Here is a 230686-nt window from a genome sequence, read left to right as displayed (position 1 = left end):
TGATTTGTTTAACAGGTGATTCGATAGCTTCATAAATAATATCGGCACTTTTTGGATTGATTACATCATCATGCCGACCCTGCACGACAAATGTCGGCGTGTAGATATGATCGACGTGCTCTCGTACATCAGTTATCAATTCCTGAAGAGCTTTCAATGTATTCATAGGTTTGTCAGCAAAGCGGTCCATTTCCTGCTCTATTTGTTCTTGTGTTTTCCCTTCGTACTTCTTAAATTCTCTGGCGTACTCCAATACTCCTTTATACATCATTTCTTCACTTTTAATATACATAGGCGCACACATTGATACGATACCCTTTATAGGTACAGTGTAACCTAATTTCAGAGAAAATACGCCTCCTAATGAGAGTCCAGCAACAGCAATTTCTTCATGGCCTTTGCTTTTTAAAAAATCATAGGCCATCATGACATCTTTCCACCAATCAGCAGGACCCGTTTTTACCAATTCCTCTGGTGGCACACCATGTCCTTTATAGTGTGGAGCATGACAGGTGTATCCCTGTTTCTCCAAGTATCGGCCAAGCATACGTACATCTGCAGAATTTCCCGTAAATCCGTGTAAAAGTAAGACAGCTCTTTTTCCGCCTTCAAAAGTAAAGGGCTGTTGCAGCTTGATTTTCATGATTATAAGCTCCTTTATTTGTAAATAGCATCCAAAAAAATTTCTGTATTTTATCATTAAGTGCTAAAATTACTATATCTATACATACAACTATAGTGCAAAGAAAAAAGCCTAGCTATTTAGCTAGACTCATTTTTGATCCATTACACATCAAAGAATGCAACAAGTAAAGTTAAAGCAAAGAATAAAACAGCTAATACTATCGTTGCCCGATGTAAAATTAGGTCTAAGCCGCGTGCTTTTTGTTTTCCGAATAACTGCTCAGCACCACCGGCAATCGCACCTGATAAACCTGCACTTTTTCCTGATTGAAGCAATACCGTCACAATAAGAGCGATACTAACAATCACTAAAAGCGTTATGAGAATTGCATGCATGCAATTACACCTCCTGAAGGACCAATACAATTAATTTAACTTTACCACACCCAATAAATATCTACAATCTTTGTTATGATTTTATGGTAAGAACTTCTAAACATTTATAGTCATTGATTTCTTTTTGAATCAAAGTTTGAGATAATTTACATAAAGAGAAGAAAGAGGTGTCACCATGTTTAAGTCCATACTTCGGATTCTTGATCTCCTGACCATCCTATTCTCGGCGGTTGCCGGTTATTCTTTATGGACAGGCGGTAGCAACCTTATGAGTGTCCTGTTAATCATCCTATCACCGCTTTTATTGCTGCTTGCCAAGTATCACGGAAACCGTTACTTATTATTTGCTGCATATATCACGACAACTATTTATTTTACTGCTATTATTTATAATGGACTTTCCAATAGCAGTGTCGACTTTTTCCAATCAAGCTTTCATGTACTTCTAATTGGGGCAGCAGCTGTTTTACTGAGTATCGTAGCCGCAGTTATTGGGTTTGGAACTAATACCCTTACGATTCTCTGGCTATCGCTACACGCCCTAGTCACATTTGAGACAATCAGAATGTCATCTGGTTTCCTTTCGCACTTTTGGTCTACACCAGTCGTGGAAGCCGCAGTCCGTAATGATTATCCTTTTTTGTTGATGGTAGTCTGGATTGGATTATTTCTGGATAAATATCAGAGTGAATTAACAAGGGACTATTTATCCCGGTAATATTGTAAAAACTTTATCTTTGGAAATCTTATTTTAAAAGCAAGGGGCCTTTCATATGTTAAAACCTATATTTGCAGCAACTGCTCTTTCAACTTTTATTCTATTAGCTGGATGTTCATTCGACCTATCCAACGATGATAAAAAAGAGCAAAAAGAAGAACAGCCGATCTCCCAAGATACGGAGACAGAAACTAATGAGAAAAGTGATTCAAATGAATCGGCCCAACGCCAGGTAGAAGTCGATACGACTGTTAAACCCGCACAGAAAGGGCTTCAGACATTGGCCGAACCGGAAAGCATACCTGTCCTTGTCAATAAACAATACAGTCTGCCGGAAGATTACAAACCTGACGATCTTTTCTATCCAAAAGTAGATTTCATCTTTCAAGATAAAATTGAAAAAAGAATGATGCGAAAAGAAGCAGGAGAAGCTCTTGAAAAAATGTTCCAAGCTGCTGAAAAAGAAAACATGCATTTAGCTGGCGTCTCTGCCTACCGCTCACACCAAACACAAATCTCTATCTTTAATAACTATGTGAAAAGAGACGGGGAAGAAAAAGCTAAAACCTACAGTGCTCTGCCCGGAACAAGCGAGCATGAAACAGGTCTAGCTATTGATGTTACGACCCATGATGGTGCATGCGCTGCTCAAGACTGCTTCGGCGACACAAATGAAGCTACCTGGCTGGCCGAACACGCCCATGAATACGGATATATTATCCGCTATCCAAAAGGCAAGGAAAGCATCACAGGCTATAAATACGAACCATGGCACATCCGCTATGTTGGTGTTGATACCGCTGCTGAAATTTTTGAAACCAATAGTACATTAGAAGAATTCTATAATGCAGTTCCCGTACAAGCTGTAACGGATAATTAAAAAAAGGTGCCCAGATGCGGCACCTTTTTTTGGATGAATTCGATTTAATCAAACGTTTGATTAAATCTATTTATCAGGCTTGAACCCAATGTTATTAAGGTTTTCATTAAAAAGCTGGCTCAGTATTATCGTCTTTCAACGAATTTTAGAGTCAGCCTTTTTTAGAAGATTACTTCTTCAAGTTATAGAAAGATTTCAAGCCGCAAGATCACCAAGCTGGTCTTCAATGTTGCATGTGATTTCATGAAATCCATCTAGTTCCCTTTGCCAAATCTATTACTGTCAATTGAAATAAAAAAGAAGAAGATTTTCATCTCCTACTTTATTAAGTAATCATCATTATACAAAAACTATATACGCGTCTCTTTTTCCATTTAACAAAGTCAAAATGTATTTAAAAACTTCATCAGGTTTAATATCTTTAATAGAAACATATATTAATGTGTCACCAAATTCTTTTTCCACTAGATAATATTCTTTCCAGCTATTTATTTCTATCATGAACTCCTTCAAAAATCCTTTATAAAATAAAAAACCTCCTATTTAAATGTGGATTACCACATTTAAATAGAAGGTCAAAAGCATTAATCTGTACTAATTAAATCTGCTTCTCGTCAGAAGCGGACTTCAAAATGATTACTTCTTCAAGTTATAGAAAGATTTCAAGCCACCATATACAGCCAAGTCACCAAGCTGGTCTTCGATGCGAAGAAGTTGGTTGTATTTAGCGATACGGTCTGTACGAGACATAGATCCGGTTTTGATTTGCCCTGCGTTTGTTGCAACAGCGATGTCAGCGATTGTAGCATCTTCTGTTTCACCTGAACGGTGGGAAACGACTGCAGTGTAACCAGCGCGTTTTGCCATTTCGATCGCATCAAACGTTTCAGTTAGTGTACCAATTTGGTTCACTTTGATCAGGATGGAGTTGCCGATGCCTTTTTCGATGCCTTCAGCCAATTTTTTCGTGTTAGTTACAAATAAATCGTCACCCACTAATTGAACTTTTGAACCTATGCGTTCAGTTAGAAGTTTGTGTCCATCCCAGTCATTTTCATCCAAGCCGTCTTCAATAGAAAGAATCGGGAATTCATTAACTAGCTCTTCATAGAAAGCAACCATTTCTTCGGATGTTACTCCATTGCGGCCTTCGCCTGCAAGATCGTATTTGCCTGTTTCTTTGTTATAGAATTCAGATGAAGCTACGTCCATACCAAGGTAGATATCTTCGCCAGCTTTGTAGCCTGCTTTTTCAATTGCCTCGATAATGACTTGTAACGCTTCACGGTTTGAACCAAGGTTTGGCGCAAATCCTCCTTCATCACCAACAGCCGTGTTCAGGCCTTTAGCAGAAAGAACAGATTTTAAGGCATGGAATACTTCAGCACCCATACGAACTGCTTCTTTGAAGCTAGGAGCACCGACAGGAAGAATCATAAATTCCTGGAAGTCGACATTGTTATCGGCATGTGATCCACCGTTAATGATGTTCATCATTGGAGTTGGAAGTTGTTTCGCATTGAACCCTCCAAGGTAACGATACAATGGTAAACCGGAAAATTCCGCAGCAGCATGGGCTGCAGCCATTGATACACCAAGGATTGCATTTGCTCCCAAGTTTCCTTTGTTTTCTGTACCATCTAGTTCAATCATGGTAAGGTCAAGGCCTGCTTGGTTTGTTACATCCAAACCGATGACAGCTTCAGCAATGATCTCATTTACATTATCAACTGCTTTTTGTACCCCTTTACCCAGGTAACGAGATTTATCTCCGTCACGAAGCTCAACTGCTTCGTGTTCTCCTGTGGAAGCACCTGATGGTACAATTGCTCGTCCGAAGTATCCGGACTCTGTTTGGATTTCTACTTCTACTGTTGGATTACCACGAGAATCTAGCACTTCGCGTGCATATACATGTTCGATGTACGGCATTATAAATCTCTCCTTTTCCAATTCACAATTTTATTTAGATAATAGGGATTTCCCTGTCATTTCAACAGGTTTTTCGACTCCAAGCAAATCAAGCATCGTTGGAGCTAAATCACCTAGGATACCACCTGTTCTTAATGTTACCTGATTTTTAGTGATAATGACAGGCACAGGATTTGTTGTATGGGCTGTCATGGGGTTGCCTTCAAGCGTTACAACTTCATCAGCATTCCCATGGTCAGCGGTTATGATTGCTGTTCCGCCTTTTGAGACGATTAGATCGACAATTTTACCTAGGCACTCATCCACGGTTTCAATCGCTTTAATAGTCGGCTCCAGCATCCCTGAATGGCCGACCATATCCGGGTTGGCAAAATTCAAAAGAATAGCATCAAAGCGGTCCGCCTCAATTTGTTCCAACAACGCATCCGTCACTTCATAAGCACTCATTTCTGGCTTTAAATCATATGTAGCAACTTTCGGAGAATTAATTAAAATTCTCTCTTCTCCAGGAAACTTCTCTTCACGTCCGCCGCTCATGAAAAATGTCACATGAGGATACTTTTCAGTTTCAGCAATGCGAAGCTGGGTTAGTTGATTTTGAGAAAGTACTTCCCCTAATGTATTATCAAGATTTGTTGGCTTAAAAGCAACATATCCGTCAACTGTTTCTGAAAAATGTGTCAAGCAGACAAAATGCAGGTTATTCGGATGACCAGGACCACGGTCAAATGATCGAAAATCCTTATTCGTAAACGTATTTGAAATCTGAATTGCCCGGTCTGGACGGAAGTTATAAAAAATAACCGCATCATCATCTTTTATTGTCGCTACCGGTTTCCCATCTTCCGCTGTAATGACTGAAGGTATCACGAACTCATCAAAAATACCATGTTCGTAAGAGTCTTCTACACATTCCATCGCAGAAGGGTAAGCAGGTCCATCACCGTACACCATTGAACGATAGGATTTTTCCACACGCTCCCAGCGTTTATCACGGTCCATGGAATAATATCGTCCGGATATGGTCGCGAACTGACCAACACCAATTTCCTTCATTTTCGCTTCCGCATCCTTAATATAACCTTGTGCCGTTTTCGGTCCAACATCCCGTCCATCTAAAAATGCATGAACATATACGTTTTTAACTCCTTCTTTAGCCGCCAATTTCAGCAGGGCATACATATGTTCAATATGACTGTGCACACCGCCATCTGAAAGGAGACCAAAAAGATGAAGGTCTGTACCTTTTTTCTTGGTATGGTTCATGGCATCAAGAAAAGTTTGGTTTTCTGCAAACTCTCCTTCACGAATTGCTAGGTTCACCCGGGTCAGACTTTGATAAACGATCCGTCCGGCCCCTATATTCAAGTGACCCACTTCAGAGTTCCCCATTTGACCAGCAGGCAAGCCGACAGCTTCCCCGCTTGCAGTTAAATGGGAATGCGGATACTGGTCCCAATAACGATCAAAGTTCGGTTTTTTTGCATGAAAAACAGCATTTCCTTCTTCTACATTGCGGCAGCCAAAACCGTCTAAGATGATAAGTGCCACAGGCGACTTACTCATAGTGACCAGCCTCCAGCAATTGTAAAAAGGAATCAGTTTTCAAGCTTGCCCCGCCTACCAATGCACCGTCAATATCAGGCTGTGCCATGTACTCTTTGATATTCTCAGGCTTCACACTGCCGCCGTACTGAATGCGGATGGCTGCCGCTGCTTCGTTAGAAAACTTATCAGCAACAACTGAGCGGATATGTGCACAAACTTCATTTGCATCCTGAGCAGATGAAGATTTCCCTGTTCCAATCGCCCAAATCGGCTCATAAGCAATAACGGCTTGTTTCAATTGGTCATCAGATAGCCCCGCAAGGCCTTTTTCAATCTGGCTACCAACGAAATCATTCGTTTCTCCAGCTTCCCTCTGCTCTAGTGTTTCACCACAACAAATGATAGGTGTTAACTGATTTGCAAAAGCAGCGTGAGCTTTTTTATTTACGGCTTCATCCGTTTCATTGAACATTTCCCGGCGTTCAGAATGACCAAGAATGACATATGATACACCAAGATCAGCCAAAGCAATTGGACTGATTTCTCCTGTGAAGGCACCACTCTCTTCAAAGTGCATGTTTTGCGCCCCGATTTTCACATCGGTTCCTTTTGCTGCTTGAACAAGTTGATCCAAAAATAAAGCTGGAGCACATACAACTGAATCGATTAAATCTTGCTTCGGAATCAAATTGCTCACTTCTTCTAAAAAGGCAGTCGCTTCAGATAGTGTTTTATTCATTTTCCAGTTTCCTGCAATAATCGGTTTTCGCATTTGGTTTCTCATCCCTTCTAAAGTTGATATTTTTAACGGTTCACTCTTATTTATCGTTCAAGGCTACTACTCCAGGAAGCTCTTTGCCTTCCATGAACTCAAGAGAAGCACCGCCACCAGTTGATATATGGGACATCTTTTCTGCTAAGCCAAACTTTTCAGCAGCTGCAGCAGAATCCCCTCCGCCTACAATGCTGTAAGTATCTTTTGCTTCCGCCAATGCTTCAGCAACAGTTCTCGTTCCATTCGCAAATTTATCGAATTCAAATACACCCATTGGTCCATTCCAAATTACTAGCTTAGAGCCCTTGATTACATCTGCAAATAATTCACTTGTTTTAGGTCCAATATCAAGCGCCATTTTATCATTTGGGATAGCATCAATATCGACATTCTGGGCTTGTGCATCAGGTGAAAATTCTGCTGCTACAACAGCATCAATTGGCAAATGCAGTTGTACGCCTTTTTCTTTCGCACTCTCAATGAAAGATTTAGCCAGCTCGATTTTGTCTTCTTCTAATAAAGAATTACCGATTTCATGACCTTGTGCTTTAATAAATGTATAACCTAATCCACCACCAATAATCAAGTGATCGACATTTTCCAACAGGTTCTCGATAACACCTATTTTATCCTTTACCTTTGCTCCCCCAATTATAGCTGTAAAAGGACGTTCTGGATTGGATAGAGCTTTTCCTAATACCGCAAGCTCTTTTTCCATTAACAATCCAGCAACAGCAGGAAGATGATGGGCTATCCCTTCCGTTGAAGCATGTGCACGGTGCGCAGCTCCGAATGCATCATTTACATAAACATCAGCCAATGCAGCAAATGACTTCGCTAATTCAGGATCGTTCTTCTCCTCACCAGGATAGAAACGAACGTTTTCCAATAATAGAATCTCGCCATTTCCCATGTTATCAATGATTGATTGAACTGACTCCCCGTAAGCTTCTTCAGCCTTTTGTACATCTTTGCCACTAAGTTCACTTAGTCTTTCCGCAACAGGAGCTAGGCGTAATTCTTCAACAACTTGTCCCTTTGGACGACCAAGGTGGCTGGCTAAAATAACTTTAGCACCTTGTTCTGTCAGATAGGAAATCGTCGGCAGTGCAGCTTTGATTCTCGTATCATCCGAAATCTTTCCGTCCTGCATCGGAACGTTGAAATCAACACGGCAAAATACGCGTTTCCCCTTTAATTCAATATCTCTAATCGACTTTTTATTCATAATCCAAGAACCCCCTTAGATATTGTTAACATATTTTTGATTCTTTTAGTCAAAAAGGGAGAGGGTAAATATCCCAACTCCCCTTTTCTCTTTTTCATTATAGTCGGTTTCCAGGAAATTATCCAAAAACAAGAAATGTAAACGCTTGACTGTTTAATGACTTACTAATAATATCATCTTCTGCCAAGTTTTTTTAGAGGTGTTATTAAAAAAACCTCACCTTGGTGAGGTTTTTTTAATATTCTAATTACAATCCTTTTTTAGCCAAATAGTCGATTAAATCTACAACACGGCTAGAATATCCTGTTTCATTATCATACCAAGATAATACTTTTACCATGTTTCCTTCCATTACCATCGTGGAAAGAGCATCAATTGTAGAAGATGATGCGTTACCGTTATAGTCTCCTGATACTAGAGGAAGTTCGCTGTAATCAAGAATTCCTTTTAGTTCTCCTTCTGATGCCTTTTTAAATGCTGCATTTACTTCTTCAGCTGTTACATCTTTTTCAAGCTCTGCAACAAGGTCGACTACAGATACGTTTGGAGTAGGTACACGCATTGCCATACCATTCAATTTCCCTTTAAGTTCAGGAAGTACAAGTGCAACAGCTTTTGCTGCCCCAGTTGTTGTAGGAATGATATTTTCAGCCGCTGCACGTGCTCGACGATAATCTTTATGAGGCAAATCAAGGATTTGCTGATCATTTGTATAAGAGTGAACTGTAGTCATCATACCGCGTTTAATTCCGAATTGTTCATGAAGCACTTTAGCAAATGGAGCTAAACAGTTCGTCGTACAAGAAGCATTTGAAATAACGTGGTGGTTTTCTGCATCATATTTGTCTTCGTTTACACCCATAACGATCGTGATATCTTCATCAGATGCAGGAGCTGAAATAATAACTTTTTTCGCGCCAGCTTCTAAATGTTTAGCAGCATCGGAACGTTTTGTAAAACGTCCTGTAGATTCTACAACTACTTCTACTCCTAGTTCTCCCCATGCTAACTGTGCAGGATCACGTTCAGCCAATACTTTAACTTTATGGCCATCAACAACTAAGTAATCCCCATCCACTGTTACTTTTTCATTAAGAGAGCCATGAATTGAATCATATTGCAGAAGGTGCGCTAACATATTAGCATCTGTTAAGTCGTTAATAGCTACAATATCTACCTCAGGATTACTCAATGCTGCCCGAAATACATTACGTCCAATACGTCCAAAACCATTAATTCCAACTTTTACTGTCATGAAAAATTCCTCCTTTTAAGTTCGCAAATATATTAAGGGGTATAATTCCCCTGAATTAACTCTTGTGCTGCCGCTTCATCCGTGATTAAAACCGTCGATGAAGGTGCGCCTTTCATATATGAACGGATTGCTTTTGCTTTAGTTTTCCCACCTGCTACAGTAATCACTCGCTTTTCAGGGCTAAGATCATCTAATTGAATGCCGACAGTCAAAACTTTATGAACAACTTTTCCGTTTTCATCGTAATAATAACCGAATGCTTCTCCTACAGCATTTCCATCAATCAGCTTCTTTAGCATTTCTGGTGTAGAATTTCTTCTTTTAGCCATTGCCAAAGCATCACCAATTCCATGGATAATCATATCGGCTGACTTGATTTGGGAAATAACTTCTTTAATTGCAGGTTCTTTCATAAAGGAAGCATATACCTCACCGCTTAATTGATCAGGTACATATAACACTCGGTACGAGGCATGCGTCTTATGTGCCATTTTCTCTACAATGGTATTAGCTTGATTCTGTACAGCTTCACCAATTCCGCCGCGAGCAGGGACAAATGTCAATTTCCTTGACGCTGCATCAGGTGACAAAGAATTAGCTACTTCGGCCATTGTTGATCCACCTGTAACAGCAATGGTATTCTTTGATTCCCACTCTTGTTTCATACGGTTTGCACATGCTTTGCCCAATTCTTTTTTTACCCATGGAATTTCATCACAATTACCAGAGACTATGATGACTTCATCAACTTGTAATATGTCCTGCAACTTCCGTTCCATTATGTCTATACCCATTACTTCACGCATTATTCCTTCTAACTTATCCAGGATCTCCATCCCTTCATCAGTGAGAGTCATTCCAGAACTGAATATATTTATCAGGTTCTGACTTTTCAGAAAATCAACCTCACCTCTTAGCGTCCGCTCCGTCAAATTAAGGCTAACTGCCAGACTTCGCCTTCCAACTGGCTGCATCATTTTGATATAACGCAGGATATCATATCTTTTTTGCATAACCATAAGGAAATCAGGTAATAATTTTCTTTGTACCTCGAGTAATGTACGCATGTTTAAAACTCCTAAAAGTTAAAGTTGGACACTTTATGTCCCGTATAGTCATTTAATGTCCCACTTAAAACAAAAAAATATTCCTGCTACATATTTTATTCTAGCAGGAACGGAATGTTTCTTCAAATGATTTGAAAAATTATTTTTCCACAAGCCTATTTAAAGCTGATTTATCAACATTTCCGAATTGAATTATATTACCTTTCCATTCTATAACAGGAATCATAAGCCCGAACTTTTCAAGTAAAGCATCATCAGAATAGATATCAATTTCCGTATATACTATACCTGATTCAAATTTAATCTCTTCAAGAATCTGTTTGGCCTTTTCACATAATGGACATTTTTCCCTGCTGTATAAAACAAACACATTTGATTCCAAATTACTCATCCTTTTCAATCATATCTTTTTCGTTTAGATGAAGAAGGAATCCCTAATTGTTCCCGGTATTTGGCCACAGTTCGACGTGCCAGAATAATTCCATTCTCCTCTTTTAATCGTTCAGCCAAGTCCTGGTCAGAAAGCGGCTTTTGTTTATTTTCACTATTGATCGCTGCCTGGAGGCTTTTTTTTGCTTGCATGCCCGACATATCTTCATCAAGGCCGACAGATTGTAAAGAAGTAGTGAAAAATATCCGCATCTCTATCGTACCAAATGGTGTCTGCACGTATTTCCCTTTAACAGCCCGGCTTACTGTGGACTCATGTATGCCAAGCTCGTCGGCGATTTCTTTCATGGTCATCGGCTTTAAATAATTTAAACCGTGATGAAAGCAAGCTGGCTGTTTTTCGACTATACACTGAATAACCTTCAATATAGTCTCTTTTCTCTGTTGAATCCCTCTTGAGATCCATTGGTATTCTTGCCACTTATCCTGGATAAAACGTTGCACTCCCTGGTCCTTATGACTCTTCATTCTGTTTAAATACCCTTTATCCACATTAAGATTAGGTGTGTTACCATCATAATTCCCGACAAGCAGGATTCCGTCACGAACTTCCACGACTACATCCGGCACAATATAGGATGGTTTTTCCTGAAAAAAGAGTGAAGCAGGACGCGGATTCAATGTCTGGACATAATCAAAAACTTCTTGAATCTCCTTCATTGTAGCGCCAATTTTTTTACTTAAGTCTTTCCACCGCTTTTCAGCAAAATCGAGGAAATGGTTTTCTATGATCGATTCTGCCAGCAGATTCACACCTTCTGCTTTTACCTGAAGTAAAAGACATTCTTGAAGATTCCTCGCTGCAAGCCCATGCGGCTCGAGTTGCTGTAAAAGTCGTAGGCTCTCTTCTAAAACGACTGAAGATATCCCCGGAACACATATATCTTCCAGCTGGATTCGCAAGTAACCGTTTTCATCAAGGTTATGAATTAAGAGCAACATCGCCTTCTGCTGCTCACCAGAAAGTTGCTGGTGATTCACTTGCGACATGACATGCTGTTCAAGTGAAAGGGTATCTTCACTGATTTGTTCAATCCAATAATTAGCATCATACGTATTTTTAAGAGTTCGTTTACCCTTTTTCCGGTCAAGGGTTGGCTGAAACAAAGCAGATGTTGGCTGATCTAGGGACAGTAATGGATTTTCCACCATTTTATTTTCTAAAAAAGCGGAAAGCTCTTGTGCGGAGTACTGCAACAATGTAATAGCTTGCATCAGCTCCTGGGTCATTGCCATTTTTAATGTTTGCTGTTGAAAAAGTCCTGCTTTCATATTCATACTCATCGATTCATCCCTCCCCTATTTCATTTTACATTATCAGGAGAAAATTCTACACAAAAACCCATGAAAACGCTTACGTTTTTTTCTGAATAGTGTATTTGTTTTAAATACTATATGTCAGGAATGCGATTTTCACAACTACTTTTATTGAGAAATCAACATTTTCTAAGGGTAATGACTATTTTTTTCCAAAATAGGGTGATATTACAGGATTCGGTGGAAATTTACGGAAATCGATTAAATTCATCAAAAATCGCTAGGAGCCGTCGGATGCCTTCACTTAAAAATAACAAATAAAAAATCCCCCACTTAATTAAGCAGGAGATTGGTAATGCCCTCGGCAGGAATCGAACCTGCATTTCAAGCTTCGGAGGCTTGCGTTCTATCCGTTGCACTACGAGGGCGAAATAGAAGATCATTTACTATATTTTTTCGACAGACTTCATTATATGATAGAATGCCTTCCTTTGCAAGGGTTATCAGGTTTAAAACTTCGGCTTTTGGGTATTATGGGTAATGTGGAAATTCATCCCTGTGCGGCATAATTATAAATAAATTTAATTCGGAAGGAGACTTAGCTAGAAAATTGTCGAACAAATTATCAATTATAGGGTTTGTTTTGTTTGACCTAAATTGACCAAAAAGTGTATCATACATACATAAAGAATTTAAATGATTCTCTTAATCGAAGGAGGAAATGAACATGAATTTAATTCCTACAGTTATCGAACAAACAAGTCGTGGGGAGCGTGCCTACGATATTTATTCCCGTTTATTAAAAGACCGGATCATTATGCTTGGAAGCGCAATTGATGACAATGTTTCCAATTCTATTGTTGCTCAATTACTATTTTTAGAAGCAGAAAATCCTGAAAAAGATATTACTTTATATATCAACAGCCCAGGTGGAAGCATCACATCTGGTATGGCTATCTACGATACAATGCAATATATTAAACCAAATGTATCAACTGTATGTATTGGTATGGCTGCTTCTATGGGTGCATTCCTATTGGCTGCTGGTGAAAAAGGCAAACGTTATGCCCTGCCAAACAGTGAAGTCATGATTCACCAACCACTTGGAGGAGCTCAAGGTCAAGCAACGGAAATTGAAATTGCAGCACGCCGTATCCTTCACTTGAAAGACAAATTAAACCAAATCCTAGCAGAACGTACTGGACAACCTATAGAAGTCCTTCAAAGAGATACAGAACGCGATAACTTCATGACCTCTGAAAGAGCTCTTGAATATGGCTTGATTGACAAAGTCATCACTCGTAGCAATCTTGAAGATAAAAAAGACAAATAATAAAACTAAAGGACTCGAAAGTAGCATAAAGCGACTTTTGAGTCCTTTTTCTTTTATGTGAAAACTTTAAGAGGATGCTTGTCGGCACCCTCTTATTTTATCCTTCTTGCTGTACGAATTCTTCTAATGCCTCTATTGCTTCTTTTTCATCACGGCCTTCAACAATAAGCTTGACGGACACGCCAGAGCTAATGGCAAGACTCATTAATCCCATAATACTTTTTGCATTCACTTTTTTTCCTTCTTTTTCAAGGAAAACATCTGAATGAAAGCGGTTAGCTTCTTGAACAAAAAGAGCAGCCGGTCGTGCTTGTAAACCTGTTTTTAGTCGTACTTCTACTTGTTTTTCCACCATCTTGATCTCCCCTGTTAGCTTTATTTTTTCGCAGCAATAGCTTCTCCTCCACGGAGTCTATCAGCTATTTCATCAATTTTTCGCAACCGATGATTAATCCCCGACTTACTGATGTTTCCTCCTGATACCATTTCTCCAAGTTCCTTTAATGTTATATCCTGAAATGCTATCCTTAGCTCCGCAATTTCCCGAAGCTTATCTGGTAAAATATTTAATCCTACCGTATCCTCAATGTAATGGATATTTTCAACCTGACGCAATGAGGCCCCAATCGTTTTGTTCAAATTAGCTGTTTCACAATTCACAAGGCGATTTACGGAATTACGCATATCACGGACAATTCTTACATCCTCAAACCTTAATAAAGCTGAATGAGCTCCCACAATACTTAAAAACTCTGCAATTTTTTCGGCTTCTTTTAAATAAATGATATACCCTTTTTTACGTTCTAGCGTCTTAGCCTTTAAACCAAACTTATTCATTAGCTCACAAAGCGCATCATTGTGCTCTTTATAAAGTGAGAAAATCTCAAGATGATAGGAAGACGTTTCCGGATTATTGACCGAACCTCCCGCAAGAAATGCACCTCTTAGATATGAACGCTTACAACATTTTTTCCCAACAATAGTATCGGATATAGCATGGAGAATTTCAAAGCCCTCGCCTAAAATTTCTAAATCGGTTAAAATCCGCTGCCCTCCAGATGACATCCTGACAATATAAACATTATTCTTTTTAAGCTTCATCTTTTTACGAACCAGCAGCTCGACCTGGACCTCATAACTTTTTTTCAACAGCGTGTAAATCCGTCTGGCAATCGCTGCATTTTCAGTTTGAATATCCACAACAAGCTTCCGATTAGAAAATGAAAGGGATCCATTCATCCGGATAAGTGCACACAATTCTGCTTTTCCGCAACAATCCTTTCCTTCCAATGTAGTAAGCTCTTTTTTTGTTTCTGAAGCAAAAGACATCCATTTCACCCCCAATCGAACGCAGGTAATCTCTTTTTATTAGTCAAAAAGCAGTATCCACTTATATCTACGGAACTATATGACTTTTCGTTTCATTTACCAGCATATTATAAAGCAAATCTGCCACTTTTTTTGTGTCATGGCGTATTACATTACCTTCATAGCTAAAAATGCGTTCTTGTATGATTTCAAGACCCATTCTTTTTAAACTTTCCACATCGTACACAACCGGTTTGGCATATTCAGCTTTATAACGTTCCTGAATTTCAGACGGTATTTCCTCATTATTAACAAGTATCCTGTCAATATATGCATTTCCCATATGATCATATATAGCTTTTATATGATCGCTTGCGCTATAATCCAGCGTCTCGCCTGCTTGTGTCATTAAATTGCAAATGTACACTTTCTTCGCCTTAGAGCGGCCTACTTCTTCACCAAGACCTGGAACAAGTAGATTAGGCAGAATGCTAGTGTATAAGCTTCCTGGACCGATGACGATAAGATCTGCCTGCTTGATTTCTTGGAGAGTTTCACTTAGCGGCTTTATATGTTGGGGCGACAGAAATACTTTTTTTATTTTCTTTCCTGAAAAGGGGATTTTGGATTCTCCAGTAACAATCGATCCATCATCCATTTCCGCTTGGAGAACCACACTTTGGTTGGCAGCTGGCAGTACTTTACCCCGGACATTCAAGAATTTACTCATTTCCTGGATTGCATGGACGAAATCTCCCGTTAATGAGGTCATAGCAGCGAGAATCAGATTCCCCAACGAATGCCCGGACAACTCATTTTTACTCTGAAAGCGATGCTGAAACATTTGCTCAACAAGAGGCTCTACATCTGACAATGCAGCAAGAACGTTACGAATATCACCAGGTGCGGGGATATCCATGTCCTCACGAAGGCGCCCTGAACTTCCACCATCATCAGCTACCGTAACGATTGCTGTTATATCCACTGGATGCTTCTTTAATCCTCTTAATAAAACCGGAAGGCCGGTTCCCCCTCCAATGATCACAACTTTAGGCCGGTTCTTTTTATTTAACATCTTTTACTTTCCCCTTACTTTTTTCGATATCTCGATGAGACACCTGAACCCTGTAATCCTTTTGGAAGTAGTTCGAAATATACTCAGTCAATGCTACAGAACGGTGCTGACCTCCTGTACACCCAATCGCAATAACAAGTTGCGCTTTCCCTTCACGCTTATAATATGGAAGCATAAAGGTAAGCAGATCTGTTACCTTTTCTAAAAACTTTTGTGTCTCACTCCATTTTAAAACGTAGCTAGATACTTCTTGCTCCAACCCCGTCTTTGGCCTCATGTGGTCAATATAGTACGGATTGGGTAGAAAACGTACATCAAACACAAGGTCTGCATCTATAGGTAGACCATGCTTGAACCCAAAGGACATGACATTGACTGTAAATCCTACACTTTTATCCGTTGAAAATTCTGAAGCAATTTTTTCCCTAAGTTCACGTGGCTTCAGCTGTGAAGTATTAAAAATCAACTGAGCCCTTCCTTTTAGTTCATCCAAGAGTTCCCGTTCCATTTTAATACCTTCTAATGGCCGGCCTAATGGAGCTAATGGATGGGTCCTTCTCGTTTCCTTATATCGACGGACCAAGGAATCATCATCAGCTTCAAGAAAAAGAATTCTTGGTGAGACCGATGATGTTTCTGTTAATTTGTCCAAAGCAAGAAATAAGGAATCAAAAAATTCTCTCCCCCGTAAATCCATAACAAGTGCTACTTTATTCATCTTATTCCCAGAGTCCTTCATTAACTCCAAAAACTTTGGCAATAAAGTGGGCGGCAAATTATCGACGCAAAAAAAGCCGAGGTCTTCAAAACTTTGAACCGCCACTGTCTTTCCTGCTCCTGACATTCCAGTTATGATGACCAATTGCGTTTCATTCATCTGCCCTGTACTCATTTTTCTCCGCCCCCATGTATAGCAATCTTTTTTATAAGTAAATATTAACCTGGATCTAGTCGATAAGAAAGCAACTTAAATTCAGGTGTATAGGTAAACGTTCCGTAAATAATTCCACTTCCATGAACCATATAGTCCAGAATGTGAAAATCCCCTTCAGCCATTTTCAGCTTTTTAACATCTTCTATAGGGTGCCAGAAAAGCTCCCCTTCTTCACATACATCTACATTGACACCATCAGAGTCCGTAGCAAAGAAAGTAAACATCATCCATTCTGACAACACCTTATCCCCATCCTTCATAATGAAGGTGAAAATGCCTTTGATGGTAGGGTTTTTTAAATAAACACCTGTTTCTTCGCGAAATTCTCTTATACAGGCATCACGTATAGATTCTCCGGGCTCCATCTTGCCACCAGGAGCTACCCACCATCCGCGTCTTGGTTTTTTTAATAATAAGATTTGATTATCCTTAATCAATACACAGTTTGTGACACGTTGCACGTTCTTCACCTCAAATTGGCCTCTGCTCGACTATAGAAACCTTCACTCTTGTGTTCCAGAGATTCAGTTTATATCTTTAAACCGCCGCTAGACATCCATTTGGCGATTTACAAATGCTTATAGTTCAAACAAGCTGTATTTTAAATCTTACCCTTATGAATGATATATGTTTAGTATATCTTATCATTATACTATTTTTGAAATAAGCTAACAATAAAGTAACCTTCCTGCATTGGGGGAATATTCATCTCGTGGAATTACCGAGTAAATTTCTTCTCTAGCTTACCTCCTATTCTTCTCCACTTTCATTCCCTAAATGCAGATGGCTATCTTACTTTCTATTACAACATATTGATTCTTCCTAGAAAATGGTAGGGAAGATATAGTCTTAAAGCAGGAAACGAAAAAAAGGACACAGATTCTTAATCTGTGTCCTCAACGTTTTATAATAAAAGGGGGTCAACTTCTACTCTTACTATACCCAATCATTATTTCACTGGTGTTACAACATAATTAAAACAGAATTACGATGTGTAAATTTTTGTATATAAATTATAATACTTAAGCCTTCGGTTGCAACTTTTCTTGAAGTTCTTCCACATAATGCTGAACAGATTGAGCAGCAATACTTCCATCACCTGTTGCTGTAACAATTTGGCGCAAAGTTTTTTCACGAACATCTCCAGCAGCAAAAATACCTGGGACCCGTGTTTCCATCCGATCATTCGTTTCGATGTAGCCTGTAGAATTCAAGATGCCTAATTTTTCAAATGGCTTAGTTAGTGGCAACATTCCGATATAGATGAATACACCGTCTGCGTCCATTACTTTCTCTTCTCCATTTACTGTGGAAACAAGAGTGACACCACCAACTTTACCGCCTTCTTCATTAATTTGCTTCAAAGTATGATTCCAGATGAAGTTAATTTTTTCATTGGCAAACGCACGATCCTGAAGGATTTTCTGTGCACGAAGCTCTTCACGTCTGTGAACGATCGTTACTTTCGAAGCAAAACGAGTTAGGTACACACCCTCTTCAACTGCAGAGTCTCCTCCGCCGATAACGAACAGTTCTTTTTCTTTGAAGAATGCTCCATCACAAACAGCACAATACGATACACCACGTCCGCCTAATTCTTTTTCGCCAGGAACGCCGATTTTCTTGTATTCGGCACCTGAAGAAATAATGATCGAACGAGCTTTAAATTCTTTAGAACCGGCAACAATTGTTTTATACTCTTCCCCGTCGATGATTTCCTTAACATCACCATAGGCATACTCCGCACCAAATTTCTTGGCATGGTCAAACATTTTTGTTGAAAGTTCAGGTCCGAGGATTGTGTCGAATCCTGGATAGTTTTCAACTTCCTCTGTGTTCGCCATTTGGCCGCCTGGTACTCCGCGTTCTAACATCAATGTTGAAAGGTTCGCACGTGATGTATAGACAGCAGCCGTCATCCCAGCAGGACCAGCTCCGATAATAACAACGTCATAAATTTTTTCAGACATGTTCTCACTCCTCCATATTCCATAACAAATGGAACCTTCACTAAGGTTAGTGTTCCCTACCTATTATCCTATATAACAAATAATTTTTCGTCCAAATATCTGCTCACTCTAGGAGCGTTTGAACCAATTTTACATACTTCGATAAGGTCGACACCGATATGAAATGTTTGTCTGCTATTGCCTGCTTGCTCATCTTTTCATTTTTAAGCTGATTCCACACGTATTCGACTGCAGATGCCCAGCCTGCTGGATTATTAAGCTTTTGCTCTGAATTAACCGCTTCGATGAAGACAGAAAACCACATTAAATAGAGCCCAGCTTCATCTAATTGAATCGGTTGAAAATGCTGATATAATAATTCAGCCGTTCGATCGGCAAAATCAATGGGTGTCAGTTGACGATTTTTTGCAGGAGCTTGCACCAGGTCTGCATAATCCCTTTCCAAGTCAGTGAAGTTCTGATTCAGGTTGAGGACCTGGTTTTTCAATAGCTTTTGCTTATGAACCGAATGTTTCAAAAGGAAAATAGCAAACAGTCTTTCTTCAATAAATTCGCTTTCAAGCCGTTTTATAATGGAAGGAAAATGATGTTCAAAACCATCAGAAGTTGCATTCATATCTCCCCAAGGCTCCATGCCTTCTTTTTCCGGATTCATTTCTACAACCTTTTTCCAAGCTTTTCTAGCTGCCTGTTCATGTCCTAAGTGGAAGGCCGATATAGTAAGCCAATAGTAGAAGGTTCCATCTCCTTCAAACCCTTGTTTCTGCAATATTTTTAGCCATTTATATGCGGATGCATAGTTCCCGATTAACGCGAAAGTCGCACCAAGCTTGAAGCGATGTTCAGATAACATCGGCCGAATTTTTTCGAGCATTTGTATGAGCTCTTCCACCTTATCCTCATCCTGTTGATAATGATGGAAAACCACCAGATTACAAAGCGCATGTAAGTTTCCTGGACTTTTTTCAAGTACCTCATCCAACGTTTCAAAGGCTTCATCTACCTGACCAAGGTAAAAATAAGCAAGTGCTAGATTATTATAAGCCGACCAATAATCCTGGTATTCGGCAATCGTTTCTTTTAGTACTTCAATTGCCTTAGGGAAATTCCCCGATTCTAAATACTCACGAGCCTTTTCCTGCTTGGAAATAAGTCCATCATGCTTAAAGAGATTTTCTTCGGATTCATCCGACTCGAAGGTAATGAGTTCAAGAAGATCCTCTGCATCATCGCTGAACTCTCCGTCTTCTTCTTTATCCAGGTATGCACTCGCGTGGCGGTAAGCCTCCTTGAACATGCCTAAATGAGCATAATTATTCGCCAGGAAGTAATGGCATTCCGACATATATGGATCCATCACATCCAAGATATTTTCCAGGAGGTTATTTGAATAATTATATTCACCGATCTCTGAGCAGGTGATTGCCAATTGACAGGCTATCATCGGTTCTGACGGTTCAAGTTCCAGCGCACGTTCCAAGTATTTTTTTGATTTAGGTAGTTCTCGTCTATGATATGCTTTTAGACCCTTGGTGAAATAATACTCACCTGTCGGGTGAAAGGTTAGAATTTTTGCCTGTTGGCCAAATTTAGAGTCTTTACTCATGTAATCCTCCATCTACAAGTTGATTAACCATAGTATTATAACATATTGAAGAATTTTTGCCGAATAATTCAAGAAAATGGAAAACGGATTTATGATACTTTTATTTAGAAATTATCAGGCAAAATACACGGGTTTTGAATCATCATTTTCTCATAAATGTTTTCCTTCACAGGTGTAAAAAAGAGCCAAGATTATGAAGTGAACCCAAAAAGTTAGACACTTTATTTAATTAGGCAGCCTTGAGGGCATGAACCCGGTAATCTTCCGGGCTCATGACTTTTAAATTTTACCTTGATTCGTTGATGATTGTCGTCGTAAACACACAGAAAAAAACCTTATAAGGAAAAATACCCTCCGGATTTGGGAGGGTATTTGACTATTTATTTATTCATTTTCTTTAGGTTCGTCTTTATCAGAATGTCTGGCCTTCAGTACATCAAGCACTGCTTGGAAAGGCAATTCTTGTTCTTGAAGAAGAACAAATAAGTGATAGAGAAGGTCTGCACTTTCCATAGAAAGCTCTTCAGCATCGCGGTTTTTAGCAGCAATGATTACTTCAGCAGCTTCTTCCCCTACTTTTTTCAAGATTTTATCAACGCCCTTATCGAATAGGTAGGTTGTATAAGATCCTTCAGGCATTTCCGTTTTTCTTTTTCCAATCAATTTCTCTAATTCCGTCAAGAAAGTCACATTTGTCTGTACCGCTTGTTGCGCTTCTTTATTTTGATAAATCGTTTCGCTGAAACAGCTTGTTGCACCTGTATGGCATGCCGGCCCTGCAGGAACAACACGAACGACTATTGCATCCTGATCGCAGTCATACTTCATTTCTGTGATTTTTTGCGTATTTCCACTCGTTTCTCCCTTATGCCATAACTCATTGCGTGAACGGCTGAAGAACACGGTTTCTCCTTTTTCTATGGATAATTGCAAGGATTCTTTATTCATATAAGCAAGTGTCAGCACTTCGCCAGTTCCTGCATCTTGGACAATCGCCGGAACCAGACCTTTTTCGTCATATCTAATAGTTTCGAGATTCATCGTACAACCACTCCTTGTTGTTTGAGAAACGTTTTGACTTCTTTAACAGATGTTTCTTTATAATGAAAAATTGAGGCTGCTAACCCTGCGTCCGCTTTTCCTTCTTCAAATGCTTCCTGGAAATGCTCCGCGTTACCTGCACCGCCAGAAGCAATAACAGGAACCGAAACTGCTTCCGATACCGCTTTTGTTAATGCGATATTAAAGCCCTGTTTTTCTCCGTCACAATCCATGCTTGTCAATAAAATTTCACCAGCACCACGTGTGACCGCTTCCTTCGCCCAATCAATTACTTCCCATTCAGTCGGTTTTCGACCGCCATGGGTATAAACGCGCCATGAACCAAGCTCTTCATCATATCGCGCATCAATAGCAATTACGATACATTGAGCACCAAAATAATCGGAACCTTCATTAATTAAGTCAGGTCGTAAAACAGCTGCTGTATTTAAAGATACTTTATCTGCACCAGCACGTAGAATCTTCTTCATATCAGCTAGCGAATTAATACCGCCGCCAACTGTAAACGGGATTGCTAGACTGCCTGCAACCGCTTGAACGACGTCTACAATCGTTTCCCTACCTTCGTGTGAAGCAGAAATATCAAGAAAGACAAGCTCATCAGCACCTTCTTGGTCGTAAAAGGCAGCTAGCTCGACTGGATCCCCGGCATCCCTTAAGGAAACAAATTGTATCCCCTTAACCACACGTCCGTCTTTTACATCCAGACAAGGAATAATTCGTTTGGTCAGCATTTAACCACGCACCTTTTCTACCGCTTCTTTTACAGTAAAGCGATTAGTATAAAGCGCCTTGCCAATAATCGCCCCTGCAACACCTTGAGCTTCATACTCCTTGAGGGTGATTAGATCTTCGAGCGAACTAATGCCGCCAGAAGCAATTACATTTTTGCCAGTTGCCTTCGCCATAGCCACAATCCCGTGCACATTTGGCCCTGAAAGCATGCCGTCTGTTGCGATATCGGTCACGATAAATGTCTCTGCACCAGCATCAGCTAGTAGTTTCCCAAGCTCTATGGCCTGTGTTTCTGACGTTTGAAGCCAGCCATGAGTGGCAACCTTACCATCCTTCGCATCAATGCCAATCGCGATATGGTTTCCATATTTTCTGATCATATCTTTAGTAAATTCCGGGTCTGAAACGGCCGAGCTGCCTAGAATTACACGCTCTACACCATTATCAAGATAATGAGCAATGTCCTGCTCCGTTCGAATGCCTCCGCCAATTTGGACGCGGGCACCTAACTCTTTGGCTGCTTTAATAACGTAGGAATCGTTGATACGAACGCCTTCTTTAGCTCCATCCAGATCAACCATATGTATCCAATCCGCTCCTTGGTCCGCAAAACTTTTAGCCATATCAAAGGGGGAATCGCCATAAACCGTTTCCTGATTGTAGTCTCCCTGGATTAAGCGAACGCATTTGCCTCCACGCATATCAATCGCTGGGTAAATCGTAAAGTTGCTCAAGCTTTTCCCTTCCCTTCTACTAATGTCAAATAATTTTTCAAGAGTGACATGCCCATCTGGCCGCTTTTTTCCGGATGAAACTGCATCCCAAATACATTTCCTTTGCCAACAATCGCCGGTACTTCCACATCATAAGTTGCTGAAGCGGTAATGTATGACTCATCAGTATCAGCGTAATAAGAATGGACGAAATAAACGTGTTCCTCTTCAAGGCCTTCGATCACTGGCGATACATGTTTAAATTCAAGACGATTCCAGCCCATGTGCGGCACCTTATAAGTCATCTCATTGGCATCCATCCCCGTAAAACGAACGACTTTACCTGGGATGAGAGATAATCCTTTTGCTGGTCCATTTTCCTCGCTTTCATCAAAGAGAAGCTGCATACCCAAGCATATGCCTAATAAATAACCTCCACCGGCTACGTATTTTTTCAGGAATTCATCAAGCTTTTGTTTTTCCAAAAGACTCATAGCATCTCTGAAAGAACCGACACCGGGAAGAATAATGCCTGTCGCTTTAGAAAGTTCTTCTGGATCATCGGAAATGAATGAGTCAGCTCCAAGTCGTTCCAGCCCTTTACTGACAGAGAATAAATTCCCCATTCCGTAATCGACGATTCCTATCATTTACAACATTCCTTTCGTTGAAGGAATACCTTTAACACGAGGATCAATGGTAGTAGCTTCGTCCAATGCACGCCCAAGCGCTTTAAATATCGCCTCAATCATATGATGCGTGTTGTGACCGTAATGAACGACAACATGAAGGTTCATCCGGGCTTCAAGCGCGAACTTCCAAAGGAACTCGTGCACTAATTCAGTATCGAATGTACCAACCTTTTGTGAAGGAAACTCTGCACGAAACTCAAGATGCGGCCGATTACTTAAATCGATGACAACCTGCGCAAGTGCTTCATCCATAGGTACGAAAGCATTTCCGTAACGCTTTATACCACGCTTGTCTCCAAGAGCTTCCAATAATGTTTGACCTAAGCAAATACCAATATCTTCAGTTGTATGATGATCATCGACTTCTGTATCACCCTTCGCATCAACGGTCAAATCAAACTTCCCGTGCTTCGTGAACAAATCAAGCATATGCGTCATAAACGGAACACCCGTCATAATTGAGGAATTCCCTTCCCCATCCACACCAAACTTCAAGCTTATATCAGTCTCATTCGTCTTCCGCTCCACACTAGCAAAACGCTCCATTACAACTCCTCCTCATTGGGGTCAGACCCCATTTCCCAGATGCAAAAATGCATTACAAATACTTTTATATCAATGTTTTCCGTATTATTTTCAGGGGTCAGGCCCTATTTCCCAAGTTTATTCGCACCGCGAGATTCGATTGCGCGGGCATGAGCTTCGAGGCCTTCCATGCGGGCAAAGGCAGCGATTTTCTCCGCATTTTGACGGAAGGCGGTTTCGCTGTACATGATGATGCTGGACTTCTTTTGGAAATCATCCACATTCAGCGGACTGGAAAAGCGGGCCGTCCCATTAGTAGGCAACACATGGTTTGGGCCTGCAAAATAATCACCGACTGGCTCCGAACTAAAGCGACCAATAAAGATGGCCCCTGCATGGCGAATTTTAGCCATTACTTCGAGTGAATTATAGGTCACAATTTCTAAATGCTCTGGTGCCAGTTCATTGATGGCCCCAACAGCTTCCACCATATTTTCGCATACAACAATCCGTCCATAATCGTTAATGGATGCAGCTGCAATATCACGGCGTGGAAGTAACGCTACCTGCTTGTTCACTTCCGCTGACACTTCTTCAGCCAGCTCCATTGAAGTCGTCACCAGAACACTGCAAGCACGGGCATCATGCTCTGCCTGTGATAGCAAGTCCGCTGCCACTTCTGAAGCAATTGCGGAATCGTCAGCTAACACGGCTATTTCGCTAGGCCCGGCAATCATATCGATGGCAACGTCCCCGAATACTTCCCGCTTTGCTAACGCCACATAAATATTTCCTGGACCTACTATTTTATCAACTTTCACAATTGTTTCTGTCCCATAAGCAAGAGCCGCTATAGCCTGAGCGCCTCCAACCTTATAGATTTCTGTCACTCCTGCAATTTTCGCTGCAGCTAAAACCGCTGGCGTTAATTTTCCATCTTTTCCTGGAGGAGATACCATAACGATTCGTTCCACCCCTGCAGCTTTAGCCGGCATTGTGTTCATCAGTACAGATGAAGGGTATGCTGCTGTGCCACCTGGGACATACACTCCAACCGCATCAAGAGGTGTTAATTTTTGTCCAAGCATTGTTCCCGTATCATCAGTGGTAATCCATGAATTGCGAATTTGTTTCTCGTGAAACAATCGAATATTATCTGCCGCTTCTTGGATTATTGCAAGCTGCTCTACTGTTAATGCTGCTGTTGCTTCTTCAATTTCCTGTTCGGAAACGAGTAATTCCTCAAGACTTACACCATCAAAACGCTCAGTATAATTATGTAAAGCGACGTTTCCGCTTTTTCTTACATCATAAATAATATCCTGAACCGCTTTTCGTTGATCAGCCGTACCTGCATCAACAGAGCGCTTCAGTGAAATTCCTTCTGCTAACCGTTCAATTTTCATACGCTCACCTCATTAGCGATTCTTTTACTATTCTATAATTTCTGCTAAGCGATCCACAATTTCAGTAATCCTTGCTTCTTTTATCCTGTAGCTGACAGGGTTTGCCACCAACCTTGAAGTCACATCAGCAATTTTCGCATATTCAACAAGACCGTTTTCCTTCAACGTCTGTCCCGTTGAAACGATATCCACAATTCGTTCAGCTAAGCCAATTAAAGGAGCTAACTCAATAGATCCGTTCAATTTAATAATTTCGACTTGCTCTCCCTGTTCACGGAAATAACCAGAGGCTACATTTGGATATTTACTGGCTATTTTGGGCGCGATATCGCTAATTTTCGTACCAGGAAGACCAGCAACAGCTAAGTAGCAGGCACTGATTTTCAAATCAAGTAACTCATATACATCTCGTTCTTCCTCTAACATAACATCCTTACCTGCAATTCCAATGTCCGCTACACCGTGTTCCACATAGGTTACAACATCCATCGGTTTAGCTAAAATGAAACGTAGATTCTCCTCTTCTACTTCAAGAATTAATTTCCGGGAATCATCAAACTCAGGAGGTAGACGGAAACCGGCCTTTCTTAATAGCTCTGCCGCTTCTTCAAAGATTCTCCCTTTAGGCATCGCAATTGTTAAAAAGCTATTATTCATCTTTTCCATTCCCTCCATTCCCCACAAATAAATGCACTTCCGAAAATGTTCTAGTAAACGCATCAACATTTTGAACGACCGTGATATCTTGAATCGTCACCCGTTTTCCTTCAGATCTTTTTGATTTTGCAAAATCAAGTGCTTCCATTCTGCGTTCGGGAGTGAATAAAATACATTCCGGCGCAACAGGCTGCATAGGTTCCCCAAGTGCTTCAGCAAGACGATCCACACGGATGGCAAAACCCGTAGCAGAAGCATTCCAGCCGAATTTTTCAAGCAGGTTATCGTAGCGGCCACCATTACCGATTGGTGAACCTACTTGATCTGCATACACTTCAAATAAAGTTCCTGTGTAATAGCTCATATGGCTGACTAATGTTAAATCAAAGCTCACATATTGAGCCACGCCAAATTCTTTCAACTGCGCAGATAATTCCTTCAGTTCACCTAAAGAATCTTGTCCTTTGTTGTTTTCAACTAAATCCAAAGCTTTTGTCAGCGTGTCTTCACTACCTCTTAATGAAATAAACTCGATGAGCCTTTGTTTATCAATAGATGAAAGCGGCAGTGATTTTACATGCTCCCTAAAACCTACATAATTCTTCTCATATAAAAACTTCCTTAATACAGAGGCTCTTTCTTCCGTACCTAGAATGCTCACGAAAAATTCCTGTAAAAATCCGATATGACCAATGGAAACCTTAAATTCCTGAAGTCCGGATGCCTTTAAAACATCTGCCAGTAACGCAATCATTTCAGCGTCGGCACAGATGGACTTATTTCCGATACATTCAATACCTATCTGTTCGAATTCTGCTGGTCGGCCGCCTTCACGCTGCTGAGCGCGGTACACATTTGCTGAATAGGCAAGGCGAAGCGGTATTTGCTGTTTTAGCAGTTTGGATGCCGCAACTCGTGCAATAGGGGCTGTCATATCCGGTCGAAGTACAAGCGTATGGCCCTGAGAATCAAGCAGTTTAAACAACTGCTGATCCAAAATAGCTGAAGCTTCACCAATTGTTTCATAATATTCCAAAGTAGGCGTTTCAATAAATTGATAACCCCACTTCTTGATTTCATCACTCATTTTATTTCGGACCGAGGCTTTCGTTTCATACAGCACCGGCAGTGTATCTCTCATGCCTAACGGTTTCTCAAACATAAATGGCTTAGTCACGACTGCACATCCTTTTGAATAATGGTTACTTTATATATATTTCCAATCGGTCCGCCTTTAAGCAAAAACCAATGTCATTACAAGTACTCATTTTTGTATATACAATTATCTTTCCAAGATAAAACTCTTAAAACCCACTGGGCTAACATATAAAATAGTATCAAAAAAAATAACATAATCATATAAATACTCGAAATTATCTATTAAATCACTTTAGTTCGCTAATATGGTAACAAGATGAAGTTATTAATAGTTTACTCCTGCCCCTATCTCCCGTCAAGAAAAAGGTGCCTGACCTTATTTCCCAAAATAAATAACGGTTACTGATACTTACAGCAGCAAGGTTTTGGAATAAAAAGTAAAGGGTCAGATCCTATTTCCCAGACCCATATACCTATCTTCAGTCAATCTTTGTTATTGATGTATACCTTTTGTTCAGGCTGTCTTATACTTTTTAGGAGATTGGTATTATTTTATTTTAGGGGGAAATGAGATTGAAGAGAATTTTTTCGTTTTTTGTTGCATGTGTCGTTCTTTTTTCGCTTGGTTTTAGCGGAACAAAGAGCTTTGCCGCAACTATGATTAACCAGGATGAGCTTAAAGCATATCTGACTGAAATAAGAATGACACAAGTTGAACTGGAAGATTATTTAGCATACTACGACTTGACATTAGATGAGTTAGAATCGGTAGCAGAGCTGCGTGATACGTTGGGACCGACTGTCACTCCAGAGACTTTACAGAATCTGCTTAATGAATATGAAATGACCGAAGAAGAACTTACGGACTTATTAATTGAATACGGCGAACTTGAAGAAGGAGAATCCATTATCGATACCTTCCACTTCATTTATGACATTGAAGATCTAATTAATTTAGAAATGGATTATGATGAGGAAGACATGGAATATGATGAGGAAGAGATGCTCGATTTAATGGATGGACTCTTTACTGAGATCGGTCTTACAGACGAAGAGCTTGAAAGATTCATGAATCACCTTTTACCCATCGTCGAGGACCCAGCTTTTGAAGATCGTCTAATGGCGATTTCCGATAGGATGGACCAATTCGAATATTTTGAAACAATTGATGAATTGTCTGCGGAACAAGTAGCGGAATTGCTTTCGATTTATAATGATTTGCAAAGCTTGCTACAAATTCAATTCAAATTTGCCTTAATACAGGACGGTGTCACCACAAACCTATCCCTTGAAGCATTATTCAAGCTTGATGAATTGACGAATGCTAGTTTACTAGTTTCAATCTATGATTTAAGCGGCAACCTTTTACTAGATTTTAAATTGACAGGTGAAATGATTGGTTCCAATTTAGTAAAAGAAACCGGTAATGACCTAAAACAGTCTACTGAGGTCATATCTAAAGTGGTGGATGTAAAATCTAAAGTGGTGAATGTAAAAAAAATAAAGAAGAAACCCACACATAAAACTGTAAAAGGCGGAGTGATGCCTAAAACAGCTGGCAATTACCTATTCGGTTCATTAATCGGTTTAATCATGATAGCCTTTGCATTTGGATTATTTAGAAAAGCGAGACTCGTTAAGTAAAATGAGCGAAAATAGGCATTCTAAGCACAAAAAAAGATGGTTGATTGCCACTGCGGCCTGCTTTTTGATCGTGGGTTTTTATTTTACAACGACGAACGCTTATACACTGTTAAAAGGATATGCCATATATAAATGGAATAAGTCTGAAACAACTGAGGCAACAGCTAAACACCCAGAAACAAAGGCTGATACTCCGGACGAGGATGAACTATATGATACACGACCGGAAACAGGTGATTTAATAGGTGAGCTTTATATTCCAAAGCTTGAGGCAACACTTCCGATCTACCATGGAACGAATGAAGATGAACTTGAAAAGGGTGTCGGTCATTTCGCTGAGTCGGTCCTACCAGGTGAGATGGATAATTCCGTTTTATCTGGACATCGAGATACCATTTTCAGAAAGCTTGGTGAAGTTGGAAAAGGTGACTTGCTTATTACCAAAACAGAAGCTGGCACGTTTACCTATAAAGTGAGGAAGGTCCGTATCGTTGATGCTGATGACCGTACGGTGATTGTTCCCAAGCCTAAATCCACACTTACTGTAACAACCTGCTACCCATTCTCATATATTGGTAATGCACCTGAAAGGTATGTACTGATCGCTGATTTACTTAAATCGGAAATAGACAATTAAAAATGAGGGCTGCATGCTTTTGCAGCCCTCTCTCCATAAAAAAAGGGTAGGAGGACAAATTCAAAATGGATAAAAAAGCTCAGGATAAGTTTTTTCAAATATTAAAAAATACGTATGATACTACAACTAACGAAGAGAATATATCGATTGACGAATTCATCGGCCAAATAAAGAATGAATTGACTTCACTATACCCCAAATTACATTAAAAAGGACTTGCCACATAGAATGGTAAGTCCTTATTTTCATAAAGAAGTTTGCTGTTCCCGATTCAGCATTTCCTCTTTTGTATAAATGATTTTCATTGGATTTCCTCCGACAAAAGCTCCCTCGGGAACATCTTTATGGACTAGTGTACCAGCAGAGACAATCGATCCATTTCCAATTGTAAGTCCTGGGAGAATAGTTGAGTTGGCTCCAATCAATACTTCGTCTCCAATCACGACTTCTCCTAACCGATATTCATTAATTAAATATTCATGAGCAAGAATCGTCGTATTATAGCCGATGACAGTATTTTTCCCCACAGATATTTTTTCTGGAAACATCACATCCGGCATGACCATCAAGGCGAATGAAGTATGCTTTCCAACTTTCATATGTAAAAAAGTCCTGTAAAGCCAATTCTTCATGCCTAAAAACGGTGTATAACGCGCTAACTGAATCACCACAAAGTTCTTCACGACTTTCCAGAATGGTACGGTCTTATACACATGCCAAAGTGAATTAGCCCCTTCTACCGGATAGCGGGTCGTGCGTCTCATTTTCTAACCTCTGTATGCTTTTCAATCTCTATGATATTCAGTAAGTCAGCCATTTGCTCTAGCATATAGTCAGGATGATAGCTTTCTAAAAATTCACGTCCTCTAATCGACCACGCGACCCCCGCTGTTTTGGTACCAGTATTTTTCCCACCAAGAATATCATGATAACTGTCTCCAACCATGATTGCCTCTTCAGGAACCGAACCGAGTTGGTTTAACGCTTTTACCAGCGGCTCTGGATCCGGCTTGGCTTTTTCCACATCATCCAGAGTGACCACGACTTCAAAGAATTGGTCAAGTTTGCTTAAACGCAGACCTTTTTCGACGACATCACGTCTCTTCGTCGTAACGACCGCCAATTTATAGCCACTCTGCATCAAAGTTTGAATTGTTTCAAACACACCGTCATACTGTGTCACAAGTAAATCATGATTCTTCCAATTGTGCTCCCGATAGAAAGCGATCATTTCATCTATACGTTCCGGATCTATAGACGAAAACGTATCAACCAAAGTCGGGCCGATAAATGGAATAATATCCTCCCGCTTGAACTGTCCCGGACAATAATGATCTAAAGTTTTTGTAAAAGAGTCGATAATCAATTCAATAGTATTGATTAACGTTCCATCAAGGTCAAATAATAATGTAGTTATGTTACTGTTCATATACGGCTTCCTTCCTCTGCACACTGTCAGTCCGATTCCAAATATAAGCGACCACCATAGTAAGCACAATAGCGGTGATTAATCTGATAAGTAATAACGGCAAAACCGGAATCCCCAGTGGAATAAAAATTAGTGTATCCTCTATAACAGCATGACAAGCAACTAAAAAGATAAATGCAATCGTCATATCCTTCTTCGAGACATTATCTTCTTTCGCTGCTTGAATCATTACACCTGCCCCATATGCAAGACCAAGCGTCAACCCTGTTACAAATGGCATAGAGGCATTTGGCTTCATCCCTAAAACTCTCATAAAAGGAGCAAGAGCTTTTGAGAAAGCTTCTAGCCATTTTAAATCTTTCATGATTTGAACGGCGACCATAAGCGGGATAACGATAACCGCCAGTTGGGCTATTCCGGAAAGAGCTTGCATAACCCCATGTAAAAGGATGGCACCAACCCCTGTAATCTCGGCTGTCTCCCGGATAGCAATTCCTTGTGCCATTTCCGATCCGCCCTGCCAAACGAGATTGATGACAACCGCAGACAAAAGCGCCAGTCCAATCCGTACAGTTAAAATGATCCACAACTTGACACCAGTTTTCATCGCCACACCTGATTCAATTAATAAATTATGTGAAAAAGATAACATCATTGCGATAATAAATACCTCTTTCACAGTCAGGTCTAGCGTTAATATGCCTGCAATCGCTGCATATAAGTTCAAAAAATTCCCTAGAACGAGCGGGATTGCTGCGTCACCAGGAAGGCCGATGAGATTCATCAATGGTGCTATCAAGTTAATGATCCATGGCAATACAGGTGTATATTGAAGCACGGTAACAATCAACGTAACTGGAAAAATCACTTTTCCCAATGACCAAGTTGTATTCAAGCCAGAAAGGAGCCCCTTTTTAACTGAATCTACTATCACTATGCCCTCTCCCTTTACACATATTCTCTAAGCATCTAAATATCTTTTCTCGGCATATCCACGGACCCTTCTAAAGATCACTAATGCAATAGCAACAGCGATTAACACAATGGAAATCACTTGTGCGATACGTAGTGACTCCGTTAGCATCAAGCTATCTGTACGTAGTCCTTCAATGTAAAAACGGCCAATAGAATACCAGAATACATACGTTAAAAATAGCTCGCCCCTACGCAGGTTCACTTTACGTAAACTTAGAAGAATAATTACACCGATAATATTCCAAAGCGATTCGTACAAAAAGGTTGGATGATAATACGTTCCATTTATGTACATTTGGTTAATAATGAATTCAGGCAGATGCATATTTTCCAAGAACGATCTTGTTATTTCTCCTCCATGCGCTTCCTGATTCATAAAATTACCCCAACGGCCAATTGCTTGACCTAACAATAAACTCGGTGCAGCGATATCAGCCAACTTCCAGAACGAGACTTTCTTCACCTTAGCAAAGACCATCGCGGTCAGTACCGAACCGATTAACGCACCGTGGATTGCAATTCCACCATTCCATATCTTAATGATATCCCCAGGATTTTGTGAATAGTACTCCCACTGGAAGATGACATAATAAATACGTGCACTAATAATCGCAATTGGAACAGCAAACAATATCATATCTGTAAATATTTCTTTATCAAGACCTCTGCGCTCAGATTCCCTTAAAGCAATAATAAGACCTAGTAACACTCCGAAACCGATAATTAGACCATACCAATGTATTTGGATTGGCCCGAGATCAATTGCAATCGGATTCAGCGGCTGTATAGCTTGTTCCATTTCGTCCCCTCTTTTCCTATATACCTATTCATTAAAATTCATCATGATCCGGTTCTGCAATTGCATGATTCAAACGATCTGAAAATTGTTCTGCAGCATTTACTCCCATCCGTTTTAGACGATAGTTCATGGCTGCCACTTCAATAATAACAGCTAAATTTCGTCCGGGGCGGACAGGTACAGTTATTTTCGTAACTTCCGTATCAATTATTTTCATTTTTTCTTCATCAAGACCAACTCGGTCATATTGCTTATTTTTTTCCCATAGTTCAAGATTAATGACTATCGAGATTTTTTTATTGCTCCGGACAGCACCAGCCCCAAATAGCGTCATTACATTAATGATTCCTAACCCTCGGATTTCAAGAAGATGTTCAATTAAATCAGGAGCATTCCCGACTAACGTATCCTGATCTTCCTGACGGATTTCTACACAGTCATCTGCAACAAGTCGATGGCCCCGTTTCACTAATTCAAGCGCTGTCTCACTTTTACCGACCCCGCTTTTTCCAGTAATCAATACACCTAAGCCATAGATATCTACTAATACACCATGAACGGCTGTAGTTGGTGCTAGTCTACTTTCAAGGAAGTTGGTCAGACGGCTGTACAACCTTGTAGTCTTCATATTAGATCTCATCACAGGAACGGACTCCCGCTCAGATGCTTCAATCAACTCTATTGGCACTTCCTGACCACGCGTAATGATAATGCCTGGTGTAAAGTCCCTACATAGTTCTTCCATCCTCTGTATTCGATCCGGCTCATTCAGTCGATTAAAAAACGACATCTCCGTCATACCTAAGAGCTGTACTCGATCCGCAGGATAATAATCAAAAAAACCAGCTATTTCAAGTCCTGGACGAGATAAGTCACTAGTGACAATTGGGCGATTAATTCCTTCTTCTCCGCTGATAAGTTCTAGACCGAATGCTTCAACTATATCTTTTGTACGGACTTTTGCCATATATCTTTCCTCCTTTTGGAGCGATACTATTTTTAGCGATACTTTTTCTATTTTAGCATTTTTCTGTTAATAACCAAACAAAGCATTATCGATTTATTCTTTTTTTCTGATGAACATGCTACTTTTTATTCCACTCGTTTGATTATAATAATGGATAAAGTATTTTTGGAAAGGAAAGAATTACATGAAAATCATTATTGATGCAGGGCATGGGTATAATACTCCCGGCAAACAATCTCCTGAGGGTATGAAGGAATATGAATTCAATAGGGAAACGGCTGAATTTACGAAGTTCTATTTAGAAAAATCAAAAGCAGTCACCGTTCATTTTGTTCATGAAGACGGGCGAGATGTTCCACTTAAGGAACGTATAAACAGAGCCATTTCACTCGGAGCTGACTTATATATCTCCATTCATGCAAACGCCTTTGGTTCTGGAAGTTGGCATGAGGCAAATGGAATTGAAACGTTCATTTATCTCTCGAGACCGAAAGAGTCACTTTCCATAGCTGAAAAGGTCCAAAGCGAACTTGTTAAAGCTACTCAGTTAAAAAATAGAGGGGTAAAAACCGCCAATTTCCAGGTTTTACGCGAAACAAGATGTCCGGCCATTTTAGTCGAATGCGGGTTTATGACCAATCAAAAAGAAGCATCTCTTTTAAAAACTACGGCGTACCGGAAAAAATGCGGAGAATCTATTGCTAAAAGCATCCTCGCCTACTATAACCTCCAAGCTGATGTAAACCCCATTATGTATAAAGTTCAAATAGGTGCCTTTACAGAAAAGAAAAATGCAGAGGCTCTTGTCAAAAGGTTAGCCAAAGATGGTTACAAAGCAATCATTAGCGTACAAAAATAAATGAAAGCCCCCCAATTTGAACTGGTGGGCTTTCATTTTCACTAGGAAACTGTTATCGCTGCAGTCTTGGTTTCTGCAAATACATGAAGCACAGGAACTTCCTCTTTAGCAGTCTTAAACTTAAGGACCTTTTGAACTACATCACTCTTTTCTTCGATGATGGTCATCCCTTCCAAGCTTACGTTAAAACCTCCTAAATTAGATTTCAACTCTCCCTCGATTGCCTTTCCTGGCGGCAGGATCAGCTGGACTTTTCCGGTAATCGATTTAGCATGTATAGAGTCGCAATCTAGCTCGGAGTTTTTGCAGACAATTTCACCATTAAAAGTTTGCACATCTATTTTTTTGAAATAACCATCCGCATTAATAGCACCGTTTAAGGTTTCAGCTTCCAAGTCATTATAATTTGTATCTGAAATGGTGATCGTTCCATTACCTGTCTCGAGCTCGCACGACTCACCATTACCCTGTAAAATATGAATCGCACCATTGGCTGTTTTTGCTTTGAGTTTATTGGATTCCAATGATTCGGCGGTTATAGCACCGTTAAACAACCTTACCTGAATGTCCTCATATTCCTTCCGAGGAATGTACAAAACCGCATCGACTTTAATGGATTTTTCGAAAACCTTAAACCTCATTTTCCCTTCTTCAATCGAGAAGTGAACATCCTCTAAAAAGTTTTTTCTCGCTTCTTCGATATCCTCCACCCTGTATACCTTTGCCTGACATTCAACCCGTACATCCTTATGATCCCAAGTAGCAATTTTTATTTTCCCATTGGCTATATCTATATCGACTCCATTCAGAACCTCATAATCATGCTGGAAAATATGACTGACATCAACTGATTTTCCAAAGTTGAAATCAAGATCGGTTTCTTTAATCTTCTTAAAAGCACTTTCAACAAAATCAATAATCTTTTCCTTTGATGACTGAATATTCTTCTTGAACGTGTCCTGAGTATTGTCCTCGCTTTTCTTATCCACGACTACGGTTGATAATTCATTTTGTAGTTTCTGCTCTTTCGCTTCACTTTCCTGACTAGCTTTTTCTAAGTCTTCCAAAAGACTCATTGCTTCTACTGCAGTCAACTTTCCATCTTGAATCATCTCTAAAATTTTCTTTCTTTCTTCCTGCATGAACATTCCTCGCTTTCTAAATCATTTTATTCATACATACGCCTAGAAATCTAAAAAGTTTCATAAATACACTAATTCCCATTTCTCGACAAGGTGCTGCGACAATTTTCGAAAAGAGCAAAGTGGAATTTCCCCGGAAATATCTAGCTTTCATGGGTTTTAATCAAATGATTAATTAAATTGACGCTGTCATATTTCCACATAAAAAAACAAGCCAACTGGCTTGTTTTTTTATGCATGTTCATGCTCTTGTTCTTTTTCTTCAATCAATTTTTCCATTCTAATTTGGTCACGGGTCAGAACAGGCTTTAAGTATTTCCCTGTGTATGATTCGGAAACTTCACATATTTCTTCAGGCGTACCGTAAGTGACAATCGTTCCGCCCTTATCCCCGCCTTCTGGACCTAGGTCAATAATATGGTCCGCAGCTTTGATGACATCAAGATTATGTTCTATTACTAAAACAGTATCCCCATTGTCTACCAGCCGTTGCAAGACTTCGAGCAACCTCGCTATATCATGGACATGAAGTCCGGTAGTTGGTTCATCCAAGATATAAAAAGAGCGGCCAGTTGAACGGCGATGCAATTCAGAAGCGAGTTTCACCCTTTGCGCTTCACCGCCCGATAAAGTGGTTGCCGGCTGTCCAAGCTTGATATAGCTCAGACCAACATCATAAATCGTTTGTAGCTTCCGCTTGATTTTCGGGATGTTTTCAAAGAAACTAACCCCTTCCTCAACAGTCATATCGAGAATGTCGGAAATGTTTTTACCTTTATATTTCACTTCAAGCGTTTCCCGGTTATAACGTTTACCATGACAGATTTCACACGGAACGTAGACATCAGGAAGAAAATGCATTTCAATCTTGATAATTCCGTCACCACGGCAGGCTTCACAACGACCGCCCTTCACATTGAAACTGAATCGTCCTTTTTTATAGCCACGGATTTTCGCTTCATTCGTTGAAGCAAAAACGTCACGAATATCATCAAATACACCTGTATAGGTTGCTGGGTTAGAGCGTGGCGTTCTACCAATAGGTGATTGGTCAATATCAATGACCTTATCTAAATGCTCGATTCCTTTAATTTCACGAAACTCCCCTGGTCTAGCTTTGGCGCGGTTTAGCTTTTGAGCTAATGACTTATGAAGAATCTCATTCACTAATGTACTTTTCCCCGAACCTGAGACTCCTGTGACAGCTGTAAAAACTCCAAGCGGGAATTTAACATTAACGTTTTTTAGGTTATTTTGTTTGGCCCCTTTAATTTCAATAACACGGCCGTCATTTTTCCGGCGTTCCAATGGCAGCGGGATAAATTTCCTCCCTGATAAATATTGGCCGGTTAAAGATTTAGGGTTATTCATGACCTCTTCCGGGGTTCCAGCAGCCACGATTTCTCCACCATGAGCGCCTGCACCTGGTCCGACATCAATCAAATAATCCGCCGCAAGCATCGTATCTTCATCATGCTCAACAACAATCAGCGTGTTTCCAATTTCGCGCATATTCTTTAATGTTTCAATTAATCGATCATTATCTCGCTGATGCAATCCTATAGACGGTTCATCTAAAATGTAAAGAACACCAGTCAAACGGGAACCAATCTGTGTTGCCAATCGAATACGCTGGGCTTCACCGCCTGATAATGTTCCGGCTGCTCGGCTTAACGTTAAATATTCCAAACCGACATTGGCTAGGAAACCGAGCCGCTCCCGGATTTCACGTAAAATCAATCTCGCAATTGCAGCTTCCTTTTCGGTCAAATCAAGCTCGTCAAAAAATACTAAAGCTTCTTCTACCGATAAAGCGGTAGTCTCACTTATATGAACCCCTTGAATAAGCACAGAAAGACTCTCTTTTTTCAGCCGATGTCCCTTACATGTTGGACAGTGGTGCTCCGACATATATTTCTGCATTTGTTCACGAATATAATCTGAGTTCGTCTCCTTAAAACGCCGCTCGATGTTTCTTATGACGCCTTCAAATAGAATATGTCCCTCTTGCACTCTTCCAAAATCATTTTTATAGCGGAAATAAATTTTATCTTTACCTGAACCGTATAAAATTTTCTCCAATTTATCATCCGGTATATCTTTAACTGGCACATCCATATCTATGTCATAATGGGTGGCTACCGCTTCAAGAAGCTGAGGATAATATTGAGAACTCGTCGGTTCCCATGGGGCAATCGCATGTTGACGCAGACTTAATTCCTTATTCGGGATGACCAAATCACGGTCCACCTCAAGTCTCGCTCCCAAGCCATCACAATCAGGGCAGGCCCCGAACGGGCTATTGAAGGAAAACATTCTCGGCTCTAGTTCTTCGATGGAAAAGCCGCAGTATGGGCAGGCATGGTGTTCGCTGAACAGTAGTTCTTCTTCACCCATTACGTCAATGATGACTTTGCCTTCACCAAGCTTCAAAGCACTTTCTAATGAATCCGCAAGCCGTGCCATGACTCCCTCTTTAATAACAATTCGGTCTATAATGACTTCTATAGAATGCTTTTTATTCTTTTCGAGAGTGATTTCTTCACTAAGATCGTGCATCTCCCCATCCACACGAACGCGGACATACCCTTGCTTTTTTACTTCTTCTAAAACTTTTACATGCGTTCCTTTTCTACCTGAAACAATCGGTGCCAATACTTGAAGCTTAGTTCGCTCAGGGTAATCAAGGATGCGATCTACCATTTGCTCAATCGTTTGAGAGGTAATTTCTATATGATGGATCGGACAGGTTGGCCGGCCGACTCGAGCATATAGCAATCTTAAATAATCATAAATCTCCGTGACAGTCCCCACAGTTGAACGAGGATTCCGGCTCGTCGTTTTCTGATCAATAGAAATCGCCGGTGACAATCCTTCAATCGCATCGACATCCGGTTTATCCACTTGGCCTAAAAATTGACGGGCATAAGCGGACAGTGATTCTACATAACGTCTTTGACCTTCTGCATAAATCGTATCAAAAGCCAAGGAAGACTTTCCAGATCCAGATAATCCTGTTATCACGACGAGTTTATCTCTAGGTATCGTGACATCAATATTCTTTAAATTGTTGGCTCTGGCGCCTTTTATCACAATTTTCTCCATTGCCATGTTTCGTCACCCTTCCGCTTTTAACTCTAGTAATAAGTCACGCAGCTCGGCAGCACGTTCGAAGTCTAGTGCTTTTGCTGCTTCCTTCATTTCTTTTTCCATGCTTACCATCACTTTTTCGCGCTCTTTTTTAGGCAACTTCGCGAGGCTTGGAGCAAGGTCTTCTTTATATTCTTCACCTTCTTCGGCTACATGAGTAGCCCGGATGGAGTCACGAATGTCCTTTTGAATGGTTTGCGGTGTAATTTGATGCTCTTTATTGTATCTTTCCTGAATTTCACGGCGCCGCTTCGTTTCATTAATCGCAAGTTCCATTGAATTCGTAATACGGTCGGCATACATAATAACGTGGCCGCTTGCATTACGAGCAGCGCGGCCCATCGTTTGGATGAGTGAACGCTCTGAGCGAAGGAAGCCTTCTTTATCAGCATCGAGAATCGTAACCAACGACACTTCCGGAATATCCAAACCTTCACGTAAAAGATTGATTCCAACCAGCACATCGTATTTGCCCATTCGTAATTCTCGGATGATTTCTATCCTATCTAATGTTTTTACCTCTGAATGCAGGTATTGAACTTTGATTCCAATTTCCTTTAAATAATCAGTTAAATCTTCAGACATCTTTTTCGTTAAGGTCGTAATTAGTACCCGTTCATTCTTTTTAACCCGCTCCTGTATTTCACCTATTAGGTCATCTATCTGGCCTTCAATTGGTCGTACTTCAATCGTAGGATCTAGCAAGCCAGTAGGACGGATTATCTGCTGAACCATTTCCGGTGTGTGTTCGAGTTCAAATGGTCCCGGAGTTGCCGAGACGAATATAGATTGATGAACCTTTTCTTCAAATTCCTCAAATCGGAGTGGACGGTTATCTTTTGCAGAAGGCAGGCGGAAGCCATGATCAACGAGCACTTGCTTACGAGCCTGATCTCCATTGAACATGCCCCTGATTTGTGAAAGGGTTACGTGTGATTCATCCACAACTAATAGAAAGTCTTCTGGAAAGTAATCCATCAAGGTGTATGGTGTTGCACCTGAGGGACGGAGGGTTAAATGGCGTGAATAGTTCTCGATACCCGAACAAAAACCCATTTCCCGCATCATTTCTAAATCATAACGGGTCCGCTGCTCCAAGCGCTGAGCTTCAAGCAGTTTTTCATCCTCCCTCAATTCCTTCAATCGTACTTCCAGCTCTTTTTCGATATTTTGAACGGCGATCTTCATTTTCTCTTCACGAGTTACGAAATGGGAAGCTGGAAAAATTGCGATATGTTCCCGTTCACCAGTAATCTCACCGGTTAGGGCATCGACTTCACGAATACGATCAATCTCATCCCCGAAAAACTCGACCCGTACACAATGTTCATCACGGGAGGCCGGGAAAATTTCGACCACGTCACCACGAACCCGGAAAGTCCCCCGTTGAAATGCAATATCATTCCGCTCATATTGAATGTCCACAAGTCTGTGCAACAATGTATTTCTATCTATTTCCATGCCTGTGCGGAGAGATACCACCATCTCCCGATACTCTTCTGGAGAACCCAATCCATAAATACAAGAAACACTGGCAATGATGATCACATCTTTTCGTTCGAACAAAGAGGATGTCGCCGAGTGACGTAGTTTATCAATCTCATCATTGATACTTGCATCTTTTTCAATGAATGTATCAGTGGAAGGCACATAGGCTTCTGGTTGGTAGTAATCGTAATAGCTAACAAAGTATTCAACAGCATTATTAGGAAAAAACTCTTTGAACTCACTATAAAGCTGCCCTGCCAGCGTTTTATTGTGGGCAATGACAAGCGTCGGTTTATTTATTTGTTGAATGACATTAGAAACGGTAAATGTTTTCCCTGTACCCGTTGCCCCCAACAATGTTTGCATTTTCTTTCCTTCTTTTACACCATCGACAAGCTTTTCTATTGCTGCAGGTTGATCTCCTTGAGGAGAGTATTTTGAGACTAACTCAAACTTATCCTTCACCAAGCATAGCCTCCTACTGAAATATTTTTATATAAAAAACGGGATATACTATATCCCTTCTATTTATTCCGGTTTTAGAAAGTATATATACACATTCTACCACAATAGCCTCAAAACAAACCAGCAAAAGCGAACATCTATTCTATTTTTGGTTTTTTATAATCTTTAGATGTCGAGAGTAATAACAGGAAGAAGTACAAAAAAAGCACCTTTATGTCAGGCGCTCTTTGATGTTCGTTTCATCATTCTTTTTGACAACCAAAATCCCACTGTCAGTGACAGTGCGTCAACGATGATTAATAAATTTGTATGCGTATAACCTTTATATGCAGAAGCTGTAATCAACGCAACTGTTAAAACAAGACCCACGATATTATTATAGGTGACCCTTGAAAATAGCATAACAAGTAGACAAGGAAAGAAAAGGGCAGAAAGAAATTTAATCATTTTTTCATCTCCTTTATAAGAGAAAAATAGAATAGTTTCAGTTTAAATGATTATGAAGTTTTTTGCCAATCTATTTCCTACTATATTTAATAATTGTTCGGAAGGTTGGCTCTACCACGATTACAAATTTATTCTTATTAAGCAAAGAGACAAACCCCTTCTAAGAAGGAAGTTTGCCTCTTTTCCATCTGTTAATACGGATCTGCGTCATGTCCTTTTCTAGCTCCTTCCTCTGGGTTATCTGTCCCTCCCATAGGTTTTGAAGACTCTGTATGTTCAGAAGCTGAAGCTAAACCTTCTTTCAGTCTGCGACCGTATTCTTCATCAGCCTCCTCAGCAAGAGCAACCATTTTTTCCTGAATGCGTGGATCTGCAGGAGCTAATGCTGACACAAGATTGGAGATTAATTCATCTCTTTCCCAATCTTCAAATTCACGGAATGTTTCACCAGCCTGTTTCGTATTACTTTGCCGATCTATTGTTTCTCGAACAAGTTTTCCTTCTATAAAAGGTGTATACTCTTTGCCAGTTTGCTTGGCTTCCTTTAAACCACCTACAGTTGATGGTTCGTAGTTGATATGAGGACTTTGATCTCCTCTGCCAACTTCATATTGCATTTGTCCACCAGTTTGATTGGTTGCTGTTGGTTTTTTCGGTGAATTAATCGGTAATTGAAGATAATTTGCTCCTACACGGTGACGTTGTGTATCAGAATAAGAGAACGTACGCCCTTGTAACATCTTGTCATCCGAGAAGTCTAGTCCATCTACTAGGACGCCCGTACCGAATGCAGCCTGCTCCACTTCAGTGAAATAGTCCTCCGGGTTTTTATTCAATACCATCGTACCAACATGCAGCCACGGGAATTCATCTTTTGGCCAAATCTTTGTATCATCTAGCGGGTCGAAATCCAATTCAGGGTGATCATCATCACTCATAATCTGTACGTTGAGATCCCATTCCGGATATTCCTCACGTTCGATTGCTTCATATAAGTCCTGTGTGGCATGATTGAAATTCGTAGACTGAATTTCATTAGCCTCTTTCTGTGTCAAGTTCTTTATCCCTTGTTTAGGTTCCCAGTGATACTTAACAAGGACTGCTTTCCCCTCTTCATTCACCCATTTATAGGTATTAACACCAGATCCCTGCATCATGCGGTAGTTAGCTGGAATGCCCCAAGGGGAGAACAAAAACGTAACCATATGAAATGTTTCAGGAGAGCTTGAGCAAAAATCAAAAATTCTTCTCCCGTCCTGTATATTCGTGACCGGGTCAGGTTTAAAAGCGTGAATCAAATCCGGAAATTTCATGGCATCACGGATAAAGAAAATTTTCAGGTTATTTCCGACAAGATCCCAGTTTCCATCTTCTGTATAAAATTTAACAGCAAATCCACGAGGGTCACGTAACGTTTCTGGTGAAGTCCCTCCATGAATTACAGATGAAAACCTGACGAATACCGGTGTTTTTTTACCCTCCTCCTGAAATACCTTAGCTCTCGTATATTTTGAAATCGGCTCGTCCCCTGCTTTACCAGTCGGAACAAAATAGCCATGGGCGCCTGCACCGCGGGCATGCACGACCCGCTCTGGAATCCGTTCTCTATCAAAGTGACTAATCTTTTCCAGAAAGTCGTAGTTCTCTAGTGTACTTGGGCCTCTGTTACCGACCGTTCGGATACTCTGATTATTCGTGATGGGGTGCCCTTGCCGGTTTGTTAACGTTTTTTCTGAGTTATCATTTGTTCTTTTAGATTTTTCAGACAAAACATTTCCTCCTTTGCTAATTAAAACCATAATACATTTTACCTTACCCTAATTCCCAAATCTTACTCGTCTATCTTCAACATTATTCAAGATATTGTAAGACCAAGTTCTGCGGTTTAAACCTGGTAACCAATGTTAATGAAAAAAAGTTAGCTAAAACTATACAATCTGAATTCAGAAAACAAACAAACTTGAAAGACCACGGTACAAAACGTGAAATTTCGAGGTTATTTAATCAAGCAGCTAATTAGTAGAATTAGGATTTTTCACCAATCCCCAATCAAACCTAGAGGAAAAATTGATAGTAACTACTGGGGGAGATTGGGTTAAAAAAACACTTAAATTTGATTTGAATTTCTATAATCATGAAAAAGCTTTGAATGGAAAGCTATTCAAGGCCTTTTTTATGAGAAGACGAGCATACCCATTTTTGTATATGTCATCAAAGCTCCATTATAATTAAGGATAGAATAAAAAAATTCAAAAGCGAGGTGCCTTCATTGGATGAAACATTATTAGGAAGACTAAGCAGAATGATGACAGGAAAGGTCAGCCGCTGGGTCGTCATCGCTGTCTGGATAATTGCAGCTACAATATTAACAATAACGTTACCGGATGTTAAGGATCGCACATCCAATAATACCGCTGACCTGCCTGCAGACTCAGCTTCTGTCGTGGCTGATAAGCTCATTAAAGAAGAGTTCCCGAATTCCTCAGGGATACCCGCCTTACTTACATGGCATCGGGAAGGTGGACTGACAGAAGCCGACTTGGCCGAGGTTCAATACCTTTCCAAGGAATTGACAGAGAATCCATTAACACAACAATCATTTTTACCTCCTCTTCATGAAATCCCATTGCCTGCGCTGCAGGGATCTGTTTCAGAAGATGGTACGACTTTCGTACAGCCGCTCTTCTTTAAGGAGAAAACTGAGACCGCTGTATTAGAAAAAAACCTTAAAATTATTAATAGAATAGTAACAGAGCACGTTGGCCTTGACCCGTTGAAAGTTCAAACAAATACAGAAAATTTATCACTTCGTGTAACAGGCCCGGTTGGAATTTCTGTCGATGCAACTGGATTATTTTCAGGTGCAGATTTCCAATTACTTTTTGCGACAGTAATACTTGTACTTGTCGTGTTATTACTAATTTACCGCTCCCCACTTTTAGCCATTATTCCACTTATCGGAGTCGGCTTCGCCTATCTTGTCACCAGTCCAATCCTTGGACTTATGGCAGATCACGACTGGATTACAGTTGATTCTCAGGCTATTTCCATTATGACCGTATTATTATTCGGTGCAGGAACGGATTATTGTCTATTTTTAATCTCCCACTACAGAAGTGAATTAAGACATCATGAAAGTAAACGAGAAGCCATGATTGCAGCCTTTAAGGATTCATCAGGTGCCATTGCGATGAGTGGACTTACGATTGTAATCTCTCTACTAACTTTACTTGTAGCCAAATATGGAGCCTATCATCGTTTCGCAGTACCATTCAGCTTATCCATTTTAATCATGATGTTAGCAGCCTTAACACTCGTACCTGCACTACTTTCCGTATTCGGTCGGGCCTCTTTCTTCCCTATCGTTCCACGCACACCAGAAATGGAAGAATCACGTGCGAAGAAAAAAGGCAAACCCGTTAAGAAACATAAAGAAGCAGGTCGCATCGGCAATTGGATTGGGAATATCGTAACAACCAAACCATGGACTGTCATTCTTACATGCCTGATTATCTTCAGTGTATTAGCGTGCTATTCATCTCAAATAAAATATTCCTACGATATTCTATCTTCATTCCCTGAAGATATGAACTCCCGTGAAGGATATAAGGTCATTTCCGACTCATACACACCCGGAGAACTTGCACCAGCCACAGTGGTTGTCGATACTGATGGTAAGGACATCGACTTGGCAGATGAACTAAAAAAGATGAATCTGGTTGAAAGTGTCACAGATCCTATTAACAGTAAATCCAATAAGGATTTGCAGTCATATGAAGTCACATTCAATATCAATCCGTACGATATTGAAGCCATAAATTCAATTCCTGACATTCGCAGCCTAGCTGAAAAAGAACTGAAAGCCGCCAATATCTCAGCTGTTGATGAAAAAGTATGGATTGGAGGGCAAACAGCCACTCAATTTGATAAAAGAGATACGGTTAAGACCGATGAATTTATGATTATCCCAATCATTATCGTCTTGATTTCCTTGCTCCTTTTAGCCTACTTGCGCTCTGTGACAGCTATGATTTATTTAATGGGAACGGTCATCCTCTCCTTCTTTGCCGCTATGGGCTTAGGTTGGATAATCCTCCACTATTTCATGGGAGTGGAAGCAATTGAAGGTACAATTCCACTATATTCATTCGTATTCCTTGTCGCCCTTGGGGAGGATTACAATATCTTTATGGTTTCGAGTATTTGGCGCAAGAAAAAAACAATGCCTATCAAACAGGCAATCAGAGAAGGAGTCGCCGAAACAAGTGGGGTCATCACCTCAGCTGGCATCATCTTAGCAGCCACTTTTTCTGTTCTTGCTACACTGCCAATTCAAGTACTGGTTCAATTCGGACTCATTACCGCACTCGGTGTGTTAATGGACACGTTCATCGTTCGACCATTCCTTGTTCCAGCGATTACCGCACAGCTTGGGCGCCGTGCCTTCTGGCCAAGTAAAGTCGCTATTCATGAAGAAAAAGAAAGTGCCCAATAATAAAGAAAGTTAGTTTTATTTTTTAAGAAAATAAAGTATTAAATAACCTGCGCCTCGTAACATCGGCACAGGTTTTTTGTATATTTTTCAAAATTAAGGAAAAATTCCAGTTGACACTAGTAAGCTAACCTCTTATAATTACATCAAGTTCAAATATCTCAAATTAAAGATATATAAATTCAAGATTAATATACTAGGAGGAAAAAACAATGACAAATACCAAATGGGCAATTGATCCGACTCACAGTGCAATTGAATTTTCTGTAAAACATATGATGATCGCAAAAGTAAAAGGGAGTTTTAATAAATTCGAGGCAAACATTTCTGCAAATCCATCTGATTTAACAACAGCTGAAATAGATTTTACTGTAGATGTAGCAAGTATCGATACACGCAACGCAGACCGAGATAATCACCTGCGTTCAGCTGACTTTTTTGATGTAGAAAAAAATCCGACTTTAACGTTTAAGTCAACGAAAATTGTGAAAACAGGTGATGATGAGTACGATGTGACAGGTGATGTAACCCTTAATGGATTTACTAATGAGGAAACATTCGCTATTACATTTGAAGGTCAAGGAAAAGATCCATGGGGAAATGAAAAAGCAGGGTTTAGCGGAAAAGGTAAAGTTAAACGCAGCGATTATGGTTTAACCTATAATGCAGCATTAGAAACAGGCGGCGTTCTTATAGGCGACCAAATCACACTTACCATCGAAATAGAAGCAGCTAAAGAAGCCTAATATTAAAAGCAGCTATCCGTTAGGATAGCTGCTCAGACTGTAGACAAACTCGATGAAAATCGAGTTTGTCTACAGTTTTTTTGAGGGGTTGTAAAAATTCGACGTTGATTTCCACTCCAGGCACTCGCTTTCCGCGGGCGGTCAGGGAGCCTCCTCGGCGCCTTTGCGCCTGTGGGGTCTCCCTTGGACACGCATTTCCCGCAGGAGTCTCGCACCTTCCGTTCCAATCAACTTTGTTTTAACAATTAGATATAACCACTTTTGCCTACAGTCCTTTTTGTTTTAATATAGAAGTATTAAAACTTGAGGTGATGACGATGCTTTCGAAACATAATTCTATTCAGCGAGATCAACTTGAAATGATTACTTTGGATCAACTGGCGCCAGCGAACCATTTGGTTCGTAAAATTGAGGGGGCCATTGACTTCACTTTCATTTATGACTTGGTGAAAGAGATGTATTCAGAGATAGGCCGCCCAAGTATTGATCCAGTTATTTTAGTTAAATTGACATTCATTCAATATACCTTCGGTATTCGTTCGATGCGTAAAACGATTGAAGAAGTTGAAACGAATATGGCTTACCGTTGGTTTTTAGGTTACGGTTTCCATGATAAAGTACCTCACTTCTCAACGTTCGGGAAAAATTATGAGCGTCGCTTTAAAGATACAGACCTGTTTGAACGGATTTTTTATCGTATCTTAATGACAGCTTCAGAAAGAAAGTTAATAAGTGCAGAGCACGTATTCGTTGATTCAACACATGTGAAAGCCAGTGCGAATAAGCGAAAATTCGAAAAGAAAATCGTTCGTAAGGAAACACGAGCATATCAAGGACGCCTTCAAGAAGAAATAAATCAAGATCGTGAAAACAATGGAAAGAAGCCTTTTCCACCGGATAAATTTGATAAAGAAGAAACCAAAGAAATTAAAGAAAGTACAACTGACCCTGAGAGTGGCTACTATGTAAAAGATGAACGAACAAAACAGTTTGCCTATTCATTTCATGCGGCTGCGGACCGCAACGGTTTTGTGCTGGGGACGATTGTAACACCGGGAAATACGCATGATAGTCATATCTTAGAGCCTCTTGTTGAACAAGTGATTGAGAAAGTTGGAAAACCTGAAGCTGTTGCCGCAGATGCAGCTTACAAAACACCAGCCATTACAAGCCTACCTTTTTGGGAAAGAAATCACACCAGCTTTACCCTATACACGTCCACGAACAAAAGAAGGGTTCTTTCGCAAGCATGACTATGTTTACGATGAACATTTTGATTGTTATCTCTGCCCATCGGGCGAGATTTTAAAGTACTCAACAACAAATAAAGAGGGCTATCGCGAGTACAAATCACCCAAACACACTTGTGCGACATGCTCATTTTTATCACAGTGTACAGTAAGCAAAGACCATCAAAAAGTGGTGACACGCCATATCTGGCAAAATTATATGGAAGAAGCAGATCATCTGCGTCATCACAAGGATGTAAAACCTATATATGCGAAACGTAAAGAAACAATAGAGCGTGTATTCGCAGATGCAAAAGAAAAGCATGGTATGCGTTGGACTACTTTAAGGGGACTTAAAAAATTGTCGATGCAGGCGATGCTTACTTTCGCTGCCATGAATTTAAAGAAGATAGCCAATTGGACATGGCAAGGTCCAAGAATGGCTTAATAAAGTGGGCTCGTAGAGGCCCAATCTCTTAATCATGAGCAAAATTCAAAGAGAATTTCAAAAGGGGTCCGGAATTAAAACATTCCGAACCCCTTTTGTCTACAAACTGAGCAGCTATCCGTTAGGATAGCTGCTTCTTTTGTTTTTGCATACGAAAACAAGTATTATAAATATCCTGATCCATCATGTTTAGCATTTATGATTTCCTGCCAGAAGACTCCCTCTTCAAGCGTGTGAAGGGCGAGAGCCCAACGGTAAGGGAAAGATGAATGGCGGTTGGCATAAGCCAAAGTAATCTTTTGACAAACATACGTTCTGTGATTAATAATAACTATAAGGGGGTGAAACCAATGGTCGTAAACAAAGCTTATAAATTTCGAATCTATCCAACTAAAGAACAACTAGTCCTAATCAATAAAACGATCCGCTGCTCCCGTTTTGTCTATAACTTCTTTCTAGGCAAACAAATCGTGACCGTATCTAAAACGTTTGCTTCTAGCCAATTGTGTTCTAGCTGCGGTTATCAAAATAAAGACGTTAAACATCTGAATCTTCGTGAATGGGATTGTCCTTTTTGTTCTACTCACCACGATCGAGATATTAACGCAGGACTCAATCTAATGAATGAAGCCATAAGGCTTCTAACCGTAGGAACTACGGGAGTAGCCTAATTAAAAATTGGCCGATAGGCTAATGTTCTTAGGAATCCCCCACTTCAATCAGACCGTAAGGTCGATAAGTGGTGGGCAGTTCAAGAGTTCCTAGTTTTATAAAGTAAATAAATAAAGTATGGCGCCCCAATGCTTGCTGTAAAGACACCAGCAGGTATTTCTAATGGTGAAAATAAGGTTCGCCCAATCAAATCTGCGATCATAACTAGGATACCTCCGAGTAAGGCTGAAGTGGGCAATAACACTCCAAAACTTGAACCTACCAGCCTTCTAGCCATATGAGGAGCCATTAATCCAACGAAACCAATACCTCCTGCAAAAGCAGTAGCACCACCTATCAAAGCTGTGCTTATCATCAATAATGTAAATCGCTGTTTTTGAACTTGCCCTCCAAGCCCGGTTGCCAAGTCATCACCCAGCTCTTGTAAATTAATATTTCTTGCATAAAGAAAGGCTAGTAAAAGAAATAGGATGGTCCATGGCGCAAGCACGGCGATATTTTGCCAGCTAGAGTTAGACACTGATCCTGTAATCCAAAGGTTTGCCTGGCTTGCTTGATAGATTGGACCAAGAATCATCATCATAGTAGTGAGGGCTTTCATTAAAGCCATGACTCCTATCCCAATCAATACAAGTCTTATTGGGGGAACTCCATTTTTCCATGCTAAGAAATAAACAAGTAATGCAACAACTGTGGCACCAATAAACGCAGCTAGCGGCATCCAATTAATACTCACTGTTAAAGAATGATTTTTGTCGCTAAAAATAGCCATGAAACCAACAACAGCTACAGTTGCTCCTCCAGTTATTCCTAAAATATCAGGTGAGGCAAGTGGATTTCGAATCATCCCCTGAAGAATCCCCCCTGCTACTGCAAGACCCATCCCTACCAAAAGTGCCACAATAATTCTCGGCAGACGGAAAGACTGAATCACAAGGCGATCACCCTCAGTTCCTCCTCCAAGGAAGACCTGTAAGACACTCAAAGGGTGAATATTCATTTCACCTATCCCTGTACTGATCACAAACACTAAAGCAGTAACCAAAAATAATACAAAAACAACAATTATAGCTTTTTTGTCCATTAGGAATGATATTCTTTCATTGAATAAACGAAAGTTCTTATATGACTTCATCGACCGCTGAACCCCTTTCTGGCAATATAAATAAAGAATGGGGTTCCGATAATAGCTGTCATAACTCCGACTGGAACTTCCTGTGGCATCAAAATATACCTAGATATGATATCAGCTGCAAGCAAAAGCACCGCCCCTAAAAGTCCAGCAAAAGGAATTAACCAGCGATGGTCAATACCTACTAAAAAACGGGTAAGGTGGGGAACAACAATCCCAATAAAGCCAATTGGACCAGCAACCGCTACTGATCCTCCTGCTAGTAGGATAACTACCAGTCCCAGCACAATCTTAAGAAAAACTATATTTAAGCCAAGACCTTTTGCAACATCTTCACCCATAGATAACACATTCATTTTTCCAGATGTAAATAAGGCTAGGACCCATCCAACTGCAAGATACGGAAACACTGCAGTTAAATTATCCAAACTCCTACCGGAAACTGACCCTGCAAGCCAAAATAAAACTTGCTCTAAAAGTGCCTCATTTGAGACAAGAAGACCTTGTGTTAGCGAAGATACCATGGCTGTCATTGCTGCACCAGCCAATGTCAGCTTCATCGGTGTTAAACCGCCTCGGCCCATGCTACCAATCATATATATACTTACCGCTGCTATAGCGGCTCCAATAAAAGACAGCCAAGTGAATACTTGAAGATTGCTTATTCCAAATATGGTGACTCCAGTAACAACCGCCAAGCCAGCCCCAGCATTGACCCCAAATATATCAGGAGAAGCGAGTGGGTTCTTAGTTAGAGTTTGCATTAATACACCTGAGATTGCTAGACTTGCACCAACTGCAGATGCGATAAGAGCGCGGGGAAGCCTTACAGATTGAATAACAATATGTTCATTTGATCCATTGAAATGTGTAAATGCGTCAATGGCCATTTGCCAAGTTGTATTCGTATAACCGTATACGATGCTTGAGCACAGTAAAAAAAGCAGCAAAACAATGGTAGTAAATATTCCCATCCATTTCTGCCATGTATTTTTTAATAACATATCCAATTACCTTCCCAATCACTTTTGTAAATACTTATGATAATTAATTGTACTGGCGGTAAAGGGAATATGTCAATGAATTTGAGAATCATTTTCAATTATATATTGACAGAAAAGTATATTCATTTTATGATGATGCTGTTAAGTGCGAATGATTATCATTTGCTCTATATTAGGAGGGATACATAAGATGTTTAAGATTAGATCACTTTTTACTATTATTACTTTATTTGCAGTCTTCCTTCTAGCAGCTTGCGGAAGTTCAAATGACCAAGCAGAAGGAAATAAGGCTGATGACAAAAAAGAAGAGAAAAGCTATACAATTGAACATGCCATGGGAACAACCAAATTAGAAAAACAACCTAAAAGAGTGGTAGTTCTTACAAATGAAGGTACAGAAGCATTACTAGCTTTAGGAGTTAAACCAGTTGGGGCTGTTCAATCTTGGCTTGGAGACCCTTGGTACGATCATATTAAAGAAGATATGGATGGCGTTGAAGTTGTTGGTGTTGAGCATGAGGTGAATTTAGAGAAAATTGCCGCATTAAAACCTGACTTAATTATCGGAAGCAAGATCCGCCAGGAAGCTGTATATGATAAATTAAGTGCAATTGCTCCTACTGTTTTTTCAGAAACACTTAGAGGAGATTGGAAAGAAAACTTTAAATTATATGCAAAAGCTTTAAATCTTGAAGAAAAAGGTAACGACGTAATTGCTCAATTTGATGCCCACACTGAAGATTTAAAAGCTAAACTTGGTGATAAGGTAAATCAAGAAGTTTCTATTGTTCGTTTCATGGCTGGAACAACTCGTATTTATTACACAGATTCATTCTCTGGAGTAATTTTCGATCAATTAGGATTTAAGCGTGCAGAGCAGCAGAAAGAACTATTTACTGCAGATAATAAACTTGGTAACCTTGCAATTGAGGTAGGAAAAGAAGTCATACCTAAAATGGATGGAGATATTCTTTTCTACTTCACATACGCACCTGAAGGTGACAAACAAGCCCTAAGTACAGCAAAAGAATGGACAAATGATCCTCTTTGGAAAAACCTAGATGCAGTGAAAAAAGGAAATGCCTATGAGGTCAGCGACGCAACATGGAATACGGCTGGCGGTGTTATTGCAGCTAACAAAATGCTAGATGATCTAGAAAAAATAATGCTTAAAAAGTAAAACTCATACAAAGAAACGGCCTTTCTTGATTTAAAAATCGAGAAAGGCCGTTTCTATTTTTCAAATCATTTCAATTGAAGTTTTGTCTCTTTCATCGAAATAAAAGTTAGTACTGTGGTCAAAGATCCAGTCAATATATATTGAAATTATTATTAGCCGATCTGCTGAAGTCGTCTTGGCAACTATTTTCCTCTATATAGATTAACATCAAAAATAATACGTCCCGCAAAAATTATTAACGTGGAATTACGACACTATTCCAAGTGATTATGAAAAATCTCAATTACCCTGCTTGTCCACTTTCTTTCAATTGATCGTCAACAAACAGTATGCCTAATTCGTAATGCTCGCCGTCAAATAAGGCTCTTTGCACAAAACGTATTTGTTCATTATTACCGATTACCTCAAGCTTACAGTGAGCCCGATTTATTTGCAGCGCCCTGTATAACTCCTCTTCTTCCCTGACGACTATACCATTTATTTTCGAAATGATCTCGCCTTTTACTAACCCCATTTTATCCGCCGGGGACTGAGGGATAACGCCTAAGATCTGGACACCAAGCTTGCTTTTCGAAAAATAAAAAGGTAGCTTTGCATCCGAAACCTTTTGGGAATAATGCAGAAACTCTCGTCCTAGAAGAGCTAAAACAGCTGTTATAATGGCCAATAGCGGGTACCAGTTACTAATAACCGCGAATGCAGTAATCACAAACCCTAAAGCTCCCACCTTTTTACCATGGGCCCTAATGGCCTGTTCCGGAAGCGTTCCATGAACTTTTTGCTTAAACCCAATTAAAAAGGGCACAACAATCGGTGACAGATACACTTCTCCGATTGAAAAAACCGGATACCATTCGAAAGGTGCTGGAAGTTCACCTCCTGGAATCATAACGAACATCGGAATTAGCCATATTCGTTGAGAAACATACACACCTATTGGCTGTCCCCGCTTGGAAACCTCCAACTGAGGGGATATCTTTTTACTTCCATTGCTAACAATCAGAAAGCCTTCAGCAATCAATAAAAACCCAATCAAAATAACGAGTGTTGGATAGACAGATTGATTCAACTGATTAAACGCATCCTGAAATATCGGCAGTTGGATATCTCTATCGTATAAAAAGAAAAGGATAAAGAAGGTGACTCCCATTGTATAAACGGGTGAAACAAATCTCCGGTTCATGGTCAGCACAGCTATCATCGTAACCGCTGCCACAATGATTAGCGCCGCCAGCGGAATGACGATTCCAGAAGCCAAGGTGAGGAACGAAAGAATTAATCCCCAGATCACTCCTTGCGGAAACAAAGCACGCAGCTCCATGGATTTTCTGTAAATCTTCGTATTAAAGTCATGGCGTTCTCGTTTAACGCGAAGATAGCCTATGAATAAACAATATGCAATTGAAACATAAAGCAATGGATGAAGAAAAAGTTTTCCTAATCCTAGTAAGCATGCACTCAACCAATCTGTTGTCAATTTCTTCCCACCATCCTTACAAGTAATCAAATGTATGTATAATTTCTCCTAGTCAGTTATCTCCTATTCTATCAAATATGCCAGCTCCCTGCCTATTAAGATGAAGAAAAAAAAGCGTTTCCTTAAGTTTTCTCCGTTCATCGTATTTAAAATATCCACCCTGCAAATTGAAACCATGCAAAAAAGGCACCGCCACAAATGAGCGATGCCTTCTCCTTTACTTCACCACATAATTCAATGCCGTGCGCAACTGAATATCATTGTCTTCATCCTGAATTTTTTCCAGAATTGCGGTTTCTAGGTGTGCAGCGGTTTTAGTGTCCAGTTTACCAGTCACTTTCAAACCATACTGCTTTTGGAATGCTTTAACTGCTATCTCTGTACTCCAGTCATAATAGCCATCTTCACGTCCCGTTTCAAAACCAAGTCCTTTTAAAATAGTTTGGGCATATTGAATTTGTTCATCAGTCATATCACGCTGAAGTACCTTTTCAACGGACAGCTGATGGGCATCAAAGAAATCCGGCTGTTTTACTTCAATTGTAGGCTTAATCCCCTTTTTATGAATCCAGTTTCCAGATGGCGTCAGCCACTTGTATAGCGTAAGTTTAATCTTGCTGCCATCTCCCATTGGTACAGCCTGCTGTACAGTTCCCTTGCCGAAGGTCTTCTCACCTATCAATGGGTAGCCCCCCGCCTCCTGCATCGCACCAGCCAGGATTTCTGAGGCCGAGGCACTGCCCTTATCCGTCAAGACGGCGATTGGATAATCCTTTTCTTTATTTAGATTTGTAAAAAAGGATTGCGTTTCACCCGTTCTCTCAGCAATTTGTAAATATGGTTTATCCTTTGTTATAAACTCTCCAAGTATCGTTTCCACACTCGATAGGAGGCCGCCTGGGTTGCCGCGCACATCTATGACCAATCCTTTAATCCCTTTCTTTTCTAACTCCTTCATCTGCTTTTTAAAATCAGATGCGGTATTTTCCGAGAAAGTGGTTAATTCGATATAGCCAATTTGCTCTCCCGCCGCTTCTTTAATCGATGAAAAAACAGTGTCAAGTGGAATTTCAGCACGAACCATATTGAATTCAATTGGATTTGAAACCCCCGCACGCTTTATTTCCATTTTAACGGCTGACCCTTTTTCACCACGGATCTTTAAGCGTGTTTCATACAAATCCAAACCTTCGACACTTTCATCATTCACCTTAAGGATTTGATCCTTCGGCTTTAACCCCGCTTTTTCAGCAGGGGAGTCTTTGTAAGGAGACACAATAATGACCTTACCATCTTCCATCCCGATTTCCGTACCGATCCCTTCAAACGAGGAATCTAAAGTTTCATTAAATTGCTTAGCGGTTTCCTTGTCCATATATACGGAATATGGATCTTTCAAAGCTGACAGCATACCTTGAATGGCACCTTCGACAAGGTGAGAACCGTCAACCTTGTCCACATACTGATTTACGATCAAACCATAAGCTTGTTCCACTTTTGCCCATTCCTTATCTTTTATTACCATTTGGTTTTCCTGTTTTGTCTCATTCTTACCTGGGGAGCTTGTCCAATATATGCCCCCCCCTGCCCCAATAACTAATGACATAATGATTGCTAGAGGAAGTACCCATTTTTTGACCATATTTATCCCCATTTCTGCCCTGATATGTATTTCAATATATGAGCAGCTTGGAGGAAATATGCTTGTAGACAATAGTGAACACAACAAAAAAACAGACTAGAATTTTATCCTAGTCTGTTTTTCTATTGATGTATTGGGTATTAATTAGGTATGTAGTTTAATGGATTTACTGCATTTGACTTGCTATAATTCCATGCACCTTTATGTAGCTCAAAGTGTAAATGCTGACCGTATGAATGTCCTGTGTTCCCCATAATACCAATTTGTTGACCTTTGGCAACAACAGAACCAGTACTTGCTTGTCTAGAGCTTAAATGTGCATACACCGTTGTCCATTGCTGACCACTGATTGAATGGGTAACAAAGATAACATTACCGTATGTACTAGAGAAGTAAGAACGGCTTACAACTCCGTCTGCTGCCGCTACAACAGGAACCGTTCCACTAGCAGCAATATCAATGCCGGCATGCTGTTTATTCCAACGTTCACCCATTGTTGAAGATACATATCCTGCACTTGGTCTAGTAAAAGTACCCGATGAAACAGCTGGCACTTGACTTACATTAGACGAAGATTGGGATGATGATGATGGTGATGGTGATGGTGATGAACTGTTGCTTTTTGCACTAGCCCCTGAAGAAGATTGTTTTTTTGATTCAGCTGCCTGTGATGCCGCTTGTGATGCTGCTTGTGCCGCTGCTTGCTCTGCACGTTTTCTCGCTTCGGCTGCCGCTTTTTTACGAGCTGCTTCCAATTCTGCAAGACGGTTTTGTTCTAAGTTGATAGCCGATTTGATAGCAGTTTCTTGAGCAGCAAGGTTCGCTTTTTCTTCCTCTAAGCCCATTTTCTCATCTTCATGTTTTTTGGTTTGTTGCTTTAATTTCTTAACTAAAGCAGCCTTTTCTTGCTTCTGCTGTTTTTGTTGCTTTTGGATTTCCAAAAGTTCGGCTTTGGCTACTTCTAAACTAGCAAGCTTCTTTTCAACAGCTGTCTGCTTTTCTTCTAGGTCCTTTTTATCCAACTCATGCTGCTTTAAAATATCCCGATCGGCTTCAGCAATTGTCGCTACAGCTCCGACGCGGTCAATTAAATCACCGAAACTGGATGATCCGAATAACACTTCTAGGTAGTTCACGTCCCCACCAGTCTCTTGGAAAGAACGCGCCCTTTCCTTCAATACTTCATTACGTTTGGCGATCCGTTCTTTTAATACTTTAATCTCTTCTTTTAATGCTTCAATTTCTTTTTTCGTTTGTGTAATTTCAGCATTTTTAGCATCGATTTTTTTTGTCGATTCTGCAATTTTTGCTTCAATGGCTGCAATTTGTTCCTCTGCCGTCAATTGTTTATCCTGCAGGTTATCGATTTTTTTCTCAGTATCGGAAATATTCGATTCAACACCCGAACGTTTCTCCTGAATAGATTCTTTCTTTTGTTGCAAATCTGAAAGCGATTCAGCATAAGCCGAAGGTGCGACTAAAATGCTCCCCAACCCGATCATTATCGAAGCATTCATGGCAATGATATTTTTTTTCAACGTTTCATTTCCCCTTTCAATCCCGTCACATCTAACGCCTTGTAACGTCTCTCTATTTGTACTAGGCTTCTTTTGACATTCGAGTGTAAAAGAAGGTGTGAAGATACATTTTTATACTTTTAAGAACTTCCTAACGGACATCAAGCTGCCCCATATCCCGATAACGGCGCCTATTGCAATAAGAATGGCCGAAACTTGATAAATAAACGGGCTTGCAGGTAGAAAATCTATGAATTTAAACGTAATCTGTGGTGCTGCATATTTATAAATATTGTAATAGAGTACTGAAATCAGACCAATTGGCACGATTGAACCGAGAATTCCCAACCAGAGTCCCTCTAAGAAAAATGGCCAACGGATAAAGTTATTTGTTGCTCCTACTAATCTCATAATCTCAATTTCTTTTCTTCTAGCTACAATTGTAATTTTAATAGTATTCGAAATAAGGAACATCGCAGTAAAAAGCAAACCTACAATAAGAACGATTCCTATATTTCTGGCTATATTCACGAAACTGAATAGTTTCTCGACGTAGCCTTGTCCATATTTAACACTCTGGATATATTCAAAACCTTCAATTTTTTTTGCCACCTTGATGACATCTTGCGGAGATTTCGTTTTGATAATGTAAACGTCCCTTAATGGGTTGTCCTGTTCAAATGGTTTGAAGGCATCACCATTATCGCCTAAATCATCTATTAAATTGGTGAGCTCTTCATCTTTTGGAGAGAATATGACTGTTTCGATGCCGCTCATCTCTGTAATTTTCTTACCGATTGCTTTTATATCGTCATCATTCGCAGCATTATCAATATGTGCACGAACTTCGACATCCTTCTCCACATTTCCCGCGATATGATTTAAATTCATCATGAGCACTAAAAAAACGCCAACCAATGTTAGAGTGACTGTTACTGCACTGACTGATGCAAACGTCATCCAACCATTACGGCCAATATTTTTAAAACTTTCACGGAAGTGACGGAGTAATGTTCTAAATTTCATATCCGTAATCACCTCGATGTTCGTCTCGAACTATTTTTCCACTTTCAATGGCAATGACACGTCGTTTAATATTGTTAACGATGTCCCTATTATGTGTGGCCATGACGAGTGTTGTTCCACGATTATTAATTTCTTCAAATATGTTCATAATTTCCCATGATGTTTCAGGATCTAGATTCCCTGTAGGTTCATCGGCGATAACCACCTTAGGGTCATTGACGATCGAACGTGCAATCGCAACCCTCTGCTGTTCTCCACCAGATAGTTCAGAAGGTAGCATTCTAGCTTTATGTTTAATCCCTACTAGATCAAGAACTTCCATGACTCTCATTTTAATTTCTTCTGGTTCTTTTTCGATAACTTCCATCGCAAATGCAACATTTTCATAAACTGTGAAGGTTTGAAGGAGTTTGAAATCTTGGAATACCATACCGATATTACGGCGGAATAGAGGAACTTTCGAATTGCGGATACTTGGAAGGCTGACACCATTTACCAAGATATTACCACTTGTCGGCTTTTCTTCCCGATACATCATTTTGATGAAGGTCGATTTACCGGCACCGCTGGGTCCTACTACATAAACGAATTCGCCTGGTTTTATTTTTACATTGAGTCCATTAATGGCAATTACGCCATTAGGATAGGTCTTTTTCACATCTATCATTTCTATCATTCTAAAACCACCTAATTTGCTTGTTTTTATATCTATGTAACTAAGCTTTTTCGACAATTTTCACTGGAATCTGACAGGAATCTTTCTTACTAGAGCACAGAAACATTATAACATCTAATTTTGTCAAATTAAGAATAAAAATATTACAGTTTCATTTCAGTGAGAAAGATTATCAACATCTACGTAATAATTCTAGGATTAGTTTTCTTGATTAGGGATTAGATGTGGGTTTTCTGTGGATTTAAAAGGAGGATAAATGAAACGCCCCGCTGTATGCAGAACGTTTCTATAGTCGTTATTTATGTTCAGCAAGCCATTCAGCAACTTTGCTCGCTTCGGTTCCCTGAATTATACCTTTTGGCATTGCTCCTTGACCCTTTGCAATGACTTGCTCGATTTCTTCTTTTGATAATCTCGAACCAACTTTCGTTAAATTCGGTCCTACGCCACCTTCAAGATTTACTGCATGACAGCTTGAGCATTTGTTTTCATAAATTTTCGCTGCATCTCCTGCATCTACGGTTGTAGTTTCGTTCTTATCACTTGCTGGCTCATTATCTGCATTATCATTGTTTCCTCCGCATGCAGCCAAGGCGAGAGACGTACCCATTAATAAGGCTAACCATTTCTTTTTCATAGAATTTACCCCCTCTGATTTATACCAGTACAGAAATATTATACCAATTTTAATCTAGTTTAAAACCCTCCCCAAGTACTTCCGATGCATCCATTACGATCACAAACGCTTTAGGGTCAACAAGTTTAACCAATTGTTTCAATTTAGTGAATTCCGACTGGTCTATTACACACATCAATATTGGACGAGTATCATCCGTATAGCCGCCATACCCGGAAATTCGTGTTACTCCCCGGTCTAGCTCATGTAAGATAGCATTCCTTACTTCCATTTCATTATTCATGATAATTAATGCCATCTTAGAACGATTCAACCCAACCTGAACGAGATCAATCGTCTTGCTTGTCACATATAAACCTATTAACGCATAAAGCCCTTTTTCAATATCAAAGACAATCGCAGCGCTTAAGACAATGATTCCATCAATCACAGCTACACATGTCCCTAATGACATATGGGTATACTTATGAATAATCTGCGCCGCTAAATCCGTTCCCCCTGTGGAACCCTTCCCGCGGAAAACAATTCCTAACCCAAGGCCCACCATAATTCCCCCACATATTGAACCAAGCAAAGCATCATTCGTCCATGGCTCCCAATCCTTTGTAAGGAAAACAACAAGCGGTAAGAACAAGGTTCCAATCAGACTCTTGGCACCAAAATGCCGTCCAAGTATAATAAGTCCAGCAATAAATAAGGGAATATTACATCCCCACAGAACATAGGCTGGCTCCCAACCGAGCGTAGAATCGAGAATCGTACTAATTCCGCTGACTCCGCCTGAAGCAATTTGGTTGGGAAGCAAGAATACATTAAAACCAATTGCAATAATAGCCGAACCGACAATTACCAACCCATACTCCATTAACTTTTGTATCAAAGGGTGCTTCTGCTCCCGGTATCTTTTTCTCATTCTATATTGTCTCCTAAAAAACCATCATTTTTTATCTAGTATTGGCCGAACGTTGTATTGCATCCCCTATAAGATCCTGTAAAAGTCAGCCAAATGACTTTTACAGTGGTAGTAAATTGAACTTCCATGTATACGTAATCATAAAAAAAGCCGAACCAGAAAATCCGGCCCGACTTTTACTTCTTATAATTTTGAACGTAAATAAGCATCAATGAACATATCGATATCTCCGTCCATGACAGCTCCCAAGTTTCCTGTCTCCGCACTAGTACGGTGGTCTTTTACCATGGAGTAGGGATGGAAGACGTAAGAACGAATTTGGCTTCCCCAGCCAATTTCCTTTTGCTCTCCGCGAATTTCATCCAAATCGGCTTGCTGTTGTTCAATTTCAAGTTGATATAATTTGGCTTTCAGCATATTCATGGCTTGAGCCTTGTTTTTGATTTGCGATCTCTCGTTTTGGCACGTTACCACAGTATTTGTAGGTAAATGCGTAATCCTTACGGCTGAGTCAGTTGTATTGATATGCTGACCACCTGCCCCACTTGCCCGGTACGTATCAACCTTCAGATCTTCCGTACGAATTTCTATATTAATCGTCTCGTCGAATTCAGGCATAACTTCGCAAGAAACGAATGAAGTATGACGGCGCCCTGATGAATCGAAAGGAGAAATTCGAACTAGACGGTGAACACCTTTTTCTGCTTTCAAATAACCATATGCGTTATGGCCCTTAAACAGAAGCGTGACACTCTTGATTCCAGCTTCATCACCTGGAAGGTAATCAAGGGTTTCTACTTTAAAGCCCCTTTTTTCACCCCATCTTGTATACATACGAAGCAACATTGAACCCCAATCTTGGGACTCAGTTCCACCTGCACCAGGATGCAATTCCAGAATTGCATTTTTCGAATCATATTCTTCACTTAGTAAAAGTTGAAGTTCAAATTCATTCATCTTTTGTGAAAGAATCGTGATTTCTTCTACCAACTCAGCAAGAAGTTCTTCATCGCTTTCTTCTTTCACTAATTCATACGTCAAATCCAGATTTTCATATGCATCATTCAAATCGGACAATTGATTGACTTGATCTTTCAATGCATTCGTTTCATTGATGACAGTCTGTGCTTTTGACTGATCATTCCAAAAATCAGGGTGTGTCATCTCATTTTCTAGTTGTGCGATTCGTGCCTCTTTTTCATCTAAGTCAAAGAGACCCCCTAAAGTCTGTTAATCGTTGTGCGGTTCGTTCAAGTTCATTTCTAATTTCTGCTAATTCCATTTCTCTTCACCTCATTAAGTATGTTAAAAAAACCCCTGTACAGGGATGTGTTTCAGTACCAATAAACATCTTCAAACTATACGCAAACTAAACATGAAAAGAGGCGGCAAGTTCTTACACCGTCTCTCTTATCATTATACACCTAACTTTAGGCTAAATTACCATGGCAATTCTTATATTTTTTGCCGCTGCCACATGGACATAAGGCATTTCGCCCGACTTCATCCTTTTTACGGGCTGGAGCCTTCTTCACTTTTCCTCCATCTTCTTCCTTCGGATTGACCGCTTGTCCTTTTATGACTTCTTTCCGCTCTAAATTGTTGCGAATTTCAGCTTTCATAATGTATTTAGCGACTTCATCTTCCATGGAGGCAATCATGGCTTCAAACATTGCGAAACCTTCTGATTGGTATTCACGAAGTGGGTCAATTTGACCATAAGCACGAAGGTGAATCCCTTGACGCAATTGTTCCATAGCATCGATATGGTCCATCCATTTGCTATCCACCGCACGAAGAACGATAACCTTTTCAAACTCTCGCATTTGATCTTCTGAAAGCTCTGCTTCTTTTTGATCATAGTCTTCTTTCACTTTATCTAAAATAAATTCAACCAATTCCGATTCATTTTTTCCTTCTAAATCTTCTATTGTGATTGAACCTTCATTGAATAGGTTACCATTCAAGTAATCGACAAGACCTTGTAAGTTCCAGCCTTCTTCATCACCCATTGGGGCAAACGCAGCAACATTGCGCTGAATGGATGCCTCAATCATCGTCTCAACAATTTCACGTAAGTTTTCACTTTCCATCACATCAAAACGCTGTTTATAGATGATTTCCCGTTGTTGACGTAGGACATCGTCATACTGCAGCAATTGTTTACGCGAATCAAAGTTATTCCCTTCCACTCGTTTCTGAGCAGATTCAACGGCTCTCGTCACCATTTTACTTTGAATTGGCTGTGAATCATCCATACCAAGACGTGCCATCATACTTTTCATATTATCCGAACCGAAGCGTCGCATCAGTTCATCTTCCATTGATAAATAGAATTGAGTAACCCCAGGATCTCCCTGACGACCGGAACGACCACGCAACTGGTTATCTATCCTTCGACTTTCATGACGCTCCGTACCGATAACAGCAAGGCCGCCAAGTTCTTTGACACCTTCGCCAAGCTTGATATCCGTACCACGGCCAGCCATGTTAGTAGCGATTGTAACTGAACCTTGATTACCTGCATTCGCAATGATTTCTGCTTCACGCTCATGATTCTTTGCATTCAAAACATCATGAGGTATACCTTTTTTGGATAAATACGCAGAAATGACTTCAGACGTTTCAATGGCAACAGTACCAACAAGCACTGGCTGTCCTTTTGTATAACGCTCAGCGATGTCTTCCACAACAGCGCGGAATTTCCCATCCGTTGACGCGTAAATAAGATCGGCGCGGTCATCACGAACAATATTCCGGTTTGTTGGAATCGCAATAACATTCATATTATAGATATTCCGAAATTCCTCTTCCTCTGTCTTAGCTGTACCTGTCATACCAGAAAGTTTTTCGTACATCCGGAAATAGTTTTGGAACGTGATGGTTGCAAGAGTCATGCTTTCATTTTGAATTTCAAGGCCCTCTTTTGCTTCAATTGCCTGATGAAGACCTTCACTATAACGACGGCCCTTCATTAAACGGCCAGTGAATTGATCGACGATGACTATCTCGCCATCTTGAACAACATAATCCACATCCAAATGCATGGAAACATGCGCCTTCAGAGCCTGATTAATATGATGGTTTAAGGTAACATGGTTGATATCGAACAAGTTATCGATATTAAATGCTCTTTCAGCACGGTTCATACCTTCTTCGGTCAGCTGAACACCTTTTGTTTTTTCATCATACGTATAGTCCGTTTCTTTTTGTAACGTCCTCACAAACGCATTTGCTTGGATGTAAAGCTGTGCCGATTTTTGCGCTGAACCAGAAATAATCAATGGCGTTCTCGCTTCATCAATCAAAATCGAATCGACTTCATCGATGACAGCAAAATGCAACGGGCGCTGTACCATTTGTTCTTTATACAAAACCATATTGTCACGCAAGTAATCAAAGCCTAACTCATTATTCGTGCTATAAGTAATGTCAGCATTGTAGGCAGCTTGTTTTTCTTCTTTAGAATGACTGTTCAAATTCAACCCAACAGTCAAACCCAGGAAATCATACAATACACCCATCTCAGTTGCATCACGGTGCGCCAAGTATTCATTGACAGTCACGACATGCACACCTTTACCAGTAAGCGCGTTTAAATAAACCGGCATGGTTGATGTTAATGTTTTACCTTCCCCCGTTTTCATCTCAGAGATGTTTCCATCATGAAGTGATGCCCCACCCATGATTTGAACACGGTAAGGATACAAACCAAGAGCTCGTTTTGCCCCTTCACGCGCAACCGCAAAAGCTTCAACAAGCAAATCATCCACGGTTTCCCCGTTTTGATAACGCTCCTTAAACTCCTCTGTTTTGGCGCGCAACTGCTCATCCGATAACGCAGCTGTCTCATCAGCCAGCGCTTCGACCTGATCAGCGACTTTTTCCAGACGCTTAATTTCTCGCTTATTCGGATCAAAAACTTTATTTAATATATTAAGCATTCAATAACGCTCCTCTATTATGGTAATGATCATTCAATAACACATTCATATAAGTAAGAAGAAACACACCTTCTGTTAATACTAATCCAAGCTTAATTTTAACACTTCTATTCTAGAGGTACAACTTCATGTCACTCTATGTCTATGGACCTGAATTCAGTTCTTACGAAAAACATTGGATAAAAGAGGGGTAAAACTGTTAAAATAGAGGGAAGTAGCAAAAGTACATTACACACTCCCCACTTTTCACATGAGTCCTTAACAAGACAAACGAAAATGCGAAGTAAGCACAACCTTCTATCAATAGAAATTTTTGGTCCCTCTATGACTGATAGTCAGTTGAAGCAATCTAGCTTTTCAGGCTTCCTATTCCTGTGATTTTATGTGGGTTTAAAACTTATAAATCGAAGATAAATAGAACATGTTTCGAGGTGGTATTGTTGATTGGTGAACGTGTAAAAAAACTGAGAGAAGAAAAGAAAATGTCAATGACTGAACTAGCCGATAAAGCCGGAGTAGCAAAGTCATACTTAAGTTCGCTCGAGCGTAACTTACAAACGAATCCTTCTATTCAATTTCTCGAAAAAATCTCTTCTGTACTTAACATTCCTGTAGATGCCCTTCTTTACGATGCACCAAATAAGGAATCCTTGGACACTGACTGGATGAAAATTGTTGAGGAAGCTATGAATTCTGGCGTTTCAAAACAACAATTCAGAGAGTTCATTGAGTTTAATAAATGGAGAAAAGATAAGCAAGAATAGATGAATTCTAAACTATCTTCACAAACATAAATAGTACTGCTCTATCAAACTAGTATTGATAGAATTTCAGAAAATAAAATAATCCCTATAAGCAGCTATGTTGTAAATCAACTGTTTATAGGGATGTTTTTTTCATTCCTTTTTGGTTCTTAGTTTTCATTGTTCTGCTCTAGTGGCACATTTAGATTCTCTTTTTTTAAAAAAGCACTAATTTCTTCTTTCTTAAAACCCAATTTCCTAGCTTCTGAAATCAACTTCACCCATTCTTGATCCACTTCCACGTTAACCACCTCTTTTATCCTCCTAAAATACTACTTGTATGTATTTCAGGCAGACCAGCCATCTTAGCATTAAGCAAACTTAGGCCTGTGCCTTTGCGCCCTCATCTTTCACTGAGCTTGCCTTTGTCAGGGAAATTATTACAAAAACTATATTTATTAAGTTATTATAGCGAATATTTGCTCCAAATATTGCTACTTTATGTCGCTAAATTACCACAATGCACAACTTTTTATCGACAAAATATTACAAAATCAAGAAATCCATGATATTTTTTGTCTATTTCATGTACAAAACAAGATGGTTCAAATGATTCACGTTCGTTTTTTTATAAAATTATAAACATTGCCCTTCTTATTCAAACGATGGGGCATATTAATTCTTTCCATAATAAGTGCATCAAAGGCTTTTTGCGCAGACAAGTCCTCACCGCAGGTCGGACAAAGCCAACCTCCATATTCTGCACTGCTAAAAGACGCTCTATGACATGTATAGCAATTTTTCTGATACAAAAATCCAACTCCTCTGCACCATAATCAAATCATTTTATATAAATAAATTATTGTTCTTTTTAAAGAACTTTAATCTGAGTATAGTGCAATAGGAGGGGTTATTTAAATAGGTATAAGTACCTATTTATCTTATTAAAGAACGGAAAATGTTCTTTTTAAAGAAAATGCAATACATTCCATACTTCATTGTGTTTTTTAGAGAACAATGAAATTCCCAGGAGCCAACCAATTAATCGATACTATTTGATACCTTGTTTTCAACAGATGGATTTTACTTATTATCACATTATCAAAACACTTATCAAATTGCCGAAAGATCATTAAGGAAAAAGGAAGGAAATATAAACAACCATTGACTTCTATGGTTGAAATCGGTGGTTATTTTTCCAGAGCTTATAGAACTCCTTAGCCCAAATGAACATTGCAATGGATGGAGTAAAATTTAAAAAGCACAACCCATAGTCTGGGTTGTGCTTTTGTTTATAGATTCATATTAACTAGGTTCAATTAATCCGTAGCGCCCATCTTTACGACGGTACACAACGTTCGTTGTATTTGTATCCGCATTGGTGTAAACGAAGAAACTGTGACCAAGCATATTCATTTGCAGAATCGCTTCTTCACTATCCATTGGCTTCAAATCAAAGCGCTTATTGCGGACTACTTCAATATCAGTATCATCTTCAAATTCATCCACCACTTCATCAATTTCCGTATTAAAGGCGAACGCCTCAGGAGTTGTAGATAAGTTGTTACGGAATTTACGATTGACTTTCGTTTTATGTTTACGAATTTGGCGTTCAAGCTTGTCATTAATCAAGTCAATAGCAGCATACATATCCGCATTTTCCTCTTCAGCGCGAAGAACCAAATTCTGCATAGGAATCGTCACTTCGACCTTGGATGTATTATTGTTAACTTTCAAATTCACTAACACATTTGCATCTGGTGTATTGTTAAAATATCGTTCTAACTTGCCAATTTTCTTTTCGACGTATTCTCGAATTGCTGGAGTTACCTCAATGTTTTCACCGCGTACGTTGTAATTCATAAAGTGAGTCCTCCTTAAATTAAGACTATACAGTTAGATTCTACAATACCCCTCCGGTTTCCTTTAGAAACACATCATGAAATATGTCGAGATTATGAAACAATTGTCGGAAGGTTAGGAAAGGGTTGATGTCTGCCCTAGCTTTATTATAACAAATACAAAGCTATAAAGAAAAAATTAAGCCCTTAATATTTACAGAAAATTTAAAAACAATTAACATTAAAACTGTTTGCAATTAAAACGGCTGATTAATATCTAATTTCTTTTATCGTAGAACACGCCATCTGTGGATAATGATTGATAAGGGTTCACATATTTATTAGTAGATTCTTTTTTGAGACTTAGCTGTTTAATATCGCGTTGGATTTCTACTTTTTGTTCTTCTAGAAGTTGTGAAACTTTTTCGTTGAGTTCGATTAACTTCTTCCCTAAATCCTGTTCAGAATCAGAAAAAGGCGGTTGAATCCCTGCCATCAACTTCTCCCGCTCCTCAAGCAAGGCCTCAACCTTTTCAATTTTCCGGTCCCGATCCTGCTCATTTTCCAACGTCGAAAGTAATTGGTTCGTTGCCTCATAAAAATGTTGAATAGCTCCCATTATGCTTGACCACTATTGGCAAATTGCTTCTGGCGGTTCAACTGAATAGCTTCCTTCCATGTATCGCGAAATTCCATGACAAACCCTTCAACCTCTTCTAAAATATCCAGATCACTTTTAATGTTGGCTTCAATCAAGCGTCGATTCAAATAATCATAAAGGGACATTAATTCCTTGGATATAGCCAAATCCATTTTTAATGTGACCATTAGCTCCTGAATGATTTTTTGCGCTTTAATTAAATTCGTGTTTTTTTCTTGAAAGTTTTTTTCCGCAATTGCTTTTTTGCCCAATGTAATAAACTTAAGGCATCCATTATAAAGCATTAACGTAAGTTCACCTGGAGAGGCAGTATTCACCGAATTTTGTTGATAAGATTGGTAGGGATTATTGATTGCCATCATTCAAACTTCCTTTCTAAAATTGCTTAGCTGAAATACTGAGATAGGCTGCTGCTTTGACTATTCGCTTTCGAAATCGCTTTCTCCATGGCTGTGAATTGATTATAATAGCGGGTTTCTAAAGCCTTCAGCTTGTCTTGCCAACTATCTATTTTCGTATTGTAGCTATTTAAGAGTTTTCCAATCGTGAAACTTGAATTATTAACAGAAGTCGCTTTACCTGCTTTATCTTGGATATTAGTCATCGTCGCTTTGATATCAGCCCTCAACCTTTTGGCCAATCCCATTTCACCAGTTGTTTCTCCTGATTTCATAAACAAATCATAAATTTTGTTTGGATCCTCTGAAATAGCAGCACGCAGTTTTTCTTCGTTAATGGTTAACTTACCACCTTCAAGATAGTTACTTGTAGTAGTTATTCCAATTTCACTTAATGAGTTGACGGAGTTGCTTCCACCAACAGAGGTATATAGCGAGGTCCGCATTTTCGTAAGGAGACCCGTCAACATAGAATCTCCCCGAAGTGTCCCACTCTTTGCCTTCGTTTCCCACAGTTTAATTTCATCCTCAGTCATGTCTTTCCTTTGTGCCGTGGTCAACGGTTGGTATGCACGGTACTTTGTTTCATCTGTCTTCGTTTTGATGTTAGCGATAATCTCATTGTACTTGTCAACGAATTGGGTAACAGTATCTAGAACTGCGTCTACATCTGAGGTAGACGAAAAGGTTACCGGACCCGTATTCCCCTGTTTAAGAGTAATTTCAACACCGTTAATGGTGAATGTGTTGGCGGAACGTTCAATATCCAGACCGTTATAATTTAAGGTTGCATTTTGACCGGCCGTTCCTCTACTCGCTCCAACAGCAACTATATTATTTTCATCTAAATTTAGGAGATCCGTAAAGAGTGTACCACTCAAACCAATTTCTGCAGTAACACTCGTTCCATCTTCTCTTGTTAATCCATCTGGAACTGCCCCCGTGTTTTTCGCCGTAAATGAAATCTGTTTCGTGTTCTGATCATAAAAAGCGGTAACACCTGAATTAGCATTAATTTTTGATATTAAACTATTTAACGTATCAGTATCTTCAATTTTTGTTGTAAAGGTATTTAAAGAACCGTCCTTATTAATCGTTTCAATTTTTATTTCCTGTCCTATATACGCTTCAGGAATGATATCTGTTGCTTTTTCAACTCCCACTGCCCCATTACTGAGCATAGTTGCTGCTGAAGCTAATTTTCCTACTGTCAAAGTCCCAGAAAAATCAACCGTTGAATTGATATTCTTTACTGAGATTGCATTAGGATCAGAAACCGACACTGTTTTCTTAATAAAGGATTTTTGCATCCCCACTCCATCTTTAATAAGGGTATCCAGTTCCAACAATAACTTATTGATCTCACGATAATCATCTCGCTGCCATTCAGCATTTTGTTTCTTTTGTTCTAGCGTATCCAAAGGAACACGTGCAGCCTGCATCATACTGCTAACAAGCGCGTCAATATCCATCCCACTCGCTAAACCGTTAATTCTTACCATCGTAACATCACCTACCTATACTTTTTCATCTACCATAATACCGACGAACTCGGTCATCGCTGCATAAAAGTCTAAAAGCTTCTTTGGTGGGATTTCCCGAATCGTTTCATTGGTTACGTCATCCACAACCTTGACATAATACTCATTCAATTTTTCATGATATTCAAAACGAACTGCCGTATGTGTTGGATTCAGAAAGGTGTTTAAACTATCAACTACATCTTGAACCCTTTCTTTTGAAGGCTCAATATTAGATTCCGCACTTTGTTCTGAATAGGTAACTGTATTTATTTCTCTCTGATAGTAGGAACTAATTCCATCTGAAATTGCTGTTCTAAGTTGTGAGGAAAGAATATTCGTGGATAAACTCTCCAGCATCTTAATGCCCCCAATGTATTATCTTTATTTTTTATATCGGTAATTACTATTTTATATTTAGGCTTTCAACATTTCTTAAGAAGTAAGATATACGGGATTTATTTAGTAAGCATCTATTTAAAACCTTGGAAACTTTGATTATACCTATGACTTTCTGTATTCTTCGATAATTATTCTTTTACTAACTCTCTATGAAAAAGGATTCTACCTTAGCGAGTTTAATATGGACTATTAAGTAATACTTTAGCAATTTAATTTCCTTAGAAACGAAAAAAGACTCTAGAAAAATTCTAGAGTCCTTTTTTTCTAAACTGTAGAGTAAAAATTAACGTAATAACTGAAGAACACCTTGTGGTTGTTGATTAGCTTGAGCCAACATTGCTTGAGCTGCTTGAGAAAGAATTGAATTCTTAGTTTGGTTCATCATTTCTTTTGCCATATCAACGTCACGTACACGAGACTCAGCAGCAGTTAAGTTTTCTGAAGCATTATTTAGATTATTGATTGTATGCTCCAAACGGTTTTGAACTGCTCCTAGATATGAACGACCTGAAGAAACAGATTCTATTTGAGCCTGTACAGCAGTAACAGCAGCATCAGCACCTGCTTGAGTTGATATATCTAATGCAGCAACAGCAGTGTGAGCAGCAGATAAATCAACACCTACAGTAGTTAGGTCGATGTCAATTGTTTGACCTGCATCAGCGCCAACTTGAATTTTACCGTTTGCGTCTGAACCGTCCAGCAATTTTTTTGTGTTGAAAGTCGTATTGTCTTTAATACGCTCTATTTCTGAAGAAAGTTGTGCAAATTCATCTTGTAAAGCTTTACGATCTGCATCTACATTTGTGTCATTTGATGCTTGAACTGCTAATTCACGCTGACGTTGAAGGATAGAATGTACTTCATTAAGTCCTCCCTCAGCTGTTTGAATTAAAGAGATACCATCTTGGGCGTTACGAGAAGCTTGGTCAAGACCACGAATTTGCCCACGCATTTTTTCAGAAATAGCAAGACCTGCTGCGTCGTCACCTGCACGGTTGATGCGAAGACCTGAAGCAAGTTTCTCCATTGATTTAGATTGTGCATTTGTTGCACTTGATAATTGACGGTGTGTGTTTAGAGCTGCGATATTGTGATTAATAATCATTTTTGTTTCCTCCTTGAGTTTTAAGTTCCCACATCCATGTGGTTTTTTACGATGAATAGTGAATAAGACTCCCGTCTATTTCACTACTTATCGTTGTATGTATAATATCGACGTGCGTAGAAACATATTTAGAGATTTTAAGATTTTTTCTTGAAATGTTCATATAAATTTTCCAGAATACTGGTTTCTGTTTTAGTAGCTTCATTATTTTCTTGCTGAATTGATAGATAGATTTCTTTTCGATGAATCTCCACATTTTTTGGAGCATTGATACCAAGTTTGATCTGTTCGCCTTCTATAGCTAAGACCGTAATTTCAATATCATTACCTATCATGATCGATTCATTAGATTTTCTAGTTAGAACAAGCATTATTTTTCCTCCTGTTCTACTGAAGGTTCAATAAGAAGATGCTTAGTCATGTAGCCACTTCCGTTCATGATAAACTGCTTTCCTGTTTTTTTAGAGCTATTTAAAATGATAGGTGCTTGAAGATTAGCGGTCGTTTTCTTGAAAGGTTCGTGGATTGTTAAAATGACGAACGTAATAACCTCCTTTTCTGCTTCTATTTGCAAAGTAGATAGTACCTCATCAGAAAGCTTCACTTCATAATCATGAAAAATATCAAAAGGGTTCAAAATAATAAAAGCAACCTCTTTTGTTGTTAGAGATTGCAGAACGACAAATGGTGTTTCCTCCAAAGCTAGCAAACAAAACTGTTTTTCGTCTAAAAACCCTGGTATCCCGCTTCCAAATGTATAAATGTTTTCTTGTGCTATCTCTATTTCGCCATGAAATTTTGTTTGTCTATTCATATATGTTTTCACTCACCTATCTCATCTGGAAACAAATTAATGAAATCTATATCCAGCGAATTTTCTTGTAAAACTTCCACTTCTACATTACCTGGCGTGTATGTATGGTTTGGCTTATTAACCTGCACATCGATGATCGGTTTTTGAGGGGTTGCTTCTATTTCTACCTGAGCCGGTTGATAGTCCAGCTGAACACTGAAATGAGAGGGAATCCAGCCGAGATTGAATTGCTTTTCTGGCCCCTTGCTGTTTCGCTTCGCCTGAACCGCGATTGCATTACCTCCGTTTTCAATATGTCTCAACTCCGTGCCCTGCTGTGACCTTCTTGCCATACCTGCCAGCCAATCCTGATAGCCCTGCTGTGCAAATTCCTCAACTCGCTTGGATAGGCTTTTCAAATCCATATCTTCTCTCGCTTTTGTTTGATCAATCGTTAGCTTCCCTGGGGTTATCTGAATTTCTAAGATTGCTCTCGGCTGTTCAATTGATTGGCCCGCTGCCTTCTGTTCAATTTCCTGTACAGGTTGGTCTATATTCAATCCAATCTTCATTGAGGAAGACTGCAATTGTATTTGTGGCATTTGCATCCTTATCGCTCCTCTCCTTATAGAAAAAAAGCTACCCATTTAGGAATAGCTTAGCGAAGAAAATCTAGTAAACTCGGTTGGATGATTCTTGCTCCAACACTTAATGCAGCACTATGAATACTTTCCTGGGTCGTTAAATCCATTATCGCCTTTTCGATATCGACATCCTCATTTTTCGAAAGGATTTCTGTAGCAAAAACTTCCTGCTGCTTTAGGCGGTCCGTCATCATTTCAATTCGATTCTGCCTGGCACCAACCTGAGCTTGCATAGCTAAGAATGTATTGATAGTTTCGTCAATTTCTTCCAGTGTGCTACTCACGTCACCGCCGTTTTCAAGTGCATCGATCGTTTGATCAATGCTGCCGCCAATAGCAAGCGCATCTCCAAAAAGCTTGGATCCGTCTGTATTAATCTGAATAGTAATCCCAGAAAATACTTCAAGATTAATAGCTCCTGTGCCGTACAATATATTCCCATCACCATCTTTAACGGAAGATGGTTTCACATTCGTATTCTGACCGTTAAAAATATATTTCCCACCAATCTGGGTATCACCTATACTTACGAGATGTTCTTTTAATTGCTTAATTTCTTCTGATACACTTTCAAACTGTTCTCCATCATAGGTTCCATTACTACCTTGAACGGTTAACTCACGAATCCTTTGCAGAACGGAAACTGCTTCACTAATGGCATCATCTGTACTATCAATCCAGTTAGTTGCCTCCGAGATGTTACTTGTATACTGCTGGATTTGATTGAGATTGATCCGGTACCCCATTCCCATCATTGCAGCAACAGGATTATCGGATGGTTTAGAGAATTTTTTTTGAGAAGAGACTTGTTCCTGCAACTTGCCCATTTTTTCGTAACTTCTGCTTAAATTACTTAACATATTATTGGTTAGCATGGATTGCGTCACACGCATATTTTCTCACTCCTATTATCGGCCTACCGTACCCATTTCGTTAATGATTTTATCGAGCATTTCATCCATCATCGTCATCATTCTTGCAGAAGCATTGTAAGCTTGCTGGAACCTAATCATATCTGTCATCTCTTCATCTAAGGATACAGAACTGACAGAGTCTCTATTTTGGTTAACGGATGTAGCAAGTACTACAGAGTTGGAAAGATTCTTTTGAGCACTTTGTGAATCAACACCCAATTTCCCAATAATCCCGGAATAATAGGTGTCAAAGGTCCCAGTTAACTCCTTAGAATTTTGGTCTTTAGTTGAGTAATCACTAAAAGCTTTCTTTTTCAAATCAGCTAAGAGTTTAGCATTTTCATTATCCCCAGAAGCTCCTCCACTATTACCACCTGCGGCGATTAATGAAGGGTCCTTCAATATCTCACTATTCACCTTGATGCTGTCAGCAGCACTCTTACCTGGTTCAATTTCAAAAAAATTTAATGTTGATGTTTCACTAGCTCCTAACGCATACCCCTGCTTATGAATAGCATTAAACTCATTTACAAAAGCCGTTGCCATATTATCCAGCTTCTGCAGCATATCAGGATAGGTTCCTCCGATTGTACCATCACTCTTTTTATAGCCAAAACTGTTAATCAACCCGGATAGCTCTCCTGAAAACTTGTACTCCGTTAATGTTTTCGAACCAAATTTCACTCCATCTACCATACCTGTCGATTTATCATAGCTAACTTCAACTTTTGAAGTTCCAAGCATCCCAGTTTGGTTAACACTGACTAGATTGATAGGTGGCACATAAGAAGAACCGTCTTCTTGCATTAATTCAATGTTGTATAGTCCTGTTGCTACATCACTAGCTTTGCCATAATCAGTTGGAATGACGTTTTTTACGTTTATACTGACAAGCTGAGAGAGGCTGTCTACAAGTAAATCACGTTTATCGTAAAGTTCATTCGGGATAATCCCATGCGGCTCTACTTTACTAATTTGCTGGTTAAGTTGATCAATACCGCTAATAAGCAGATTGATTTCGTTCGCTTTAACGTTTATTTGATTTCCGATATCCGTTTGAACGCTTTTTAGCGAATTGTAGTAGTAGTTAAGGGTATCCGCGACCATAACGCCTGTTGAGGCAACAACCTCACGAGCCCCTGAGTTTTCCGTGTTGGCCGTTAACCCCTGCAGAGAATTCCAGAATTTTTCCATCATTGCAGCTAACCCGCTGTCGGTTGGTTCATTCATGATGCCTTCCATTTTAGACAATGATTCGCTCATCGCCCCGTAAAAACCGATTTTATTACTTTGAGTCCTGTATTGCGAGTCCAAAAAGCTGTCTCGGATTCGCTGTACAGTTTCTGCAGCCACCCCTGTCCCGAGTTGACCTGCTACACGAGGGTTGTTTAATCCGACGGTAGGAAACCCAGATGTCTGTACCAAGTTAACACGCTGCCTTGAATATCCTAATGTATTGGCATTGGCAACGTTATTTCCTGTAGTATACAAGGCTCCTTGTGAGGTCGATAATCCACGTTTAGCTGTTTCAAGCCCCATAAAGGTTGAAATCATTTGCTCAAACCCCCATCTTTTTCTGTTTCTTATGCTTTCGAATCAAATATGCCTATACCGCTTTTTGTTGGCTTTTTAACGGACTTCCCGTAGTTCATATCCTGGGTTTGCGGTCTCAGCATATCTAAAGAGACATTAATGAATTGAAGTGACTGATAGATTAATTGCTGATTTAAAATGTTCCGCTCTTTCAGCTTAGCTACTTCATCGATTAGCTCTTTTTTTAATCGTTTTAGTGCAGCTGTTTCAATTGGTTCTGTTAATTCCATTACTGTGTCGATGGAAGCAGTCTGTCTCACTGCTCCTTTTGCTGTAAAAAATCCCTCGACTGCTGCTTCTCTTTCTTTATCCGTTTGACTGATTGCTTTAATATGCTTTTGTTCTTCGATCAGCAGGGCGGTAATTGCCTCAGTGTCGCTAGCTTTTAAAATGGTTGTTTTTCTTAAGGCTAATTGATTGAAGCTTTTATGAAGCTTGATCAATTTTTCAACCGACTCGATGATGTTTCGTGCAGACATTCTTACTCCCTCCTCTGCTCATGAATGATGGACGGAATATGTTTCCGTTCACAATAATCAAACGTTTATTAATAATTTATTTTCGATAAAAATCAATAATGCCTTTTGCTGTCGCCTGTGAATTCAATTTATAATTTCCATTTTCTACTTGGATTTTCAGTTCGTCCACTTTTGCTTGTCTTGCAGCAGGAATTGGAGATAATTGCTGCATTTCTTTTGCCGCTGAAGAAATTTCAACTTTATCTGAGGCATTGACCTTAGATTCTTTGACATTCCCCGCTTTATTGGCTTGAAGATTATACGGGTTAATCCCTGTCATACCGACGTTATTGATTTTCATATTCCAGATCCTCTCCTTCGGCCGATTTTCTTTATCTAATCTTATATATAACTTCATATTTCGATTCCTTTAACAGACCATGAGAATGACTCTTGGCTGTGTTTATTCTCCCTATCATTAATATCGACAAGGACTTATTTTTTTTTATGTTTTCCTGTAATCTTTCCTTCGACAACCATTGTCGAATTTTGTTCTCAATACCGAATATTCTAACAAAATACCAATCATGAAGCCAAGGATTATCCTTCGTGATTATCTTTAATATAATACGTATTTTTTTTATTTCGTTCTTGTATTTTAGTTAGGCACTTTTCTTCATCTTCAAAAGTCTGCAATTCAGAGCGAAGGGAATCGCTGCATTTGCTACATAATCTCCCACTTTGAATGTTGGTCCCGCATTTTTCACAAGGAATGCCTAGGTTAGGAAATTGGGAAATTCTCAGTTTTCCTGTTTTTACAAATTTAATAATCAAATCTTCTTCCACGCCTGTGGCCTCAACCACTTGCATCATTAACGCCGTTCGATTACTTTTCTTGCGAATGTAGGCATACACTTCATCAAATTTAGCTTCTTCTTCTTTATAGCAAGCATCGCAAACATCACGAAATTTTGTTTTAACAAATAACGAATTACAGTTTTGACAGTTGAACAAATCCATTGAGGACCCCTCCTTTACTATCACAATGATTGTTCTTCAGTACTGTATATATCGAATATTAACACCGATACTTTAGAAGGTTTATAAAAAATATTCGGTTTTACCTAGCCAGAGTAATTGATGAAACTTCTGTGGCACCAGCGGTTTTCAAAGCCTTAGCCGCATGCCGGAGTGTTGAGCCTGTTGTGTAAATGTCATCCACGATCAAGATTGATTTTTGCTTTAATAAATCCGGTTTGGTGACCTGAAAAACTTGTGGCAATGATATCCGCTCCTCACGTGACTTTTTCGATTGTTTTTCCGTATGAAGGCGCGTTAATAGCTCAACCGTGTTAAGGCCTAGCAGATCTGTCAAAGCCTGCGCCTGATTGAAACCCCTCTCCATCAGACGTTCATTACTAAGAGGAATGAACGTTACCAAGTCAAAATCCATGTCTTTTAGTTTGTCTTTTAAAAAGGGAACGAAGGCCTCAGCCAGTGCATAATCTCCTCGGTATTTATATTTCGCAATCATGTCTTTCAGGAATTCATTATAATGAAAAAGCGATATGTTTATGGACAAATACCCGCTCCATTTCTTATCTTTTTCCCATCTCACACAATCCAAACAAAGATCCTCGATGCGGTAATTCTTATCAAGCTCTCGAGAGCAAATCGAGCATGCCTCACCTGCTAACTTTTTAAGTTTCCCTTCACATCTTTCACAGATTGTCATTGCCTCTTTCTTCAGTAATAGATTTCTCCACGTCAATACTGCTTTCATTTCTTCAACACAAAATAAGCATCTAGCCATCCAGCAGACCTCTTTTCCAGGCCTCTTTATTCATCATTTGTATATGGCAGATCGCCTCGACCATAGCTTTGCTTTTTCCGTAATGAAAAAAAGTGATAGTACCCGTTGGATAAGTAAAGCTTCTGCCGACTCGGCCGGCAATCTGGACGAGAGCACTCTCAGAAAATACCTCATGTTCAGCACCAATCACGGCTACGTCTAGTCGTTCAATTGTCACCCCGCGTTCTAAAATCGTCGTGGTCAATAATCCAGGGACCTCGCCATTCCGTAATGCCTGTACTCTTTCTTTTCGTTCAGGGTGCTGTGAGTGAACGGTCTCCAATTTAGGGGATAGTGTTTGAAACAACGGAATTACCTGTTCCATCACCTGAATGCTCGGAAAAAATAATAATAGAGGAATCTTCAGCTGAAGACGTTCGCTTACCCAACTGGCAATCACAGGAGGAATCTTTTTTTGGAGATATTGTTTTTGCCAATTGCCGCTCCATTTCATTTCAGGAACAGGGATCGGCTTATGATGGTAACGGGCAGGGATTGTCACGGCTTGTAGTTTCCCACTACGGTAAGATCGTTGCATCTGTTTAGAAGGAGTGGCAGTTAAGTAGATAGTTGTAGCAGAGGGCTTTTTGGATTTGTTAACCGCATAATGTAGAGAATCATCAATAGAGTAGGGAAACGCATCGACTTCATCAATGATGACTACATCGAAGGCTTCAGAAAAACGAAAAAGCTGATGTGTGGTGGAAACGGTTAGCGGCGAAGCTTTGCTTCGGTCTTCGCTGCCTCCATACAGAGCGGATACCTCAATGGCTGGAAAGGCTCTTTTTAACCGGGGTGACAGTTCGAGAACGACATCGGTCCGAGGTGTTGCCATACAGATTCGTTTTCCGGCAAGCAAGCCCGCCTCAATGCCAGCAAATAGGACTTCCGTTTTACCAGCTCCGCATACGGCCCATACCAGTAATTCACCTTTTCTTTTTATAGCCTCAACGACACAGTCCGAGGCCGTTTGCTGACCTGAAGTTAGAGTTCCATCCCAGCTCATTACTTTGTCAGGAACCGCAAACTTCAAATCAGGACCGATCCAGCCGTATAATTTTGCACATTCACTGACCCGCCCCATCATGATACAGGCCCGGCAGTATGTACAATCTTGATTGCAAATTTTACACGGAAACGTATAAAACAAAGCAGAATTTTGGTTACCGCATCGTACACAATTGTACTGACCATTCACACATTGCACGCCGGAAGTCACAGAGACATAGCCGTGCTTTATTTGGTCAGAAATGATTGCCGGGGAAAAAGGAATTTCGGAGGCCAATAACAACCTTCCTGTGAGGTGATTCTGAAGTTCTGGGGAAAAAGGGGGAGAACTAATCGTATTTTCCAAACTATAACCTTCTTTCTTTCTTAGAATTGAATTTTACACTCGTAAATAGAATTCGCTTTTCACTTTAGAATCCCTCTAACATCCATAAAAAAACGCCTCCTCCTTTTTCAAGGAAAGACGTTCCTCTGTTTATACTTTATACCAGCCCATCCCCATCGAGCCTTCGCCCAGATGCGTTCCGATCACAGGACCGAAGTAGCTGATGTCAAACTCGACATTTGGGAAACGCGCTTCAAGTTCCGTTTTCCAGTCTTTAGCTTCAGCTTCACGCTTAGCATGAATAATGACAGCTTTATAGTTTTCACCGTTTGCCGCGTCTTCTCCAAGTAAATCAGCAATCCGTTTCATCGCCTTTTTTCTAGTACGGATTTTTTCGAACGGGACAATGACTTTGTCAACAAAATGGAGAACAGGCTTTACTTGTAGCAAACTCCCTATCAAGGCCTGGGCACTGCTTAGCCGCCCCCCACGCTGCAGATGGGATAAGTCATCCGCCATGAAATATGCCCGGACGGAAAGTTTCATTTCTTCGAGCCTGGCCATAATCTCTTCTGCGTCCTTACCGTCAAGTGCCATCTGAGCCGCTTCGAGAACATAAAATCCCTGGACTCTACAGCTGATTTCAGAATCAAAGGCGTGGACCTGAACTCCCTCTACCATTTCACCTGCTGAAACCGCACCTTGATACGTACCACTGATACCACTCGATAAATGAATTGAAATAACATCATCATATTCTTTTTGCAGCTCTTCAAACTTCTCAACAAACTGACCGATTGGCGGTTGTGACGTGGTCGGTAGCTTCGCTTGCCTTTTTACTTCTTCATAAAACTCATCTGCAGCAATATCGATTTCTTCCCGGTAGGCTTCGTTGGAGAAAATGACATTAAGCGGCATCATATGTATATGTAAACGATCACGCATATCCTTAGGTATATATGCAGTGCTATCTGTTACGACTGCGGTTTTCATAGTGAGTACCATCCTTATAAAATTACTCTAAATATCTTATACACCATTCTATCTGAAAATGCCTTAACTTGCATTAAATAGCTTATCTTTTTTTACCATAAATTAGTACAATTTAAGTAGGTGAATAGATTTATGCCGAGTTCGGCATTTGACAAAAAAGTCCGGCGCATCAGTACGCATTGCGAAAACTGAAGAGCCGGACTTATCATAAGTTGAAATTATTTCACTTCTACCCAGCCGTTTTTAATAGCTAAAACAACAGCTTGGGTACGATCGTTTACATTCATTTTTTGAAGAATGTTACTCACATGGTTTTTTACTGTTTTTTCACTGATATATAAAGTTTCGCCGATGGCACGATTGCTTTTTCCGTCTGCTAAAAGTTGAAGAACTTCACACTCGCGTCGAGTCAATAGGTGAAGCGGTCTTCTAATCTCTACAGCATGTACTGAATCACGATCAGCACCCTCTTCAGCAGCTAAACGGCGATATTCTTTGACTAAATTATGTGTCACCTTTGGATGAAGGTATGAGCCACCTTCTGCGACTACACGAACAGCATCAATTAGCGCATCTGCGTCCATTTCTTTCAACAGGTAACCTTGTGCTCCTGTTTTCAATGCATGCTGTACGTAGTTTTCATCATCATGAATCGATAAAATGATGACTTTCGTTTCAGGGTAACGGTTTACAAGCATTTTAGTCGCTTCGACACCGTTCATATTCGGCATGTTGATATCCATGATAACAACATCTGGTTTGTGTGTTTCAACAAGATCCATAGCCTCGCTTCCGTCATCACCTTCGGCAACAACATCAAAGGATGATTCAAAATCTAATATTCGCTTAACACCTTCACGGAAAAGCTGATGGTCATCTATAATGATGATACTAGTCTTCAACGGCTTCTTCCTCCTAATTTCTATTTAAATGCCTATTCTCTAAAATTTATAAATGATAGGGAATTTGTATAAACACCAAAGTGCCTGCCCCTGGTTGTGAATCAATTGTCATTTCACCTTCAAGTAGCTCGACTCTTTCCCTCATGCCTACTAAGCCAAAAGAACCCTCTTTTTGAATGGAAGAATCAAACCCTTTTCCATCATCTTTGACGACAACCGTAACCATCTCTTTAGAAATGGAAAGTTTTACTTGAACTTGCTTTGGCTCTGCATGTTTCAGTGAATTCTGTACAGCCTCTTGGACCAGCCTAAATAAAGCAACCTCCATATCAGAGGGAAGCCTTTTGACCTGGCCGAGGTTAACGAAATTCAAATGCACACCAGTATTATAGTCTTCGGTCGTTTGCAGATACTTTCTGAGGGTAGGAACAAGACCTAGATCGTCAAGGGCCATAGGGCGCAGATCATAGATGATTCTACGCACTTCATATAACGCATTCCGTACCATGACTTTTAAGCTACGGATTTCCACAAGAGCTTCATCAGGACCTCTCTCTCGTTGTACACGTTCTATCAAATCCGAACGCATCATGACATTAGCAAGCATTTGCGCGGGGCCATCATGGATTTCCCGTGAGAGTTTTTTACGTTCCTGCTCCTGAGCTTCTATTATTTTCAAGCCGAAGTCCTGCTTACGTTTCGCTTCTTGTAGAGCTTCTCCCACAAATTTCAAGTCCTGTGTCAAATAGTTTTGTACAACAGAGATTTGCGAGACGAGATGTACAGCTTTATCAATCGTCTGCTGTAATCCCCTTAATCTAAGCTCAAGTTCATCCCGTCGATTACGAAGCTCTTTCTCTAACTGGCGATTTATTTGTAAATCGACTTGCAGCTTATGTGCTCTTTCATAAGCATCGCGAACCTGTTTTTCAGAAAAATGGTTGAAGTGCATACTGACTTCGGAAAGCCTTTTTCGAGCAAATCTGGCTTTTGAATCCAGTGCATCGCTGTCGGTTATCACAATGGCAACTCTGATTTTCACATCATCAAGCTCTTTTGTTAATGACTCAAAGTCTTTGCGACATTGCTCTCCAATATCAAAGACTTCATCCTTACTTTCACTAACAGTGCTTACCATTGTTTCTAAGATCTTGTCCAATGCTTTAGCATCAACCTTTTTTATGGACATTAAGATCCCTCCACTTAAATCAACAGACTTAAACAATTTGTTGTCTTATAGACTATGTATATGGAAAAAAGCTCTTTTTCCTTTTTCATGAATGGTTAATTATCAGGAAACTTGCAATGAAGTAACCTTCATGAACATATTGTACCAAAAAAAGAAGAAAAATACGTCAATTTCATTGTAGGATTTTCACAAAATATACATATTTAGTATACATTTCATATTCCTAGCTTTTATGGATATCACGTTAGACCACCTATTAAAAGGTTGTTCCTATTATCCTAATCCGAATTATCCTTATCAATCAAATGGAATATTCCACTCCATTGATTATTATACGAAACAGATACATTTATTAAATGGCAAAATCCTTGAAATGAGCTGACTCGATATGGACAAGCCAGGTTTATGGTACAAAACTCATTGTTTTTCCTACAATGATATTCTTTTAAGCATATATGACCATCTAATAAACATTAGCTGGCAGTAGAATTAATTATAACACGTACAACTTTTTCTTATATTAAAGTTTCTTTACACTATAAGGAATAAAAAATAATCTTCATTGCCACTTTTTGCGCAAAGCCTTATAATGAATCAACTAATAGCGAGAGCGAAGGTGGAATAGTAATGCTCCCTCATTATTTAACGGTAAAAGGACGTGGTGAACATGAAATCGTGATTGAGAAATCTCGATTTATTGCCCACATCGCCCGAGTGGAATCAGAAAAAGCAGCACAGGCCTTTATTCAAGAAATTAAGAAAAAGCATAAAGATGCTACTCATAATTGTTCAGCCTATATGATTGGAGAACAAAATCAAGTTCAAAAAGCCCTTGATGATGGAGAGCCAAGCGGTACGGCAGGCGTCCCTATTCTTGAGGTTCTTAAGAAAAAAGACCTAAAAGATACGGCTGTTGTAGTTACACGATATTTTGGCGGCATCAAACTTGGTGCAGGCGGCCTGATTCGTGCTTATAGTAAAGCGACTTCAGAAGGAATTAATACCACGGGTGTAGTTAATAGAAAATTAATGCGCGTAATTTCAACAAATGTCGACTATACCTGGCTCGGAAAATTGGAAAACGAATTACGATCATCGATTTATCAAATAAAGGAAATTCAATACCTTGAACAAGTCAATCTTCTGGTATATGTAGAGGAAGCCCAAAAACAGGCATATACCAACTGGATGACAGAGCTGACAAACGGTCAAGGTCGTATCACTGAGGGCGAAATGATTTATTTAGAACAGGCTCTCGTTTAATTTTCTCCTGCATATTTTTCCTTTTTTTTGCTGTAATATAATTGAAAAGAAATATTTATTTTACGAAATTATTAAATCATTGTAAAATTAGTATTAATATATGACGAAATATATACTGAAGGATTCGAAAAATGGCGATTTATGTCTGCTATTTAAAAGGAGAAGAAAAAGATGTCTAATACTAGGCGTGTTTATAAAATTAAAAAAACAAAGAAAAAAAGGCGAAAGAGGCTTTGGTTATTTCTAGTCCCCCTGTTGGTACTTGGTCTAGGAGCTTCTACGTATGCTGCAACTCTATATATGAAAGCCCAAAATGTATTTAATGATTCTTACGATCCTGTCGAGGCCTCAGCCAAGCGGAGTGAAACGGTTGACCCACTCAAGGATAATTTCTCAATTCTTTTCATAGGGATTGATGACAGCGATGAACGCGACTATAAAGGAAATTCACGCTCGGATGCTTTAATGCTGGCTACATTCAACAAAGATCAAAAATCTATTAAACTATTAAGCATTCCACGTGACTCCTATGTGTACGTACCAGCCAAAGGCGTAACGACGAAAATCAACTCAGCTCATGCAGCTGGTGGACCAAAAGCAACAATGGATACTGTGGAAGAATTATTCGATATCCCTGTTGATTATTATGTCCGGATGAACTTTAATGCCTTCATCGACGTGGTGGACTCATTAGATGGAATTGAAGTTGATGTACCTTATGAAATGAACGAAATGGATTCACATGACAAGAAGAATGCCATTCATCTCGAAGAAGGATTACAAACTGTTAATGGTGAAGAAGCATTAGCCTTTGCACGGACTCGTAAAAAGGACAGTGATATCCAACGTGGTGAGCGACAACAGGAAGTTCTGAAAGCCATCATGGCCAAGGCAACCTCTGTTGGAGCATTAACGAAGTATACAGGAGTTATGGAAGCTGTTGGCGACAATATGACAACGAATCTCCAATTCTCACAAATTAAAGGTTTCATAAAATATGTAACATCTGACAACGGTCTGGATCTCGAAACTATTAAACTTGAAGGTCAAGATTCCACAATTAGCGGAACCTATTACTATCAATTGAACGAAACATCAGTAGCAAATACTAAGCTACTACTTCAATCCCACTTAAATCTGGGACCTAAAGAAGTCTCTAATCAAACTGAAGCCGTTCAATCACAATAACAATTAGAATAAAAGCCCCCCCACTCATCCTAGGATGATGTGGGGGGGGCTTTTTTTTTGACTCTCTCTTTTATCCCCTAAGAAGGTCTCCTCTATCGTCCTTAAAACGCCAGTAGCAAAGAAAACAACTTGATAAAAAAATGACCGGAGAGGAGTGCGTAAACATAATAATACGATGTCCAAAACTTTGATTAAATGAGCATCTGAGTGGTAAATTTACGACTTGATATTTTATACTAAATATTACACACAAATAGGAATTTAATATATAAAACATCCTTCCGTACTAGATACACACTTTTTATTTCATGGGAAGGTTACCCTTAACGAAACTATAAAAAAACCTCCATACGTATTAGTAAATACGGGATGGAGGCATTAAACATATTTATTGAGCTTTGCATAGAGAATAATAATCTAGTATTCTATGCACTAAAGCAATTATGGTTTGTTTTTAAAATTAAGCATCTTCAGCAAAGGCTGATAATTCGAGCTGACCAGTCCAATTTTTTCTACAAAAATTTCTATAATCAATAAGAGGCCAGTTACAAGAATCAAAGCTCCCCACATTGTTGCAAACGAAAAGATTATGGCAGCTAAACCAAAGCAGGCAGCTAAAGCGTAAATAAGAAGTACAGTCTGCTTATGAGTAAATCCTAGGTCTAACAAGCAATGATGTAAATGTGATTTGTCAGCAGCTGATATCGGTTGTTTATTGACAATCCTGCGGATAATCGCAAAAAATGTATCCGAAATAGGAACCCCTAAAATGATAATCGGTACAATTAAGGAAATCATTGTAACGTTTTTGAATCCAAGCAGGGACAGAACTGCGATGATGTAACCTAGGAACAATGCTCCTGTATCTCCCATAAAAATCTTTGCAGGATGGAAATTATATTTCAAAAAGCCAAGGGTACTTCCAATCACAGTCAATGCAACCATCGCTACAAATAAATCCCCTTTAATAAGGGCCATCGTAGCAATCGTCACTAATGCAATTGTGGAGACTCCACCCGCAAGACCATCTAGGCCATCTATTAAATTAATGGCATTAATAATCGCCACAATCCACAAAATGGTAATAGGGATACTAAAAATGCCAAACTGAAGTGTGTCGGTAAAAAATGGTAAGTTGATAAATTCAACTTCAAGACCGCCCCATAACACGATAATGAGAGCAGCTAAAACCTGACCCAAAAACTTGGGTGCAGCTCTTAATTCATATATATCATCCGCCATCCCAATTAATATGATGACAAGAGCACCTACTAGAAGAGGCAATTGCTCCCAAAAGTCATTCGTAAAAATTAAGAATGTAATGAAAAAACTCAAAAATATAGCTAAACCGCCCATGCGTGGCATAATTTTGCTATGCACTTTTCGCTCATTCGGTTTATCAGTAGCTCCTAATTTAATGGCCAACTTTCCGACAAAAGGAGTCAAAAAAATGGACAATAAAAATGCTACCAACAAGGCCCCTATTAACATCAAGAACCACCTCTATTCAACATAAATCTAATACCCTTAACAATCAATAAGAAAACGTATTTATAATAACTTATTTATTTTTTCATCCTCAAATAAACATTATATACGTTTTCGGCTAAAATCTCTATAGAAAAGTTGTTTTTTGCAAATTTTTGTAAATCTGTCCCTAACCTTGTCAGGTTTCCGGATTTTTTTAATTCTACTGCTTTACAGATAGCCATTTTCAATTGGGTTACATGCCCAATCTCTGTTATCCAGCCAAATTTCTCATCCGGAATTAATTCTTTTACACCGCCAACATCACTTGTAATCGCAGGCAAACCTGCCCTTGCCCCTTCAAGTAAAACAAGTGGGAAACTCTCGCTTAAAGACGTTAACAATGTGACATCAGCCAAGGGATAGAGCTTCTCTATATCTTTACGATACCCTAAAAAGAACACGTGATTAGTTAAACTTTTTTCCAAAACCATCTTTTCTAAAGCCAGTCTTCTGCTTCCCTCACCCACAAGCAACAGCTTTACATGGGGAAACTCCGATATCACTTGACTTAATGCCTCTAACGCAAATTCATGCCCTTTTACAGGTTCAAGCCTAGCAGGCATAATGATAACAAAATCATCAGCCACAAACCCAAAGTCTTCTCTTTGAAAGGGTCCCTCTAATTTCTTTTCAAAGTTAATACCATTTAAAATCTTGGTGATCTTGGTTGAGGGAATCCCTTGACTAATTAAGTCTTGCTTAAATCGATCGGAGACCGCCAGTATATGATCAGTATGCTGAAATGACCTAATATGCAAGTTCGTAAACAGTTTTCCTTTTACACCCATATCTAAAAAATCATGCTGAGGGGAACTGTGCACAGTAAGAACCCAGGGGCGTTTTACGAGACGTTTTAAAAAAGCTCCGTAAATATTCGCACGCGGACCATGTGTGTGGATGATCTCTATATTATTTAGACGGATAAAGTCCCGTAAAGGTTTCAATATCGAAAGATCATATTTAGAATGTTGCTTGAAAATTTCAGTTTGAATCCCAGATGCCACAGCCTGCCGGTACAGAGCTCCTTTTTCAAACACTCCAAGAAGGCATTCCTCTTTATTTAGTTGGTTAAGTAAGGACAGAATATGAAACATACCGCCGCCAGTTTCATTACCAGCGTTTAAGTGCATGATCTTCATGTAGTTCACTCCTTATGTTTAGGAACGCTGCAACCTTTTCTTTTTCCGTCTAACCTTTAATACGAATTTCGGCAGCACAAGCATCCGTTTCCATCGGGAGGGCTGTTGGATTAATCGGAACAACCATTCAAGACGCACCTTCTGCCATAAGACAGGAGCGCGGTTCACCCTCCCGGCAAGAACATCAAAGCTCCCTCCAACTCCCATAAAAAACCCCTTTTTAAATAAGGGATAGTGCATAGAAACCCACTTTTCCTGCCTAGGAAAGCCTAAGGCAGTCAAAATAATGTCGGGTTCCAGTTCCGCTATGGACTTTGCCAAGCACTCGTCCTTGATATCAATGTATCCATGGTTGTATCCTACAAGTTCGATACCCGGATATTTCTCTTGAACCTTTAAAGCAGCTGTTTCAATCACGGATTCTTCAGCTCCAAGCAGATATACCTTTAGAGCCTGCTCATCGGCAATCCGGAATAGTTCATTCATCAAATCGAACCCAGTAATCCGCTCCTGTAATGGTTGATTCAGCCATTTTGAGGCCATAATAATACCAACGCCATCCGGTGTAATGTAATCAGCCGATGTAATGATGTCCTTATAATCCTGATGTTCATTTGCATACTCAACAATTTCAGGATTTGCCGTAACGACAAACGTTTTTTCTTGATTCATTAATCTTGGGTAGATCATCTGATTTATAAATTCATCCATATTGCTATCAATAAATGGTATGGACAATATCTCCACATATTTCTCAGTCATATCTCTTCAGCCTTTCATATGTACTATACATCTATAGGGTCGGGTATTATTCAAGAAATTTTTTCATACAAATCATATAACGTAATTTTGATTCAAAGGTGGTTGAACAATTGAAGCTTCTTGAAAAACTTTCGTTACCCATTCTAATTGTGTGCCTGCTCTTCTCATTAGCAGTACCTCACCCTATCGTCGGCTACACTGCGACGGCATTGATGCTAATTTTTATCGTTATAAATAAAAAAAACCTGATATTAATTCTATTCATTTATTTCCCAGCCCGTCCCTTATTTATGGAACTGAATAGCGGCTTAACCTATACAGGAGACCTAATTATCCTTTTCCTATTTATTTCTTTACTTATTGAAAAGTTTAAGAAGAAAGAATGGTCAACTGCGAAGTATCATTTCACTTTACCGTTCTGGCTGTATTGTTTAGTTGGTGTTGTTGCCTCGGTCTTAACCGGGGTGGGTCTCATTCCAATTCTGTTTGAACTCCGAGCTATACTTGTGACCTTCTTGCTTCTCTATATTATCGGTGAATTAAATCTAGAAAGAAAGGATATCTTTCGCTTTTTGAAGGTCACCCTACTATTTACAATCGTCCTTTGCCTTCACGGCTTATTGGAGAAAATCTTTTCTCGTTCCATCTTACTGCCTCATGCTTGGGAAATGTGGACTCTTTCCTCAACAAATCGAATGAGGATTTATGGTGCAGCTGCCAATCCTAATGTCTTTGCTTTATTTTTAAGCATCCAGTTGTTTTTTAGCTTCTTCCTCTTTCAAGCGTTAAAGAAATATAAGTTCTCGGTCTTTCTAGCATCCATCTTAATGTTCGGAACTTTACTGCTCACCTATTCACGGGGGACGATGATCGCTTTCGGAGTAGCAACGTTTGTCTTTACCATCTGGACTAAAAATAAAACATTTTTCAAATTTGCTTTAGGGTCATTTGTTTGCGGTCTGCTTCTCATATATTACCCGGTTCTATTCACTTCAAGCAAAGTGGAGCTGTCAGCATCGGTTCCAATGGAAAATATGACAATTGGCAGCACTCCTATTTCCGAACGTGAACATGCCCTGTCCAATCGTTTCTCAGACATGTTCTCTGATAAGACTCTTCATCAAAGTACAGAATGGGGCAGGTTATATGTCGTTTTTAAAGGGCTTGAAATTTTTATGGATCATCCCATAGCTGGTACGGGGCTTGCTACATTCGGAGATTCAGCCACCCTTTCCTTCCCCTCACCGATTTATCAGGAATACCAGATTGGTGAAAGGATGTATACTGATAATCAATACATTCAGATTCTTGTCCAAACAGGGGTGCTCGGTTTTTTATCAGTTTTCGTATTTATTCTTTTAACCTTTCGTAAAATCATTAAAACAAGCAATGGCACTTCAGCAGTCTTCACCATCTGCTTGATGATAGCAGGGCTAATAGCTGGACTTTTTTACAATATTCTTGAGGATAAAACGTTTACCCTCATTTTTTATAGTTGTTTAGGATTTTGTTTACACAAGGACATCTTTTTAAAGGATTGAACATATGCCTACTCTTTCACATGTTGTTAAATCGGTCGGGCTCGTCACTATCATTGCAGCCATTGGAAAAGTCCTTGGCTTCGGCAGGGAATCAATCATTGCCGCCTATTTCGGAGCATCATCAACGGCAGACATCTTTTTCGTAGCCAGTCTAATTCCTACCATTCTTTTTACAGCTCTCGGCAGCGGTCTTCAGGCCGGTGTCATTCCTATTTACCTGGAGAAAAAAGCGGAAAATCCAAGGAGAGCTGATGAATTCATCAGTGTATTAGGTTCCTTTTTTATGCTAGTAGCCGTCGTAATGACCATTGCCTGCCTGATTTTCACAAAGCCGCTCGTTATGATGGTGGCCCCTGGATTCTCGGGTTCCGAACTTGCTTTAACAGAGGTTCTAACCAGGATTATGCTGCCGAGTTTACTTTTTTTCACGCTTGCCTACATGGCGACAGGAGTATTAAATGCGAATCAGCGTTTTCTACTCCCAGCTTTTACTTCAACAGCCCAAAATACAGTCATTATAGTAGCTACCGTATTGTTCGCTGCTCCCTTTGGGGTGAAAGGATTGGCCTGGGGATTTGTGTTTGGTGCCGCCAGCCAATTTATAATTCAATATCCATCATTAAGAAAATACCAGATTCGTCCGATTTTTTCCTTTCGGCCTTACAAACAGCAAATTAATAATACGCTTATCACCTTTTATCCTATTATCATTGCGGCTTTGGCCATCCAATTAAATAGTGTCGTCGACCGGATTATTGCCACCTCGCTCGAGACTGGAAGTGTATCGGCCCTGAACTATGCGAATCGGCTATTGTGGTTGCCACTAAGCATTGTCCTCACACCGCTGATTACCGTTTTATATCCTTCGATTGTCGAACGCGCTATTGAAGGATATCAATCTTTCCTTAGTTTAACCTTAAAAGGATTGAAGTCCCTTTTATTCTTAGCTGTTCCTTTTATGATTGTCATGTTGATCAGTGGAAACAGCTTAATCGCTCTGGCTTTTCAACGCGGTGCCTTTGATGCATCCGCAACAGAAACAACTTATGCAGCATTTTTCTTTTATTCAGCTTGTCTCCCTTTTTTTGCACTAAGAGATTATTTGATGAACGCCTTTTACGCCTTAAAAAAAACAAAGGTGGCTATGTATTCCTGCCTGATTGCTGTTTTACTAAATGTCCTGCTCAGCTGGGCACTTTCACGTTTTCTCGGTGTCGGCGGAATCGCCTTAGCCTCAGGTATTTCGATGCTCCTGCAATCTCTCTACCTATTCTTCTTCTTGTGGCTAAAAACAAAAAAAACTGACAAAGCTGTATTTACAGATGTTTTTCAAGAAAGTAGCAAGCTAATCATCATCGGAGCTCTCATCTATGGACTTGCTTTATGGATCCATCCTTTTACGCTAAAGTTCTCCATTTTTGTGGAATTAGTTATAGTTTCCCTTATGGTATTCGGGTTATATATCCTATTTTCCATGCTTTTTAAAGTAAGTAGTCTACATGCATTGCGGAAGATTAGATCGAAGTAGTCATTTAAAAGAACGGAGTGCGGATATGAATATATTAATAACAACGATATTTTCCTACCCTCATGAAGGGGGCCTATCAAGTCATATCACCACGTTAAAAAAGGGATTGAATTCACGAGGTCATAGCGTGGACATTTTGTCTTTCTCACAATTACCCTCATTTAAGAAAAAGTTGCTCGCCCAGGCTCCAGGTTTTTTATTAAATAAAGTAAAACACGGGAGCGGGCAGCTGTTCAATGATCGACAACGTCTGAAGTTATTGACCTCTTCTATTAAAAGTTTGAAAAAAAAGTATGATGTCATTAATGCACAGGATATTTTCGCAACGCTTGCCTCCATTGAATCAGGAATCCCAACTGTGGAAACAGTCCATGGGTATTATTCATTTGAGGCGGTTAGCAGGGGGGCCATTTCTCCTGACAGTATGGAAGATTTAATCATTCGCGATTTTGAAAGAAAAGCCTATCAGTCTGTTGCAAAAGTAGTAACCGTCGATCACCGAATTAAAGACTATATTAACCATTTAGCACATATCGAAGCGGAAACAATTAAGAATTTCATTGACGTGGCTGCTTTCAAACCCGAAACCACCGACCGGAATGAAACTCGACAAGTCTTTCAAATCCCCTTACATAAAAAGATGCTCTTTGTTCCTAGAAGAATGACAGAAAAAAACGGCGTTATTTATCCGATAATGGCTCTTCCCGAGGTACTGAAAAATCATCATGACACTGTATTAGTCTATGCCGGGACAGGAGAACAGCAAGCCCAACTTGAAAAAACGATAACCAGGCTCAAATTAACAGATTCAGTACTATTCCTAGGTTCAGTGCCTTTCGAGAAAATGCAAAACCTGTATGGTGCTTCAGATATCGTACTCATTCCAAGCGTTCATTCACACGGGGTAGAAGAAGCGACCTCCATATCTGCTTTAGAAGCGATGAGTTCCGGTTCACCTGTTATTGCAAGTGCAGTCGGAGGCCTCAAGGAAATTCTCTCTGATGGAGAAGATGGTTTGCTCGTGGAGGAGAAAAACATCACAGCACTATCTCAAGCCATCTCTACTCTGCTTAGTGACCCAGTACGAGCTGCAAAATTAGCCGAAAAGGCAAGATATAAAATTGAAAATGAGTATTCCCATCTAGCCGCTGCCGAGCGGTTTGAGAAGGCTTACCAAGAAGTGGTGAATTCAAAAACAGGCAGACCCAATACTTGAGTCTGCCTGTCAATTTTATACCGTTGTAGAACTACGCTTGTTCATTTGATCTTCGCGGTATTTTTTCTGTTCTTTTTTAGACATTGCTTTATATTCTTTCAAGAATGCTTCATATTGCGGCATAACTTCCTTGATGGGGCCGTACGCTTTTACTTCTCCATATTCAAGCCATAACGCCTTTTGACAGAATTTCTTCATCTGACCGATTGAATGGCTGACGAAGAACATCGTTTTGCCTCTTTCCTTAAATTCATTCATCTTCTCTAAACACTTTTCAGCAAAGTTTTTATCCCCAACTGATAAGGCTTCATCAATAATCAGGATATCTGGATCAATATGAACGGAAATGGCAAATCCAAGCCTTGACTTCATTCCACTTGAATAAGATTTCACCGGTTGGTTAATGAACTTGCCAAGCTCTGAAAACTCAATGATTTCAGGCTCCAGTTCGCGAATCTGCTTTTTATCGAATCCGAGCATCAACATTTTCAATTCGATATTTTCTCTACCTGTCAATTGGTTGTTAAGACCTGATGAAACAGCGATTAAAGCTGTTTTCCCGTTAGCTTGCACATTTCCATCCGTGGGCGGGATAATACCAGCAATAATGTTGGACAATGTGGATTTTCCGGAACCATTGACCCCGACAAATCCGATTACATCTCCCTTTTCCGCTTCAAAGTTAACATTTCTAAGAGCATAATACTCTTCTCCATAGCTTTTAGGCAAAAGAAGATCCATCAATTTTTCTGAGTTTTTATTATATAATTTATATTTTTTCGTTACGTTTTTGACAACTACCGATTTTTCCATCTATTCTCACTTCCAGTTTACTTAAAGTCAACAAAGCGATCTCTAAATCTAACATGCAGCGAGGAACCTATCAAAAATAAGACGATTACGACTGCCCAGAAATAAAGCGTATATTCCCAATTCACTATTAGGTACCATGATTCCCCCAATAACGAAGCTCGATACCCTTCAACAATATAATATAGAGGATTTAGCTTCATTATATTAACGATTACTGGATGATCTTTAGCATCTAATACCCAAAGGATTGGTGTTAAATAAAACAAGACTTTCATTAATGACAGTATTATATTGTGAACATCACGAATAATGGTTGATAAGGTGGAAGAAATTAATCCAAATGAAAATAACAGAGCCACTGTCGCAACAATATAGTAAGGCAGTTGTATGATGTAAAACGTCGGGAGATAACCCGTAAACGCTAAAAGTATGATGATGATACCAAGCAGCATGAGATGTTGATACAACTTAGCAAAAATAACATAAGAAGGAATGACACTCATTGGAAAACTCATCTTGGACACCATATTCATTCGGGAATAGACAGATTTAGACGTCTGGGTTATTGTCGGATTCACAAAGAACCAAACTACGATCCCTGCCATCAGCCATGGAAGGAAATCCTCGCCACGATTAACCATTATAAACCCGAATACAAACCAATAAATCGCAATTTGAATCATCGGATTGATGATTTCCCACAGGATTCCTAGGTAGTTACTGCTGTTAGCGCTTTTCATCTCGTAAGCAGACAAACGCCTTATCAAATAAAAATTGTTAATTTGTTCTTTTAAAACGGTCAAAGCTGAACTCATATATTACACAGACCTTCCTAAAAACACTTTTTCTACGACACGGCGCGAAGCTTGGCCATCCTCGAGCGCACAAAACTTCTCATGAAATTGATTAGATCCTACAGCATTTCCAAACTCCATAGCCTTGATGCTATCAATGACCGCATCAGACGTTTTTACTAACGAACCTGGTGCCATCGCTTCAAAATCAAAGTAAAACCCGCGAAGCCTGTCCCTGTAATTTTCAATATCATATACATAGAACAACATTGGTCGCTTTAAATTTGCGTAATCAAAGAAAACTGATGAATAATCAGTTATTAATAAATCTGAAATAAGATACAAATGATTGATATCTTCATAGCTGGATAAATTGTAGACAAAACCTTGATACGCCGATACATCCAAGTTCTCAGAAATTAAATAATGAAGACGGAGCAAAATAACATACTCATCCCCTAATTCCTGTTTCATTTGATCCAAGTCCAGTTTTATTTCAAATTTATATTTTCCCTTGCTATAAAACTCATCGTCTCTCCACGTAGGGGCATATAAAATAACCTTTTTCTCTAATGGTATACCCAACTTCCGTTTCAATGAGTCGATTGTATCACGATTATTCCCATTGTACAGTAAATCATTACGCGGATAACCCGTTTCCAGTATTTTAGAAGGTTCAACTTGAAAGGCACGAGCAAAAATCTCACTTGAATAAGCATTCGGAGAAATTAAATAATCCCATTTACTTGATTCGGCATGGAAATTTTCTTTATAACTTTCCGTTGTCGTTCCAGGCATATGAACTTCCTTCATATCTGACGCAAGTTTCTTCAATGGAGTTCCATGCCACGTTTGCAAATAAACCGTGTGATTCGGCTTTGGAATCCAAAGCGGTAACCTGCTGTTCGTTACCCAGTAACGAGCGCGTGTCATTTTAAGTAGCCAACTAAGTGAAAAACGTTTGAGATAGGGAATACCTGCCTCTTCAAATTGAGCGGTATACCTATTATCTACACTCCAATACATTTTATATTCAGAATGGTGACACTGCAAGTATTCATATATTGCACGAGGATTACAACTGTATTGCTTCCCTAAAAAACTTTCAAAAATAACAAGCTTTTTGTCGACTGGAAGCACTTTCGCTGCTATGCCAAAAATGAATTTATATCCTCTAAAAAAAATGGTTTTAACTATATTTTTAAACGCTGATAAAAAGGAAGGTTTACTTGGGATTTGTATTTTTTTATTTAACATATCTTATCTCCCTGTTTATTAAGTAGTAGTAGTGGTTGAATGCTTAAACCCAGAAAATACAGAATCTCTCCTACTCAACAAACTACTTCTTTAAAATATTCCGGACTAAAAATAAGCTCGCCCATATTAGGGAGAGCTTATTTTTGGTGTACACTTAACGGCTACTCCAAAGGCTTTAATGCTAGTCCCAAATTATTTGCCACTGTTGTCTAAAACTCGACATTTTTATTAGAATCTCGCATTAACCATTCAAATAGCATTATGAAATCACCGATGCGATTCTCCATAAATCAATCATCTATGATTATAATTCAATCTGATCTCTATAGATTGATTAATTACCGATTCAATGGTTTTTCTAATGAACTTCTCGGCATTGTATGCTACAGCAACTACAGAGACCTTTTTATCTTACCTAGAAATAGTAAATCAATTATCAAAGAATTTATCAACGATTCTCTTTGTTGCTTTACCATCCTCTATTCCACAATACTTTTCTCTAAATAAACTGTACCTTTTTTTGTATTGCATGTTTAATTCATCAATATTGGTAATAGATTCTATAATATCCTCAGTGGTTTTTAAAAATGGACCTGGTGCTTCTCTTTCAAAATCCATATAGAATCCACGAATATTATCTCTGTAATCTTCCAAATCATAAGTGTAATACAAAATAGGTCGACCTGTATTAGCAAAATCAAACATTACTGAAGAATAATCAGTAATCAATATATCACTAATCAGGTAGAGCTCCTGAATATCTGAATAATTGGACACATTCATAACAAAATCTTCGTACCCTTCTGGGATACGGAATTTATTACTAATTACAACATGCATCCTTAATAATAGGATGTATTCATTTCCAAGAACTTCTTTCATTCTCTCCAATTTTAAATTCAACTCAAAAATGAATTTATTGTTTTTAGATGTTTGATTATCTCGAAATGTAGGAGCATATAAAATAACTTTTTTTCCTTTTGGCAACTTCAATTTACCCGCTACAGAGTTTGCAATGACTGAAACATCTTCCCTATAAAACAGATCATTCCTAGGATATCCCGTTTCTAATATTTCTCCATCATAGCGAAACGCACTTTTGAAGGCCTGGGACGCATATGGACTTGGTGATATTAAATAATCCCAATTCTTTGTTGCACTATGCACTCGATTTAAATATCCATCGTCTCTTCCTTGAATATTCTCTATATCAAATTGCATCTTTTTCAAAGGTGTACCATGCCACGTCTGAATATAAGTCGTCTCTTTTCTTTTATTTATATACGTAGGAAAGTTTTGATTATTTATCCAATAGCCTGCTTTAGCTAAATAATAATAATATTCCGGACTTAAACGTTTTATCCGTTTAGTATTCTTATCCTTTATCGGTAAATTACTATTATAAACCCAAATTTTTTTATAGTTATTATCCCTTTTTACTAGTTCTTCATAAATATACTTGGGACTATCTGCAAATTGTTTTCCAATTCCACTTTCAAAAAGAATAAGGTTTCGGTCAACAGGTAGTACCCTAGACATAATTTTATATACTTTTTTCATTACAGGGAAATAAACTCCACTCTTCCTGAAACGATTCAATAAGAATTTAAACATTACATGATTATAGATTTTCTCTATTAACTTTTCTTCTTTTTTAACATTTTGAATCACATCGAAAATTCTTGAATTAGAATGAACATCACGATATTTAATAAAACGGTTAGCTTTATCTATATATTTTTTCTCCATGATAAAATTATTTTTGGCATACTTTTCAATAAAAACGATCAGTTCATCCAATTCATTAACGATTTCACCTGGAAGATCATTATCTAAATCCAAATGTGATGGTCTTTTCCCTATGAAACGGTCTCTATCAAATTGATAGTAAATCACTGGCTTATGCAGGAAGCTAAAGTCAAAGGCAACACTTGAATAATCCGTTATCATAATCGCACTTTCCTTAATTAGCCTTTGAACATCCACTTCTCCCTGACTAATTACCCTAACTGGAGCATCTTTAAAATAAGGCGTGAATTTTTGCATATTAGGGTGCAGGCAAAAAATGATTTCAAAACCGTAATTTTTAGAAAAATCATGTAAAGCCGAATGGTGCACTAATTTCTGATAACGCTCAAAATACTCACTTTCCAAAAATGCTTCATCAGATGTAATCCAATCTCTCCAAGTTGGAATAATCAACAATTGTCGCTTCAATAAAACATCATTCTTAAACAAAGAGTCAAACCTCGAGAGTCCTGTCGTAAACACTTCATTTTCGTTATACTCAAAATCAGTGACAATCATATTCTTTTCGAAATCTGAACTTACTAGAAAAACATCCGTATTAAAGCCTGATGTTGCATGTTTCCCATAATTAGCTACCATATTCTTAGTACCCATAACACCATGTTGAAGAAAAACTTTAACAGCCTTAACCCGCCTTTTAAAAGCAGATGTTCTTAAAGGATACAAATAATCAGGATGATGTGATGATATAACACGTGTCGATTCTAAGGTCTTTTTAATATGCTCCCTTGACTTGAAATAGAGTACATTACCTAGAGGCTCTACGTTCTTAGCTTCCACAGATTTTTCCTCGATCACATAATACACTTCTTTTTCAGGATGATTTTCCCTCATATATTTAAAAAAGTGATATCCAGTATCCTGCGCTTTATAAGTTCTTTCGCCAATAATCCATACATCTTTTTTCTTTTTAAATAAACTCGAGAACCTTCCCCAACGCATTTCCCTTCTTAAATATTGATACGTATCTATCGGGAAGTTAAACACTTCTAAGGATAAATTTGAGGCTTTAAAGGTATAGTATGGTTTGACTACAGCAACTGTATTATCCCGGTTAACACTGGTCTGTTTTGTAAATATTTTAGCTCTAGTTGTTGGTCTACCAACCCGTACCATTTTCGGCTCTTCCTGATCGTGCAAATGCAATTTCATATAAATATCAAATACATCATCTGCCAAATCTTCATCGACTAATTGTTCTAAATTTAAATTGATATTATATATATAACGATTCAACCCATATTTCTTAATATTAACTTCCAGGTTATAAATAAAGGATATATTTGCTTGATATTCTTTTTCACTTTGTCTTCCTTTTACTATACCTTCACCTGAAAGAATCTTTGAATTCTTAGTAAAAATTTGCCCATTGATAAGCATTGATTTTGGCTCATAGGTCAATTTTTCAATTTGGGATTTTACTGAAGTACCAGGTACCTTATTGAAGTGAAGAGATAGATTACCTTTTTTAGTTATAGAGAAAATACTTTGTTTATCTTCATATGTGAAAAAACTTAATTGATCAATGTAGGTTTCCTGAAAACGCCCTAGACGAAGTAAATATTCGATATATAACTCGTCGCCTACCTCCACATACTCGGCTTTATCTTCAATTTTAAGGATTGTTTTTTCGCTCAGTTTTTCAACAGGCACGGAAACCTTGATATAACAGTCATAAATCATTGGTTCCGACTCTTGTAAGTTTTGGTTTAAATCTTTTAGATTTATTTTAAAATCAAAATTAGATGAAGTTTCAGCGATTTTTATCGTTTTAACTTCATTTTCCCTTGAATGAAGCCAAAGTTCTTTTGCGCAATAATATTCTTTTGAAAACTTTCCTTTAATCAAAAGAATATCTTTTTCTTGGACAATGGTCAGACTCTGTTTCAACCTAATTTTAGGAGATTTTTTCACTTTCCTTTTTCTAAGAAGCTTATTTATCATTGTAGACCACCTATAACAAATTATTTAAAATAAATCATTTGCAAATTTACACTCTAAAATCATAAACTTTTTTAACGTTTTTCTCAATAAATTAATGAGGTAAACTATCTTTACATAACTCAGCAAGGTTGGATGAATTATTGCTTATGGCACGTTTCAATAGGAAGAGGTCAATGTTAGGGGATACATTATATAGAAGTATTATGCGCAATAATCTTGATATAACGGCGAAATGGATAACATATTAACAAAATGCACAAGAGTTTCCAAATATTTTCTATTGCACAGAATTATTCTTCCTACGAAACGGGATGTTGGGATAGCGGTCCATCTTGCACGTAACAACTTGGTGAATACGCATTTTGGGTCTATAAAGGTTGTACTATAACCCTTGCCTTTACTCAACTAGACACAAAGGGTACCCTGAATCTCTCAGCTTGCTTTCTGCCTCAAGACGAAATGCAATTGGCACATAGCTTCCATTGATAAAGCAGTTGTAAATTTGTTTTTAAACGATAGTTCCCATATTGTTCAGGAGACCATTTATAAAGCAATTTTACGTGAGTCTGTTCAAGCTAGGACTAAATAATATTTCCCACTATGTATACACCTTATATTCAGCTATTGAGCCTCCTGGCTGCTTTATTTATCATATAAACCATAATTTCATTTTTACTCACGCGCAATACAGAAAGAATGGCGATTTAAAATGACACCAACTTCTCTTGTAGAATGCCCTAGTATACGAATTATTCGCTTCTAGTTGTTGCGCTTAAGATTACAATGCATCTTATAAATTTGTTGCTAACAACTCGCCATTAATCGAAACAAGAATGTTATTGTTCCCCTACTGGTTGTACCTATAACTTAATCACCCCTTTCTAAAATAGATTTAACCGCAAACCTAACAGTATCAAAATAAAAAATTAATGAATATGTACTGACACATTTTCGAGTACCAAAATAACTAAAAGATACTATATAATAGATATTTAAGAATTTAACTTCCTTATGTAATTTATTGGAATATTGTGCTTTTTCCTTGTCCTAACAGGTTTAAAAATTGTTAAACTCATGAATAGTTATCTAATAAACTAATTATTTATTAATATTGTAAAAATTTTGTGGTTTATTTGTAAAAATTTTGCGTTATAATTAGATAGTGAAGCATTATTAAAACACAAACACTTCATATTCATATATATAATGCGTCCAATTGTTCGCCTTTATGCTTCTCATTAAAATATCCTACTTCGACCTTTTCTTAATAAATATAAATAAATATACTTGTACAGGAGGAATAAAGATGAAGAAAGTAATCACGTACGGTACCTTTGATTTGCTTCATTGGGGCCATATCAATCTATTAAAACGCGCTAAGGACCTGGGAGATTATCTAATCGTTGCTATTTCAACGGATGAATTTAATGCTCTAAAAGATAAAAAAGCTTATCATAGCTTTGAAAACAGAAAAATGATTCTTGAATCCATTCGCTACGTGGATGAAGTTATACCGGAAGACAATTGGGCACAAAAAAGAGAAGATATCGTTCGTGAAGGTGTAGATATTTTTGTCATGGGAGATGACTGGAAAGGCCAATTCGATGAACTGGCTGAAGTTTGTGAAGTTGTATACCTGCCAAGAACAATCGGCATCTCTACTTCTCAAATTAAAGATGACCTTTTACAAGTTACAAATGGCTAAAGAATTCGCGATAGGGATTTATTTATTTTGCTTCAAAGTGATATTCTCTATCTTTAAACTATTTCCATTAACTGATAAAACAACCTTTGTCACATCCTTCGGGGACAATTGTCAGTACATTGCAGATGAAATGGACAAGCAGAACCTTGCTGTACAAAAAGTATTTTTAATGAAATCGAGCAGTCATATACAAGTGAAGGACGATGGAAAAACCATCGTCCTTCCGTTTGAAACGAAAAATATAATCGCCATGATTCGGTCGATTTATCACCTGGCTACTTCCAAAGTAATTATCATTGATAATTACTTTGGTTTTCTTTCAACCACTACATTTAAAAAGACAGTGACTTGTGTTCAAGTATGGCATGCGGCCGGTGCCATTAAGCAATTCGGGTCGAAGGATCCTTCGATTAAAAGTCGTTCTGCCGGTGCAAGAAAAAGATTTTTGGAGGTATATCAAAAATTTGATTATGTCACAATAGGTTCCGATAAAATGGCAGAAATTTTTCAGGAAAGTTTTCAATTACCGAAATCCCATATTCTTAGAACTGGGATACCTCGGACTGATTTCTTCTTTAATGATGAATCTAAAGAAACTTCACGTAGAGCGTTGTTAGCCATGTTTCCTGAGCTCGAGCATAAAAAAATCATGTTATATGCCCCCACATTTCGAAATGATGGCTTAAACACCGGGGAAATTGCACTCGATTTAGAATTACTCTACAAAGAACTGCAAAGCGAAAATTACGCGTTATTGTTGAAACTGCATCCGGCTGTAAAAGCAGAACATGATTTACAACATAAATTTCCCGGATTCGTATATCCAGTCCATAGTGATTTTCATGTGAACCAACTGCTAATTAGCACGGATCTTTTAATAACGGATTACTCTTCGATTCCATTTGAATTTTCTTATTTAGAAAAACCAATGATTTTCTTTGCTTATGACTTGGAAAAGTACGAAAAAGAGCGCGGATTTTGGGAGGATTATTCCTCTTCCATGCCCGGACCGGTCGTATCTACCAATGAAGAGCTCATTGAAAAAATCCGGAACGCTGATTATTCTATAGAAAAAATTGAGCCCTTTAAGCAAAAGTGGAATCAATACTCGACTGGAAATTCAAGTGAAAAGTTAGTAGATTTTCTCTTTCACAATTCAAAATAAGAAAATCATTAGATAAATTCTGATTTTCGATAAAAATAGAGCAACCACTCCGTAAAGCACGGGGTGGTTTTTTTATGTAAATAAACCATCGACAATCAGTTCAAATAAACAAACATTTAAAAACGGAACGAAATTTATGGTTGTAGCAAGTTCTATAGAAGAAATTAATTCTGCTAATTTGTTCAATTGGTATAAGATCCAAATTTCAGGATCAACCGCCATTTGGTATGTCGCTTCTTCCAATAAACGAAAGAAAGGATACCGTCCAGGAACCCTTTTTTCGTTTTTATTTATTTATAATTGTAGATCATCATATACGCACAAATCTTCAATATCTGCAAAATGTGAAAAAAGACTCATAAAATAGAAAATATTGTAGATTACAATACTCAAATCCCACCAGTATAAACCAGTAAAATACTACTATCTTCCCCTTGTAACAAAAATGTAATATAATTTTTACCAATTAATTTGATAGAATAGGGAAAAAGACATATTTGAGGTGGAAAACCGTGAAAAAGAGTGTTGTCGCATTTTCGACATTAGCTATTCTATCATCGACGTTTGTTTCTCCTGCCCTTGCCAGTACCTATACAGTTAAAAGCGGCGATACCTTAAGCAAGATCGCTCAAAATCATAATACTACGGTGAAGGACTTAAAACTTCTTAATAACTTAAAAACAGACCTATTGAAGATTAATCAAAAATTAATTACACCCAACTCCAAAACAACAACAACCACAACAGCAAAGTCTGCTTCAGTTTCCGTAGAAAAAACAAAGAAAACCACTTATACCATTGTTTCTGGAGATACTTTAACTAGAATAGCAAACAAACATAACCTTACACTTGCTGAGTTAAAGAAGTTAAATAACCTAAAATCCGATAGAATTTATGCAGGTGCTAAACTTATCGTATCTAGTTCCACTACTTCAACTACTATTGATTTACCTAGCAGTTCCAAACCATCAAATGTTACATCGCCCCCAAAAATATCGGGTACATACGTTGTGGTAAAAGGTGACACACTTTCAAAAATTTCAAAAAAGACTAACTTAACTGTGGCTGAACTTAAATCAATAAACTCGTTAAAGTCCGATCTAATCAGAATAGGCCAGAAACTAAAACTAGTTAAATCAGCCAATACAGACTCTACAGATCAAAGCAATGAAAAAGTAGATACACCACACTCCGGTAATAAGGTAGACACACTCGTTTCTGAAGCAAAAAAATTAATTGGTTCCCCTTATTCGTGGGCTGGCGCTTCCCCCTCAGGTTTCGACTGCAGCGGATTTATTTACTATACGTTTAAAAAAGCTGGTTATAAAGTTTCGAGGCTTTCCTCTTCCACTTATTATGATATGGGAAAAAAAGTTACTTCACCGAAGTCTGGTGATCTTATCTTTTTTGCAACTGGTTCGAATAGAGCAGTCGTTAGTCATATGGGTATTTACCTAGGAGATGGACAGTTCATTCATGCCTCTTCAAGTAAGGGAATAGAAATCAATACCGTTTCAAACTCTTACTTCAAAAGTAGAATCATTGGTTATAGAAGTTTATAGTGTTTTTTACCAGACTCCATTTTAAGAGTCTGGTAATTTTATGCAAAAATATGTACTTTCTATATTAATCTATGGTTATTATTATCTCGAAATGGGGCATAGCATGTTAAAATTTCGTATATTTTTATTTTCTTTCGTCATCCTCTGCGGGTCTTTATCACTTTTCACAGAATCTACTTTTGCACAATCATCGATTGTAAATCCGAATCAAACATACTCTACCGCTAAGATGCTTAACGATATTAAGAAGCTCGAACAAGCTTATCCCGGTCTCATCAAAAAAGAAGTTATTGGAAAATCTGAATACGGGCGGAATATATATGCTGTCTCTCTTGGAAAAGGGGATTCTACTGTTTTCATTAACGGATCTCACCATGCCCGTGAATGGATTACTACCAATCTCACGATGAATATGATAGACAAATATTCAGCTGCCTATAAAAGCGGCACCAAAATCAACGGCTATGATGTCAAAAAGCTCCTTAATAATACAACCATCTGGTTTATACCAATGGTCAATCCGGATGGAGTAACCTTGCAACAATTTGGTCTGAAATACTTCCCTGCAAAAGACCATTCAAAAATCATTAAAATGAATAATGGCAGCAAAAACTTTAAACGTTGGAAAGCAAATGCAAAGGGAATAGATTTAAATAGACAATATGATGCAAATTGGAAGAATCTCGAAAGCCCTAAAGCACCCTCATATAAAAATTACAAGGGCGCTAAAGTTGCGACAGCGTCCGAAACTAAAGCCGTACTTTCATTTGTTGAAAAAATCGATCCAGAAATGACGATTTCCTACCATTCAAGCGGGCAAATTATTTTCTGGAAGTATCAGCAAACAGGGAGCCGCTATACTCAGGATTATAAGTATGCCAGTAAATTAAGTAAAATAACCGGCTACAGCCTTGTTAAAGCAAGATCGACCGGAGGCGGTTTCGGTGATTGGTTTAACAAAGTAGAAAAGAAACCAGCCTTCACCATTGAAGTTTCTCCAGCTGTTGGGGAAACTAATGTACCTCTTAAACATTATTCTAAAATTTGGAGTCAAAACGCAAGCATTGGTCTTTATACAGCACAAGAAGGCTACAAGCTATTTGATACTCGCAATACTGCAGCCAGTGATAAAGTAACGAAGAATATTAAAACGTATAATAATATAGCGGCTAAGTTGAAAAACTATTACTCTCAAAACAAATTGACGGTTACGAGCACCCATAAGACACTATATGACAAAACGGTTAAAGAAATAAAAAAACAAGAGGAAGCAATTGCCAAGCTTCCAGCGAAATATCGGACAAAACCAAATGCGGCATTAAAAACGACCAAAACCTATCGTGATTACTCCCTAGCCTACATGAATGGAATTAAAGCAGGAGACAATCTCGTCTCAGCTAACAAGAAGCTTACCGGTTATTTAACTGCAGGAACTTTAAACGATACAACGCTTACTCTTTATAATAATTCGATAAGTCAGATAACAATAGTTGAAAGTAAAATCAAGAAAATGTACAGTAAAGATGTCCAAAAACTTGCCACTGCCAAATATGTCACCCCAGCTAAAACTAGCAATAAAAACATCGGCTATGACTTAGCCAGGTATGAACTATTATTAAAAATGAAAAATGATTTAAAAAATGGAAATTATGATGAAGTTAAAGCTAATATTTCAAATTATGAAAAATTATTTTCGACTTACTCTTACAAAAACACAGAGATTCAATTATCGAACATCTCTGCAAGCCATTAAAGATGAGCTTCTGCAACTAGAACCAGAAGAGCCTGAACAACCTGAACCACAAATTGAAGAACCAGGAGAACCAGGAGATTCAGATACAGCTCCTGAAGCTATAGAGGGCGACTCAGCCGCCCACTAATATTCCACTAACAGGAAATCGAAGGAATCTTGTTACTAGGACTCCTTCGATTTTTTGAATGGAAATAGGTAAAAATACACTGTAAGTACAAAAAGAAACTATTCTATTCTTAACAAAAAACAGGTATAGTTAAACATACCAACTAGGTACTTTTTCATACTTTTCCATTTTAGTGGAATGGTTCAGGGAGGAATTAAGATGAGATCCGAACATAAAAAAAAGAAAAAGAAACGAAAAACGTTTAAAATAATAGGGTTTACCCTTCTTATCCTTTTCATCGGTGGTGGCGCTTATGCGGCCTCTGTTTATCAATCCTTGGCAGGTGCGATTCATACTATGCAGGGTGCGGCGCATAAAACGGACAAACGTGTAGATGATATCAAATTTAAAAGTCAGGACCCTTTTTCACTGCTTATACTTGGAGTAGATGAAAGAAAAAATGACAAAGGCCGTTCAGATACGATGATTGTTATGACCATTAACCCTAAACAAGAATCCATCGAATTATTGAGTTTGCCCCGTGATACACGTACAGAAATAATCGGTAAAGGTACGAATGATAAAATGAACCATGCCTATGCATATGGTGGCGTGAATATGTCGATAAACACAGTGGAAGCCTATTTAGATATTCCGATTGATTATTACGTCAAAATGAATATGGAAGGCTTTCAGGATATTGTAAATGCTGTGGGTGGTGTCACGGTAGATAATGATATGGACCTTGCCTATAAAGGATATAGCTTTAAAAAAGGCACTATAGACTTGGATGGTAAAGAGGCTTTAATTTATTCCCGAATCCGTAAAGAAGATCCTCGCGGTGATTATGGTCGCCAAATGAGGCAGCGTCAAGTTATACAAGCCGTCATGAAAAAAGGATCAAGCCTATCCACACTTACCAATTATGACGATATATTTGAAGCCCTTGGTAAGAACGTTGAAACTAATTTAAGTTTCAATGAAATGTTAAGTATTCAAAAAAACTACAAATCTTCACTTAAAAAGATTGAACAATATACACTTGAAGGTGAAAATCAAAAAGTCGATGGAGTTTGGTATAACATTGTTTCCGAGGAAACAAAACTTGAAGCCCAAAACCGTGTGAAAACACATCTTGGATTATAAAGAAAGAGGATGGCTATTATTAGTCATCCTCTTTTCTGATATTAAAAAACGCTTTAAATCAAGGTTTACTTTATTAATCAATCGTTTGATTAAAATAATCGGAACGGATAACTTGGTCACTCATATCCACATCTTTTTGGTCTTCCGGTAAAAACTCTTCTACTCTCCCCTTTCCATTTATTTTCATTTGGGCACCATAATCCCCTTTTAATATCAGAGCTTCTCCCTCTTCACCATTAAGCATGGTCTCTCCAAAGAAAGAAGAGCTTTGAATGCCAAGCAAATCATATAATGTTGGTAAAATATCGACTTGCCCGGCCACCTTATCAATCGTACGCCCTTGAATATCCTCCTGATAAATAATCACTGGAATGGGCATATACTTTTCGATCCATTCTTCATCGCTAATTTTAATTCCGTAGTACCCTTCAACTTCATGTTTATCTTTTACAAATAGGCCATCATGATCTCCGTAAATAACAATCACGCTGTCCTTCAATTTTCCATTTTCCTTCAAATTCTTTACAAATTCCTCTATGGCCGAGTCTGTATAATGTAACGCTTCATAATATTTCGTAAGGTAGCTTCCCTCTTTTCCTACTTCAGGTTTCAATGTTATCTGATCCGCTGGTAGCGAAAACGGTACATGACTCGTCAATGTCACGAAAAAAGCGTAATAGGGATTTTGTTTATCTTTTAAATAATCATAGCCTTGTTTAAAAAAACTACGATCACTCAATCCCATCGATATAATCTCATCCTGCTGCATATCCTCAATGGAGATATAGTCATCAAAACCTAGAGCAGGATATGCATGCTGCCGGTTCCAAAAGTTTTCTTCATCACCATGGAAAGCATAGCTTTGGTAATCTATCTTCTTTAATTCTTTAGCAAGGCTCGGAAAATCGTTGTAAGGAAATCGGAAAAAGGTCGCCCCTTGCTTTAAAGGATATAACCCAGTATTCACAATCAACTCACCGTCTGATGAGTTTCCAAATACCGTCTGTGGATATACATGTGGGAAGAATAAACCGTCTTTTGCTAGTTTATTCATAAATGGCGTGACTTCTTGTCCTGAACTCTTTTGGAATAACGGAAAGGCCTGTAATGATTCTACTTGGATGATGATGACATTCTTACCTGCTAATGAGCCAGAATATGTACTATCCTGCTTGTTCTTTTTATCGAAGTAATTAGAAACGGCTCTCTTTTCTTCTGAAGACATTTCATTCTTTCCCGAATCAACAAAGAAGGCATACGTATCCAATACATGATGACCAATTGGACCCCAACTTCGCAAAAAGGTATTCGCCTCATAACGTCGAGTTATATCCACCTGATCGATAAAAATATTTTTTACTGGCTTCAGCCCCGCTATCATCAGAAATAATACAGCCGGTACAAGTGCCATAGCTTTGAGCGGGTATATTTTCTTTACAAATGATTCAGCAATTGGAACGCCCACCAGTAGAAAGACAGCGTCCTTCACTTCCACCATACTGAATATGCTTTCACCAAGCCCATTTAGATTGCTTTTTTGCATCCACATATAGGAAGTGATAGATGTTGAATAGTAACGGTAAAACCATATATCACCAAGAAAAAAGGCCATTATAGTAAGAAGAAAGACTGTAAAAATAGTACCCTTTATGAATCTTTTCGTTATCCATTCCTTAAGATAGACCAAAAATCCAGCGACACCGAGAATAATTGTAAATATACCGATAGAAAGATTATTATCCATCTTTTCATTCGTATAAATAAAAAGTATGGCCACGATGGATATAGATAAGACCTCCAATAGTCTCTCCTTCAATCGCCGGTTGTTATGCTTCATGCTACCGCCACTTTCCTCTTCATTATTTCCAAGCTCTTTAAGAAGTCCGCTTACATAAGATTACTTATAGATATTACTTATCGTTACCATTTATGAGAAAATACACACGTGATATAGTTAGAATATTATGAAATTAAATCTTGGTTTTCAATTTATCGAAAAGTAAGTAACCCATCTTCTTTACCATTTAATTATCGTACTATAGTAAAGATTGACGGAAATCAAAGTCAAAAATATCCTGTTTTTTTCTTGACTCCAATAAATAACTCCTAGTCCGATTATTAATAAACTCATAAAATAATAATGACTTCATTTCTCATACACAAAAAGCCCTCATCACAGATGAGGGCTTTTCAACTTCACTATTTAGAACTTGGTGGGTATACTTTCCAACGTGTCAAATCGGGATTTTTCTTTGTTACTAGTTCACCCGGAAAAATAAACGTCCATGGCTTGCTTGTATTCGCCTTCACTTCAAAGTCTGTAAGAGAAAAACCACCTTGGCAAACCTGGTCTCCATCTGCATCCTCTACAATCAATGGTAGCTTTTCAATTTTAATCTGTTTGTCACTGCCATTACGAACCAAAACGGTGACTGCTAATTGATTATTTTCTTTCAAAGTAGCTTCTAGTCCCATAAAATTAACTTCACCTTGATTAATCTTTGGCAGTCCGGCAACAAGCCGCTGTAAACTCTCTCGTTGAGCTTCGGAAAGCTGTTCTATCCAGATCGGTGCCAAATCCAATGCATGCTCCATAGATTCCTGATTCTTTAGTTCAAATGCTATCTTCCAACCTTTGTCTTGTATCGACTCCACTAGAATATCTTCCTCTTCAAACATAAAGCTCCACGGCATACATGAAAGGGCTGGTATTTCTCCCATTTCCGTCAAATCGAAGGACTTCTTCGCCAGAACTTGTCCATTTTCATCCAGCAACAATAAATCCACTAATTCAAAGCTTACAGCCTTATCTAATGTATTACGAATAAAAGCCATAATTATTACATCTTCTTCAAACCTTGATAACCGAACTTCTGAGATAGAAATTTGATTCGGTTTTAACAAAGACAACTGTTGATGATGAAACTGAAGTACATATCTTTCCTGTTTGGAAAAATCCGCTTCCTCATGAAAAACCAAGGAAGTATTAATTGCAGCATCAACAGCTGATACGGAATCTTCCATTGTTACCGTGTTACTCTGCACTGCTTCTTTTATCTTCTCACCTCTTCCAAATAGGCCCATTACTTCTCATCCTCCTTTTCATCAAGTTCTTCCTCTTCATCATCCAATTGGTTTTTATAAAATTCCATAAAGTTTGTACAGATGCCTGACTCAATTTCGACTAATAGCTGTTCAAATTGATCAAGTGCTTCTTTTTCAAACAACATATAAGGGTCCTGTTGACCGTAGGCATTTAAACCAATGCCTTCCTTCACTCGATTCATTTCACCTAAATGGCTTATCCAGTTCATATCTATTTGTTGTAGCATAAAGGCGCGAAGCTGGTTTACCCAATCAACATTGTCCTGAAATGTTAAGATCCTGGGTTTTATTTCGTCAAATGAAGCCAGTGCTTTAGCTTTCACTTTAGACCCATCTAAATTTTGTACGTCAATTTCCTGCCAATCTAATGCAAAAAATACAAGGGAGAGCTCTTCAATAAAAGCCCTTAAATTTGGTTGTTCCATATATTCAGGATAATATTTCAAAACGAGTTGACGGATGTATTTCTCAATATATTCAAAAATAATGGTGAACATTTGGTCAGGATTGAGATTCAAGATTCTATCTCTCATCGAATAAATAATTTTACTTTGCTCATTTAATGCATGTTCTAATTTCAATAAGTGGTTACGGCTTGATTGATACATATGCTGAATCGTTTCCTGCACCTTTTTTGTAAATTTTTCCGGAGCGGGACCTACCACCATACCATTTACATCCGTTTTGACTTTCTTCATATATCGTTCAATTTCTTCTTCATCATAGTAATCAAACAATTCATCTTCCAGGGAAATGATAAATTGTGTAGAGCCTGGGTCCCCTTGTCGTCCGGACCGCCCACGGAGCTGCATATCAATCCGATTGCTTTCGTGACGCTCCGTTCCGATAATATGAAGACCACCTAATTCCCTAACTTCTTCATCAAGTAAAATATCCGTTCCTCTTCCAGCCATGTTCGTAGCAAGCATAACTTGATTTTTTTTCCCGGCATTGGCGATAATACCTGCTTCGCCTTCTTCCGTTTTTGCATTAAGGATCTGATGTTGAATTCTTTCCCTCTCTAAATGAACAGACAGTGCTTCCGATTTTTCAATGGAAGTCGTACCTATTAGAATTGGCCTTCCTTCTCCATGAATTCGTTTTACTTCCGAAACAATTTTATTGATTTTACTTATTTCATCTTTAAAAATTAAATCCGGTTCATCACAACGCTGAATAGGCTTATTCGTTGGAATTTCAATAACAGGCAGCTGATATGTTTCCCAAAATTCTGACTTTGAAGGCATAGCACTTCCAGTCATCCCTGAAAGCGAGTTATATAAACGGAAATAATTTTGGATGGTAATTGTAGCCTGTGTTTCGTTCTCTTCAGAAATTTCCAAGCCTTCTTTTGCTTCAATTGCCTGCTGAAGCCCTTCACTAAAACTACGTTCTTCCATCACCCTGCCTGTGAATTTATCGATCAAAGAAATCTCTCCATCCTTGACGATATAGTCCACATCTAATTTCATAATGGCATGAGCTTTAAGTGCCTGTGACACATTATGCAATAACTCCTGATGCTCTAAGTCATACAAATTATTGACTCCAAATGCCTTTTCAATCCTGGCCGCACCTTGATCTGTTAAAAAGGTCGCTTTAGATTCGTTAGAAATCTCATAATCTTCATCCTCATTTAATGTCTTCATGATCTGTGATGTAATATGAAAAAGCTCTGCCCCATCACTTGATTTTCCAGCAATGATTAAAGGCGTTCTTGCTTCATCAATCAAGATGCTATCAATTTCATCGACAATCGCAAATTGGTGGCCCTTTTGCACCTTTTCCTCTTTTCGAAAAACCATATTATCACGCAGGTAATCAAAACCAAATTCCGTTCCCGTTCCATATGTAATATCTGCTGCATAGGCTTCACGCTTTGCTGAGGGCTGCATTTTAGAAATATTCAAGCCAACCGACAAGCCAAGAAATTCATGAACCTGGCCCATTAATTCTTTATCTCTGCATGCCAGATACTCATTCGCCGTGATAATATGAACACCTTTTCCCTCCAATGAGTGTAAATAGCTAGGTAAGGCTGCAACAAGTGTTTTTCCCTCACCTGTGTTCATTTGAGCTATGGCTCCCTCATTTAAGACAAAACCTCCTATAAGCTGAACATCATAGTGCCGAAGTCCCAATACACGTCTGGTTGCTTCCCGCACCACAGCAAAGGCATCAACTTGTATATCCATCAAGGTTTTACCAGAAGCAAGGAGACTTTTAAATGTATCCTTCATGCCTCTCAATTCATTATCTGAATATTTTTTATATTTAATCTCTAATTGATTCACATTATCTACAAGCTTATAAATTCTTTTTAAGTCTTTAGAACTCTCATTAAATATCTTCTTCATACTAGTTAACATAGGATTTTCTCTCCTATAATATCAATTGTACAACTAGTTAAATTATATCATATATAGGTATATATTGAACTTTTATCAATGATTACCTATCCATAGCAAATAGCAGTGTGAAAGGATTTTTTCAATTTTTGTAAGACACTCGTAACAGGAATTTCCGCTGCTTTATCCCAGGCTGTAATCTGGTTCAAACCTGGACGAAATGTAAATCATGCAGATATATCCACATATAAGATTAAACCCTTCCTGATATTAAGGAAGAGTTTTTTTATGGATTTCAACAAATAATATAAAGACTTACACCAAATGGAGGATTACATATGAATAAGACAACTAGAAAATTCATTCATAAACCTAGACGACCTTATCAATTTGGACTACTCGTTCTCTTCTGCCTTATTGGCTTAACATCTCCTATTCAGGCAGAATCGCAAAACACTCCGAAAAATGTCATTTTGTTAATTGGTGATGGCATGGGGTTGGGTGCAATAGACATTGCCAGGCAATTTGAATATGGAAAAACGGGAATTTTACATTTGGAAAAGTTAGAGCATGTCGCTCTGATGCGTACTTATTCCGCTAATAATTTTGTCACTGACTCGGCTGCTGGGGGTTCAGCGATTGCCACAGGTGTCAAAACCAACAATGAATCAATCGGTGTAGATTCAAATGGTTCTGAAGTAGACAGTGTACTGGATGCCTTTCAAATGAGCGGAAAAAAAGTCGGAATTATCTCAACCAATATGGTTGTCGATGCCACCCCTGCTGCTTTCGGTGCCAGTGTATCAAACCGCTGGACAGGTGGCGCACATATCGCGAGACAACTCTTTGATAATCGTATCGATGTTATTCTTGGCGGTGGAGCCAGTTATTTCGGAGCGGATAAGCAAAATGGTGTAGATTTAGTCGCTAAATTTAAAGAAGCTGGCTATAGGGTTACGGCTAATAAGCAAGAACTTGATTCGGTTCAAAAATCAGAAAAACTTCTGGGACTGTTTCACCCTACTTATATGAATTTCAAGCTTGATAAAGAAGAATTTCATTCACAGGAGCCATCACTACCCGAAATGACAACCAAAGCAATCGAAATTTTGTCTAAGGGTGATAATGGATTCTTTTTAATGACTGAAGGTGCACGAATTGACCATACGGAGCATGCTGCGGATATCACTGGGATATGGAAGGAAACAATCGAATTTGATCAAACTGTAAAAGAGGTTGTAGACTGGGCTAAGAACAGAAATGATACCCTGATTGTAGTGCTTGCAGACCATGAAACAATGGGGACCTCTGCTTCTGAAACAATGGATATCAGTGCATTGAAAAGGATCAACTTTTCTTCTGAATATATGTCCAAGCAACTTACTTTCGATAAAAATAATGAAATCAATCCCGAAAGTGTCGGTTCCGTATTCAAAAAGTATGCTCATATATCTCTTACAAATAAAGAGGTCCATCAATTCATTGATAACGTAAGAAAGAATAGAACCCTTGTCTATCCACAACATCAAATAGATTGGGAAATCGGAAGCACAATTGCCAACTATTATAAAGCAGGAGTAGCTGACCGCAGCGTACGGGCAGCCAGTTCCACCGGAGGACATACCGCCAATATGATTCCTGTTTTTGCAACGGGCCCAGGCAGTGAAGCCTTTGATGGAGTCATTGATAATACAGATATATCGCAAATCATCACAAAAGCCGCCCGGGTACCATTTACACCTGGCCAGCATCAAACAAAAGAGGAATGAATTTATTCATACCTCTTTTCAGATATTCTACTGTGTCAAAGGATAGATTTTTTCGGAATTCAAGAGAAATTCTGCGGATAAATATTTCTGCTGTGCCTATCGCAACATTAATCGTTAGATCCTGTTTATATTGTGTTAAGAACCTAGTCCAGATTTTTTCCAGACCTTAAATTAAATGTTTCGACCCACTTTTTGAAAGGTAAATTTTTTGAATGTCAGATTTGTCGCTCTACTGGCTAAGATCCCTCGAATCCGCTACTATAAAACCATCTTATTCAAAAAGACGCCATATAGTTTAAATATGGCGTCTTAAGTAGTTACTTTTTCACATATTCTTTTGAAACATACCCGATTTGGCTTCCATTCTTTATTTTATACCAATTTCCTTGTTGGGCCAGAATCGTCACAGTTTGGTTTTTCTTTAGCTTTCCGACGATTTTAGAAGATGTATTTGTTTTCTCTCTAATATTAAGTACGCTAGCCGTCACTTTTCCGGTTGTCTTCTTGATAGAGATTTTCTTTGAAACCGTTCTTTGATTATTACTTGCATCCTTGGCAGTGATCGTCACTGTATACGTACCGTTGGACACATTTTTAAAGTTCCAGGTAGCTGATTGACTACCTTTCTTTAGCGATTTCGTATCGGTCGGGGTGGCTATCACTTTATCTTTACTGTTCTTGACTTGCACCGTAACTTTAGCTGCTTCGCTTATGGTATACGTAATGCTTGCTTTTTCTGTACTGTAATTTCCTGATGTATCAATACTCGTGATATTCGGTGCCGTTATATCCTTATTTACTTTAAACGCTTGTGTTACAGTACCTTTATTTCCGTCTCTATCAGTTGCGGTAATTTCCGCTGTGTAGTTTCCATTACTTACGGCTTTCGTGTTCCAGGCAGCCACCTGACTTCCCTTCTTCATAGATTTCCTACTAATTGGGGTGGCTATCACCTTGCTATTTTTATCTTTAATCGTGAGGGATACGGTAGCATCTTCATCAATAGCATACGTGAAGTTGACCTTACTATTTAGATAATCTTCCTTAGCCTTCACGCTCGTTATTCTTGGTGCCGTTTTATCTTTATTCACAACAGGATCAGTTTCAGATCCAGTCGCAGCGTTACTATATTCCCTCACTATACTTGTGTTCGGATAATAAAATTCTAAAATCCCCTGATATGTTTGACCCGCTTCTGCTCTGTGTTTTGCTCCATACTGACTTAGTCCAACTCCATGGCCGTATCCAGATCCATCAATTTTAATCTTGGCTGGATCCGTTGATGTTGAATTATCAACTAGATAACTCTTCATATTACCCAGTCCCACCATAGCCCGGATTTTTGAAGCCGCAACATTCGTAAGGGTGACATTTTGCTGTACTAATTTCCCCTTATCATCGGTAAGATCCTTCACATAAAAGTTCAGCTGGATCGAGCCTTTTGTAACCCTGCCTCCAGATGTTTTATCCGTTAAGGTTAGAACAGGAATTTCCGTTATTTTTATTTCCTTTTTGGCATATCCATTACTTTGAAGCCAAGTCTTCAGATTAGGAATAATCGTTTTGTCCTTTTCTTGTACGCTTGTCCACCAATCTTCCGGATTTGATACATCGAGATTCGTTAAATCGATTTGCTTTTTATCCAAGGCTATCATCCACTTTAATTTCGGGTCATATGAATCTTCTTTAATAGACAAATAAGCAAGAGGCTCTCCACTTGTCCAAACATTAGAATTTAATTCAGTCATCCCGCCATTGCTCGAAGAAAAGAGTGCTTCGATTAATTTCCCATCATGCTTGATTACCATACCCGTTGTCTGTTCCACGGCTAAACTAGAGTGGGAGTGACCCTCAGCCCCTCCATATACCTGGTAAGAAACCGTATCATTAATTACCGTAGATTGATAGCGAAGTGCATAAGTACGGGCCGCAATTGCCTGTGCTTTTACGGCTTCAATATGCCATAATGCCGGCATTTCCCTTGGAACCACGCCCTTTAGATAATCTTCAATATATACATGATTGATAGGTCGAATATACTTGCCTTCAACTGTAAATTCCAAAGAACCGGGATACGGACGGTTATTAATGGAAAGTAGAGAATCTTGTTTAACAGGAGTTACCATCATGGAAGAGAATAACCCTTTCTTCTGGGAGTTTTTGTACACCACGAGTTTTCCTGACTCTACTTTCACAGTCAGCTCTTCACCTGCCTTGATAAATACCTCTTTATCAGAAGTTTGATAGTCCCCTGTTGCCGTTAGTGTGACACTTGTTTGGTTTCCTAAGAAATTTTCCAGTTTCACTTTCATCGATGTATACTCTTCGGCTGCCTCTGCTTCATGTGCAGGTAATGTAGAAAAAATGATAAAGAAAGCAATAAAAAGATACTTCAAACTTCTCATTCTAGTTCATCCTCATTTCTTTACCAACCTCTAGATTGATATTCAAAAGATTTCTATATTAATATTGACCCATTTATTAGTCACAACAATTTTACTTTGACATCAACTATGGCTCTTGCGACATTGTACATTGCGATATTTAGTGTAATAGCAATCATAAATATGCTTCTTCATTTTCTGCAAATCTATTTGAATAGCAAACTGTATTTTTCTGATAAAATTCATCATCACCCCAGGTGGGGAGTACTTAATTAACTTTTTATCTCTAAGAATTTGGAGCTTCTTTTAATATACAGAATAGCGAGATGCATAAGAGAGTAACTGATTTTACTTAACGAGAAAAAAATTTAATATCGCTGAGCTCATACGTATAAAAAAACCTCACCGTATTGACGATGAGCTGTGCAAAAATATATCAGCTTGCTTTTTTAATATCTTGTATTTTCTCAGCTTTCCAGATTTCGTTTGCCCACTCAGAGTGGTCAACAAAAGGATTGCGATTATGCTGCCACCTTTCATATATCACATCGTTTCGACGGCGTTCAAAATCATCAACTGGGTCTAATTCATTCCACTCTAATAGAGTGGAAAATTTTCCATGCAATGCTTTGGGATAGGTATTAACTGTATCTGACAGCTCTAAATCAATTTCTCCGTTATCTCCTTCATAGCGGACAGCCATATAGAATATCATTCTCGCAACATCACCTTTAACACTGTTAGGTGGTTCCCAAGAGTCAGTATCATAATAACATTCACATCCACTATATTTTTTGCCGCCATTATCAAAATCAAGATGTCCCCTAACACTATTTACGGTAACATCCTCGGGGCGTAAATGATGAATATCTGTTCCTGGTCCTACACTGGTACCAAAGTCACCATGGGATTTTGCCCAGACATGCTCACGATTCCATTGACCGTTGCCTCCACCATTATTCGACTTTGCCACAGACTTACCAGAGTAAAGTAAAATGACATTGTTTGGATTTTTAGGATCTTCGTCTGTATCTTTGAGTGCATCCCAAACCTTTGCGTATGTCAATTTCGTTTGTGACTTAATAATAGTATGCAATGACGTCTTTAATTCAGACCCGGTCTTACCTTCAGCTTTTTGATAATAGGGTTCAAGCTGATCGTCGGCAGTAACGTTTACTGAGAAAGTAGCAATTGTTTTCGATTCCCACTTGTCTCTTGCAGTGACAGCAACAATATAGGAACCTTTTTTACTAGTTGGAATTGTTAGTATGGACCCTGAGACCGTACCAATTGTTGTGGAATAAGAAAGAGCATCGCTATCTGGATCTGAAAAATGATTGTTTAAGTTTAAACTTACATCTTCTCCAACTTTCACGGAGAGATTATCGATAGTCTTTATTATTACTGGAGGACGATTTTCTTTTGGAATAAAAGGAGAAGCGATCGCTTCTCCTTTTGCATTATAGAATTTTATACCAGAAACATCTATACCTTCTTTAAAAATCCATTTTTGAACATTTTCTGCTCCCCTGATTTCTTTTACATTACTGTTATCAATCAACACTTCCTTGACTTCGGCACCTGAGAAATCAATGACAGTTTCCTTTTTTACTGGACTGATTATGATTTTCGTTTTCTTCAGACCTTCACCAGATAGGGTCGTATCTGTCTTCAGCCAGATTCCTTCTTTGATATTCGAAGTCGCATCAAGTTTGACCAATGAATTAGGTGTTTCAACAACCAATTTTTTTGTTGTGAATCCAACCAAGTCATATACTTTTTGTGGCTGTGGTGTTTGTGTTGGTTTTAATTCTGTTTGAATCAGGACTGGATCATGGTCACTCGCGCGGCCATCAGCTTCTGTAAAGGATGAATTAATATGGACGATATTCACCTTAGTTTCTGCTGCAATATTATTAGAAACAAGAATATGATCCAGAACTTGAGAATTGCCTTGGTACGTATAAGAATATCTTTCTTCAAAAGGAACCTTCTCCACCATGTTTGTTAATTCACTGCCTTTTAATGCAGTTAGTGTCTTAGAAAATTCAAAGTCATTGAAATCTCCTAGTAAAACAACATTTGCATTAGCATCTTTTGATTTAATATCCTTAACAAAGCTGTTAACAATACTTGCAATCTTAAGACGTTGAACTTCACTTTTTAATTCTGGCGGCTGATTTTTCCCAAATAGAGGCTGATCTCCACCCTTCGAATTAAAGTGATTGGCAACCACAATAACACTTTCACCGTTGAATTCAAATTGGGCTGCTAACGGCTTCCTGCTTGAAGCAAATGCTGCATTTGTCGGATCGATTCGGCCTGGGTTTAATGTAAGCTTGCCATCGTTAAAGCCGACAGACTCTGTAGCTTTTCCCTTTGTTCCTTCAGTAAGCGAAACAGTACCTTTTTTATATAAGAAACCTACTCGGATATTCCCACCTGGTGCTCCACCATCTTGCTTATCTTCTGGAGCTATATCAGTAAATAGATACTCTGGTCCACCTTCTGCTTGAATCTTGGCAACCAGCTTTTTAAAGCTTTCAGTCGCATCTGTAGTACCACTATCAGCCTCACCATCATTATCCTGCATTTCTGTTAAACCGATAATATCTGGCGTCTTCAGGTTCTGTACAATGGCTTTAGCTAATTTCGTTAGTTTTTCATTGTCAGTTTTAGTTGAGAAATTCTCCACATTATAAGAGGCAACTGTCAGCTTCTTCGCATCCGGTTCAATAGAAGTAACTTCACGCTTCGTTCCCCCATCTTGTAGTTCAGGTAGCTTATCCTTACTTGTCAACACTTTAAAGTTACTATAACCGTAGCTTACAACACCCGTAATACTTCCATTAAAACTATCACCCGTTTTCGCTACATATTTATCGTTATCAAATTTCAGATGAATTCTTTCTGGGTGGGTATCTGTTTCTGTAAACTTGACTCCACCAGCAGAAGTAGAAGTTTCCATGTTCTTAGGAATAACAACAACTTCCCCATACTCCTGTGGTGCCACAACCTTCGGACTATCAAGCTGAACAAGCATTCCCTCTAAACTTTCGTAAAAATCAATCCCGTCAACTGCTGGATTAAAAACAGTCAATCCATCACTATCAATCTTCCCTGTTGGCGGGGTACGGTCTTTGCCAATTACAATTGGGTCAGGTAAAGCCTGTCCATTTTTTTCAACCGTAATAGCGGATGCACTAATTTCTGTTACAGGAAGATCCGTTGTTGCTTTTTCGGAATATCCCTCCATCACAAACTCTTTTACCGTTCCGCTTACTTTGACCACATCGCCAATCTTAACGCCATTAGCACTTTTGTAAACAAGAATTCCCTCTGAAGTGTCTATATCATTATCAGGCTTTTGATCCTGAATAAAGAAATTATTATTATCAATCGTGGATACGACAATACCCTCTATATCTGTTACATTTTGATTTAAATATGGAGAAGTATGTCCAGCTCCTTGAATATCATGAATTCGGACATCACCTTTTGAAATAGTGTAAGTAAAAGTCGAAATGTTACCATCCGTTAAGCCACTTTTTACCGCAAAAGTTTTTAATGTCGTAGCTTCATTGATTGTAATTGGTTTGGTATAGACAGCGCTGCTTTTCGTAGGCTCCTGTCCGTCTGTTGTATAATAGATTGTTGCATCAGCTGTTCCTGAGGTCAGTGTGACAGTTTCACCTGCTTTAATAAATCCTGTACCAGGTGTTGCAACTACAGTTTGTACTTTATTTGCATCTTGGATAATATCAAGTGTACTTCTTGGAATTAATTGATATACGCCTTTATATGATCCCAATACACCTGTAATTGAATCATATGTTGTACCGGCTGAAAGAAGCGTTGCATCTTGAGGGCGTAATGTAAGGGACTCTCCCTCCCCATCTTTTCCAATAAAGGTTCCGTTTGAAACAGACTCAACTGTTACATCTTTCACCGTTACAAGCTTAGCTTCCTTGCTCTCTTCAAATTGAGCAGCAGTCAATTTTTCTGCAACAGGAATACTTTCTTTTTTAAGAATAGTTACATCTGCTTTTTGAACATTTAACTCTAAGAGTGTATTATAATCAGCTAGCGTTCCTTTTGCGCTGATTTTATCTCCTGCCTCAACAGCTAGGTCTGAACCATAAATAACAATCCCTGCTGTGTCATCCTGGATATAGACTGTATTATTCGTGCCTGATGTAAAAACTGCCGTAACGACTCCAGAAGTAAGGGCTGAACTGCCAATGGTCATTTTTCTTACTTCGGCTATTGATTTAAGTGATATAATTTTATATTCAAACGATGCTATATCGCTATTATCCAAACCTGATGCTAAAGCAATTGCTTTAATTGTCATGTCTTTTGTAATAGTTATCGATTCTGTATATTGAGTGCTTGAACTCGTAGGAGTTGAACCATCAATTGTATAATAAATGGTTGCATTTTCAGTACCTGAGGAGAGCGATACTTTTGTTCCAGCTATCACCCCGCCAGCAGCTACACTGGCTTTGACAGCTTCTGCTTTATTAGGAGAAGTTTCTTCTATGAAGTTCGCCGCAGATAAATCTTTTAGGCCCGGTACTGAGAAATAGGCTGTGAGAGTTCCGGTGAAAAGCACCTTCTTACCCAAATTACCCGGATTTGTCTTTAGTCCGTAAGTAGCCCGATAAGTACCGCTATTTTTCAATTCTACCGGTATTATTTTACTTGGGTCTGTTTCGTCAGGAGAATCGGCAATCGCTAGATTTGTATCTCCTGCAAATTTTGCCGGGTCTTTAGTATATTTGTTTGTTCCTGTTGTATACCCCACGATATATCCCTGCACAGTAGCAGTTCCCGAGTTATTAGCAATCGCCTCTGCAACAGTAATTGGCTCTGCAGCTTTCGTAACGATAGAATTCATTGGTGCAAAAAAGCTTAATATCAATGTGAAAATTAGAATAAGGTTTATCTTTATTTTCCAATTATTTCTTTTCATTGAACACTCTCCATAATTAATATATTTAGCAAAGGAAAGCCTCCAGCAAAACCGCTAGAAGGCCTTCCATAAAACTATTAGTCTATGAAATATGTGTTACCAAGAACAGTTACATTTTTAAGAACTACCTTATCAGCGTCAGTGCCCTTCAAGTGAAGATTTCCTGTGATTATAGCATTTTCGAGACTAGATACTCCTGTTATATCGACTACTATACTGCCTTTATGAGTTTTAGGGTCCTCTGCTGTACCATTGAACTCACTTGCTTTCACTTCTGTTTTAGCTTCATCGATGATACGTCCTTCAAGAGCTGGGGCAATTTTTTGGTCTTTCTGTACTTTGATATAATCTTGCAATACTTCCCAATCAACAAAGCCTAGCTCACTTACACGTCCTTCGCTGTATGCTTTTGCAAACATTGTGTAACCATCACCGCCTTTAGCAGTGAAAATATTTGTAGCAACCTGATAATTTTCATCATCTTTTAATTCTTCAAACATTCCATCTTTATAAACTTCCACATTTTGCACGCGAGATCCGGTGGCTTTTGTGTGGTCATATGTGAACCTTAGTCCGGAAACCTGCAGAAAACCGCCAAATGCAGCAGGAGCATCCTTCACGCTTAATTCAAGGGCAGATTTAATCTCTGAACCTTTTAAATCCATTACTCCCAATGAGTTACCAAAAGGAAGAATCTCAAAAATGTTTGCTAATGTAATGTTTCCAGCCTTAATTGTTGTACGAACTCCGCCTCCATTTTGAAGGGCAATAACTGTACCTGGTTTGTATTGTTGTGCTTTTGCAAGCATTCCGTCTGCAATAAAGTCACCCAGATTCGTTTCCCCTGTACGTGCTGCCGGATTTCCACCAATTAAGTCTACATCAGCAATGCCCACTACAAATTTCTGCATATCGTCGACCGCTGGCTTGTATTTAGTATTAAGGATATTTAAGGCTTCCTCATCATCTTTAATAACATAGGATTTATCTGCATTTTGTTTATTTAAATCTATTAACTTACCATCATTAGCAATAACCTTTCCATCTTTATCGAACTCTACATCCAATTGCCCTAGATAATTGCTATATTCATTAGCCTGAACAATGACAGTAGGCTCTGCTCCTGCTTCTGTATTAACAACAGTTGGTTTTTCTAATTTATCATGGGAATGTCCGCCGACAATTACATCAATTCCTTTTACTTTTTCTGCTAGAGTCAAATCGTTATCTCCACCGCCATCATTAAAGCCAAGATGGGTAAGTGCAATGACTTTATTAACGCCTTGTTCTTCTAAGCTATTAACGGTTTGCTGGGATTTTGCAAGATATTCTTCAAACTCAACCCCCGCTCCCGGGCTTGAGATATCTTTTGTTTCAGCAGTTGTAAGACCGAAAATCCCAACCTTTTCCCCATCAATACTCTTCACGATACTGCTGTATATTTCACCGCTTTTTGCTGTTTGTGTGCTTTCTCCCTTAAAGTAAGATTTGAGATACGTATCATTTAAAAAGTTAACATTTGCACTTACAAATGGAAATTTTGCATTTTTAACAAAATCAGCCAACTTTTCTGTACCAAGATCAAATTCATGGTTCCCAAAAGTCATTGCATCATATCCAATTAAATTCATGAACTCAAGATCAGCTTGCCCAGTATATTGGTTGAAATATAGTGTTCCAGAAAAGACATCTCCTGCATCTAAAAGCAAAGAGTTTTTGTTTTCCTTTCTTACTTCTTTAATAGCTGTAATGCGCCTAGCGATATTATCCAAATGTGCATGCGTATCATTTGTATGCATGACTGTTAATTCAAAGTTCTCATTAGTAACAGTAATTGTTTTGGTTGCCGAAGTTTTAGTAGCTTTGTGAATTAATGTTACGTCTATTTGGTCTCCTGCTTTCAGGTCATTCGCTCCATCAACTTTTGTTAATACGAGTTGACCATCAGTGTTTGAAACTTCTTTTGCTCCTTTAACACTTACTTCAACAGTCTCAAGCTTTGTTACATCTTCACCATATTGGTTAACAACCTTATATCCAACGCTAACTTGCCCACCTACAATTGGAGCTTTCTCAGAAAGAATTTCGATACCTTTTACTTTTTCATCTTCTGTTTTAACCGAACCAGAAACTACTTTGCCTTGAACTAAACCAGATACGTTAACAACGTATTCACCTTTTGTAATTTTAGATGTAAGTTCGATTGTTGCTGTTTTCTTGTCTTCGCTGAAAGATACTTTTGAATAGTTAACTTTACGTCCGTCCTTTTTCAACTCAAATAATGCTTTTGTATCATCAACAGCATTGTTGAATTTAACTTCTAAGGTTTTAGAGGTGATCGCACTCACTTTCTCAACTTTAACAGTAGCTTCTTTAACTACAACTGTAATTACTAAGTCTTTTGCTTTGTTACCTTTAGCGTCAGTTGCTGTGTAAGTTACTTTGTATACTCCGGCAACATTAGTATCAATTTTAGTCGCTCCTTTTGGCCCTTTAATTTTGTATGTTACGTACACTTTATTAAGCTTGTCTTCTGCTGTTACTTTAGGAAGCTTGAAATTTTCTCCAATTTCTACTTCGAATTTAACTTCACCTTTGTAAGTGAATTTTGGTGCTTCTTTGTCAGTTGCTTGATCATATTTAGTTTGAACTTTTTTTGCATAGACTTTAATTGCTTTGCCTAAGTCTTTTTTAGTATCTACTTTAATTTTCGAAGCAGTTTTAATTCTATCCGCTGCTGTTTTTGTATCTCCTTTATTCAGCCAGTACTCTGCTTTTTCATAGTAATAGTAAGCTTTGATTTCTCCTTGCAAAGCAGTTTTAGTAGCTGCTGTGAATTGAGCGTAAAGAAGTTTTTCAATTTTCGCACCGTATACAGTGTCTTTAATATTTTTGTCTGTTTTTTTAACAGAAGCATCAAGAGCATTGTATTTATTCTTTACATCTGTTGGCTTTTGAGCAATCGCAGCAGCGTTTAGTTTAGTAAGATCACTTTTAAGCGTTTTTTTAGCTTTTTCAGCTGCTTTGTAGCCTTTTACATAGCCTTCAGCACGTGTGATATATTTTTCGTAACCTTTAAGTTCTTTGTAATAAGCATCTTTCTTAGCTTTGCTATTGCTTGAATTTTTTATTGAATTCTTCACATTCGTGTATTCTTTTTTAGCAGATTTAATTTGTTTTTCAACAGTTGTCACGTTTGCTAATTTTTTAGCGTCGAAGTAAGTGCTAAATGGTTTTTTCATTGCTGCTTTTGCATTTTTAACTTGAGTGGCAATGCTAGTAGACGCCTCTGATTGTATTGGTGCAACAGCAGTGAATGCTGATGCGGCAATTGCAGTTGCCGTTGCTAGTTTAATTGCTTTCTTCTTATTCATATAGAAAGTGTTCTCCCTTCAAATATCTAAAATAGTGCTCTAGGTACTAATAGAGTAAAAAATAACAACGACTTACGAAACAAACAATTCAGCACTAATTAACCCCTTCTCAACTCCTATTTTAAGTACAAATGTTAAAAACTAGTTCTATAAAACTATATAAACACAATATTTTTTACCAATTTATCCTTGTAAATCTACAATAATACAATTATTTTGAAATTTCTACCTCTTTTATAATAATTTTAAGTTAAAGTTTTTGTTATTACTTCCAATTATCTCTCTATTAATCAACTATAATTTGTGATGAATTATTATTTCATTAACTAATATTTAAAAGAGTTTTGTTTTTATATGTTATCAATTTGTAATAGGAATATAGATACATAAAAAAGGCACCTACTACCAGTAGGTGCCTTTCCTTATTCATTTCAAATATTTCTTCAAGATCGGTTTCATTTGATCGACAGCTAAATGACTCCCGCCGCGTCCTTTTACATCTTCAATCATCCATGCCATAAGAAGTTCTGGATCTTCCGTGTCCATAGCGACGAACCAGCCGTTTTCTGTTCCGTTGGAGTTTTTGGAAGCCTTTATTTCAGCGGTTCCCGTTTTGGCTGCGATTTTGATGCCAAGATCATTTATGCCATGACCGCTTCCCTTAGGATGTTCCACTACTTGTGTCAACATCTTAGTGATCTGATTCGCTTGATCAGCTGATATGACTTTTTCTTTCCATATTTTCTTTTCAGTTTTATTGCCTGTTATTAACGAAGGCTTAAGGATGTTTCCTTCATTTAAGAATGCTGAGTACGTCATAGCCAAATGAAGCGTACTCATTTGAACTTGCGCTTGACCATATCCAGCATCTGCCAGGCGCCCTTCACTGTCGACTTTACCAATGCTCGATGCTTTGATCGGGTAGTCGTAGTCCAATGCATCATCAAAGCCAAATGCTTTGAGTCCACTTGTGAATTTGTCCTTACCTAGGCCAAGTGCTTTTTGGGCAAAATAAATATTATCTGAATAAATTAACGCTTTTTCCATATCGATTGCTACACCGGGATCAGCGACTCTTGTGATGGAATGGTCTTTCCAAGTCGACTTGGCCCACGTTTTCCCTTGGATATTGATTGACTCATTCGGATCCACACCATTTTTCAAAGCTATCGCCGCAGTTATTGCCTTAATAGTTGAACCAGGTGCAAAGGTTGAACTGAATCGATTCAGAAGCGGCTTATCCGGATCTTCTTCAAGCGCTTTTTGTTCGGCTTTTGTTATTCCGAATATATATTTGTTTGGATCAAATGACGGGCTTGAGACAAGCGCCAGTGTTTCGCCGGTCTTTGGGTCAAGTGCTGTAGCTGACCCTGCTTCTTTTTCGTATTGCTTAAAGATATCCTTTTGAAGCTCAGCGTCAATGGTTAATGTAATTGTTTCTCCTTCTTCAGCTGGCTTTTCAGCTATGACTTTTTCTTCGCCATTTTCTGTCTTAATATAGATTTTACCGCCTGGCTTTCCTTTCAGACGTTCTTCTAAAATTTCCTCGAGACCACGCTTGCCGATAACGTCACTTGCGGTATAGCCCTTGCCTTTCAATCTTTCCAGGTCTTCCGCTGACGCCTCACCGACATATCCGATTAGGTGGGCAGTAGCATCTTTATAGGGATATATACGATCCTCTGTATTATTGACCGAGACCCCAGCAATGCTTAACAGTTTTTCCAAGGTTGCGGTGTTATCGGATGACATTTTCTTGATAGGCACAAAATAGCTAGGCTGCACCCATGATTGGTTCAATTTCTGATTCACTTCATCCGTAGACATGTTGAGAATTCCAGCAACCTTCTTAACAGTCTCAGTTTCATTGGCCATTTTCTCTGGTACGATTCCTATTTCTGCAACGTTACCATTCATTGCAAGACCACGTTCATTTCGATCAACAATTTCCCCGCGTATTGCAGGGTACGATTCAACTGAAATTTTTTCATTAGCTTCTAATTCAGGGAAGATATAGCTTTCATCCCACTTGACGTACCAATTTTCTTCCTTATCTCCCTCTTCTTTGACAAGGGTTGCCTTATGATCAGAGCTAATCGCTCCCGCCATTGTTTCCATATCAACTGTATAGGCAAGATTTACTTTTTTTGCATCTTTATGATTTTTTTCTTCTTTTGGCTTTTTATAGTCCACTTTTAATTGGTCGACCTCAATGCCCTTATAGATTTTTTCATAGCGCTTCGCAAATTCATCTGCACTGACTTTTTCCTTTGTATCAGATGACAGATACTCATACATCTTCGTATAATCCTGTTTATTCCAAAGCTTCGTGTAAGCCGAAAAGCGCTCTTCTGGACTAGGCTCATCCGAGCAGCCTGCCAAAAACAATACGCTCATCAACAAAAAGCTGGAAACTAATGCTAGTTTCTTCATGATTTCCTCCTATTGAATAGTTAGAATGGTATACATATAGTTTATCAAAATATTAGAGAAATGGGGGAATTTGTATGACTAATTTCTTCATTTTACTAATTTCCCGTGTTTATGCTAAAGCAAAAGTCCTGTACCTAAGTACAGGACTCCTACAAATTAAAGCATTTTCTTTTTTCGACTCCTTTTCTCTTGCAGCCATTTTTTCAGGAAGAAAAAGCCCAATAAACTGGAAATAACAAGACCAGTTGTCGTTACAAAGACGGCCACCCATTCATATATGGTGTAATTCATATACTCTTTCCATGTTAATTTCCCTTTCCAATCTTCAATATATAGATTCATCCCGAAAATTCCGGAGATAACGGTGTAAATCGTGAGGATTTGCAAGAGATAATTACTGCTTTTCCCAGCTAGTTTATCCTGATTCTGATAGAGGTAGGAAAGTGTTTCTTTTACTTCTTTATAAAGCGGGGCAATCCTAAAGGTTTCATCCGTCATTTTAAATAGCTCTTTCCCAGTGGCCGTACTGTTGACTTCGGTAAATAAGTATTTTGCGGAAAACTCAGTGATCATGAAGATTAGCTGTTCTGTACTTGTTTGGTCTTTTTCCACATCAATTCGGGAGTGTTCATGAGCCAATTTCAGAAGGACTATTTTATAATAGAAGTAAAGCAACACCGCATAAAAGTGCTGACCGTACATTTCGCTCGCAAGTTGCTGTTCCATCTTGCCTGTCGCTTTCGTGACACAGGCAAAATGATACACGCTTGTTACATAATAGGTTTCCTTCGCCCACCTGTCATACACCCTTTCCTGATAATACCGTTCGATGTAATCTGGATTTGTTGCACCGATATAGGGTTCACCATCACTATCATACCCATTCAGATCACTGGCACGGTACAAATCATTTTTAGAAATATTACGATACTCTGGGAGTGCAATATAGCTAATTACATACATTCTTTCATCGATAAAAAAAGGTAAGCTTCCGAAATAAGACGGATCGGCTTGTTCTTCGTCCATATACTCTTCCAGCGGTGGAAGTAACTCTTTAAAGATAAAATCCTTCACCTGTTTATATTCATTTTTACTACAGCCGATTTTCGTTTTCTCTTCGTCATCGGCAATTGGCTCGAGGATTCGGAACGTGTCGCCAAAATAGAGCACATCATTGTATGAAAGCCCCTCTGGCAACGTAACACGGAGATTCATCATGCCAATATGAAATGGGCATATAAAGATATCAATTGAGTTAATAATAAAAGGGGTATTTAAATACGGTGATTCGAAGGTGCACCCAACATCCAGTTTTTTTGTAAAACGTCGCAATCCTTCCTTCTGCTTTGAACTGCTTGGAAACAAAATCGGCTCAATGTACGGCATAAAGTATTTTTCTAATTTACGGTGTAAAACTTTGTGGTCTCCGTAAAATCCACCTTGCTGATTCATATCTTTCAAGTTCAAAAATACGAAATTGTCCTCTAGCAAATTTTTCACAAAAGTTTCAATCTTATTTCCCCCAAGTGTGAATGGAAAGATGAACTGCTGAAAGGAACGCTTCGTAAGATCATTTTTATTATTTATCACATCCATCATCTATTCCTCCGCTTAAACCGGGATGGCCCAGGTTTAAATCATCTTGTTTCTTATATCTACCCAGGCATACAAAAACAAAACGAAACATATTGTAAAAATAAAGTGGACAAAGTATCCGCCAACAAAAAAAAAGATCCCCCAATCCTGAGCCTGGGGGCCATCGAAGAGAGTCTTTCAACTCTCCTCACTTTAGGGTACTAGAAACTGATGTTTCTAATGAAAATCCGATATTCGGAACATTTTAGCATTTATTTTCAGTAGAATAAAACACGAAAATACACCTTATTTAAGCATTACAGCCTATTAGATGGTAATAAATTCTATTATACTGAGATTTTCAGACAAAAATATAACTATAGGAATATTTAAGTTTTCCCGACCCTATCTTTTATATACGGTCCTACTTATCCGTTAAATTCACGTTTTAGATGAAATGAAAAAGGGTAAAAACCCAGAAAAGGAGCGGCATCATGAAATCCAATAACAACAAACATCAATTCAAATTATTTGAAAAAAATACCTCAAAGCCAAGTGATAGAAAACGAATGAGTGACTTCATGAAAAAAGTGAAAATGAAAGCTCAAAAATCTCAATTAAACAGTAAAAACTCATGACACACAAATGCCATGAGTTTTTACTGTTTAAAATGCAATTTCATTTCCCAGATGGTTGTGCCTTACGCACTTTTTGATACCGATTACGTCCAAAAAATGTTGAATTTTCTTCATAGATGTTGCCTGATATTCATCTACTATAGAAAATTCTTTAATATAAGCGATTTTTTCCTGTATATCTGTATCTATATTATCTTGGTTGTATCCTTTTTCGTTTGATTTTTTGCATGTGTATACCACAGCTTCACCGATCTTTTTGGTTGCCTTATCAAAATAAAAAGAAAACACAATGGCACATTCTTCATCGTAAAAAGAGGGTTGAACTTTCATATTAATATCAATCATTAACCTTACACCTCTCTCCGTTTTGTTATTTATACTATAACAAAATTAATAAAAGGAAATAGGCGTTCCAAACTACGCTTACGTTTCTTCTACCCGTACCAATTGGACCTTTTATTCCCAATTCGTAGATAATTATAACTAAAGGAATATGCGCAAAAGAATAATCTCCAAAAGAACAAAAAAAAACATCTTCGAATGAAGATGCTAGAAAGAGCAAAATTAAAGTTCAATTCTTATTTATATAAGCCTGGAAGTTCTGCGTATAGGCCTGGTAATTCGTTTGGAACAATTACAAAAGCAGCGATGATAAGAAAAGATACGACTAATGCTTTAGTACTTTTTTTCATAGGTCAATCCTCCTTTTTTACAAAAAAATATTGGTTAAAATAGAAATTAATTCTATAGTTATATTTAACCACACTTCTTAAAATCATATATATCGACTACAGAATCTATTTAAACCGTTAAGGACAGGTACATACAGCTTTTACCGATTTTTCATAACAAAATATAACTCTAGGCATATTTTAAGGAGAATCAAAATGGATTTTTTTGCAGTTGGACAAAAAATAAAAGAACTACGCAAACAAATCGGACTTTCACAGGAAGAGTTAGCATCCGGTATTTGTACACAAGCACAGATTAGCAAGATTGAAAAAGGTGATGTCTATCCCTACGCGTCCACTCTCTATCTAATTTCTCAACGCTTAGGAGTGGATGTGAATTATTTTTTTGATATTGGCATGACCCCTAGACTGGATTACGTAGAAGAAGTGATCCATCAACTAAAAATAGCCAGAAGAACCCGAAATTATGAGGAAATGCAACAAATTGTGAAGACTGAGGAAAACAGTCCACTATTTCTTCAGAACAAAAAGAATCATCAGCTGATTCTTTGGCACAAAGGCATCTATGAATACGAAAAAAATAAAGATCTAGATAAAGCTATTGAATTTATTAAACAAGCCATTGCTATTACTCATACTACGGATAAAATTTATTCGGAACGAGAGCTCGAAATTTTAAGTAGTCTCGGAGTGATGTACGTTGCCGAAGAACAATACGAAAATGCGTTTGCATTGCTTCAGAAGGCACTTGATCATTTGAAAGCCCTTCCTATCCTAACAGATAAGACGCTAAAGACACGTTTATCCTATAATTTTGGTAGAGTGTTAACACGATTAGTCCGATATGAAGAGTCTATTACATGCTGCCGCGATGCGATAAAATGGTGCTTGGAACATGATCAATTATATGCTTTAGCCGATTTACACTACCATTTAGGCTACAACCTTGAACTGGTAGGTAACTATAAAGAAGCAAAAGAATATCTAGAAAAGTCTGCATTTCTCTTCACGTTACAAAAGAATCATACATTTGCTACGTTTATCAACAAAAGACTGGATAGTTGGAAGAATGAAATGAAAATAAACTAAAACTATATTAAAAGGCCATTCCCCACACGGGAATGGCTCTTCACATTTACGAATTCACAAAGCAAATACACAAGCTCTCATGTCCATATTCCAAAACCTGTATTCCTCCATTTCAAATTCCAAGCCAAAATGAAGTATAATAAAGAGATGCTTCAAAAAACCACTCGGGAAATGGGGTCTGACCCCTATCCGATTGCTCGAAAACCCTATACTTTCAAAGGTTTTCTGGTCTTTTTTACAGATGGGAAATAGGGTCTGACCCCCTCATTACGTATTCTTCGTAATTTTGTGGGGTTTGAAAGTAATGAAGGATTTGTGTGGGGTTGACGTGCATGTTTGGTTTCCCTATTTGGAAGGCTTTATAGCTGCTCCACTTATATTCAGCGGGGTTTTTGACGATATTGGCTTTTACAGGGTTTAAATGAATATAACGGCTTGTAGCAGTGAATTGTTCGATTGATTCGATTAAGACGGAATGATAACGGCCTTGGAAAAGGTGTCCATCGTGGTCATGACGCCTATTGAAGGAGATAGCATAGCGGGAGTTCAGCTTATGCATAATATCGCTGATGGGGTGCTGCATCGTTTCGAGGAGAAGATGAACATGATTGGTCATGAGGCAATAGCTATGAAGCTCGAAGAAATATTTTTCTTTCGTTTCCTCTAAATGATGCAGATAACGAAGTCGGTCCTTGTCGTCTAAAAAAATGTTACTGTGGCGATTGCCACGGCTTGTAATATGGTACATCGCACCAGGGTACCATATCCTCGGTTTTCGAGGCATAAAACATCATCCTTTCCTATTCCGGGAAATAGGGTCTGACCCCTATCCGGTGTTGTTAAAGTACTGATAGATCAATGATAATACAAAAATATAATTTCGGGAAATGGGGTCTGACCCCTAAAGGAGGAGAGTATGGAGCGGGAGTTGTTGTTTGTTGGGGAGCGACTGGCAGGATTTTTGGATGCCGGGAATTCGGATGATTCGGATGTGGTAAATCAAGGGCTTCAATTATACCGTCAGGGGCTTGTTGATCTTAAAGAGGAAGCGGTGGATACAATTACTGCTGAGGTGCAGGATGTCACTCGCTATAAGGCAAGGTTGAATCTTCTCTTCCCTCAGGATGGAAGCTGTACATGTGATTCCAGGTTTATTTGCCGGCATCAAATGGCAGTTTTCTTTTCTGCGTATTCGGAATACGCTAGTGTTTCCGATTGGCTAAGCGAATGGAACGCACCAAAGAATACCACACCCGCCCAAGCTTTACAGCAAGTAAAGCGGGCAAGTGAATTACTTAAACAAGTAGAGGAGAAATCCATTATCTTAGATAAAAGCTATCCATCATGGAAGCAATTCGTGAACGTTACCTTCACGGAACAAGTAGAGCCTCATTTAGGCGCACCAACTTATGTGATTGAAAACCATATACAGACCTACTTTAAACGTCTCAGTTCCAAGGCCCCCATGGAACGGGAATGGAAGCTACTTTATCATTTTGTTACACAATTTTGCACAATGCAGCTGACACTGAGAATGATTCAGTTACATAAAAGTCAGACGCAAACGATCCGTGTCTTTTATGCACTGGCCGTCGATCTTGCAGAAGAGCTGCATGAAACGGTACAGCCGCTTAGTCGACAGGCACGTCCCTTCGCCTTTGATCCTTTCGTTTTCAGCATCAAAGAAGATGTAGCGAAGCTACTGAATGGCGGGGAAGGCCTAGAATATGAAAAGATTGATCTCTATCGGGAGATTTGGAGCTTTTTGTTCACCACGTCCTCATGGCGTAAAGAGGAACTTGAACGGGTCAAGAGAGAACTTCCAGAACAGTATTTAGGTACGACTGAGCGTACCTCCTATTCTCTAGCAGCGATTCACCTATCCCTGTTAGAGAATCAGGATCATCAGGCGATCGAACTTCTCCATGAATTGAAGAAGGAAGCCTGTCCGTATATCTTTTATTGGCTGACTCTCCTGTCTGAATCAGACAACCGTTCACGGGCCATTCCTTTCATTGAGTTCATCATCGCTCATGTACAGGAGTTTTTGGAGGATCTGTCTGATTATTATCAGCGGGTGGATTTCGTTCGGACCTTTACGACTTTGATTAGCAGCTGCTGCTATAAGTTAAAGCGGACCGATTTGCTTGAAAAATTTTACCGAGCTACCCTTCCACACAGCTATTGGAACTACGCAAATTTCCTTTTTGAACAAGGACAATATAAAAAATGGGTGGAAATGCATATTTACTCAGATATCAGCATTGATTTAATCAGCAGTGAATCCATTAAAGAAGTGGTCTCTAAGGAACCTGAACTAATCCTGCCCCTCTATTACCATGCGGTTCAGGAAAAAGTGTCCTTGAAAAACCGTCCTGCCTATAAGCAAGCTGTTCGCTATTTAAAAAAGATGCGCACTATCTATAAAAAGAGTAAAAAAGAAGACGTATTCGAACGCTATATTCTATATGTAGCCGATTCAACGAAACGGCTACGCGCTTTCCAAGAAGAACTAAAAAGGGGTAAGCTAATCGATGTTTAATCCAGGAAAATTAAAAATCAAAATAGCGGCTCTCGAAAACGGAACCTACGTCCTTGGTGTCGTCAATGAAGAGAATAGCTTTCTCAACACGAATTATATTCGCAGACTGTTATTTAATTGGGATGACGCCAGCTTTTACGGTACTAAAATGACGACCGATACGATAGAAGGAAATCCAGTTTTCATTCTTGACGCTTGGGGTCTGCTCAATTTTTTTGCGAAGGAAAGCTTTAACTCCTTCATTGAATGGGAATGGTCCGAGATTTCCTCTCTTTGCCTGTCTGCAGCACCTGTTCTCCATGAATCCATTGAAGCAGGGATTCCCGTACCGGATTTCACTAATTTACAGTTGGATTCAATCGGCTGGAAGCTGCCGGAAGAAGTAGAGGAGGAATTTGTTCCTTCCTTTTGGGAAGAAGAAATCTCCTTGGACCTTCCTACACATGAAATGGAAACCAATCGAACTTTTATCGAGAAGTGGTATAATGGTGCCGCGAATATGTATTTAAAAAACTACTCACCGATGCAGCATAAATGGAGCGAAGCTGTCGGAGCATTAAAGGATTCACGACTTTCTCCTGAAGAATTGCAGGCCTTTTTCGACAAAGACAGCTGGCAGGAGTGGCTCGGCGCCCAGCATGATCCTAAACCATTCACTATAGGCCTTCGGTTAACTGAGCCCCCGGATGGTGATGGACCTTGGATACTCGATGTCACCCTTCGTTCCAAAAGAGATGAGAATATCATCGAAACATATACAGGAAAAAAACTTCCACGTGGCTGGAATAAGTACGCAAGCGATGTGGTGCGTGCTACTAAACGCTGGCAACTCGTCGTGCCCTGGCTTGGAGAGAATGGGCGTCTAAAAAGAGAGCTTTCGGAAACCGACGCATGGGAGTTTTTGACCGATGCTAGCGAAAAATTACTGTTTCTTGGTGTTGAAATTCTTCTTCCATCCTGGTGGCTAGCCCTGAAAGAGTCCACTCTCAAGGTGAAAGCGAAAGTAAAAAGCCAATCGAATCGGGGCCCCTCTTACGTCGGCCTTAAAGCATTAATGGACTTTGATTGGCGGTTCTCCCTGAATGGTAAAGAGCTCACTGAGGCGGAGTTCGAGGAGCTCGTCAATGAAAAACGCAGACTCGTTTATATTCGCGGCCAATGGGTTAAACTCGACCCAGCTTTCATTAAGCAAATTCAGGAACTGATGGAAACAGCCAATGAAAAAGGAATTCAATTGTCGGATTTGCTGCAGCAAGAGTTATTGAACAGCACAGAAGAGGATGCCGATGATGATTCAGAAAACGACGAAATGCTCCGAATTCAATTTGAATTGAATCAAGAGCTTCGTAAAATGGTGGGAAGACTGCAGGAAACAAAAAACATTTCCATCCTGCCCATTCCTAAGACACTTCAAGGCGATTTGCGTCCCTATCAAAAACTCGGCATGAGCTGGCTGCTTTTTTTAAGAGAGCATGGTTTTGGAGCTTGTCTTGCAGACGATATGGGGCTCGGGAAAACCGTTCAGATGATTGCCTACCTACTTCATGTGAAGGACACTGAAGGAGCCCTTAAGGAGCTCCCTATTGCCTCGAAGGACGAACAAAAGAGTGAACCGATCATTGTCGACGAAGAAAGTAACACGGAGAGCAGCGATGAGGTAGAAATAATTACCTCCATTCCAGAACTTGTTTCAGTTCAATCAGCCCTTATCGTCTGTCCGACATCCGTTCTTGGCAACTGGCAAAAAGAATTAGAAAAATTCGCGCCCACACTTAAGGTTCATCTTCATTACGGATCTAATCGAGCTAAAGGTGAAGCCTTTGCTAAAAAAGCAGCTGGCCATGATATCGTTTTAACTTCATATGGCCTGACCCACCAAGATGTGGCTGAACTGTCTTCCATCCATTGGAGCAGTGTCATCCTTGATGAAGCACAGAATATCAAGAATGCCCAAACGAAGCAATCCAAGGCGGTTCGCAAGCTTAATGGCAGTCATCATATCGCCTTAACGGGTACGCCAATGGAAAACCGTTTAAGCGAATTATGGGCAATCTTTGACTTTATTAACAAAGGGTATCTTGGAACGCTTGGTCAATTCCAGGAAAAATATGTGGCGACCATCGAACGTGAAGAACAGAAGGGTAAAATCAAGGAATTACAGCGCTTGATTCAACCATTCTTGCTCCGCCGGACAAAACGTGATAAAGAAGTCGCTCTGAATCTTCCGGATAAGCAAGAGCAAAAGGAATTCGTTCCGCTTACCACCGAGCAAGCATCACTGTATGAACAGCTAATCAAGGATACCTTTACTGATATCGAACAGCTGTCGGCCTTTGAACGAAAAGGCATCATACTGCAAATGCTTAATAAACTAAAGCAACTTTGCAATCACCCTGCTCTTTATTTAAAAGAGACGGAAAAAGAAAACATCCTGAAGGCACCTAACCGCTCTGGCAAACTTGAGAAACTGACTGAGCTTGTCGACGCTGTCCGCGAACAAGATGAAAGCTGCCTCATTTTCACTCAATATATTGGGATGGGCAACATGATGAAGGAATTGTTAGAAAAACGGTATGGCTTTGAAGTTCCCTTCCTGAATGGGAGTGCGAACAAAAAGCAACGTGATGATATGATTACTCGATTCCAAGATGGAGATTTTCCAATCTTCATTCTATCGTTAAAAGCAGGTGGCACAGGACTTAATTTAACAGAAGCAAACCACGTCATTCACTATGATCGCTGGTGGAATCCAGCTGTTGAAAATCAAGCTACAGACCGTGCCTATCGAATTGGACAACAGCGGTTCGTTCATGTTCATAAGTTAATATGCACAGGGACACTGGAAGAAAAAATCGACCAGATGCTTGATAAAAAGCAAGCACTAAACGACGAAATTATCAGTAGTGACAACTGGATCACTGAACTTTCCACAGAGGAAATAAAGGACTTAGTTGCACTTCAATAATGTACTCACACTCAAAAAAAACCTCTCACGATACGAAGATGAATGAGGGCAGGGTGTTAGCTTATTAAGACATAAAAAAAGGGAGAATACATATTCGATATGTATTCTCCTTTTTTATTCAAAAAGCGCCGATTAATACTGCAATTTTTAACTCTTAAAAACCTTTCATAGCTAGCAAACTAGTCTATAACCTTCTCCGATCCAGTTTATTTAAAGCAATCCTTGCTTTGACCCTGTTCATTCATCAAAGAACCTTTCTTCTAATAGCGTAAGGAATGATTGCAACACGGGAGATACCCATCTGGATCTATGATAGATGACATGACTCTTTATAAATCCTGGTACTTCGATTGGCTTGAACGCTAATTGGTTTTTTTACAATTCTCTTTCACAACACAGAGGCACTAGTGGAGAAGAATATCATTTAAAAAGAAAGGGTTTGAGTTATCACCAGAAATGGAAAGGGAGATAATGAAAACAGATCAAAACTATCCTGTAAGGCTAATACATGAATTTGCATAGTTTTAACTGCAATAAGAAAGGGAAAATTGCATTTCCTCCTTAAATATAGATTATCCAACTGGGTAATCTACTTCTTTTCCAGATTAGTTTAGTTCGAATTCAGATGCCATTTATCTGTTTCAAAACATCGATTTCACCATATAGAGAGCCGTAATCCAGATGATGATTGCAGATGTTTTATTTAATATTCCAAGGAATTTGCCAGACGTATCAACCTTTTTTAGCAATCGTCCCGCAAGACATAATCCATGGAACCAGCACCATGATACCACGATGCATGTTGCCGTGAAAATCGTTTTATCCGTTCCGGAATAAACAAGTGAACTCGAACCGATTACACCTATCGTATCTAAGATTGCATGTGGATTCAGTAGTGATACGGATAAAGCAAATACAATTTGCTTTTTGGTGGACATCTGCATAGTTTGAGCATCTGACCGTGAGTTCGCTTTGGCAAACCAAATCTGAAAACCCATATACAATAAAAATATAACTCCGATTATGATTAATGTAAGACGCAACCAATCATATTGCATGACAATCAACGAAACACCTAAAATAGCTAACAGAATAAGTACTGTATCACAAATGGCAGCTGTGATCGTTGCAGGCAATGCTTTTTTTAAGGTAGGTTGGGTTGCTCCTTGATTAAAAATAAATATATTTTGCACTCCTAATGGCAGTATCAGCCCTAATGCCAATAACAATCCATGAAAAAATGGTCCCATACGAATACCTCCCTCCATTCATATTCAGTATAATGAAAAAAACAAAGGGATTGACCATCCATTTGGTTGGTTTTCAATCCAACCAATTTATAATGAATATAGAACATGAAAGGAGTGGTTTTCGTATGTTTATCGAATGGAGACCAAACCGGCCGTCCAACCAATCTCTTCACCAACAAATAGTAGATTGGATGAAACAACAAATTACACGAGGGGAATGGCCAGTTGCTACCAAGCTTCCATCACAACGCTCATTGGCCGATTCTTTTGGCGTAAACCGAAGTACCATCATTACAGCTATAGATGAGTTGATTGCAGACGGACTATTAGAAACTAAGGTTGGGTCTGGCACATTTGTTTCGAATAACACATGGAATGTGCTCGTCTCCAGCAAACAGCCCGACTGGAAAAACTATGTCCGGAATGGCCTTCATGAACCTAATTTAAAAACGATTCAGGACATTAATCAGTATGAAACAGACACTGCCATCATCAGGTTAGGCACGGGGGAACTTTCTCCATCTCTATTGCCTACAAAAAAAATCGAAAAGACGTTGCAATCCACTTCTTTTGATGCCCACTCATTAGGTTATTCTGAACCCAAGGGTGATAAAAGGCTTCGCCAATGTATAAGTGTTTATTTAGAAACAAAAGGGGTCAACGCAAGCCCCAGCTCCCTCATGATCGTTTCTGGTGGGCTTCAAGCACTACAATTGATTTCAGTTGGTTTACTTCAAAAGGGATCAATGGTTTTACATGAATCCCCTTCCTATTTAAATTCTGTTCATCCTTTTCAATCTGCGGGCATGCACTTAGTAGGCTTATCAAAACAAGGCCGAGAAAGTATTCCCACACAAATAAAGCGCATCAATGGAAGGAAGAAAGCGTCACTGTTTTATACTGTTCCAACGTTTAACAATCCAACCAATACTACATGGACAAAAGAGGAAAGACTAAACCTCTTATCCATATGTAAAAAAGAGCAGATTCCGATTATTGAAGATGACGTATATAGTGACTTGTGGTTTGAAAAGGAACCGCCGCTACCTATAAAATCCCTTGATACAGATGGCCTTGTATTGCACATTGGCAGTATGTCCAAAACATTAAGCCCCGGATTGCGCATCGGATGGATTGCTGGTCCAATAACTGTGATTGAACGTTTAGCAGATATTAAAATGCAAATGGATTACGGGTCCAGTGCTCTTTCCCAACACCTTGTGGCAGAATGGTTAGCAAGTGATCAATATTCAAAGCATTTAGAGTGGCTAAGGCATGAGTTGATAGTACGTAGAGATTTTACATTAACTCTTCTCAATCAATATTTTAAGGAACTGGCTGAATGGCAAATACCTCAAGGCGGATTTTATATATGGTTAAAATTATGTAAACCAATTGTGAATCCAAACCTTTTCAAGCAAGCGATAAAGGAGAACATACTCCTTAATCCGGGGTACATATATGAACCAAATAACAATACACATCTACGGCTTTCTTATTCTTACGCCTCGGAGGAACAATTAGCTTATGGTATTCAAACCCTCTCAAAGATCATTCGGCGGTTGATTTAAATTCTTGAAGGATTCAGAAAGCCGACTCATCATGTTGAGACATAAATGGGAGCTGCCTGCAGCCCCATTCTTATTGACTGAACAATCAACAGGCAGTGGTAAGGAATCTTATCGAATTACTTTTCGAAAGTCACTACCCCTTTCACTGCTTACTAAGAACGCTAAAGAAGAGGATATCATGGAGTAGTGGCTTTCCTTTTTGCGGCCCACTCTTTCGGCCTGACTATGAAAAAAGAATGGTAATTTCCATGATTGATCATTATATGCTCTAGAATTGTAGTAAGCGCCTCTCCCTTATTCAGCTGATAATCCTCTGAAATTTCCTCAATGGTGATTTTTTCTTGATGAGGGTCATATTTGATTGATGTTTTAGCAATACCCTTTTCAAATAGCGAAAGGGTAACCTCCTGACAAAGCGGATAATCTTGATAGGCTAAATCTGTGCGGGGTACTTTTTCAAATGGAGAATTAACATGTTGAAGTGCATCAAAGAAACTCGGTTTTGTAATTGATAACTGGTCACTTGCTCTTTTTTCAAATTTAATGGTAATTCCGCGACTATATACCTTTTTGTTCAAACCCCTTTTATAATTCATAGATACCCTCCTATTTAGATTGGTTCTTTATACCTAATTCCTTTATCTTCTATTATATTCCTGCCAGAACCCGAAAATAAATTTTTTATCTCATAGATTTCGATATTAGCATGGTGAAAATACCATAAAGCTACTGAAAGCTTGTCGAAGAAATATGTGAAGATTTATTATGAATTACGAACAAAAATACATGTTCTACATCTTTGCAAAACATATATTTCTAAAATGGCAGTTGGAAGAAAAGCTGCTCAAACTTCACCTTTTGAAAATTCCACAGAAATTTTTATCATAGGTCTGAAATACGAAAAAACAGCCCCCTTGGATAAGAGGGCTGCCTTACGTTTATTTTTTGGCTTTTTGAATGTTAAATACTTTCTTCGATTCATTTCCGGCAAGATCGGTTACCTTAAATTCAAACTTATTGTTGCCTGGTTTAAGCGGTAGTTCCAAATCCTCTATCTTCTTCTTATAGGAACGCATTTTGTATGGTTCCTTGAATTCGTTATAGAATACTTCGCTTCCGTTCAAATAAAGGCGGATCTCATCGAAATTATCCTCTACTGTCACGTCCACTTTTGGATTTGACCCTTTGACTCCCACAGTTGCTGGCACACCTTTAACCTTTAAACCTGGTTTTGTTGTATCAACCATAATCGTCCGCTTAAAGGAAACCGTGTTATCCCATTTGTCTGTTGCTTTAACAGTAAAGCTTTGGACGCCATCCCCAAATTTCTTTTCAATAGAGAATTCATACTTATTCTTCGTTTTGTTATACGTTACAGGGACCTTTTTATTGTCGATTGTAAATTCCTTTATTTCCGACGCTTCTTCAATTTCACCTGTTATTTTGATTTTATTTTTATTGTTCACGCTTAAGGCTTCAGGACTTTTGATCTTAACAGCTGGTGCATTATTATCGATTGGAGCTGAATCAGTGGCCAATTCGGTTTCAGCTGCTTTTTCATTACCAGCGAAGTCTATTGCCACGACCTGTACCTTTTCCCCTCTTACATCAGGTAGAGTGAATTTTTTCGTATTCGCTGCAAGGGGCTCTTTAAGGATAGATTCACCATCGATTTGTACATCGTAATAGGCAAGTCCTGAACCATTTAAATTATCCTTACCTTGGATGGTTAACACCTTACCTATTTTCGAAATCTTAACTGTCGGCTCTAAGGTATCTACTTTGATAGGCATTTTATACGTCTGCCATTTTGCACCCTCGTAATCTATCATCGCTTTGATTTCAAAATAATAGACTCCATCTTTAGCGAGTGCATTATTAATTTTACCATCCCATTTACGGGCAGGATCAAGAGAGTAATAGGACCCTTTTCCGCCATCATAATAGTCCTTACGCACATTATTCTCTGTTCGAAGTTTCCGAACTGATTTGTTTGCACCATTCAATATATTGAATTCTACCTTTTTCGCATTCCTTAAGAATGATAGGATCGGCACGAAGTCATCCTGTGCTCCATCACCATTCGGGGAAATCGCAATATATTTACTATTAAATGTTTTTCCTGCAGGGTCGTACCCAAGATATGTGAAATCTTTATCTGCTGTCGAAACTCCTCCTGCCATGCCATAGAACGACTCTTTATCATACTTAGTTCCATCTAGGATCGGAGCCTTGTCCCATTCTCCTTTAAAACCTACATACGGAACATGGAGTTCTGGTTTAGTGTCAGTTGGATCCTTCAGTGTCACGAACCCTTCAACAAAATATCCATTTGGGAAGACCTTGTCAATGTCTACAAGAGTCTGAAGATCATCGCCAAGTACTTTTGCATTGGATATGTCCACTTTCACTTCAAATGTAACCGATTTTTTTGCAGGTACGGTAATCTTGTTTGTATTTTTATTATTGATTTTAATCGAAGCGTTCTGAATTTCCTGTGCCTCTAATTGGTTAGCGGAATAACCCAGTTGACCCTGGATAGCATAGTCTGTTTGGATATTTCCTTTTACATCATATTTGACTGCTTTGTTACTGAAGTTTTCAACCTTCAAAGTAAAGGCGAACTTATTGCCGATTTCCTTCATAGCAACCTTCGCTTCTTTCGTAAATGCCTCCGTCACGACAGCTGGTGTGGACAAAGCAGATTGTAGCTGCATGACTCCTGCTCCTTGCCTCCGAGGCGAGTAAGGATTTTTCCAACCAAGAGCATTATTGACGACACCTTGATCCGTTAATGGCTTTGAAGTATTCATCATCAGGTTCTTAGCCAAATTCGCCCGCGCAAATCCATTTAGTTTAAATTCTTTATCCACTCTTTCAAGAACCAGTGCAGAACCCCCGGATACATGCGGTGCCGCCATCGAGGTACCACTCATCATGCCATATTCATCATTGTTCAACGTCGAGTAAATTTGTCCACCTGGAGCTGTGATTTCTGGTTTGAAATCCAGATTCGGTGCGACACCCCATGAACTGAATGAGCTCATTTTCCCTGCTTCGGGATTTACAGCTTTTGTTTTATCACCATTAAAGGTAACCTTCACCTTTTCCCCTTCAGTTATGGCTGTTTTCAACTTTATTCCATCCGATTTCAACATAAACAACTGCGGAATCGTTATGCTTGGATCTGTAGCCATAGAAATATACCCATCAGCATTGTTAAAAATAATGACTCCTGCCGCTCCTGCTGCCTGAGCATTTTGGGCTTTTTCAATAAAAGAAAGCGTCCCGCGCTCAATAAGGGCAAACTTGCCTTTCACATCCACTTTCGAAAGCTCCCCTGGCGTCCCAAGACCTGCAACAACCAAGTCATATGTTTTATCCTTTAGAGCATTGGGATGTACGCTTGAAGCCGACATGAACGGTGCTTTCCCTTCCTGCCCTTTAATATCATAAGTAGCCGCATCTAAATCCATGAAGTTATTCTCGACGGATGCTACTTGTACCGAATCATGAGCAAGTCCAGGTGAACCTGAAACGCCGATATCCGGGTTTGAGGCCGTTGGGTTTGCAAACCCATTACCAAAATGAGCCGAGTTCCCTGCTGAAATCGACATGAGTATCCCATTATTCACAGCTCTCGAAACCGCCTGCTGCTCAGGATCTTCAGCTGATACAAAACCTGCAGTAGATCCTAGGCTCATGTTCAGCACATCTGCCCCAAGAATAATTGCATCATCAATTGCCTTAATATAAATATCGCCCCATGTTGTCTGCATAGCAGGATCATTCCCGAATACCTTTAAAGCAAGCAACTGGGCTTCAGGAGCGACCCCTTTAATGCCGCCATTCTCTTCATCCCCATTGGCTCCTGCGGTTCCGGCTACATGCATTCCATGCATCGAAGCCTCTTCACCAAGATCAAGGATTTCTTCATTTTCGTCCATGTAATTGTATCCATAAGGTACCTTCGCAGTATAATAGTTACCTAATAGATGGCTAGAATCCTTTATTCCACTAATTTCACTTTCAGTCAGTTCTGCTTTATTTTCATCGCTTAGAACCATATCACGGTGAGATGGGTCGATTCCAGTATCTATAATACCGACGACCATTCCTTCCCCTTTATAACCATACTCCCGCCAAGCTTCCTGAGCCTGGACAAGTTCTTTACTATAAATCATCTCCGGCTTTTCAACAGGACGTTCATATTCATTCGCTATATGTACTTCAGCAACTTCAGGCATGGCTTCGACTTTTTTAATTTCGCCATATTGAAGCTCTGCACTGAAACCATTTACCACTGTCGTAAAGCTTTCTAGTTCCTTGAATGCTATTTTTTTCTCTTTCACTTTATTTTTCACTTTTTTCTGGTTGGCCAACTTTTCGGACTTTAATTGTTGCCTCTTATTTTTAGATAGCTCTTTAAAAAGTTTCCCTTCCTTCGAAGCTATTTCTATTGCCGGGGCTTCCTTCATCTCTACGATGACCCTGACCTTCTCGTTACTTTTGTATTTCTTTTCCGTTTCGTTTTTCTTTAACTTTAAAATACTTTCCTGATTCTTCTTTCCAACGCTCGAACCGTTCGAAGGATCAGGGAGCTTGGCTGCGGAAACGGTTGCCGTAAATACTAATAGAAAGATTGCTAGAATGGACAAGCTACGTTTAATCAATGAACTTTTCCTCCTCTAAAATAATCAATTTTTGGAATTTTCTTACTAAGTATAAAAGTATCACAACCTTTGGGGTGATTTTAAGAGATAATAGTCACTATTTTCCTATTTCTAACTAGGATTTTGTTATTATTTTTCATATTTTAATAGATTTGTAAGAGAAACAAAAAAGATGGTGATTGTAAAAGAATCACCATCTTTTAACATTTAGTTTTTCATTCTCGGATCCAATGCATCTCGCAGTCCATCACCCATTAGGTTAAAGCCGAGGACAGTTAGCATAATCGCAAGACCAGGAAACAGCACCGTCCATGGTGCCTGAATGATAAATGACCTCGAATCGGCAAGCATTTTTCCCCACTCTGGTGCCGGCGGTTGTGCACCGAGACCAAGGAACCCGAGTGCTGCACACTCAATAATGGCAGTGGCAATCGCCAAAGTACCTTGAACAATAATCGGTGCAAGGCTGTTCGGGAGTACGTGATGAAGTAGAATCCGGCCATCCCCCATTCCTATTGCCTTGGCAGCTGTTACATATTCCTCTTCTTTCACTGTTAAAACCCTCGAACGTAAAAGCCTGCCGAATATCGGAACATTGACGATGGCAATGGCAATAAGTGCATTGCGAAGTGAAGGCCCCAATACGGCTACTACGGCAATGGCAAGCAATATACTTGGAAACGCTAGAATAATGTCAAAAACTCTCGATATGATTGTATCTATCCACTTTCCGTAATACCCGGCGATAATTCCTAGAAAAGACCCGACTACGACAGACCCGGCCACAGATAAAAAACCAATTCCTATTGATATGCGCGAGCCATAGATAACCCTACTCAAAATATCACGGCCGAATTCATCCGTTCCAAACCAATGTTCTGAAGATGGAGACAGATGTTTATCACTAAGCTTCTGCCCCTCAAATGAATAAGGTGCAATAATCGGTGCGAAAATAGCGATTAAGACAAAAAATAAAACAATGCCAAGACCGACAAGGGCTATCTTGTTTTTCTTAAAGCTTTTCCACCCTTCCTTCCAGGGAGAGATGACTTTTTCCTCTGTCTCTTGGGGATGAAGGATTGGCGATGTATTCGTTGCTATTTCAGGCATGAGTTTCCCTCCCTATTTATACTTAATCCTAGGATCAATCGCTGCATACAACAAATCCACAACTAGGTTAATCATGACAAACAAAAAGGCGATGATGAGGATTCCGGACTGAATGACCGGATAATCCCGGGAAAGAATTGCATCATAAATGTATGTACCGATACCTGGCCAACCAAATATATTTTCCGTTAAAATAGCCCCTCCTAAAAGCAACCCTGTCTGTAGGCCGATAACCGTAACCACTGGAATTAAAGCATTCTTCAAGGAGTGCTTATAAACAACCCAAAACATTCTCATTCCCTTGGCACGAGCCGTACGAATGAAATCCGATCTCATTACCTCTAGCATGGACGAGCGTGTCATCCTTGCAATAATCGCCATCGGAATGGTAGCAAGCGCGAGTCCCGGTAAAATTAAATGCTTAACCACTTCGCTAAATTGGTCAACTCTTCCAGAAATGAGGGTGTCTAATAAATACAGACCCGTTATTGCCTCAACAGGATCTCTGATATTGTCACGTCCTGTCGTAGGAAGTAAATCCCATTGAATCGAAATGATATATTGTTCCATTAGACCAAGCCAGAATATCGGCATAGACAAACCAATCAACGCAATGACCATTGCTGCATAATCAAACCATGAGTTTTGGAACCATGCCGAAATAATACCGGCATTTACACCAATGACTACAGCTATAAGCATGGCAATCAAGGCTAACTCAATCGTCGCCATTAGATAAGGCCCAATTTCTTCAGATACCGGACTCTTTGTTTTTAAGGAAACACCAAGATCGCCTGTGAACAGACCTAATAGATAATCCCAAAATTGAATAAACCAAGGTTTATCCAAACCGAGTTCCTTTGTCATTGCTGCAACTGCCTCTTTTGTTGCTTGCTGTCCTAAAATTACTTGTGCAGGATTTCCTGGAATCGCACGAATCATCATAAATACAATAAACGCCATTCCAAGTAATACTGGAATGAGGGATCCTAAACGCCGTACGGTATAGGAAAACAAAACAATCACCCGCCTTTTTACAATAGGGTCCTTTACATTCACCCTCGATTATTTTGAAATGTATTCCATAACAAAACCGGGCAGCATGCATAAATCCATACTCCCCGATTCGTACGGTTAATTCTCTATAGACACGTTAACTAGAGATTGAGAACCGGTTGGATGCGGAACAAATCCTTTTATTGTCTTAGTTCCAGCAAGTTGTGGTAAAGAGTGTACAAGTGGAACCCATGGCGCTTCTTCATGAATGATTTCCTGCGCTTTTCCATATAACTCATTACGTTTAGCTTCTTCTGCAGTAGATTGAGCTTCAATCAATAGTTCATGAACCTCTTTGTTTGCATAGCGAGCATAGTTATTTGATCCGATATTATCTTTATCCAATAAGGTGTAAAGGAAGTTATCTGCATCTCCATTATCGCCTGTCCAGCCTAGCATGAAGGATTCAGCTTCTCCTGCCTGCACTTTCTCTAAATATGCAGCCCATTCATACGAAACGATATTTGCTTCGATACCTACTTGTTTTAAGCTTGCTTGAATGGCTTCAGCTACTTTTTGACCATCCGGCATATATGGACGTGGTACCGGCATTGCCCAAAGATCCATTTTGAACCCATCTTCAAGTCCAGCCTTTTTAAGTAATTCCTTCGCTTTTTCTACATCGTAGTCATAGTCTTCAATGTTGTCATTGTATCCAGAAACAGATGGCGGCATTGGATTCTTAGCAGGCTCAGCTGTGCCTTCGTAAAAGTTATCAATGATTTCTTTTTTGTTAATTAGGTGTGAGATGGCTTGGCGTACTTCCTTTTTGTCGAATGGTGCTTTTTCAACATTGAATGCAAAGTAGCCGACATTCATGGATGGCCTTTCGAATATTTGTAGTTTGTCATCCCCTGTTACTTTGCTAATATCACTTGGGTTTAACCCGTCCATTAGATCGACTTCACCTTTGATTACAGCATTTAATCGAGCAGAGTTATCTTTAATGACTTTAAACGTGATTCCATCAAGCTTTGGCAGTCCATCTTGCCAATAGTCATCATTTTTCACCACTTCAATCGTATCGCCTGGTTTCCATGATTTAAATTTGAATGGACCTGTTCCAGAAGGATTCTTACCGAAATTGTCTGCATCTTTTTCAAATCCAGTTGGACTTGCTATTGCAAATGTAGGCATAGCAATATTTTTCAAGAATGGTGCCTGCGGACGATTTAAAGTGAATTCCACTGTATTATCATCAATAGCTTTTACCTCTTTGATAACATGGCCTTCATCACCTTCAAAGCCGCCAAACATAGAGGCATAGTATGCAAATTTAGCTTCATCCTTACTTTGTGCCCAGCGCTGAAAGTTTTTAACAACTGCTTCCGCATTGAAATCCGAGCCATCATGGAACTTAATGCCGGTTTTCAATTTGAATGTATATGTCTTTGCGTCATCGGAAACATCCCATGATTCTGCAAGACCTGGCTTTATTTCCGTATTATCTTCTCCGTATTTTACAAGGGTTTCAAAAACCTGCTGTGTGACGATAAATGATTCACCATCCGTTACTATAGCGGGATCAAGTGAAACTGCATCGCCGCCTTTACCATAAATTAATACGCCTCCTTTTGCTTCACTTGATCCCCCTTTCTCTTCATCTTTCTCTTTTGTTGTAGATGAGGAACATCCTGCAAGTGCAAGTGAAAGCGCCAGGATAGTAGTTAAAAATAAAGCCCATGTCTTCTTCATATTCTTCCCCCTTTATTTTTTTAAGAATTTATGTGTACGTCGTGTCAATTGTATAAATGACAAGCAACGTAGTGACCGGGTTTATGCTCATGCAAGACGGGTTTTACTGATTTGCACTCCGCCATGGCCTGCGGGCATCTCGTATGGAAGGGACATCCGCTTGGCGGGTTAGATGGGCTTGGAACATCGCCCTGCAGGATTACTCTATCTCCCTTATATTCCACATCTGGAATCGGCACAGCAGATAATAAAGCCTGCGTATATGGATGAAGGGGGTCTTCGTAGAGTTCTTCGCTTCCCGTCAATTCAACGATATGACCAAGATACATGACACCGACGCGGTCAGAGATATGCCTTACTACGCCAAGATCGTGGGCAATGAATAAGTAAGTCAGATCAAAATCCTTCTGCAAATCTTGCAAAAGATTTAACACCTGAGCTTGAATCGACACATCCAGTGCAGATACGGGCTCATCAGCGATAATCAGCTTAGGGTTAACTGCAAGTGCCCTAGCAATGCCAATGCGTTGCCGCTGACCACCACTGAATTGATGCGGGTACCTTTTGGCATGGTAACTGCTTAAACCAACAACCTTTAGGAGCTCCTGCACCCGGTGTCGGCGTTCCTTTTTATCTTTTAAACCATGAACGATAAGGGGCTCTTCCAATATCTTTTCAACAGTATGCCTGGGATTAAGGGACGCGAATGGGTCCTGAAAAACCATTTGCATTTCTCGACGCATCTTTCTCATTTCACGGGAAGTTAAAGTCGTTAGGTCTTTTCCCTCAAAATAAACATTCCCTTCACTTGGCTCAAGCAATCGAAGCAGTAACCTACCTGTTGTTGACTTTCCGCAACCGCTTTCACCAACAAGACCTAAGGTTTCTCCTTTATAAATGGAGAATGACAAACCATCAACGGCCTTTACCTCCCCCACCGTCTTCCCGAGAATACCTCCTTTGATTGGAAAATGCTTCTTCAAGTTTTCTACCTTAACTAATGGTTGAGTCATGCAATGCTGCTCCTTTCCCATCTTCATACATCCAGCAGCGTACTTGCTGGCCATTATCGAATTCCAGAAGTGACGGGGTCTCACTTAGACATTTCTCCATAGCATGAGAGCAACGAGGGGCAAACTGGCAGCCCAGGTTGCTTGTTCCTGGCCTTGGAACATTACCTGGAATCGAGTAAAGCCGCTCTTTTTTTAGACGCATATCGGGAATCGATTGTAGTAAACCTACCGTATATGGATGTTTCGGATTTCGAAAAATCGTTTGCACTTGTCCTTCCTCTATTACCTTGCCGGCATACATTACAATGACACGCTCACACATTTGCGCCACAACGCCAAGGTCGTGAGTAATCATCATGATTGCTGTATCTGTCTCTTTATTTAAGTTCTTCATTAACTCTAAAATTTGTGCTTGAATCGTCACATCCAAAGCGGTTGTCGGTTCATCTGCTATGAGAAGTTTCGGCTCACAGATCATTGCCATTGCAATCATGACCCTCTGTCTCATCCCACCTGAAAGCTGATGGGGATATTCATTGATAAGTTCCTCAGCACGTCCAAGTCCAACCAGCTTTAACATTTCCACGGCTCTTTGACGGGCCTGCTTTTTATTCCATTTTCTATGTATCCGAAGAGTCTCCACCAATTGCTCTCCAATTGTAAAAACTGGATTCAAGCTTGTCATTGGTTCCTGAAAAATCATGGCAATTTCATTTCCACGAATCTTTCGCATTTTCGCTTCAGAGGCATTGGCGATGTTAACCCCTTTAAAAAGAATCTCTCCTTCTACCTTACCAGCCGGAGAGGGAACTAGTCCCATGATGGACAAAGAAGTTACACTTTTCCCGCAGCCTGATTCCCCAACAATCCCCAGCACCTCACCTGGATTGATGTGAAAATCAATGGAATTTACGACTGGAATTTCCCCATCGTCTGTGCGAAAACTCGTTCGTAGTCCGTTCACTTCAATAATTGGTCCTTTCATTACATCACTTCCTATATATAACTATTTTACCAATTTAATATTATTTGATTTATTATTGCATCTAAATTGAAAATTTACAATATATTTTCTTAAAATTCTAATTTTTTAGAATAATAATTTTATTTTACATTTACCACTTTGTTGTACATATTTATTACATAAAAAAAATGACTGCGATTTTGCAGTCATTCAAAAGGAGGGAATCAAGTACCTTGATTCAATTTAGGGGGTAATCGGAGATACTTACGGGGGAAAAGCCACATCGGCTTTGGGGAAATAAGGGGAGTAAACGAGTCTTATATGAAGTAATACTTTACGAAATTGTTTTATGTTGATGAAAAAGACGCCTGGTTCAAGAACAGAAATTCACGTTAGACTATAAACCAATATGCTCAAAATCCTTTGGCTTAACATCATTTTGTTTAGATCCTATGAATTGAACCTTCTCGGCGACAACTTCGGTGACATACACTTTTTTACCTTCTTGGTTTTCGTATCTCCTCGTTTGAATTCTGCCGGTAATGCCAATTAAGGCCCCTTTTTTGCAATACTGAGCGGTGTTTTCAGCTGTCTTTTTCCATATGATACACTGTACAAAGTCCGCCTCATAATCTCCTACTGTATTACGAAAGTTACGGTTAACCGCTAACGTAATATTGGAAACTGCCTTGCCATCCGGTGTGTATCTTAATTCGGGGTCCTTCGTCAGTCTCCCTACAAGGGTAATTTGGTTGATCATCTTTTCACTCCTTTCTCTTTAATATGCTTTTATCATAATGAATCTTTCATCAAATGGAAAATCGAGAAAATAATCTGTATCCACCTATTTTCTTCATAAAAACCTGGTTTGTATTTACCTAAAATTCAATTTTTGCAATGGAAAGTAAGTAAAAAACAAAAAGAGTACAAATTTAAATTTTTTGCAAATTTTTATTGTATCGTTCATAATTTAGACAATTGTTGGGTTTTCATTTCATTTAGGTACGGTTTTTTAGTATGATATAATTACCTTTAAAAGGATTAACAGGTTTAAACTTTCACGAAACCAATCATATATCGGAAATCTAGGTTTAAGAGGGGTATTTTCCACCCTTCTTCATACAGGCAAGAAACGGAGGAATTAGATGAAATCGTTTAAATTAATTTCGTTGCAAATTGTTACTGAGGAATTACACTTAATTGATATTGTATTAACAGACGGTCTTATAATTAATAAAGAAAATGATGCTAGAACCTGGTTACTCGAAGCCTTTGTAGAAGAAAGCCACTTCAGAGAGCTTGAATCCTCACTTCCCAATATAAACGGAGAGGTGTTTATCCAAGCCGTTATTACAAAAAAGGACAATGAACCAGCTTTATTTAGCACTGTCCTACGTACCATAAGAAAAGTTGGCAACCATTATAGCCTATTATTTGTTGGACACATCCAAAAAACACGCAGCAAATATGCAGAACTTCTTCTTGAAGATTTGGTCCAAAAAGGTCTAGTCGGCGATGAATTAATAAATGAATTCAAGCAAAAAATCCGCTCTAAGCCTAAACTAGCCACGAATAAATAAGGTACCCTTCCCTTTATTCCTATTTCCCCTCAAACCAAATACACACAAAAAAAGACTGACCTAGACGAAAAAGGATAATAATCCTCTTCTTAACTAGGTCAGTCTTTTTAATCAATTTCTAATTACTTTACTTGTTATCGTCATCGACGTCGTTATCTTTGGTATTATCGTCGTTTTCAATCATTCCATCATCATCTTTATCCAGATCATTTGCATCGTTATCATTATCATTCACATTGTTATCATCATTCACATTGTTATCATCAACGCCATTGTTATCATCATTAATTATGTTATTATCTTCTGGAGCGGGATTGTTATCATTATTATTTGTTCCACACCCAGCAAGGAACATCACAGATAATAAAGATCCCGCAATTAGTGCAAAAATTCTTTTCATCATCATTTTTGGCAACCTCCCTTCTATCTTTTAATCATTACTTATTTTGCCCGAATGTGAAAATAACTTGCGTCCTATTTTAAAATAGCAAAGAAGATCCGCTGAACTCATATTTATAACGAATGATTCGCATTAAAAAATGCCGGACATATATGTCCGACATTCAAAGGGAGAATAAAAATAAATTGTAATTAAAGAATTCAACGCATTTGCTTCTTATATATACACCTATAAAGACTTTTTAAAACCATTTTTATAAAAAAAGTTATATTAATCTAACTTTATCTTGAACAAGTATATTTTTATTTGTCTCCGAAGGCAAACATAATCTCTGTTTCACATGCAACCTCGCCATCTACCGTTGCCACCGCTTTCCCTTTACCCAATGATCCCCTCATACGCACTATTTCAACTTCAAGGCGTAGTTGGTCACCTGGTTTTACCTGCTTTTTAAATCGACAATTATCAATTCCAGCAAAAAACGCAAGCCGTCCTTTATATTCATCTTGTTTCAAAACTGCTACAGCGCCAACTTGTGCTAATGCCTCTACAATTAATACTCCAGGCATAACAGGATAATCAGGGAAATGCCCATTAAAGAATTCTTCATTAGCTGTAACATTTTTCAGTCCTACAGCTCTTTTTCCTTCTTCTATTTCAATAATCCGATCAACTAATAAAAATGGATAACGATGCGGAATGATTTCCTTTATTTGCGTAATATCTAACATATTTGTTCCTCCTATGACTTTAATTTTTTCACACATAACGAAAACCCGCCTCTACCCTAAAGGCAGAGGCGTAGTTGCCATAAATATTTCTATAACAACGGCAACTACTTCGAAAAATATGGAACTATGCGTCTTTGTTTACAATATCAATAATATGGGTCCACGTTGATTTTTGAAAAACATCCGTTGCGTGTCCTCCACCGATCACACTGTAACCTAAAAGCGCCCCAGATAATACAGCAAAGAAAATTAATCCCATAACAATGAGTAAACGAAGCCAAATTGGCAAAAGACGGACCCTGATTCTACGGTTCTGTTTCGCTTCAACTTCCATTACCTCTTCATTAAGTTGTTGTCTCACTACACTTTTTTGCTCCATATAAGATGTAAAAGCTCCTTTTTCTAAGAAAACTCGCCGACTGATTTTCTCTCTTCTCATACTATCGGCAGCCATGTCGAAATGAAAAGCGCCAACAAATACCTTTGTTAAAGTATTAATTATAACTGATTTGTTATAAACTCGCAGCGAGGTATTCTTTATTCTGTATTCCTATTACTCAACGGATACCATTGATTAATCCGCTCATTTGATCAGCCATCGTTACGGCACGAGATTGAAACTGATAATGACGCTGAACATTGATTAAATCCGTCATTTCTTTAGAAAGATCGACATTCGAGGACTCTAGGACGCCTTGGCGGACAGCTATTTCACTACGTGAATCTCCTGTTAGCGCTGTCATTATATCATCTTCCGTAACGCCCAGGCCTCTCATGTTATCGGGAAGACCAAGTAAATTATCACCTAATTGGTCAAGGAATTGTGGTTTTTTTACCGAGACAACGCCGAGCCTAAAACTCTTCTCGCCAAATTCCTCCGTATCAACCGTCAATAAGCCTTTTTCCGAAACTGTGATTTCTTTAATACTCCCCTCAATAAGGATCGGCTCCCCATATTCATCAAGGACTCGATGCCCAGCAGAGGTAACTAGCAGCATTTGTTCTGGATTTTTCGCACTAGGGGATGAATAAAAAGCACCATCCCGTGTTAACCTTGTATTGACCCCTTTGTCATCCTGAACGCTTACCGTAAAGAATAGATCTTCCTTTGTGAATGCCACATCAAGATTACGGTCTGTCGTCTTTAAAGCCCCCTGTGCAAGCACCAATTGAGATTGACTTATCTTAGCACCTGTTCCCTGTCGAATACCAGGTGTTGTCAACCTTCCAATTTCCTTGGACTTACTCGGCTGATTATCAAAACTTTGCGTTAACAAGTCATTAAAACTCGTTTGGGTCTTTTTGTAAGCAGTCGTATCCACATTGGCAATATTATTGCTGATTTGATCAATTTTACTTTGAAGTTGGTTTAGCGTATTCGTCGCTGTTATCATAGTTCGATTCATAGACATTCCCCTTAAATGTTCAAATTCCCAAAGACAGTTTTCTACAAATCGATTACTTAAAGCTTGCCAACCTCATTGACCGCTTTATCCAAACTTTTATCATAGGCTTGAAGGACTTTCTGACTAGCTTCAAAAGAGCGGTATGACGACATCATTTCTGTCATCGTTCTCGATTGATCGACATTCGAGCCCTCAAGAAAACCTTGTTTCGTAGAAAAACTAACCTCTGCACCCGCATATGCACTAGGTAATTCATCATCATTCACAACTTTATAAAGACCTTCTCCATCTTTCATAAGCTGTGCAGATGGATTATCTGAAAAACCGATGCCAAGGCGTGCCTTTTGAACATTTCCTTCTAAAATAACACCGTTTTCTGTAACGGTAAACTGATCACTATCAAGCTGAATTCGTTCATTATTCTCATCCAGTACATAATAACCATTAGGGGTAGTCAAATACCCTTGCCCATCTAAAGTAAAACTGCCGTTACGTGTATAACGGAGTCCACCATCGCCATCCAGAACAGTAAAAAGCACCGCCCCTTGCCGACCGGTTCCTTCATTGATTGGAAGATTTTCGTCAGCCAAGGCAAGATCTGTATTAAGCTGGGTTTCCTCTAGAGTACCTTGTGTAAATAAAGGATTGGTTTCTTGTACATAAACACCGGTACTAAGGCTCCCTACCTGAGAAAACTTCGACATGCTTAATTTGTTTTCTGTAGGAATCGTTTTACTATCGATGTTGCTGAGAAGCATTTCCGGAAAAGATCTTATACTCGTTTGGTCAGCTTTAAACCCTGTTGTATTTGCATTGGACATATTGTTTGTAAGCATTTCTGTACGCCTTTGCTGTGTAAGCATCCCAGAAGCAGCTGTATAAAAACCTCTTAACATCTTCTTCACTCCTTATTCTACATTACTTATACCGTTTAATTTCTTATATCTATCTTATCGGTCATAAACTTCAGTATCTTAAGGAAAAAAGAGAAGCATTAGGCAGAAGAATTTGTCTGTATTATAGGCTAGGTCAGATTTAAAGGAATGGTGTTAAATTTTCAACTAAAAGAAGAGGGCCTATTGCTCATCAGTACTAGAACTGCACGCACTTTCACTATGCCTCATGTTTGTCTGAACCTTAGACCCCTATCTTATAATGCAGATTTTCACGTCCGCTTTTTAATTGAATTTGTGCCGTGGCAATTTGTCCATATTATCAAGCATAATTCCAGTTCCAATTGCAACACAATCCATTGGATTTTCTGCAACAAGTACTGGGACTTTAAGTTCTTCTGCAAGAAGGAGATCAATACCATGAAGCAATGCGCCTCCGCCTGTTAAAATGACGCCTCTGTCAATAATATCGGCAGAAAGTTCAGGTGGTGTCCGCTCAAGTACACTTTTTGCAGCTTGTACAATGATAGAAACTTGCTCGCGAAGAGCTTCTTCAATTTCTTCAGAGTTGACAGAGATGGTTCTAGGTAATCCTGATACCATATCACGCCCACGAATATCAATGACTTCTTTACGTGAACCAGGGAAGACTGTTGCAACCTGAATTTTAATGTTTTCTGCTGTACGTTCACCGATTAGAAGCTTATACTTCCGTTTGATATAATGTAAAATTTCATTATCAAATTTATCACCGGCCATTTTAATAGAAGAAGACGTAACGATATCCCCCATCGAAAGAACCGCAATGTCAGTTGTACCGCCGCCGATATCTACGACCATATTGCCGCTTGGTTGAAAAATATCCATGCCAGCACCGATTGCAGCTACTTTTGGTTCTTCTTCAAGGAATATTTTCTTTCCACCGCTCTTTTCTGCAGCTTCTTTAATCGCCTTTTGTTCAACACTTGTTACGTTTGTTGGGCAGCAAATTAAAATTCTAGGCTTTGAAAGAAAGCCTTTCACATTTAATGTATTTATAAAATGCTTAAGCATCGATTCTGTTACATCAAAGTCCGCAATGACGCCGTCTTTTAAAGGACGAATTGCGATGATGTTTCCTGGAGTCCGGCCTACCATTTTACGAGCTTCTTCCCCGACAGCAAGAACACGGTTTGTATTCTTATCGATCGCTACTACCGAAGGCTCATTTAACACAATTCCTTTACCTTTGACATGTATTAGAACATTGGCTGTTCCAAGATCTATCCCAATATCTCTAGCAAACATTTCTTAAATCCTCCTTGAATATCCTCACATATAACCTACTTCTGTCCTAATTGTTTATTTTACCATATCGTATTGACACAAGTAAGTATGAATTATAAATAAACATAAACATATACTATTTTTTCCTAAATAACCAATATGAAACATCATCAATGCACCTACATATATCCATAATCACTATCCCATACTTTTACCCAATAAAAAAATCCCGGCATGGAGATTCATAATCAAGGTTTTATAAAGATGACACATTTTCATGTCCTCTTTATCTATTCCCTAATTTCTCGAATCACTTCCAAATACCGGAATCAATTTAAATACTTATTTAACGATTTCTTCTTCTCTTTCAGATCGTTTATATTTTAATTTTGTCGCTTCTCCACCTCGAAGGTGACGAATGGATTTATGATAATCCAATATATCCTTCACTTCGTTAGCCAAATCAGGATTAATTTCTGGCAGCCTCTCCGTTAAGTCTTTATGCACTGTACTTTTAGAGACTCCGAACTCTTTTGCAATGACGCGAACTGTTTTTCTAGTTTCCACGATATACTTTCCTATCTTGATAGTTCTTTCTTTGATGTAATCGTGCACACCACTCGACCTCCCCAAATTGGATGTGAGAAGTGTGAAATGAGATTCGTATTTTTCGAATCGAATACCGCTGCCCTATAAACAATGAAAGATAGAATTATTCAACTATTAGATAATTTGTAATAAACGATTCCTCACCTCAAACACTCTCTTTTCATGGTTTATAACATCTTATTAGCTTGGTTAAGAATATATGCCTAATGGGACAGGTGAATTAGATTTATTTCTAAGATTTATCTGTTTATTTTCCTTAAAAACAAATTATTTCCCGAGAAATTTGTCGGAAGAGCGAGGGTTTCAGCGTTTGAACCAATATTTCCTCGAAAGAAAAAAAGGAAGCCGTTCAAAATGAACGGCTTCCTTTTACCAAATTTTCAGTTGTTGTCATTCGAAACGCTCAAGGTTTATGTTTTGATTTTATTAAAAATCTTAATCTTAATTAGATTGATTTAACGAATCTTTCAAGGAATCGCTTTTCTCAGTAGAATCTTCACCTGGTGTAGAGCCTTCCTTATCAGTACCACTTTCTAAATCTGTGCCCTCTTCAGTTTCATCAACTGCAGGCGTTTCATCTGTTCCAGTTTCTGATTCGTCAATTGCTGGTGTTTCTTCTTTCTCAGTTTTAGATTCGTCAACTGCTGGTGTTTCTTCTTTCTCAGTTGAATTGTCAAGTGTGCTGCCTTCTGTTTCAGTTGCTGATTGAATGGCAGATGCTTGTTTATCAACAAAATCAATTGGATTTAATGCAATGTTATCTTTTCTGATTTCGAAGTGGACATGCACGCCTGCTTCTTCATTGATTTGACTTTTTCCAGCAGTAGCAATAGCTTGCCCTTGTTTCACTTTGTCACCAACCGCTACTTTGATATCTTTCACTGATTGATAACGAGTAACGACACCATCTTCATGCTCAACTTCAATTAAATTGCCAAGCAAAGCATCGTCTTGAACTTTCGTTACATTTCCACTTAACGATGCTTTTACATCGAAAGCTTTTCCATCTTCCATTGCAATGTCTATACCTTTGTTTTGCTCATATCTATTGTTGTAGAAAACCAAAGCTTCTTCTTGTGCCTTTTCATCTGCATTCACATCATAGAATTGTTTTTTAATTACCGTTTTGTCGGCATTGGCTACAGGCATCTTGATTGTCTCAAGATTACTATTGACCTCGACTGAAGGCTGATCGTAGTTTTTTCCTGTTTCAGCTGAGTCCTCTTTACCGTCATTAGCTGAATCATCAAAACTATTTTGTAATAAGAAGGCCGCGGCTAAGATTATGGCTGCACTTGCGATATAGATTGCTGATAACGCCCAACGTTGTTTAAGTATACGTCGGATTTTGGAAGTTGGTTTCTTTTCTTCCTCTCTCATATTAATCACCTCAGCAATCATTCTGAACATTTTGCTAAGATTATATACATTTTGGTAAAAAATTTTTTAGATTTATTTTGTGGAAAAGAAACCGATTTTATTCGTAGAATGGTAAAATGTTTTGTATCTTATTGTTGAAGGATGTTTAATTTATGAAAAAAGCCTTTAAACTCGTGTTAACGTTATTACCTTTTTTATATATGATTGCCATTTGGACAATGTCCAGCCTTCCTGATGATGTTATTCTTGATATCCCCTCATCATCAACGGACCGATTTATCAAAGAGGCACTTCATTTAGTCGAATTTGCAATTTTGTACATATTATTCGTATCTGCTCTTGCAGTAAACCAAAAACTGAAGCCAACGCTAAGCTTGTTGGCAGCCCTTGTGGCAGGCTTATACGGTATTGTAGATGAATATCATCAATCTTTCATTCCCTATCGTTCCGCCACCTTAATAGATGTAATCAAAGATATCATCGGAGTATTGGCTGTCTATTTTCATGTTCACTACCACTATTTCAAGCACGAACGTGGCTTTTTAACTATTATAGAAAAATTAGGCGAAAAAAAATGAGAGATGGGGAATCCCATCTCTCATTTTTTCGCCGTCATTGTATTCATCCACTTGCTAGAAGACTGTACTTTTACCCCTTTATAGTAGTACTTTACAATATCTTCATAGTTTTTTCCTTCCCTGGCCATTCCATTAGCACCGTATTGACTCATTCCAACTCCGTGTCCATATCCTTTAGTCGTGATGACAATTTGGTTGCCTTGGCGCTCCCAGTTAAAATCAGATGACTTCAATCCGAGCTTTTCACGAATCTGCTTCCCTGTCAATTTCTTTCCGCCGATTTCAACTACACCTACACGATTACCTGATGTTCTTTCAATGACAGTCCCTATTGTTGTCGCTGATGATAGACTTACGCCTAGCTTCTTTTCAAAATCCGCAGCGTCCACTACCATTTTATTATAAAACTTTGGTGATTCTTTATCCCATGGACTGGATACACTTTTTAAATAAGGAAACTCTGCTTCCCAATAGTCCTCGGAATTCTCTGTATATCCATTGCTGGTCGAAAAAAAAGTCGCTGTAATTGGTTTTCCATTATAGGTTAGAATTTGGCCTTGTGTTTCCTTAATAGCTTTGTTAATTTTCTTCATCTTCCATTTATAATCAGAGCCCCACTGCTCTTTTAGCTCATCATTATTCATATAAACTTGATGCATTACCGTATCGCTCACATCTGCACCGTCTGGCAAGCCCATTCGATTATCGTTTATGAGCTGATCGACAATGTAAGTTCTGGCTGTCAATGCTTGGGCCTTCAATGCTTCTTCCTCAAAATCCGCCGGCATTTCAGCTGCAACCACTCCAGCCAAATACGATTCAATCGGCAGTTTTTGAATCTTTTTAGCAGATGTACGGTAAACAGCAACTTCAACGGAACTCATTTCATTTGTACTCACTTCTTTACCCTCTTCCTTTGCTTTCTGTTCTAATTGTTCGTCTAACTTTCCACTTGTCTTATCACTTGAAAATGGAAGCACAAGCACTGCTGGAATCATAATAATCACAAATGCTACTGCTATAAATAGTACGATCATCGGTTTGATAGCTTTCAAATCCTGGGCCTCCCTACACTTGTTCTCTGCTGATATTCTCCCATCCAGCAGGTATCTCTACATAACATATGTATGTCGAAGGACAAGCTTTTATGAATAGAAAAACGACAGTTACTGAGTTAGAAGTTTTAATACTAGAACAAAACAAAAAACCCATTCACACTTCAATGACTGAAGCGTGAATGGGTTTTTTAAGATATCTTATGCGTTTAAATCGGCAATTTTTTTTGTTTCTGAAGGTACTTCTTCGTTAATACGCTCCACATCAGCACCTAAAGATGCTAATTTACCATGGAAGTTTACGTATCCTCTGTCAAGATGCTTTAATTCTGTAACACGAGTAATGCCATCCGCAACTAATCCAGTCAGGATAAGCGCAGCAGCAGCACGTAAATCAGTTGCAGCCACTTCAGCACCTTGAATATTAGTTGGTCCATTCACAATAACAGAACGACCCTCAATTTTTATATTCGCATTCATGCGGCGGAATTCTTCAACATGCATAAAACGGTTTTCGAACACTGTCTCCGTAATCATACTTGTTCCTTCAGCACGCAATAATAATGCCATCATTTGTGATTGCATATCAGTTGGGAAACCAGGATGTGGCATTGTTTTAATATCAATAGCCTTCAAGGTTTTTGGACCGATAACACGCAATCCATCTTCTTCCTCAAGGATTGTAATGCCCATTTCTTCCATTTTCGCAATAAGGGAAGTAAGATGTTCAGGCACAGCTCCTTGAACAAGAACGTTACCACCGGTAAGAGCAGCCGCCGTCATAAACGTACCAGCCTCGATGCGGTCAGGTATAATCGCATGTTCAGTGCCATATAATTTATCGACACCTTCGATTCTCATTGTACCCGTACCAGCGCCTCTAACTTTGGCACCCATTTTATTAAGGAAATTCGCAAGATCTACAATTTCAGGCTCTTTGGCCACATTTTCAAGTATAGTCGTACCTTCAGCAAGTGTTGCTGCCATCATGATATTTTCAGTGGCACCTACACTTGGGAAGTCAAGGTACACTCTTGCACCCTTAAGTCTGCCTTCAACTTCGGCATCAATAAAACCGTTACCGACCTTCACTTTTGCTCCCATCGCTTCAAAGCCCTTTAAATGTTGATCGATAGGACGAGAACCGATGGCACAACCACCAGGGAGAGCAACGCGGGCCCGGCCATTCCTTGCTAATAATGAGCCCATCACTAAAACGGAAGCTCTCATTTTACGTACATATTCAAATGGTGCTTCTTCTAATAACTCTCTTGATGCATCTACAGTTACTTGATTGTCATGAAAGGCAACATCTGCATTTAAGTTGCGCAATACTTCGTTGATTGTATATACATCGGAGAGCGTAGGAACATCTTTAATGATACTTTTCCCATCACTTGCTAATAATGTTGCAGCGATAACTGGCAAAACGGCGTTTTTAGCACCTTCTACTTTAACTGTCCCGCTAAGCCTATTTCCGCCGCGGACGATGATTTTTTCCAAAAGTATTCCCCTCCGCGTCCATTTTCTCTATATTAATATTCAAACGTTATGATTGGTGTGCCAACTACAAAGTTCGTTCTGTCACCCAATCCTTCTGTCCGTAGCCCAAACTGCAAATTTAATTTTTCTTTTGTCAAAGGTTGTTTAAACAATGTTGAATGTGCAGATATAGATGTAAAGTTTGTTTCATGCACACTCTCAATTTCCCTTGCTTGGAACATATCTAACAGATCTTCAGTTTTAGAGTTTAAAACCGAATCCATATTATCATTGATAGACCCTTTTATACAAGAAAAAATTGAAGGAGTTCCTATAAATAGGTCATTCACCCTGTTCTGGAACGTTGTTGTAAAGAAGGCTGAATTAGCTTTTCTCCACTTTTGCCCCTTCACTTCGTAAATAACATAGGTAACTTTATCAAATTTCTCTTCCGTTGTCATTATTTTAATAGACTCGGTTAGACCTGAATCGACATTGTGAATTAACGCCTCAGCCTTCCAGCCGGAAGCATCATCTTCCCGGTACCATTGAAATTGAGGGTATTTTTGTTTTAAAACTGATACTTCTCTTTCAAAATCTTGTTTAGTTGCAATCTCTTTATTTATTTCTCTAGCATATACAGACCATTCTCCTATGTTTAAATCCTTATCCTGTTGTAGCAGTTCCACCAACTTGACTATATCGGTTTTACTTTCTGCCACAATCGTTCTATTCCCAATTAAAATCACCATCAAACCAAGAAATACTATGTATGTTAACATTTTTTTGTTCCAATTATGCATGTTAAATCCCTCCCCTTTTATACATTCTTTCCACAAGGAGAGAGTTCATACTTCGTGTTTTCCGACAATTGGTGACACCTCACTACCTGATATTATTAATAGCAGGGGAAGTATGGCGAATACAAGAGTAGAATCATATTTTGCTATAAGCAGAGCCTTACAGCTTATTAATCATCACTAAACATATATGGGAGTTGGTTCGCAAATCCCAGGTAGTCAAGGAAGAAATTACTAACAACTGAACCAATGGCAACCGTTAATAAAATATATAAAACCCTGGCCTTGATGACTGAATTGGATCTTAAAATTTTATCAAAGTGTAATGCCTGTAAAGCCCACCAGGTAACTGCAATGAAAAACAAGTGTGCAATTATTCCTGTTAAAGCCTGCTGTCCCATTGTTGAAAACATGTACATACCTCCTAAAAGACACCCGTCTTCTATTCTAACACAAAACCCCTTCGAATTTGGAATATAAAAGGAAGAATTGCAAAATATCTTTTTGAAACTGTAAATAGAGGCTTGATCCAATGGAACAAGCCTCTAATACAGGCATTATATCATTCACTCGAAATAAAGTCTGTAAAATCCCCAAATTGATTATGGAGAAAATCCAAGGCTATATTTGGAACTATCCCGAAAAGGATGGTGCCTACTAGACAAATAATTATAACGGTGGACAGACCGGATCGAATTTTAATTACCTTGTCTGAATGAATGGGGCGGAAAAAGACTTGAACCAATAATCCAAAATAATACACATAGGACACAATTGTACCTGCAATCATGATCCCTGCAAGGACATAATGTCCAGGTTCAGTAATGAATGTTCCAAGAAAAATATTCAGTTTGCCGATGAACCCTGTCGTTCCAGGAATTCCAGCTAACGAGAGGATAAAGACAGTAAATGCTATGGCAAGGTAAGGAGATCTCCCCCCAAGCCCTGCCACAATACTTATGTCCTCTGAGCCACTTTGACTGGAAAGCAGTTGAATGACCGCAAATACGCCGATATTCATTAGTAAATATGCCAGTAAGTAAAACCAGACTGTATCCATCAAGAAGTAGCCACCGCCCATTGTCGCTACCGCTATAAGGAGGTAACCGGCATGGGCGATACTAGAAAAGGCAAATAACCGTTTTAAGTTTTGTTGTCTTAATGCAATTACATTTCCAATAATGATTGTCAAACCTGCCACAAAAGCTATATAGATATTATTTTTTTCCAAAAATTCGAGTGCTCCGAATGTATCACCGGGAGCGGTTAGAAACAGTGAAAGGAAGATGCGCAGGATAATGACGAATCCTGCAGTTTTCGAGATGACACTTAAAAAGGCAACAACAGGAGTAGGTGCTCCCTCATAGACATCCGGCGCCCACATATGAAACGGAGCAGCAGCAATCTTAAAGGATAAACCAACAAAAACCATGAAGAAAGCGAGACCCATAATGTATTGCAGCTGACCATCCGTCATAGCGGCCATCGTCCGGCTCATCTCCCCTAGATTTACCGAGCCGGTCACTCCATATAAATAGCTCATTCCGAACAAAGTAATTGCCGTGGAAATACCGCCGTTAATCACATATTTCATAGACGCTTCATTAGACTTTCGATTATGTTTACGTATTCCTACTAATATATAAGAAGAAAGTGAAAGTAGCTCTAGTCCAACAAACAAGGTTATCATATCACCGCTTGAGGTCATGATCATCGCCCCAAGCAATGCGGTCAGGAACAGATAATAAAATTCCCCGCGATGCTCCTGCAATCCCTCTTGGGGCTCGTAGCTTTCAGCAAGGAGGATGACAAGACCCGCTCCGAATAATAAGATTAGCTTAAATGCTTTTGCAAATGAATCTAAACGAAATGTATCGGATAAGATGCTTAAAGTCTCATAGGAAAATAAGCTAATCAGTGACAAAAATGCCAGAATAATTCCGGTTAACGCGAGCCATGCAAGTTTCCTTCGATTAAAATGCTTTGGCCAGAATAAATCCAATATCGAAAGAATCATGGCCGTTCCAAGGATGATGAATTCTGGCATCATCGCTCCCCAATTGTAAGAAAGCATTGTGTTCCAATCCATCCTTCATCGCCCCCCTAGCGCTAGCATCATGGCATCAATCGTTTCTTGAAGAGGCCCGCCTAATAGATTTGGGTACACCCCAACCGATATAATCAACCCGAGGAGTACCACGGTTGGCACAAACTCCAGCCCCTTAAGGTCATGTTTCTCTTTCTCTACCAAGCTATTACTTTTACCAAACGTTATCATCAGGACCGCTCTCAGCATATAGACAGCCGTTAAAACAAGTCCCAGAGCTCCGATTGCCCCAAACAATGGCTGACTCTTGAATAAGCCGAGAAATACCATAAATTCACTGATGAAGCCAGACATCCCAGGCAAACCGAGGGAAGCCATCCCGCCGGCTAACAAAAGTCCAGAAAATATTGGCATCGACTTTGTCAAGCCGCCAAGTTTATTAAACATGGTTGTACCCGTACGCTCATACAACACGGCAACCAAGAAAAACAACAAAGCAGCAATTAATCCATGTGAGATAACTTGAAAGATGGCTCCCTGAATACCCGATTCGTTCAAGGCCCCCAGCCCCATCATAACGATTCCCATATGCGAAACCGAGGAATATGCTAAAACGAGCTTGAAATCCGTTTGCACTAACGCTAAAAATGCACCATACAACAAGCTTAGGACTCCAAAAAGTACAACGATAAAGGCCAGGCTTTTATATTGTTCCGGGAAAATCCCCATTCCAAACCGGATGATTCCGTATGCCCCTATTTTCAAAAGGACACCTGCATGAATCATAACAATGGAGGGCGGTGCCTCGGCATGAACCCGCACCATCCAGCTGTGGAAGGGAAATACGGGCAGCTTAATCGCAAAAGCTATGATGAAGGCCAAACATAATCCATACTTCATCGAACCGGAAATTGGTGCAAAGAGCGAGACGCCGCCCATCGTCATCATCTGAGACAAAGCCGCAATATTCGTCGTTCCTGTCCGGGCAAACAAAATCAAAATAGCCACCAATAAAACCGCCGAACCAATGCCATTATAAATTAGGAAACTATAAGCTGCTTTCTCCTTCTCTAAAAATCCCCATCTCCCAATTAAAAAGAAAGTCGGAATCAAAGTCATTTCAAAAAAGATGAAAAAAAGAATTAAGTTTTCTGCTGTAAAGACACCGAGCATACCAATCTCTAAAATAAAAAATAAAAGGTAATACCCTTTCCACTCTTGTTTTATATAAATAGAAGCCATCGCTGCTAACGACGAAACGATTGTTGTCAGTAATATAAAGATGAGACTTAACCCATCCAGACCCAATTCAAAATTAACGGTAAACAATTTAGGGTCATACATCGCCAAATTTCCAAATCGGATCCAATTCATCTTGGTATCAAAGGAAGAGAGTGCCACACCCGAATAATATTGACTAAATAGAAATAACGAGAGAATAAGGGGAGGCAGTGTTCCAAAAAAACCGAATTGCTTGATTGTCCTTTCCTCTTTTTTCGGCATAATGGCAACCATTACAATGCCAAGTAGCGGAGAAAACACTAATAGTGAGAGCAAATAGACATTCATCTTAAATACCCCCCTGTTAACGCAAAGATGACCAATAGTACCGCGAGCCCAAGAAAGGCGATCATGCCATACTGCTGCACCTGTCCTGTTTGCAGTTTAGACCCTATTTTCCCTAGCCCCTCTATTGAACTTGTTACTGTTGAGATCAATCCCCCGACAATGAACTTTTCAATATAAGAAAGAAATAAACTAAAGACCTTAATTGCATAGCATACTGTAAAAAAGTAAATCTCATCAATAAAATACTTATTATCTAAAACTTTATATAATTTGGAGTTCTCTTTGAAGAGCCAGTCCCGGGGTATCTTCTTTTTAGCGTACATCATATAAGCAAGTAATATGCCAGCAAGCGATACAAACACGGCCATAAACATAATCCACACTGGTCCCTCATTATGGCTAGCACCAAGCAGCGTTTCATTTCCTTCGACTAGCCAATCACCAAGGAATGTTCCGAACCATGGGGTTTGAATATATCCACTAATCACAGCAAGCAACGCCAAAATAAACATAGGAAGTAACATGATTAAAGGTGATTCCTTAACCTGATTAACTGGACTTTGTGATTCTCCTGCAAATATCATGAAAAACAGGCGGAACATATAAAATGCGGTTAAAAAAGATGTAATCACCGCAAGTGTAAATAGGAGATAATCCCCATGCTCCCAGGCTGACATGAGAATTTCATCTTTACTGAAAAACCCTGACAGCAAGGGAAACCCCGATATCGCCAAAGTTCCAATCAAGAAAAGCGGTCCTGTCCAATTCAACCTTTTCCATAACCCACCCATTTTTTCTATGTTCTGTGTATGTATAGCATGAATTACACTTCCTGCTGCTAAAAACAGCAATGCTTTAAAAAAAGCATGAGTCATTAAATGAAACACCCCTGCTACATATCCAGCCGTACCTAAAGCTAGCATCATAAAGCCAAGTTGGGAGATCGTCGAATAGGCTAGCACACGCTTAACATCCTTTTGCACAAGAGCAATGCTTGCGGCAAAGATGGCTGTAAATCCACCCGTTACTGCTACGACGTGCATTGCTGTAACACTTGCCAGAAACAACGGAAACATAGTGGCTACCAAGTAAACTCCTGCTGCAACCATAGTTGCTGCGTGAATCAGTGCAGATACAGGAGTCGGACCTTCCATTGCATCAGGAAGCCAAGTGTGAAGAGGAAACTGTCCCGATTTCCCAACCGCACCGATAAAAATCAGAACACCAATCAACGTCAACCTTCCAACTGAAATCTCGCCAGCTTGAACAGCTTGAAAGATCTCTCCATATTCAAAGCTACCAGTTTCCCAGAATAGTAGAATAATGCCAATTAAAAGCCCTACATCACCTATTCTGGTCATAATAAAGGCCTTCTTCGCTGCCTTCTTTGCTTCTTGTTTATAAAAGTAAAACCCAATCAATAGGAAGGATCCAACCCCGACCAATTCCCAGAAGAAATAGAGTTGCAATAAATTGGGTGCCATGACAAGCCCAAGCATTGCAAAGGTGAAGAAACCAAGGTATGCATAGAAAATGGAGAATCGCTCTTCACCGTACATGTACCCCTTCGAGTAAATCTGGACAAGCAGGCTAACAAGTGAAACAATCACGAGCATCAAGGCATTAAGCTGATTGATTTCAAATCCTGCCGTAAGTTGCGTCCCACCGATGGAAAGCCAATCTATCGTTACTTTATAAGTAGGTTCTTTAAACCGTTCTATCAAGACAAGCAGCGATAAAATAAACGAAGCTAGCGTTAATAATATTCCTATATAGGCTCCTTGTTCTCGCCATCTCCTGCCTGATAGAAGCAGAACCAGAAACGTGACGAGTGGGAAGATCGGTATGAGCCAAGCATTCTCCATCATCGTATCAAATCCCCTTCTTCATTTATATAAACCTTCAATGCTTCATTGAATCCATTTCATCAACATTGACCGTCTTACGATTACGATAAAGGGCCATTAATATGGCCAGCCCAACAGCTGCCTCGGCTGCAGCAATTGTAATTGTAAATAATGAAAACACTTGACCAGTAATGGATGGCGTTACTCCAAATTTACTGAAAGCAACCAAATTGATATTCGCAGCGTTCAGCATCAGCTCAATGGAAATCAAAACAATGACCGCATTTCTTTTTACCAATGCGCCATACAGTCCAATACAAAATAAAACTAGTGCCAATACCAGATAAGCCGACAAGGGAACTCCTGTCATAATTGATCTCCCTCCTCATCCTTATCGTCTTTTTTTGCTAACACAATGGCACCTACTAAAGCAACAAGCAGGAGAACAGACATCACTTCAAATGGAATCACATATTTGGAAAACAGCTCAATGCCAATTTGTTTCGTATTTTCCTCATGCAAGGTCGTTGGCTGAACAGGTATATGCAGATTGTAAATACCTAGATAAACTGCCACAGCAAATCCAGCAACCGCTAGCAACAAAGAGAATTTTCCCCACCTCCCTTTTGACGGTTCTTCGCGTTCTTGATGTTTAGTCAGCATAATTCCAAACAACATCACGATCGTAATTGCCCCAGAATAGATTAAGATTTGTACGACTGCCACAAATTCTGCCGAGAGCAGCATATAAATGCCTGCAATGCTTAGAAATGTAAAGACAAGGGCAATTACCATGTGTACCACTTTTGTTAACGTAATTAGCAGCACACCGCCTAATATGGCGACGAATGCCAAACCCAAAAATGCAATTAATTCACCGGACAAACTCATACTTTATTCACCTTCCGGATATTTTCATCATTTTCATCCAGCCACTCCAGATTTTTAAATAACTGTTCACGGCTGTATTCCGCCAGTTCAAATTGATTCGTCATCACTATCGCTTCAGTAGGGCAAACCTCCGTACATAGATCACACAAAATACATATCTCAAAATTGATGTCATACGTATCGATGATTTTACCTTTTTTTGTTTGGTCCGGATGCTTTTTCCCTGTTAATTGTATACAATCTGTTGGACAAATCGTCACACATTGATTGCATACAATGCACTTCTCAGGATAGAATTTTTGTATTCCACGGAATCGATCAGGGAGCGGCGACGGCTCATTTGGGTAGTCGTAGGTCACTTTTTTCCGTGTCAAGTTCTTCAACGTATAGGTTAAACCTTTTGCTAAGCCAAGCATATTAACCCCTCGCTTTCTGATTAGCTTAAAGTTTTTTAAAAAAGTTTAAATAATTCTTTTAAAAGTGCAGTTAAAAATATATTAGCTAACGCAATCGGCAGCAGTACTTTCCAGCCGAACTCCATCAATTGGTCGGCCCTTATACGCGGAAAGGTTACACGAATCCAAACCAATACATAAAACACAGCACTAAACTTCAGTCCAAACCAGACAGCTGCCGGAATAAAATCCAGAAACGGTATAGAATTCCATCCCCCTAAAAATAATACAGTGGTTAATGTAGCCATTGCAAACATATACACATATTCCGACAACATAAAGAACGCCCAGCGAAATCCAGAGTATTCAACATGATAACCCGAAACGAGTTCAGATTCCGCTTCCGGAAGATCAAAAGGGACCCTGTTCAACTCAGCTACCGATGCAATAAAAAAAACTATAAACGCAATTGGTTGAAGAAAAATGAACCAAACCTTCTCCTGTGCAGCGACTATATCATTTAAGTTTAAGCTCCCTGTCAACAGGACTATCCCCACTAACGACATCACGAGCGGAATTTCATACGATATCATTTGCGCTGCCGCCCGCATTCCGCCAATCAAAGAGTATTTATTGTTGGATGCCCAGCCTGCCGTGACGATACCAATCGTCGTAATACCGGAAACCGCCATATAATACAATAGTCCGACACCTATATCGGCAAATTGAAATGCATCGGTAAATGGCAATGTAGCAAGGACCATGAAAGCTGGAGCAAAGGCGATTACCGGTGCCAATATATAAAGCGGCTTATCGGCTTTTTTTGGGATTGTATCTTCCTTGATTAAAAGCTTCAAAACATCGGCAACGGTCTGCAAAAGCCCCCATTTACCACCAATCTGATTTGGCCCCACCCGCAACTGCATGAACCCCATGATTTTTCGTTCAGAAAGAATACCATAGGTGACAAACCCTAAAACAACAAATAGGAGCAGCACAGCCAAGCCAAAAAAGATGCCAAAATTCAGTAGACTTGGCGTGGATTGAAGCAAATCCTGGATCATTTATCCATCCACCTCCCCTAATACAATATCGATGGCACCTAGTATCGTTATCAAGTTCGCCATATTTTCCCCTTCCAGTAACTTTGGAAGAATTTGCAGATTATAAAATGAAGGTCGGCGGAATTTTAACCGGTACGGCTCCTTTTTTCCCTCGCTTGCGATATAACAGCCGATTTCCCCTCTTGGTGATTCAATTCGGACAAAGGCCTCGCCTTTTGGTACCTTTATTATTTTCGGGACCTTAGCAATGATTGGTCCTTCGGCTGGAAACTGCTCAACCGCCTGCTCAAGGATTTTCAATGATTCTTCAATTTCCTCCATCCTGCAGTGATAGCGTGAAAAAGCATCGCCTTCTTCTCGGGTAGGAATATTAAATTGAAACCTGTTATAAATAGAATATGGTTCATTTTTTCTTAAATCCCATTTTACACCTGTACACCTTAAGTTTGCACCGCTTAGTGAGTACTGAAGCGCTTCTTCCTTCGAATAGGTGCCCACTCCCTTAACTCGGTTCACGAAGATTTCATTCCCTGTTACCAGCTCATGGTAACCAGCTAGCTGCTCCCTCATATAAGGAACAAACTCTGCCACCTTTTCAATCCAGTCTTCAGGAGCATCCCATTTCACACCTCCGACCCGCATATAATTAAATGTAAGTCGTGCACCTGACAATTCAGTCAATAAGTTAACGATCATTTCACGTTCACGAAAAGCATATAAAAAGGGGCTCGTCGCTCCAATATCAAGCAAATACGTTCCCCACCAAACAAGGTGACTCGCAACTCTGCCTAACTCCATTGCGATTACCCGCAAATACTCAGCCCTGTCGGGGATTTCAACCCCCATCATTGTTTCAACAGCATGACAAAGCACATAATTATTTGTCATAGCGGCCAGATAATCCAGTCGGTCGGTATAGGGAATAATCTGAGTATATTGTAGATCTTCCGCTAATTTTTCCGTACCGCGATGTAGATACCCTATGACAGGTGTAGCCTCTTTTATTATTTCACCATCGATTTTGATGACAAGCCGAAAAACACCATGTGTACTCGGATGCTGTGGCCCGACATTGAGAAGCATTTCTTCCGTCCGTAACATTGGGTTACACCTCCACATCATAAGGCTGATAATCTTTTCGAAGAGGATACCCAATCCAATCCTCACCAAGTAAAATCCGCTTTAAATCAGGGTGTCCCTGAAAGAGGATACCGAGTAAATCGTAGGCCTCACATTCAGGCCAATTTGCCCCCGACCATAAAGGGACTAATGAAGGAACAACTGGAGAATCCCTATCCAGCTTCACTTTCAAGGCAGCCGAATGATTCGTATTAAATGAATATAGGTGAACATAGATTTCCATATGAGTTTCAAAATCTGTTCCATGCAGTTCTGATAAATAGTGAAAGTTCAACTGTTCATCATATCGTAAAATTTTAGCTATTTGAAAATATGTATCTGGTTTAGCAACTAATGTGGGGACATCTTTTGATAGGTTATTAATATAGTAATCTGTTAGAGCACCTTGTCCCAAATTCCTTTCAATAGCCTGAACAATTTGATCGAGTATTGATTGGTTTGGTGAAGGTTCATCTGGGGTGTGAACTTCTGTACTCTCCTCTACTCTAGCCCTGGTCTTTGCAGCCGCGGCTGCTTTCGCTTTTGCAGCAGCAATGGCCTTAGCCTTTGCTTTTTCTGGATCCTCTTCTTTGCCCACTAATTCCTTTCTTTTGGCGAGAGCAGCAGCTTTTGCCTTTGCAGCAGCGGCGGCTTTTTGTTTCGCTACATCCATACTTCTTTCCGATTCTTCTATTCCACTTTCTTTTGATTGTTTTCGGGCGAGAGCGGCGGCTTTTGCCTTTGCAGCTGCGGCGGCTTTTTGTTTCGCTACATCCATATTTCCTTCCGATTCTTCTATTCCACTTTCTTTTGATTGTTTTCGGGCGAGAGCGGCGGCTTTTGCCTTTGCAGCTGCGGCGGCTTTTTGTTTCGCTACATCCATATTTCCTTCCGGTTTTCCTGTAACACTTTCTTTTGACTGCCTTCGGGCTAAAGCAACTGCTTTTGCCTTTGCAGCTGCGGCGGCTTTTTGTTTCGCTACATCCATATTTCCTTCCGGTTCTCCTGTAACACTTTCTTTTGACTGCCTTCGGGCTAAAGCAACTGCTTTTGCCTTTGCAGCTGCGGCGGCTTTTTGTTTCGCTACATTCATATTTCCTTCCCGTCCTTCTGTAACACTTTCTTTTGACTTTCTTCGGGCTAAAGCTGCGGCTTTTGCCTTTGCAGCTGCCTCTTTCTTTTGTTGCGCTAAATCCTGCTCTTCACTCATCTATATCACCCGCTTTCCAGTTTTCGCTTCGTAACGGATTTTTTCTTTTAATTTATTAATACCATAAATAAGTGCTGCTGGGTTTGGGGGGCACCCAGGGATATAAACATCAACAGGTACTATTTGATCTACCCCTTTGACAACCGAATATGATCGCACATATGGTCCTCCTGCAGTTGCACAAGACCCCATAGCAATAACCCATTTCGGCTCTGGCATTTGGTCGTACAATCTCCTTATTATCGGAGCCATTTTTTTCGTTACAGTGCCAGAAACAATCATGACATCCGATTGTCTAGGTGATGTCCGGAAAAAAGAACCAAAACGGTCCAAATCATAATGAGAGGAACCCACTCCCATCATTTCAATCGCACAGCATGCTAAACCAAAAGTCATTGGCCATAGGGAATTACTTCTTGCCCAGGCCTTTACTTGTTCAAGTGTGGATAAAAAAATACTGTGACGCAATTCTTCCATTTCTGCAGGAGTAAGGTCGTCTAATTTTAATTCCACTTTAACACCTTCTTTTTCCAAGCGTAGATTAGTCCTAATAAAAGGATAAGGACAAAAAATAACATTTCAATTAGCGCAAACAGCCCCAGCTCGTCGTAAGCTACTGCCCATGGGTAAAGGAAAACAGTTTCTACATCAAAAATGACGAACATCAAGCCAAATAAATAATACCTGACATTGAACTGAACTCTTGAATCCTGAAAAGGCTCGATCCCACTTTCATAAGTCGTGTATTTCATATCATTCGGTTTGTATGGTCTAAGCAGTCTTCCAATAAATAATGCGACTAAAGGTAGTAAAATGCCAAGACTAAGAAAAACAAATACAATTAAATAGTTATTTTGGTAAATATGCAGCTGTCCCATGTCCATCTCCCTTTATAGAGAAATCATGTTTAATAGGTGTATTTTTAACTTGCTTGTCTTCTTTTTTATTGGAATCTTGTTTTAAATATTTATGCAGTGCTACAATTTTTTAGAAGTAACGTGACAACGAGGGGGCAAGAAGTAATAAATGTAAGCGTATACATTATATCATCCAGAAATTAGTATGTCGATGAAGTAAGGGTTAATATGGAAAATACTTTACACTATAATTCGATATTTTTTATGAACTTTCAGCAGATTTTTTCATATTTCGACGTTCAAATGCAGAAATTATGAGTTTGTATGATAATAAGCTCTTTTAAAGGCAGTTTAGATTGCATGCCTAAAATAAAAAACACCAGGACTCTCTGCAATTAGAAAGTCCTGGTGTTTTGATTATATAAAATTATCGCATTTCTGCAATTTGAATCCGATTGATAGCACGTTTAAGCGATAAATCAGCTCTTTTGGCATCATTTGATCCATCATTGTTCTGCAATCTTTGTTCCGCACGTGCTTTTGCTGCTTGAGCGCGTGCAAGATCGATAGTTTCAGCTCTTTCAGCAGATTGAGCTAAAATGGTTACCACATCAGGGCGAACTTCTAAGAAGCCACCGTTTACAGCTACATAGTCTGTGTTGCTTCCATTTTTAAGACGGACAGCACCGATGGTTAGAGGAGCTACAGTTGGAACGTGTCCAGCCATAATTCCCAGCTCACCACTTTTAGCTTTAGTGCTTACCATTTCAACTTCTGCATCATATACTGGGCCATCGGGAGTAACAACATTGACTTTAATGGTCTTCATTTCATTCCCTCCTAGGTCCCTTTAATTAAGCCATTTCTTTTGCTTTAGCAATAACTTCTTCGATGCGACCAACTAGACGGAAAGCATCTTCAGGAAGTTCGTCGTATTTTCCAGCTAGGATATCTTTGAATCCTTGGACTGTTTCTTTAACTGGTACATAAGATCCTTTTTGACCAGTGAATTGTTCAGCCACGTGGAAGTTTTGTGACAAGAAGTTTTGAATTCTACGGGCACGAGCAACGATTACTTTTTCGTCTTCGCTTAACTCGTCCATACCCAAGATCGCAATAATATCTTGAAGTTCTTTATATTTCTGTAAAGTTGATTGAACTTGACGAGCTACTTTATAGTGCTCAGCTCCAACGACTTCTGGGCTAAGAGCACGAGAAGAAGAAGCCAATGGATCAACTGCTGGGTAGATACCCATTTCAGAAAGTTTACGCTCAAGGTTAGTTGTTGCATCTAAGTGAGCGAAAGTTGTAGCTGGAGCCGGATCCGTATAGTCATCGGCAGGTACATAGATCGCTTGAATAGATGTAACAGAACCTTTATTAGTTGATGTGATACGTTCTTGTAATTGACCCATTTCTGTAGCAAGGGTTGGTTGGTAACCTACCGCTGAAGGCATACGGCCTAGAAGGGCAGAAACCTCTGAACCTGCTTGAGTGAAACGGAAGATGTTATCGATGAAGAAAAGAACGTCTTGTCCTTGTTCGTCACGGAAATATTCAGCCATTGTCAAACCACTTAAAGCTACACGCATACGTGCACCTGGTGGCTCGTTCATTTGTCCGAATACCATAGCTGTTTTCTTAATAACACCAGAATCAGTCATCTCGTAGAAAAGGTCATTTCCTTCACGAGTACGCTCACCTACACCAGCGAATACTGAGATACCGCCGTGCTCTTGTGCGATGTTATTAATAAGTTCTTGGATAAGTACAGTTTTACCAACACCGGCACCACCGAAGAGACCGATTTTACCACCTTTGATGTAAGGTGCAAGTAAATCTACTACTTTAATACCAGTTTCAAGAATTTCAACTGATGTTGATAAGTCCTCAAAAGTTGGTGCTTGTCTGTGAATTGGATCACGACGTACTTCTGCTGTAAGTGGTTCAAATAGGTCAATATTTTCCCCTAATACGTTGAAAACGCGACCTAGAGTTACTTCACCTACAGGAACGGAAATTGGAGCTCCTGTATCAACAGTCTCTGCACCACGAGTTAAACCATCCGTGGAAGACATTGCTACAGTACGAACTGTATTATCACCTAGTTGAAGGGCTACTTCAAGAGTTAGTCCTGTACCAGACGCTGTATTTTCGATTCTTAACGCGTTATAGATCTTAGGAAGTTGTCCGTCTTCGAATTTCACGTCAACAACCGGACCCATAACTTGAGTAACGCGTCCTATATTCATCGTTTTCCCTCCTAACGTTGCTTATAACGACTATCAAATTTATGGAACGGCCAGCATATCGTCCGGGCCGGCCGCCCCTTTAATGATTTTATTCTAAAGCTGCTGCACCGCCGACAATTTCCGTGATTTCTTGAGTAATTGCGGCCTGACGTGCACGGTTATATTGCAATGAAAGTGAATCGATCAATTCTTTTGCATTATCGGTTGCATTTTTCATTGCAGTCATACGTGCAGAGTGCTCACTTGCTTTACCATCTAACAAAGCACCATAAATTAAACTTTCTGCGTACTGAGGTAGTAATACCTCAAGAATTTCTTCTGCATTAGGTTCAAATTCATAAGAAGTCAATGCTGCATTGGAAGTATTAAAGTCAGCTAACGGAAGGACTTGCTTTTCCGTTACATCCTGCTGGATTGGGCTGACATAATGGTTATAGTACATATAAAGCTCATCACACAGTTCATTTAGATACAAATTCACTGTTGATTTAGCAAGGGAGCTAATGTCAGCGAAAGACGGCTGATCAGGAACACCAATTACTTCAAGCTCTACGTGCATATTACGGCTGACAAAGAAATCACGGCCAACCCTTCCGATTGCGATAATGACGAACTCATCATTGGATTTATGGCGTTCAAGAATAGTTTTATGAACGTGGCGTAGGATACTACTGTTGTAGGCTCCTGCCAATCCTCGGTCCGATGTGATTACCAGGTAACCGGTTTTCTTTACTGGACGTGAGACAAGCATTGGATGAGATGCATCCGTACTTCCGTTCGCAATACTTGATACTACTTCTTGAATTTTTTCCATATATGGAACATATGCTTTAGCATTCGCTTCTGCACGGTTCATTTTAGAAGCAGATACCATCTGCATCGCTTTTGTAATTTGACTCGTCTTTTTCGTTGAAGTAATCCGAGACTTAATATCGCGTAAAGAGGCCATTCATTCTCACCACCCTTTATAAATTAGTTAGACCTTATTATTCAGAAATAACGAAATTCTTTTTGAACTCGTTAATTGCAGCAACGATAGCAGCGTCTTCAGGAAGACCTTTAGTTGTGCGAATGTGATCTAATAATTCTGGATGAGAACGATCTAGGAACACATAGTATTCTTCTTCAAAACGAAGGATATCCGATACTGGAATATCATCTAAATGACCTTTAGTTAATGCATAGAAAATCATGACTTGTTTTTCAACTTTAATTGGTTTGTTTAGATCTTGCTTAAGAACTTCAACTGTACGAGCACCACGGTTAAGTTTTGCTTGTGTAGCAGCATCAAGATCAGAACCGAATTGAGAGAATGCTTCCAATTCACGATAAGAAGCTAAGTCTAGACGTAATGTACCAGCAACTTTTTTCATCGCTTTAATTTGTGCAGATCCACCAACACGGGATACGGAAAGACCAGCGTTAATCGCAGGACGTACACCTGAGAAGAACAAATCAGATTGTAAGAAGATTTGTCCATCTGTGATGGAAATAACGTTTGTTGGAATGTAAGCAGAGATATCGCCTGCTTGTGTTTCAACAAATGGAAGCGCAGTGATTGAACCAGCACCTAAAGTGTCATTCAATTTAGCTGCACGCTCAAGTAAGCGGGAGTGCAAGTAGAATACATCCCCAGGGAAAGCTTCACGACCTGGAGGACGGCGAAGCAGCAAGGAAAGTTCACGGTATGCTGATGCTTGTTTAGAAAGATCATCATAAACCACTAAAACGTGCTTGCCAGCAAACATAAACTCTTCACCCATAGTCACACCAGCATATGGAGCTAGGTATAAAAGTGGTGCTGGTTGAGAAGCTGATGCAGATACAACGATTGTGTAATCTAATGCACCATTTTTACGTAGTGTTTCAACTGTTCCACGAACTGTTGATTCTTTTTGTCCAATAGCAACATAAATACAGATCATGTTTTGGTCAGCTTGGTTAAGGATTGTATCGATCGCAACTGATGTTTTACCAGTTTGACGGTCGCCAATGATTAACTCACGTTGTCCACGTCCGATTGGAACTAGAGCATCGATAGCTTTAATCCCTGTTTGTAATGGTTCATGAACAGATTTACGGTCCATAACACCTGTAGCAGGGCTTTCGATTGGACGAGTTTTTGTTGTAGCGATTGGGCCAAGACCATCTAATGGCTGTCCAAGCGGATTTACAACACGTCCGATTAATTCTTCTCCAACTGGAACTTCCATGATTCTTCCTGTACGGCGTACTTCACTGCCTTCTTGAATGTCTCTGAAAGGTCCAAGAATAACAACACCTACGTTATTTTGCTCAAGGTTTTGTGCTAAACCCATTGAACCATTGGAAAATTCTAAGAGCTCCCCAGACATTGCATTATCTAAACCATGAACGCGTGCGATACCATCACCAACAGTGATAACTGTACCTACATCGCTTACTTTAATTTCCGACTGATAGTTTTCAATCTGCTTTTTAATCAGCGCACTGATTTCTTCAGCTTTGATGCTCATGAATTTCACCCCTATCTGTGAATATTAACCTAATAGTTGTTTGCTAAGACGACCAAGCTTACCGCTAATCGTTCCGTCATATATGCGGTTACCGATTTGAAGTTTGATGCCGCCAAGAATATTGGTATCCGTAATATTAGTAATGCGTAAATTTCTTTTACCGATTTTTGCAGCAAAAGATGAAGACACAGCTTCCATTTCTGATTCAGTCAATGGACGAACTGTATAGACAGTTGCATCCGCAACTGAGTTTTCTTCATTCGCAAGTTCAATAAACTCTTGTGCCATAGCAGTCACTTCATCTGTACGATGACGCTCTACCATTAACATTACTGTGTTTTGAACGGAAGAAGAAAGGCTTGCAAATGCATTTGCAATCAAAGCACTTTTTGCATCTTTAGTCATTTTAGGATGAGCTAAGAAGCTTAATAGCTCATTATCATTTGTAAAAACTTCATTCACTATGCGAAGCTCTTCTTCAAGTTGGTTAATGAGATTTTGCTCTTTCGCAATTTGGAAAAGGGCAACGGCATAACGCTTTGCTACTGTTATATCGCTCATTTCCCTTCTCCTGCCTCTTGAATGTAGTCATTAATCAATTGCTCTTGATCAGCTTCAGATAGTTCTTTTTCAATTACTTTAGAAGCAATAAGTACGGATAAAGATGCCACTTGCTCGCGTAGTGCTGTAATAGCTTTTTCTTTTTCCTGTACAATTTCACGCTTCGCTGATTCTTTAACACGTTCAGCTTCAAGACGTGCTTGATTCACGATATCTTCACGCTGCGCTTCACCTTGAAGTTTTGCGTTTTCTATAAGTTGTCCCGCTTCAGTGCGAGATTGTTTTACGATTTCACGTTGTTCTTCTAAATATTTAAGTGCTTCTTGTCTGCTAGCTTCCGCTGCTTGAATTTCATTTGCAACATGTTCTTCACGTTGAGTCATGATGCCCATTAGAGGACCCCATGCAAATTTCTTCAGCAACGCTAACAAAATGATAAACATTACTAATTGGAATAACATGTCTCCGCCATTAAAGCCGTCTACAGTTGACCCAAGTACAAAGCTGCTTGTTAACACGCTTGGTTCACTCCCTTCACGAGTTTCACTTCTTAAAGCGTTCATTTTTATGAACTTTTAGAAAATTATGCTCTTAAACTGTATTAAAACAGGATTGTGGACATAAAGGAAAGGCGAAGGTTCACATGGAACGAACTTCGCCATTTTTGAACTTTTTAAAGGTTCTATTAACCACCATATACCATAAACGCAATTACTACCGCGATGATAGGCATCGCTTCAACTAAACCTACACCGATGAACATTGTTGTTTGAAGCATACCGCGAGCTTCTGGTTGACGAGCGATACCTTCTACTGTTCTTGAAACGATAAGACCATTACCAATACCTGCACCTAGTGCTGCTAAACCAATTGCAATTGCTGCTGCAAGAAGACCTACTGAACCTGTCATTATAAATATCCTCCTTAAATTGTATCAAAATTTTATTTTTTTAGTTCTAAATGAACTTATAATTAATGGTCGTCACTGACTTTATGAGACAGATAAACCATTGTTAACGTAACAAAGATAAACGCTTGTATACTACCGACGAAAATACTATAGCCTTGCCATACTAATGTAGGCACAATTGCACCAATAAATCCGGCAGGTCCACTAAATGCTAACGTCCCTGCTAATAAGCCTAGCAAAACTTCACCAGCATAAATATTACCATATAGACGCAGACCAAGTGTCAAGGAATTTGTAAATTCCTCTACTAGTGTCATTGGGTTTTTGTAAGCTTTAAAGTAACCCTTGGCGCCTTTCATTTTTATAGCATAGTAATGCGTTAAACCTAAAACCATGACTGCAAGAGTCAATGTGATAACTGGGTCGGCTGTTGGTGATTTCCACCAAAGCACACCATCGTAACTAATTGCAAATGGAAGACCGAGCATATTGGACACAAAAATGTACATTAGCAAAGTCATACCAAGCAGTTGAAACTGACCACCTGTTCTCCAGTCCATGTTACTATTAATAATACCCTTAACAAAATCCATAATCCATTCCATGAAATTCTGCATACCAGTTGGCTTCATTGCCAGCTTACGTGTACCAAGAACAGCAAGTAAGAACACAACAAGACTCGCAATTGTTATCATTAGGACATTACTTAAGTTAAAGGTTAGACCCATAAAATCGTGTAAGGGTGCTCCATGATTCAACTATATTCACCTCTCTTCCCCGCTATCGACGTATTAATTGGATGAAAAAATCTATAAAAATGACGATATAAGCTGTCATTAATCCCCATACAACACTAATCAGATGAAAATGCTCCGGAAATTCCAATGCAATGAGTACCGCTAGACCTGCGGATGCCATTCGTGTCATCGTTCCAAGAGATTTAGTTTTCTTTCCCTCATCAAGCGCCTGACTGAATTTTTTCATTTTCTGATTAATCAGCCATAAATTGTATAAACTCAAACTCGTACCCAGTATAAGCCCAGCAAAAACGGCTTGATAACTCGTAAGTCCCCATCCAACAACATAAACCGCCAGAAGAAAAATTATATATTTACTCTGCCTGTTGAACATGATTTTCATTTCTGGCATTTTTCATTTAATCTCCTGAGAAATATTTTCGAACTGAATGGAGCATTGCTTGTAAACCTAATGCAAGTCCACAAAGAAGGCCAATTACTAATAGCAGCGGTTCGAATCAAGGGTTCTGTCAAATCATCTTTCTAAAAAGAAGATACCGATCAAAACTGATCCGACTATTTGAGAAAGAATCGCTGACATCAAAGTCATAGCCATTAATAGACGGCAATTTATTTGACGAAAGTTGCATCCTCGCGGTTGAAATTTGGTGGAGGATAGAAAACATTTCATGCTGTAAAAATCTGCATGTTGGGCTCCTGAAAACCCTCTCATTTTACATCCTTAGTTAGCATACAATAGGCAAGAATCAATGTCAATGAGTGGTTAGTGAAATTTGTCACAGGTTTGTAATTATTAACGAATTGTTCACAAATTATCTTTTTAATACTATTGACATACGTTTTATTTTACTTATTGTCATTTCTTCACTCAATAAGTAACGTCTTTTCTATCCGATCTTCCCTTCCATTCCTTCTTGCAAATATTATTGCTTTATATACGCCTTTAGGCGGCAAGTCTTTTCTAAATATATTTTTTTTGGTCAAACCTGAGGGTGCTGGTTTCGACCAATCCATATATCCGGCAAATTTTAAGGTGTCTGCGTCATAAAGAGCAATCCCGAATTCTTCAGCTCCTCGAGGTAGATACATCTCGTATCGATAAGTGCCGGCCTGGTCGCCTTGGCCGAATTCAAACCCCATTACTCTTGGATAATCCGGTTCTTCTTTAACGTATAAATAAGGGAGTGAAATTTTTTTACTTCCTTCCATTATAATTAGGTACCCATCATAAACCCCCTTCTTGAGTTCGGACGGGTTTACTTGAAGTCCCACATCGATTGCTTTCTTTTCACTTGGATTTAAAGTAATCGATTTCGGCAAATCCCAAATGAGTCCCTTCTCTTTTAATGGGACAATAAAAGAGTACCTCCTAATCTTCTTTCCTGTATTTTCAAGGACAATCGGTTCATGATGCTCTTCAATTCCTTCTTTTTTTGTATACATTCCAAATGACAAAGAACTTGGATACAGCAGTGTGTCTGCTTTTAATGCTTCAGCAACCTGGATGCGGCCAGCTCCCTGTTCATATGTGTGATACAGTTGATGTGCCGTTTTACTTAATGGCTTAGAAGTACTCATCAAGGCTGACTTTACTTGATCAGGAGTCCACTCCGGATGCTTTTGTAAAATTAAAGCGCACGCACCTGCAACATGCGGGGCAGACATACTTGTGCCAGCTAAGGACATATATCCCTTAGGAATGGTGCTTTCAATCTCAACTCCAGGCGCTAACACGTCTGGCTTAATCCCCCAAGATACCGTTACCGGTCCCCTCGAGCTAAAATCAGCCAGTCTATCTTGCTCCTTCTTATATACAAAATGAACTTTTTCGTGTTTTTTTTGATCCACAAATTTCTTAAGTCGTAATCCATCTCTTCTATTAATAGAAGCAACTGGTATGTTCATCTCTTTTTCTAAGCTTCCGGTAAAGGTTCCGCTCGTATTGTTATATATAATTACCGCTTTCGCTCCTGCCTTTTCAGCATTGGATACTTTCTCCTGAAAGGTAAGTGTGCCACGCTCAAGTAACACGATTTTATCTTTAACATGTTTTAGCTCATTTTCATTTCCGATATTTCCATAAATTACTTCCTCCGAAAAAGTTAAGTTCCACTTCTTAGAGCCTTGAAATAGAGTCAAATAAGATTGATACTTTTTTGACCCAAGTCCGTAAACCATATATGGAACCTTCAACGGAGGAGTTGACGCTCCTACCGAAATCGCTTTTTCTGCTGTCCCAGGCGAACCCACAGTCCAAACAGCCGGCCCAGAATTACCGTTTGATGTGACAGCAACGATTCCGCTTTCCACCGCTTTATTTAAAGCTAGCGAAATAGGTAAATCAGGGCCATTGACATTGTTCCCAAGAGAAAGGTTTAAAACATCTACCTTATCTTTCATTGCTGACTCAATAGCCGTCAAGACTTGCTCAGTATCTCCTGCACCTCCTGGCCCCAATGCCCGATATGCATAAATCTCTGCTTCTGGAGCGACGCCCATCATTTTTCCATTAGCTGCAATAATACCCGCAACATGGGTTCCATGTATTGTATCTAAACCTCCCATGTTCTTCGTTTCCATCGGGTCTTCATCACTATCAACTAAATCTTTTCCTCCTTTATAATTACGCTGCAAATCTGGATGTGTATAATCAATCCCTGTATCGATAATCCCTACTTTTACTCCTTTCCCGGTTATCCGGTGATTCTTTTTATCAAAGAAACTCCTCACCCTGTCTCCTCCAATGAAAGGGACACTTTCATCTAGCAAGGCATGATACATAGATACTTCAGTAACAGCTTGAATCGCACTCTCCTTCTTAAGTTGTTCAATTTCATTCTTTTTCCCATATACAGAAAATCCATCAAGGGCAACCGTATAAATATTACGTAAATGAAGGGATGGATACTTTTCAAGCAGCTTATTAATCTTTTCTTGTGAAATCGGGTTTTCCATCGTGACAACAACCGTTACTTTCTTAGATTCAGATAACTTTGGTAATGGCGGCAGAATGACAGAGGCTAATACTTTTTCATTTGAGAAAAAAAATATTAAAAGGAAAACAGACAATATAAAAGATATCTTTCTCAACATAATCATCCCCTTAGCAGTTATCTTTTCTCAACTACCTTGGAGTATGCAAATAAAAAAGGAAAAGCCAATTGGCTTTTCCTTTTTTATGGTTCAAATCTTGTTGGCGGTACACTGACTTGCTTAAAATAGTAACGTACGGCTTCAGCAATTCGGGCTGAAGCATTTCCGTCCCCATATGGATTAGAGGCCTTAGCCATTTTTTTGTGTTCTTCATGATTGGTTAGCAATTCATGCGCCATTTTAAAAATGGTCTGTTCATCCGTACCCGCCAGTCTTAAGGTGCCTGCTGCAATCCCCTCCGGGCGTTCAGTCGTATCTCGTAAAACAAGAACAGGTACACCAAGTGATGGTGCCTCTTCCTGGATGCCTCCGGAGTCAGTCAAAATCAAATAGGCTCTTGATGCAAAGTTATGAAAATCCAATACGTCCATCGGTTCGATTAAATGGACACGCGGATTATCACCGAGAATCTCGTTTGCTAGCTCTTGAACAGCGGGATTTAAATGGACAGGATAAACGACCTGAACATCGTCATGATCTGCAACGATTTTTTTGACAGCCCTAAAGATATTCCTCATAGGCTCCCCTAAGTTTTCCCTGCGATGAGCTGTAAGTAAAATGAGCCGGTCATCTTCCAATTTATTTAAAACTGGATGAGAATACGTGGACCGTACTGTCGTTTTTAAGGCATCGGTTGCCGTATTTCCCGTCACGAATATGTTTTCTTTCTTGTTTTCATTCAGCAAATTCTCTTCGGCTTTTGAGGTCGGCGCAAAATGTAAGTCTGCCATAGTTCCGGTAAGCTGTCGATTCATCTCTTCCGGATATGGGGAATACTTATTCCATGTGCGCAGCCCTGCTTCCACATGTCCAATGACGATTTGATTATAAAAAGCAGCTAAACTTGCTACAAAGGTTGTAGTTGTATCACCATGAACAAGAACAATGTCAGGTTTAGCTTCCTTCATTATAGAATCCAGACCACTTAATGCTCTTGTTGTAATATCAGCAAGCGTTTGCCTTTCCTTCATTATATTCAAATCATAATCGGGTTGAATGGAAAATAAGTCGAGAACTTGATCTAACATTTGTCGATGCTGAGCCGTAACAGCAACGATTGGTTTGAAATATTCTGGGTGTTTTTGAAATTCGAGTACTAAGGGCGCCATTTTGACAGCTTCTGGTCTCGTTCCAAAAATCGTCATGACCTTAATCGGTTGGTTCAATCGTGACACCTCAGTTTCTTTCTATTATTTTGTGCCGAATAAACGATCTCCCGCGTCTCCTAGACCTGGAACGATATAGCCATGTTCATTCAGTTTTTCGTCAAGCCCTGCAATATAAATATCCACATCAGGATGCGCTTCTTTTAATGCTTCTACGCCTTCTGGGGCTGCAATTAGGCACATGAATTTGATGTTAACTGCACCGCGCTTTTTAATAGAATTGATAGCTTCAATAGCAGAACCGCCTGTCGCTAACATTGGGTCAACAACAATGCATTCTCTTTCTGCCAAATCGCTTGGCATTTTCGCATAATATTCAACCGGTTTTAATGTTTCTGGATCACGGTAAAGACCGACATGACCTACCTTTGCAGCAGGAATCAATTTAATAATTCCATCTACCATTCCAATACCAGCACGTAAAATTGGAACGATACCAACTTTTTTACCAGAAAGCATTTTTACTTTCGCTTTGCTGACTGGTGTTTGGATTTCCACTTCTTCAAGCGGCATGTCTCTTGTAATTTCAAATGCCATTAATGACGCAACTTCATCTACTAGTTCGCGGAATTCTTTTGTTCCTGTATTTATATCACGTATATAGGCTAATTTGTGTTGAATTAACGGGTGATCGAAAACATAAACTTTTCCCATTTAGCATCTCTCCAATTCTATTGCTTAATTTTGCTCTTTTTATAATTTCCCTATTCGTTTAGAAAAATTTTCGTATCTTTTAAAATTCACTTCAACCTATTTTACAGAAAAAAGGTTCAATCTTCAATAAAGGTTTAGATGTCAGACCTATTTTCACTATTCCGACTCTTCAAAACACACTCTTCTCTGTGTCTATCTATTTAAGCACACAAAAGCCGCTTCCCTAGAAAGGAAGCAGCTCCGTTATTACAATGAAGGATATAATTCAAACTTGCTTGTTAATGCTTCAACACGCTGTTTTGCTTCTTCAAGTTTAGCTTCATCTTCATTATTTTTCAAAACAAGTCCGATGATTGCAGCGATTTCATCCATGTCTTCTAATCCAAAGCCACGAGATGTTACTGCCGCTGTTCCAATACGTATACCACTTGTAACGAATGGTTTTTCCGGATCATACGGAATCGCATTTTTGTTAACCGTAATACCGATTTCATCTAGTACATGTTCTGCAATTTTTCCTGTTAGTCCTGTAGAACGTACATCAAGAAGAATTAAGTGATTATCTGTTCCATCAGAAACAAGGGTAAAGCCTTCTTTTTTCAAACCTTCGCCCAAACGTTTAGCATTGTCGATAATTTGTTGTGCATAATCTTTAAAATCATCTTGAAGCGCTTCGCCGAATGCTACAGCTTTAGCAGAAATTACATGCATTAATGGCCCACCTTGAATTCCAGGGAAGATTGATTTATCAATTTTCTTACCGAACTCTTCTTTACAAATAATCATACCGCCGCGTGGTCCGCGAAGCGTTTTATGAGTAGTTGTCGTTACAAAGTCTGCATAAGGAACTGGACTTTGATGCAATCCTGCAGCAACTAAACCTGCGATATGAGCCATATCAACCATTAAATAAGCTCCGACTTCATCTGCAATCTCACGGAAGCGTTTGAAATCAATTTCACGTGGATATGCACTAGCCCCTGCTACGATCAGTTTAGGCTTGTGCTGACGTGCTTTTTCCAAAACATCGTTGTAATCGATACGGTGATCTTTTTCGTCTACACCATATTCAACAAAGTTGTAGTTAACACCACTGAAGTTAACCGGGCTTCCATGTGTTAAATGACCGCCGTGGGACAGGTTCATTCCTAACACTGTGTCGCCAGTTTGAAGAACGGTAAAGTAAACCGCCATATTAGCTTGAGCTCCGGAGTGTGGTTGTACGTTTACATACTCGCCACCGAAAATCTCTTTTGCACGGTCACGTGCTAAATCTTCAACGATGTCGACATACTCACACCCACCGTAGTAACGTTTACCCGGATATCCTTCTGCATACTTATTAGTTAGAACCGATCCTTGAGCTTCCATGACAGCTTCACTCACGAAGTTCTCAGAAGCAATAAGCTCAATCTTACTTCTTTGACGCCCTAATTCCAGTTGAATTGCGTTAAACACTTGCTCATCTTGCTTTGCTAAACGATTCATTCCGTAATTCCTCCTCAAATTGTGCGTTATTCGCTTTTTACATTATTTACAACATGACTTCAAAAAGACATGAAAAAGCCTTATCGATAATTATTTGAAAATTCTACTCCATTTTAACATGTCTATTTTAGAAGTGATAGTCTATTTTTATCGAACGTTCATTGTTTTTTCATTTAAAAACGTTCGCATTTCACATCTTATTTAAGGTAAATAGCTCTTCCTACCTGAATTTTATTAGTAAAAAAGCTTTCCAATGAGGGGGGATACCGTTTTTTCTTCACTAACCATTCTATTGGTACTATACAAAAAAATCGTTAAAGATTCTTCTTGTTCTTTACATTTTTCTTTTATTTAATAGTCTCCATACAAAAACAGCATCCCTCATCTGAGAAATGCTGCCTAATTTTCTATTAAGTACAACTCTTGTTTACTGTAGTATCCTGATATACAGCCCGCTCTCCGCCAATTAGTTTTGGGCGGGTTTTAGCCATAGTCACATGTGCATGACCAATTTCTTTAATGGAGACTCGAACAGGGACAGCTACATGTTTTAAATGCATACCGATGAAAGTATCACCGATGTCTATCCCCGCTTCTGCCTTGATATGCTCAACGACGATAGCATCTTTCCATTGTTGATAGGCATAGGTTGCCATCGACCCTCCTGCCGTTCTTACAGGGACAACTGACACTTCTTCATAATCTCTTCGAACTGCGGTCTCTCTCGGTAAAACGAGAGCCCTATTTAAGTGTTCACAACATTGATAAGCAACCTGAATTCCCGTTTTTCTTTGGAAATCCTCCATTACAGCAAAGATCATTCCCGCAACATCAATTGTTCCGTCTGTGCCGATTCGTTTTCCAATCACTTCACTTGTACTGCAGCCAATTACCAATAGCTGTTTTTCTTTTAGAGCTGCCTCTTCTTGAAACTCATGTAACAGTATTCGAAACTGATTTTTCCATATCTCAAGCTCATCTGAAAATGTAGTATCATTTGTCATGAAATACGCATCCTTTCATTTAAAGAAAACTTACTGATGATTAGACCTTAGATGAAGAGAAGACCCCTTGTCCTTGTTCTAAATCTGCACATCTTATCGCTTAAGAAGGGCATTCTAGTGATTTAAATTAGGAGTGTTTTCCTTCATACTCCGCTATCTTACCAATCCTGTTTTCATGACGGCCGCCTTCAAATTCTGATGTCAACCATGTTTGGGCAATTTCCCTGGCAAGCCCAGGACCAATTACACGTTCCCCCATTGCCAACATATTGCTGTCATTATGCTGACGAGTCAATTTCGCACTATACACATCATGAACCAATGCACAACGTATCCCTTTAACCTTATTCGCTGCAATGCTCATTCCAATACCTGTACCGCATATTAGTATTCCACGATCAAACTCACCCTGCGCTACTTTTTCGGCAACTGGCAAAGCATAATCCGGATAATCCACGGATGTACTACATTCACAGCCAAAATCCTCAAATGGAATATTTAACTCATTCATTAAATTCTTTATTTCTTCACGGATTTGAATACCACCATGATCCGATGCAATTGCAACTTTCATCAAAATCCTCCTCTAGCTGTTTTTATTTGATTTTATTGTGTCACAAAATTGTGAAAAGATAAAGTGAAGCTATAGGTTTCCGCCCATATAGAAACAGGAAACCTACACTGGTTTCCTGTAAAAATTTAAGTATGAAAGCGTGTAATGGTCTGTTTCAATTTTTCTGCTTGCTCTTTAAGCTCCATAGCCAATTTTTTTACGTTTTCCATAACCTTTGCTTGTTCATGAGTCGTAGCCGTTACTTCTTCCGCTCCAGCAGATGTTTCTTCTGCAATAGCAGCCACTTCTTGAGACTGCCTTGATGTTTCTTCAACACTTTCCATTTGACGATCAACAAGCTCAGTAATATCTTTTACCGCAGCGACAACATTATGTACTGTTTTTGTCATTCCTTCTATCTCTATATCCGTATTAGTACCTTTTTGGGCTTCTTTATTTGCCAAGATGACCTGTTCGCCAATTTGTTTAACAACAGCCTGTACCTCAACCTGAATATTTTGAATCAAACTTGAAATGCCTTGAACAGCTTTAGCGCTCTCATCAGCTAACAGACGGACTTCTTCCGCCACAACAGCAAATCCTTTCCCATTTTCTCCTGCTCGTGCAGCTTCAATGGAGGCATTCAATGCAAGCAGGTTCGTTTGTGCTGCAATATCGCCGACAAGCTCAATGATTTGTTCTACCTTTTTCGCATTTCCCTCTAAACGCTTGACTGTTTTTAGGGACTGTTGGTTTTCTTCAGCCAATTGTTTAATGCCGAAAACTAAGGAATTAACTACTTCTTTACTCTGAGAAAGCTCTGCAGCCATTTCACTGGATATAACAACAGATGCCTTCGCTTTATTTTGAACCTGTTGGGCAATCATGATGACATCATCAATAGATTCAGCCGTATTCATGATGGAAACAGCCGAGGTATCAGCACCTTTGGATATTTCCTCAATGGTTCTAGCAATGTTTTCTGCCTGTTCCGATGCTTTTGAGGATTCTTGAGAAATATGGATGACCTTGTTATTGGTCTCTTGGAAATTTTCTTCAATACTTTGCACCATTTCCCGCAGGTTAAAAAGCATATGGTTAAAAGCTGTGCCTAATGATCGAATCTCATCATCCGTCTTAGATAAAACTACTTCTTCGTTAATACTTCCCTGGGCCGTACTTAACGCCACTTTTTCTAATCTTTGCAGGGGTTTAGTAATAAGACTGGCTGCAAAAAACGCAAGAATTCCAGACCACAATATGCCTAATAGCAGTGTCCCAACACTAAAACTTATCGAACTCATGTTTTCAAAAAACATTGGATGGACCACGAAAATAAAAAATGCCGAGGCTGAATAAGTGATTAAGGCAAGGACTGTGATAAAGATAACTAATTTTTTTCGTAACCCAAACTTATATTGAGTTCTTTCCGCCATTCTTTTTCCCCCTGTAGACTTGTTTACTTTTCCAGACTTTTTACTAATTCTTCTATTAAATCTTGAAGCTCCCTGAACGTTTCCCGATAAAGGTCTTCCGGGCCACCAAACGGATCTATTATGTCTCTATCATGTTTATCGTCATTAACAAATTCTTTTAAAGTAAAAGTTTTATCAATAATATGGGGGAATGTACTCATAATGGCCGCTTTATGCCCTTCCGTCATGGTAAAAATATGAGTAGCCCAATCTATTTCCTTCTCAGATAAAGGTGTTGAGGAATGATTATGTGATATGTTATTTTCAACTAATACACTTTTAGCATGCATTGAAGCGTCTTGGCCAGCCGAAGCATATACGCCAGCAGATCTCACTTCGATACCTATAATATTCTTGTTTTTTAAAATTGCTTCTGCCATGGGGCTTCTGCACGTGTTACCGGTACATACAAATAATACTCGGATCATTTTAACGTCCTCCTTTTTTATCCATTATAAGCTATTGCCCCATTTTTAATAGTCCAAATAAAAGCACTCTTATTATTAAAATATCATAATAAATTCACTTCAAACAAAAAAATTAAGTCTATTTCGTAAACCCTTTATCCTATAAGATAAAACCATCTTTCTTCCCCTTTTTCCGCAGTGAAATGTTTAAAAGAGAAAAATAAAAACCGCCCCGGTAATTCGGAACAGTTGAGGAAGGACAGATATGAAATTAGGTGCATCAAAAGGAGAATAATAGTTTTAGACCAAACGCACACAGAATACTACCACCAAGGATCTCACTGTAAACCCCCAGTAACCCCTGCATCTTTCTCCCCAGCAAAAGTCCCGCCCAGGTTAAAAAAGTGGCAGCCATTCCAAAACAGAGAATGGTCAAAATCGTTTTAGCTCCATAAATCCCCAGCGTTAACCCTACCGAAAAACTATCCAGGCTTACCCCTAGAGCAAATATAAACAGACCTTTTCCGATAGGAGCGAGCATCTTATTATCTCTATTTCCAGCTTCTCCCCTTTTACCGGGAATAAACATCTGGATGCCCAAAATTAACAGCAATAGACCGCCAGCGTATGTAGCAAATGTTCCGAATTTATCAGAAATGAAACGACCTGCCCCCATACCTAGCAAGGGCATCCAAATATGAAAAAAGCCTACAGTTAGCCCTATAAAAAGGATTTGCCTTAACCTTAGCTTAAACATCCCCATTCCAAGGCCGACAGAAAAGGCATCCATACCCAACGCAAAAGCCATTAGCAATAAGGTGATGATTTCTCCAGCGAATGTATTCATTCCATACCTCCCTCGGACGTACCTACTACATGTTATGCATGTCCGAAAAGAAATAGAAGAATAAATCAGTTCTTATTACGCATGTTCTTCTATGATTTGATGACCTGCAGCCTTCTCGAGCCGGTTCATAACCGCAACCCCTATACCAGACTCAGGAAACATTTCGCTAAAAATGATATCGACATCAAGTACATCAAATTGTCGTAAAGCATCATATAGCCCTGCTGCAACTGTATGTAAATCCGCTAATGATCCAGGAGCAACAATATAATCCGCCTTATATTCTCGTTGATGTTCAGTAGGTGTTATCACACCGACTTTTAACCCATCACCTCTTTTTTCATCCACAAGCTTCTGAAGGAAAGCTTGATTACCCTTTACTAAAAAAAGAGGGGCTTTCGGTGCATAGTGGGTATATTTCATACCCGGAGCTTTTGGTGCTGCATCCTTATGTTTCAAGGCAGCGTCTTGTCTAACTGTTCCAATGACTGCTTCCAGTTGTTCAACTGTCACGCCACCCGGTCTTAAAATAACAGGCACTTCCTCCGTGCAATCAAGCACGGTAGATTCAACGCCTACACCTGTGGTCCCACCATCGACGATGCCCGCAATCCGGCCCATTAAATCATCCACAACATGTTTAGCTGATGTGGGGCTTGGTTTCCCAGAGGTATTTGCACTTGGAGCAGCAATAGGCAGATTACTTGCTTGAATAAGACCTAGGGCAACCTGATGATCTGGCATCCTCACCGCGACTGTGTCTAAACCCGCCGTCACTAGGTTTGATAGCTGCCCTGGTTTCCGTTTCATAATCAATGTTAAAGGACCCGGCCAAAATTCCGCTATAAGTTTCCTTGCCTGTACCGGAATCTCTTCAACAATATCTTTCAACTGTTCTTCAGTAGCTATATGAACAATTAAAGGGTTATCACTCGGACGCCCCTTCGCTTCAAACACTTTTTTGACAGCCTCGTCACTTTTAGCATTAGCTCCCAGCCCATATACGGTCTCCGTTGGAAAAGCAACCACTTGATCAGCCTTTAATAATTCAGCTGATTGTGTAATTTGGGGATAACTTTGTAAATTATCCACATTTTTATCCACTAACCAAACTTTCGTTTTCATCGTAAACACCTTCACCTTTTAACATTACTTATTTTATATAATTGCTTTTATATGAACGATTTTTCAGTCTTATCGTACTATTATTTCTTAAAATATACTTTGAAAGTATAAAAGAAGTATACACATAATTCAAGTGTTATCCACAAATTGTGGATAATTGTAACGAAACGGTGGATAACTTTGTGGATATTATGGATTATTGACAGACTTTTTCGATATTTTGTTAATAACTCTGTGGATATGTATTATTACATTTATCTAATCGTAAAAAAACGAGGGCAGATGCCCTCACTTTAAAAAATCTCATTGAAAATTTCTGCAAATAAGGACTTCACTTCCACCTCGGGTTCCTTTTCCCCTTCATATAATTGTTGACCTCGGTCAGTAGATGCCGTCAAATTATCGCTTGTATCTTCAACGTTCTCTTCGATAACTTTCTGTGTCACTTCTTCCTTAACCTTTTCTTCTGGCACTTCCTCTTTTACCTTTGGCTCTAAAACCTCTTCCTTAACCTTTTCTTCTGTCACTTCCTCTTTTACACTTTCCTCTATAACTTCTTCTTTAATCTTTTCCTCTGGCGCTTCCTCTTTTACACTTTCCTCTATAACTTCTTCTTTAACCTTTTCCTCTGGCACAACTTTCTCTTCATTCGTTGCAGCATATGCCTTCCCTTTTGAAGTCACTGATTCTTCATCTTCATCCTCGACAATTGGACTTTGGCTTACAGCTGTCCCATTTGAAAAATCCAGGAAACATAATGGAGGAAATAACACACACCACCAATTAGCCCCTTCCCCTTCACCAAGTGTGATAATCACCGCTTCATAATCACCTGCAGGATATAAATACTGACCATAAAGCTTTGTCGGGAATTCCGCCTGTCCAAAATCGACGTTGACTGACTGTTCCAAACCATTTTCCCTCACTACTGCCTCCGCTGTTGCTTGGATATCTGGTAAATGCGAAGTAATCACTTCCCTCGCCTCATCCAAAGAGGTAAGCTCCTGAACCCACTTCGTAATATCTTCATTTACTTTATCTCTAATCAGGCGCTTAACAGCTTGATCCTCTTCTGTATCACTATTAGCAAGTATTCGCAGACGAATTGCTTCATCCGGAATCACCATAGTTTCTTCCGCACTGACCGCCTCCGCTTTAGGCATATATATACTTACAATTGTTCCTATTGTTAAGATTAATAGATAGATAATGGCTAAATGTTTAGTTTTCATCGCCCTCGCCCCCTCACACAAATTAGTCTCGCCAATTTTCCGTTATCTTAAACTAGTAAAAGTAAAAAAGAGGATAACTAAAAATATAGATTCTAAAAGGTATATTGGGTGAAGCACGTTACATTCCAAACAAAAAAAATCCGTCTCACATATGAGACGAATCATTTTAATACAGCAAAGACCATTCGATCCTTTTTGTTAATGTCATTTTCAATGGACACTTCTGCCGCAGGAAATGTCCGCTTTAAGAGACCAGCAACTGCCTGACCCTGTCCAGTGCCTACCTCAAAGCCAATCAGTCCCGGTACTTTCATAACAAGTGGCAATTGTTCCATAAATCGGCGATAAAAGTCTAAACCATCGACACCAGCGAATAACGCACGATGTGGTTCATGATCAGTTACGACCACTGACATGGATTTTTGATCATCATTTGGTATATAAGGAGGATTCGATAAAAGGATGTCCACCTGATTGTTCTGCTTAATGAATGGCTGCAGCAGATCGCCTTGCACAAACTGTACCTCAGCTCCAAGTAACTTGGCATTCTTTCTCGCTACCTCAAGTGATGGATCTGCTATATCCGTGGCTGTCACCAGCAAGCCTGTTTCTTCAAGCTTCATCGTAATTGCAATCGCACCGCTGCCCGTCCCAATATCCGCTAAGCTTAGCTTCTGTCCCTTCGTAAAAATGTTAGGGAGCTTGCGAAGTGTATAATAAATTAATTCTTCTGTTTCAGGTCTTGGAATCAACACTTCTTCATTAACAAGGAAGGCCCGTCCATAAAATTCTTCACTGCCTGTAATATATTGAACAGGGGTCCCATCAACATGTAGCTCAACAGCGGACTTAAATTGTTCTAACTCCTCTTTACTGAGTTCATAATGGAGATTGGCTAATAGCTGGGAGCGAGTTTGCTTTAAATAATGCTGCAACAAAATTTCTCCTGCATTAGCATCCCGATCATTTTCTTTTAAAAAAGAAGAAGCCCATTTAAGGACTTCGAATACTTTCATTACAGAATTATTCATCTGCATTTTCCAGTCTTGAAGATTGATCTTCCATGATTAAGGCATCCACGACATCATCCAGCTTTCCTTCCATAATTTGATCCAGCTTTTGAATCGTTAAGCCGATACGATGGTCGGTAACACGGTTTTGCGGGAAGTTATACGTACGAATCCGTTCTGAACGATCACCCGTTCCAACGGCAAGCTTCCTGTTTTGGTCATATTCCGCCTGTACTTCGCGATGAATTTTGTCATACACACGGGCACGCAAAACTTTCATTGCTTTTTCTTTGTTCTTGATTTGTGATTTTTCATCCTGACAAGATACAACGGTATTTGTTGGAATATGCGTCAATCGCACCGCTGACATTGTGGTGTTAACACTCTGTCCTCCTGGGCCACTCGACGCAAAGGTATCTACACGAACATCCTTATCATGGATTTCAACTTCCACTTCCTCAGCTTCCGGTAAAACGGCAACCGTAGCCGTGGACGTATGAATCCGTCCGCCTGATTCAGTTTCAGGTACACGCTGCACGCGATGGGCTCCATTTTCGAATTTCAACTTTGAATATGCACCGTTACCATTAATCATGAAAATGATTTCCTTATAACCACCAAGCCCAGTAGGACTTGATTCAATAACTTCAGTCCTCCAGCCTTGCACCTCAGCAAAACGGCTGTACATACGGTATAGACTACCTGCAAATAAGGCCGCTTCATCTCCGCCTGCCGCTCCGCGGATCTCCATGATTACGTTTTTATCATCGTTAGGGTCTTTTGGAATAAGCAATATTTTCAGCTTATCTTCAAGACCCTGTATGGTCTCTTCAAGTTCATTAATCTCTTCTTTAACCATTTCACGCATATCCGCATCAAGTTTGTCTTCAAGCATCGCCTTGGCTTCCTGGAGTTGCTCACGAACTGCTTTATACTCTTTATACGTTGAAGCCGTCTCCTGAATACTGGATTGCTCCTTAGAATATTCCCTTAGCTTCTTTGAATCATTAATGATTTCAGGGTCACTCAATAGTTCATTCAATCTTTCATATCTATCTTCTACTGCCTGCAGTCGATCAAACAAATTATTCACCTCATAAATTTTCCAAAACATCTACATGAAACGAGTTGGAAGTAATCCATCCTTTTTAACTATAAATAAGTGCCCCAACCGAGTTCACTTCTAGCTTAATTATAGTATAGGTGAATAATCAACGTCAAAGAGGATTCAAAAATGTGGTTATTTCTTTAATTTAACATCTATATTATATTGGGGAACAACCCTGGTTATCATGTCTTGAATTCGCTGCTTTTCCTCATTTCTTTCTTCATCCGTCTTGATTTCACCTTTATCATGGACCGTAACATGTATGGTATTGCCATTAAACCATACGGAGCCTGCATCATAATTAGTTTCCGATTTAATGATTGATCGGATTTTATCTATTTCCTGCCCCATGGATGGAGAATTATTGGATGTATGATGCGGAGTGTTGAGGAGTTGATCTGATGGCCGTTCCGCTTCATTGTCCCAATCATTATTAGATACACGTTTTAAACTTTTGCCAACAAAATCTTTGCCATCCCGGGATTGATCCCCATATTCCGAATCATTATTTATTGCATTGTCATTTTGACTGCATGCTGTTAGTGCAGCAAGAAGAAAAGCAGTCATAAAAATCAGTATTGATTTCATATTTTTTCCCTCCATTTTGGTTAAGTTTATAAAGAGCGGTTCCTCTTCAGCTTTCCCAAAATGAAGCTAAATGTATCTTTTATTTCTCTTCCCTCTTTTTTACAAAATGCTCGACTTTATCTTAATGGTTAAAGTTTATTGCAAATGTCAACATTTTGAATAATTTATTTTTAGTTCAAACCGCATTGCGTTAAACTTCATCTTAAAATCTTTGTATGTTAAAATCCTTTTGAAAGGATTATCTACATGGATTTAGGAGAAAATGAATAAAGGGTAATAATTAGCTCCCCTTTCTTCCAAATAGGGAGTTTTTTTATTGTTTGTAATTACAACAGGAGGATTCAACTATGCATTTATTGCCGCGGGAAATCGACAAGCTTATGATAGTGGTGGCAGCGGATCTTGCGAAGCGCCGAAAAGACAGAGGATTAAAGTTAAATCATCCGGAGGCTGTCGCCCTCATCACTTATGAGGTAATGGAAGGGGCAAGAGACGGGAAAACTGTAGCCCAACTTATGGAGTACGGGGCTTCCATTTTGACACAAGAAGATGTCATGGAAGGAATACCTGAAATGATAGATGATATTCAGGTTGAAGCAACTTTTCCAGATGGAACGAAATTGGTGACTGTCCACAGCCCGATACGATAAATAGGAGGGATAGCTATATGTTGCCAGGAGAATACATTTTAAAAGAAGAAGAGATTATTTGTAATGAAGGAAGAGAAGTATTCACCATTTCTGTTACTAACACCGGCGACCGCCCTATTCAGGTCGGATCACATTTTCATTTCTACGAAGTAAATGAAGCACTCCAATTTAATAGGAAGAAAGCTTACGGAAAGCGATTAAATGTCCCTGCTGGAGCGGCTGTTCGTTTTGAACCCGGGGATGAAAAAGAAATACAGCTTCTAAATTTTGCAGGAGAACGGCGTATATACGGGTTCAATAATAAAGTAGACGGCAAATTAGAAAGTGAGGATGAATCATGAGCTTTAAAATGTCCCGAAAACAATATGCTGAAATGTATGGACCAACTACTGGTGACTCTATCCGCCTTGCTGACACAGATTTGTTTATTCAAATTGAAAAAGATTACACTACATACGGAGAAGAAGTTGTCTTTGGCGGCGGAAAAGTCATTCGGGACGGCATGGGCCAGCACCCCCTTGCAACTCGTAAAGACGGTGTGGCAGATACCGTTATAACGAACGTAGTAATTTTAGATTACACAGGAATTTGTAAAGCAGACCTAGCCATTCGAGATGGTAAAATTTTCGGAATTGGTAAAAGCGGAAATCCACTCGTTATGGACAATGTGGATATTATTATTGGCGCATCTACAGAAATAATCGCCGGTGAAGGTTTGATTGTGACAGCTGGTGCCATCGATACCCACGTTCATTTTATTAATCCGGAACAAGTACAGGTAGCACTAACATCTGGAACAACAACATTAATCGGGGGCGGTACAGGTCCTGCAGCTGGATCTAAGGCAACTACGGTTACTCCGGGTGAATGGAATATTCACCGCATGCTTGAAGCTGCTGAAGGCCTCCCTATAAATATTGGATTTACAGGTAAAGGACATGCTGCTTCCACTGAACCCTTAACCGAGCAAGTTAGAGCTGGAGTTATCGGATTAAAAGTTCATGAAGACTGGGGAGCTACTGGTTCATCCCTTGACTACGCACTACAGGTAGCAGACGAATTTGACATTCAAGTTGCCCTGCACGCAGATACATTAAATGAAAGCGGATTTATGGAAAATACCATGGCCGCAGTAAAAGACCGAGTTCTTCACATGTACCATACTGAAGGCGCAGGCGGTGGCCATGCACCTGATTTAATCAAATCAGCAGGTTACCATAACATTCTGCCTTCATCAACGAACCCCACCCTCCCTTATACCGTTAATACTATCGACGAACACCTTGATATGGTCATGGTTTGCCATCATTTAAATCCTTCTGTTCCAGAAGACATCGCTTTTGCAGATTCTAGAATAAGAAGGGAAACAATTGCAGCAGAAGATATCCTTCACGACATGGGCGTATTTAGCATGGTAAGCTCTGATGCCCAAGCAATGGGCCGGGTAGGAGAAGTCGTTCTACGCACATGGCAAGTAGCAGACAAAATGAAAAAACAAAGAGGCATCCTGTTTGGAGATAGCAAACATGCCGACAACAACCGGGCTAAGCGCTATATCGCCAAATACACTATTAATCCAGCCATTACACATGGGATTTCAGAGCATGTTGGTTCTATTGAAGTTGGAAAATTGGCAGATTTAGTCCTCTGGTCTCCAAAGTTTTTTGGCGTGAAGCCAGAAATGGTGCTTAAAAACGGTCTTGCGGTTACTGGGTTAATGGGTGATGCCAATGCATCTATCCCGACACCACAGCCGTATATTTATCGTCCAATGTACGCTCAGTTTGGAAAGGCCTTAGCAAAAAGTTCGGTTACTTTCATTTCTCAAGCAGCCTACGATGATGGTGTTCATGAAAAACTTGGACTACATAAAATGATTCTACCTGTTGGCGGAATTCGGACTCTAACTAAGAAAGATATGAAATTAAATGCTGAAACACCTGATATTACAGTTGATCCGCAAACATATGAAGTAAAAGTAAATGGAGAACTCCTGACATGCGAGCCAGTTGATACGGTGCCAATGGGTCAGCGATATTTCCTATTCTGAGGTGAAAAGTATTGATTATAGAAAAAGTTGTCACTAACTTAGAAAAGATGGATACAAACGAAATTAAAAAGCGTCATATAGAAAAAGTGTACTTGGAAAGCGCACATTTAATGAAGCGCATTCAACGGGTCAAAACGGATCACGGCAATGAGCTTGGTATTCGCTTAAAAGAGCATCGAGACCTTTTAGCTGGAGATGTATTATACATGGATGATAAAAATATGATCGTCATAGATGTGCTATCAGATGATTTACTTGTTATCTCCCCTCGAAGCATAAAAGAAATGGGTACAATCGCCCATCAACTTGGCAACCGTCACCTCCCTGCTCAATTTGAAGAAGATGATATGTTGGTCCAATATGACTATTTGGTTGAGGAATTACTTCAAGAACTCGGAATTCCTTTTAAACGGGAAGAACGAAAAGTGAAACAAGCGTTCCGTCATATAGGCCACAGTCATGAATAACAATATTCTCTCTTTGTTTCAGCTATGCGACTCTAATTTACCTACCGGCGCTTTCAGCCATTCTTTCGGCCTGGAGAGTTATATACAAGAAGATCAAGTTAAGGACCAGAAGACATTTTTCCAGTGGCTTAAAGTGTATTTACATGAGCAGCTCATCTACTCAGATGGGCTTGCCTCTCGTCTCGTTTATGAAGCTCTTATGGATGAGGATATTCAAGAAATATGGAACCTGGATCGGCTATTAACTGTCCAAAACTTGCCGAGGGAAACGCGGGAAGGAACACAAATGATTGGGGATCGAATGCTAAAACTCACAGAATCGCTATACGGCATGCCAATCCTCTCACAATATAGAGCGGAAATTAAGAGAAAGAGTTCATTCGGCCATCCCGCTATTGTATTTTCGATGGTAGCACATGGACTTGGGGTAACAAAACCAGACACCATCCTCTACTATTTGTATTCTGCTATTTCCAGCCAAGTTCAAAATGCGGTACGAGCCATTCCTCTTGGACAAACAGCAGGCCAAACAATTACTCACAATTTTATACCAGAATTAACACAGGCTGTGGAAAGAATTCTGCAACTAACGAAAGATGATTTTGGCATCGTTTCTCCTGGTATTGAACTGTCTCAAATGAAACATGAACGCGTTAACATTCGAATATTTATGTCTTAATTTTTTTGAAAGAATCAGTAAAGGGAGTGTTTTAATGGAACCAATAAGAATCGGTGTTGGAGGACCTGTTGGGGCAGGTAAAACAATGCTTGTAGAAAAATTGACACGCCATCTCGAAAATGAAATAAAAATGGCAGTTGTCACAAACGATATTTACACAAAAGAAGACGCTAAATTTTTAATACAAAATGGTGTTCTTCCAGAGGATCGGATCATTGGTGTGGAAACGGGCGGCTGTCCTCACACCGCCATTCGCGAAGATGCTTCCATGAACTTCGCCGCTATCGATGAGTTAATCGAGCGTCACCCGGACGTTGAACTTATTTTTGTTGAAAGTGGCGGAGACAATCTTGCAGCTACTTTCAGCCCCGAACTAGTTGACTTTTCTATTTATATTATTGATGTTGCCCAAGGGGAAAAAATCCCCCGCAAAGGCGGACAAGGTATGATTAAATCTGATTTGTTCATCATTAATAAAACGGACCTTGCTCCATATGTCGGTGCCAGCCTTGAAGTAATGGCAAAGGACACTAAAGTATTCCGTGGTGACAAACCATTCGTTTTTACCAATTTAAAAAATGATGATGGCCTTCCTGAAGTAATCGACTGGATTAAGCAGCATGCTTTATTAAAAGGTTTAGATTAATATGACAGATTGGACTGGCACTTTATCTCTGGACCTAGAAGAACGGAAAGGGAAAACCGTCGCAAAAAGGGTGTATTTTCAAGGTGCACTCAAAGTTATGCGACCGATTTACTTTGATGATTCAGGTCAGGTCTGCTATTACCTTCTAAATCCCGGCGGCGGCTATTTAGACGGCGATCGATACAAGATGGAGATATCAGCCGATGAAGGCTCTAAAGTTACTTTAACTACCCAATCTGCGACAAAAGTATATAAAACGCCGAAAGGCTATGCCTATCAGGAAACCCAAATTCACTTGCAAAAAGGCAGTTATTTAGAATACCTTCCAGATCCGCTAATTGCTTATGAAAATGCTCATTACAAGCAAAAAAATGTAGTTCATATGGAAAGTGGAGCAACGTTTATTTACACAGATATTCTCACACCTGGCTGGTCCCCGGAGGGTAAAAAGTTTAGCTATAATACCATTCAATTAGTTACTGAGGTTTATCTGAATGGTAAACTTGGTGTGTTTGACCATATCAAATTAATGCCAGAACAACAAACACTTTCGGGTCTAGGTTTCATGGAAGGCTATACTCACCTAGGCTCTATGATTGCGGTCAGCGAATATACCAATAATTCTCTTCTCGATGAATTGTATGAAGTGATTCAAATAGAAGAATCGAGTTTTAAATTTGGAATTTCAAAGCTAGCCGTGCCAGGCTTTAGCATACGAATCCTAGCCAACTCTACCCAAGTCATTGAACGAATATTGGATCAGTGCCAAAAGATCCTCAGCGAGAAGTGGAATAATCGTACACCAAGCTTTTTACGGAAATATTAATACATTCATCGGAGGCTGCTCCTTTAAAAGGCACAGCCAGATGAGCCATTGTATATTGTATTTATTTTGAGTTCCTAAATTCACATTACACTGTGCTATTAAAGACCGATTTCCCATGAACTGCGCCCTTTAAATGACAGTCTTAAATAAAGACCTATATAATAGGCAATTAATAGATTACTCCGGTATTTTACCGATCTTGTAACTCAATATTTACGATAATCTAGGAAAAATATTTAAGTAGAAACTTTCGTGAGAGGGGATACAGTATGCCCGAAGATAAGAATACAAAACCCGAACTTGAAGATTTTGAGGTAGAAACAGTGTTTGAGAACCGTGTTCACGAGCGACACGCATTCACTTTTAAGGTCCAAGGAGAGGAATTCAAGGGGCATTTTCATGAGGATGAAATTCATTGGCTCCACCCTCACCCAAAACAAATGATTGGTGGAAGTAAAGTGGACATTATTGAAACTACCATACATTCATTAATGCGACACTATGGAATTTCAAAAGAGATTAAAGACCTTGAATTAAAACCAGCATTTGAAGACCGGGTACATGAACGCAGACAATTTTCTTTTCAAGTGCAGGGAGAGGAATTCAAAGGCTTTGTTCATGAAGGAGAAATTCAATGGTTCCATCCTCAGCCAAAGCAAAAGCTTGAAGAGGATCTGGTTGAGGCAATTGAATCAGAAATCCATGAAAAAGTAGCGGAACACGAAAATAATAGTAAAGAGAATGATTAGAAATAGATAATATAAGAAAGGAGGTCTCTGTTAAAGAGATCTCCTTTTCGAATGTCATTCAATTAATTTCTTTATCTCAACTAAAATCATTTAAATCAATCACACGTTGACAAAGTCTTTGCATAAGCTTAGATTCATGAGTTACAACTACTATTCCCATCTTTCTCTTTTTAGCAATTTCAATGACCGCATGCCAGATTTGAGCTTGTGTGATTGCATCAAGCATTGTTGTCATTTCGTCTGCAATTAGAAATCGAGTATTGGGTCCTAATGCACGGGCAACACAAAATCGTTGTAGCTCTCCTCCCGATAGTTCGTTAGGCCATCGTTCTAGCCACTCCCGATCAATTCCCAGTAATTCTAACACCTCTTTATTGGGTTTCCATCCTTCATTAAGAATCTTGTGCATCTTCCATCGTGGATTAATCGCTTTTTCTGGATGCTGAAAGATCAATTGAACAGGATGATATCCTTTCTTTGGTAATGGAGCACTATTAAAGGTCACAGTTCCCTCAATTGGTGTCTCAAAACCCGCTAAAATCCGGCAAAAAGTTGTTTTCCCACATCCACTTGGACCAGTGATGCCAACGATTTCTCCTGGCTCTAGCGTTAAATTGACTCCTTGAAACAGCCATGGTCCATTTCCATATCGAAATCCGATGTCTTTTGCTTCAAGTTGCATGAATACACCTCACCATTCCCCCCCTAAGTTTTCGCATTTCAGGTTGTACTTGCCGGCATTCAGGTGTTGCCATTTCGCAACGTGGTGCAAACAAACATCCCGCTGGTAATGAACTTGGATGAGGTTGCGAACCTGGAATTGGAATAAAATCATTTTGAGGTAATGCTCTCCACAAAGCCTTACTATAAGGATGCCGTATTTCCTCACCGTGACCTTTAAAGTTCTCCACTGGAGCTACCTCTACTGTAGTTCCTGCATAAAATACGGCAATTTTATCTGCAATATTAAGGGCCGATTCAATATCATGAGTTATCAGCATCACCGCACAACCATTGTCGGCAACCTCTCTAAAATTATTTAGCGCTTCCTTTATTACATCGGGGTCGAGCCCTGGAGTAGGCTCATCCCCAATAATCACCTTTGCTCCGCTTACCATTGCAGTGGATAGAAGCGTCCTCCTGGCCATACCTCCAGAAAGTTGAAATGGATACATTTTCTCAACCTCTTGCCTTAAGTGATAGCGCTCAAAAACCTCTCGTTGAACCGATACAGCATCCCCATTTTTTACAGAAGTACGGACTTGACTTCCAACACGCATGAGTGGGTCTAGAAAGTTTACCGATTGTGGTACAAGAGCAATTTCCTTACCTCTTAATACAGTTTGCCGATCAGGGGTGAGTTCCTCTCCCGCATATTTAATTACTCCACTTATACTTGCATTTCTCGGCAATATTCCTAGAATGGCATGTGCGAGCAGACTTTTTCCCGATCCACTCGCTCCAACAACAGCAAGAATCTCACCTGCCTCAAGAGTAACATTTAAACTTGATATAACTTTATGAGTTTTCTGTTTAAGTCCAGTATATTGCTTAAAAGATACTGATAAATTTTCCACTTCAAGAATAGGCATTTGTTAACTCCTCTTAATATTGAACGTAGCATATCTGATTAATCTCGAGCCCTATTAGGATCTATGAGCATCCGGATATTCTCTCCAATCTGATCAAACGTTCTAACGATAATCAGCAAACAAAGCCCTGGAAAAAAGGCAAGCCACCACATACCTGAAGATAAGTACTTCATCGATTCTGATAGAATAATTCCAATTGCCGGCTCGTGAGGCGACAATCCTAAACCTAAAAATGTAACTGCCGCCTCATGTAAAATAACATGAGGAAACAGTAACATAAAACCAATTAAGAGTTGTGGAGCTATATGTGGAAGAATATGATGCAAAGCAATCCACCATTGGGATTTCCCCATTTTCTGTGAAACCTGAACATATTCCGCTGAACGGACTTGCATAACCTCTGCCCTGATGACTCGAGCAAGACTTGGCCAATGTGTTAAAGTTAATCCAATTACAATTCCTTTAAATCCTCCCCCTAATGTAAAAGCGATAAGAATAAGAGTTACGAGATGTGGTACACTCAGAAAAAGGTCGATGAGCCATGAAATAAGACGATCTGCCATTTTCCCCATTGTTGCTGCTGCCATACCCAAGAAAAGAGCAATTGACGCACTTCCAATTGCTCCAATCAATCCAACTCCTATACTTAAAGAAAGTCCCATTACCGTTCTTGTAAACATATCTCTACCTAACCAATCGGTACCAAAGAGATGGTCTAGGGATGGAGGAGCATTTCGATCATTAAGATTTGTTACAATTCTCCCCTCATCAATTAAAACACCTCCTAATATAACAATTACTAAAAAAATAATTGAAATTAGGATTATAAAAAGCGTCCAGTCGCTTTCGATTCGAAGGAAGTTGTTTATGATTATCTTTATTTTTTAATTTGAGGCTTGAAATCATATCTTCTCCCCTCCCTCATTCTCGGATCTAATAAACGATAGCTCAAATCAGCCAGTAAATTTCCTACAAAAACAAATATTGTACTAAATATAACTAATCCCAATAAAAGGGGAACGTCTCCCCTTAGCCCCGCTTCTACCGTAGCCTGTCCTAAACCGGGATATGAAAAAACTTGCTCAGCCAGCACTGCTCCACCAAACAATTCACTAAAAGCCGCAAATTGCAAGGTAATCGCTGGCAAAGCAACATTACGTAATCCATGTCTCCAAAACAAGACAAAACCTTGTTCACCTCTCGCCCTAGCGAATAAGACGTAATCACTAGCAAGAACATCAATCAACTTCTGGCGCGTATGTAGTGCCACATTAGCGACCCCAACTATACTAAGTGTGATCGCTGGCAGAATAAGATGATTGATTCGATCCACCATTGTGACATTTTCCGCAAGGACCCCAGCTGGAACCCCCATTCCAATTGGAAACCATTTTAGCCAAACGGCAAAAACGATAAGAATAAGGAGCCCCATCCAGAAGGTAGGAGTTGAAGCTAGTGTGAAACAGTACCATTTTATTATTCGATCAACCCAAGTCCCCTTTTTCATTGCCGCTACAACACCCATGGCAAATCCAATCATACCTGATAATACCCAAGCTGATATCATGAGCGCTAGGGAATTTAAGAATCGTTCACCAATTATGTCAATTACCGGGCGGCGAAATATCATTGAAGTTCCTAAATCACCTGTTAGCAAAGCAGAGCCCCAATTCAAGAACTGCACCATAACTGGTTGGTCAACTCCCCAATATTCAGCTATCTTCTCCCGTTGCTCAGGTCCTACCTTCAACATATCTGCACCGATGTAGGCTTGAATTGGATCAATCGGAGAGTTTTTTATTAATAGAAAAGAAATTAAACAAATGGCAAATAATAATGTGACCATTCTTAAACCTTTCAACAATAAAAATAATCCAAGCTTTCCACCTATATATTTACGCACAGTTACTTAGTCCATTTCCATTCAACTATATTATCTGTTGCAGGCCAACCATGACCATGAACATGGATTCTTTGTTCTCCGATATCAAGTCCATCTTTCACTAAATATAAATGATCAATATTCACTAACCAGGCCCATGGAGCGTCGCCATTCGCACTTAAACCTGTTGTTCCATCCCATTGCGCTTTTTTCCAAAACTCAATTGCTTCTGTTTCACTTGTAGCGCGAAGAGCCTTTTCAAAATAATCATCTACCGTTTTGTTTTGATAAAAACCAGTATTATAATAGTCTACCCCTGCAAATTCACTACTATAAATGTTATACATCTCATGAGGGTCATGGCTTCCCCAACCTAAAAGGACAGCATTCGAATACATTTTCTTTTCAATAATATCCCAGCTTCCACCTTCTAATTTAATATGAATTCCTAGTGGCTCGATCATATCGGCCACAGAAATGGCAAGAGATTGTCTTATTGCATCACTCGCTAAGTAATAAAGAGTGAACTCCGCTTTCAAAGAGTCTTTCTCAAGAATCCCATCTCCATCTGTATCCTTCCACCCGGCTTCTTTCAAAAGTTTTCGCGCACCGTCCAAATCAGCATCTTTAATGACTGTATCTGGGTTCCACCAAGGAAGGCCATCCACTGAAGTATAGGCTGGAGTCCCGCGTCCTTCTAAGACTCCATCCACAAGTGCTTTTCGGTCTACTCCAATATTTATCGCATGACGAATAGCTGGATCGGCTGTTACATCGTTACCAATTGGTAAACCATCTTCAGTAAAATCCCCTGACTTTATAAATGGGAAGACGATTCCCCGATTATCTACGGTTTTTACTGATTCCAGTCTCATTCCAGGTACTTCCTGGTTACTAAACGCAGCTGGTATATAGGCAAGATCAACCTTTCCCGCTTGTGCAGCAGCAAATGACGCATCCTCGTTTAAGAATAAAAAGGTTATCTTTTTAAAATACGACTTTTTGTCATAGTATTCAGGATTAGCCTTTATAATAAGCTGTTGCCCCTTGTCCCATTGAACGAGCTGATAAGGCCCTGAACCTATAGGGTTTTCAGCATAGTCTGCTCCATATGCATGTTTTGGGACAATTCCCGTTCCTACTAAAGAATTAACAAATGTTGATTGAGGTTCTTTTAATGTGAATTTTACTGTGTAATCATCCATTGCCTCTACTTTATCCATACCATTAAGATCAACAACTGACCCATTTTTAGTAGCTGTTTCAAATGTAAAGACTACATCATCAGCGGTTAATGGTTGACCGTCTGAAAATTTCACATCCTTACGCAAGATTACAGTCCAAACCTTGCCATCTTCATTGACTTTATAACTGGTTGCAATATCATTTACAATGTTTAACTTGTTATCTCTTTTTAGTAGAGTACTCTGGAATAGCGGTGAACCATAACGTCCCCATCCAGTCGTTGGATCAAAACCTGCTTCAGGCTCAGATCCAAAAGCCATCACAAGTTCGTCCTTTTTCTTCTGAATACCCTCACCATTTGCATCACCAGATTGATCGAGTTGTTGATTACAACCCCCTAACATAAAAGATGAAACTAATGTAGCTAATACTATAATTCCAAACAATTTCTTTTTCATTTGTCACACCCCATAAATTAATATCTTTCTAATAAAGGTTAAATACTTAACCCGCCTGTAAAATTAGGTGAATTTCACGGGTGCATACCTCACCCGATTTACAGGAATAAACAACTAATTGGTACACAAAAAATACATTATTCAATTAATTCAGATACGTATAAGGCAAATGTCCATAGCATCTTTCTGGCAGGTGTTGTTACAGGAGGTATTACAAATCATGACTACGATGAAGATAAACAATTTCGCGGAATAAAAATTGTGGAAACTAAACTACATAAAATAGCATAAGACGAGAATAGGCACCTGCTGATTTGGTGTCTATTCTCGTCTATCCCTTATCTAAATAGTTTATTTGATAATAAACAGCTTTATTATCTACTGAAGGACTCACTTTGCAAGAGATATTAGAAAAGAATTTTTTCCATACAACAACAACAACAATAGTAAACGACTTTTGTGTCAAGTATACGATTTTTTCTATAATTAAACAACTCTATTATTAGCATAAAATCAAGTTTGATAAAACTCTAAATCAAGAATTTAAAAGCAATTGAATGCGGTAACGTATAGGACTGAATAGTTTTGAGTAGGCGAGAGGGGGAATAGAAAAATGAAGAGACTTATACAGGTCTAATGATTGATCCATGAAAGGGACACACAGGGCTAAATAAGTAACAACAAAGGATACCCTCTTGAATTTGATATCAATAAAACACAAGGTTTTGCCACTCTAACACTCAAGGTAATAGCAGTTTTCCCTTAGGCTCTTTTTTAGCTGAACTTCTGTAATTAATAAAAGTGCCCTAAGATCTCTTTGGACCTTAAGGCACCATGATTTAAATATGTTCTTTAATCCCTGCCGTCTGCTTGCCTGGGACTTCGTGGTGATGGCGGCAACGGGGCTCGTATGATTCCGATGCACCTACAAGGATGATCGGCTCATCATAGGAGGCCGGTGCACCATTAATCAATCGTTGTGTCCTGCTCGCAGGTGATCCGCACACTTCACACACAGCCTGTAGCTTTGTTACTGATTCCGCTAGCGACAATAAAGCAGGCATAGGACCGAATGGTTCACCTCTGAAATCTTGATCGAGTCCTGCCATAATCACTCGATAACCGCTGTCCGCAAGATGCTGGGCAACCCCTACAATTTCATGATCAAAAAATTGCACTTCATCTATTGCAATGATATCTAAGGGCTTGTCTAAATACTTAAAAATATCTGTTGAATGGGCAATAGGTTTTGCCATCACAGAGGACCCATTGTGTGATACGACAGCCTCTTCCGCATAGCGATTATCTATAGCAGGTTTAAAAACAGCTATTTGCTCTTTAGCAAATTGAGCACGGCTGACTCGTTTAATCAATTCCTCAGATTTACCTGAAAACATGCTTCCGCAAATAAGCTCGATCCAGCCTGTTTGTTTCATTACATACATGGAAACAGCTACTCCCTTCCACCTGTCAATCCCTTGGCCATAATGGAATTAGACCCGGCTTTATATAAATTCAAACTTGTTTACAGAAAAGAAAAAACAGGCAAGAAAAATACTTGCCTGTTTTTTGAAAAGTCCGGCTTATTTAATACCGTATTTTTTGTTGAAACGATCAACACGTCCGCCAGCTTCAGCGAATTTTTGACGACCAGTATAGAATGGGTGGCATTCTGAACAAGTCTCAACTTTGATCTCTTCTTTAACTGAACCAGTTTCAAAAGTGTTTCCGCAAGAGCAAGATACTTTTGAAAGTTTATAATTTGGATGAATTCCAGTTTTCATTCTTTTCAGCTCCTTCTGCCCTGAATCATTCGAAACAGAGTTATATACTTCAAGGTGTGGGAAAAGTACCCTCACATTTATTGTAAAAACACATGAACTCATTATAGCAACTTAAGAGTAGTTGTGCAACAGTTTGTTTCTTTCCCTGTTTACGAACGTTTTGCGTTTGCTGGTCCCTTTTTCATTTCTAACATCTCTTCATCCAACTTACTGAAAAATTCTTCATTTCCTTTTGTCTGTTTTAAACGGCGAAGGAATTTTTCGGCAAAATCAGGTGAATCAGACATTGTTTTCCGAATTGCCCAAAGTTTATCCAAACGATCTTTCGGAATTAACAGTTCTTCTTTACGAGTACCAGAGCGACGAATATCAATCGCTGGGAAAATACGTCTTTCTGCAAGGGCCCGATCTAAATGAAGCTCCATATTACCTGTACCTTTAAACTCTTCATAAATGACGTCGTCCATTCGGGAACCTGTATCTACCAAAGCTGTAGCAAGAATCGTCAAGCTACCACCCTCTTCGATATTTCTAGCTGCACCGAAAAAACGTTTTGGCCGGTGAAATGCAGCCGGGTCAATCCCTCCGGATAGTGTACGACCGCTTGGCGGAATGACAAGGTTGTATGCACGTGCCAGACGAGTAATACTGTCCATTAAAATAATAACATCACGTTTATGTTCAACTAGGCGCATTGCCCGTTCTAACACTAGTTCTGCCACTTTGATATGGTTCTCCGGCACTTCATCGAACGTCGAACTAACCACGTCCCCAGCCACGGAACGTTCAATGTCTGTTACTTCTTCCGGACGTTCATCAATAAGCAATACAATCAATTCCGATTCCGGATGATTCGTGGTTATGGCATTAGCAATTTCTTTGATTAACATCGTTTTACCAGCCTTTGGCGGTGCAACAATCAAACCACGCTGTCCAAAACCAACAGGTGCTAAGACATCCATAATTCTCGTTGATAAATTCTTCGGTGTTGTTTCCAGTTTAATTTGTCTGTTTGGATACAGCGGTGTTAAGCCTGGGAAATGAACACGCTCTTTAGCGGACTCTGGGTTATCTCCATTGACAGCTTCAACATGCAGCAATCCATAATAACGCTCGTTTTCTTTTGGCGGCCTAACCTTACCGGAAACCTTATCACCGTTACGCAAATCAAATCTGCGGATCTGCGAAGCAGAAATATAGATATCCTCCGAGCTTGGAGAATAGTTAATTGGACGTAAGAAACCAAAGCCCTCTGAAGGGATAATCTCTAAAACGCCTTCCATGAACAGAAGACCATCTTGCTCAGCTTGTGCCTTTAAGATTGCGAAAATAAGTTCCTTTTTTGACAGTTTGCTGTAATAGGAAACTTTATATTCACGCGCGTGCTCATAGAGGTCCTTTAGTTTCATGTTTTCTAAATTGGAAATAGTTAAATTCATTATGACACCACACTTTTATTAATTAAACGTTTTCACCCATACTGAAAAAGAAATGGTTTGTTAAATGGAAGAAAAACCGCAATCCATGTACCCGACCAGAGTTTTCTTAGAAAGGATGATACATTTTTACATGTAAAGAAGAAAATTATTTGAAGGCTTCTTGAAGTTTGGAGTGAAAGGGCAGATTATATATATTCAAATCAATTATTAGTAGACCAAGCTTTATTTTACTTTTTTTATTTTAATTATTCAACTTAAATTTTTTTATAGAGAAAGCGAGCGATGAAACCGCTCGCTTTCTCTCGGTAATTTTTTATGAAAATAGTCTCAGTCAATTAAGCCATTCGGTTTAATTTTTAGACTATGTCTTCCATCAATGAAACGAACGGTACCTGATTTAGCACGCATGACTACGGATTGTGTTTCACCGTAATGGCCTTTAAATTGAACACCACGTAAAAGTTCTCCATCCGTCACACCTGTTGCAGCAAAAATTGCATCATCTCCGCGAACCAGATCTTCCATTCTCAAGACTTTCCCTAACTCAAGACCCATTTTCCCACAGCGAGCCACTTCTTCTTCACTTTGAGGAAGAAGCTTACCTTGAATTTCTCCTCCGAGGCATTTCAAAGCCACAGCTGCAATAACTCCCTCTGGAGCTCCGCCTGATCCGAATAATATGTCAACACCAGTTAAGTCGAATGCCGTATTAATGGCACCAGCAACATCTCCATCGTTGATTAACTTAATCCGGGCACCTGCCTCACGAAGTTCATGAATGATCTTCGAATGACGATCGCGGTTTAATACCGTTGCGACTACGTCTTGAATATCTTTATTTTTTGCTTTGGCTACCGCTTTCAGGTTGTCCAGTACTGATGCATTGATATCAATCTGTCCAACTGCCTCAGGACCAACTGCTATTTTGTCCATATACATATCCGGAGCATGAAGCAGATTCCCTTTATCTGCAATCGCCAAGACTGCTAAAGCATTCCAACCTCCTGATGCAACGATATTCGTTCCTTCTAAAGGATCGACCGCAACATCCACTAATGGCCCAAGCCCAGTACCAAGCTTCTCACCAATATAAAGCATTGGAGCTTCATCCATTTCCCCTTCACCGATTACAACTGTACCTTGCATAGGAATTGTATTGAAAACATCCCGCATTGCAGTTGTTGCTGCATCATCTGCTTCGTCTTTCTTTCCTCTTCCCATCCAACGTGCAGAAGATAGCGCCGCCGCCTCTGTCACGCGAACAAGCTCCATCGATAAACTTCTTTCCATTCTTGGTTCCCCCTCAATGTGCACTAGCATGCTTTATTTATATATTAGTATAACACATTACTTTATATATGTAACACAATGAGGCAGCAAGAAACGGATCAGCTTTTAAGCTGCTCCACTTCTTCTTCCGTCATTTCTTCACGCCAAATCGTTGCTCCCAAACCTGAAAGTTTCTCTACAAGATGACTGTATCCACGATCTATATGCTCAAGCCCGGTCACTTCAGTAATCCCTTCTGCCATTAAGCCGGCAATTACTAAAGCTGCTCCGGCACGTAAATCACTTGCCTTTACTTTTGCACCGTGAAGTTGAACCGGACCATTAATAATTGCGGCTCTGCCTTCGACTTTAATCTTTGCATTCATGCGCCGCAGTTCATCTATATGCTTAAAGCGGGCCCCGTAAATCGTATCGGTCACCATGCTAGAACCACTTGCTTTTGTTAGAAGAGACGTGAAGGGCTGCTGAAGATCTGTTGGAAACCCAGGGTAAACTAACGTCTTGATATCAACCGCTTTATATTTCTCACCTGGAGAAACAAAGATTTGATCATCACCAGCCTCAATATTTATGCCCATTTCCCGCATTTTGGCCGTTAACGACTCTAAATGCTGGGGAATGACATTATCAATCAAGATGCCTTCGCCGACTGCTGCGGCTAAAATCATGAAAGTTCCAGCTTCTATCCGATCAGGTATGATCGTATGTCTGCAACCATGCAAACTGTCCACACCATCAATACGGATAATATCCGTTCCAGCACCCTTGATTTTTGCTCCCATATTGGTCAACAACGTGGCAACATCAATGATCTCCGGTTCTTTCGCTGCATTTTCAATAACTGTCCTTCCTTTAGCCAAAACGGCAGCAAGCATAATATTAATCGTTGCCCCGACGCTCACGACATCCAAATAGATACGTGCGCCTCGTAGCTCATCTGCCCTTAAGTAAATAGCACCTTGTTCATTCGTCACTTGTGCGCCAAGTGCTTCAAAACCTTTTATATGCTGATCTATTGGTCGAGGACCTAAATGGCAACCTCCAGGCAGGCCAATCACAGCCTTTTTAAACTTCCCTAGCATCGCGCCCATTAAATAATAAGAGGCACGTAATTTCTTCACTCTTCCGTTAGGCAGAGGCATTGAAATCATCCTGCTGGGGTCTACTGTCATTTCTCCATCATTAAAGGCAACATCGCCGCCAATTTCCTCCATTAACTCTTTCAGCATCTCAACATCTGAGATATCAGGCAAGCCTTCTATCGTTACAGGAGAGTCCGCTAAAATTGTTGCAGGAATCAAGGCGACCGCACTATTTTTTGCACCGCTGACACGAATGCTTCCCTTTAGAGGATAGCCACCGGCAATTTTAAGTTTTTCCATAATATACTCCCTTCCACGCTAAGCACTTAGAAGCTACTTCCAAAAAGTAATATTTTACCACAAGAAAATTGCATAATCCGACAACATTTACTATCTAGTTTCTTAGTTTACACAAAAATAGAAAAGTCATGTAAAAAAATGATAAAAATTTCTAATTTTGTTTATTTCCATTTTACCGGTGCAATTTATAGCGACTTAGCGGCAAGGTAAATTATGCTTCTGTACGAGAATTCCAATCCTTCAAGAAAGCTTCAATCCCTTTATCTGTTAATGGGTGATGGAATAATTGCATTAAGACTTTATAAGGAATCGTTGCAATATGGGCTCCTTTAAGAGCAGCTTCTGTAATATGCATCGGGTGACGAATTGAAGCTGCGATAATTTCAGCATTGATATCATGAATTGCAAAAATATCAGCAATATCAGAGATTAAATCCAGGCCATTTTGACCGATATCATCTAAGCGTCCTAAAAATGGAGAAACATAAGTTGCTCCTGCCCTAGCAGCTAATAATGCCTGGTTGGCACTAAAAATAAGGGTAACATTTGTTTTGACTCCTTGTTTTGTTAAAGCCGCAACAGCCTTCAATCCGTCTGGAGTCATTGGTACTTTAATGGTGATATTAGGGGCAATAGCAATAAGTTCTTGAGCTTCAGCCATCATTCCCTCAAAATCAAGCGCAATGACTTCTGCAGAAACAGATTCCTTTACAAGGCTTGTAATTTCTTTTAAACGGTCATGGAAAGATACACCTTTTTCTCTTGCAACAAGAGACGGGTTAGTCGTAACTCCTGCTAATACGCCAAGTTCGTGCGCTTGTTTGATTTCTTCCATGTTTGCTGTATCAATAAAGAATTTCATAAGTTTTCCTCCGTATGTAATCTTTTTTTTTTGCTGTATATGCATCTGAATTCTAATTGTTCAAAAAACAAAGTGCGATTTTTGGCCGCACGTATAAATAGATACCATCAAAGGGGAAGAGTGCCCCTCCGATGGATATTCTAAATTTAAAAATGATAAAACCTAATGGCTATAGAATTACGCTTTACCGTTTGAACCAAATTCCCTTATCTTTCCGATGACAGTCTCTTTAATCGCTTCACGGCCAGGTCCCAAGAATTTACGAGGATCGTAAACTTCTGAGTTGCTATTTAGAACCTCACGTACAGCTTTTGTGAAAACAATCTGATTTTCAGTATTCACATTGATTTTTGATGTTCCAAAAGAGATCGCTTTTTGGATATCTTTCGTAGGAATACCTGTACCGCCATGGAGTACTAGAGGTTTGTGTGTTAAATCCCGTACCTCTTCCATTTCTTTATAGCCTAGGTTAGGTTCTCCTTTATATGGACCATGAACAGATCCCAATGCTGGTGCAAAGCAGTCAACATTCGTTTCTTTAACTAGCTGTTCGCACTCTTGAGGGTCTGCATATACGACTCCATCAGCGATTATATCGTCTTCTTGTCCACCAACAGTGCCCACTTCTGCCTCAACGGAAACATTGCGTGCGTGAGCATATTCAACAACTTTCTTCGTCGTCTCAATATTTTCTTCAATTGGGTGATGTGAAGCATCGATCATTACAGACGTAAATCCTGCCTCGATAGCTTCTTTACATTTATCAAAGCTTGAACCATGGTCAAGATGAATTGCCACAGGTACTGTGATTTTCATGTCTTCCAATAAACCTTGAACCATCATAACTGTCGTTTTGAAACCACCCATATGACGGGCAGCCCCTTCAGAAACACCAAGAATGACTGGAGATTTTTCTTCTTCTGCAGCAGCTAGAATAGCTTGTGTCCATTCCAGATTATTAATATTAAATTGACCTACTGCATATTTTTCATCAAGAGCTTTATTCAGCATATCTTTCATAGAAACTAAAGGCATTTGATTTCCTCCTACTAGTGAATGTTTATTATTTAAAGTTAATTCTATCTAGATATTCCCTAAAACCTTTGGAACATACACTTATAAATCGGAATATCTCTCCTCTTTTAGCATATCAATACATGAAAAAAACAGCAACAAATTCACTATATCAAGTCTCAAATTTATTCCAAAAAAACACGGCCAATCTTTTAAAAGATAGCCGTGGCATTCTTTAATTTATAATAATATTAATCATAAAGACTGTTAACTTGATTGAATTGGCAAGTATTCACGCACAGCTTTTCTAATATCATCAATGTCAAACGGCTTGGCAAAGTGAGTCATGGCTCCTAAGTCTTTTGCTTCTTGAATCATATCAAGTTCACCATAAGCGGTCATAATAATGACCCGAATGTCTGGATCAACTACCTTCATCCGCTTCAAAATCTCAATTCCATCCATTCCTGGAATCTTCATATCCAGTAATACAAGATCAGGTGAATGATTATTTAGCACTTCTAAGGCTTGAATGCCATTCGCTGCTTGAAATGTATCATACCCTTCTTTATGTAAAACCTCGTTCAATAAAATACGAATCCCAAATTGATCATCAACAATTAATATTTTCCCTGACATTTTTTCACCTCACCTCTTCCCAATTTATTATTATAAAAAATGTATCTGCCTGACTAAATTACCTGCCAAAGGGTAGTTCGTTAGATTGCCGTCAAATTACATAGATGTCAATGCTTCTATTTTATCACTGATTTCTATGTTCATATTCGATAATTGTAACAAAATTCCTGCCATATGGCTAAAAGGATTTATATTTTTTTGTTTTTTCAATCGATTATGTAAATTCGTCTTTTCAGCCTTAAGCCCCGAAACCTGTCAATGCAGGGGAAAGTCCTTTATAATAGGGGTACTATTTTTAAAGGAGTTTCTAGCATGTTAAAAATTTTTTCGACGCAGATAAGTGGTTTATTTAATAAAATGATGGAAAAGGAAGCCTTCGAAATGGAGGATGCAGGACGCTTGTTAGCTCAGGCTGCGGTTGGAGACGGATCTGTTTTTGTACACGGGTTCGGCGAAATGCAAGGAGTGGCAGCTGAAGCGTTGGAAGGGGCGGAACCCTTTCCTAAAGCAAAAAGATACGAAGATGGCGCGGCTATTTCCCGAGAAGATCGGTTTCTTTTATTCAGCCGTCATTCAGACGATTCAGAAGCCGTAAAGCTGGCTAAACAGCTTCAGAAGGAGGATATACCATTTGTTGCGGTTTCAACAGCTGTTCCATCAGAAGAAGAATCGCTTTTGGAGCTTGCTGATGTACATATAGATTTGCGAATTCAACGAGGCTTAATCCCCGATGAAACAGGAAATCGATATGGATATCCAACCCTCATCGCTGCTCTTTTTGCTTATTATGGAATTAAATTCACCCTTGTAGAAATTATTCAAGAATATGAAAATGAAGATTAATTCTTCAATAAAAAAAAACAGCCACATGGGCTGTTTTTTTGTTTTATTATTGTTTTTTATTGTTTTTTAAAGACATGCCAACGAAGTCACGGAATAGTGGCTGTGGACGGTTAGGACGTGACGTGAATTCCGGGTGGAATTGTGAAGCCACGAACCAAGGATGATCTTTTAATTCAATGATTTCAACTAGGCGACCATCTGGGCTTGTACCAGAAAAGACAAATCCTGCCTCTTCCATAGCTGGACGGTAATGGTTGTTGAATTCATAACGGTGACGGTGACGTTCATAAACAACCTCATCATTATACGCTTCGTATGCTTTAGTTCCTTCGATAAGCTTACAAGGGTATAGACCAAGACGCAGTGTACCACCCAAATCTTCTACATCCTTTTGCTCAGGAAGAAGGTCAATAATTGGGTCTGGAGTTTCCTCATTAATTTCAGCTGAGTGCGCTTCTGTCAATCCCAGAACGTTGCGTGCATATTCAATGGATGCCAACTGCATACCTAAACAGATTCCGAAGAATGGTGTTTTTGTGGTGCGGGCAAATTCAGTAGCTGCAATTTTCCCTTCGATTCCACGATCTCCAAATCCTCCAGGAACAAGGATTCCATCTGCATCTTGAAGAAGTTCAGCCACATTTTCTTTTGTAACATCTTCAGAATTTACCCAGTCGATTTCAACATCCGCATCAAATGCGTAACCTGCATGCTTAAGTGCTTCCACAACAGATAGGTAAGCATCTTGCAATTCAACATATTTTCCGACAAGAGCGATTTTCGTTTTCTTTGATAAAGAAGTAACCTTTTTGACAAGCTCTTTCCAATCTTCCATATCCGCTTCGCCACAGTCCAATTTCAAGTGATCACAAACGATTTGGTCCATGTTTTGTGCTTGAAGCGCAAGAGGGATAGAGTAAAGTGTATCTGCATCTAGACATTCGATAACTGAATTTTTATCGATATCGCAGAATAACGCAATTTTATCCTTCATATCTTGTGAAATTGGGCTTTCTGTACGTGCAACGATGATATTCGGCTGAATTCCAAGACTACGTAATTCTTTTACACTATGCTGTGTCGGTTTTGTTTTCATTTCACCAGCAGCTTTGATGTAAGGAACAAGTGTACAGTGGATATACATAACATTATTGATTCCGATATCACTTTTAATTTGACGAATCGCTTCAAGGAATGGAAGAGACTCAATATCCCCGACCGTACCACCGATTTCAGTGATGACTATATCCGCATTAGTTTCATTACCTGAACGGAATACCCGTTCTTTAATTTCATTTGTGATATGGGGAATAACTTGAACTGTTCCACCTAAGTAGTCGCCACGGCGCTCTTTTCTTAGGACGGTTGAATAAATTTTACCTGTTGTCACATTGCTGTGTTTACCAAGGTTAATATCAATAAAACGCTCGTAATGACCAAGGTCCAAATCTGTTTCAGCACCATCATCTGTTACAAACACTTCACCATGTTGATAAGGACTCATTGTCCCTGGATCTAAGTTAATATAAGGGTCAAATTTTTGAATCGTTACATTCAAGCCTCTATTTTTTAAAAGTCTACCTAAAGAAGCAGCTGTTATCCCTTTTCCTAAGGAAGAAACTACTCCACCTGTTACAAAAATATATTTTGTCATCTCATATCCTCCTATAGAATGTTTTCATCCAATGCTGTTCTCTTACTTTTTCAAATACATTTAAAACAGAACCCGCATCTTTATGATATAAATTAATTTTCTGCCGCCACACTGGCGGTTTAAAAGCACAAGGCAGGTTTTAACTTCTTGTCCTTTTCGTTTAAGACCGCAAAGCAGTACAAACCAATAATTACTTAAAGGTCTTTAGTGAGAGTCATGCCGGATACACGAATAAGAATAAATTCCCTTAAATGACAGTAACATTTAATTATGTTCTCTATAGTTTTACCCTTATAAGAGAAATCATTTTAAAAAAATAAAAAAATGATGTCATTTATTCATTCCATCATTAAAAACAAAAACGCTCCGCTTACAATAAAAGTAAGGGAGCGATATAATTTAATCATTGTGTCCTTTTTTAAGGAGCCCAAAAATGATTCTACAAATTTCGCCTTAAAAAGTCAAGGGCGATTATTTATTTCTCATGATCTTCATCAAGCTCTTCTTCGTCTTCATCTTCGTCCTCATCGTCTTCTATGACAAATGCTTCGTCTTCAATTATTTCTTCTTCTAGATCGTCATCATCGTCTACGTCATCTTCTAAAAGTTCCTCGTCGATTACTGGAGCACCTAAAAGATCATCGTCGTCGTCATCCTCATCTTCGTCTAAATCATCGATATCTTCTTCAAAATCAAGATCTTCATCTTCAAGCTCATCGAAATCGTCGACAACCACAGCGGCTTTTTTAGCTTTCTTTTTCTTCTTCGGTTTTACAACATGTACAACTTCTTCTTCAATTTGGTCAACTGGGTACCATGTTTTCAATCCCCAGCGGTTGTCTCCAAGTGAAGTAAATCGGCCATCTACATTCAAATCTGTATAGAATTGAGCAATTCTTTTTGCCACTTCTGCTTTAGATAAATGATGAAGCGTAGCTAACTCACTTATTAAATCTTTAAATGGAATCGGTTCATTTCTTTCCACTAACAAATCATATGCCATCTCTATTAAGGACATTTCCAATAACTGCTCTTTTGAGTATTGTTTTAAACTCAAATTCCGCACTTCCCTTCTCTATTCAAACACTAAATTCTGTGTTTTTTCACATAAAAAAATAATCTAAAACAGTATTTCGATAAAATAACGACAATTCCTGCTAGACATATACTCCATTATAAACAATCTAATTGGGTTTATGCTAGTTCTATCTGATACTTTCACAGATTTACCCTTACGTTTATGTAAACAGAAATCTTTAAACAGATTTTATTTACTCTTCAATGATTTCTGACGATAGGCTGCAGTAAAAAATACTACAGATAGAATAAAAAAGGAAACGGCGCCTAATTGATGCTCATACAACTCAAATAAAATAATGATAGCAAAAATATAACCTATGATTAATCCAATCATCTTCAGGTTCATTTTCTCAACTCCAATAGGGCTGATTCATCATTTTTGCCCCTTTACCAAATAATTATAAGGGAAAATTTACATTTTGCGAAAAAAACTCGGAATTTTTTTGAAAAAGGGGCCTCCTCAATTTCGGAGTACCCCTTAACTTTACATATTTCTTCGATATTGTCCGCCGACATCATATAATGCACGTGTAATCTGGCCCAAACTAGCCACTTTCACACAATTCATGAGTTCAGCAAAAATATTTTCCCCGTTCATCGCCGCTGCTTTTAAATTAGTTAGGGCTTCTTCTATGAACGCTTTATTTTTTTCCTGAAATGCCTGCAAGTTAATGATCTGCCCTTCCTTTTCTTCTTTCGTGGCACGGGCAATCTCCATGCTGTTCACAGCTTCTTCTGAAGGAGGATTAGGATTCAAGTACGTATTAACCCCAATAATCGGCAATTCTCCCGTATGCTTTTTCATTTCGTAATGCATGGATTCATCCTGGATTTTCCCGCGTTGATATTGTGTCTCCATAGCACCCAATACACCGCCCCGATCATTGATGCGATCAAACTCTTGTAGTACCGCTTCCTCAACCAGATCTGTCAACTCTTCTACTACAAAAGCACCCTGCATCGGGTTTTCATTTTTTGATAGCCCGTGCTCCTTTGTAATGATCATTTGAATAGCCATTGCACGACGTACAGACTCTTCCGTAGGTGTAGTAATAGCTTCATCGTATGCATTCGTATGCAGGGAGTTGCAGTTGTCTTGCAGGGCCATTAATGCCTGAAGTGTCGTTCGGATATCGTTAAAATCAATTTCCTGCGCATGGAGAGAGCGCCCCGACGTCTGGATATGATATTTCAACTTCTGACTACGGTCATTCGCTCCATATTTATCACGCATGACTGTCGCCCAGATCCGTCTTGCAACCCTTCCGATAACCGTATATTCCGGGTCTAGCCCATTCGAGAAGAAGAAAGACAAATTCGGTGCAAAGTCATCAATATTCATTCCGCGGCTTAAGTAATACTCTATATAAGTAAATCCATTTGCTAAAGTAAAAGCCAATTGTGAAATAGGATTGGCGCCTGCTTCAGCGATATGATACCCAGAAATGGATACCGAATAATAATTTCTGACTTTATTATCAATGAAATACGCTTGGATGTCCCCCATCAGCCTTAGGGCAAATTCCGTGGAAAAGATGCATGTATTCTGCCCTTGGTCTTCTTTTAGAATATCGGCTTGAACGGTCCCGCGTACCGTTTGAAGCGTGTAAGCCTGCACTTGTTCAGTTTCGGCATCTGTAAGAGAACGGCCCAACTCTTTTTCTTTCAGTTGAACCTGCTGATCAATCGCTGTATTCATATACATGGCCAAAATAATTGGCGCAGGACCATTGATAGTCATGGATACAGAGGTCGATGGGTGGCATAGGTCGAAGCCGGCATACAATTTTTTCATGTCATCCAACGTACAGATACTGACGCCGCTTTCACCTACCTTTCCATAAATATCCGGCCGGTAATCAGGATCTTCCCCATATAACGTCACAGAATCGAAAGCCGTACTGAGTCGTTTGGCATTATCGTCCTTTGACAAATAATGAAAACGTCGGTTGGTTCGATCCGGTGAACCTTCACCAGCAAATTGCCGCTTAGGGTCTTCTCCCTCACGCTTGAATGGAAAGACTCCGGCTGTATAAGGGAAGAAGCCAGGTACGTTTTCACGGAAGACCCAACTTAATATTTCTCCATAGTCCACATATTTAGGCAGTGATACTCTCGGAATCATTAGACCTGATAAGCTTTTAGTTTTCAGCTTTGTGATGATTTCTTTATCCCGGATTTTTGTTACAAACTGCTCCCCTGCATATTTTTCTCTTAAGTCCATCCATCCAGAAAGGATCTTTTTTGATTCAGAAGATAATTTAGAAGCTGTTTCTTTTTTCAGTGTTTCCAGAGAATTGATAACGTCTTCATTACTTTCATTTTCCTTAACTGCTTCAATTGCTCCTTCGAGCTGAAAGAGTCTGCGGGCAAAACGGACTTGTTCACCAGCCCGCTTATGATACGATCGGACCGTATCACTGATTTCACGTAAATAATAGCGGCGGTCGGTTGGAATTATGACATTTTGTTTGTATACTTCCGCTTCTTTTGAAAAAGTAGTACTCCACTCTGTCCCTGCTTTTTCATTTAATTTTTCAATTAGTGCAGCGAATAATGCATTCGTTCCTGGATCATTGAATTGGGAAGCAATTGTGCCATAGACTGGCATTTCAGAAGGATCTTGATCAAAAAGCGTACGGCTACGTTGATATTGTTTTTGAACTTGGTTTTTTGCATCCTCGGAACCTTTACGCTCATATTTGTTTATCACTATTAAATCGGCATAATCAATCATATCAATTTTTTCAAGCTGGGAAGGAGCACCGAACTCACTCGTCATCACATACATAGCCACATCGCATATCTCAGCAATCTCCGCATCCCCCTGACCAATTCCGCTCGTTTCAACGATAATTAAATCGACGCCAGCTGCCTTCACAACCGAAATGGCATCTTTAATCGCTAAAGACAACTCACTTTTTGAACGACGAGTGGCTAGGCTCCGCATGTAAACACGCTCAGAAAAAATTGCATTCATTCGGATTCGGTCACCAAGCAAGGCACCACCTGTTTTTTGCTTTGTCGGGTCGACAGAAAGGATGGCCACCTTCTTATCTGGAATTTCGTTTATAAATCGACGAATCAATTCATCAGTCAGCGAACTTTTCCCTGCTCCTCCCGTCCCTGTTATCCCAAGAACCGGAACCTGCTTTTCAGATGTCTTGATTTGCTCAAGGAGGCTCTCCACCGCAGCCGCAGATTCATTTACAGCATCGAGTCTATTTTCAGCGAAGGTAATATATTGGGCAATGGCGCTTGTTTCCCCTGCGATCAGTTCATCAAAGCGTTCCTGCAAGGATGGTTTGACGGTTGAAAAGTCGCACTCCTCCATCAATACATTAATCATGCCTTGAAGCCCATACTCCCGTCCCTCATCAGGAGAGAAAATACGGGCAATTCCATACTCATGAAGCTCTTTAATTTCCCGTGGGATGATGACTCCTCCTCCGCCGGCAAAAATCCGAATGTGCTGAGCTCCCTTTTCCTTCAACAAATCATACATGTATTTAAAATATTCCACATGCCCACCTTGGTAAGATGACATCGCTATACCTTGAACATCCTCTTGGATCGCCGCGTTAACTATTTCCTCTACCGAGCGATTATGGCCTAGGTGAATAACCTCCGCACCGCTAGCCTGAAGGATTCTCCTCATGATGTTAATAGATGCATCATGTCCATCAAATAAACTCGAAGCAGTCACGAATCGGATATGGTTCTTTGGTTTATACACCTCAACTGTACTCATTTAGCTCCTCCTTATTGAAACGAATTCATATCAAAGTACTTTTCTGAATCGATACATTTTGAATCAATAATTGTGTCTGCAGTTCAACATACTCTTGAAGCGTATACTTTTTGTGTAAAGCCCATCTTCTAAAACTCCACATCTGTCCCTGAACAAAAATGTTATGAGAAACAAGACTTATTTGATTTTCCGTTAACAGAAGCTCCCCATTTTCGACACATTTTGTTATGACCTTTTCAAACATACCTACCATCTGGATTTCTTTGTTTAGCACGTATGGTAATGCATCTTTCGTCAGAGCTTTCACTTCTTGATACATAACTAGAACTTCGTCCTGCATTTCATCCATTACTTGATAAAAATAAGCGATTGTCAGTTTCAGACTTTCTAGTGTCCCATCACTCTGTTCAATTTCTTTCTGAAGTTTTTCCTGAACTTCATCGTAAATAAAATCACAGACCAAATATAAAACATCTTCCTTTGTCCGGATATACTCATATAACGTACCTATACTGAAACCAGCGGCTTTAGCGATTTCCCTCGTCGTAGTACGATGAAATCCCTTTTCTTTAAAAAGGGTCACCGCACCTTTTATCATTTGTGTGCGCCTTTTTTCAACCAGCCGCTCATCCTTTACTGATGCATGAACTTCTCTTTTCTCCATTTTCTAACCCCTTTTGGAAAGCCTATCATTTAATGTTCAAAAGACAGTCTTTTGAAAAATGAAAAGGGTATTCCGGGAAGAACGATTCCTCACCGGAAAACCTGATTTCAATTCTATTTAGTTATCATCCTTGAGATGACCAGCTTTTGAATTTCCTGCGTACCTTCATAGATCTGGGTGATTTTTGCATCACGCATATAGCGTTCAACTGGATAATCTTTTGTATATCCATAACCACCGAAAACTTGCACGGCCTCTGTCGTCACTTTCATTGCTGTATCCCCTGCAAATAGTTTTGACATTGCCGACTCTTTTCCATAAGGAAGACCTTCTGACTCTAACCAAGCTGCCTGATAGGTTAATAGCCTTGAAGCCTCCACTCCTGTCGCCATATCCGCTAATTTAAAACCGATGCCTTGCTGTGCGGAAATTGGTTTTCCAAATTGGACACGCTCTTTTGCATAGTCAACTGCTGCATCCAATGCACCTTGTGCAATGCCGACTGCCTGGGCCGCAATTCCGTTACGGCCACCATCAAGCGTCATCATCGCAATTTTAAAGCCCTCTCCTTCTTTGCCAAGAAGATTTTCTTTAGGCACACGGCACTCATCAAAAATAATTTCCGTGGTAGGTGATGAACGAATCCCCAGCTTTTTCTCTTTTTTACCCACACTAAAGCCCGGGAAGTCTTTTTCAATGATAAAGGCACTTGTTCCTTTTTGTTTGGATTCAGGGTCTGTCAATGCAAAAACTACATACGTATCAGCAATCCCGCCATTCGTGATGAAAATTTTTGAACCATTAATAATATATTCATCACCTACAAGCTTTGCAGTCGTTCTCATACCACCAGCGTCAGAGCCTGAGCTTGGCTCCGTCAGACCATACGCACCTATTTTTTCACCCTGCGCCATCGGACGAAGGTATTTTTGTTTTTGCTCTTCAGATCCAAATTTGTAAATTGGCCATCCTGCAAGAGAGGTATGAGCGGATAAAGTTACTCCCGTAGAAGCGCAAACACGGGAAAGTTCCTCAATCGCGATACAATAAGCTAAGTAATCGCTTCCAATGCCGCCATATTCTTCTGGCCATGGAATCCCTGTCAATCCCAGTTCAGCCATTTTATCAAAAATCTCACGGTCAAATCGTTCTTCTTCATCCCTTTCAGCGGCTGACGGAGCCACTTCATTTTGGGCAAAGTCGCGTACCATTTTTCTGATCATTTCATGTTCTTCTGTTAGTTTAAATTGCATGACTATGTCCCCCACTTTTTTCTTTTTTATAGATTTTTACTGATGACCATCCTCTGTATTTCACTGGTACCCTCATATATTTCGGTTACCTTTGCATCCCTGAAATAGCGCTCGACTGGATATTCCGTTGTGTATCCATAGCCGCCGTAAACTTGCACGGCTTCTATTGTCACCTCAACAGCCGTCCTCGAAGCGAATAGCTTAGCCATGGACGCCTCCTTGCCGCAATTCAACCCTTTGGAGCGTAAATACGCCGCTCGATAGACCAGTAGTCTAGAAGCTTCTATGTTCGTTGCCATTTCAGCCAGCTTGAAACCAATCCCCTGCTGGGTTGCAATTGGTTTACCAAATTGCACTCTGTCTTTTGCATATTGGACAGCATGTTCCAAAGCACCTTCAGCGATTCCAAGTGCTTGAGAAGCAATGCCTATCCTTCCAGAATCCAAGTTGGCCATCGCTATCTTAAAGCCCTCTCCTTCGTTGCCAAGGATATTAGCTGCAGGTATTTTCATATCTTCAAAGGTTACCTGTACGGTGCTCGATCCATGAAGACCCATTTTACGTTCATTTTTTCCAATGATTAAGCCCGGGGTTCCTTTTTCTACGATAAAGGCAGAGATTCCCCTGCCCCCCTTCTCAGGGTTGGTTGAGGCAAAAATAATATATACATCTGCTTCGCCACCGTTGGTGATAAATACCTTGGATCCATTTATTCGATACATACCGCCTTCCTTGACCGCTTTTGATTTCAAACTAGCAGCATCGGAACCTGAGCTTTGTTCTGTTAAACAAAAAGCACCTAACAATTTTCCCGCGGCAAGCTTAGGCACATATTTTTGCTTCTGCTCATCCGTTCCAAAATAAACGATTGGATTTGTTCCAACAGAAGTATGAACAGACAATATGACACCGAGAGTCGGGCTAACTTTGGAAATTTCATTAATGGCGATAATATAAGACATAAAGTCCATACCCGCTCCCCCATATTGTTCTGGAATCGGGATTCCCATTAACCCAAGCTCACCCATTTTATGCAGGATTGTTTTGGGGAACTCTCCTCTTTCCATTGCCTCGATATGTGGGGTAATCTCATTCACCGCAAAATCACTTACCATTTTCCGCATCATTTCCTGCTCTTCTGTAAACTTGAAATCCATTCCTTCATTCCTCCCTAGCTGCATACTCTCTATGATTTGTTATATTCGTAAAAGCCACGTCCTGACTTCTTACCTAACCACCCTGCTTTTACATATTTTCTTAACAGAGGACATGGACGGTATTTATCATCTCCTAGCCCTTGGTGAAGGGTTTCCATTATGTATAAACATGTGTCCAACCCAATGAAGTCAGCTAGTGTCAACGGACCCATCGGATGATTCATTCCTAGCTTCATCACGTCATCGATTGCCTCTTTAGTAGCGACACCCTCGTATAGTGTATAAATGGCCTCATTAATCATCGGCATCAAAATCCGGTTCGAGACAAAGCCAGGGAAATCATTTACTTCAACTGGTACCTTGCTTAGAGATTCCGCCATTTTCTCAACTTTTTTATAAACTTCGTCCGTTGTTGCAAGACCTCGAATAATCTCAACCAGCTTCATGACCGGAACGGGATTCATAAAATGCATGCCAATTACCTTTTCCGGTCTTCTTGTGGCGGCGGCTATTTCGGTAATCGGTAGAGAAGAAGTATTGGATGCAAGAATTACGTGTTTCGGAGTAATTTCATCCAACTCGGCGAATAGCTTTGTTTTAATTTCCATATTTTCAATCGCCGCTTCAATCACCAAATCAACCCCAGCGGCATTTTTTAAATCTGTTGATGAAGTCAATCGTGAAAGGGTTGCCTCTTTATCCCCAACTGCCATTTTCCCTTTTTCAACTTGACGGGAAAGATTTTTGATAATTGTGCCTAAGCCTTTTTCTACATATTCTTCTTTTAAATCATGTAAAAGAACTTCATAACCGCTCATTGCGCAAACTTGTGCAATACCAGATCCCATCTGCCCCGCGCCAATGACCATCACTTTATGAATGCTCATGAATATCCCTCCTTATTTATCTATGAATCTATCAGCCCTGCTTTGGTACTTCGATTAATATGGCATCTCCTTGGCCGCCGCCACTACAAATTGCTGCAATACCTAATCCACCGCCACGCCGTTTCAATTCATGCATCAGCGTAATGATGATTCGAGCTCCACTGGCTCCGATTGGGTGCCCTAATGCTACGGCTCCACCGTTCACATTGACTTTTTCCGGCTCGATGTTGGCAATTTTCCCACTGGCCAGTGCCACCGCAGCAAATGCTTCGTTTACTTCAAATAAATCAATGTCTTCTATCGATTTACCAGTCTTTTCTAAGATTTTATTTATGACTAAGCCCGGTGTTTTAGGAAAATCCTTTGCTTCAACAGCCACTTCGGCATGACCTAAAATATAAGCAAAAGGCGTTTTCCCTTCTTTTCTCGCACGATCTTCGCTCATTAACACGAGTGCACCTGCTCCATCATTGACGCCGGGCGCATTTCCTGCAGTTATAGTCCCTTCGTTATTAAAAGCCGGACCTAATTTAGCGAGCTTCTCAGAGGATGTATCTTTTCTTGGCCCTTCATCATGTTCAATTGTAATTGGTTCACCTTTTCGTACCGGAACCTGTACGGAAATGATTTCTTCAGCAAGGATACCGCCATCAATTGCTTTTATCGCTTTTTGATGACTTTCGTAGGCCCAGCTATCTTGGTCCTCACGGGTAAGTTCAAGTTCCTCAGCAGTACTATTGCCGTATGTACCCATATGTACGCCGGTAAAGCTACAGCTAAGCCCATCAGAAATCATTGTGTCCTTAAGCGGGGCATCACCCATCCTAAGTCCCCATCTTGCTTTCGGAAGAATATAAGGTGCATTGCTCATCGATTCCATCCCGCCGGCAACAATGATTTCTTCCTCCCCCAAGCGAATAATCTGATCAGCCAATGTCACACTACGAAGTCCTGATGCACATACTTTATTAATGGTTTCGGTTTTCACTTCCCAAGGTAATCCTGCAAGACGTGCTGCCTGGCGAGAAGGTATTTGGCCTTGACCTGCTTGTAGCACATTCCCCATAATGACCTCGTCTATCTGGCTGCTTTCAATCCCTGCCCGCTTAACCGCCTCCTTGATTGCAATTCCTCCAAGTTGTGATGCTGTCAAACTGCTAAGACCTCCGCCGAATTTACCAAAAGGTGTTCTCACACCACTAACAATCACTGTTTTTGTCATCATTTTTTCCTCCTTTAAGTAACATTGATTGAACGCTCGCTCAATATAGGATCAAAAAAATATTTATTGTAAGCGCTTAATATTATATTACATAATTTTTACAAAAATTAAAATATTTAGTTCAAAATTAATTAAAAATTGCCTACTTCAATTGAATATATTCATTTAAAAGAAGCAGGCAATTTTATTTTAAAATTAAGATGCTATTGACTTATTTTCACCAATAACCGCTTTTTCGAGTAATTCGGCTACATCATACGTTTTTACATTTTCTTCAACTTCTTTTGCTTTTGTACCATCAGATAACATGGTCAAACAGTACGGACAGCCGGAACTGATAACAGTTGGGTTAACGGCGAGTGCTTGTTCAGTACGTGCCACATTTATACGGTTTCCGGTTTCTTCTTCCATCCACATCAAGCCGCCTCCAGCTCCACAGCACATGCCTTTTTCACGGTTACGTTCCATCTCAATAAGCTTGACGCCTTCAATAGATTGTAAAATTTCACGTGGCGGACTGTATACATCATTGTATCTTCCCAAATAACAAGAATCATGGAATGTAATCGTTTCATTAACCGGATACTGTGGTACCAATCTGCCTTCACTGACAAGTTTGGCTAGTAATTCAGTATGGTGATATACCTCAGCCTCCAAACCAAAATCCGGATACTCATTCTTAAAAATATTGTAGGCATGAGGATCAATTGTCACGATTTTTTTAATTTCATTTTTCTGGAATTCCTCTATATTTTTCATTGCAAGCTCTTGAAAAACAAACTCATTACCTAACCGGCGAGGAGTATCTCCTGAGTTTTTCTCCTTATTTCCTAAGATTGCAAATTTGATGCCCGCTTCATTCATTAGTTTAGCGAAGGAAAGGGCAATTTTCTGGCTTCGGTTATCGTACGATCCCATTGAACCTACCCAGAATAAATATTCGAATTCCTCGTCTGCTTTTTGCAATTCTTTAACTGTCGGGATGTTAACATCATCACGCAGGACTCTCCAGTCTTCTCTCTCTTTACGATTCAATCCCCAAGGGTTCCCTTGTCTCTCAATGTTTGTCATCGCACGTTGAGCATCTGGATCCAACCTACCTTCAGTCAAGACTAGATATCGGCGCATATCGATAATTTTGTCGACATGTTCATTCATTACCGGACATTGGTCTTCACAGTTCCTGCAAGTGGTACATGCCCAAAGTTCTTCTTCAGTAATGACTTCTCCAATTAAGCTCGGGCTGTAAGCTTCAGTTGCTGCAGCTGATTCCTGTGCTCCCTGCGTGGCACTGGCTAGTGCTATCTTATTTCCCTTTGAATTGCCAAAAACGAAGGATGGAACCCATGGCTGCTTTGTTGTAACAGCTGCACCTGTATTTGTTAAATGGTCACGCATCTTGATGATAATATCCATCGGCGACAGCATTTTCCCTGTACCAGTTGCCGGGCACATATTCGTACAACGGCCGCACTCTACGCATGCATAGAGGTCCACCATTTGATATTGCGTTAAGTCCTCGATATATTTGGCACCATAATATTGATTGCCTTCTTTGTCTAAAACCTCTTCTTCTAAATCTACCGACTTTAATTTTCCTGGATTATCCAGACGGTTAAGAAATACATTTATTGGTCCAGCAATTAAGTGAGCATGCTTAGACTGCGGGATATAAACGAGGAACGATAATATGATTAGCAAATGCATCCACCAGGCTACATAAAACACAACAGTCGCTGCTGTTGGTCCCATCCAGCCAAATAGGTAGGCGATACTAGAGGCAACTGGCTCTGACCAAGTTGCTTCGTGTCCGTGCCAGATCATTCCCATCCCATTACCTAGTAACACTGTAATCATGATTCCTGTTATGAAGATAACAACCAATCCTGCTTTAAAATCTCTTTTCAAACGAACAAGTTTCTCTACGTAACGACGATAAGCTGCCCAAAGGATTGCGACAAGAACCGTAAGCGTCACGATTTCTTGGAAGAAAGTAAAGGCCGGGTATACGGGGCCAAACGGTAGATGCCACCCAGGCTTTAAGCCTTTTATAAAAAAGTCCAGTGCACCAAATTGCACTAAGATGAAACCGTAAAATAACATGGCATGGATGATTCCGCTCTTTTTATCTTTAAAGAGCTTCTTCTGTCCAAACACATAAACCCCTATTTTCACGAGACGATCTTTCACACGGTTATCGAATTCCACTTTTTTACCAAGTTTTATATAAGCTATTCGAGTCCTTATCAAATAGACAAATAATCCAGCGGCGTAAGCGGTTACAAGTAAAAATGCAGTTAAGTTAATCCACAGCAGGCCATTCATTTCCATGCACTCTTTCCCCCTCTAAAAAGTTTTTTATTCAAGTAAAATGCCTAGTTGCTCATTTTAATAAATTTGAAAATATGGCATTTTTCTGAAATTTGATTAATTCCATTATATAATGAATGAGCATTCAGTCAACTTTTTCTTTCTAAATAAATATAGTTTGTTTTTCAACATCTTATTGTATAGTTCGACAATTCTGTAAATTTACCTTCTATTTTAGAAAAAAAATGTAGTTTATCTTCACTCTTTTTTTGATGGTTATGAACAAGTAACTTGAGCCAAACTAAATTAAATCAATTAGGGGGGATTTTGTTGAAGATAATCACTACGCTTGCCTCTATTTTTTTATTGATCTTCACTTGGTGTTGGGTCGATTTTAAGTTAGGGCATAAGCGTAATATGAAGCAGGTAACGAACATTAAATATCCGCCTCGGAAAAGTGACTTGACTGTATTCACATCAGGGAAAATACTGTTTGATGATTTCATGAAAGAAATCAAGCTAGCTCAGGATTCTATCCATATTCTTTTTTATATAGTAAAAAATGATAAATTTAGCAAGGAGTTTTTAAAGTTACTTCAAACTAAAGCTGAAGCGGGTGTTGAAGTAAGACTGTTAGTCGACAGGATTGGCAGTAAAAACATTTCCCGGGAGAGCATTCAGGAATTAAAGAAAAGCGGCGTTCATTTTTCATTTAGCTTTAAACCCAAGCTCCCTTTCCTTTTTTATTCGATACAAAAAAGAAATCACCGCAAAATTACCGTAATAGACGGTCGGATCGGCTATCTTGGCGGATTTAATATCGGCAAGGAGTATATTAACCAAGGGGAAAAGTTAAATCCTTGGAGAGATTACCATGTAAAAATAACTGGGGAAGGAGTTAAGGATTTGCAGGAAGTCTTCCTTTCTGACTGGGTTCACGATACAAACGAAGATTACCGGGGAACACCTGCATATTTTCCTACCTTGGTTCCTGGTACTCAGGCTCATCAGGTTATTGTCACGAACGGAAGCCATCTTGAGCAGACTTTAACACGCTTAATTCAGCAAGCTGAGAAAAAAATCATTATCGGAACCCCATACTTCATCCCCAGTCAAACACTGTTTCAGGAATTAAGGTCAGCCCTTGCACGCAAGGTTTCTGTGACGGTCATTGTTCCTGAAATGTCGGATCACGCCCTTGTCAAAGAGGCATCCTTCCCCTATTTCCGGATTTTATTAAAGGAAGGTGCTACTATTCTGCAATTTCAAAGAGGGTTCTACCATTCTAAAGTGATATTGATTGATGATATAATTTGTGATGTTGGTACTGCTAATTTTGATAAACGAAGTCTATTTTTAAATAGTGAAATCAATTGTTTGATATTTGACCAAGCATTTATAGAAGATGTAAAAAAGGAATTGGCGGTAGACATAGCTGAATCTAAGCCATTAAGCAGGGATTCACTATCCTCCATTAATGTAGCCCGTACAGCAAAAGAGTCACTGGCTTCCATCCTTTCTCCTTTTCTTTAACATCGC

The 230686-nt window shown here is 39.3% G+C and carries 199 protein-coding genes, 1 tRNA gene, 7 pseudogenes and 1 riboswitch (1 of these 208 only partly in view); of the genes and pseudogenes, 42 read left to right on the top strand and 165 right to left on the bottom strand.

The features are described 5' to 3' along the window. Together JFU24_RS18295 and secG are read right to left on the bottom strand one after the other, a co-directional pair. Positions 1 to 643, bottom strand: partial view of an alpha/beta hydrolase gene (locus JFU24_RS18295; RefSeq protein ID WP_056524536.1) — the 5' portion only. Its footprint begins 104 nt before the window's first position; only the first 643 of its 747 coding nucleotides appear in the window; its start codon is at positions 641 to 643; its stop codon lies off the left edge, out of view. 143 nt (positions 644 to 786) lie between these two features. Continuing rightward, positions 787 to 1020: a preprotein translocase subunit SecG gene (secG, locus tag JFU24_RS18290; protein WP_053348623.1), complete on the bottom strand. Its 234-nt coding sequence runs from the start codon at positions 1018 to 1020 to the stop codon at positions 787 to 789. Between the two features lie 175 nt (positions 1021 to 1195). Here secG and JFU24_RS18285 point away from each other — a divergent pair, with 175 nt between their 5' ends. Both JFU24_RS18285 and JFU24_RS18280 read left to right on the top strand, forming a co-directional pair. Then, the gene (locus JFU24_RS18285; RefSeq protein WP_201187305.1) at positions 1196 to 1738 is read left to right on the top strand and encodes a hypothetical protein; all 543 of its coding nucleotides are present in this window, start codon (positions 1196 to 1198) and stop codon (positions 1736 to 1738) included. Between the two features lie 55 nt (positions 1739 to 1793). After that, positions 1794 to 2618: a M15 family metallopeptidase gene (locus tag JFU24_RS18280; RefSeq protein ID WP_201187307.1), complete on the top strand. Its 825-nt coding sequence runs from the start codon at positions 1794 to 1796 to the stop codon at positions 2616 to 2618. A 636-nt stretch (positions 2619 to 3254) separates the two neighbouring features. On the opposite strand, the gene eno is transcribed toward JFU24_RS18280, so the two are convergent. The 9 genes from eno to JFU24_RS18235 form a co-directional block, all read right to left on the bottom strand. Next, positions 3255 to 4550: a phosphopyruvate hydratase gene (gene eno / locus JFU24_RS18275; protein WP_053348619.1), complete on the bottom strand. Its 1296-nt coding sequence runs from the start codon at positions 4548 to 4550 to the stop codon at positions 3255 to 3257. Positions 4551 to 4580: 30 nt separating this feature from the next. After that, on the bottom strand, positions 4581 to 6116 hold the full coding sequence (gene gpmI, locus JFU24_RS18270) for a 2,3-bisphosphoglycerate-independent phosphoglycerate mutase (protein ID WP_201250266.1): 1536 nt from the start codon (positions 6114 to 6116) through the stop codon (positions 4581 to 4583). Beyond that, the gene (gene tpiA, locus JFU24_RS18265) at positions 6109 to 6870 is read right to left on the bottom strand and encodes a triose-phosphate isomerase (protein WP_201188120.1); all 762 of its coding nucleotides are present in this window, start codon (positions 6868 to 6870) and stop codon (positions 6109 to 6111) included. Before tpiA ends, gpmI begins: the two co-directional genes overlap by 8 nt. A 46-nt stretch (positions 6871 to 6916) precedes the next feature. Then, on the bottom strand, positions 6917 to 8101 hold the full coding sequence (locus tag JFU24_RS18260) for a phosphoglycerate kinase (protein ID WP_201187311.1): 1185 nt from the start codon (positions 8099 to 8101) through the stop codon (positions 6917 to 6919). A 247-nt stretch (positions 8102 to 8348) separates the two neighbouring features. Continuing rightward, entirely contained in the window at positions 8349 to 9356 is a 1008-nt protein-coding gene (gene gap / locus JFU24_RS18255) for a type I glyceraldehyde-3-phosphate dehydrogenase (RefSeq protein ID WP_201187312.1), read from the bottom strand. 32 nt (positions 9357 to 9388) lie between these two features. Further along, a complete protein-coding gene (locus tag JFU24_RS18250) occupies positions 9389 to 10423 on the bottom strand; it encodes a sugar-binding transcriptional regulator (RefSeq protein WP_201187315.1) in 1035 nt (344 codons plus the stop codon). A gap of 139 nt (positions 10424 to 10562) precedes the next feature. After that, on the bottom strand, positions 10563 to 10805 hold the full coding sequence (locus tag JFU24_RS18245; protein WP_235566054.1) for a glutaredoxin family protein: 243 nt from the start codon (positions 10803 to 10805) through the stop codon (positions 10563 to 10565). A gap of 14 nt (positions 10806 to 10819) precedes the next feature. Beyond that, a complete protein-coding gene (gene rpoN / locus JFU24_RS18240; RefSeq protein WP_242485359.1) occupies positions 10820 to 12157 on the bottom strand; it encodes an RNA polymerase factor sigma-54 in 1338 nt (445 codons plus the stop codon). A gap of 329 nt (positions 12158 to 12486) precedes the next feature. Beyond that, positions 12487 to 12558 (bottom strand) — tRNA-Arg (locus JFU24_RS18235). 299 nt (positions 12559 to 12857) lie between these two features. On the opposite strand from JFU24_RS18235, the gene clpP reads away from it, so the two are divergent. Next, positions 12858 to 13463, top strand: coding sequence for an ATP-dependent Clp endopeptidase proteolytic subunit ClpP (gene clpP / locus JFU24_RS18230; protein ID WP_053348613.1), 606 nt, complete (start codon positions 12858 to 12860; stop codon positions 13461 to 13463). A 97-nt stretch (positions 13464 to 13560) separates the two neighbouring features. Here the strand turns inward: clpP and JFU24_RS18225 are convergent, their stop codons facing one another. The 15 genes from JFU24_RS18225 to JFU24_RS18155 form a co-directional block, all read right to left on the bottom strand. Next, complete coding sequence (locus tag JFU24_RS18225; protein ID WP_053348612.1) at positions 13561 to 13818, bottom strand: HPr family phosphocarrier protein; 258 nt, start codon at positions 13816 to 13818, stop codon at positions 13561 to 13563. Between the two features lie 20 nt (positions 13819 to 13838). Beyond that, on the bottom strand, positions 13839 to 14792 hold the full coding sequence (gene whiA, locus JFU24_RS18220) for a DNA-binding protein WhiA (protein ID WP_056524512.1): 954 nt from the start codon (positions 14790 to 14792) through the stop codon (positions 13839 to 13841). 67 nt (positions 14793 to 14859) lie between these two features. Then, a complete protein-coding gene (locus tag JFU24_RS18215; protein ID WP_056524509.1) occupies positions 14860 to 15846 on the bottom strand; it encodes a gluconeogenesis factor YvcK family protein in 987 nt (328 codons plus the stop codon). Beyond that, on the bottom strand, positions 15836 to 16738 hold the full coding sequence (gene rapZ, locus JFU24_RS18210) for an RNase adapter RapZ (protein WP_201222667.1): 903 nt from the start codon (positions 16736 to 16738) through the stop codon (positions 15836 to 15838). The genes JFU24_RS18215 and rapZ overlap by 11 nt, the downstream gene beginning before the upstream one ends. A 44-nt stretch (positions 16739 to 16782) precedes the next feature. Beyond that, entirely contained in the window at positions 16783 to 17241 is a 459-nt protein-coding gene (locus tag JFU24_RS18205; RefSeq protein ID WP_053348608.1) for an 8-oxo-dGTP diphosphatase, read from the bottom strand. A gap of 561 nt (positions 17242 to 17802) precedes the next feature. Beyond that, a complete protein-coding gene (gene trxB, locus JFU24_RS18200) occupies positions 17803 to 18750 on the bottom strand; it encodes a thioredoxin-disulfide reductase (protein WP_201187319.1) in 948 nt (315 codons plus the stop codon). A 103-nt stretch (positions 18751 to 18853) separates the two neighbouring features. After that, a complete protein-coding gene (locus JFU24_RS18195) occupies positions 18854 to 20356 on the bottom strand; it encodes a tetratricopeptide repeat protein (protein WP_201222666.1) in 1503 nt (500 codons plus the stop codon). 384 nt (positions 20357 to 20740) lie between these two features. Next, on the bottom strand, positions 20741 to 21397 hold the full coding sequence (gene hisIE, locus JFU24_RS18190; RefSeq protein ID WP_201187324.1) for a bifunctional phosphoribosyl-AMP cyclohydrolase/phosphoribosyl-ATP diphosphatase HisIE: 657 nt from the start codon (positions 21395 to 21397) through the stop codon (positions 20741 to 20743). Continuing rightward, entirely contained in the window at positions 21394 to 22152 is a 759-nt protein-coding gene (gene hisF, locus JFU24_RS18185; RefSeq protein WP_053348604.1) for an imidazole glycerol phosphate synthase subunit HisF, read from the bottom strand. Before hisF ends, hisIE begins: the two co-directional genes overlap by 4 nt. Next, positions 22153 to 22887, bottom strand: coding sequence for a 1-(5-phosphoribosyl)-5-[(5-phosphoribosylamino)methylideneamino]imidazole-4-carboxamide isomerase (hisA, locus tag JFU24_RS18180; RefSeq protein ID WP_098177236.1), 735 nt, complete (start codon positions 22885 to 22887; stop codon positions 22153 to 22155). Continuing rightward, the gene (hisH, locus tag JFU24_RS18175; protein WP_201187328.1) at positions 22884 to 23516 is read right to left on the bottom strand and encodes an imidazole glycerol phosphate synthase subunit HisH; all 633 of its coding nucleotides are present in this window, start codon (positions 23514 to 23516) and stop codon (positions 22884 to 22886) included. Before hisH ends, hisA begins: the two co-directional genes overlap by 4 nt. Next, the gene (hisB, locus tag JFU24_RS18170; protein WP_056524495.1) at positions 23517 to 24104 is read right to left on the bottom strand and encodes an imidazoleglycerol-phosphate dehydratase HisB; all 588 of its coding nucleotides are present in this window, start codon (positions 24102 to 24104) and stop codon (positions 23517 to 23519) included. A 104-nt stretch (positions 24105 to 24208) separates the two neighbouring features. Next, complete coding sequence (gene hisD, locus JFU24_RS18165) at positions 24209 to 25489, bottom strand: histidinol dehydrogenase (protein WP_201187330.1); 1281 nt, start codon at positions 25487 to 25489, stop codon at positions 24209 to 24211. 27 nt (positions 25490 to 25516) lie between these two features. After that, on the bottom strand, positions 25517 to 26146 hold the full coding sequence (gene hisG, locus JFU24_RS18160; RefSeq protein WP_201225062.1) for an ATP phosphoribosyltransferase: 630 nt from the start codon (positions 26144 to 26146) through the stop codon (positions 25517 to 25519). Next, on the bottom strand, positions 26139 to 27323 hold the full coding sequence (locus JFU24_RS18155) for an ATP phosphoribosyltransferase regulatory subunit (protein WP_201250265.1): 1185 nt from the start codon (positions 27321 to 27323) through the stop codon (positions 26139 to 26141). Before JFU24_RS18155 ends, hisG begins: the two co-directional genes overlap by 8 nt. A gap of 494 nt (positions 27324 to 27817) precedes the next feature. Here JFU24_RS18155 and JFU24_RS18150 point away from each other — a divergent pair, with 494 nt between their 5' ends. The 3 genes from JFU24_RS18150 (at position 27818) to JFU24_RS18140 (ending at position 29734) form a co-directional block, all read left to right on the top strand. Next, entirely contained in the window at positions 27818 to 28888 is a 1071-nt protein-coding gene (locus JFU24_RS18150) for a processed acidic surface protein (protein WP_201222660.1), read from the top strand. A gap of 1 nt (position 28889) precedes the next feature. Then, positions 28890 to 29525 (top strand): class D sortase, encoded by a 636-nt coding sequence (locus JFU24_RS18145; RefSeq protein ID WP_056524485.1) that lies wholly within the window; start codon positions 28890 to 28892, stop codon positions 29523 to 29525. A gap of 65 nt (positions 29526 to 29590) precedes the next feature. Beyond that, positions 29591 to 29734, top strand: a complete 144-nt coding sequence (locus JFU24_RS18140; protein ID WP_201222658.1) for a hypothetical protein — start codon at positions 29591 to 29593, stop codon at positions 29732 to 29734. A 36-nt stretch (positions 29735 to 29770) separates the two neighbouring features. Here the strand turns inward: JFU24_RS18140 and JFU24_RS18135 are convergent, their stop codons facing one another. Genes JFU24_RS18135 through hprK form a run of 5 tightly spaced genes read right to left on the bottom strand, consistent with a single transcriptional unit; the run spans position 29771 to position 33695 of the window. Beyond that, positions 29771 to 30289: an acyltransferase gene (locus JFU24_RS18135; RefSeq protein ID WP_056524482.1), complete on the bottom strand. Its 519-nt coding sequence runs from the start codon at positions 30287 to 30289 to the stop codon at positions 29771 to 29773. Then, positions 30286 to 30954, bottom strand: a complete 669-nt coding sequence (ppaX, locus tag JFU24_RS18130) for a pyrophosphatase PpaX (RefSeq protein ID WP_201187341.1) — start codon at positions 30952 to 30954, stop codon at positions 30286 to 30288. Before ppaX ends, JFU24_RS18135 begins: the two co-directional genes overlap by 4 nt. Beyond that, positions 30944 to 31888 carry a nucleoside recognition domain-containing protein gene (locus JFU24_RS18125; RefSeq protein WP_057215882.1) on the bottom strand — a complete coding sequence of 315 codons (945 nt, stop codon included), beginning with the start codon at positions 31886 to 31888 and terminating at the stop codon, positions 30944 to 30946. Before JFU24_RS18125 ends, ppaX begins: the two co-directional genes overlap by 11 nt. A gap of 27 nt (positions 31889 to 31915) precedes the next feature. Then, positions 31916 to 32728 carry a prolipoprotein diacylglyceryl transferase gene (gene lgt, locus JFU24_RS18120; RefSeq protein WP_201250264.1) on the bottom strand — a complete coding sequence of 271 codons (813 nt, stop codon included), beginning with the start codon at positions 32726 to 32728 and terminating at the stop codon, positions 31916 to 31918. A gap of 31 nt (positions 32729 to 32759) precedes the next feature. Beyond that, positions 32760 to 33695, bottom strand: coding sequence for an HPr(Ser) kinase/phosphatase (gene hprK / locus JFU24_RS18115; protein WP_201187347.1), 936 nt, complete (start codon positions 33693 to 33695; stop codon positions 32760 to 32762). A 184-nt stretch (positions 33696 to 33879) separates the two neighbouring features. Here hprK and JFU24_RS18110 point away from each other — a divergent pair, with 184 nt between their 5' ends. Next, the gene (locus JFU24_RS18110; RefSeq protein WP_201187349.1) at positions 33880 to 34554 is read left to right on the top strand and encodes an N-acetylmuramoyl-L-alanine amidase; all 675 of its coding nucleotides are present in this window, start codon (positions 33880 to 33882) and stop codon (positions 34552 to 34554) included. Positions 34555 to 34595: 41 nt separating this feature from the next. Here JFU24_RS18110 and JFU24_RS18105 read toward each other — a convergent pair whose 3' ends face one another. The 5 genes from JFU24_RS18105 to JFU24_RS18085 all read right to left on the bottom strand — a co-directional run bounded on the left by JFU24_RS18105 (position 34596) and on the right by JFU24_RS18085 (position 43015). Then, complete coding sequence (locus tag JFU24_RS18105; protein ID WP_057216271.1) at positions 34596 to 35696, bottom strand: DUF4097 family beta strand repeat-containing protein; 1101 nt, start codon at positions 35694 to 35696, stop codon at positions 34596 to 34598. A gap of 231 nt (positions 35697 to 35927) precedes the next feature. Then, positions 35928 to 38807, bottom strand: coding sequence for an excinuclease ABC subunit UvrA (gene uvrA / locus JFU24_RS18100; protein ID WP_201187352.1), 2880 nt, complete (start codon positions 38805 to 38807; stop codon positions 35928 to 35930). A 6-nt stretch (positions 38808 to 38813) separates the two neighbouring features. After that, positions 38814 to 40799: an excinuclease ABC subunit UvrB gene (gene uvrB, locus JFU24_RS18095; RefSeq protein WP_201187355.1), complete on the bottom strand. Its 1986-nt coding sequence runs from the start codon at positions 40797 to 40799 to the stop codon at positions 38814 to 38816. Between the two features lie 216 nt (positions 40800 to 41015). After that, positions 41016 to 41246 (bottom strand): CsbA family protein, encoded by a 231-nt coding sequence (locus JFU24_RS18090; RefSeq protein ID WP_053348589.1) that lies wholly within the window; start codon positions 41244 to 41246, stop codon positions 41016 to 41018. A gap of 191 nt (positions 41247 to 41437) precedes the next feature. Then, positions 41438 to 43015 carry a catalase gene (locus JFU24_RS18085; RefSeq protein ID WP_242486077.1) on the bottom strand — a complete coding sequence of 526 codons (1578 nt, stop codon included), beginning with the start codon at positions 43013 to 43015 and terminating at the stop codon, positions 41438 to 41440. 533 nt (positions 43016 to 43548) lie between these two features. Here JFU24_RS18085 and JFU24_RS18080 point away from each other — a divergent pair. The 5 genes and pseudogenes from JFU24_RS18080 to JFU24_RS18065 form a co-directional block, all read left to right on the top strand. Next, positions 43549 to 45741, top strand: coding sequence for an MMPL family transporter (locus tag JFU24_RS18080; protein ID WP_201250933.1), 2193 nt, complete (start codon positions 43549 to 43551; stop codon positions 45739 to 45741). A 209-nt stretch (positions 45742 to 45950) separates the two neighbouring features. Beyond that, the gene (locus JFU24_RS18075) at positions 45951 to 46484 is read left to right on the top strand and encodes a YceI family protein (protein WP_053348586.1); all 534 of its coding nucleotides are present in this window, start codon (positions 45951 to 45953) and stop codon (positions 46482 to 46484) included. Positions 46485 to 46801: 317 nt separating this feature from the next. Beyond that, positions 46802 to 48161: pseudogene (locus tag JFU24_RS18070) on the top strand (IS1182 family transposase). A gap of 269 nt (positions 48162 to 48430) precedes the next feature. Then, positions 48431 to 48619, top strand: a pseudogene (locus tag JFU24_RS31045) (helix-turn-helix domain-containing protein); the annotation flags it as partial. Further along, positions 48620 to 48832: pseudogene (locus JFU24_RS18065) on the top strand (zinc ribbon domain-containing protein); the annotation flags it as partial. A gap of 80 nt (positions 48833 to 48912) precedes the next feature. Here JFU24_RS18065 and JFU24_RS18060 read toward each other — a convergent pair. Together JFU24_RS18060 and JFU24_RS18055 are read right to left on the bottom strand one after the other, a co-directional pair. Then, a complete protein-coding gene (locus JFU24_RS18060) occupies positions 48913 to 49968 on the bottom strand; it encodes a FecCD family ABC transporter permease (RefSeq protein ID WP_201187367.1) in 1056 nt (351 codons plus the stop codon). Further along, positions 49965 to 50969 (bottom strand): FecCD family ABC transporter permease, encoded by a 1005-nt coding sequence (locus JFU24_RS18055; protein ID WP_201250262.1) that lies wholly within the window; start codon positions 50967 to 50969, stop codon positions 49965 to 49967. Before JFU24_RS18055 ends, JFU24_RS18060 begins: the two co-directional genes overlap by 4 nt. A gap of 190 nt (positions 50970 to 51159) precedes the next feature. Between JFU24_RS18055 and JFU24_RS18050 the strand changes: the two genes are divergently transcribed. Continuing rightward, on the top strand, positions 51160 to 52149 hold the full coding sequence (locus tag JFU24_RS18050; RefSeq protein WP_056524448.1) for an ABC transporter substrate-binding protein: 990 nt from the start codon (positions 51160 to 51162) through the stop codon (positions 52147 to 52149). 283 nt (positions 52150 to 52432) lie between these two features. Here the strand turns inward: JFU24_RS18050 and JFU24_RS18045 are convergent, their stop codons facing one another. The 9 genes from JFU24_RS18045 to secA form a co-directional block, all read right to left on the bottom strand. Then, positions 52433 to 53626 carry a PDZ domain-containing protein gene (locus tag JFU24_RS18045; RefSeq protein WP_201250261.1) on the bottom strand — a complete coding sequence of 398 codons (1194 nt, stop codon included), beginning with the start codon at positions 53624 to 53626 and terminating at the stop codon, positions 52433 to 52435. Between the two features lie 217 nt (positions 53627 to 53843). Continuing rightward, complete coding sequence (locus JFU24_RS18040; RefSeq protein ID WP_201187371.1) at positions 53844 to 55268, bottom strand: S41 family peptidase; 1425 nt, start codon at positions 55266 to 55268, stop codon at positions 53844 to 53846. 140 nt (positions 55269 to 55408) lie between these two features. Further along, positions 55409 to 56806: a murein hydrolase activator EnvC family protein gene (locus JFU24_RS18035; RefSeq protein ID WP_201250260.1), complete on the bottom strand. Its 1398-nt coding sequence runs from the start codon at positions 56804 to 56806 to the stop codon at positions 55409 to 55411. A 111-nt stretch (positions 56807 to 56917) separates the two neighbouring features. Further along, positions 56918 to 57811: a permease-like cell division protein FtsX gene (gene ftsX / locus JFU24_RS18030; RefSeq protein ID WP_201187375.1), complete on the bottom strand. Its 894-nt coding sequence runs from the start codon at positions 57809 to 57811 to the stop codon at positions 56918 to 56920. Next, a complete protein-coding gene (ftsE, locus tag JFU24_RS18025; protein WP_201187377.1) occupies positions 57801 to 58487 on the bottom strand; it encodes a cell division ATP-binding protein FtsE in 687 nt (228 codons plus the stop codon). Before ftsE ends, ftsX begins: the two co-directional genes overlap by 11 nt. Before the next feature lie 295 nt (positions 58488 to 58782). Beyond that, a complete protein-coding gene (gene cccB, locus JFU24_RS18020; protein ID WP_201187379.1) occupies positions 58783 to 59124 on the bottom strand; it encodes a cytochrome c551 in 342 nt (113 codons plus the stop codon). 49 nt (positions 59125 to 59173) lie between these two features. Continuing rightward, entirely contained in the window at positions 59174 to 59989 is an 816-nt protein-coding gene (locus JFU24_RS18015) for a YitT family protein (protein WP_376106588.1), read from the bottom strand. A 231-nt stretch (positions 59990 to 60220) separates the two neighbouring features. After that, a protein-coding gene (gene prfB, locus JFU24_RS18010) for a peptide chain release factor 2 (protein ID WP_235569524.1) occupies positions 60221 to 61319 on the bottom strand; the annotation gives its coding sequence in 2 pieces (ribosomal slippage) (positions 60221 to 61255 and positions 61257 to 61319; 1098 coding nt in all). A 148-nt stretch (positions 61320 to 61467) separates the two neighbouring features. Beyond that, positions 61468 to 63981: a preprotein translocase subunit SecA gene (gene secA, locus JFU24_RS18005; RefSeq protein WP_201187380.1), complete on the bottom strand. Its 2514-nt coding sequence runs from the start codon at positions 63979 to 63981 to the stop codon at positions 61468 to 61470. Between the two features lie 440 nt (positions 63982 to 64421). Here secA and JFU24_RS18000 point away from each other — a divergent pair, with 440 nt between their 5' ends. Further along, positions 64422 to 64745, top strand: a complete 324-nt coding sequence (locus JFU24_RS18000; protein ID WP_201222652.1) for a helix-turn-helix domain-containing protein — start codon at positions 64422 to 64424, stop codon at positions 64743 to 64745. Between the two features lie 149 nt (positions 64746 to 64894). Here the strand turns inward: JFU24_RS18000 and JFU24_RS17995 are convergent, their stop codons facing one another. From JFU24_RS17995 to JFU24_RS17895, 21 genes are all read right to left on the bottom strand, one after another. Next, positions 64895 to 65035, bottom strand: coding sequence for an anti-repressor SinI family protein (locus JFU24_RS17995; RefSeq protein ID WP_309558283.1), 141 nt, complete (start codon positions 65033 to 65035; stop codon positions 64895 to 64897). A 36-nt stretch (positions 65036 to 65071) separates the two neighbouring features. Beyond that, positions 65072 to 65158, bottom strand: a riboswitch (cyclic di-GMP riboswitch). Positions 65159 to 65338: 180 nt separating this feature from the next. After that, on the bottom strand, positions 65339 to 65536 hold the full coding sequence (locus JFU24_RS17990; RefSeq protein ID WP_098177212.1) for a hypothetical protein: 198 nt from the start codon (positions 65534 to 65536) through the stop codon (positions 65339 to 65341). Between the two features lie 493 nt (positions 65537 to 66029). Then, positions 66030 to 66587, bottom strand: a complete 558-nt coding sequence (gene hpf, locus JFU24_RS17985; protein WP_053348571.1) for a ribosome hibernation-promoting factor, HPF/YfiA family — start codon at positions 66585 to 66587, stop codon at positions 66030 to 66032. Positions 66588 to 66842: 255 nt separating this feature from the next. Further along, the gene (locus JFU24_RS17980; RefSeq protein WP_053348570.1) at positions 66843 to 67184 is read right to left on the bottom strand and encodes a flagellar protein FliT; all 342 of its coding nucleotides are present in this window, start codon (positions 67182 to 67184) and stop codon (positions 66843 to 66845) included. Next, on the bottom strand, positions 67184 to 67585 hold the full coding sequence (gene fliS / locus JFU24_RS17975) for a flagellar export chaperone FliS (RefSeq protein WP_116821167.1): 402 nt from the start codon (positions 67583 to 67585) through the stop codon (positions 67184 to 67186). Before fliS ends, JFU24_RS17980 begins: the two co-directional genes overlap by 1 nt. A gap of 26 nt (positions 67586 to 67611) precedes the next feature. Beyond that, a complete protein-coding gene (locus JFU24_RS17970; RefSeq protein ID WP_201187382.1) occupies positions 67612 to 69126 on the bottom strand; it encodes a flagellar hook-associated protein 2 in 1515 nt (504 codons plus the stop codon). 15 nt (positions 69127 to 69141) lie between these two features. Continuing rightward, entirely contained in the window at positions 69142 to 69504 is a 363-nt protein-coding gene (gene flaG / locus JFU24_RS17965; protein ID WP_201187383.1) for a flagellar protein FlaG, read from the bottom strand. Between the two features lie 325 nt (positions 69505 to 69829). Further along, positions 69830 to 70654, bottom strand: coding sequence for a flagellin N-terminal helical domain-containing protein (locus tag JFU24_RS17960; RefSeq protein WP_201187384.1), 825 nt, complete (start codon positions 70652 to 70654; stop codon positions 69830 to 69832). 137 nt (positions 70655 to 70791) lie between these two features. Continuing rightward, positions 70792 to 71025, bottom strand: a complete 234-nt coding sequence (csrA, locus tag JFU24_RS17955; RefSeq protein ID WP_056524408.1) for a carbon storage regulator CsrA — start codon at positions 71023 to 71025, stop codon at positions 70792 to 70794. After that, the gene (fliW, locus tag JFU24_RS17950; protein WP_201250259.1) at positions 71025 to 71468 is read right to left on the bottom strand and encodes a flagellar assembly protein FliW; all 444 of its coding nucleotides are present in this window, start codon (positions 71466 to 71468) and stop codon (positions 71025 to 71027) included. The genes csrA and fliW overlap by 1 nt, the downstream gene beginning before the upstream one ends. Before the next feature lie 8 nt (positions 71469 to 71476). After that, a complete protein-coding gene (locus JFU24_RS17945; protein ID WP_201250258.1) occupies positions 71477 to 72055 on the bottom strand; it encodes a DUF6470 family protein in 579 nt (192 codons plus the stop codon). Between the two features lie 50 nt (positions 72056 to 72105). Next, positions 72106 to 72984, bottom strand: coding sequence for a flagellar hook-associated protein FlgL (gene flgL, locus JFU24_RS17940; protein ID WP_201250257.1), 879 nt, complete (start codon positions 72982 to 72984; stop codon positions 72106 to 72108). 15 nt (positions 72985 to 72999) lie between these two features. Beyond that, positions 73000 to 74559, bottom strand: coding sequence for a flagellar hook-associated protein FlgK (gene flgK, locus JFU24_RS17935; RefSeq protein ID WP_201250256.1), 1560 nt, complete (start codon positions 74557 to 74559; stop codon positions 73000 to 73002). A gap of 29 nt (positions 74560 to 74588) precedes the next feature. After that, positions 74589 to 75077, bottom strand: a complete 489-nt coding sequence (locus tag JFU24_RS17930) for a flagellar protein FlgN (RefSeq protein ID WP_201187394.1) — start codon at positions 75075 to 75077, stop codon at positions 74589 to 74591. Between the two features lie 76 nt (positions 75078 to 75153). Further along, positions 75154 to 75417, bottom strand: a complete 264-nt coding sequence (gene flgM / locus JFU24_RS17925; protein WP_201187396.1) for a flagellar biosynthesis anti-sigma factor FlgM — start codon at positions 75415 to 75417, stop codon at positions 75154 to 75156. Positions 75418 to 75656: 239 nt separating this feature from the next. Beyond that, a complete protein-coding gene (locus JFU24_RS17920) occupies positions 75657 to 76076 on the bottom strand; it encodes a TIGR03826 family flagellar region protein (RefSeq protein ID WP_098177201.1) in 420 nt (139 codons plus the stop codon). Between the two features lie 100 nt (positions 76077 to 76176). Then, complete coding sequence (locus JFU24_RS17915) at positions 76177 to 76869, bottom strand: ComF family protein (protein WP_201222647.1); 693 nt, start codon at positions 76867 to 76869, stop codon at positions 76177 to 76179. After that, the gene (locus JFU24_RS17910) at positions 76862 to 78193 is read right to left on the bottom strand and encodes a DEAD/DEAH box helicase (RefSeq protein WP_242485358.1); all 1332 of its coding nucleotides are present in this window, start codon (positions 78191 to 78193) and stop codon (positions 76862 to 76864) included. Before JFU24_RS17910 ends, JFU24_RS17915 begins: the two co-directional genes overlap by 8 nt. A 198-nt stretch (positions 78194 to 78391) precedes the next feature. Beyond that, positions 78392 to 79234 (bottom strand): DegV family protein, encoded by an 843-nt coding sequence (locus JFU24_RS17905; RefSeq protein ID WP_053348556.1) that lies wholly within the window; start codon positions 79232 to 79234, stop codon positions 78392 to 78394. 218 nt (positions 79235 to 79452) lie between these two features. Next, positions 79453 to 80136, bottom strand: coding sequence for a response regulator (locus tag JFU24_RS17900; RefSeq protein ID WP_053348555.1), 684 nt, complete (start codon positions 80134 to 80136; stop codon positions 79453 to 79455). 46 nt (positions 80137 to 80182) lie between these two features. Next, positions 80183 to 81325, bottom strand: a complete 1143-nt coding sequence (locus tag JFU24_RS17895) for a sensor histidine kinase (RefSeq protein WP_201222646.1) — start codon at positions 81323 to 81325, stop codon at positions 80183 to 80185. Positions 81326 to 81952: 627 nt separating this feature from the next. Here JFU24_RS17895 and JFU24_RS17890 point away from each other — a divergent pair. Together JFU24_RS17890 and JFU24_RS17885 are read left to right on the top strand one after the other, a co-directional pair. After that, the gene (locus tag JFU24_RS17890) at positions 81953 to 82588 is read left to right on the top strand and encodes a YigZ family protein (protein ID WP_201250255.1); all 636 of its coding nucleotides are present in this window, start codon (positions 81953 to 81955) and stop codon (positions 82586 to 82588) included. A gap of 171 nt (positions 82589 to 82759) precedes the next feature. Continuing rightward, positions 82760 to 83776: an LCP family protein gene (locus JFU24_RS17885; RefSeq protein ID WP_201187403.1), complete on the top strand. Its 1017-nt coding sequence runs from the start codon at positions 82760 to 82762 to the stop codon at positions 83774 to 83776. Positions 83777 to 84217: 441 nt separating this feature from the next. Here the strand turns inward: JFU24_RS17885 and JFU24_RS17880 are convergent, their stop codons facing one another. From JFU24_RS17880 to JFU24_RS17870, 3 genes are all read right to left on the bottom strand, one after another. After that, entirely contained in the window at positions 84218 to 85267 is a 1050-nt protein-coding gene (locus tag JFU24_RS17880) for a glycosyltransferase family 4 protein (RefSeq protein WP_201187404.1), read from the bottom strand. Between the two features lie 74 nt (positions 85268 to 85341). After that, entirely contained in the window at positions 85342 to 86445 is a 1104-nt protein-coding gene (locus JFU24_RS17875) for a glycosyltransferase family 4 protein (RefSeq protein WP_201222645.1), read from the bottom strand. 18 nt (positions 86446 to 86463) lie between these two features. Further along, positions 86464 to 87207 carry a WecB/TagA/CpsF family glycosyltransferase gene (locus tag JFU24_RS17870; RefSeq protein WP_201250254.1) on the bottom strand — a complete coding sequence of 248 codons (744 nt, stop codon included), beginning with the start codon at positions 87205 to 87207 and terminating at the stop codon, positions 86464 to 86466. Between the two features lie 110 nt (positions 87208 to 87317). On the opposite strand from JFU24_RS17870, the gene JFU24_RS17865 reads away from it, so the two are divergent. From JFU24_RS17865 to JFU24_RS17855, 3 genes are read left to right on the top strand one after another with little or no spacing between them, the layout of a single operon-like run. After that, positions 87318 to 88748: an O-antigen ligase family protein gene (locus JFU24_RS17865; RefSeq protein ID WP_201250253.1), complete on the top strand. Its 1431-nt coding sequence runs from the start codon at positions 87318 to 87320 to the stop codon at positions 88746 to 88748. A 4-nt stretch (positions 88749 to 88752) separates the two neighbouring features. Then, positions 88753 to 90276, top strand: coding sequence for a murein biosynthesis integral membrane protein MurJ (murJ, locus tag JFU24_RS17860; RefSeq protein ID WP_201187410.1), 1524 nt, complete (start codon positions 88753 to 88755; stop codon positions 90274 to 90276). 25 nt (positions 90277 to 90301) lie between these two features. After that, positions 90302 to 91492: a glycosyltransferase family 4 protein gene (locus JFU24_RS17855; protein WP_201187411.1), complete on the top strand. Its 1191-nt coding sequence runs from the start codon at positions 90302 to 90304 to the stop codon at positions 91490 to 91492. A gap of 15 nt (positions 91493 to 91507) precedes the next feature. Here the strand turns inward: JFU24_RS17855 and tagH are convergent, their stop codons facing one another. The 5 genes and pseudogenes from tagH to JFU24_RS17835 all read right to left on the bottom strand — a co-directional run bounded on the left by tagH (position 91508) and on the right by JFU24_RS17835 (position 98109). Then, the gene (tagH, locus tag JFU24_RS17850; protein ID WP_201187413.1) at positions 91508 to 92305 is read right to left on the bottom strand and encodes a teichoic acids export ABC transporter ATP-binding subunit TagH; all 798 of its coding nucleotides are present in this window, start codon (positions 92303 to 92305) and stop codon (positions 91508 to 91510) included. Between the two features lie 17 nt (positions 92306 to 92322). Beyond that, positions 92323 to 93120 (bottom strand): ABC transporter permease, encoded by a 798-nt coding sequence (locus JFU24_RS17845; protein WP_201187414.1) that lies wholly within the window; start codon positions 93118 to 93120, stop codon positions 92323 to 92325. A gap of 3 nt (positions 93121 to 93123) precedes the next feature. Next, positions 93124 to 94347, bottom strand: a pseudogene (locus tag JFU24_RS17840) (CDP-glycerol glycerophosphotransferase family protein); the annotation flags it as partial. Positions 94348 to 94650: 303 nt separating this feature from the next. Then, positions 94651 to 94743: pseudogene (locus JFU24_RS31380) on the bottom strand (hypothetical protein); the annotation flags it as partial. A 42-nt stretch (positions 94744 to 94785) separates the two neighbouring features. Beyond that, positions 94786 to 98109 (bottom strand): CDP-glycerol glycerophosphotransferase family protein, encoded by a 3324-nt coding sequence (locus JFU24_RS17835; protein ID WP_201250252.1) that lies wholly within the window; start codon positions 98107 to 98109, stop codon positions 94786 to 94788. Between the two features lie 1306 nt (positions 98110 to 99415). Here JFU24_RS17835 and tagD point away from each other — a divergent pair. From tagD to JFU24_RS17810, 5 genes are all read left to right on the top strand, one after another. After that, positions 99416 to 99814, top strand: coding sequence for a glycerol-3-phosphate cytidylyltransferase (gene tagD / locus JFU24_RS17830; RefSeq protein WP_201187419.1), 399 nt, complete (start codon positions 99416 to 99418; stop codon positions 99812 to 99814). After that, positions 99807 to 100979: a CDP-glycerol glycerophosphotransferase family protein gene (locus tag JFU24_RS17825; RefSeq protein WP_201250251.1), complete on the top strand. Its 1173-nt coding sequence runs from the start codon at positions 99807 to 99809 to the stop codon at positions 100977 to 100979. Before tagD ends, JFU24_RS17825 begins: the two co-directional genes overlap by 8 nt. Positions 100980 to 101491: 512 nt before the next feature. Continuing rightward, positions 101492 to 102541, top strand: coding sequence for a C40 family peptidase (locus JFU24_RS17820; protein WP_201222639.1), 1050 nt, complete (start codon positions 101492 to 101494; stop codon positions 102539 to 102541). A 103-nt stretch (positions 102542 to 102644) separates the two neighbouring features. Then, positions 102645 to 104294: a M14 family zinc carboxypeptidase gene (locus JFU24_RS17815; RefSeq protein WP_242485356.1), complete on the top strand. Its 1650-nt coding sequence runs from the start codon at positions 102645 to 102647 to the stop codon at positions 104292 to 104294. A 325-nt stretch (positions 104295 to 104619) separates the two neighbouring features. Beyond that, complete coding sequence (locus JFU24_RS17810; protein WP_056524332.1) at positions 104620 to 105546, top strand: LCP family glycopolymer transferase; 927 nt, start codon at positions 104620 to 104622, stop codon at positions 105544 to 105546. Positions 105547 to 105619: 73 nt separating this feature from the next. Here the strand turns inward: JFU24_RS17810 and JFU24_RS17805 are convergent, their stop codons facing one another. The 3 genes from JFU24_RS17805 to secA2 all read right to left on the bottom strand — a co-directional run bounded on the left by JFU24_RS17805 (position 105620) and on the right by secA2 (position 111020). Beyond that, on the bottom strand, positions 105620 to 107383 hold the full coding sequence (locus JFU24_RS17805) for an LTA synthase family protein (RefSeq protein ID WP_201250249.1): 1764 nt from the start codon (positions 107381 to 107383) through the stop codon (positions 105620 to 105622). Between the two features lie 362 nt (positions 107384 to 107745). Beyond that, positions 107746 to 108630 (bottom strand): accessory Sec system S-layer assembly protein, encoded by an 885-nt coding sequence (locus JFU24_RS17800; protein ID WP_201250248.1) that lies wholly within the window; start codon positions 108628 to 108630, stop codon positions 107746 to 107748. Next, positions 108630 to 111020 (bottom strand): accessory Sec system translocase SecA2, encoded by a 2391-nt coding sequence (gene secA2 / locus JFU24_RS17795; protein WP_201250247.1) that lies wholly within the window; start codon positions 111018 to 111020, stop codon positions 108630 to 108632. The genes JFU24_RS17800 and secA2 overlap by 1 nt, the downstream gene beginning before the upstream one ends. Positions 111021 to 111337: 317 nt before the next feature. On the opposite strand from secA2, the gene JFU24_RS17790 reads away from it, so the two are divergent. Then, a complete protein-coding gene (locus tag JFU24_RS17790) occupies positions 111338 to 112768 on the top strand; it encodes an alkaline phosphatase (RefSeq protein WP_201250246.1) in 1431 nt (476 codons plus the stop codon). 317 nt (positions 112769 to 113085) lie between these two features. Here the strand turns inward: JFU24_RS17790 and JFU24_RS17785 are convergent, their stop codons facing one another. The 6 genes from JFU24_RS17785 to JFU24_RS17760 all read right to left on the bottom strand — a co-directional run bounded on the left by JFU24_RS17785 (position 113086) and on the right by JFU24_RS17760 (position 128492). Then, positions 113086 to 115173 (bottom strand): SpoIID/LytB domain-containing protein, encoded by a 2088-nt coding sequence (locus JFU24_RS17785; RefSeq protein WP_201222624.1) that lies wholly within the window; start codon positions 115171 to 115173, stop codon positions 113086 to 113088. 415 nt (positions 115174 to 115588) lie between these two features. Then, positions 115589 to 120127: an endonuclease gene (locus JFU24_RS17780; RefSeq protein WP_201250245.1), complete on the bottom strand. Its 4539-nt coding sequence runs from the start codon at positions 120125 to 120127 to the stop codon at positions 115589 to 115591. A gap of 77 nt (positions 120128 to 120204) precedes the next feature. Next, complete coding sequence (locus JFU24_RS17775) at positions 120205 to 123501, bottom strand: 5'-nucleotidase C-terminal domain-containing protein (protein WP_201250244.1); 3297 nt, start codon at positions 123499 to 123501, stop codon at positions 120205 to 120207. Positions 123502 to 123927: 426 nt separating this feature from the next. Further along, positions 123928 to 125934 (bottom strand): penicillin-binding transpeptidase domain-containing protein, encoded by a 2007-nt coding sequence (locus JFU24_RS17770; protein WP_201222618.1) that lies wholly within the window; start codon positions 125932 to 125934, stop codon positions 123928 to 123930. Between the two features lie 156 nt (positions 125935 to 126090). Then, entirely contained in the window at positions 126091 to 127533 is a 1443-nt protein-coding gene (locus JFU24_RS17765; RefSeq protein WP_201250243.1) for a hypothetical protein, read from the bottom strand. Between the two features lie 641 nt (positions 127534 to 128174). Beyond that, positions 128175 to 128492 (bottom strand): hypothetical protein, encoded by a 318-nt coding sequence (locus JFU24_RS17760; RefSeq protein WP_053348526.1) that lies wholly within the window; start codon positions 128490 to 128492, stop codon positions 128175 to 128177. A gap of 542 nt (positions 128493 to 129034) precedes the next feature. Between JFU24_RS17760 and JFU24_RS17755 the strand changes: the two genes are divergently transcribed. Further along, positions 129035 to 129928 (top strand): helix-turn-helix domain-containing protein, encoded by an 894-nt coding sequence (locus JFU24_RS17755; protein WP_053348525.1) that lies wholly within the window; start codon positions 129035 to 129037, stop codon positions 129926 to 129928. Positions 129929 to 130163: 235 nt separating this feature from the next. Here the strand turns inward: JFU24_RS17755 and JFU24_RS17750 are convergent, their stop codons facing one another. Further along, on the bottom strand, positions 130164 to 130712 hold the full coding sequence (locus JFU24_RS17750) for an REP-associated tyrosine transposase (protein ID WP_201250242.1): 549 nt from the start codon (positions 130710 to 130712) through the stop codon (positions 130164 to 130166). 132 nt (positions 130713 to 130844) lie between these two features. On the opposite strand from JFU24_RS17750, the gene JFU24_RS17745 reads away from it, so the two are divergent. Further along, a complete protein-coding gene (locus tag JFU24_RS17745; protein WP_056524292.1) occupies positions 130845 to 132470 on the top strand; it encodes a hypothetical protein in 1626 nt (541 codons plus the stop codon). Then, positions 132463 to 135435: a DEAD/DEAH box helicase gene (locus JFU24_RS30380; protein WP_242485355.1), complete on the top strand. Its 2973-nt coding sequence runs from the start codon at positions 132463 to 132465 to the stop codon at positions 135433 to 135435. The genes JFU24_RS17745 and JFU24_RS30380 overlap by 8 nt, the downstream gene beginning before the upstream one ends. A gap of 641 nt (positions 135436 to 136076) precedes the next feature. Here the strand turns inward: JFU24_RS30380 and JFU24_RS17735 are convergent. Then, positions 136077 to 136685: a LysE/ArgO family amino acid transporter gene (locus tag JFU24_RS17735; protein ID WP_201222614.1), complete on the bottom strand. Its 609-nt coding sequence runs from the start codon at positions 136683 to 136685 to the stop codon at positions 136077 to 136079. A gap of 125 nt (positions 136686 to 136810) precedes the next feature. Here JFU24_RS17735 and JFU24_RS17730 point away from each other — a divergent pair, with 125 nt between their 5' ends. Both JFU24_RS17730 and JFU24_RS17725 read left to right on the top strand, forming a co-directional pair. Beyond that, positions 136811 to 138256, top strand: a complete 1446-nt coding sequence (locus tag JFU24_RS17730) for an aminotransferase-like domain-containing protein (RefSeq protein ID WP_201187438.1) — start codon at positions 136811 to 136813, stop codon at positions 138254 to 138256. Between the two features lie 4 nt (positions 138257 to 138260). Next, a complete protein-coding gene (locus tag JFU24_RS17725; protein ID WP_201250241.1) occupies positions 138261 to 138443 on the top strand; it encodes a hypothetical protein in 183 nt (60 codons plus the stop codon). On the opposite strand, the gene JFU24_RS17720 is transcribed toward JFU24_RS17725, so the two are convergent. The 8 genes from JFU24_RS17720 to ssb form a co-directional block, all read right to left on the bottom strand. After that, entirely contained in the window at positions 138433 to 138852 is a 420-nt protein-coding gene (locus tag JFU24_RS17720) for a hypothetical protein (RefSeq protein ID WP_057216029.1), read from the bottom strand. The genes JFU24_RS17725 and JFU24_RS17720 overlap by 11 nt on opposite strands. A 342-nt stretch (positions 138853 to 139194) precedes the next feature. After that, entirely contained in the window at positions 139195 to 142929 is a 3735-nt protein-coding gene (locus tag JFU24_RS30800) for a S8 family serine peptidase (protein WP_274607085.1), read from the bottom strand. Between the two features lie 207 nt (positions 142930 to 143136). Further along, entirely contained in the window at positions 143137 to 144039 is a 903-nt protein-coding gene (locus JFU24_RS17710) for an ABC transporter permease (protein ID WP_201187439.1), read from the bottom strand. A gap of 12 nt (positions 144040 to 144051) precedes the next feature. Continuing rightward, positions 144052 to 145056, bottom strand: a complete 1005-nt coding sequence (locus JFU24_RS17705; RefSeq protein ID WP_201188136.1) for an ABC transporter permease — start codon at positions 145054 to 145056, stop codon at positions 144052 to 144054. Positions 145057 to 145173: 117 nt separating this feature from the next. After that, positions 145174 to 146790 carry an ABC transporter substrate-binding protein gene (locus JFU24_RS17700; RefSeq protein WP_201187440.1) on the bottom strand — a complete coding sequence of 539 codons (1617 nt, stop codon included), beginning with the start codon at positions 146788 to 146790 and terminating at the stop codon, positions 145174 to 145176. Between the two features lie 44 nt (positions 146791 to 146834). Next, positions 146835 to 147803 carry an ABC transporter ATP-binding protein gene (locus JFU24_RS17695; protein ID WP_201187441.1) on the bottom strand — a complete coding sequence of 323 codons (969 nt, stop codon included), beginning with the start codon at positions 147801 to 147803 and terminating at the stop codon, positions 146835 to 146837. Next, a complete protein-coding gene (locus JFU24_RS17690; protein WP_201187442.1) occupies positions 147784 to 148788 on the bottom strand; it encodes an ABC transporter ATP-binding protein in 1005 nt (334 codons plus the stop codon). Before JFU24_RS17690 ends, JFU24_RS17695 begins: the two co-directional genes overlap by 20 nt. Positions 148789 to 149164: 376 nt before the next feature. Then, positions 149165 to 149527 (bottom strand): single-stranded DNA-binding protein, encoded by a 363-nt coding sequence (gene ssb / locus JFU24_RS17685; protein WP_053348513.1) that lies wholly within the window; start codon positions 149525 to 149527, stop codon positions 149165 to 149167. A 385-nt stretch (positions 149528 to 149912) separates the two neighbouring features. On the opposite strand from ssb, the gene JFU24_RS17680 reads away from it, so the two are divergent. Continuing rightward, the gene (locus JFU24_RS17680) at positions 149913 to 150347 is read left to right on the top strand and encodes a YwpF family protein (RefSeq protein ID WP_201250240.1); all 435 of its coding nucleotides are present in this window, start codon (positions 149913 to 149915) and stop codon (positions 150345 to 150347) included. Positions 150348 to 150474: 127 nt separating this feature from the next. On the opposite strand, the gene JFU24_RS17675 is transcribed toward JFU24_RS17680, so the two are convergent. The 8 genes from JFU24_RS17675 to JFU24_RS17640 all read right to left on the bottom strand — a co-directional run bounded on the left by JFU24_RS17675 (position 150475) and on the right by JFU24_RS17640 (position 157032). After that, positions 150475 to 150753, bottom strand: coding sequence for a hypothetical protein (locus tag JFU24_RS17675; protein ID WP_201222610.1), 279 nt, complete (start codon positions 150751 to 150753; stop codon positions 150475 to 150477). Between the two features lie 296 nt (positions 150754 to 151049). Continuing rightward, positions 151050 to 151478: a 3-hydroxyacyl-ACP dehydratase FabZ gene (fabZ, locus tag JFU24_RS17670; protein ID WP_056524251.1), complete on the bottom strand. Its 429-nt coding sequence runs from the start codon at positions 151476 to 151478 to the stop codon at positions 151050 to 151052. Positions 151479 to 151602: 124 nt separating this feature from the next. Further along, positions 151603 to 151857, bottom strand: coding sequence for a DNA-directed RNA polymerase subunit beta (locus tag JFU24_RS17665; protein WP_201188137.1), 255 nt, complete (start codon positions 151855 to 151857; stop codon positions 151603 to 151605). A 178-nt stretch (positions 151858 to 152035) separates the two neighbouring features. Then, on the bottom strand, positions 152036 to 152884 hold the full coding sequence (locus JFU24_RS17660) for a flagellar hook-basal body protein (RefSeq protein ID WP_201250239.1): 849 nt from the start codon (positions 152882 to 152884) through the stop codon (positions 152036 to 152038). A gap of 56 nt (positions 152885 to 152940) precedes the next feature. Then, the gene (locus JFU24_RS17655; RefSeq protein ID WP_201187450.1) at positions 152941 to 153780 is read right to left on the bottom strand and encodes a flagellar hook-basal body protein; all 840 of its coding nucleotides are present in this window, start codon (positions 153778 to 153780) and stop codon (positions 152941 to 152943) included. 282 nt (positions 153781 to 154062) lie between these two features. After that, entirely contained in the window at positions 154063 to 155064 is a 1002-nt protein-coding gene (mreB, locus tag JFU24_RS17650) for a rod shape-determining protein (RefSeq protein ID WP_053348506.1), read from the bottom strand. A gap of 321 nt (positions 155065 to 155385) precedes the next feature. Next, the gene (gene spoIIID, locus JFU24_RS17645) at positions 155386 to 155658 is read right to left on the bottom strand and encodes a sporulation transcriptional regulator SpoIIID (protein ID WP_034315767.1); all 273 of its coding nucleotides are present in this window, start codon (positions 155656 to 155658) and stop codon (positions 155386 to 155388) included. A 435-nt stretch (positions 155659 to 156093) separates the two neighbouring features. Beyond that, complete coding sequence (locus JFU24_RS17640; RefSeq protein WP_201187452.1) at positions 156094 to 157032, bottom strand: M23 family metallopeptidase; 939 nt, start codon at positions 157030 to 157032, stop codon at positions 156094 to 156096. Between the two features lie 152 nt (positions 157033 to 157184). On the opposite strand from JFU24_RS17640, the gene JFU24_RS17635 reads away from it, so the two are divergent. Further along, positions 157185 to 157610: a VanZ family protein gene (locus tag JFU24_RS17635; protein WP_201187454.1), complete on the top strand. Its 426-nt coding sequence runs from the start codon at positions 157185 to 157187 to the stop codon at positions 157608 to 157610. 20 nt (positions 157611 to 157630) lie between these two features. Here the strand turns inward: JFU24_RS17635 and spoIID are convergent, their stop codons facing one another. The 39 genes and pseudogenes from spoIID to JFU24_RS17445 form a co-directional block, all read right to left on the bottom strand. Then, positions 157631 to 158665 carry a stage II sporulation protein D gene (gene spoIID / locus JFU24_RS17630; RefSeq protein ID WP_201187456.1) on the bottom strand — a complete coding sequence of 345 codons (1035 nt, stop codon included), beginning with the start codon at positions 158663 to 158665 and terminating at the stop codon, positions 157631 to 157633. 201 nt (positions 158666 to 158866) lie between these two features. Beyond that, positions 158867 to 160168 (bottom strand): UDP-N-acetylglucosamine 1-carboxyvinyltransferase, encoded by a 1302-nt coding sequence (murA, locus tag JFU24_RS17625; protein ID WP_053348502.1) that lies wholly within the window; start codon positions 160166 to 160168, stop codon positions 158867 to 158869. A gap of 32 nt (positions 160169 to 160200) precedes the next feature. After that, positions 160201 to 160950, bottom strand: coding sequence for a YwmB family TATA-box binding protein (locus tag JFU24_RS17620; RefSeq protein WP_201187458.1), 750 nt, complete (start codon positions 160948 to 160950; stop codon positions 160201 to 160203). 167 nt (positions 160951 to 161117) lie between these two features. Continuing rightward, complete coding sequence (locus JFU24_RS17615) at positions 161118 to 161360, bottom strand: DUF1146 family protein (protein ID WP_053348500.1); 243 nt, start codon at positions 161358 to 161360, stop codon at positions 161118 to 161120. Between the two features lie 149 nt (positions 161361 to 161509). Continuing rightward, entirely contained in the window at positions 161510 to 163036 is a 1527-nt protein-coding gene (nuoN, locus tag JFU24_RS17610; RefSeq protein WP_201250238.1) for an NADH-quinone oxidoreductase subunit NuoN, read from the bottom strand. Positions 163037 to 163039: 3 nt separating this feature from the next. Then, a complete protein-coding gene (locus JFU24_RS17605) occupies positions 163040 to 164563 on the bottom strand; it encodes a complex I subunit 4 family protein (protein WP_201187462.1) in 1524 nt (507 codons plus the stop codon). Next, positions 164560 to 166431: an NADH-quinone oxidoreductase subunit L gene (gene nuoL / locus JFU24_RS17600; RefSeq protein ID WP_201250237.1), complete on the bottom strand. Its 1872-nt coding sequence runs from the start codon at positions 166429 to 166431 to the stop codon at positions 164560 to 164562. The genes JFU24_RS17605 and nuoL overlap by 4 nt, the downstream gene beginning before the upstream one ends. A gap of 34 nt (positions 166432 to 166465) precedes the next feature. Continuing rightward, positions 166466 to 166780 carry an NADH-quinone oxidoreductase subunit NuoK gene (nuoK, locus tag JFU24_RS17595; protein ID WP_056524221.1) on the bottom strand — a complete coding sequence of 105 codons (315 nt, stop codon included), beginning with the start codon at positions 166778 to 166780 and terminating at the stop codon, positions 166466 to 166468. Continuing rightward, entirely contained in the window at positions 166777 to 167301 is a 525-nt protein-coding gene (locus JFU24_RS17590; RefSeq protein ID WP_201187466.1) for an NADH-quinone oxidoreductase subunit J, read from the bottom strand. The genes nuoK and JFU24_RS17590 overlap by 4 nt, the downstream gene beginning before the upstream one ends. Beyond that, positions 167298 to 167717, bottom strand: coding sequence for an NADH-quinone oxidoreductase subunit NuoI (nuoI, locus tag JFU24_RS17585; protein WP_201250236.1), 420 nt, complete (start codon positions 167715 to 167717; stop codon positions 167298 to 167300). Before nuoI ends, JFU24_RS17590 begins: the two co-directional genes overlap by 4 nt. A gap of 35 nt (positions 167718 to 167752) precedes the next feature. After that, positions 167753 to 168760, bottom strand: a complete 1008-nt coding sequence (gene nuoH / locus JFU24_RS17580; protein WP_053348493.1) for an NADH-quinone oxidoreductase subunit NuoH — start codon at positions 168758 to 168760, stop codon at positions 167753 to 167755. Continuing rightward, positions 168761 to 169861, bottom strand: coding sequence for an NADH-quinone oxidoreductase subunit D (locus tag JFU24_RS17575; RefSeq protein WP_098177153.1), 1101 nt, complete (start codon positions 169859 to 169861; stop codon positions 168761 to 168763). It lies immediately after the preceding gene. A 4-nt stretch (positions 169862 to 169865) separates the two neighbouring features. After that, positions 169866 to 171089: an NADH-quinone oxidoreductase subunit C gene (locus JFU24_RS17570; protein WP_201250235.1), complete on the bottom strand. Its 1224-nt coding sequence runs from the start codon at positions 171087 to 171089 to the stop codon at positions 169866 to 169868. Beyond that, positions 171090 to 171566, bottom strand: a complete 477-nt coding sequence (locus tag JFU24_RS17565; protein ID WP_176527554.1) for a NuoB/complex I 20 kDa subunit family protein — start codon at positions 171564 to 171566, stop codon at positions 171090 to 171092. 26 nt (positions 171567 to 171592) lie between these two features. Beyond that, positions 171593 to 171967 (bottom strand): NADH-quinone oxidoreductase subunit A, encoded by a 375-nt coding sequence (locus JFU24_RS17560; RefSeq protein WP_201222606.1) that lies wholly within the window; start codon positions 171965 to 171967, stop codon positions 171593 to 171595. 406 nt (positions 171968 to 172373) lie between these two features. Next, entirely contained in the window at positions 172374 to 172775 is a 402-nt protein-coding gene (locus JFU24_RS17555; protein WP_201187472.1) for a F0F1 ATP synthase subunit epsilon, read from the bottom strand. A 25-nt stretch (positions 172776 to 172800) separates the two neighbouring features. Continuing rightward, positions 172801 to 174198 (bottom strand): F0F1 ATP synthase subunit beta, encoded by a 1398-nt coding sequence (gene atpD / locus JFU24_RS17550; protein WP_201187474.1) that lies wholly within the window; start codon positions 174196 to 174198, stop codon positions 172801 to 172803. Between the two features lie 88 nt (positions 174199 to 174286). Next, entirely contained in the window at positions 174287 to 175147 is an 861-nt protein-coding gene (locus tag JFU24_RS17545; protein WP_201187476.1) for a F0F1 ATP synthase subunit gamma, read from the bottom strand. A 37-nt stretch (positions 175148 to 175184) separates the two neighbouring features. Beyond that, complete coding sequence (atpA, locus tag JFU24_RS17540) at positions 175185 to 176693, bottom strand: F0F1 ATP synthase subunit alpha (protein ID WP_053348485.1); 1509 nt, start codon at positions 176691 to 176693, stop codon at positions 175185 to 175187. Positions 176694 to 176717: 24 nt separating this feature from the next. After that, positions 176718 to 177254 (bottom strand): F0F1 ATP synthase subunit delta, encoded by a 537-nt coding sequence (locus tag JFU24_RS17535; RefSeq protein WP_053348484.1) that lies wholly within the window; start codon positions 177252 to 177254, stop codon positions 176718 to 176720. Further along, complete coding sequence (gene atpF, locus JFU24_RS17530; protein ID WP_201250932.1) at positions 177251 to 177772, bottom strand: F0F1 ATP synthase subunit B; 522 nt, start codon at positions 177770 to 177772, stop codon at positions 177251 to 177253. Before atpF ends, JFU24_RS17535 begins: the two co-directional genes overlap by 4 nt. A 167-nt stretch (positions 177773 to 177939) precedes the next feature. After that, complete coding sequence (gene atpE, locus JFU24_RS17525; RefSeq protein WP_048685857.1) at positions 177940 to 178164, bottom strand: F0F1 ATP synthase subunit C; 225 nt, start codon at positions 178162 to 178164, stop codon at positions 177940 to 177942. 62 nt (positions 178165 to 178226) lie between these two features. Beyond that, the gene (gene atpB / locus JFU24_RS17520) at positions 178227 to 178922 is read right to left on the bottom strand and encodes a F0F1 ATP synthase subunit A (RefSeq protein ID WP_201250234.1); all 696 of its coding nucleotides are present in this window, start codon (positions 178920 to 178922) and stop codon (positions 178227 to 178229) included. Between the two features lie 22 nt (positions 178923 to 178944). Then, complete coding sequence (locus JFU24_RS17515) at positions 178945 to 179313, bottom strand: ATP synthase subunit I (protein ID WP_048685860.1); 369 nt, start codon at positions 179311 to 179313, stop codon at positions 178945 to 178947. A gap of 7 nt (positions 179314 to 179320) precedes the next feature. Beyond that, positions 179321 to 179511: pseudogene (locus JFU24_RS30360) on the bottom strand (AtpZ/AtpI family protein). A gap of 275 nt (positions 179512 to 179786) precedes the next feature. Then, a complete protein-coding gene (locus JFU24_RS17510; RefSeq protein ID WP_201250233.1) occupies positions 179787 to 182015 on the bottom strand; it encodes a S8 family serine peptidase in 2229 nt (742 codons plus the stop codon). Positions 182016 to 182098: 83 nt separating this feature from the next. Further along, the gene (gene wecB, locus JFU24_RS17505; protein WP_201188139.1) at positions 182099 to 183220 is read right to left on the bottom strand and encodes a non-hydrolyzing UDP-N-acetylglucosamine 2-epimerase; all 1122 of its coding nucleotides are present in this window, start codon (positions 183218 to 183220) and stop codon (positions 182099 to 182101) included. Positions 183221 to 183265: 45 nt separating this feature from the next. After that, on the bottom strand, positions 183266 to 183895 hold the full coding sequence (gene upp / locus JFU24_RS17500; RefSeq protein ID WP_053348481.1) for a uracil phosphoribosyltransferase: 630 nt from the start codon (positions 183893 to 183895) through the stop codon (positions 183266 to 183268). Positions 183896 to 184141: 246 nt separating this feature from the next. Further along, entirely contained in the window at positions 184142 to 185383 is a 1242-nt protein-coding gene (locus JFU24_RS17495; RefSeq protein WP_201250232.1) for a serine hydroxymethyltransferase, read from the bottom strand. A gap of 410 nt (positions 185384 to 185793) precedes the next feature. Beyond that, on the bottom strand, positions 185794 to 186387 hold the full coding sequence (locus tag JFU24_RS17490) for a TIGR01440 family protein (RefSeq protein WP_201222602.1): 594 nt from the start codon (positions 186385 to 186387) through the stop codon (positions 185794 to 185796). A gap of 127 nt (positions 186388 to 186514) precedes the next feature. Continuing rightward, positions 186515 to 186961, bottom strand: coding sequence for a ribose 5-phosphate isomerase B (gene rpiB, locus JFU24_RS17485; protein WP_053348478.1), 447 nt, complete (start codon positions 186959 to 186961; stop codon positions 186515 to 186517). A gap of 125 nt (positions 186962 to 187086) precedes the next feature. Further along, positions 187087 to 188376 carry a methyl-accepting chemotaxis protein gene (locus JFU24_RS17480; RefSeq protein ID WP_201250231.1) on the bottom strand — a complete coding sequence of 430 codons (1290 nt, stop codon included), beginning with the start codon at positions 188374 to 188376 and terminating at the stop codon, positions 187087 to 187089. Positions 188377 to 188399: 23 nt separating this feature from the next. Continuing rightward, positions 188400 to 188843: a low molecular weight protein arginine phosphatase gene (locus tag JFU24_RS17475; protein WP_201187486.1), complete on the bottom strand. Its 444-nt coding sequence runs from the start codon at positions 188841 to 188843 to the stop codon at positions 188400 to 188402. Between the two features lie 259 nt (positions 188844 to 189102). Beyond that, positions 189103 to 189669, bottom strand: a complete 567-nt coding sequence (locus tag JFU24_RS17470) for a manganese efflux pump MntP (RefSeq protein ID WP_053348475.1) — start codon at positions 189667 to 189669, stop codon at positions 189103 to 189105. Between the two features lie 75 nt (positions 189670 to 189744). Next, on the bottom strand, positions 189745 to 190794 hold the full coding sequence (locus JFU24_RS17465; RefSeq protein WP_053348474.1) for an L-threonylcarbamoyladenylate synthase: 1050 nt from the start codon (positions 190792 to 190794) through the stop codon (positions 189745 to 189747). A 293-nt stretch (positions 190795 to 191087) separates the two neighbouring features. Beyond that, the gene (gene spoIIR / locus JFU24_RS17460) at positions 191088 to 192026 is read right to left on the bottom strand and encodes a stage II sporulation protein R (protein WP_201250230.1); all 939 of its coding nucleotides are present in this window, start codon (positions 192024 to 192026) and stop codon (positions 191088 to 191090) included. Between the two features lie 161 nt (positions 192027 to 192187). After that, a complete protein-coding gene (prmC, locus tag JFU24_RS17455; RefSeq protein WP_274607087.1) occupies positions 192188 to 193057 on the bottom strand; it encodes a peptide chain release factor N(5)-glutamine methyltransferase in 870 nt (289 codons plus the stop codon). After that, positions 193050 to 194120 (bottom strand): peptide chain release factor 1, encoded by a 1071-nt coding sequence (prfA, locus tag JFU24_RS17450; RefSeq protein WP_053348858.1) that lies wholly within the window; start codon positions 194118 to 194120, stop codon positions 193050 to 193052. The genes prmC and prfA overlap by 8 nt, the downstream gene beginning before the upstream one ends. 156 nt (positions 194121 to 194276) lie before the next feature. Further along, positions 194277 to 194732 (bottom strand): hypothetical protein, encoded by a 456-nt coding sequence (locus JFU24_RS17445; RefSeq protein ID WP_201222597.1) that lies wholly within the window; start codon positions 194730 to 194732, stop codon positions 194277 to 194279. A 347-nt stretch (positions 194733 to 195079) separates the two neighbouring features. Between JFU24_RS17445 and JFU24_RS17440 the strand changes: the two genes are divergently transcribed. From JFU24_RS17440 to JFU24_RS17405, 8 genes are all read left to right on the top strand, one after another. Further along, on the top strand, positions 195080 to 195382 hold the full coding sequence (locus JFU24_RS17440; protein WP_053348471.1) for an urease subunit gamma: 303 nt from the start codon (positions 195080 to 195082) through the stop codon (positions 195380 to 195382). 17 nt (positions 195383 to 195399) lie between these two features. Next, positions 195400 to 195723, top strand: a complete 324-nt coding sequence (locus tag JFU24_RS17435; RefSeq protein ID WP_053348470.1) for an urease subunit beta — start codon at positions 195400 to 195402, stop codon at positions 195721 to 195723. Continuing rightward, positions 195720 to 197432 (top strand): urease subunit alpha, encoded by a 1713-nt coding sequence (gene ureC / locus JFU24_RS17430; protein WP_201222595.1) that lies wholly within the window; start codon positions 195720 to 195722, stop codon positions 197430 to 197432. Before JFU24_RS17435 ends, ureC begins: the two co-directional genes overlap by 4 nt. Positions 197433 to 197443: 11 nt before the next feature. Next, a complete protein-coding gene (gene ureE, locus JFU24_RS17425) occupies positions 197444 to 197899 on the top strand; it encodes an urease accessory protein UreE (RefSeq protein ID WP_053348468.1) in 456 nt (151 codons plus the stop codon). Further along, entirely contained in the window at positions 197892 to 198578 is a 687-nt protein-coding gene (locus JFU24_RS17420; protein ID WP_201222593.1) for an urease accessory protein UreF, read from the top strand. Before ureE ends, JFU24_RS17420 begins: the two co-directional genes overlap by 8 nt. Before the next feature lie 34 nt (positions 198579 to 198612). Then, positions 198613 to 199224, top strand: coding sequence for an urease accessory protein UreG (gene ureG, locus JFU24_RS17415; protein WP_056524172.1), 612 nt, complete (start codon positions 198613 to 198615; stop codon positions 199222 to 199224). Position 199225: 1 nt separating this feature from the next. After that, entirely contained in the window at positions 199226 to 200050 is an 825-nt protein-coding gene (locus JFU24_RS17410) for an urease accessory protein UreD (protein WP_098177139.1), read from the top strand. Between the two features lie 269 nt (positions 200051 to 200319). Next, positions 200320 to 200799, top strand: coding sequence for a hypothetical protein (locus JFU24_RS17405; protein WP_201250229.1), 480 nt, complete (start codon positions 200320 to 200322; stop codon positions 200797 to 200799). A gap of 76 nt (positions 200800 to 200875) precedes the next feature. On the opposite strand, the gene JFU24_RS17400 is transcribed toward JFU24_RS17405, so the two are convergent. From JFU24_RS17400 to JFU24_RS17340, 13 genes and pseudogenes are all read right to left on the bottom strand, one after another. Then, the gene (locus tag JFU24_RS17400; protein ID WP_201250228.1) at positions 200876 to 201481 is read right to left on the bottom strand and encodes an ABC transporter ATP-binding protein; all 606 of its coding nucleotides are present in this window, start codon (positions 201479 to 201481) and stop codon (positions 200876 to 200878) included. Further along, a complete protein-coding gene (locus tag JFU24_RS17395) occupies positions 201471 to 202391 on the bottom strand; it encodes an ABC transporter ATP-binding protein (RefSeq protein ID WP_201250227.1) in 921 nt (306 codons plus the stop codon). Before JFU24_RS17395 ends, JFU24_RS17400 begins: the two co-directional genes overlap by 11 nt. Positions 202392 to 202429: 38 nt before the next feature. Beyond that, positions 202430 to 203297: pseudogene (locus JFU24_RS17390) on the bottom strand (ABC transporter permease). Then, positions 203269 to 204237 carry an ABC transporter permease gene (locus JFU24_RS17385; RefSeq protein ID WP_201188145.1) on the bottom strand — a complete coding sequence of 323 codons (969 nt, stop codon included), beginning with the start codon at positions 204235 to 204237 and terminating at the stop codon, positions 203269 to 203271. Before JFU24_RS17385 ends, JFU24_RS17390 begins: the two are co-directional and overlap by 29 nt. Positions 204238 to 204296: 59 nt before the next feature. After that, positions 204297 to 205916 (bottom strand): ABC transporter substrate-binding protein, encoded by a 1620-nt coding sequence (locus JFU24_RS17380; protein WP_201187502.1) that lies wholly within the window; start codon positions 205914 to 205916, stop codon positions 204297 to 204299. A gap of 839 nt (positions 205917 to 206755) precedes the next feature. After that, positions 206756 to 207361 (bottom strand): thymidine kinase, encoded by a 606-nt coding sequence (locus tag JFU24_RS17375; protein WP_053348459.1) that lies wholly within the window; start codon positions 207359 to 207361, stop codon positions 206756 to 206758. Between the two features lie 138 nt (positions 207362 to 207499). Beyond that, positions 207500 to 207700, bottom strand: a complete 201-nt coding sequence (gene rpmE, locus JFU24_RS17370) for a 50S ribosomal protein L31 (RefSeq protein WP_053348458.1) — start codon at positions 207698 to 207700, stop codon at positions 207500 to 207502. A 149-nt stretch (positions 207701 to 207849) separates the two neighbouring features. Further along, positions 207850 to 209139, bottom strand: a complete 1290-nt coding sequence (rho, locus tag JFU24_RS17365) for a transcription termination factor Rho (RefSeq protein ID WP_053348457.1) — start codon at positions 209137 to 209139, stop codon at positions 207850 to 207852. A gap of 327 nt (positions 209140 to 209466) precedes the next feature. Further along, positions 209467 to 210429: a class II fructose-bisphosphatase gene (gene glpX, locus JFU24_RS17360; RefSeq protein WP_053348456.1), complete on the bottom strand. Its 963-nt coding sequence runs from the start codon at positions 210427 to 210429 to the stop codon at positions 209467 to 209469. Between the two features lie 98 nt (positions 210430 to 210527). Continuing rightward, the gene (locus JFU24_RS17355; RefSeq protein ID WP_056524149.1) at positions 210528 to 211811 is read right to left on the bottom strand and encodes a UDP-N-acetylglucosamine 1-carboxyvinyltransferase; all 1284 of its coding nucleotides are present in this window, start codon (positions 211809 to 211811) and stop codon (positions 210528 to 210530) included. Between the two features lie 211 nt (positions 211812 to 212022). Beyond that, positions 212023 to 212673 carry a fructose-6-phosphate aldolase gene (fsa, locus tag JFU24_RS17350; protein WP_053348454.1) on the bottom strand — a complete coding sequence of 217 codons (651 nt, stop codon included), beginning with the start codon at positions 212671 to 212673 and terminating at the stop codon, positions 212023 to 212025. A gap of 177 nt (positions 212674 to 212850) precedes the next feature. Further along, the gene (locus JFU24_RS17345) at positions 212851 to 213708 is read right to left on the bottom strand and encodes a class II fructose-bisphosphate aldolase (RefSeq protein WP_201187504.1); all 858 of its coding nucleotides are present in this window, start codon (positions 213706 to 213708) and stop codon (positions 212851 to 212853) included. A 246-nt stretch (positions 213709 to 213954) separates the two neighbouring features. Next, on the bottom strand, positions 213955 to 214326 hold the full coding sequence (locus tag JFU24_RS17340; RefSeq protein ID WP_053348452.1) for a response regulator: 372 nt from the start codon (positions 214324 to 214326) through the stop codon (positions 213955 to 213957). Positions 214327 to 214638: 312 nt separating this feature from the next. Here JFU24_RS17340 and JFU24_RS17335 point away from each other — a divergent pair, with 312 nt between their 5' ends. Next, positions 214639 to 215169 carry a DUF2529 domain-containing protein gene (locus JFU24_RS17335; RefSeq protein ID WP_201187506.1) on the top strand — a complete coding sequence of 177 codons (531 nt, stop codon included), beginning with the start codon at positions 214639 to 214641 and terminating at the stop codon, positions 215167 to 215169. A gap of 46 nt (positions 215170 to 215215) precedes the next feature. On the opposite strand, the gene JFU24_RS17330 is transcribed toward JFU24_RS17335, so the two are convergent. From JFU24_RS17330 to JFU24_RS17285, 10 genes are all read right to left on the bottom strand, one after another. Beyond that, positions 215216 to 216823 (bottom strand): CTP synthase, encoded by a 1608-nt coding sequence (locus JFU24_RS17330; RefSeq protein WP_056524140.1) that lies wholly within the window; start codon positions 216821 to 216823, stop codon positions 215216 to 215218. Positions 216824 to 217298: 475 nt separating this feature from the next. Beyond that, on the bottom strand, positions 217299 to 217880 hold the full coding sequence (gene rpoE, locus JFU24_RS17325; protein WP_201187508.1) for a DNA-directed RNA polymerase subunit delta: 582 nt from the start codon (positions 217878 to 217880) through the stop codon (positions 217299 to 217301). Positions 217881 to 218090: 210 nt separating this feature from the next. Beyond that, a complete protein-coding gene (locus JFU24_RS17320) occupies positions 218091 to 218249 on the bottom strand; it encodes a hypothetical protein (RefSeq protein ID WP_157443906.1) in 159 nt (52 codons plus the stop codon). A 138-nt stretch (positions 218250 to 218387) separates the two neighbouring features. Beyond that, the gene (gene icmF, locus JFU24_RS17315) at positions 218388 to 221654 is read right to left on the bottom strand and encodes a fused isobutyryl-CoA mutase/GTPase IcmF (protein WP_201222579.1); all 3267 of its coding nucleotides are present in this window, start codon (positions 221652 to 221654) and stop codon (positions 218388 to 218390) included. Positions 221655 to 221679: 25 nt separating this feature from the next. Further along, complete coding sequence (locus JFU24_RS17310; protein WP_201187512.1) at positions 221680 to 222318, bottom strand: TetR/AcrR family transcriptional regulator; 639 nt, start codon at positions 222316 to 222318, stop codon at positions 221680 to 221682. Between the two features lie 113 nt (positions 222319 to 222431). Continuing rightward, the gene (locus JFU24_RS17305) at positions 222432 to 223571 is read right to left on the bottom strand and encodes an acyl-CoA dehydrogenase (RefSeq protein WP_053348446.1); all 1140 of its coding nucleotides are present in this window, start codon (positions 223569 to 223571) and stop codon (positions 222432 to 222434) included. A 26-nt stretch (positions 223572 to 223597) separates the two neighbouring features. After that, positions 223598 to 224728, bottom strand: coding sequence for an acyl-CoA dehydrogenase (locus JFU24_RS17300; RefSeq protein ID WP_201250226.1), 1131 nt, complete (start codon positions 224726 to 224728; stop codon positions 223598 to 223600). Positions 224729 to 224757: 29 nt separating this feature from the next. Next, positions 224758 to 225615 (bottom strand): 3-hydroxybutyryl-CoA dehydrogenase, encoded by an 858-nt coding sequence (locus tag JFU24_RS17295; protein ID WP_201250225.1) that lies wholly within the window; start codon positions 225613 to 225615, stop codon positions 224758 to 224760. Between the two features lie 31 nt (positions 225616 to 225646). Then, positions 225647 to 226837: an acetyl-CoA C-acetyltransferase gene (locus JFU24_RS17290; RefSeq protein WP_201222575.1), complete on the bottom strand. Its 1191-nt coding sequence runs from the start codon at positions 226835 to 226837 to the stop codon at positions 225647 to 225649. Between the two features lie 195 nt (positions 226838 to 227032). After that, a complete protein-coding gene (locus JFU24_RS17285; protein WP_053348856.1) occupies positions 227033 to 229162 on the bottom strand; it encodes a (Fe-S)-binding protein in 2130 nt (709 codons plus the stop codon). A gap of 315 nt (positions 229163 to 229477) precedes the next feature. On the opposite strand from JFU24_RS17285, the gene cls reads away from it, so the two are divergent. After that, positions 229478 to 230680, top strand: a complete 1203-nt coding sequence (gene cls / locus JFU24_RS17280) for a cardiolipin synthase (protein ID WP_242485354.1) — start codon at positions 229478 to 229480, stop codon at positions 230678 to 230680. Positions 230681 to 230686 lie beyond the last annotated feature (6 nt).

It is taken from the genome of Peribacillus sp. TH27 (genome assembly GCF_016650915.1).
Lineage (GTDB): Bacteria > Bacillota > Bacilli > Bacillales > DSM-1321 > Peribacillus > Peribacillus butanolivorans.
Note: the sequence above shows the minus strand (reverse complement) of the source record. Positions and strands in the feature narration are given on the sequence as shown.

Bases quoted from the DNA above. Each gene is read 5' to 3' on its own strand.
- mreB (WP_053348506.1), bottom strand. From the start codon at position 155,064: ATGTTTGCTAGAGATATTGGGATAGATCTTGGAACAGCCAATGTTCTA.
- JFU24_RS17340 (WP_053348452.1), bottom strand. From the start codon at position 214,326: ATGTCAGGGAAAATATTAATTGTTGATGATCAATTTGGGATTCGTATT.
- JFU24_RS18110 (WP_201187349.1), top strand. From the start codon at position 33,880: ATGAAAATCATTATTGATGCAGGGCATGGGTATAATACTCCCGGCAAA.
- JFU24_RS17690 (WP_201187442.1), bottom strand. From the start codon at position 148,788: ATGAAAGGACCAATTATTGAAGTGAACGGACTACGAACGAGTTTTCGC.
- ftsX (WP_201187375.1), bottom strand. From the start codon at position 57,811: ATGAAATTTAGAACATTACTCCGTCACTTCCGTGAAAGTTTTAAAAAT.
- secA (WP_201187380.1), bottom strand. From the start codon at position 63,981: ATGCTTAATATATTAAATAAAGTTTTTGATCCGAATAAGCGAGAAATT.
- fsa (WP_053348454.1), bottom strand. From the start codon at position 212,673: ATGAAATTCTTTATTGATACAGCAAACATGGAAGAAATCAAACAAGCG.
- JFU24_RS17825 (WP_201250251.1), top strand. From the start codon at position 99,807: ATGGCTAAAGAATTCGCGATAGGGATTTATTTATTTTGCTTCAAAGTG.
- JFU24_RS30380 (WP_242485355.1), top strand. From the start codon at position 132,463: ATGTTTAATCCAGGAAAATTAAAAATCAAAATAGCGGCTCTCGAAAAC.
- cccB (WP_201187379.1), bottom strand. From the start codon at position 59,124: ATGAAAAAGAAATGGTTAGCCTTATTAATGGGTACGTCTCTCGCCTTG.
- JFU24_RS18195 (WP_201222666.1), bottom strand. From the start codon at position 20,356: ATGAGTAAAGACTCTAAATTTGGCCAACAGGCAAAAATTCTAACCTTT.
- JFU24_RS17470 (WP_053348475.1), bottom strand. From the start codon at position 189,669: ATGAATACATTCGCTGGAGAAATCATCACCTTATTGCTAATGGCTTTT.
- eno (WP_053348619.1), bottom strand. From the start codon at position 4,550: ATGCCGTACATCGAACATGTATATGCACGCGAAGTGCTAGATTCTCGT.
- JFU24_RS17435 (WP_053348470.1), top strand. From the start codon at position 195,400: ATGTTGCCAGGAGAATACATTTTAAAAGAAGAAGAGATTATTTGTAAT.
- secA2 (WP_201250247.1), bottom strand. From the start codon at position 111,020: ATGTTAACTAGTATGAAGAAGATATTTAATGAGAGTTCTAAAGACTTA.
- JFU24_RS17495 (WP_201250232.1), bottom strand. From the start codon at position 185,383: ATGAATCGTTTAGCAAAGCAAGATGAGCAAGTGTTTAACGCAATTCAA.
- JFU24_RS17760 (WP_053348526.1), bottom strand. From the start codon at position 128,492: ATGATTGATATTAATATGAAAGTTCAACCCTCTTTTTACGATGAAGAA.
- JFU24_RS17770 (WP_201222618.1), bottom strand. From the start codon at position 125,934: ATGAAGAAACTAGCATTAGTTTCCAGCTTTTTGTTGATGAGCGTATTG.
- JFU24_RS18225 (WP_053348612.1), bottom strand. From the start codon at position 13,818: ATGGTGGAAAAACAAGTAGAAGTACGACTAAAAACAGGTTTACAAGCA.
- JFU24_RS18015 (WP_376106588.1), bottom strand. From the start codon at position 59,989: ATGGAGTATGGGTTGGTAATTGTCGGTTCGGCTATTATTGCAATTGGT.
- hisD (WP_201187330.1), bottom strand. From the start codon at position 25,489: ATGAAAATTGAACGGTTAGCAGAAGGAATTTCACTGAAGCGCTCTGTT.
- JFU24_RS17410 (WP_098177139.1), top strand. From the start codon at position 199,226: ATGACAGATTGGACTGGCACTTTATCTCTGGACCTAGAAGAACGGAAA.
- JFU24_RS17555 (WP_201187472.1), bottom strand. From the start codon at position 172,775: ATGAAGACCATTAAAGTCAATGTTGTTACTCCCGATGGCCCAGTATAT.
- JFU24_RS17875 (WP_201222645.1), bottom strand. From the start codon at position 86,445: ATGAAGATCATGCACTTAAACGCTGGTAATGAAACTGGCGGCGGTATG.
- JFU24_RS17885 (WP_201187403.1), top strand. From the start codon at position 82,760: ATGTCTAATACTAGGCGTGTTTATAAAATTAAAAAAACAAAGAAAAAA.
- prmC (WP_274607087.1), bottom strand. From the start codon at position 193,057: ATGAATAATTCTGTAATGAAAGTATTCGAAGTCCTTAAATGGGCTTCT.
- JFU24_RS17440 (WP_053348471.1), top strand. From the start codon at position 195,080: ATGCATTTATTGCCGCGGGAAATCGACAAGCTTATGATAGTGGTGGCA.
- JFU24_RS17805 (WP_201250249.1), bottom strand. From the start codon at position 107,383: ATGAAGCATAACAACCGGCGATTGAAGGAGAGACTATTGGAGGTCTTA.
- JFU24_RS18140 (WP_201222658.1), top strand. From the start codon at position 29,591: ATGGATAAAAAAGCTCAGGATAAGTTTTTTCAAATATTAAAAAATACG.
- JFU24_RS17445 (WP_201222597.1), bottom strand. From the start codon at position 194,732: ATGAAATCAATACTGATTTTTATGACTGCTTTTCTTCTTGCTGCACTA.
- fliS (WP_116821167.1), bottom strand. From the start codon at position 67,585: ATGGCAATCAATAATCCCTACCAATCTTATCAACAAAATTCGGTGAAT.
- nuoL (WP_201250237.1), bottom strand. From the start codon at position 166,431: ATGATGGAGAATGCTTGGCTCATACCGATCTTCCCACTCGTCACGTTT.
- spoIIR (WP_201250230.1), bottom strand. From the start codon at position 192,026: ATGAAAACTAAACATTTAGCCATTATCTATCTATTAATCTTAACAATA.
- glpX (WP_053348456.1), bottom strand. From the start codon at position 210,429: ATGGAAAGAAGTTTATCGATGGAGCTTGTTCGCGTGACAGAGGCGGCG.
- upp (WP_053348481.1), bottom strand. From the start codon at position 183,895: ATGGGAAAAGTTTATGTTTTCGATCACCCGTTAATTCAACACAAATTA.
- JFU24_RS17700 (WP_201187440.1), bottom strand. From the start codon at position 146,790: ATGAAGAAGACATGGGCTTTATTTTTAACTACTATCCTGGCGCTTTCA.
- JFU24_RS17480 (WP_201250231.1), bottom strand. From the start codon at position 188,376: ATGGCGGAAAGAACTCAATATAAGTTTGGGTTACGAAAAAAATTAGTT.
- JFU24_RS17980 (WP_053348570.1), bottom strand. From the start codon at position 67,184: ATGGGAGCTATTCAACATTTTTATGAGGCAACGAACCAATTACTTTCG.
- clpP (WP_053348613.1), top strand. From the start codon at position 12,858: ATGAATTTAATTCCTACAGTTATCGAACAAACAAGTCGTGGGGAGCGT.
- hisG (WP_201225062.1), bottom strand. From the start codon at position 26,146: ATGAATAATAGCTTTTTAACAATTGCGATGCCTAAAGGGAGAATCTTT.
- JFU24_RS17730 (WP_201187438.1), top strand. From the start codon at position 136,811: ATGTTTATCGAATGGAGACCAAACCGGCCGTCCAACCAATCTCTTCAC.
- JFU24_RS17395 (WP_201250227.1), bottom strand. From the start codon at position 202,391: ATGCCTATTCTTGAAGTGGAAAATTTATCAGTATCTTTTAAGCAATAT.
- JFU24_RS18090 (WP_053348589.1), bottom strand. From the start codon at position 41,246: ATGATTAAATTTCTTTCTGCCCTTTTCTTTCCTTGTCTACTTGTTATG.
- rpiB (WP_053348478.1), bottom strand. From the start codon at position 186,961: ATGAAAGTTGCAATTGCATCGGATCATGGTGGTATTCAAATCCGTGAA.
- rapZ (WP_201222667.1), bottom strand. From the start codon at position 16,738: ATGAGTACAGGGCAGATGAATGAAACGCAATTGGTCATCATAACTGGA.
- icmF (WP_201222579.1), bottom strand. From the start codon at position 221,654: ATGAGTACAGTTGAGGTGTATAAACCAAAGAACCATATCCGATTCGTG.
- JFU24_RS17930 (WP_201187394.1), bottom strand. From the start codon at position 75,077: ATGTCTGCACGAAACATCATCGAGTCGGTTGAAAAATTGATCAAGCTT.
- JFU24_RS18080 (WP_201250933.1), top strand. From the start codon at position 43,549: ATGATGACAGGAAAGGTCAGCCGCTGGGTCGTCATCGCTGTCTGGATA.
- JFU24_RS17800 (WP_201250248.1), bottom strand. From the start codon at position 108,630: ATGGGCCTATTTGGAAGAGGTGAGAAGATAAAAGAAGCAGTGCAGAGT.
- ftsE (WP_201187377.1), bottom strand. From the start codon at position 58,487: ATGATAGAAATGATAGATGTGAAAAAGACCTATCCTAATGGCGTAATT.
- JFU24_RS17490 (WP_201222602.1), bottom strand. From the start codon at position 186,387: ATGACAAATGATACTACATTTTCAGATGAGCTTGAGATATGGAAAAAT.
- JFU24_RS17570 (WP_201250235.1), bottom strand. From the start codon at position 171,089: ATGAGTGAAGAGCAGGATTTAGCGCAACAAAAGAAAGAGGCAGCTGCA.
- hisB (WP_056524495.1), bottom strand. From the start codon at position 24,104: ATGGAGCGTTTTGCTAGTGTGGAGCGGAAGACGAATGAGACTGATATA.
- JFU24_RS17405 (WP_201250229.1), top strand. From the start codon at position 200,320: ATGCCCGAAGATAAGAATACAAAACCCGAACTTGAAGATTTTGAGGTA.
- JFU24_RS17285 (WP_053348856.1), bottom strand. From the start codon at position 229,162: ATGAATGGCCTGCTGTGGATTAACTTAACTGCATTTTTACTTGTAACC.
- JFU24_RS17635 (WP_201187454.1), top strand. From the start codon at position 157,185: ATGAAAAAAGCCTTTAAACTCGTGTTAACGTTATTACCTTTTTTATAT.
- lgt (WP_201250264.1), bottom strand. From the start codon at position 32,728: ATGGAACAAGCTATACAGCCGCTGAATCCGATTGCAATTGATCTCGGG.
- JFU24_RS17300 (WP_201250226.1), bottom strand. From the start codon at position 224,728: ATGGATTTCAAGTTTACAGAAGAGCAGGAAATGATGCGGAAAATGGTA.
- JFU24_RS17380 (WP_201187502.1), bottom strand. From the start codon at position 205,916: ATGAAAAAGAAATTGTTTGGAATTATAGTATTAGCTACATTAGTTTCA.
- JFU24_RS17835 (WP_201250252.1), bottom strand. From the start codon at position 98,109: ATGATAAATAAGCTTCTTAGAAAAAGGAAAGTGAAAAAATCTCCTAAA.
- gap (WP_201187312.1), bottom strand. From the start codon at position 9,356: ATGACAGTAAAAGTTGGAATTAATGGTTTTGGACGTATTGGACGTAAT.
- JFU24_RS17960 (WP_201187384.1), bottom strand. From the start codon at position 70,654: ATGATTATTAATCACAATATCGCAGCTCTAAACACACACCGTCAATTA.
- JFU24_RS17680 (WP_201250240.1), top strand. From the start codon at position 149,913: ATGAAATCGTTTAAATTAATTTCGTTGCAAATTGTTACTGAGGAATTA.
- nuoH (WP_053348493.1), bottom strand. From the start codon at position 168,760: ATGATCCAGGATTTGCTTCAATCCACGCCAAGTCTACTGAATTTTGGC.
- JFU24_RS17945 (WP_201250258.1), bottom strand. From the start codon at position 72,055: ATGCAAATGCCACAAATACAATTGCAGTCTTCCTCAATGAAGATTGGA.
- ppaX (WP_201187341.1), bottom strand. From the start codon at position 30,954: ATGAACAGTAACATAACTACATTATTATTTGACCTTGATGGAACGTTA.
- JFU24_RS17750 (WP_201250242.1), bottom strand. From the start codon at position 130,712: ATGCCTCGAAAACCGAGGATATGGTACCCTGGTGCGATGTACCATATT.
- JFU24_RS17895 (WP_201222646.1), bottom strand. From the start codon at position 81,325: ATGTCCATAAAAAAGGTTGATGCTAAAGCATTGGACAAGATCTTAGAA.
- JFU24_RS17385 (WP_201188145.1), bottom strand. From the start codon at position 204,237: ATGGTCACATTATTATTTGCCATTTGTTTAATTTCTTTTCTATTAATA.
- flgL (WP_201250257.1), bottom strand. From the start codon at position 72,984: ATGCGTGTGACGCAATCCATGCTAACCAATAATATGTTAAGTAATTTA.
- JFU24_RS18285 (WP_201187305.1), top strand. From the start codon at position 1,196: ATGTTTAAGTCCATACTTCGGATTCTTGATCTCCTGACCATCCTATTC.
- JFU24_RS18075 (WP_053348586.1), top strand. From the start codon at position 45,951: ATGACAAATACCAAATGGGCAATTGATCCGACTCACAGTGCAATTGAA.
- JFU24_RS17710 (WP_201187439.1), bottom strand. From the start codon at position 144,039: ATGCCTGAAATAGCAACGAATACATCGCCAATCCTTCATCCCCAAGAG.
- JFU24_RS17330 (WP_056524140.1), bottom strand. From the start codon at position 216,823: ATGACAAAATATATTTTTGTAACAGGTGGAGTAGTTTCTTCCTTAGGA.
- JFU24_RS17375 (WP_053348459.1), bottom strand. From the start codon at position 207,361: ATGTATGTAATGAAACAAACAGGCTGGATCGAGCTTATTTGCGGAAGC.
- JFU24_RS17660 (WP_201250239.1), bottom strand. From the start codon at position 152,884: ATGAATCGAACTATGATAACAGCGACGAATACGCTAAACCAACTTCAA.
- JFU24_RS17815 (WP_242485356.1), top strand. From the start codon at position 102,645: ATGTTAAAATTTCGTATATTTTTATTTTCTTTCGTCATCCTCTGCGGG.
- JFU24_RS17665 (WP_201188137.1), bottom strand. From the start codon at position 151,857: ATGGAGCAAAAAAGTGTAGTGAGACAACAACTTAATGAAGAGGTAATG.
- JFU24_RS17785 (WP_201222624.1), bottom strand. From the start codon at position 115,173: ATGAGAAGTTTGAAGTATCTTTTTATTGCTTTCTTTATCATTTTTTCT.
- atpD (WP_201187474.1), bottom strand. From the start codon at position 174,198: ATGAATATAGGACGCGTTACTCAAGTTATGGGTCCGGTTGTTGACGTG.
- hprK (WP_201187347.1), bottom strand. From the start codon at position 33,695: ATGGCAAAAGTCCGTACAAAAGATATAGTTGAAGCATTCGGTCTAGAA.
- murJ (WP_201187410.1), top strand. From the start codon at position 88,753: ATGCCTACTCTTTCACATGTTGTTAAATCGGTCGGGCTCGTCACTATC.
- hisIE (WP_201187324.1), bottom strand. From the start codon at position 21,397: ATGAATCTCGAAACTATTAGATATGACGAAAAAGGTCTGGTTCCGGCG.
- hpf (WP_053348571.1), bottom strand. From the start codon at position 66,587: ATGAATTACAACGTACGCGGTGAAAACATTGAGGTAACTCCAGCAATT.
- JFU24_RS18215 (WP_056524509.1), bottom strand. From the start codon at position 15,846: ATGTTAAATAAAAAGAACCGGCCTAAAGTTGTGATCATTGGAGGGGGA.
- JFU24_RS17855 (WP_201187411.1), top strand. From the start codon at position 90,302: ATGAATATATTAATAACAACGATATTTTCCTACCCTCATGAAGGGGGC.
- JFU24_RS18040 (WP_201187371.1), bottom strand. From the start codon at position 55,268: ATGGTCAAAAAATGGGTACTTCCTCTAGCAATCATTATGTCATTAGTT.
- JFU24_RS17420 (WP_201222593.1), top strand. From the start codon at position 197,892: ATGAATAACAATATTCTCTCTTTGTTTCAGCTATGCGACTCTAATTTA.
- JFU24_RS17720 (WP_057216029.1), bottom strand. From the start codon at position 138,852: ATGAATTATAAAAGGGGTTTGAACAAAAAGGTATATAGTCGCGGAATT.
- JFU24_RS18145 (WP_056524485.1), top strand. From the start codon at position 28,890: ATGAGCGAAAATAGGCATTCTAAGCACAAAAAAAGATGGTTGATTGCC.
- JFU24_RS17745 (WP_056524292.1), top strand. From the start codon at position 130,845: ATGGAGCGGGAGTTGTTGTTTGTTGGGGAGCGACTGGCAGGATTTTTG.
- JFU24_RS17640 (WP_201187452.1), bottom strand. From the start codon at position 157,032: ATGAGAGAGGAAGAAAAGAAACCAACTTCCAAAATCCGACGTATACTT.
- JFU24_RS17345 (WP_201187504.1), bottom strand. From the start codon at position 213,708: ATGCCTTTAGTTTCTATGAAAGATATGCTGAATAAAGCTCTTGATGAA.
- JFU24_RS17845 (WP_201187414.1), bottom strand. From the start codon at position 93,120: ATGAGTTCAGCTTTGACCGTTTTAAAAGAACAAATTAACAATTTTTAT.
- hisF (WP_053348604.1), bottom strand. From the start codon at position 22,152: ATGCTGACCAAACGAATTATTCCTTGTCTGGATGTAAAAGACGGACGT.
- JFU24_RS17565 (WP_176527554.1), bottom strand. From the start codon at position 171,566: ATGGAAGAATTGCGTCACAGTATTTTTTTATCCACACTTGAACAAGTA.
- atpE (WP_048685857.1), bottom strand. From the start codon at position 178,164: ATGACAGGTTCAGTAGGTCTTCTTGCAGCAGCAATTGCAATTGGTTTA.
- JFU24_RS18050 (WP_056524448.1), top strand. From the start codon at position 51,160: ATGTTTAAGATTAGATCACTTTTTACTATTATTACTTTATTTGCAGTC.
- JFU24_RS17560 (WP_201222606.1), bottom strand. From the start codon at position 171,967: ATGGGACAGCTGCATATTTACCAAAATAACTATTTAATTGTATTTGTT.
- JFU24_RS17515 (WP_048685860.1), bottom strand. From the start codon at position 179,313: ATGCCAGAAATGAAAATCATGTTCAACAGGCAGAGTAAATATATAATT.
- JFU24_RS17335 (WP_201187506.1), top strand. From the start codon at position 214,639: ATGTTAAAAATTTTTTCGACGCAGATAAGTGGTTTATTTAATAAAATG.
- JFU24_RS17735 (WP_201222614.1), bottom strand. From the start codon at position 136,685: ATGGGACCATTTTTTCATGGATTGTTATTGGCATTAGGGCTGATACTG.
- JFU24_RS17775 (WP_201250244.1), bottom strand. From the start codon at position 123,501: ATGAATAAGAAGAAAGCAATTAAACTAGCAACGGCAACTGCAATTGCC.
- JFU24_RS17970 (WP_201187382.1), bottom strand. From the start codon at position 69,126: ATGGTAAGAATTAACGGTTTAGCGAGTGGGATGGATATTGACGCGCTT.
- JFU24_RS17305 (WP_053348446.1), bottom strand. From the start codon at position 223,571: ATGCAATTTAAACTAACAGAAGAACATGAAATGATCAGAAAAATGGTA.
- JFU24_RS17575 (WP_098177153.1), bottom strand. From the start codon at position 169,861: ATGTTACGGACGGAAGAAATGCTTCTCAATGTCGGGCCACAGCATCCG.
- JFU24_RS17890 (WP_201250255.1), top strand. From the start codon at position 81,953: ATGCTCCCTCATTATTTAACGGTAAAAGGACGTGGTGAACATGAAATC.
- uvrA (WP_201187352.1), bottom strand. From the start codon at position 38,807: ATGGCAATGGAGAAAATTGTGATAAAAGGCGCCAGAGCCAACAATTTA.
- flgM (WP_201187396.1), bottom strand. From the start codon at position 75,417: ATGAAAATCAATAACGTCGGTATGACAGGGATTAACCCGTATAATCTT.
- JFU24_RS17465 (WP_053348474.1), bottom strand. From the start codon at position 190,794: ATGAAAACGAAAGTTTGGTTAGTGGATAAAAATGTGGATAATTTACAA.
- JFU24_RS17695 (WP_201187441.1), bottom strand. From the start codon at position 147,803: ATGACTCAACCATTAGTTAAGGTAGAAAACTTGAAGAAGCATTTTCCA.
- JFU24_RS17810 (WP_056524332.1), top strand. From the start codon at position 104,620: ATGAGATCCGAACATAAAAAAAAGAAAAAGAAACGAAAAACGTTTAAA.
- JFU24_RS18135 (WP_056524482.1), bottom strand. From the start codon at position 30,289: ATGAGACGCACGACCCGCTATCCGGTAGAAGGGGCTAATTCACTTTGG.
- ureG (WP_056524172.1), top strand. From the start codon at position 198,613: ATGGAACCAATAAGAATCGGTGTTGGAGGACCTGTTGGGGCAGGTAAA.
- JFU24_RS17510 (WP_201250233.1), bottom strand. From the start codon at position 182,015: ATGTTGAGAAAGATATCTTTTATATTGTCTGTTTTCCTTTTAATATTT.
- JFU24_RS17915 (WP_201222647.1), bottom strand. From the start codon at position 76,869: ATGGCTAGATGCTTATTTTGTGTTGAAGAAATGAAAGCAGTATTGACG.
- JFU24_RS17320 (WP_157443906.1), bottom strand. From the start codon at position 218,249: ATGAACCTGAAGATGATTGGATTAATCATAGGTTATATTTTTGCTATC.
- JFU24_RS17400 (WP_201250228.1), bottom strand. From the start codon at position 201,481: ATGCAACTTGAAGCAAAAGACATCGGATTTCGATATGGAAATGGACCA.
- JFU24_RS18105 (WP_057216271.1), bottom strand. From the start codon at position 35,696: ATGCAGGAAGAAAGAAAGAAAATTTTAGAGATGATTCAAGATGGAAAG.
- JFU24_RS18055 (WP_201250262.1), bottom strand. From the start codon at position 50,969: ATGTTATTAAAAAATACATGGCAGAAATGGATGGGAATATTTACTACC.
- JFU24_RS18250 (WP_201187315.1), bottom strand. From the start codon at position 10,423: ATGCGTACATTACTCGAGGTACAAAGAAAATTATTACCTGATTTCCTT.
- JFU24_RS17755 (WP_053348525.1), top strand. From the start codon at position 129,035: ATGGATTTTTTTGCAGTTGGACAAAAAATAAAAGAACTACGCAAACAA.
- whiA (WP_056524512.1), bottom strand. From the start codon at position 14,792: ATGTCTTTTGCTTCAGAAACAAAAAAAGAGCTTACTACATTGGAAGGA.
- JFU24_RS17615 (WP_053348500.1), bottom strand. From the start codon at position 161,360: ATGTTTTCAACAATGGGACAGCAGGCTTTAACAGGAATAATTGCACAC.
- JFU24_RS17295 (WP_201250225.1), bottom strand. From the start codon at position 225,615: ATGAGCATTCATAAAGTGATGGTCATTGGCGCGGGGCAGATGGGATCT.
- rpmE (WP_053348458.1), bottom strand. From the start codon at position 207,700: ATGAAAACTGGAATTCATCCAAATTATAAACTTTCAAAAGTATCTTGC.
- JFU24_RS18280 (WP_201187307.1), top strand. From the start codon at position 1,794: ATGTTAAAACCTATATTTGCAGCAACTGCTCTTTCAACTTTTATTCTA.
- JFU24_RS17475 (WP_201187486.1), bottom strand. From the start codon at position 188,843: ATGATCCGAGTATTATTTGTATGTACCGGTAACACGTGCAGAAGCCCC.
- nuoK (WP_056524221.1), bottom strand. From the start codon at position 166,780: ATGACAGGAGTTCCCTTGTCGGCTTATCTGGTATTGGCACTAGTTTTA.
- wecB (WP_201188139.1), bottom strand. From the start codon at position 183,220: ATGACGATTTTTGGAACGAGACCAGAAGCTGTCAAAATGGCGCCCTTA.
- nuoN (WP_201250238.1), bottom strand. From the start codon at position 163,036: ATGGATTGGAACACAATGCTTTCTTACAATTGGGGAGCGATGATGCCA.
- nuoI (WP_201250236.1), bottom strand. From the start codon at position 167,717: ATGCTTGGCTTAGCAAAAGGTTTAACCTATACGTTGAAGAACTTGACA.
- JFU24_RS17535 (WP_053348484.1), bottom strand. From the start codon at position 177,254: ATGAGCGATATAACAGTAGCAAAGCGTTATGCCGTTGCCCTTTTCCAA.
- JFU24_RS17675 (WP_201222610.1), bottom strand. From the start codon at position 150,753: ATGATGATGAAAAGAATTTTTGCACTAATTGCGGGATCTTTATTATCT.
- ssb (WP_053348513.1), bottom strand. From the start codon at position 149,527: ATGATCAACCAAATTACCCTTGTAGGGAGACTGACGAAGGACCCCGAA.
- rpoN (WP_242485359.1), bottom strand. From the start codon at position 12,157: ATGAGTATGAATATGAAAGCAGGACTTTTTCAACAGCAAACATTAAAA.
- atpA (WP_053348485.1), bottom strand. From the start codon at position 176,693: ATGAGCATCAAAGCTGAAGAAATCAGTGCGCTGATTAAAAAGCAGATT.
- JFU24_RS17310 (WP_201187512.1), bottom strand. From the start codon at position 222,318: ATGGAGAAAAGAGAAGTTCATGCATCAGTAAAGGATGAGCGGCTGGTT.
- fabZ (WP_056524251.1), bottom strand. From the start codon at position 151,478: ATGTTAGATATTACGCAAATAAAGGAAATCATTCCGCATCGTTATCCA.
- tagD (WP_201187419.1), top strand. From the start codon at position 99,416: ATGAAGAAAGTAATCACGTACGGTACCTTTGATTTGCTTCATTGGGGC.
- trxB (WP_201187319.1), bottom strand. From the start codon at position 18,750: ATGTCTGAAAAAATTTATGACGTTGTTATTATCGGAGCTGGTCCTGCT.
- secG (WP_053348623.1), bottom strand. From the start codon at position 1,020: ATGCATGCAATTCTCATAACGCTTTTAGTGATTGTTAGTATCGCTCTT.
- JFU24_RS17870 (WP_201250254.1), bottom strand. From the start codon at position 87,207: ATGACTGAGAAATATGTGGAGATATTGTCCATACCATTTATTGATAGC.
- ureC (WP_201222595.1), top strand. From the start codon at position 195,720: ATGAGCTTTAAAATGTCCCGAAAACAATATGCTGAAATGTATGGACCA.
- JFU24_RS17780 (WP_201250245.1), bottom strand. From the start codon at position 120,127: ATGAAAAGAAATAATTGGAAAATAAAGATAAACCTTATTCTAATTTTC.
- hisH (WP_201187328.1), bottom strand. From the start codon at position 23,516: ATGATAGGAATCGTCGATTACGGAATGGGGAATTTATTCTCTGTCAGT.
- JFU24_RS18060 (WP_201187367.1), bottom strand. From the start codon at position 49,968: ATGAAGTCATATAAGAACTTTCGTTTATTCAATGAAAGAATATCATTC.
- fliW (WP_201250259.1), bottom strand. From the start codon at position 71,468: ATGAATAGACAAACAAAATTTCATGGCGAAATAGAGATAGCACAAGAA.
- JFU24_RS17765 (WP_201250243.1), bottom strand. From the start codon at position 127,533: ATGATGGATGTGATAAATAATAAAAATGATCTTACGAAGCGTTCCTTT.
- JFU24_RS17590 (WP_201187466.1), bottom strand. From the start codon at position 167,301: ATGAGTTTGTCCGGTGAATTAATTGCATTTTTGGGTTTGGCATTCGTC.
- JFU24_RS17905 (WP_053348556.1), bottom strand. From the start codon at position 79,234: ATGAAAACCGCAGTCGTAACAGATAGCACTGCATATATACCTAAGGAT.
- flgK (WP_201250256.1), bottom strand. From the start codon at position 74,559: ATGATTTCAACCTTTATGGGGCTTGAAACAGCTAAACGTGGATTATCG.
- JFU24_RS17620 (WP_201187458.1), bottom strand. From the start codon at position 160,950: ATGCATAATTGGAACAAAAAAATGTTAACATACATAGTATTTCTTGGT.
- JFU24_RS17290 (WP_201222575.1), bottom strand. From the start codon at position 226,837: ATGACAAAAACAGTGATTGTTAGTGGTGTGAGAACACCTTTTGGTAAA.
- flaG (WP_201187383.1), bottom strand. From the start codon at position 69,504: ATGCTGGAGAGTTTATCCACGAATATTCTTTCCTCACAACTTAGAACA.
- tagH (WP_201187413.1), bottom strand. From the start codon at position 92,305: ATGGAAAAATCGGTAGTTGTCAAAAACGTAACGAAAAAATATAAATTA.
- tpiA (WP_201188120.1), bottom strand. From the start codon at position 6,870: ATGCGAAAACCGATTATTGCAGGAAACTGGAAAATGAATAAAACACTA.
- rho (WP_053348457.1), bottom strand. From the start codon at position 209,139: ATGAATTTAACTATTTCCAATTTAGAAAACATGAAACTAAAGGACCTC.
- JFU24_RS17655 (WP_201187450.1), bottom strand. From the start codon at position 153,780: ATGTTAAGAGGTTTTTATACAGCTGCTTCTGGGATGCTTACACAGCAA.
- csrA (WP_056524408.1), bottom strand. From the start codon at position 71,025: ATGCTTGTTCTAACTAGAAAATCTAATGAATCGATCATGATAGGTAAT.
- JFU24_RS17545 (WP_201187476.1), bottom strand. From the start codon at position 175,147: ATGGCCTCTTTACGCGATATTAAGTCTCGGATTACTTCAACGAAAAAG.
- JFU24_RS17920 (WP_098177201.1), bottom strand. From the start codon at position 76,076: ATGGATTTGTTCAACTGTCAAAACTGTAATTCGTTATTTGTTAAAACA.
- gpmI (WP_201250266.1), bottom strand. From the start codon at position 6,116: ATGAGTAAGTCGCCTGTGGCACTTATCATCTTAGACGGTTTTGGCTGC.
- JFU24_RS18260 (WP_201187311.1), bottom strand. From the start codon at position 8,101: ATGAATAAAAAGTCGATTAGAGATATTGAATTAAAGGGGAAACGCGTA.
- JFU24_RS17790 (WP_201250246.1), top strand. From the start codon at position 111,338: ATGAATAAGACAACTAGAAAATTCATTCATAAACCTAGACGACCTTAT.
- JFU24_RS17605 (WP_201187462.1), bottom strand. From the start codon at position 164,563: ATGAATGTCTATTTGCTCTCACTATTAGTGTTTTCTCCGCTACTTGGC.
- JFU24_RS17355 (WP_056524149.1), bottom strand. From the start codon at position 211,811: ATGGAAAAACTTAAAATTGCCGGTGGCTATCCTCTAAAGGGAAGCATT.
- JFU24_RS17880 (WP_201187404.1), bottom strand. From the start codon at position 85,267: ATGTTAATAGGGGCCTTGTTGGTAGCATTTTTATTGTCCATTTTTTTG.